Source organism: Pseudomonas sp. NPDC089996 (genome assembly GCF_044748405.1).
GTDB lineage: Bacteria > Pseudomonadota > Gammaproteobacteria > Pseudomonadales > Pseudomonadaceae > Aquipseudomonas.
The window spans coordinates 225,373-453,846 of sequence record NZ_JBIVGA010000002.1 but is presented as its reverse complement, the minus strand read 5'-3'; the positions used below and the strand labels follow the sequence as shown (position 1 = coordinate 453,846).

At 64.0% G+C, this 228,474-nt stretch carries 189 protein-coding genes and 5 pseudogenes (2 of these 194 cut by a window edge); 74 read left to right on the top strand and 120 right to left on the bottom strand.

The window, feature by feature from the left end; translation table 11 throughout:
- Positions 1-619, top strand: partial view of a Na+/H+ antiporter family protein gene (locus ACIPW4_RS04950; RefSeq protein ID WP_400655353.1) — the 3' portion only. 701 nt of this gene lie to the left of the window's left edge; 619 of the gene's 1,320 nt are visible here — the last part of the coding sequence; its start codon lies beyond the left edge, outside the window; it ends in the stop codon at positions 617-619.
- Between the two features lie 4 nt (positions 620-623).
- Here the strand turns inward: ACIPW4_RS04950 and ACIPW4_RS04945 are convergent, their stop codons facing one another.
- Positions 624-1,631 (bottom strand): FecR family protein, encoded by a 1,008-nt coding sequence (locus tag ACIPW4_RS04945; protein ID WP_400655350.1) that lies wholly within the window; start codon positions 1,629-1,631, stop codon positions 624-626.
- A 261-nt stretch (positions 1,632-1,892) separates the two neighbouring features.
- On the opposite strand from ACIPW4_RS04945, the gene ACIPW4_RS04940 reads away from it, so the two are divergent.
- Genes ACIPW4_RS04940 through ACIPW4_RS04930 form a run of 3 tightly spaced genes read left to right on the top strand, consistent with a single transcriptional unit; the run spans position 1,893 to position 5,122 of the window.
- Positions 1,893-2,366: a MarR family winged helix-turn-helix transcriptional regulator gene (locus ACIPW4_RS04940; protein WP_400655347.1), complete on the top strand. Its 474-nt coding sequence runs from the start codon at positions 1,893-1,895 to the stop codon at positions 2,364-2,366.
- Positions 2,367-2,396: 30 nt separating this feature from the next.
- Entirely contained in the window at positions 2,397-3,590 is a 1,194-nt protein-coding gene (locus tag ACIPW4_RS04935; protein WP_400655344.1) for an HlyD family efflux transporter periplasmic adaptor subunit, read from the top strand.
- A complete protein-coding gene (locus ACIPW4_RS04930) occupies positions 3,587-5,122 on the top strand; it encodes a DHA2 family efflux MFS transporter permease subunit (RefSeq protein WP_400655341.1) in 1,536 nt (511 codons plus the stop codon). Before ACIPW4_RS04935 ends, ACIPW4_RS04930 begins: the two co-directional genes overlap by 4 nt.
- Before the next feature lie 280 nt (positions 5,123-5,402).
- Here ACIPW4_RS04930 and ACIPW4_RS04925 read toward each other — a convergent pair whose 3' ends face one another.
- The 3 genes and pseudogenes from ACIPW4_RS04925 to tssI all read right to left on the bottom strand — a co-directional run bounded on the left by ACIPW4_RS04925 (position 5,403) and on the right by tssI (position 10,762).
- Entirely contained in the window at positions 5,403-5,672 is a 270-nt protein-coding gene (locus ACIPW4_RS04925) for a PAAR domain-containing protein (RefSeq protein ID WP_400655338.1), read from the bottom strand.
- A complete protein-coding gene (locus tag ACIPW4_RS04920; RefSeq protein WP_400655335.1) occupies positions 5,669-7,357 on the bottom strand; it encodes a DUF2875 family protein in 1,689 nt (562 codons plus the stop codon). Before ACIPW4_RS04920 ends, ACIPW4_RS04925 begins: the two co-directional genes overlap by 4 nt.
- A pseudogene (tssI, locus tag ACIPW4_RS04915) lies at positions 7,354-10,762 on the bottom strand (type VI secretion system tip protein TssI/VgrG). Before tssI ends, ACIPW4_RS04920 begins: the two are co-directional and overlap by 4 nt.
- Positions 10,763-10,929: 167 nt before the next feature.
- Here tssI and ACIPW4_RS04910 point away from each other — a divergent pair.
- A complete protein-coding gene (locus tag ACIPW4_RS04910) occupies positions 10,930-11,676 on the top strand; it encodes an SDR family oxidoreductase (protein WP_400655333.1) in 747 nt (248 codons plus the stop codon).
- A 10-nt stretch (positions 11,677-11,686) separates the two neighbouring features.
- On the opposite strand, the gene ACIPW4_RS04905 is transcribed toward ACIPW4_RS04910, so the two are convergent.
- From ACIPW4_RS04905 to ACIPW4_RS04885, 5 genes are all read right to left on the bottom strand, one after another.
- Positions 11,687-13,753 carry a PAS domain-containing protein gene (locus ACIPW4_RS04905; protein ID WP_400655332.1) on the bottom strand — a complete coding sequence of 689 codons (2,067 nt, stop codon included), beginning with the start codon at positions 13,751-13,753 and terminating at the stop codon, positions 11,687-11,689.
- A 63-nt stretch (positions 13,754-13,816) separates the two neighbouring features.
- Positions 13,817-15,454 (bottom strand): ATP-binding protein, encoded by a 1,638-nt coding sequence (locus tag ACIPW4_RS04900; protein ID WP_400655330.1) that lies wholly within the window; start codon positions 15,452-15,454, stop codon positions 13,817-13,819.
- A 56-nt stretch (positions 15,455-15,510) separates the two neighbouring features.
- Positions 15,511-16,920 (bottom strand): GntR family transcriptional regulator MpaR, encoded by a 1,410-nt coding sequence (mapR, locus tag ACIPW4_RS04895; protein WP_400655327.1) that lies wholly within the window; start codon positions 16,918-16,920, stop codon positions 15,511-15,513.
- A gap of 39 nt (positions 16,921-16,959) precedes the next feature.
- Entirely contained in the window at positions 16,960-18,330 is a 1,371-nt protein-coding gene (ccoG, locus tag ACIPW4_RS04890) for a cytochrome c oxidase accessory protein CcoG (protein WP_400655325.1), read from the bottom strand.
- Between the two features lie 122 nt (positions 18,331-18,452).
- Positions 18,453-18,692 carry a DUF3203 family protein gene (locus ACIPW4_RS04885; RefSeq protein WP_400655323.1) on the bottom strand — a complete coding sequence of 80 codons (240 nt, stop codon included), beginning with the start codon at positions 18,690-18,692 and terminating at the stop codon, positions 18,453-18,455.
- A gap of 255 nt (positions 18,693-18,947) precedes the next feature.
- Here ACIPW4_RS04885 and ACIPW4_RS04880 point away from each other — a divergent pair, with 255 nt between their 5' ends.
- Positions 18,948-19,466 carry an MgtC/SapB family protein gene (locus tag ACIPW4_RS04880; protein ID WP_400655321.1) on the top strand — a complete coding sequence of 173 codons (519 nt, stop codon included), beginning with the start codon at positions 18,948-18,950 and terminating at the stop codon, positions 19,464-19,466.
- A gap of 532 nt (positions 19,467-19,998) precedes the next feature.
- On the opposite strand, the gene ACIPW4_RS04875 is transcribed toward ACIPW4_RS04880, so the two are convergent.
- The 3 genes from ACIPW4_RS04875 to ACIPW4_RS04865 form a co-directional block, all read right to left on the bottom strand.
- Entirely contained in the window at positions 19,999-20,898 is a 900-nt protein-coding gene (locus ACIPW4_RS04875) for a hydroxymethylglutaryl-CoA lyase (protein ID WP_400655319.1), read from the bottom strand.
- Between the two features lie 14 nt (positions 20,899-20,912).
- Positions 20,913-21,311: a MerR family DNA-binding transcriptional regulator gene (locus tag ACIPW4_RS04870; protein ID WP_400655317.1), complete on the bottom strand. Its 399-nt coding sequence runs from the start codon at positions 21,309-21,311 to the stop codon at positions 20,913-20,915.
- Positions 21,312-21,422: 111 nt separating this feature from the next.
- The gene (locus ACIPW4_RS04865; RefSeq protein WP_400655315.1) at positions 21,423-22,301 is read right to left on the bottom strand and encodes a helix-turn-helix domain-containing protein; all 879 of its coding nucleotides are present in this window, start codon (positions 22,299-22,301) and stop codon (positions 21,423-21,425) included.
- 130 nt (positions 22,302-22,431) lie between these two features.
- Here ACIPW4_RS04865 and pobA point away from each other — a divergent pair, with 130 nt between their 5' ends.
- On the top strand, positions 22,432-23,619 hold the full coding sequence (pobA, locus tag ACIPW4_RS04860; protein WP_400655313.1) for a 4-hydroxybenzoate 3-monooxygenase: 1,188 nt from the start codon (positions 22,432-22,434) through the stop codon (positions 23,617-23,619).
- Positions 23,620-23,747: 128 nt separating this feature from the next.
- Here the strand turns inward: pobA and ACIPW4_RS04855 are convergent, their stop codons facing one another.
- Positions 23,748-24,398, bottom strand: coding sequence for an ankyrin repeat domain-containing protein (locus ACIPW4_RS04855; protein ID WP_400655312.1), 651 nt, complete (start codon positions 24,396-24,398; stop codon positions 23,748-23,750).
- Between the two features lie 117 nt (positions 24,399-24,515).
- Between ACIPW4_RS04855 and ggt the strand changes: the two genes are divergently transcribed.
- Positions 24,516-26,306, top strand: a complete 1,791-nt coding sequence (ggt, locus tag ACIPW4_RS04850) for a gamma-glutamyltransferase (protein WP_400655310.1) — start codon at positions 24,516-24,518, stop codon at positions 26,304-26,306.
- A 65-nt stretch (positions 26,307-26,371) separates the two neighbouring features.
- The gene (locus ACIPW4_RS04845; protein WP_400655308.1) at positions 26,372-27,253 is read left to right on the top strand and encodes a LysR substrate-binding domain-containing protein; all 882 of its coding nucleotides are present in this window, start codon (positions 26,372-26,374) and stop codon (positions 27,251-27,253) included.
- A 149-nt stretch (positions 27,254-27,402) separates the two neighbouring features.
- On the opposite strand, the gene dctM is transcribed toward ACIPW4_RS04845, so the two are convergent.
- The 8 genes from dctM to ACIPW4_RS04805 all read right to left on the bottom strand — a co-directional run bounded on the left by dctM (position 27,403) and on the right by ACIPW4_RS04805 (position 35,984).
- The gene (gene dctM, locus ACIPW4_RS04840; RefSeq protein ID WP_400655306.1) at positions 27,403-28,686 is read right to left on the bottom strand and encodes a C4-dicarboxylate TRAP transporter large permease protein DctM; all 1,284 of its coding nucleotides are present in this window, start codon (positions 28,684-28,686) and stop codon (positions 27,403-27,405) included.
- Positions 28,686-29,318: a TRAP transporter small permease gene (locus tag ACIPW4_RS04835; RefSeq protein WP_400655303.1), complete on the bottom strand. Its 633-nt coding sequence runs from the start codon at positions 29,316-29,318 to the stop codon at positions 28,686-28,688. Before ACIPW4_RS04835 ends, dctM begins: the two co-directional genes overlap by 1 nt.
- A gap of 69 nt (positions 29,319-29,387) precedes the next feature.
- Positions 29,388-30,386, bottom strand: coding sequence for a TRAP transporter substrate-binding protein (locus ACIPW4_RS04830; RefSeq protein ID WP_400655301.1), 999 nt, complete (start codon positions 30,384-30,386; stop codon positions 29,388-29,390).
- Between the two features lie 179 nt (positions 30,387-30,565).
- Positions 30,566-31,384 (bottom strand): HpcH/HpaI aldolase/citrate lyase family protein, encoded by an 819-nt coding sequence (locus ACIPW4_RS04825; protein WP_400655298.1) that lies wholly within the window; start codon positions 31,382-31,384, stop codon positions 30,566-30,568.
- Positions 31,381-32,580, bottom strand: coding sequence for a CaiB/BaiF CoA transferase family protein (locus ACIPW4_RS04820; RefSeq protein WP_400655297.1), 1,200 nt, complete (start codon positions 32,578-32,580; stop codon positions 31,381-31,383). The genes ACIPW4_RS04825 and ACIPW4_RS04820 overlap by 4 nt, the downstream gene beginning before the upstream one ends.
- A 19-nt stretch (positions 32,581-32,599) precedes the next feature.
- Positions 32,600-33,949 carry an MmgE/PrpD family protein gene (locus tag ACIPW4_RS04815; protein WP_400655295.1) on the bottom strand — a complete coding sequence of 450 codons (1,350 nt, stop codon included), beginning with the start codon at positions 33,947-33,949 and terminating at the stop codon, positions 32,600-32,602.
- A gap of 10 nt (positions 33,950-33,959) precedes the next feature.
- Positions 33,960-35,123 carry an acyl-CoA dehydrogenase family protein gene (locus tag ACIPW4_RS04810; protein WP_400655292.1) on the bottom strand — a complete coding sequence of 388 codons (1,164 nt, stop codon included), beginning with the start codon at positions 35,121-35,123 and terminating at the stop codon, positions 33,960-33,962.
- A gap of 21 nt (positions 35,124-35,144) precedes the next feature.
- Positions 35,145-35,984, bottom strand: a complete 840-nt coding sequence (locus ACIPW4_RS04805) for a MaoC family dehydratase N-terminal domain-containing protein (protein WP_400655290.1) — start codon at positions 35,982-35,984, stop codon at positions 35,145-35,147.
- A 238-nt stretch (positions 35,985-36,222) separates the two neighbouring features.
- On the opposite strand from ACIPW4_RS04805, the gene ACIPW4_RS04800 reads away from it, so the two are divergent.
- Entirely contained in the window at positions 36,223-37,110 is an 888-nt protein-coding gene (locus ACIPW4_RS04800; protein ID WP_400655287.1) for a LysR family transcriptional regulator, read from the top strand.
- Between the two features lie 32 nt (positions 37,111-37,142).
- Here the strand turns inward: ACIPW4_RS04800 and ACIPW4_RS04795 are convergent, their stop codons facing one another.
- Positions 37,143-37,784 carry a cupin domain-containing protein gene (locus ACIPW4_RS04795; RefSeq protein ID WP_400655286.1) on the bottom strand — a complete coding sequence of 214 codons (642 nt, stop codon included), beginning with the start codon at positions 37,782-37,784 and terminating at the stop codon, positions 37,143-37,145.
- 224 nt (positions 37,785-38,008) lie between these two features.
- Between ACIPW4_RS04795 and ACIPW4_RS04790 the strand changes: the two genes are divergently transcribed.
- Entirely contained in the window at positions 38,009-38,887 is an 879-nt protein-coding gene (locus ACIPW4_RS04790) for a DMT family transporter (protein WP_400655284.1), read from the top strand.
- Here the strand turns inward: ACIPW4_RS04790 and ACIPW4_RS04785 are convergent.
- From ACIPW4_RS04785 to ACIPW4_RS04765, 5 genes are all read right to left on the bottom strand, one after another.
- Positions 38,884-39,603 (bottom strand): TorF family putative porin, encoded by a 720-nt coding sequence (locus ACIPW4_RS04785; RefSeq protein ID WP_400655282.1) that lies wholly within the window; start codon positions 39,601-39,603, stop codon positions 38,884-38,886. The genes ACIPW4_RS04790 and ACIPW4_RS04785 overlap by 4 nt on opposite strands.
- 77 nt (positions 39,604-39,680) lie before the next feature.
- A complete protein-coding gene (locus ACIPW4_RS04780; protein ID WP_400655280.1) occupies positions 39,681-40,064 on the bottom strand; it encodes a VOC family protein in 384 nt (127 codons plus the stop codon).
- Positions 40,065-40,149: 85 nt separating this feature from the next.
- Positions 40,150-40,401 (bottom strand): hypothetical protein, encoded by a 252-nt coding sequence (locus ACIPW4_RS04775; RefSeq protein ID WP_400655278.1) that lies wholly within the window; start codon positions 40,399-40,401, stop codon positions 40,150-40,152.
- 205 nt (positions 40,402-40,606) lie between these two features.
- The gene (locus ACIPW4_RS04770) at positions 40,607-41,410 is read right to left on the bottom strand and encodes a DUF6708 domain-containing protein (RefSeq protein ID WP_400655276.1); all 804 of its coding nucleotides are present in this window, start codon (positions 41,408-41,410) and stop codon (positions 40,607-40,609) included.
- Positions 41,407-44,607 (bottom strand): T6SS effector BTH_I2691 family protein, encoded by a 3,201-nt coding sequence (locus tag ACIPW4_RS04765; protein WP_400655274.1) that lies wholly within the window; start codon positions 44,605-44,607, stop codon positions 41,407-41,409. Before ACIPW4_RS04765 ends, ACIPW4_RS04770 begins: the two co-directional genes overlap by 4 nt.
- 267 nt (positions 44,608-44,874) lie before the next feature.
- Here ACIPW4_RS04765 and ACIPW4_RS04760 point away from each other — a divergent pair, with 267 nt between their 5' ends.
- From ACIPW4_RS04760 to codA, 5 genes are all read left to right on the top strand, one after another.
- Complete coding sequence (locus ACIPW4_RS04760) at positions 44,875-46,317, top strand: DUF3300 domain-containing protein (protein ID WP_400655272.1); 1,443 nt, start codon at positions 44,875-44,877, stop codon at positions 46,315-46,317.
- On the top strand, positions 46,314-47,207 hold the full coding sequence (locus tag ACIPW4_RS04755; RefSeq protein WP_400655270.1) for a DUF2950 domain-containing protein: 894 nt from the start codon (positions 46,314-46,316) through the stop codon (positions 47,205-47,207). Before ACIPW4_RS04760 ends, ACIPW4_RS04755 begins: the two co-directional genes overlap by 4 nt.
- 245 nt (positions 47,208-47,452) lie before the next feature.
- Positions 47,453-48,718: a cytosine permease gene (gene codB / locus ACIPW4_RS04750; RefSeq protein ID WP_400655269.1), complete on the top strand. Its 1,266-nt coding sequence runs from the start codon at positions 47,453-47,455 to the stop codon at positions 48,716-48,718.
- Positions 48,715-49,932 carry a PucR family transcriptional regulator gene (locus ACIPW4_RS04745; protein WP_400655268.1) on the top strand — a complete coding sequence of 406 codons (1,218 nt, stop codon included), beginning with the start codon at positions 48,715-48,717 and terminating at the stop codon, positions 49,930-49,932. Before codB ends, ACIPW4_RS04745 begins: the two co-directional genes overlap by 4 nt.
- Positions 49,933-49,936: 4 nt before the next feature.
- Positions 49,937-51,178: a cytosine deaminase gene (gene codA, locus ACIPW4_RS04740; protein ID WP_400655266.1), complete on the top strand. Its 1,242-nt coding sequence runs from the start codon at positions 49,937-49,939 to the stop codon at positions 51,176-51,178.
- Here codA and ACIPW4_RS04735 read toward each other — a convergent pair.
- From ACIPW4_RS04735 to ACIPW4_RS04720, 4 genes are all read right to left on the bottom strand, one after another.
- Positions 51,175-52,029, bottom strand: coding sequence for a LysR family transcriptional regulator (locus tag ACIPW4_RS04735; protein ID WP_400655264.1), 855 nt, complete (start codon positions 52,027-52,029; stop codon positions 51,175-51,177). The genes codA and ACIPW4_RS04735 overlap by 4 nt on opposite strands.
- Positions 52,030-52,141: 112 nt before the next feature.
- Positions 52,142-52,783 (bottom strand): 3-oxoacid CoA-transferase subunit B, encoded by a 642-nt coding sequence (locus ACIPW4_RS04730; RefSeq protein WP_060507495.1) that lies wholly within the window; start codon positions 52,781-52,783, stop codon positions 52,142-52,144.
- Between the two features lie 8 nt (positions 52,784-52,791).
- Positions 52,792-53,487 (bottom strand): 3-oxoacid CoA-transferase subunit A, encoded by a 696-nt coding sequence (locus ACIPW4_RS04725; RefSeq protein WP_400655261.1) that lies wholly within the window; start codon positions 53,485-53,487, stop codon positions 52,792-52,794.
- Positions 53,488-53,687: 200 nt separating this feature from the next.
- Positions 53,688-54,602: a LysR family transcriptional regulator gene (locus tag ACIPW4_RS04720; RefSeq protein ID WP_400655259.1), complete on the bottom strand. Its 915-nt coding sequence runs from the start codon at positions 54,600-54,602 to the stop codon at positions 53,688-53,690.
- A gap of 100 nt (positions 54,603-54,702) precedes the next feature.
- On the opposite strand from ACIPW4_RS04720, the gene ACIPW4_RS04715 reads away from it, so the two are divergent.
- From ACIPW4_RS04715 to ACIPW4_RS04695, 5 genes are all read left to right on the top strand, one after another.
- The gene (locus tag ACIPW4_RS04715; RefSeq protein WP_400655256.1) at positions 54,703-55,671 is read left to right on the top strand and encodes an ABC transporter substrate-binding protein; all 969 of its coding nucleotides are present in this window, start codon (positions 54,703-54,705) and stop codon (positions 55,669-55,671) included.
- A gap of 75 nt (positions 55,672-55,746) precedes the next feature.
- Positions 55,747-56,598 carry an ABC transporter permease gene (locus tag ACIPW4_RS04710; protein WP_400655255.1) on the top strand — a complete coding sequence of 284 codons (852 nt, stop codon included), beginning with the start codon at positions 55,747-55,749 and terminating at the stop codon, positions 56,596-56,598.
- On the top strand, positions 56,595-57,428 hold the full coding sequence (locus tag ACIPW4_RS04705) for a glycine betaine/L-proline ABC transporter ATP-binding protein (protein ID WP_400655253.1): 834 nt from the start codon (positions 56,595-56,597) through the stop codon (positions 57,426-57,428). Before ACIPW4_RS04710 ends, ACIPW4_RS04705 begins: the two co-directional genes overlap by 4 nt.
- Before the next feature lie 12 nt (positions 57,429-57,440).
- Positions 57,441-58,964 carry a histidine ammonia-lyase gene (gene hutH, locus ACIPW4_RS04700; RefSeq protein ID WP_400655251.1) on the top strand — a complete coding sequence of 508 codons (1,524 nt, stop codon included), beginning with the start codon at positions 57,441-57,443 and terminating at the stop codon, positions 58,962-58,964.
- 96 nt (positions 58,965-59,060) lie between these two features.
- Positions 59,061-59,492, top strand: a complete 432-nt coding sequence (locus ACIPW4_RS04695) for a multidrug/biocide efflux PACE transporter (protein ID WP_400655249.1) — start codon at positions 59,061-59,063, stop codon at positions 59,490-59,492.
- Positions 59,493-59,498: 6 nt separating this feature from the next.
- Here the strand turns inward: ACIPW4_RS04695 and ACIPW4_RS04690 are convergent, their stop codons facing one another.
- Together ACIPW4_RS04690 and ACIPW4_RS04685 are read right to left on the bottom strand one after the other, a co-directional pair.
- A complete protein-coding gene (locus ACIPW4_RS04690) occupies positions 59,499-60,221 on the bottom strand; it encodes a FadR/GntR family transcriptional regulator (protein ID WP_400655247.1) in 723 nt (240 codons plus the stop codon).
- Between the two features lie 208 nt (positions 60,222-60,429).
- The gene (locus tag ACIPW4_RS04685; protein WP_400655245.1) at positions 60,430-62,163 is read right to left on the bottom strand and encodes an IlvD/Edd family dehydratase; all 1,734 of its coding nucleotides are present in this window, start codon (positions 62,161-62,163) and stop codon (positions 60,430-60,432) included.
- 184 nt (positions 62,164-62,347) lie between these two features.
- Here ACIPW4_RS04685 and ACIPW4_RS04680 point away from each other — a divergent pair, with 184 nt between their 5' ends.
- From ACIPW4_RS04680 to ACIPW4_RS04665, 4 genes are all read left to right on the top strand, one after another.
- On the top strand, positions 62,348-63,670 hold the full coding sequence (locus tag ACIPW4_RS04680; protein ID WP_400655244.1) for an MFS transporter: 1,323 nt from the start codon (positions 62,348-62,350) through the stop codon (positions 63,668-63,670).
- Positions 63,661-64,650, top strand: coding sequence for an AraD1 family protein (araD1, locus tag ACIPW4_RS04675; RefSeq protein ID WP_400655242.1), 990 nt, complete (start codon positions 63,661-63,663; stop codon positions 64,648-64,650). Before ACIPW4_RS04680 ends, araD1 begins: the two co-directional genes overlap by 10 nt.
- A 29-nt stretch (positions 64,651-64,679) precedes the next feature.
- Entirely contained in the window at positions 64,680-66,254 is a 1,575-nt protein-coding gene (locus tag ACIPW4_RS04670) for an aldehyde dehydrogenase (NADP(+)) (protein WP_400655241.1), read from the top strand.
- Positions 66,255-66,375: 121 nt separating this feature from the next.
- Complete coding sequence (locus ACIPW4_RS04665; RefSeq protein ID WP_400655239.1) at positions 66,376-67,269, top strand: PA4780 family RIO1-like protein kinase; 894 nt, start codon at positions 66,376-66,378, stop codon at positions 67,267-67,269.
- Positions 67,270-67,290: 21 nt separating this feature from the next.
- Here ACIPW4_RS04665 and ACIPW4_RS04660 read toward each other — a convergent pair whose 3' ends face one another.
- Positions 67,291-67,932 carry a TetR/AcrR family transcriptional regulator gene (locus tag ACIPW4_RS04660; protein WP_400655237.1) on the bottom strand — a complete coding sequence of 214 codons (642 nt, stop codon included), beginning with the start codon at positions 67,930-67,932 and terminating at the stop codon, positions 67,291-67,293.
- 126 nt (positions 67,933-68,058) lie between these two features.
- Between ACIPW4_RS04660 and ACIPW4_RS04655 the strand changes: the two genes are divergently transcribed.
- The 7 genes from ACIPW4_RS04655 to hemB all read left to right on the top strand — a co-directional run bounded on the left by ACIPW4_RS04655 (position 68,059) and on the right by hemB (position 75,679).
- On the top strand, positions 68,059-70,095 hold the full coding sequence (locus tag ACIPW4_RS04655) for an FAD-dependent oxidoreductase (protein WP_400655236.1): 2,037 nt from the start codon (positions 68,059-68,061) through the stop codon (positions 70,093-70,095).
- A 103-nt stretch (positions 70,096-70,198) separates the two neighbouring features.
- Positions 70,199-71,491 (top strand): M24 family metallopeptidase, encoded by a 1,293-nt coding sequence (locus ACIPW4_RS04650; protein WP_400655235.1) that lies wholly within the window; start codon positions 70,199-70,201, stop codon positions 71,489-71,491.
- A 24-nt stretch (positions 71,492-71,515) separates the two neighbouring features.
- Positions 71,516-72,307, top strand: a complete 792-nt coding sequence (locus ACIPW4_RS04645) for an amino acid ABC transporter ATP-binding protein (protein WP_400655573.1) — start codon at positions 71,516-71,518, stop codon at positions 72,305-72,307.
- Positions 72,307-72,948 carry an amino acid ABC transporter permease gene (locus tag ACIPW4_RS04640; protein ID WP_400655234.1) on the top strand — a complete coding sequence of 214 codons (642 nt, stop codon included), beginning with the start codon at positions 72,307-72,309 and terminating at the stop codon, positions 72,946-72,948. Before ACIPW4_RS04645 ends, ACIPW4_RS04640 begins: the two co-directional genes overlap by 1 nt.
- Positions 72,945-73,613, top strand: a complete 669-nt coding sequence (locus ACIPW4_RS04635; protein WP_400655232.1) for an amino acid ABC transporter permease — start codon at positions 72,945-72,947, stop codon at positions 73,611-73,613. Before ACIPW4_RS04640 ends, ACIPW4_RS04635 begins: the two co-directional genes overlap by 4 nt.
- A 34-nt stretch (positions 73,614-73,647) precedes the next feature.
- Positions 73,648-74,481: a substrate-binding periplasmic protein gene (locus tag ACIPW4_RS04630; RefSeq protein WP_400655230.1), complete on the top strand. Its 834-nt coding sequence runs from the start codon at positions 73,648-73,650 to the stop codon at positions 74,479-74,481.
- A gap of 223 nt (positions 74,482-74,704) precedes the next feature.
- A complete protein-coding gene (hemB, locus tag ACIPW4_RS04625; protein WP_027916845.1) occupies positions 74,705-75,679 on the top strand; it encodes a porphobilinogen synthase in 975 nt (324 codons plus the stop codon).
- Positions 75,680-75,744: 65 nt separating this feature from the next.
- Here the strand turns inward: hemB and leuS are convergent, their stop codons facing one another.
- The 3 genes from leuS to ACIPW4_RS04610 form a co-directional block, all read right to left on the bottom strand.
- A complete protein-coding gene (leuS, locus tag ACIPW4_RS04620) occupies positions 75,745-78,339 on the bottom strand; it encodes a leucine--tRNA ligase (RefSeq protein ID WP_400655228.1) in 2,595 nt (864 codons plus the stop codon).
- Positions 78,340-79,431: 1,092 nt separating this feature from the next.
- The gene (locus ACIPW4_RS04615; protein WP_400655226.1) at positions 79,432-80,766 is read right to left on the bottom strand and encodes an MFS transporter; all 1,335 of its coding nucleotides are present in this window, start codon (positions 80,764-80,766) and stop codon (positions 79,432-79,434) included.
- A 48-nt stretch (positions 80,767-80,814) separates the two neighbouring features.
- On the bottom strand, positions 80,815-82,134 hold the full coding sequence (locus ACIPW4_RS04610; RefSeq protein WP_400655223.1) for an NAD(P)/FAD-dependent oxidoreductase: 1,320 nt from the start codon (positions 82,132-82,134) through the stop codon (positions 80,815-80,817).
- A gap of 354 nt (positions 82,135-82,488) precedes the next feature.
- On the opposite strand from ACIPW4_RS04610, the gene proP reads away from it, so the two are divergent.
- A complete protein-coding gene (gene proP / locus ACIPW4_RS04605; RefSeq protein WP_400655222.1) occupies positions 82,489-83,991 on the top strand; it encodes a glycine betaine/L-proline transporter ProP in 1,503 nt (500 codons plus the stop codon).
- 3 nt (positions 83,992-83,994) lie between these two features.
- On the opposite strand, the gene ACIPW4_RS04600 is transcribed toward proP, so the two are convergent.
- From ACIPW4_RS04600 to ACIPW4_RS04585, 4 genes are all read right to left on the bottom strand, one after another.
- Positions 83,995-84,621 carry a riboflavin synthase subunit alpha gene (locus tag ACIPW4_RS04600; RefSeq protein WP_400655221.1) on the bottom strand — a complete coding sequence of 209 codons (627 nt, stop codon included), beginning with the start codon at positions 84,619-84,621 and terminating at the stop codon, positions 83,995-83,997.
- 232 nt (positions 84,622-84,853) lie between these two features.
- Entirely contained in the window at positions 84,854-87,838 is a 2,985-nt protein-coding gene (locus ACIPW4_RS04595; RefSeq protein ID WP_400655219.1) for an autotransporter domain-containing protein, read from the bottom strand.
- Positions 87,839-88,009: 171 nt separating this feature from the next.
- Positions 88,010-90,076: a maltose alpha-D-glucosyltransferase gene (gene treS / locus ACIPW4_RS04590; RefSeq protein WP_400655217.1), complete on the bottom strand. Its 2,067-nt coding sequence runs from the start codon at positions 90,074-90,076 to the stop codon at positions 88,010-88,012.
- A 182-nt stretch (positions 90,077-90,258) separates the two neighbouring features.
- Positions 90,259-91,185: a LysR substrate-binding domain-containing protein gene (locus ACIPW4_RS04585; protein ID WP_400655216.1), complete on the bottom strand. Its 927-nt coding sequence runs from the start codon at positions 91,183-91,185 to the stop codon at positions 90,259-90,261.
- 140 nt (positions 91,186-91,325) lie between these two features.
- Between ACIPW4_RS04585 and gtdA the strand changes: the two genes are divergently transcribed.
- The 5 genes from gtdA (at position 91,326) to ACIPW4_RS04560 (ending at position 96,417) form a co-directional block, all read left to right on the top strand.
- A complete protein-coding gene (gene gtdA / locus ACIPW4_RS04580; protein ID WP_400655214.1) occupies positions 91,326-92,381 on the top strand; it encodes a gentisate 1,2-dioxygenase in 1,056 nt (351 codons plus the stop codon).
- Between the two features lie 17 nt (positions 92,382-92,398).
- Positions 92,399-93,097, top strand: a complete 699-nt coding sequence (locus tag ACIPW4_RS04575) for a fumarylacetoacetate hydrolase family protein (RefSeq protein ID WP_400655213.1) — start codon at positions 92,399-92,401, stop codon at positions 93,095-93,097.
- 82 nt (positions 93,098-93,179) lie between these two features.
- Entirely contained in the window at positions 93,180-94,526 is a 1,347-nt protein-coding gene (locus ACIPW4_RS04570; protein ID WP_400655210.1) for an MFS transporter, read from the top strand.
- 18 nt (positions 94,527-94,544) lie between these two features.
- The gene (maiA, locus tag ACIPW4_RS04565; RefSeq protein ID WP_400655209.1) at positions 94,545-95,186 is read left to right on the top strand and encodes a maleylacetoacetate isomerase; all 642 of its coding nucleotides are present in this window, start codon (positions 94,545-94,547) and stop codon (positions 95,184-95,186) included.
- A gap of 37 nt (positions 95,187-95,223) precedes the next feature.
- Positions 95,224-96,417, top strand: a complete 1,194-nt coding sequence (locus ACIPW4_RS04560) for a 3-hydroxybenzoate 6-monooxygenase (protein WP_400655207.1) — start codon at positions 95,224-95,226, stop codon at positions 96,415-96,417.
- A 221-nt stretch (positions 96,418-96,638) separates the two neighbouring features.
- On the opposite strand, the gene ACIPW4_RS04555 is transcribed toward ACIPW4_RS04560, so the two are convergent.
- The 16 genes from ACIPW4_RS04555 to ACIPW4_RS04480 all read right to left on the bottom strand — a co-directional run bounded on the left by ACIPW4_RS04555 (position 96,639) and on the right by ACIPW4_RS04480 (position 117,522).
- Entirely contained in the window at positions 96,639-97,421 is a 783-nt protein-coding gene (locus ACIPW4_RS04555; protein WP_400655205.1) for a peptidylprolyl isomerase, read from the bottom strand.
- 12 nt (positions 97,422-97,433) lie between these two features.
- On the bottom strand, positions 97,434-98,117 hold the full coding sequence (narI, locus tag ACIPW4_RS04550) for a respiratory nitrate reductase subunit gamma (protein WP_400655203.1): 684 nt from the start codon (positions 98,115-98,117) through the stop codon (positions 97,434-97,436).
- A 13-nt stretch (positions 98,118-98,130) separates the two neighbouring features.
- Positions 98,131-98,862, bottom strand: coding sequence for a nitrate reductase molybdenum cofactor assembly chaperone (gene narJ / locus ACIPW4_RS04545; protein ID WP_400655202.1), 732 nt, complete (start codon positions 98,860-98,862; stop codon positions 98,131-98,133).
- Positions 98,855-100,411, bottom strand: coding sequence for a nitrate reductase subunit beta (narH, locus tag ACIPW4_RS04540; RefSeq protein WP_400655200.1), 1,557 nt, complete (start codon positions 100,409-100,411; stop codon positions 98,855-98,857). Before narH ends, narJ begins: the two co-directional genes overlap by 8 nt.
- On the bottom strand, positions 100,408-104,172 hold the full coding sequence (locus tag ACIPW4_RS04535; protein ID WP_400655198.1) for a nitrate reductase subunit alpha: 3,765 nt from the start codon (positions 104,170-104,172) through the stop codon (positions 100,408-100,410). The genes narH and ACIPW4_RS04535 overlap by 4 nt, the downstream gene beginning before the upstream one ends.
- A 34-nt stretch (positions 104,173-104,206) precedes the next feature.
- Complete coding sequence (locus ACIPW4_RS04530; RefSeq protein WP_400655196.1) at positions 104,207-106,843, bottom strand: nitrate/nitrite transporter; 2,637 nt, start codon at positions 106,841-106,843, stop codon at positions 104,207-104,209.
- Positions 106,844-107,246: 403 nt separating this feature from the next.
- On the bottom strand, positions 107,247-109,403 hold the full coding sequence (locus tag ACIPW4_RS04525) for a TonB-dependent siderophore receptor (protein ID WP_400655193.1): 2,157 nt from the start codon (positions 109,401-109,403) through the stop codon (positions 107,247-107,249).
- A gap of 122 nt (positions 109,404-109,525) precedes the next feature.
- The gene (locus ACIPW4_RS04520) at positions 109,526-110,365 is read right to left on the bottom strand and encodes a TIGR03915 family putative DNA repair protein (RefSeq protein WP_400655191.1); all 840 of its coding nucleotides are present in this window, start codon (positions 110,363-110,365) and stop codon (positions 109,526-109,528) included.
- Positions 110,356-111,576 (bottom strand): putative DNA modification/repair radical SAM protein, encoded by a 1,221-nt coding sequence (locus tag ACIPW4_RS04515; RefSeq protein WP_400655189.1) that lies wholly within the window; start codon positions 111,574-111,576, stop codon positions 110,356-110,358. The genes ACIPW4_RS04520 and ACIPW4_RS04515 overlap by 10 nt, the downstream gene beginning before the upstream one ends.
- A 79-nt stretch (positions 111,577-111,655) precedes the next feature.
- Entirely contained in the window at positions 111,656-113,203 is a 1,548-nt protein-coding gene (locus tag ACIPW4_RS04510; protein ID WP_400655186.1) for an ArnT family glycosyltransferase, read from the bottom strand.
- A gap of 3 nt (positions 113,204-113,206) precedes the next feature.
- A complete protein-coding gene (locus ACIPW4_RS04505) occupies positions 113,207-113,479 on the bottom strand; it encodes a lipid-A-disaccharide synthase N-terminal domain-containing protein (RefSeq protein WP_400655185.1) in 273 nt (90 codons plus the stop codon).
- Positions 113,476-114,219 carry a glycosyltransferase family 2 protein gene (locus ACIPW4_RS04500; protein WP_400655183.1) on the bottom strand — a complete coding sequence of 248 codons (744 nt, stop codon included), beginning with the start codon at positions 114,217-114,219 and terminating at the stop codon, positions 113,476-113,478. Before ACIPW4_RS04500 ends, ACIPW4_RS04505 begins: the two co-directional genes overlap by 4 nt.
- A 34-nt stretch (positions 114,220-114,253) precedes the next feature.
- Positions 114,254-115,228, bottom strand: a complete 975-nt coding sequence (locus ACIPW4_RS04495) for an NAD-dependent epimerase (protein ID WP_400655180.1) — start codon at positions 115,226-115,228, stop codon at positions 114,254-114,256.
- On the bottom strand, positions 115,216-116,553 hold the full coding sequence (locus tag ACIPW4_RS04490) for a UDP-glucose dehydrogenase family protein (RefSeq protein WP_400655178.1): 1,338 nt from the start codon (positions 116,551-116,553) through the stop codon (positions 115,216-115,218). Before ACIPW4_RS04490 ends, ACIPW4_RS04495 begins: the two co-directional genes overlap by 13 nt.
- Positions 116,554-116,669: 116 nt before the next feature.
- Complete coding sequence (locus tag ACIPW4_RS04485) at positions 116,670-116,861, bottom strand: hypothetical protein (protein WP_400655176.1); 192 nt, start codon at positions 116,859-116,861, stop codon at positions 116,670-116,672.
- Entirely contained in the window at positions 116,851-117,522 is a 672-nt protein-coding gene (locus ACIPW4_RS04480; protein ID WP_400655175.1) for a hypothetical protein, read from the bottom strand. The genes ACIPW4_RS04485 and ACIPW4_RS04480 overlap by 11 nt, the downstream gene beginning before the upstream one ends.
- Before the next feature lie 144 nt (positions 117,523-117,666).
- On the opposite strand from ACIPW4_RS04480, the gene ACIPW4_RS04475 reads away from it, so the two are divergent.
- Positions 117,667-118,713, top strand: a complete 1,047-nt coding sequence (locus ACIPW4_RS04475) for a class I SAM-dependent methyltransferase (RefSeq protein WP_400655172.1) — start codon at positions 117,667-117,669, stop codon at positions 118,711-118,713.
- 80 nt (positions 118,714-118,793) lie between these two features.
- On the opposite strand, the gene ACIPW4_RS04470 is transcribed toward ACIPW4_RS04475, so the two are convergent.
- The 8 genes and pseudogenes from ACIPW4_RS04470 to ACIPW4_RS04435 form a co-directional block, all read right to left on the bottom strand.
- The gene (locus tag ACIPW4_RS04470) at positions 118,794-120,038 is read right to left on the bottom strand and encodes a saccharopine dehydrogenase family protein (protein ID WP_054887353.1); all 1,245 of its coding nucleotides are present in this window, start codon (positions 120,036-120,038) and stop codon (positions 118,794-118,796) included.
- A 33-nt stretch (positions 120,039-120,071) separates the two neighbouring features.
- Positions 120,072-121,169 carry a carboxynorspermidine decarboxylase gene (locus ACIPW4_RS04465; RefSeq protein WP_400655170.1) on the bottom strand — a complete coding sequence of 366 codons (1,098 nt, stop codon included), beginning with the start codon at positions 121,167-121,169 and terminating at the stop codon, positions 120,072-120,074.
- A 189-nt stretch (positions 121,170-121,358) separates the two neighbouring features.
- Positions 121,359-122,276, bottom strand: coding sequence for a pyridoxal-phosphate dependent enzyme (locus ACIPW4_RS04460; protein ID WP_400655169.1), 918 nt, complete (start codon positions 122,274-122,276; stop codon positions 121,359-121,361).
- Between the two features lie 87 nt (positions 122,277-122,363).
- Positions 122,364-124,067, bottom strand: coding sequence for an amidase (locus tag ACIPW4_RS04455; RefSeq protein ID WP_400655167.1), 1,704 nt, complete (start codon positions 124,065-124,067; stop codon positions 122,364-122,366).
- A gap of 136 nt (positions 124,068-124,203) precedes the next feature.
- On the bottom strand, positions 124,204-125,043 hold the full coding sequence (gene yghU / locus ACIPW4_RS04450) for a glutathione-dependent disulfide-bond oxidoreductase (protein WP_400655165.1): 840 nt from the start codon (positions 125,041-125,043) through the stop codon (positions 124,204-124,206).
- A gap of 115 nt (positions 125,044-125,158) precedes the next feature.
- A pseudogene (locus ACIPW4_RS04445) lies at positions 125,159-125,425 on the bottom strand (NAD(P)/FAD-dependent oxidoreductase); the annotation flags it as partial.
- Between the two features lie 82 nt (positions 125,426-125,507).
- Positions 125,508-126,100 (bottom strand): annotated as a pseudogene (locus tag ACIPW4_RS04440) (helix-turn-helix domain-containing protein); the annotation flags it as partial.
- 50 nt (positions 126,101-126,150) lie between these two features.
- Positions 126,151-128,103, bottom strand: coding sequence for an FAD-dependent oxidoreductase (locus tag ACIPW4_RS04435; RefSeq protein ID WP_400655163.1), 1,953 nt, complete (start codon positions 128,101-128,103; stop codon positions 126,151-126,153).
- Between the two features lie 328 nt (positions 128,104-128,431).
- Between ACIPW4_RS04435 and ACIPW4_RS04430 the strand changes: the two genes are divergently transcribed.
- Positions 128,432-129,187, top strand: coding sequence for a class II aldolase/adducin family protein (locus tag ACIPW4_RS04430; protein WP_400655162.1), 756 nt, complete (start codon positions 128,432-128,434; stop codon positions 129,185-129,187).
- Positions 129,188-129,227: 40 nt separating this feature from the next.
- Here ACIPW4_RS04430 and ACIPW4_RS04425 read toward each other — a convergent pair whose 3' ends face one another.
- Complete coding sequence (locus ACIPW4_RS04425) at positions 129,228-130,625, bottom strand: purine-cytosine permease family protein (RefSeq protein WP_400655161.1); 1,398 nt, start codon at positions 130,623-130,625, stop codon at positions 129,228-129,230.
- A gap of 234 nt (positions 130,626-130,859) precedes the next feature.
- On the opposite strand from ACIPW4_RS04425, the gene ACIPW4_RS04420 reads away from it, so the two are divergent.
- From ACIPW4_RS04420 to ACIPW4_RS04405, 4 genes are all read left to right on the top strand, one after another.
- Positions 130,860-131,747, top strand: a complete 888-nt coding sequence (locus ACIPW4_RS04420; RefSeq protein ID WP_400655159.1) for an EamA family transporter — start codon at positions 130,860-130,862, stop codon at positions 131,745-131,747.
- 58 nt (positions 131,748-131,805) lie between these two features.
- The gene (locus tag ACIPW4_RS04415) at positions 131,806-132,126 is read left to right on the top strand and encodes a YbjQ family protein (protein ID WP_400655157.1); all 321 of its coding nucleotides are present in this window, start codon (positions 131,806-131,808) and stop codon (positions 132,124-132,126) included.
- Between the two features lie 135 nt (positions 132,127-132,261).
- Positions 132,262-132,450, top strand: coding sequence for a hypothetical protein (locus tag ACIPW4_RS04410; RefSeq protein WP_400655155.1), 189 nt, complete (start codon positions 132,262-132,264; stop codon positions 132,448-132,450).
- Positions 132,451-132,611: 161 nt separating this feature from the next.
- Positions 132,612-132,908, top strand: a complete 297-nt coding sequence (locus tag ACIPW4_RS04405) for a hypothetical protein (protein ID WP_400655152.1) — start codon at positions 132,612-132,614, stop codon at positions 132,906-132,908.
- A 47-nt stretch (positions 132,909-132,955) separates the two neighbouring features.
- Here ACIPW4_RS04405 and ACIPW4_RS04400 read toward each other — a convergent pair whose 3' ends face one another.
- Both ACIPW4_RS04400 and ampC read right to left on the bottom strand, forming a co-directional pair.
- Positions 132,956-133,288 (bottom strand): hypothetical protein, encoded by a 333-nt coding sequence (locus ACIPW4_RS04400; RefSeq protein WP_400655150.1) that lies wholly within the window; start codon positions 133,286-133,288, stop codon positions 132,956-132,958.
- A 294-nt stretch (positions 133,289-133,582) separates the two neighbouring features.
- The gene (gene ampC, locus ACIPW4_RS04395; RefSeq protein ID WP_400655148.1) at positions 133,583-134,719 is read right to left on the bottom strand and encodes a class C beta-lactamase; all 1,137 of its coding nucleotides are present in this window, start codon (positions 134,717-134,719) and stop codon (positions 133,583-133,585) included.
- Positions 134,720-134,838: 119 nt separating this feature from the next.
- Between ampC and ACIPW4_RS04390 the strand changes: the two genes are divergently transcribed.
- A complete protein-coding gene (locus tag ACIPW4_RS04390) occupies positions 134,839-135,831 on the top strand; it encodes a bile acid:sodium symporter family protein (protein ID WP_400655146.1) in 993 nt (330 codons plus the stop codon).
- Positions 135,832-135,954: 123 nt separating this feature from the next.
- Here ACIPW4_RS04390 and ACIPW4_RS04385 read toward each other — a convergent pair whose 3' ends face one another.
- Both ACIPW4_RS04385 and ACIPW4_RS04380 read right to left on the bottom strand, forming a co-directional pair.
- A complete protein-coding gene (locus ACIPW4_RS04385) occupies positions 135,955-136,548 on the bottom strand; it encodes a DUF4157 domain-containing protein (RefSeq protein ID WP_400655144.1) in 594 nt (197 codons plus the stop codon).
- Positions 136,535-137,098: a TetR/AcrR family transcriptional regulator gene (locus ACIPW4_RS04380; RefSeq protein WP_400655142.1), complete on the bottom strand. Its 564-nt coding sequence runs from the start codon at positions 137,096-137,098 to the stop codon at positions 136,535-136,537. The genes ACIPW4_RS04385 and ACIPW4_RS04380 overlap by 14 nt, the downstream gene beginning before the upstream one ends.
- Positions 137,099-137,186: 88 nt before the next feature.
- Here ACIPW4_RS04380 and ACIPW4_RS04375 point away from each other — a divergent pair, with 88 nt between their 5' ends.
- Positions 137,187-137,918, top strand: a complete 732-nt coding sequence (locus ACIPW4_RS04375; RefSeq protein WP_400655140.1) for an SDR family oxidoreductase — start codon at positions 137,187-137,189, stop codon at positions 137,916-137,918.
- A 26-nt stretch (positions 137,919-137,944) separates the two neighbouring features.
- Complete coding sequence (locus ACIPW4_RS04370; protein ID WP_400655139.1) at positions 137,945-138,538, top strand: 2-hydroxychromene-2-carboxylate isomerase; 594 nt, start codon at positions 137,945-137,947, stop codon at positions 138,536-138,538.
- 38 nt (positions 138,539-138,576) lie between these two features.
- Here ACIPW4_RS04370 and ACIPW4_RS04365 read toward each other — a convergent pair whose 3' ends face one another.
- The 4 genes from ACIPW4_RS04365 to ACIPW4_RS04350 form a co-directional block, all read right to left on the bottom strand.
- Positions 138,577-139,122: a cupin domain-containing protein gene (locus ACIPW4_RS04365; protein WP_400655137.1), complete on the bottom strand. Its 546-nt coding sequence runs from the start codon at positions 139,120-139,122 to the stop codon at positions 138,577-138,579.
- A 79-nt stretch (positions 139,123-139,201) separates the two neighbouring features.
- On the bottom strand, positions 139,202-140,407 hold the full coding sequence (locus tag ACIPW4_RS04360; RefSeq protein ID WP_400655135.1) for an MFS transporter: 1,206 nt from the start codon (positions 140,405-140,407) through the stop codon (positions 139,202-139,204).
- A gap of 86 nt (positions 140,408-140,493) precedes the next feature.
- Positions 140,494-141,027 (bottom strand): cytochrome b, encoded by a 534-nt coding sequence (locus ACIPW4_RS04355; protein WP_400655133.1) that lies wholly within the window; start codon positions 141,025-141,027, stop codon positions 140,494-140,496.
- A complete protein-coding gene (locus ACIPW4_RS04350) occupies positions 141,024-142,070 on the bottom strand; it encodes a catalase family peroxidase (RefSeq protein ID WP_400655131.1) in 1,047 nt (348 codons plus the stop codon). Before ACIPW4_RS04350 ends, ACIPW4_RS04355 begins: the two co-directional genes overlap by 4 nt.
- Positions 142,071-142,200: 130 nt before the next feature.
- On the opposite strand from ACIPW4_RS04350, the gene ACIPW4_RS04345 reads away from it, so the two are divergent.
- Both ACIPW4_RS04345 and ACIPW4_RS04340 read left to right on the top strand, forming a co-directional pair.
- Positions 142,201-142,722: a sigma-70 family RNA polymerase sigma factor gene (locus ACIPW4_RS04345; protein ID WP_400655129.1), complete on the top strand. Its 522-nt coding sequence runs from the start codon at positions 142,201-142,203 to the stop codon at positions 142,720-142,722.
- Positions 142,719-143,471, top strand: a complete 753-nt coding sequence (locus ACIPW4_RS04340; protein ID WP_400655127.1) for an anti-sigma factor family protein — start codon at positions 142,719-142,721, stop codon at positions 143,469-143,471. Before ACIPW4_RS04345 ends, ACIPW4_RS04340 begins: the two co-directional genes overlap by 4 nt.
- An 81-nt stretch (positions 143,472-143,552) precedes the next feature.
- On the opposite strand, the gene xthA is transcribed toward ACIPW4_RS04340, so the two are convergent.
- The gene (gene xthA / locus ACIPW4_RS04335) at positions 143,553-144,365 is read right to left on the bottom strand and encodes an exodeoxyribonuclease III (RefSeq protein WP_400655126.1); all 813 of its coding nucleotides are present in this window, start codon (positions 144,363-144,365) and stop codon (positions 143,553-143,555) included.
- A 163-nt stretch (positions 144,366-144,528) separates the two neighbouring features.
- Here xthA and ACIPW4_RS04330 point away from each other — a divergent pair, with 163 nt between their 5' ends.
- From ACIPW4_RS04330 to ACIPW4_RS04320, 3 genes are read left to right on the top strand one after another with little or no spacing between them, the layout of a single operon-like run.
- Entirely contained in the window at positions 144,529-145,179 is a 651-nt protein-coding gene (locus tag ACIPW4_RS04330) for a GNAT family N-acetyltransferase (RefSeq protein ID WP_400655124.1), read from the top strand.
- Positions 145,180-145,232: 53 nt separating this feature from the next.
- Positions 145,233-146,975 (top strand): autotransporter assembly complex family protein, encoded by a 1,743-nt coding sequence (locus ACIPW4_RS04325; protein WP_400655570.1) that lies wholly within the window; start codon positions 145,233-145,235, stop codon positions 146,973-146,975.
- Positions 146,972-150,646: a translocation/assembly module TamB domain-containing protein gene (locus tag ACIPW4_RS04320; protein WP_400655122.1), complete on the top strand. Its 3,675-nt coding sequence runs from the start codon at positions 146,972-146,974 to the stop codon at positions 150,644-150,646. Before ACIPW4_RS04325 ends, ACIPW4_RS04320 begins: the two co-directional genes overlap by 4 nt.
- Positions 150,647-150,649: 3 nt before the next feature.
- Here ACIPW4_RS04320 and ACIPW4_RS04315 read toward each other — a convergent pair whose 3' ends face one another.
- The 4 genes from ACIPW4_RS04315 to ACIPW4_RS04300 form a co-directional block, all read right to left on the bottom strand.
- The gene (locus tag ACIPW4_RS04315) at positions 150,650-151,186 is read right to left on the bottom strand and encodes a DUF2589 domain-containing protein (protein ID WP_400655121.1); all 537 of its coding nucleotides are present in this window, start codon (positions 151,184-151,186) and stop codon (positions 150,650-150,652) included.
- 86 nt (positions 151,187-151,272) lie between these two features.
- The gene (locus ACIPW4_RS04310) at positions 151,273-151,956 is read right to left on the bottom strand and encodes a DUF2589 domain-containing protein (protein ID WP_400655119.1); all 684 of its coding nucleotides are present in this window, start codon (positions 151,954-151,956) and stop codon (positions 151,273-151,275) included.
- Positions 151,957-152,020: 64 nt separating this feature from the next.
- Entirely contained in the window at positions 152,021-152,401 is a 381-nt protein-coding gene (locus ACIPW4_RS04305; protein WP_400655117.1) for a Mor transcription activator family protein, read from the bottom strand.
- A 233-nt stretch (positions 152,402-152,634) separates the two neighbouring features.
- The gene (locus ACIPW4_RS04300; RefSeq protein ID WP_400655115.1) at positions 152,635-153,093 is read right to left on the bottom strand and encodes a hypothetical protein; all 459 of its coding nucleotides are present in this window, start codon (positions 153,091-153,093) and stop codon (positions 152,635-152,637) included.
- Positions 153,094-153,242: 149 nt separating this feature from the next.
- On the opposite strand from ACIPW4_RS04300, the gene ACIPW4_RS04295 reads away from it, so the two are divergent.
- The gene (locus ACIPW4_RS04295; RefSeq protein WP_003248064.1) at positions 153,243-153,431 is read left to right on the top strand and encodes a hypothetical protein; all 189 of its coding nucleotides are present in this window, start codon (positions 153,243-153,245) and stop codon (positions 153,429-153,431) included.
- Between the two features lie 35 nt (positions 153,432-153,466).
- Here ACIPW4_RS04295 and ACIPW4_RS04290 read toward each other — a convergent pair whose 3' ends face one another.
- On the bottom strand, positions 153,467-153,841 hold the full coding sequence (locus ACIPW4_RS04290; protein WP_400655112.1) for a fe2+ zn2+ uptake regulation protein: 375 nt from the start codon (positions 153,839-153,841) through the stop codon (positions 153,467-153,469).
- A 202-nt stretch (positions 153,842-154,043) separates the two neighbouring features.
- Here ACIPW4_RS04290 and ACIPW4_RS04285 point away from each other — a divergent pair, with 202 nt between their 5' ends.
- Entirely contained in the window at positions 154,044-156,356 is a 2,313-nt protein-coding gene (locus ACIPW4_RS04285; protein ID WP_400655110.1) for an acylase, read from the top strand.
- 120 nt (positions 156,357-156,476) lie between these two features.
- Here ACIPW4_RS04285 and lpxH read toward each other — a convergent pair whose 3' ends face one another.
- Positions 156,477-157,199, bottom strand: coding sequence for a UDP-2,3-diacylglucosamine diphosphatase (gene lpxH / locus ACIPW4_RS04280; RefSeq protein WP_400655107.1), 723 nt, complete (start codon positions 157,197-157,199; stop codon positions 156,477-156,479).
- Positions 157,196-157,699 (bottom strand): peptidylprolyl isomerase, encoded by a 504-nt coding sequence (locus tag ACIPW4_RS04275; RefSeq protein WP_400655106.1) that lies wholly within the window; start codon positions 157,697-157,699, stop codon positions 157,196-157,198. The genes lpxH and ACIPW4_RS04275 overlap by 4 nt, the downstream gene beginning before the upstream one ends.
- Before the next feature lie 249 nt (positions 157,700-157,948).
- Between ACIPW4_RS04275 and ACIPW4_RS04270 the strand changes: the two genes are divergently transcribed.
- From ACIPW4_RS04270 to ACIPW4_RS04245, 6 genes and pseudogenes are all read left to right on the top strand, one after another.
- On the top strand, positions 157,949-159,652 hold the full coding sequence (locus tag ACIPW4_RS04270; protein ID WP_400655104.1) for a glutamine--tRNA ligase/YqeY domain fusion protein: 1,704 nt from the start codon (positions 157,949-157,951) through the stop codon (positions 159,650-159,652).
- Between the two features lie 9 nt (positions 159,653-159,661).
- Positions 159,662-161,044: a cysteine--tRNA ligase gene (gene cysS / locus ACIPW4_RS04265; RefSeq protein ID WP_400655102.1), complete on the top strand. Its 1,383-nt coding sequence runs from the start codon at positions 159,662-159,664 to the stop codon at positions 161,042-161,044.
- A 348-nt stretch (positions 161,045-161,392) separates the two neighbouring features.
- A complete protein-coding gene (locus ACIPW4_RS04260) occupies positions 161,393-162,376 on the top strand; it encodes a DUF1852 domain-containing protein (protein ID WP_400655101.1) in 984 nt (327 codons plus the stop codon).
- A gap of 26 nt (positions 162,377-162,402) precedes the next feature.
- A complete protein-coding gene (locus ACIPW4_RS04255) occupies positions 162,403-163,434 on the top strand; it encodes a methionine synthase (protein WP_400655098.1) in 1,032 nt (343 codons plus the stop codon).
- Positions 163,435-163,457: 23 nt separating this feature from the next.
- Positions 163,458-163,676 (top strand): annotated as a pseudogene (locus tag ACIPW4_RS04250) (flavin reductase family protein); the annotation flags it as partial.
- Positions 163,663-164,013: pseudogene (locus tag ACIPW4_RS04245) on the top strand (LysR substrate-binding domain-containing protein); the annotation flags it as partial. The pseudogenes ACIPW4_RS04250 and ACIPW4_RS04245, both read left to right, overlap by 14 nt.
- A 14-nt stretch (positions 164,014-164,027) precedes the next feature.
- Here ACIPW4_RS04245 and ACIPW4_RS04240 read toward each other — a convergent pair.
- Positions 164,028-165,161 (bottom strand): alanine--glyoxylate aminotransferase family protein, encoded by a 1,134-nt coding sequence (locus ACIPW4_RS04240; protein WP_400655095.1) that lies wholly within the window; start codon positions 165,159-165,161, stop codon positions 164,028-164,030.
- Positions 165,162-165,863: 702 nt separating this feature from the next.
- Here ACIPW4_RS04240 and potE point away from each other — a divergent pair.
- The 3 genes from potE to ACIPW4_RS04225 all read left to right on the top strand — a co-directional run bounded on the left by potE (position 165,864) and on the right by ACIPW4_RS04225 (position 168,533).
- On the top strand, positions 165,864-167,174 hold the full coding sequence (gene potE, locus ACIPW4_RS04235) for a putrescine-ornithine antiporter (protein ID WP_400655567.1): 1,311 nt from the start codon (positions 165,864-165,866) through the stop codon (positions 167,172-167,174).
- Entirely contained in the window at positions 167,171-168,085 is a 915-nt protein-coding gene (locus tag ACIPW4_RS04230; RefSeq protein ID WP_400655093.1) for a transporter substrate-binding domain-containing protein, read from the top strand. The genes potE and ACIPW4_RS04230 overlap by 4 nt, the downstream gene beginning before the upstream one ends.
- Before the next feature lie 115 nt (positions 168,086-168,200).
- On the top strand, positions 168,201-168,533 hold the full coding sequence (locus tag ACIPW4_RS04225) for a hypothetical protein (protein WP_400655091.1): 333 nt from the start codon (positions 168,201-168,203) through the stop codon (positions 168,531-168,533).
- Here the strand turns inward: ACIPW4_RS04225 and ACIPW4_RS04220 are convergent.
- Positions 168,484-169,275 carry a LysR family transcriptional regulator gene (locus ACIPW4_RS04220; protein WP_400655090.1) on the bottom strand — a complete coding sequence of 264 codons (792 nt, stop codon included), beginning with the start codon at positions 169,273-169,275 and terminating at the stop codon, positions 168,484-168,486. The genes ACIPW4_RS04225 and ACIPW4_RS04220 overlap by 50 nt on opposite strands.
- 122 nt (positions 169,276-169,397) lie before the next feature.
- Between ACIPW4_RS04220 and ACIPW4_RS04215 the strand changes: the two genes are divergently transcribed.
- Positions 169,398-170,126 carry an SDR family oxidoreductase gene (locus ACIPW4_RS04215; protein ID WP_400655089.1) on the top strand — a complete coding sequence of 243 codons (729 nt, stop codon included), beginning with the start codon at positions 169,398-169,400 and terminating at the stop codon, positions 170,124-170,126.
- 22 nt (positions 170,127-170,148) lie between these two features.
- Here ACIPW4_RS04215 and ACIPW4_RS04210 read toward each other — a convergent pair whose 3' ends face one another.
- From ACIPW4_RS04210 to ACIPW4_RS04165, 10 genes are all read right to left on the bottom strand, one after another.
- Positions 170,149-170,640, bottom strand: a complete 492-nt coding sequence (locus tag ACIPW4_RS04210; RefSeq protein WP_400655087.1) for a DUF2878 domain-containing protein — start codon at positions 170,638-170,640, stop codon at positions 170,149-170,151.
- A 1-nt stretch (position 170,641) separates the two neighbouring features.
- Positions 170,642-171,901 carry a class I SAM-dependent methyltransferase gene (locus ACIPW4_RS04205; RefSeq protein WP_400655086.1) on the bottom strand — a complete coding sequence of 420 codons (1,260 nt, stop codon included), beginning with the start codon at positions 171,899-171,901 and terminating at the stop codon, positions 170,642-170,644.
- Positions 171,876-172,688: a DUF1365 domain-containing protein gene (locus ACIPW4_RS04200; RefSeq protein WP_400655084.1), complete on the bottom strand. Its 813-nt coding sequence runs from the start codon at positions 172,686-172,688 to the stop codon at positions 171,876-171,878. The genes ACIPW4_RS04205 and ACIPW4_RS04200 overlap by 26 nt, the downstream gene beginning before the upstream one ends.
- Positions 172,685-173,932 carry an NAD(P)/FAD-dependent oxidoreductase gene (locus tag ACIPW4_RS04195; RefSeq protein WP_400655082.1) on the bottom strand — a complete coding sequence of 416 codons (1,248 nt, stop codon included), beginning with the start codon at positions 173,930-173,932 and terminating at the stop codon, positions 172,685-172,687. The genes ACIPW4_RS04200 and ACIPW4_RS04195 overlap by 4 nt, the downstream gene beginning before the upstream one ends.
- A 3-nt stretch (positions 173,933-173,935) precedes the next feature.
- Complete coding sequence (locus tag ACIPW4_RS04190; RefSeq protein ID WP_400655080.1) at positions 173,936-174,688, bottom strand: SDR family NAD(P)-dependent oxidoreductase; 753 nt, start codon at positions 174,686-174,688, stop codon at positions 173,936-173,938.
- Positions 174,685-175,107, bottom strand: a complete 423-nt coding sequence (locus ACIPW4_RS04185) for a nuclear transport factor 2 family protein (protein WP_400655078.1) — start codon at positions 175,105-175,107, stop codon at positions 174,685-174,687. The genes ACIPW4_RS04190 and ACIPW4_RS04185 overlap by 4 nt, the downstream gene beginning before the upstream one ends.
- 74 nt (positions 175,108-175,181) lie before the next feature.
- Positions 175,182-175,928, bottom strand: a complete 747-nt coding sequence (gene tatC / locus ACIPW4_RS04180; RefSeq protein ID WP_400655076.1) for a twin-arginine translocase subunit TatC — start codon at positions 175,926-175,928, stop codon at positions 175,182-175,184.
- Positions 175,925-176,197, bottom strand: coding sequence for a Sec-independent protein translocase protein TatB (gene tatB / locus ACIPW4_RS04175; protein ID WP_400655074.1), 273 nt, complete (start codon positions 176,195-176,197; stop codon positions 175,925-175,927). The genes tatC and tatB overlap by 4 nt, the downstream gene beginning before the upstream one ends.
- A 3-nt stretch (positions 176,198-176,200) precedes the next feature.
- Positions 176,201-176,410, bottom strand: coding sequence for a twin-arginine translocase TatA/TatE family subunit (locus tag ACIPW4_RS04170; protein WP_400655073.1), 210 nt, complete (start codon positions 176,408-176,410; stop codon positions 176,201-176,203).
- Positions 176,411-176,467: 57 nt separating this feature from the next.
- Positions 176,468-177,790 (bottom strand): NAD(P)/FAD-dependent oxidoreductase, encoded by a 1,323-nt coding sequence (locus tag ACIPW4_RS04165; RefSeq protein WP_400655565.1) that lies wholly within the window; start codon positions 177,788-177,790, stop codon positions 176,468-176,470.
- A gap of 289 nt (positions 177,791-178,079) precedes the next feature.
- Here ACIPW4_RS04165 and ACIPW4_RS04160 point away from each other — a divergent pair, with 289 nt between their 5' ends.
- On the top strand, positions 178,080-179,042 hold the full coding sequence (locus tag ACIPW4_RS04160; protein ID WP_400655071.1) for a helix-turn-helix domain-containing protein: 963 nt from the start codon (positions 178,080-178,082) through the stop codon (positions 179,040-179,042).
- On the opposite strand, the gene ACIPW4_RS04155 is transcribed toward ACIPW4_RS04160, so the two are convergent.
- From ACIPW4_RS04155 to ACIPW4_RS04145, 3 genes are read right to left on the bottom strand one after another with little or no spacing between them, the layout of a single operon-like run.
- Positions 179,018-180,313, bottom strand: coding sequence for an NAD(P)/FAD-dependent oxidoreductase (locus tag ACIPW4_RS04155; protein ID WP_400655069.1), 1,296 nt, complete (start codon positions 180,311-180,313; stop codon positions 179,018-179,020). The two genes, ACIPW4_RS04160 and ACIPW4_RS04155, sit on opposite strands and share 25 nt — an antisense overlap.
- Before the next feature lie 22 nt (positions 180,314-180,335).
- On the bottom strand, positions 180,336-180,758 hold the full coding sequence (locus ACIPW4_RS04150) for a Rid family hydrolase (RefSeq protein WP_400655067.1): 423 nt from the start codon (positions 180,756-180,758) through the stop codon (positions 180,336-180,338).
- A 29-nt stretch (positions 180,759-180,787) separates the two neighbouring features.
- Positions 180,788-181,927 (bottom strand): tyramine oxidase subunit B, encoded by a 1,140-nt coding sequence (locus ACIPW4_RS04145; RefSeq protein ID WP_400655065.1) that lies wholly within the window; start codon positions 181,925-181,927, stop codon positions 180,788-180,790.
- Positions 181,928-182,303: 376 nt separating this feature from the next.
- On the opposite strand from ACIPW4_RS04145, the gene ACIPW4_RS04140 reads away from it, so the two are divergent.
- Together ACIPW4_RS04140 and ACIPW4_RS04135 are read left to right on the top strand one after the other, a co-directional pair.
- Positions 182,304-183,515 carry an MFS transporter gene (locus tag ACIPW4_RS04140; RefSeq protein ID WP_400655064.1) on the top strand — a complete coding sequence of 404 codons (1,212 nt, stop codon included), beginning with the start codon at positions 182,304-182,306 and terminating at the stop codon, positions 183,513-183,515.
- Positions 183,516-183,602: 87 nt separating this feature from the next.
- The gene (locus ACIPW4_RS04135) at positions 183,603-184,544 is read left to right on the top strand and encodes a ketopantoate reductase family protein (RefSeq protein ID WP_400655063.1); all 942 of its coding nucleotides are present in this window, start codon (positions 183,603-183,605) and stop codon (positions 184,542-184,544) included.
- Here the strand turns inward: ACIPW4_RS04135 and ACIPW4_RS04130 are convergent.
- The gene (locus ACIPW4_RS04130) at positions 184,530-185,156 is read right to left on the bottom strand and encodes an NIPSNAP family protein (RefSeq protein ID WP_400655061.1); all 627 of its coding nucleotides are present in this window, start codon (positions 185,154-185,156) and stop codon (positions 184,530-184,532) included. The two genes, ACIPW4_RS04135 and ACIPW4_RS04130, sit on opposite strands and share 15 nt — an antisense overlap.
- 244 nt (positions 185,157-185,400) lie before the next feature.
- Between ACIPW4_RS04130 and feaR the strand changes: the two genes are divergently transcribed.
- Positions 185,401-186,306: a transcriptional regulator FeaR gene (gene feaR, locus ACIPW4_RS04125; RefSeq protein WP_400655058.1), complete on the top strand. Its 906-nt coding sequence runs from the start codon at positions 185,401-185,403 to the stop codon at positions 186,304-186,306.
- Positions 186,307-186,320: 14 nt separating this feature from the next.
- Here feaR and ACIPW4_RS04120 read toward each other — a convergent pair whose 3' ends face one another.
- From ACIPW4_RS04120 to ACIPW4_RS04100, 5 genes are all read right to left on the bottom strand, one after another.
- Positions 186,321-187,880 carry a TolC family protein gene (locus ACIPW4_RS04120; RefSeq protein WP_400655056.1) on the bottom strand — a complete coding sequence of 520 codons (1,560 nt, stop codon included), beginning with the start codon at positions 187,878-187,880 and terminating at the stop codon, positions 186,321-186,323.
- A 34-nt stretch (positions 187,881-187,914) separates the two neighbouring features.
- The gene (locus ACIPW4_RS04115; RefSeq protein ID WP_400655054.1) at positions 187,915-198,462 is read right to left on the bottom strand and encodes a VCBS domain-containing protein; all 10,548 of its coding nucleotides are present in this window, start codon (positions 198,460-198,462) and stop codon (positions 187,915-187,917) included.
- Positions 198,463-198,560: 98 nt separating this feature from the next.
- On the bottom strand, positions 198,561-200,651 hold the full coding sequence (locus ACIPW4_RS04110; RefSeq protein WP_400655052.1) for a site-2 protease family protein: 2,091 nt from the start codon (positions 200,649-200,651) through the stop codon (positions 198,561-198,563).
- Positions 200,651-201,997 (bottom strand): efflux RND transporter periplasmic adaptor subunit, encoded by a 1,347-nt coding sequence (locus ACIPW4_RS04105; protein WP_400655049.1) that lies wholly within the window; start codon positions 201,995-201,997, stop codon positions 200,651-200,653. The genes ACIPW4_RS04110 and ACIPW4_RS04105 overlap by 1 nt, the downstream gene beginning before the upstream one ends.
- Positions 201,984-202,745: an efflux RND transporter periplasmic adaptor subunit gene (locus ACIPW4_RS04100; RefSeq protein ID WP_400655047.1), complete on the bottom strand. Its 762-nt coding sequence runs from the start codon at positions 202,743-202,745 to the stop codon at positions 201,984-201,986. The genes ACIPW4_RS04105 and ACIPW4_RS04100 overlap by 14 nt, the downstream gene beginning before the upstream one ends.
- Positions 202,746-202,918: 173 nt before the next feature.
- On the opposite strand from ACIPW4_RS04100, the gene ACIPW4_RS04095 reads away from it, so the two are divergent.
- A complete protein-coding gene (locus tag ACIPW4_RS04095; protein WP_400655045.1) occupies positions 202,919-204,535 on the top strand; it encodes a mechanosensitive ion channel family protein in 1,617 nt (538 codons plus the stop codon).
- 32 nt (positions 204,536-204,567) lie between these two features.
- Here ACIPW4_RS04095 and ACIPW4_RS04090 read toward each other — a convergent pair whose 3' ends face one another.
- The 6 genes from ACIPW4_RS04090 to aspT form a co-directional block, all read right to left on the bottom strand.
- The gene (locus ACIPW4_RS04090; RefSeq protein ID WP_400655043.1) at positions 204,568-205,152 is read right to left on the bottom strand and encodes a hypothetical protein; all 585 of its coding nucleotides are present in this window, start codon (positions 205,150-205,152) and stop codon (positions 204,568-204,570) included.
- On the bottom strand, positions 205,137-206,144 hold the full coding sequence (locus tag ACIPW4_RS04085; protein ID WP_400655041.1) for an AraC family transcriptional regulator ligand-binding domain-containing protein: 1,008 nt from the start codon (positions 206,142-206,144) through the stop codon (positions 205,137-205,139). Before ACIPW4_RS04085 ends, ACIPW4_RS04090 begins: the two co-directional genes overlap by 16 nt.
- 69 nt (positions 206,145-206,213) lie before the next feature.
- Complete coding sequence (locus ACIPW4_RS04080; protein ID WP_400655039.1) at positions 206,214-206,882, bottom strand: DUF3313 domain-containing protein; 669 nt, start codon at positions 206,880-206,882, stop codon at positions 206,214-206,216.
- Between the two features lie 38 nt (positions 206,883-206,920).
- Positions 206,921-208,177 carry an OmpP1/FadL family transporter gene (locus tag ACIPW4_RS04075; RefSeq protein ID WP_400655563.1) on the bottom strand — a complete coding sequence of 419 codons (1,257 nt, stop codon included), beginning with the start codon at positions 208,175-208,177 and terminating at the stop codon, positions 206,921-206,923.
- Between the two features lie 167 nt (positions 208,178-208,344).
- A complete protein-coding gene (locus ACIPW4_RS04070; protein ID WP_400655037.1) occupies positions 208,345-210,369 on the bottom strand; it encodes an alkyl/aryl-sulfatase in 2,025 nt (674 codons plus the stop codon).
- Positions 210,370-210,616: 247 nt separating this feature from the next.
- The gene (gene aspT, locus ACIPW4_RS04065) at positions 210,617-212,299 is read right to left on the bottom strand and encodes an aspartate-alanine antiporter (RefSeq protein WP_400655034.1); all 1,683 of its coding nucleotides are present in this window, start codon (positions 212,297-212,299) and stop codon (positions 210,617-210,619) included.
- A gap of 339 nt (positions 212,300-212,638) precedes the next feature.
- Between aspT and ACIPW4_RS04060 the strand changes: the two genes are divergently transcribed.
- The 3 genes from ACIPW4_RS04060 to ACIPW4_RS04050 are packed head-to-tail and all read left to right on the top strand — an operon-like array spanning position 212,639 to position 216,500.
- Positions 212,639-213,358: a gluconate 2-dehydrogenase subunit 3 family protein gene (locus ACIPW4_RS04060; RefSeq protein ID WP_400655031.1), complete on the top strand. Its 720-nt coding sequence runs from the start codon at positions 212,639-212,641 to the stop codon at positions 213,356-213,358.
- Positions 213,359-213,393: 35 nt separating this feature from the next.
- Positions 213,394-215,163: a GMC family oxidoreductase gene (locus tag ACIPW4_RS04055; protein ID WP_400655029.1), complete on the top strand. Its 1,770-nt coding sequence runs from the start codon at positions 213,394-213,396 to the stop codon at positions 215,161-215,163.
- Positions 215,164-215,174: 11 nt separating this feature from the next.
- A complete protein-coding gene (locus tag ACIPW4_RS04050) occupies positions 215,175-216,500 on the top strand; it encodes a c-type cytochrome (RefSeq protein ID WP_400655027.1) in 1,326 nt (441 codons plus the stop codon).
- A gap of 204 nt (positions 216,501-216,704) precedes the next feature.
- Here ACIPW4_RS04050 and gspD read toward each other — a convergent pair whose 3' ends face one another.
- The 11 genes from gspD to ACIPW4_RS03995 are packed head-to-tail and all read right to left on the bottom strand — an operon-like array spanning position 216,705 to position 226,521.
- A complete protein-coding gene (gene gspD, locus ACIPW4_RS04045) occupies positions 216,705-218,939 on the bottom strand; it encodes a type II secretion system secretin GspD (RefSeq protein ID WP_400655025.1) in 2,235 nt (744 codons plus the stop codon).
- Positions 218,936-219,448 carry a hypothetical protein gene (locus ACIPW4_RS04040; RefSeq protein WP_400655023.1) on the bottom strand — a complete coding sequence of 171 codons (513 nt, stop codon included), beginning with the start codon at positions 219,446-219,448 and terminating at the stop codon, positions 218,936-218,938. Before ACIPW4_RS04040 ends, gspD begins: the two co-directional genes overlap by 4 nt.
- Positions 219,445-220,062, bottom strand: a complete 618-nt coding sequence (gene gspM / locus ACIPW4_RS04035; protein ID WP_400655021.1) for a type II secretion system protein GspM — start codon at positions 220,060-220,062, stop codon at positions 219,445-219,447. The genes ACIPW4_RS04040 and gspM overlap by 4 nt, the downstream gene beginning before the upstream one ends.
- On the bottom strand, positions 220,043-221,086 hold the full coding sequence (locus ACIPW4_RS04030; RefSeq protein WP_400655019.1) for a PilN domain-containing protein: 1,044 nt from the start codon (positions 221,084-221,086) through the stop codon (positions 220,043-220,045). Before ACIPW4_RS04030 ends, gspM begins: the two co-directional genes overlap by 20 nt.
- Positions 221,083-221,796 carry a type II secretion system minor pseudopilin GspK gene (locus ACIPW4_RS04025; protein ID WP_400655018.1) on the bottom strand — a complete coding sequence of 238 codons (714 nt, stop codon included), beginning with the start codon at positions 221,794-221,796 and terminating at the stop codon, positions 221,083-221,085. The genes ACIPW4_RS04030 and ACIPW4_RS04025 overlap by 4 nt, the downstream gene beginning before the upstream one ends.
- Positions 221,793-222,401 (bottom strand): prepilin-type N-terminal cleavage/methylation domain-containing protein, encoded by a 609-nt coding sequence (locus ACIPW4_RS04020; protein WP_400655016.1) that lies wholly within the window; start codon positions 222,399-222,401, stop codon positions 221,793-221,795. Before ACIPW4_RS04020 ends, ACIPW4_RS04025 begins: the two co-directional genes overlap by 4 nt.
- Entirely contained in the window at positions 222,398-222,760 is a 363-nt protein-coding gene (locus ACIPW4_RS04015; RefSeq protein ID WP_400655014.1) for a prepilin-type N-terminal cleavage/methylation domain-containing protein, read from the bottom strand. Before ACIPW4_RS04015 ends, ACIPW4_RS04020 begins: the two co-directional genes overlap by 4 nt.
- Positions 222,757-223,197 carry a Tfp pilus assembly protein FimT/FimU gene (locus ACIPW4_RS04010; protein ID WP_400655012.1) on the bottom strand — a complete coding sequence of 147 codons (441 nt, stop codon included), beginning with the start codon at positions 223,195-223,197 and terminating at the stop codon, positions 222,757-222,759. The genes ACIPW4_RS04015 and ACIPW4_RS04010 overlap by 4 nt, the downstream gene beginning before the upstream one ends.
- Before the next feature lie 2 nt (positions 223,198-223,199).
- On the bottom strand, positions 223,200-223,622 hold the full coding sequence (gspG, locus tag ACIPW4_RS04005; protein WP_400655010.1) for a type II secretion system major pseudopilin GspG: 423 nt from the start codon (positions 223,620-223,622) through the stop codon (positions 223,200-223,202).
- A 9-nt stretch (positions 223,623-223,631) separates the two neighbouring features.
- Positions 223,632-224,831: a type II secretion system F family protein gene (locus tag ACIPW4_RS04000; RefSeq protein ID WP_400655008.1), complete on the bottom strand. Its 1,200-nt coding sequence runs from the start codon at positions 224,829-224,831 to the stop codon at positions 223,632-223,634.
- A 1-nt stretch (position 224,832) separates the two neighbouring features.
- Positions 224,833-226,521, bottom strand: coding sequence for a GspE/PulE family protein (locus ACIPW4_RS03995; RefSeq protein ID WP_400655006.1), 1,689 nt, complete (start codon positions 226,519-226,521; stop codon positions 224,833-224,835).
- A gap of 489 nt (positions 226,522-227,010) precedes the next feature.
- On the opposite strand from ACIPW4_RS03995, the gene ACIPW4_RS03990 reads away from it, so the two are divergent.
- A complete protein-coding gene (locus tag ACIPW4_RS03990) occupies positions 227,011-227,253 on the top strand; it encodes a hypothetical protein (protein WP_400655004.1) in 243 nt (80 codons plus the stop codon).
- A protein-coding gene (locus ACIPW4_RS03985; RefSeq protein ID WP_400655001.1) for a glycoside hydrolase family 3 C-terminal domain-containing protein crosses the window boundary here: on the top strand, positions 227,250-228,474 show its start. It continues 1,490 nt past the right edge of the window; only the first 1,225 of its 2,715 coding nucleotides appear in the window; its start codon is at positions 227,250-227,252; its stop codon lies off the right edge, out of view. The genes ACIPW4_RS03990 and ACIPW4_RS03985 overlap by 4 nt, the downstream gene beginning before the upstream one ends.

Sequence of the window (228,474 nt, the reverse complement as noted above, 5' to 3'; positions counted from 1 at the left end):
CAACCCGCTGACCCTGCTGGTGGCGGGGCTGGCGATCGCTGCGGCGTTCATCGTGCAGTTGTGGCTGGATTCGATGATCATCGGCGCCATGGTCGGTTTCCTGATCTTCTCGCTGTCGGGCATCGTGCGCTGGAAGGACACCGACGACCTGTTCACCGAAGGCATGAAGATGATGGCCATGATCGGCTTCATCATGATTGCCGCCTCGGGCTTTGCCGATGTGCTGAAGGCCACTGGCGAGGTCCAGAGCCTGGTCGAGGCCTCTGCACAATGGATCGACCACAGCAAGGGCGTGGGCGCCTTGCTGATGCTGTTGGTGGGGTTGCTGGTGACCATGGGCATCGGTTCGTCGTTCTCGACGGTGCCGATCCTGGCGGCGATCTTCGTGCCGCTGTGCGTGCAACTGGGCTTCGACCCACTGGCCACCGTGTGCATTGTCGGTACCGCAGGTGCCCTGGGCGATGCCGGCTCGCCGGCTTCGGACTCGACCCTCGGCCCGACCTCGGGGCTGAATGTGGATGGCCAGCACCACCACATCTGGGACACCGTGGTTCCCACCTTCCTCCACTACAACCTGCCGCTGCTGGCGTTCGGCTGGCTGGCGGCGATGACGCTGTAAGGCGTCAGCCCTTGTCGGGTGGCGGGGAGATGCTGTTGAGGACGGTGCTGCCGTCCTTGCTGCGGGTCAGGTAGATCGGCAGCACCTTGGGCAGCTTGTCCACCAGCTGCCCGACCTCGCGGGTGTTGTAGATGCCGCTGATGCGCATGCGCCCGGTGCCGGGGTCTGCCAGCAGCAGCGGGGCGTCGAGGTAGCGGTTGATCACCGGCAGGGCCTGTTCCAGGCTCAGGTTGTCGAGCACCAGCTTGCCGTTGCGCCAGGCCAGGCTGTTGTCGTAGTCGTCGTTTTCGGCCAGTTGCGGCTCGAAGTCGCCGGTGTGGTAGCTGGCCTGCATGCCAGGGCCAAGGCGGTAGCCGCCCGCGTTGCCATCACTGCTGACCAGCACCGAGCCCTGCACCAAGGTGACCTTGACCTGATCCTGGTACTTCCAGACGTTGAACTGGGTACCGGTGACGCGGGTCTGGCCGCGGCCAGCGCGGACGATGAACGGGTGGCTGCTGTCGTGCTGCACCTTGAAGAAGGCTTCACCACGCTTGAGCGTGACCTGACGCTGGTCCTTGTAGTTGAAGTAGGTCAGTTCGGTGTGGAGGTTGAGCTCGACCGTGCTGCCGTCGCTCAACTGCACGGTCTGCATGTCGTTACCGGCTTCGAAATGCTGGTAGTGGTTGGGCAGCCAGCCTTGCTCCCAACCCACCCAGCCGGCCAGCGGCAGGGCCAGCAGGGCCAGTGCCGCTGCCGAGGCCAGAGGCCGCCAGTTACGTGCCCGTGGCGCATGCCGTGCAGGTGGGTTGAAGTCGATGATCGTGGCGGTGCGGGGCAACTGGTCGGCCGTTTGCCAGATTTCCAGCATCGCCTGGTATTCCTCGGCATGACGCGGGTCGGCCGCCAGCCAGCGGGCGAACGCGTCACGTTCGACCAGCGTGCAATCGTCGGCGTGCAGGCGCATGCACCAATGCGCGGCGGCGTCGGTGATGGCATCGTCTGGGCTGGGCGTGAGGCGGTCTTGATTCATCGTGGCTCCGGGTTTTGCGCATTCTACCCCTGCAAAGGGGGTCCCGAGAACCGAGGTAATGGCGAATGACTATCAGTTATGTGGGTTTTTTGTCGCTTTCGCAAGGGAATTTGCGCGTTTGAGAATACCTCGCGGGGCTTTTGGCCATCATGGAGTGCGCACGCCCGCTCAAAGTGAATTTTTACATAGCCCCCTAATCAAAGCTTTGACATTCACTGCCTAGGCAGTAATATTTTTAAACAATTGCCCGAGCAGACCCCGATGTCCCATTTCAACCCGGAAAACTTCCAGACCTGCGCCATCGGCATGCTGCTGGGCCGGGCGGCGATCCTCAAAGACCGCATTCTCGACTGGCACCTCGAATCCGAGGGCGTCACCGCCGCACAGTTCAAGGTGCTGATCATCGTCACCCAGTACCAGGTGGATACCCCGGCCGAACTTTGCCGCTACCTGGGCCTGGACAGCGGTTCGATGACCCGCATGCTCGACCGCCTCGAGCAGAAGGGCCTGCTGCTGCGCAACCGCTGCGCCGATGACCGCCGCCAGGTGCGCCTGGCGCTGAGCGCCGACGGTCAGCGCCTGGCCGACCGCCTGCCAGAAATTGGCGCAGCGGCGATGAACGAACTGGTCGGCGTGTTGCAGCCAGACGAGCTGAAGACCCTCGAAGGCCTGCTGGCCAAGGTGCTTCTTGGCGCCGGCGACCCTCTGACGATCCGCCGCTTCGGCGATCGTTGATCCCTGTTACGCATATTCCAAGGTATTGTCATGGCCACTCCCACAGACACCACAACTCCCTCCACCGACGCGCCGCCGTCGGGCAAGCGCAAGGCCTGGCTGCTCGGCCTGCTGTTGCTGGTGCTGCTCGCCGGCGCTGGCACCTGGGCCTGGTACAGCCTGGTCGGGCGCTGGCACGAAAGCACCGACGACGCCTACGTCAACGGCAACGTGGTTGAGATCACCCCGCTGGTCACTGGCACTGTCACCAGCATCGGCGCCGATGACGGCGACCTGGTGCATGCCGGCCAGGTGCTGTTGCAGTTCGACCCGGCCGACAGCGAGGTTGCCCTGCAGTCGGCCGAAGCCAAGCTGGCGCGTACCGTGCGCCAGGTGCGCGGGCTGTACAGCAACGTCGACTCGCTCAAGGCTCAGCTGCAAACCCGCCAGGCCGAGCTGCAGAAGGCCCAGCAGAACTACAACCGCCGCAAGGTGCTGGCCGACAGCGGGGCGATCGCTGCCGAAGAAATCTCCCACGCCCGCGACGACCTGACCGTCGCCCAGGCCGCAGTCAACGCCGCCCGTCAGCAGCTCAATACCAGCACCGCACTGGTCGACGACACCGTGGTGTCCTCGCACCCAGAGGTCATGGCGGCTGCGGCGGACCTGCGTCAGGCCTACCTCGATCACGCCCGCACCACCCTGGTGGCGCCGGTCACCGGCTATGTGGCCAAACGCACCGTGCAGCTCGGGCAGCGCCTGCAGCCGGGTACCGCGACCATGGCGGTGATCCCGCTGAACGAGGTGTGGATCGATGCCAACTTCAAGGAGACCCAGTTGCGCGACATGCGCATCGGCCAGCCTGTGGAAATCAGCGCCGACCTGTACGGCAGTGAAGTGAAGTACAGCGGCACGGTCGACAGTCTCGGCGCCGGTACCGGCAGCGCCTTCGCCCTGCTGCCGGCGCAGAACGCCACCGGCAACTGGATCAAGATCGTCCAGCGGGTGCCGGTGCGCATTCACCTCAGCGCCGACCAGCTCAAGGACCACCCGCTGCGCATCGGCCTGTCCACCGTGGTCGAAGTCGACCTGCACGACCAGAGCGGCCCGGCCCTGGCCCAGCAGCCACCGCAGCAGGCCAGCTACACCACGCAGGTGTACGACCGCCAGCTGGTCGAAGCGGACGACCTGATCGCCCGGCTGATTCACGACAACAGCGCCAGCGGCAAGACGGCGCAACGATGAGCAACAACGCCCCGGCCCAGTTCACCCCGCCGAGCCTGCTGCTGACCACCATCGGCCTGTCGCTGGCGACGTTCATGCAGGTGCTCGACACCACCATCGCCAACGTGGCGCTGCCGACCATTTCCGGCAACCTGGGGGTGAGCTACGAGCAGGGCACCTGGGTAATCACCTCGTTCGCGGTGAGCAACGCCATCGCCTTGCCGCTGACCGGCTGGCTGAGCCGGCGCTTTGGCGAGGTCAAGCTGTTCATCTGGGCCACGTTGCTGTTCGTGCTGGCGTCGTTCCTCTGTGGCATCGCCCAGTCGATGCCGGAGCTGGTGGGCTTTCGGGTGTTGCAAGGGGTGGTGGCAGGGCCGCTGTACCCGATGACCCAGACCCTGCTGATTGCCGTGTACCCACCGGCCAAACGGGGGATGGCCCTGGCCTTGCTGGCGATGGTCACGGTGGTGGCGCCGATTGCCGGGCCGATATTGGGTGGCTGGATCACCGACAGCTACAGCTGGCCGTGGATCTTCTTCATCAATGTGCCGATCGGCCTGTTCGCCGCTGCCGTGGTGCGCCAGCAGATGCGCACGCGACCGGTGGTCACCAGCCGTCAGCCGATGGACTACATCGGCCTGCTGACGCTGATCGTCGGCGTCGGCGCCTTGCAGGTGGTGCTGGACAAAGGCAATGACCTGGACTGGTTCGAATCGTCGTTCATCATTGTCGGCACGCTGATTTCCGTGGTGTTCCTGGCGATTTTCATCATCTGGGAGCTCACCGACCGCCACCCGGTGGTCAACCTGCGGCTGTTTGCGCACCGTAACTTCCGCATCGGCACCATTGTGCTGGTTGGTGGCTACGCGGGGTTCTTCGGTATCAACCTGATCCTGCCGCAGTGGTTGCAGACGCAGATGGGCTACACCGCTACCTGGGCGGGCCTGGCCGTGGCGCCGATCGGTTTGCTGCCGGTGATCATGTCGCCGTTCGTGGGCAAGTACGCGCACCGCTTCGACCTGAGGGTGCTGGCGGGGCTGGCGTTCCTGGCCATTGGCACCAGCTGTTTCATGCGTGCCGGGTTCACCAGCGAGGTGGACTTCCAGCACATTGCCCTGGTGCAGTTGTTCATGGGGATTGGTGTGGCGCTGTTCTTCATGCCGACCTTGAGCATCCTGCTGTCGGACCTGCCACCGCAGCAGATTGCCGATGGCTCGGGGCTGGCGACCTTCCTGCGTACGTTGGGAGGGAGCTTTGCGGCTTCGTTGACCACGTGGATCTGGATTCGTCGGGCGGACCAGCATCATGCTTACCTGAGTGAGCACATCAGTGAGTTTGACCCCGCGACCCGGCACACGCTGGAGCAGTTGGGCGGTGCGAGTTCGCAGAGTTACGCGCAGCTGGAGCAGATCGTGAATGCGCAGGCGTACATGATGTCGACGGTGGACTACTTCACCTTGATGACCTGGGTGTTTGCCGGGTTGATTCTGTTGGTGTGGTTTGCCAAGCCGCCGTTTACGGCGAAGGCAGGGCCGGCTTCGGCGGGGCATTGAGGGTGATCGCCTTAAGCTTTTCAGCGCCTGTGAAATCGAGCGCCGCCCGCGCGGCGCATCGCGGATCTTGAGCCGTGCAAACCGGGTGACAACCATGGCCTTGCAGGCGTGGCCACGTTGCAACAAATGTAGGAGCGAGCTTGCTCGCGATGCGCCGCGCGGGCGGCGCTCGATCTCGAAGGCGCTGCAAATCTTGTGGTGAACATCTCCTACAGGCGCCGAAAACCCCAAGACGAACATCTCATGCTCCGACCCAATCCTATCGCCTCTCCAGCAGCAACTACACCACGCTCACATTCAGCGCATGGCTGGCCACACCATGACACCCGCATGCCAGCCGATGCCCTTTTAGCACCAAAGGCTTGCCGTTCAGGCGTCGGCTTGGGTGCCCTTCGATAAAGGCGAAAACCCCTTGATGTAGCGGGCAACTGGCCCTGTCACCCAACACCGCTGGCGTTTTACCGTTGACGGTGTGGGTGCCAGCCAGCTGGCATGACAGCACGCTGCCGCCGCTGCTGGTGGGGTCACCCAGGCAGATGGGATGGCTCATGCCTTCGGTCGTCCGATACTTGGGAGGCCATACTTGAAGGGGTCGGCGCCGCGGTTCTGCTGGTTCTTCGTTTTGCGTGCCTCATCCGGCGGGCTGATCATCTGCACGGTAAGGCTGCCGTCGCTGCCGGCATACACCACGGCACTGGCACCACCATCGAGGTAGCTGGCGATGGTGGCCAGGTTGATTTCCACCAGCGCGCTGCTGACGCCGGTATTGCCCAGGCGCCGACCGATGTCATAGCCCTCGCCGACATTGCCCACGTCCAGGCCTTGGCCATCGGTATTGAGGCTGTGCAGGGCGTTGGTCAGGGCGATTTCCGCTTCAGTGTTGTCGGTAGTGTCGTAGAACACGCGCGCCGGTTTTTGCCCTGCAGGTAGGGTATCGAGGGCCTTGAGCCAACCCGCTTGCAAGGCCTTGGCCTGCAACGCGGGTTTGAGGCGCTTGCCGTGTTCGTCCTGCATCGAGACCTTGATCGGCCGGTGCATGTAGCCCAGCACCGGCGCTGCGTCGAACTCCTTCAGTTGGTGTTCGGCCCAACGCACGGGCAGCCAGGGGGACGGTTCGAAGTGGCCTGGGCCGCGGTTATCGATGGTTTTCCACAAGTTAGGTAGTTGCGCTTGCCAGTAGGCGGTGGACATGGTGCCGGGTGGTAATAGCACTTTATTGCCTTTGGCATGCTCGGCGGCTACATACCAATCTCCAAAGGCTTTGCTCCGGTCCCAATAAAACGCCCACAACTTGCCAAAGTCAGTTTTTTTGTCCTGATTGTCCTCGGCGTCACGGGTGACGAAGGGACGAATGTAGCGGTCCACTCGGTCCGAACGTGTGACCAACAGGCCCGTCATGCTTTCGTAGATCGTCGGAACCACGTGGCCATTTTGCAACCCCGGCGTGCCGGGTTTGCGATAGCCGTTTCGCGTCACGTCACCGTCCTCACTTGCGATCAAGGCTTGTGGCACTTTCGGGTTATCGTCAAAAAACGTGAACAGTCGCTCGATCATGCCTTGAGCATGCGTCGTGCTTTCATTGTCTTGCCACAAAAACTGGGTAACGCCCAAGGTCGCGGCGTTACGGCCTGAGTTGATCAGGCCTGCTGCACTGTCGGCGCTGTCGTAGGGGGCGGGCGGTCCCAGCGCAAACACCGGGATTGGCCAATACGCCACTGCCTCACCTGCTGAGTTTTTGAATGCGATACGGACTTTAATGTCTCTGGAGCTTCGCCTTGTGTCTAATGATGGGTCGTAGTCTTTCGCGTCCTGCGAATAAATCGATGCGAAATTGTCGTTCTTTTTTTTGATAAACTGCCAGATTTTGGACTGGCCATCTGTGTAAATTCCAAGTCCGACACCTCGAATTTCTAGGGCGTAGGTGCGCACTTGGGTGGCGTGTATTTCGGCGTTTCTGAGCTCCATCTGGTTGCGATAATTGGCAAACTCTGCCTTCTCACTTGCCAGGGCATTGCCCCACCAATGAATGCCGAAGATCATCAGTAGCGGGCTGACAATAGCGGCAATGCCCCAAGCTAGGACGGGTTTCATGTCCCTAAGTATCATGTTAGTTTCCTGTGCTTTGAGTTGGACAATCCAGATGAAGCTGATCCAGAGCACAAGGAGTACCCCGGCGATCCACAGATAAGGTTTAAGGTTGGGCCGCGTCTGAGGGGAGGGCGGATTGTCCTTCATCGGCCAACTCCTTGTTCGGGTGCTGTGACTACCAGGGACGGTGGCATAAGTGATACCAGACCAGAAGGTGGGAATACGCCTTCTCCATAATACTGAGAACTGGCAGTCACTAATGCTTGTGCCTCCCCACTCAGTCTTGCCCACCCCGGCAATTTAGTGACTTCCATAAATGTCGCTTTATCCAACTTCCAATCCGCAATCGCAACCAACACCTCCCGCATATCCGGGTCATCAAGGCTGTGCGCCTGGCCAATAGCAATGTCCATCGCAGTCACCCAGCGCTGGTTCTCCGGGCTGCGCAAAACCGCCGAGTGGTAACTGTTAGGGTCCCTTTCTTTCGGATCTTCGCGCATCCGGTCCTGGATTTCATTAGGCGTTTCTTCACGGTAAATGGCGTACTCTTTCACCTCCGAGCCTTGATGCACGGCAGCTTGGCTTATGGCTGAAGTTTGATCACCGGGCTCTTTGCCAGCGTTCCACCGGGCCAGTTCTTCATCCGAGTTCACGCGATGACGGCTGGTACGCACCTTGAACCATTTGAAGCGGGCTTTCGGATTGCCCAGTGCGGAGCGGATACTCACATCATCGGGGCTGTCCATGCCTGCCTCTGTGGGTGTGCCTTCCTTTGCCTCGCCGCCAAACAGCTGTGGAGCATAGGGTGGGGTTAAAGGTTCGGCATTGATCAGCACTTCCTCACCTTTTGCTATTGGCGCTTGAGAGGCCACGGCGCCGGGTGACCAGCCGCCAGGGTAGCGGGGTTCTCCCTTCGCACGCAGCATCGTCTGTTGTATGGCGTCGCCGACCAGTACCGGCTTACCGTCGCGATGACGCTTGGTCCACAGGCGCTGGTAAAACCGCACGGACTGCAACGCCGCCATCGCCGGTTTGCCGTCCGGCAAGGCATTGGGTACCCCATACGTACCGATGCCATGAACGTCATCCAGGGCGACTGTGGTGTCGTCCGGGCAGAAGTACAGGTAAACCTTGCCGCGATTATCACGCTCGGGAAAAACGGTGAAGTTACCGACCTTGTCCTTGCGCGAGCCCTGTATGGGTGACCACCTGGGGCCCGTGCGACCGCCGTAGGTCTTGTTGTCCCTAAGTGCGGACAGCGGCGGCTGGGTGTGGGGCGCCTGGGTGACCGCGGTGGCGATGTTGATCCCTTCTACGGTGCTGCCGTCTTCGAGCTTGATCTGGTAGGCGTGATCAACGGCCATCCGCACGCTGTCTTCAGCGTGCCCCGGGTAATGGAAGGCCAAGCGTTGCCCCGCCGGGTCGCGGGTGAATGTCGGCACCTGGGCGCTGTCGGTCTTGGGGCCGACCCAGTCATGCTCGCTGGCATGGACGATCACCTTGCCCTGGCTGCCGATTTCGACACCGCCACCGATCTTGATGTAGCTGCCATCATCGGCCACCAAACGAATGGTGGGGGCGGTGACGACCACTTCGCCTTCGGCGGCCGACAGGTGCAGGTTCTTCTGCGCGTTGGCGGTGATGTCGTCTTCCTGAGCCTGGATCAGCACTTTGCCGCGATTGGCGATGGCACTGAGGCCTTCATCCTGGGCGAAGGCGGTGATGCCCTTGCCGGCCTGCAGGCGCATGGTGGCGCCGCTGGTCAACTGCAGGTGGTCCTGGGCGGTGGTGTCGTGGTTCGCGCCGGCATAGTGGAGTTGCGAGCGCGGTGTGGCACTGGCAATACCTGCCGCAGCCGCGACGGCCATGACGGGTTCGCCAGGGCTGTCGCTGTCGGGTGCTGGCCACTGTTTCAGGGCCTGGCTCAGGGCGTCGATGCCTTCGCTGTCCACCGCAGCCCCGCCGCGAGCGGCGGCCGTTTGCCCGAGGCTTTTGAACAGCTCACCACACTCGGCCAGCAGTTTGAGCAGCTCTTCGCGGTCCAGCTGCGAACCGGTGGCGTCCTGGCGGGCATTGGTAGTCAGTAGCATGCCTTGAGCGGCGCGCAGGGCAATCGCGGCGTCGGTGCGCAATTCGGCACCGTTGCCACGGGCCTTGGCCTGGCCGTCGGTGCGTGGCTCGGTGAGCTTGCCCAGATTGAGCGCCGTGGCGTGGTGGGTGGTAGCGACGCGGGCACGCAAGGCGCCCGGTGTGTCATCGAACAACAGCTCGTTGAACCCCCGGCCCTTGTGCTCCTGGGTCTGGATGCCGGACAGCGCATAGTTGCCTGGCAGGCCTGAGGCTTTGCTGAAACGCGGCGGGGTGTGGTCGGCGTTGTACAGCACCGAGGTGACCACGGGGCGGTCAATATCGCCCGCCAGGAAGGTGACCAGTACCTCCTGGCCGATACGTGGCAAGAACTGGTGACCGAAGCCACTCCCCGCGCTGGGCATCGCCACCCGCACCCAGGTGGTGCCCTGCGGCAGGCTGTCGCCGCGCTGCCAATGGAACCTGACCTGGATGCGTGCCAGCTCGTACCGCGCCCCGTTCATGGTCGAAGTGCTGGGTCAGCTCGAAGCTGTAGCCCGGCCGCATGGCCCGGCAGTTGCTGCTGCCGGTAAAGGTCTTGGCCTTGGCTTCGATGATCTCCAGATGGCGACGGACCAGTGCCTCGCCCTCGTTGTGCAGGCCATGGCTATAGGCACCGAAAAAATCGTAGACCTCGTAGGGTGGGGCGTCACCCTGTTCATTGAGGCTGACCATGCCGATGGATAACGGATTTCTTGGCTGCTTGTAATCGAAAGTCTGGATGGCCATCTTGCCCGGTTGCAAGACCCGGTGGCTGCGCCATTGGGTGATCGAGTCACTGGTCTCGGTGACAAAGGCGCTGTGGTAGCGGATCTGCGGTTGCTCGGGCAGCGCCTCCAGGCCCTGGGAACGATCCGTGATGATCAGGCTGTGCCCGTCCTTGCTGTGATCGAAGTAGAAGAACAGGCCGTCCTGTTCCAGCAAGCGCAACACGAAATTCAGGTCGGTTTCGCGGTACTGGGTGATGTAGCTGTGGGACTTGAGAGGCCCGAGCAGGCGAAACTCGAATTGGCGCAACCCGCCGTAATGCTCGAACACCGTGCGGATGACCGTTTCAATGGTCTGCTCTTGAAAGATCCGCGAATCGACGCGTCGCGACAGCATCCACAGCCAGGGGCTCAAGGTCGCGCTATACCGCGCCAGGCCTCCGTCGCTGCCCAGCAGGTTGAATTGGGTGATGAGACCATGGATATGGCGCACCCCACCGTCAGCCAGTTCGATCTCCAGATGGGCGGGTTGGCCAATCAATGACTTGAGCTCGAGCCTGGCATCCTGGCTGATCAGCGACAGGTCGAAGCTGAACAGCGTGGACAACCCTTCATTGCCGCTGAAGTGCTCCAGCAACAACGCCTGGTCATCCTGGATGGGGGTGGTGAGTTTGATCAGTCGGCGGTTCTGTGGTGCAAAGATGTTCGTCAATTCCATCGACGTTGTATTCCCTGGTAGAACAAGCTGCGCAACGTATCACAGGTTGCGACAGAACCCGACGCACCAGGGGCGGGTAATAGTTTGTCAAGACGTGACGGTCATTCCATTGTCAGGTTTTTTCACCTATTGTCGTGCCTCCGTCCCTGACCGATCCGTCAATCGCCATGCACAAAGTCATCGTCATCACGGGTGCCAGCCGTGGCATCGGTGCCGCCACCGCCTTGCAGGCCGCCCGTGAGGGTTACCGCATCTGCATCAACTACCACGCCGACGACCAGGCCGCCGAAAGTATCCTCGCCCAGGTCCGCGCCCTCGGTGCCGAAGCCATCACCGTGCGTGCCGACGCCAGCGTCGAAGACGAAGTGATCCAGCTGTTCCACCGCGTCGACCAGGAGCTCGGCCCGGTGACCGCGCTGGTCAACAATGCCGGCACCATCGGCCAGCAAAGCCGAGTCGAGGACATGTCCGAGTTCCGCCTGCTCAAGGTCATGAAGACCAACGTCGTCGGCCCCATGCTGTGCGCCAAGCACGCGCTGCTGCGCATGGCCCGTCGCCACGGCGGGCAGGGTGGCGCGATCGTCAATGTGTCCTCGGTCGCCGCACGCCTGGGCTCACCCAACGAGTACGTCGACTACGCCGCCTCCAAAGGCGCACTGGATACCTTCACCATCGGCCTGGCCAAGGAAGTGGCGGGCGAGGGCGTGAGGGTCAACGGTGTGCGGCCGGGTTACATCCACACCGGTTTCCATGCCCTGTCCGGTGACCCCGACCGCGTGAGCAAGCTCGAACCCGGCCTGCCCATGGGCCGCGGAGGGCGTGCCGAGGAAGTGGCCGAGGCGATTCTCTGGCTGCTGTCGGACAAGGCCTCGTATTCCACCGGCAGCTTCATCGAACTGGGCGGCGGGCGCTGAGAGTAGCCGCTCAGGGCAGCTCATCTTCCAGCAGCTGACTCACCTGCTCGGCCAGTGTTTGCAGCTCGAAAGGCTTGGTCAGCACACGGGTACCTTGCAACAGCTGGCCATCACTGAGTGCGGCACTCTCGTCGTAGCCAGTAATGAAGAGCACTTTGAGCTGCGGAAACAGTTGCCGGCAACGTTCCGCCACTTGGCGGCCATTGGGGCCGTCGGGCAGGCCGATATCGCTCAGCAGCAGGTCAGGCTGCTCGCACTGCTGCATGTAGGCCAGTGCGGCCGGGCCATTCTCGAAGGCCTCGACCTGGTAGCCCAGCTCTTCCAGCACTTCGCCGATCACCAGGCGCAGTGCTGCCTGGTCTTCCACCAATACGATGCGTTGTCCGCCCTGGTGGCTGCTTGCCAGACCGTTGTGCGCGGCCGGCCGAACCGGTGCTGCAGGTGGCTCGTGATGGCGTGGCAGGTAGAGTTCGACCCGTGTCCCCTGTCCGGGCGTGGAAAGCAAGCGTAGCTGGCCGCCCGACTGGCGCACGAAACCATAGGTCATCGACAACCCCAGGCCAGTGCCCTGGCCCGTGGGTTTGGTGGAGAAGAACGGGTCGATTGCGCGCGCCGCCACCGAGGCATTCATGCCGCTGCCGGTATCGGCCACGCTGAGCCGCACATAGTCGCCGGCAGCCAGCTCGAGCGGGCGCGCCTGCTCGCTGTCGAGGGTGAGGTTATCGCCCTCGATATCGATCGTGCCGCCGCCTGGCATGGCGTCGCGTGCGTTGATGCACAGGTTGAGCAGGGCGCTTTCCAACTGTGGCGGGTCGATGAAAGTCGGCCACAGCCGTGCGATGAAGCGGCTGCGCAAGGCAATCGACGGGCCAATGGTGCGGCGTGCCAGGTCCTCCATGTCGTTGATCAGCGCCGCGACCTCGGTCGAGCGCGGTTGCAAGGTCTGCTGGCGCGAGAAGGCCAGCAACCGATGCACCAGCGCTGAAGCCCGTTGCGCCGAGTCGTTCGAAATCGTGAGCAAAGGTTCAAGTTCTGCATAGCGCTGTTGGCCCAGGCGCTTTTGCATCAGCTCCTGCGCATTGATGATGCCGCCCAGCAGGTTGTTGAAGTCATGCGCGATACCGCCACTGAGCTGGCCCACGGCTTCCATCTTCTGCGCCTGGCGCAGCGCCTGCTCGGCCTTGGCCAGGCGCTGCTGTTCCTGAACCCGTTCGGTAATTTCATAGGCGAACAGGTAAGCGCCTTGCACGCTGCCGTCATGGTCGCGCAAGGCGTTGAAATGCAGCTCATAGTGGCGGGGGCCGAACGCGCCGATCTCGGTGAACTGTTCACCTGCCAAAGCCCGGTGCCACATGGGCATGATCAGCGTATCGTCAGTCAGCTGGCTTTGGCCCACCACAGCCGGCAGGTATTCACCGACTTCAGGCGTATGGCCGTACAAGGTATGGAAGTCATGCCTGGCCTGGCGGTTGACTGCCAGCCAGCGCAGATTGGTATCGATGACATGCACGTTGACAACGCTATGGTCGACCAGCTCGGCAAACAGTCGGCGCTCGGCCAGCGCCGCACTGACCCGCTGTTCAAGCTCTGCGTTCAGCTGCTGCAAGGCTTGCTCGGCCTTGCGCCGCTGGGTGACGTCCTGGAACAGCACCGCGACCTGGCGGCGCTCTGCCGGCTCGATGCGGAAAGTGGTCACCGACAGCACATGGCCGGTGGCGACCAGTTCCTGTTCGAACTGCAGCGGCTTGCCCGTGCGCAATACCGCACCGTAGCGGGCGACCCAGCCGTCAGCCTCGTCAGGTACCATCTCGCGCAGTTTCTGACCGACCACGTTGGGGATGCCGGCATGCTTGGCGTAGGCGGCGTTGGCCAGTACATGGACATAGTCGCTGAGCGGGCCATGGGGGCCGTCGAAGAACTCGATGATGCAGAAGCCTTCGTCCATGGTGTCGAACAGGAATCGATAGATGTTCTGGTCCTGATCTTCGTGTTGCTGCAGCTGGGTTTGCAGCTGCGCGTTATGCTGGCGCAGGGTTTCGATTTCCTGACGCAGGGCGAGCAGGTCGCGGTGGGGCATGGCGACGTCCGGCAGAGATGAATGGTCGGACTTTACCTGTCCGCAACGCCTGCGCATAGCCGGCTACAGCGGCTTGCGCCGATTTTCCAGTAGCTGTGCGACTTGCTGGTTGAGGGCTGTCAGTTCGAACGGTTTGTACAGGACGGCGCAGTGCCTGCCAGGGCTGACATTGACCCGGTTGCTGGCATAGGCGGTGATGTACAGCACCGCGACGGTACCGGACAGCTTCTGGCAGGCTGCTGCTACCTGATAGCCATCGATGCCGCCCGGCAGGCCGATGTCGGTGATCAGCAGGTCAGGGCGCAAGCCTGTCTGCAGGGCTTGCAGCGCGCTGCGACCATCGCTGAAGGCATGCACAGGGTGCCCTTGGTCCTCGAGCAGCTCGCTGATCAGCAGCCGCAGGGTGTCGTGGTCTTCCACCAGCATGACCACCTGTGGCGTTGAGCGGGGCTGTTTGCCTGGCGTCCGAGGCTGCTCGCAGGCATACCCGGTTGCGTCGCATGAGGCCCGTGGCAAGTAGAGGTGCACGCTGGCTCCTTGCCCCGGTTCGCTGGTGATGCGCAGTTGGCCGCCGGACTGGCGCACGAAGCCATGCACGATCGACAGCCCAAGGCCTGAACCCTGGCCCAGTGGTTTGGTGGTGAAGAAGGGCTCGCATGCCCTTTGCAGCACTTCGGCAGGCATGCCTACGCCGTTGTCGCAGACACTGACCTGCAGGTAGGCGCCGCCAGGCAGGTCCAGTGCACGGGCCTGCAGCCCATCGAGCTGAGTGTTTTCACTGGCGATGCGCAGCGTGCCGCCCAGCGGCATGGCGTCGCGCGCATTGATGCACAGGTTGAGCAGGGCGTTTTCCAGCTGGTTCGGGTCGATCTGCACCAGCCACTGGCCGCTGCGGGTCTGGTCCATGAAGCTGATGCGCGCATCGAGCGAGCTGTCGATCAGCTCGCGCATGCCAGCCACCAGTTGCTGCACGTCCACGGCCTGCGGCACCAGGGTCTGCTGGCGCGAGAAGGCCAGCAGGCGCTGCACCAGCGCGGCGGCACGCTGGGCGTTGTGCCGGGCGATGCCGAGCAGCCGCGTGGTGTCCTGGTAGCGCTGTTCGGCCTGGCGCAGTTCGGCCATCTCCAGGGCACCCAGGATGCCGCCGAGCAGGTTGTTGAAATCGTGGGCGATGCCCCCGGTCAACTGGCCGACTGCTTCCATTTTCTGCGATTGGCGCAGGGCGTCTTCGGTCTTGCGCATGCGCTCCTGCTCGGCGACGCGCTCGCTGATGTCGTAGGCGAACAGGTAGCCGCCCAGGATCTGCTGCTGAGCGTCGCGCAAGGTGTCGTAGCTGATCTCATAGTGACGCTGGGCGTCGGCCGGGCCGAGGGCAATGGTGTCGGTGAACGCCTCGCCGGCCAGCACCCGTGGCCACACCGGTTTCAGCCAATTTGCGATGTCAGGCTGGTTGGCAACAAACTGCGGAATGTAGTCGCCCACCTGCGGCACGAAACCGCGCAGGCGTTTGAAGGTTTCCTGCGCGGTGCGGTTGATCGCCAGCAGCCGGAAGTTGCGATCGGCTGCGAACACGTTGGCCCGGCTGTGGTCGACCAGTTCGCCCAGCAGTTTGCTGTTGGCCTGGGCCTGGTCGATGCGTTGGGCCAGTTCCTGCAGCTGTTGCGGGGAGGGCGTAGGGGAGGGCAGGTCATCAGGCGGCATGGAGCGATCCCGCGAGTAGGTTGCTCAACTATAGCCGTACTTGTTCAGGCCTTCCTTCAGAACGAGCGAATGATGCGCCCGAGGGTTTCCATGGCACGCTCGGCGGCCTCGTTCCACGGTGAGCCGTAGTTCAGGCGAATGCAGTTGCCAAAGCGTCGGGTCGGCGAAAAGATCGGCCCCGGCGCGATGCTGATACCCTGGGCCAGGGCCATGTGGAACAGCTTCAGGGCGTCCATCTGTTCAGGCAGTTCCAGCCACAGGAAATAGCCGCCGGAGGGCTGGCTGACGCGGGTCTGCGCCGGGAAATAGCGGGCGATGGCTGCCAGCATGTTGGCCTGCTGGCCCTCCAGGGCGTAACGCAGCTTGCGCAGGTGGCGGTCGTAGCCGCCATGCTGCAGGTAGTCGGCGATGGCCGCCTGGGCGGGCATCGAGGCGCACAGCGAGGTCATCAGTTTCAGCCGTTCGATCTTCTGCGCGAAGCGCCCGGCGGCCACCCAGCCGATGCGGTAGCCCGGCGCCAGGCTTTTGGCGAACGAGCCGCAGTGCATCACCAGGCCCTCGGTGTCGAAGGCCTTGGCCGGCTTGGGGGCCTGCTGCGCGTAATACAGCTCGGCGTAGACATCGTCCTCGATCAGCGGCACCTGGTGGCGGCGCAGCAACTCGACCAAGGCCTGTTTCCTGGCTTCGGGCATGCTCGCGCCCACCGGGTTCTGGAAGTTGGTCATGCACCACACGGCCTTGACCGGGTGCTTGTCCAGGGTCTGGGCCAGCACGGTCAGGTCCATGCCCTCGCGCGGGTGCACCGGGATCTCTACGGCCTTGAGCTTCAGCCGCTCCAACACCTGCAGGCAGGCATAGAAGGCCGGGGCCTCGATGGCCACCAGGTCGCCGGGCTCGGTGACGGCCTGCAGGCACAGGTTCAAGGCTTCCAGCGCACCATTGGTGATCAGCAGCTCTTCCATCGGCAGCATCAGCCCACCGACCATGTAGCGCAGGGCGATCTGCCGGCGCAGTTGCGGGTTGCCAGGCGACAGGTCGGTGACCACCATGCGCGGGTCCATGGCCCGGCTGGCACTGGCCAGCGAGCGTGACAGGCGCTGCAGCGGGAACAGTTCAGGGCTGGGGAAGGCCGAACCGAACGGCACGGTGCCCGGGTCCTTGATCGAGTCGAGGATGGAGAACACCAGGCCGCTGACGTCCACCTCGGTCGATTCGCTCAGCGGTTCCAGCGCTTGCGGCTCGCTGAACTGGCGCGGGGCGTGGGCATTGACGAAATAGCCCGAGCGCGGCCTTGCGCGGATCAGCCCGCGGCGTTCGAGCAGGTAGTAGGCCTGGAACACCGTGGACGGGCTGACGCCGTGGGTCTGGCTGGCATAGCGCACCGAAGGCACGCGCTGGCCTGGGCCGAGTACCCCGGAGCGGATCAGTTCGGCAATGTCGTCGGCGAAGCGTTCGTAGCGTTTCATGGGGGCTCGGCAGGCAAGGTGAACAATCAGTGTAAGGGATCAGCGGTTCAGGGGTGCCACGAAGCGGCTGCGGGCAACGCTGCGCACGGCGGGCTGGTCGCTGTCGCGGATTTCGAAGGCCAGTTCCTGCGAGCTGCTGGCCGGGCGTTCGGCCAGCAGCGCCACCGACACCGGCAGCTCGCTCATTTCGCCGGCCGGGATGCTGAACGCAGTGCTGCCGTGCAGTTCGAAGCCGTCGGCATCGAGCAGGCGCAAGTGGTAACGCTGGGGCTGCGTGGTCTTGTTGATGACCTTGAGCAGGTAGATGTTCTCGATCTGGCCCAGGGCGTTCTCACGGAACAGGCCACGGTCCTTGATCACGTCCAGCGACACCATCGGGCGCAGCTGCAGAGCCACCACCAGGGCGGCGATCATCAGCACCAGGGCAGCGGCGTAGCCCAGCAGGCGCGGGCGCAGCCAATGGGTGGCGCCGCCTTGCAGGCTGTGCTCGGATTTGTAGCCGATCAGGCCACGGCGGTAGCCCATCGTGTCCATGACGTTGTCACAGGCATCGATACACGCAGCGCAACCGATGCAAGCCATCTGCAGGCCGTCGCGGATATCGATGCCGGTGGGACAGACTTGCACGCACAAGGTGCAGTCGATGCAGTCACCCAGCCCCTGGGCGCGGGCATCACTGCCTTTCTTGCGCGGGCCGCGGGATTCGCCGCGGTGGGGGTCGTAAGCCACGGCCAGGGTGTGCTTGTCGAACATCACGCTCTGAAAGCGCGCATACGGGCACATGTGCAGACACACCGCTTCGCGCAGCAAGCCGGCATTGATGTAGGTGGCGGCGGTGAAGAACAGCACCCAGAACAGTGCCACGCCGCCCAGTTGCAGGGTGAACAGTTCATGGGCCAGTGGGCGGATGGGCGTGAAGTAGCCGACGAAGGTCAGCCCGGTGAGCAGACCGATGGTCAGCCAAAGGCCATGCTTGAGCGCGCGCCGGGCCAGCTTGTTCAGGCTCCAGGGCGCGGCGGCAAGCCTGATGCGCTGGTTGCGCTCGCCTTCGGTGACCTTTTCGCACCACATGAACAACCAGGTCCAGGTGCTTTGCGGGCAGCTGTAGCCGCACCAGACCCGGCCGGCGTAGACGGTGATGGCAAACAGGCCGAAGGCGCAGATGATCAGCAGCGCCGAGAGCAGGATGAAATCCTGCGGCCAGAAGGTCGCGCCGAAGATGTGAAACTTGCTTTCGGCCAAGTCCCACAGCACCGCCTGGCGGCCGTTCCAGTCGAGCCAGGCGGTGCCGAAGAACAGTACGAACAGCGCGCCCGCGAAGGCAATGCGCAGCGAGCGGTACAGGCCGCTGAAGCTGCGGGTGTGGATGCCGTTGGCGGCAATCTGGGTGGCATGGATACGGTCGGTCATGGCGTCGGTGCTCGGCTGGCCTCGATCAGGCACGAGCACTATGGCCCCCGAACTGTTTTCAGCACAGGCTCAGGTCAGACGATAAAAACCGTATCAGATTACCGCCTATGGTGTTTGGAGCCTCAGATCACCGAGCCTGGCGTGCTGGCTTTCAGGTGTCTGCGGCTATCCACCGCACCTGCCACGGTCAGTGCATCGGCTTCGGCTTCGGTGATCGGGAAGCGCTCGCCGGCGAGGATGGCCACGGACATGTGCAGCTGTTCGTCGGTAACGATCTCGATCTCGGGGCCTTTACCCTCGATGCGCAGTTTTTCGCCGATCAGGGTGCAGCGTTGGGTGCTTTCTTCAACTTCGATGGGCATGGTGGCGTCCTCCAGGGGGGCGGTTACAGGTTGTGACAGCGGGCCGTGGAAGGTTGCTGCATCGGGAGGGCGGGTGGGCACTTTGCGGGGTGTGCAATGGTCAACTTTCTTAGGCGCCTGTGCCGGCCTCTTCGCGGGTAAACCCGCTCCCACAGGTGTTGCGCGAGTCTTACGGGCAGTGCAGTACCTGTGGGAGCGGGTTCACCCGCGAAAGGGCCGGCACAGATAACAACCAAGCAGCCCGGTATCTGACCCATGGATTTCATCTGGCAAACCATTCAGGCTGAATTCGCCGACATCACCGATGAGCGCGAGGTCGTACGAATACTCGTGCGCCTGCTGATGGCCGCCGTGCTCGGCGCGGTGCTGGGTTTCGAGCGCGAACACAAGGGCAAGTCCGCCGGGGTGCGCACGCATATGCTGGTATCGCTGGGCGCGGCCCTGTTCGTGCTGGCGCCGAGCATGGCCGGTGCCGATGAGCAGGCCCTGAGCCGGGTAATCCAGGGCATCGTCGCCGGTATCGGTTTTCTCGGCGCGGGCACCATTCTCAAGGGTAACGGCCAGGACACCAGCCACGTCAAAGGCCTGACCACCGCTGCGGGGCTGTGGATGACGGCTGCAATCGGTACCGCTGCGGGCATGGGCCGAGAGGCCACGGCGCTGATCAGCACGGTGCTGGCACTGTTGGTGCTGGGCACGATGCCGCTGCTGGTGGAGAAGGTCGAGGGGCAGGACGAGGACAAGCAGGAAGAGGAGGGGGGCAGGAAGCACTGAGGGGAGCCGTAGCTCCCCTCAAAGGCGTTGTTGCCTGCTCTTTTCTTATTATTGAGACCGGCCTTTTGTTGTTTTTGTAGGCTGGCCTTGATGTCACGAGCGACCCCCATCCGGGGTCAAGGGCAAACGTATTTTTTTGAGCGCTGACCTGCTTTCATCCTGTGGATCCGAGCCTGACTGCCGCTACCTTCAGGTAGTTTTATTGTTCTGTGTCAGTCCGCGGGGCGAACCCCTGAAAAGCCTGTCGACTCCAAAAAAATCTGCTTGCTGCGCCTCTGCCGTGTTGTTCTTGTTATGTCAGAGCCGTTACATGTTGTTTTTATTGGTTGTCGCTTTTTCTTGTTGTTGTACCAAATACATAGCAGGCGCCGTGCCAACTTTTAAAAATCCTTTAAAATCAATGCGTTGACTGGAAATGGCGAAATTGGCCGGCCTGAAAATCTGTCGATTTGTTTCCCTGTTACCCGACTTTTTGCTGGAAACTGTGGGGGAGGTAACACTCACCCACACTCATGTGACACCTGTATGAAACTCATTGTGCACTGCGCGCACGTGCCACTCGCGAACCGTTGGTCCGGCCCAGCACACCGCTGATGCGCTGCCCGGCCGCGATCAGCCGGTCGAGGTCGATACCGGTCTCGATGCCCAGCCCTTGCAGCAGATACAGCACATCTTCTGTCGCAATGTTGCCGGTAGCACCCTTGGCATAGGGGCAGCCGCCCAGGCCGGCCACCGAGCTGTCGAACACGCTGATGCCTTCGAGCAGGCTGGCGTACACATTGGCCAAGGCCTGGCCGTAGGTGTCGTGGAAGTGACCGGCCAGTTGTGCACGTGGCACCACGGCCGACACCACCTCGAACAGCCGGCGGGTGTCGCTCGCCGTGCCGGTGCCGATGGTGTCCCCCAGCGACACTTCGTAGCAGCCCATGTCGTGCAGGGCCTTGGCCACCGGAGCGACCTGCTCGGCGCTGACCTGGCCTTCATAAGGGCAGCCCAGCACACAGGACACGTAACCGCGCACCCGCACACCGTGGCTGCGCGCGGCCTCCATGATGGGCTCGAAACGCTGCAGGCTATCGCTGATCGAGCAGTTGATATTGCGCTGTGAGAAGGACTCGGACGCAGCGGCGAACACCGCCACTTCCTTCACGCCGGCTGCCAGGGCGTCCTCGAAGCCGCGCAGGTTGGGGGCCAGTGCGGCATAGGTAACACCCGCACGTTGCTGGATGCCGGCGAACACGTCGGCGGAGCCTGCCATCTGCGGCACCCACTTGGGCGAGACGAAGCTGCCAACCTCGATATAGCTCAGCCCGGCGTCGGTCAGGTCGTCGACCAGGCGCACCTTGTCGGCGACGCTGATGGGCTGGGCTTCGTTCTGCAGGCCGTCTCGGGGGCCGACTTCGACCAGGCGGACTGTTGCGGGCATGGGCATGGTGGAGGTTCCTGTCAGCGTTTATCGTTGTTGTTCAGGGTGGCAGCCAGGGCCTGTTCACAGCGCTCCTGGGCGGTGTCCAGTTCCAGTTGCATCTGGTGGATGTCGAGCATCTGCTGTTCAAGCTGGGCGCGGCGCTCGGTGATCTTCGCCAGCATGCTGTGGAGCTGCTTGAGGTTGCCGCTGCTGGGGTCGTACAGCTCGATCAGCTCACGGCATTCGGCGAGCGAGAAGCCGATGCGCTTGCCGCGCAGGATGAGTTTCAGGCTGACTTTGTCACGGCCCGAGTAGATGCGCTCCAGGCCGCGCCGCTCGGGGCTCAGCAGGCCCTGCTCCTCGTAGAAGCGGATGGCCCGGGTGGTGATGTCCAGTTCGCGGGAGAGGTCGGAGATGCTGTAGGTCTGGCTGCTCATGCTCGGGCTCGGCGTGGGGTATGCCAGTATCCTGAGGGCAGGTTGACGTTTACGTCAAGCAGCTGTGGCGGTGCCGATGGCCCTTTCGCGGGCAAGCCCGCACGCAGCGGATCAGTCAGGCTGCCCCGAGCGCCGGTAGCCATTGGGCGTCTGCCCGCTCAGGCGCTTGAAGAAGCGGGCGAAGTAGGTCGGGTCGCTGAAGCCCAGGCTGTCGGACAGCTGGCCGATGCTCATGCGCGTATAGATGAGGTTGCGCCGTGCCTCCAGCAGTAGGCGCTGGTGGATCACCTGCAATGCGGTCTGCCCGCTCAGTGCCCGGCACAGCTGGTTGAGCTGCAGGCTGGGGATGTTCAGGCGGGCGGCGAAGTCTTCCACCGACAGGTGCTCGCGGTAGTGTGCCTCGACCAGCCGCAGGTATTGCCCGAGCAACTGCCGGTCACGTTCGTCACGGTTGCGGGGGGCCTGCCCCAGGTGCTGGCGGCGGCTGATCCAGACCATCAGCGCGGTCACCAGCGCTTCGAGCATGGTAGCCCTCGCGGGGGCGTTGCCCTGGTATTCCTGCTGCAGCGTTTCGATCAGGCCGCGCAGCTGCACGCGGTCTTTGCCCAGCGGGTAACACGCCGCTTTTGCCAGCACGCCCAGCGGCGTGCCCAGGCGCTGTTCCAGGTCGGCCACCAGCGCGGTGCCGAAGGTCAGCACATGGCCCTGGATATCGGCACTGAAGCGAAAGCCATGCACAGTCAGGGGCGGTACTACCTGTATGGCCGCCTCGAGAATGCTGTTGCGCACGCCCTCGATTTCCACCTGGGCCTCGCCGCGCTGCACATACAGCAACTGGAACAGCTCGGCGTGCTGGTGCGGCTTGATCTCCCAGTGGTGCAGGCGGCTGCGCGCCGGGATCGACTCGCAATGCAGCAGGTCAGTGCCGGGCCAGTGCTGGTTTTCGCCATACAGCTGGAACAGCGGCACGCCGGGGAGGGTGGATCTCATGTCGTAAGCGCCTGTTCGTTAATCGAACGTTTTTTGTAAAAGTGCATTTTTTGCATCGGATAGCACACTTAATTGGCGGTTATTGCCAGTAAAAATGCAAGGGCAAACCCTCTCGAACGAGATAAAAACAATGAACACTCAGGTTGCAATCATCGGTGCCGGTCCGTCCGGCCTGCTGCTCGGCCAGTTGCTGTACAAGGCCGGCATCGACACTGTCATCCTCGAACGCCAAACCCCTGACTACGTACTCGGCCGCATCCGCGCCGGGGTGCTTGAACAAGGCACCGTCGACCTGCTGCGCGAAGCCGGCGTCGCTGACCGCATGGACCGTGAAGGCCTGGTGCACGAAGGTGTCGAGCTGCTGGTTGCCGGTCGCCGCCAGCGCCTGGACCTGAAGGGCCTTACCGGTGGCAAGACGGTCATGGTCTACGGCCAGACCGAAGTCACCCGTGACCTGATGCAGGCCCGCGAAGCCAGCGGCGCGCCGATCATCTACAGCGCCAGCCATGTGCAGCCGCACGAACTCAAGGGCGGACGGCCTTACGTGACCTTTGAAAAGGATGGCCAGACCCACCGCCTGGACTGTGACTACATCGCCGGTTGCGATGGCTTCCATGGCGTATCCCGCAAGAGCATCCCCGAAGGTGTGCTGAAGGAGTACGAGCGGGTGTACCCGTTCGGCTGGCTGGGCATGCTGTCCGATACCCCGCCGGTGAACCACGAGCTGATCTACGCCCACCACGCGCGTGGCTTCTCGCTGTGCAGCCAGCGCTCGCAGACGCGCAGCCGCTATTACCTGCAGGTGCCGCTGGACGAGCGGGTGGAGGACTGGTCCGACGAGCGCTTCTGGAACGAGCTCAAGGCGCGCCTGCCGGAGGACGTGGCGCAGCAGCTGATCACCGGGCCTGCGCTGGAAAAGAGCATCGCGCCCCTGCGCAGCCTGGTGGTCGAGCCGATGCAGTACGGCAACCTGTTCCTGGTCGGCGATGCCGCGCACATCGTCCCGCCAACCGGCGCCAAGGGCCTGAACCTGGCGGCTTCCGACGTCAATTACCTGTACCGGATCCTGGTCAAGGTGTACCGCGAGGGGCGTATCGATCTGCTCGAGCAGTATTCGCCGCTGGCCCTGCGCCGGGTCTGGAAGGGCGAGCGCTTCAGCTGGTTCATGACGCAGCTGCTGCATGACTTCGGCGAGCACAAGGATGCCTGGGACCAGAAGATGCAGGAGGCCGATCGCGAATACTTCCTGACATCACCGGCGGGGCTGGTGAACATTGCCGAGAACTATGTGGGGTTGCCATACGAAGAGGTTGCTTGACGTCAGCTCTGGAGTTCGACACGAAACCTGTGGGAGCGGGCTGGCCCGCGAACACCGGCGACGCCGGTGCCAGACTCCGCGGTGTCTGTTTCGCGGGCACGCCCGCTCCCACAGGTACTGTGCAGGCCTCAGTGGCTGAGTAGCTGCACCATCTCTTGATACCCGCGCTGGCGCGCATGCTCCAGCGCAGTCACCCCGTCCTTGTCGGCGATCTGCCGATCCGCCCCCGCCGCCAGCAGGCGCCGCACGATCTCAACATGCCGCGGCCCACCATCGCCGAGGATCACCGCTTCGAGCAGTGCAGTCCAGTGCAGGCGGTTCAGGTGGTTCACGTCCACGCCCGCATCGATCAGCATCTGGACGGTCTCCACATGCCCGCGCTCGGCCGCCGGGATCAGCGCGGTGCCGCCATAGCGGTTGGTGCTCTTGAGGTCGGCACCATGGCTCAGTGTCAATTGCAGGATTTCGTTCAAGCCACGCGCACCCGCATACAGGTACGGGCTGTCGTCGATGTTGTCCTTGGCGTTTACGTCGGCACCGGCCTCGATCAGCGCTTTCGCTGCCGCGACCTGGTTGCCATGGGTGGCCACGAGCAGAGCGGTACGCCCTTGGCCATCGCGGCTGTCCAGGCGGGCACCCTGCTTGATCAGGTGTTGGAGGCGGGTGACGTCATTGTGCGCGGCGGCGTTGTTCAACTGCTTGTCCATGGCGGTGGTCTCGGCGTTGGCGGCAAGGCTGGTGCAAAGGGCAAGGGCCAGGGTGGCAAGGGGTAAACGCATGGCGAGGGCTCCCGGATAACGTGCCCGTATCCTAGAAAAATCCACCCGGGGCTTGAAGTTAAGAATGCGCATGACCCACAGTGGCCCGCTTAATAGGTAAAGGCAGGATGCTCGCCGATGAGACTTTCCACTGCGCTGATCACAACGTTGTGCCTGGCCCTGGCCGATGGCGTTGTCTGGGCCGACCAGCCACTGCCCACGCCACCGGAGCTGGAGTCCGGCTACCGTAGCGGCCTGCAGCCGGTGCACGCCAGCCGGCACATGGTGGCGGCGGCCAACCCGCTGGCCAGCGAGGCCGGGCGGGCGATGCTGCGTGCCGGTGGCAGCGCCATCGACGCGGCGATCGCCATGCAGATGGTGCTGACCCTGGTCGAGCCGCAATCCAGCGGCATTGGCGGTGGCGCCTTCATCCTGTACTGGGATGGCCAGCGCGTGCAGGCCTTTGACGGCCGCGAAACCGCACCGGCGGGGGTGACGGAGCAGCTGTTCCTGCAGGCGGATGGTTCGCCGATGCCGTTTCGCGCCGCGCAGATCGGCGGGCGCTCGGTAGGGGTGCCAGGGGTGCTGCGGGCGCTGAAACTGGCCCATGATCAGCACGGCAAGCTGCCGTGGAAGGACCTGTTCGCACCCGCCATTGCCTTGGCGCGCAATGGTTTTGCCGTTTCCGAACGGTTGCACACGCTGGTCGCTGGCGACCCTTTCATTGCCCGCTCGCCGGCCATGGCAAGGTACTTTCTGGATGACCAGGGTGAGCCCCTGGCGGTTGGCACGATCCTGCGTAACCCGGCGCTCGCACAGACCTTCGAACGCATCGCGCAAGACGGCGTTGATGCCTTCTATGGCGGTGAGATTGCCCAGGCCATGGTGGCTGAAGTGCGCCAGCATGCCAACGCCGGGCAACTGTCGCTCGAGGATCTGCGCCGCTATCAGGCCAAGGAACGCGCGCCGGTCTGCGGGCCGTACAAGGCCTGGACCATCTGTGGCATGCCGCCACCATCGTCGGGGGGCGTGACCGTGTTGCAGACCTTGGGCATTCTCGATGCCCTGCAGCGCACCTCGGCGCAGCGCGACCTGGCCAACCTGCCGCCACGCAGGGTGGCTTCCGTAGCGGGGCTGGAACCGGCACCACAGGCCGTGCACCTGATGGCCGAAGCCGAACGCCTGGCCTTCGCCGACCGCGCCCAGTACCTGGCCGACAGCGACTACGTGCCGGTGCCGGTCAAGCCGTTGCTCGACCCGGCCTACCTGGCCGAGCGCGCCAGACGGGTTGGCGAACACAGCATGAAGCACGCCCGCCCGGGCACCCCGCACGGCGCCAACCTGGCCCTGGCGCCAGACCGTTCGCCGCTGCGGATTTCCACCTCGCACCTGTCTGCCGTCGATGATGGCGGCCAGGCCCTGGCGATGACCACGTCAGTGGAGTCTGCATTCGGTTCGCACTTGATGGTCGGCGGTTTTCTGCTGAACAACCACCTGACCGACTTTTCGTTCCTGCCAGCCGAAAACGGCAAACCAGTGGCCAACCGGGTGCAGCCGGGCAAGCGCCCGTTGTCGGCGATGGCGCCGACCCTGGTGTTCTCGCGCGGCTCCGGCGAGCTGGTGGCGAGCCTTGGCTCGCCCGGTGGCTCGCAGATCATCGGCTACGTGAACAAGGCCTTGATCGGCCTGCTGGACTGGCACCTCGATCCGCAGCAGGCGGCCAACTTGCCGAACTATGGCAGCCGCAATGCCGGGACTGAAGTTGAGGCCGGGCTGGTCAGCCCGGCGCTTGTACGGCAACTGAGCGCCTGGGGCCACGAGGTGACACCGATGACCATGACCAGCGGCATGCAGATCATCCAGCGCACGGCCGACGGGTGGGCCGGTGGCGCCGACCCGCGGCGCGAAGGTGTGGCCCTGGGCGACTAGCGCGTTGCCGGGCCTGCAGCGGCGTGGTAGAAATCAGGCTTGTCATTCATAAGTTGAATACCTAGATGTCCATCAGCGTTAAATCGAATAGAGCCCTGTTCGACCTCGACCTGTTGCGCGCCATCGTCGTGGTGGCCGATTGCGGCAGTTTCACCACCGCCGCCGCGCGCCTGCACTCCACCCAGTCGACCATCAGCCAGAAGGTGCGCCGGCTCGAGGACATGGTCGGCCACCGCCTGCTGGTGCGTGGCAACCGCGACGTGCTGCCGACCGACGCCGGGCAGACCCTGCTCGGTTATGCCCGGCACATGCTGGCGCTGAACGACCAGATGCTCGAAGCTCTGGCCGGGGCCATGGTCGGGGTGACCGTGCGCCTTGGCGTGCCCGAGGACTTCGTTGGCGGGCGCACCACCAATGCATTGTCGGCGTTCAGCCGCCTGCACCCGCAGGTCAAGCTGGAAGTCACCAGCGGCCTGTGCCGCGACCTCAGCCAGGCCTACGACAACGGCGAACTCGACCTGGTGCTGCTCAAGCAGCGGCGCAACAGCCGCGAAGGCGTGGCCTGCTGGCCCGAGCGCTTGCAGTGGATCGACAGCGCGCGGTTGCCGGCGTTCGAGCTCGACCCGATCCCGCTGGTGACCTTCCCGCCACGGGGGCTGTACCGCGAGGACATGATCAGCGCCATCGAGGGCATGGGCCGGCGCTGGCGCATCAGCTTCACCAGTTCCAGCCTGAGTGGTATCCAGGCGGCGGTGGCCGATGGCATGGGCATCAGCCTGCTGCCGCCTCGGGCGGCGACCGGCGAGCATCGGGTGCTGGGGGCGGCGCAAGGGTTGCCGGAGGTGGACAGCTACGAGATCGTCATCGTGCACAAGCCGACGGCCGATGTGATGGTCAAGGACCTGGCCGGGGTGATGAGCCAGTTGCTTGCGGCCGGAGGCATATAACGGCTTTTTGTAGGAGCGGCCTTGTGTCGCGAATGGGCCGCAAAGCGGCCCCAGCAATCTGTGCGGTAATACCAAAATCCTGGGGCTGCTGCACAGCCCTTTCGCGACACAAGGCCGCTCCTACACGGGGCAGCATCTCAGGTCGATGGCTATGGCATGCCCAACCACTCCGGCAGCGCCAGCGAGATGAACGGCACGTAGGTCACCAGCACCAGGAACAGCAGCAGGATCGACAGCCATGGCAGCGCCGCGCGGATCGTCTGCCCCAGGGTCAGCCCTGTCACGGCCGAGGTGACGAACAGGTTCAGCCCCACCGGCGGATGCACTAGGCCGATCTCCATGTTCACCACCATCACGATGCCCAGGTGAATCGGGTCGATGCCCAGTTTCATGGCGATCGGGAAGAAGATCGGCGCCAGGATCAGGATGATCGCCGACGGCTCCATGAAGCTGCCGGCCACCAGCAGCACGATGTTGACCATGATCAGGAAGCCGATCGGCGTGAGGCCTTCGGACATCACCCACTGGGTGATCTGCTGGGGGATCTGCTCGGTGGTCAGCACGTGGGCGAAGAGCATGGCGTTGGCGATGATGAACAGCAGCATGATGGTCAGTCGGCCCGACTCCAGCAACACTTTCGGGCAGTCGCGCAGGCGCATGTCCTTGTACACGAACAGCGCGATGAACGCCGAGTACACCGCCGCCACGGCAGCCGCTTCGGTGGGAGTGAACATGCCGCTGTAGATGCCGCCAAGGATGATCACCAGCAACAGCAGGCCCCAGAAAGCGCGGCGGGCCGTGCTCAGCCATTCGGCGAAACTGGCCCGTGGCTGTGCCGGCAGTTTCTTGATGCGGGCAACGATGTAGATCGCCACCATCAGCGCCACACCCAGCAGCAGGCCCGGTACCACTCCGGCCATGAACAGCTTGCCGACCGAAGTTTCGGTGGCCGCCGAGTACACCACCATGACGATCGATGGTGGGATCAGGATGCCCAGGGTGCCGGCGTTGCAGATGATCCCGGCACCGAACTCGCGGGGGTAGCCGGAGCGCACCATGCCGGCCACGGCAATCGAGCCGACGGCGGCCACAGTGGCCGGCGACGAACCCGACAGTGCAGCGAACAGCATGCACGCCAGCACTGCAGCGATAGCCAGGCCACCTCGGATATGCCCGACGCAGGCGTTGGCGAAGTCGATCAGGCGCTGGGCGACGCCACCGGTGGTCATGAATGCGCCCGACAGCAGGAAGAACGGAATGGCCAGGAAGGTGTAGCTGTCGGAGGTCTCGAACAGCTTGATCGCCAGAGAACTGAGCGAGTCCTGGCTGAACATCAGGATCGACAGCGCCCCCGACAGGCCCAGCGAGATGGCGATCGGCACGCCGAGGAACATGAACACGAACAGCAGCAGGAACAGGCAGATGACCGTCATCAGTGGTGCTCCTCACCGGGGTTGGCCAGCTTGCTGGCTTCGGCGGCCTCGTCGGCCAGGCCCAGGCCGTACTGGCGGTGGGTGAACAGGCGGTAGAGGATTTCCAGGTAGCGGAGGATCACCAGGGCGAAACCGAACGGCACGATCAGCGCGATATGGCCGACCTTGATACCGTAGCGGTCGAGGTCTTCGGCACCGATGCCGGCCACCAGCACCGCGCTCACCCATTTGATGCTCGCCACCAGGAACAGCCCGGCGTAGGCCAGGCAGCAGGCGCAGGCGATCATTGCCAGCACCCGTTGCACCGGCCTGGGCGTGCGCCGCACCAGCACATCGACACCAAGGTGGCCGGCGGTGCGCACGCCGTAGGAGATACCGAAGAAGATCAGCCAGCCGAACAGTGCCTTGGTCAGGGCGATGCTCCAGGTCATGTCCTGGGCATAGGCCATCAGGTGGTCGCCGATGCCCAGCAGCAGGTCGCTGGCGAAGGCCCAGTGGTCACTGAGCGTGTAGAACATCGTGTAGAGGTTGTTCAGCGCCACGTAGAGGAAGGTCACCAAGGTCATGGCCGCCAGGAGAAAGGCGATCATGCCTTCCTCGAAGTGCTCCCAGACACGCCTGAGCGATTGCATAGGGGTTCTCCAGACAGAGCGAGGGTGGGCCACCCGCAGAGGGGTGGCCGGGGGCAGGGCGCCGCTGGGTCAGGACGCTTTGTTGGCGTCGCTGGCGGCCTTGATCAGGTCGGCGCCGATCTGGTCGGAGAACTTCTCCCACACCGGGCGCATGGCTTCACGCCATTGCTCGCGTTGCTCGGCGGTCAGTGCGTCGATCTCGCTGGTCTTGGCGTCGATGATCTTCTGCCGCGAGGTCTGGTTGAGGGCTTCGGCCTGCTTGTTCACCTCGACGGTGACCTTGTCCATGATCGTCTGCAGTTCGCCACGTACGTCCTCCGGCAGGCTGTTCCAGAACTTGGCGTTGGTGATCACCATGTAGTCGATCAGGCCGTGATTGGTCTCGGTGAAGAACGGCTGCACTTCGTTGACCTTCTGGCTTTCGTAGTTCGACCAGGTGTTCTCGGTGCCGTTGACGGTGCCGGTCTGCAGGCCCTGGTAAACCTCGGCGAAGCTCATCTTGCGCGGGTTGGCACGGATCGCCTTGAACTGCTCTTCGAGCACACTGGAAGCCTGCACGCGGTACTTCAGGCCACGGGCATCCTTGGGCAGGATCACCTTCTTGTTCGCCGACAGCTGCTTGAGGCCGTTGTGCCAGTAGGCCAGGCCACGGATGCCCTTGTCCTCCATCGAGGTCAGCAGCGCCTTGCCCTGCGGGCCTTGCTGGAAGCGGTCGACGGCAGCCAGGTCGTCGAACAGGAACGGCAGGTCGAAGATCTGCACCTGCTTGTTGTAGTGCTCGAACTTGGCCAGCGACGGCGCCAGCATCTGCACGTCACCGAGCAGCAGCGCTTCCATTTCCTTGCCGTCGCCGAACAGCGAGGAGTTGGGGTAGACCTCGACCTTGACCTTGTCCTTGAGCTGCGGGTCGGCGGCGACCAGCTTCTGGAACATCAGCGCGCCCTGGCCCTTGGGTGTGCTGTCGGCCACCACGTGGGCGAACTTGATGATGATCGGGTCGGCGGCCTGGGCCAGGCCGGCCATGGACACTGCGGCGGCGCAGAACAGCGCCTGGGTCAGTTTCAGCATGGGTGTCACCTCTGATTTATTGTTGTAGGAGGAGTGAGAGTAAAGATGAACCACGGGCATGCGTGTGGAGAATTAGCATTTGTGTAAGCCAGCGTTCGGCATAGATGAACGCCGCCTATACGATCATTGTGGGAGCGGCCTTGCGTCGCGAATGGGCCGCAAGGCCGCTCCCACAAGGTTCAGTCCTTGTTCTGAACCAGTAACCGCTGCGCCCGCAACACCACCGGTGCATCGACCATCCGCCCGTCCAGCTGGAACGCCCCGGCGCCGTTGGCTGCCTCACTCGCCGCCAGCACCCGCCGCGCCCAGGCCAGTTCCTCGGCGCTGGGCGCAAGCGCTGCATGAATCACCGCCACCTGCTGCGGATGTATGCACAACGCACCGCCATACCCCATGTCATAGGCATGCCGCACGGCCCGCTGCAGCCCCTCGGCATCGGCAATCGCCGGGAACACCCCATCCAGCGGCGGCGCCAGATCCGCCCCCCGCGAATGCAGTTGCACTGCCATGCGCGCCTGGTCAAGAAACTGCCGGGCCGCCTCGCTCTCGGTGTTCAACCCCAGGTCCAGCGCCAGGTCGAGGCTACCGAACGACAAGCGCTCGACGCCCTCTGCCGCGGCAATCTGCGCCAGCGCCAACAGGCCCTTGGCACTCTCGATGATCGGCCACACCGGCTTGCCGCCATGCCAGGCCAGCGCGACCTGGGCGGCGGTTTCCACCTTGGGCAGCAGCAAACCGGCGACACCCGGATGCTGGGCGCAGAAGGCCAGGTCGGCGACATGTTCCTGGTGCTGCGGCGCATTCACCCGCACCCACACCGACGCCTGCGGTGTGGCCTGCAGGAAGGCCGCCAGGTTGTCGCGGGCCTGCTGCTTCAACGGCTCCTCGACGGCATCCTCGAAGTCGACGATGACCACATCGGCACCTGCCGCCAAGGCCTTGGCGAAGCGTTCCGGTCGGCTGCCGGGCACGAACAGTGCCGAGCGCACGGGGCTCATACCACGCCTCCCGACACCAGGCCGGCCTGTTGCTCGGCGGTAAAGCCCAGCTCGTCAAGGATGCCCTGGGTGTGTTGGCCCAGCGCCGGCACGGCGTCCATGCGCGGCACGAACGCCGCATTGCGCCCCGGCGGCAGCAGCGCCGGCAGCTTGCCGGCCGGGCTGTCCACTTCGCGCCAGCTGTCGCGGGCCTGCAGCTGCGGATGCTGCCACACCCCGTGCATGTCGTTGACCCGGGCGTTGGCGATCTGGGCGTCTTCCAGGCGCGCTACCACCTCGTCCAGCGACAGGGCGGCAAAGCGCTCGACGATGATCTGGCGCAGCACTTCGCGGTTTTCCGAACGCTTGAAGTTGGCGCTGAAGCGGTCATCGCCGGCCAGCGCCGGGTCGAGCAGCACCTTCTCGCAGAACAGCGACCATTCCCGTTCGTTCTGCAGGCCGAGCATGATCGTGCCGCCACCGCCCGTTGGGAACGGCCCGTAGGGGTAGATGGTCGAGTGCGATGCACCGGCACGCGGCGGTGGCGGTGCGCCGTTGTAGGCGTAGTACATCGGGTAGCCCATCCATTCCACCAGGCTCTCCAGCATCGACACATCGATGCGGCTGCCCAGGCCGGTCTTGTCGCGCAGCAACAGCGCCGACAGCACGCCGGTGTAGGCATACATGCCGGCGGCGATGTCGGCGATCGAGCAACCGGCCTTGGCCATTTCCTCGTCGCCCGGGCCGCCGGTCACCGACAGGAAGCCGCCCTCGCTCTGGATCAGCAGGTCGTAGGCCTTCTTCTTTTCATACGGGCCACCGGCCCCGTAGCCGGAGATGTCGCAGACGATCAAGCGCGGGAAGCGCTGGTGCAGGGTTTCGAACGACAGGCCCATGCGTGCGGCCGCACCGGGTGCGAGGTTTTGCACGAGCACGTCGGCCTTGGCCAGCAGGGCGTCGAGGATACCGTCGGCGGCCTGCTGCTTGAGGTCGAGGGTGAGGCTTTCCTTGGAACGGTTGGTCCACACGAAGTGCGAGGCCAGGCCGTCGACGCGCTGGTCGTAGCCACGGGCGAAGTCGCCGCTGCCGGGTCGTTCGACCTTGATCACGCGGGCGCCCAGGTCGGCCAGCTGGCGGGTGCAGAAGGGCGCGGCGATGGCATGTTCCAGGCTGACGACGGTGATGCCGTCCAGCGGGCGGGGTGCGGTTTGGGTCATGGGGGTCACCTGTTCATCATCAGTGCAAGGCGGCCAGCGAGCGCGCATCGCGCAGCTGCCAGACCTGCTCGATCAGGGCCTGGCCCTGGGCCGGGCTGCGGGCGCCGGAGTAGGCCAGCAGGCGCTGGAACTTGGCCTCCAGCTCCGGGCGCGAGAGGGTGTTGCCAGGGTCGCCTTTGGGTTCGTCGATGGCGGCGTGGAAGCGGCGGCCATCGGTGCAAGTGACGTCGACACGGCCCAGCCAGCGGACCGGGTAGGCGGCGTCGACTTCAGGGTCCAGCTGCATCTCGACCTTGTCGCGAAAGCTGGCGACCCGTGGGTCGGTCAGGGCCAGGTCGCGGAATTCGATGAGCTGCGCACTGCCATGCACGGCGATCAGGCCAAGCACGGTGCCCATGGAAAACTTGGCCTGGTGCACGGTGGCCGGGACGGTCACCCGGCCGAGCACATCGATGGCGCCCTGGTGCACACGGGTGACCACCTTGGCGATCTGCTCATGATTCAGGCCTTCACGCTGCATCAGCTGCAGCAGCGCATCGGCGGCAGGGTGGGTGTGGCGGCACGAGGCATGGAACTTGAACGAGGTTTCCGCCAGCGCCCAGCGTGTGCCCAGGCGGTCGCTCAGGCGCGTCGGGTCGGCATCGCTGGACATGCCGGCGGCCAGGCCCTGGTCACCTTCGAGGATATTGCGCGCGCCGCTCAGGCCATCGGCGGTCAGGTACGCGGCGAGCAGGCCATCGGCAGCGGCCTTGGCGGTGTGCAGCTGCTTGGAGTCGGCCGCGTCGCGCAGGAACTCCCAGAGCCCGGCGGCCTGGGTGCCGGCGCTGCCGAGCAGGTTGATGAACTGCTCCTTGTCGAAGCCCAGCAGCTTGCCCACGCCCACGGCAGCGGCCAGGGTGCCGACGGTGGCGGTGGTGTGGAAGATGCGGTAGTGCGAGCGACCGAGGAATTCACCGATGCGAATGCCCGCTTCGTAGCCGGCGACAGCCGCCAGCAACAGATCCTGACCTGACTTGCCAAGGTCCTGTGCCGCCGCCAACACGGCGGAGAACACCACCGTCGCCGGGTGCAGCACCGAACTGTTGTGCAGGTCGTCCTGTTCGACCAGGTGCGAGGCAGCGCCGTTGACCAGCGCGGCGAAATAAGGCGACGAAGTGCGGCCGGTGGTCAGCACGCGGGCGCTGCCCTGGGCAGGGCCCATGCGCTCGGCATAGCGCTCGAACAACGGGATCGGGTGCGCGCCCTGACTGGCCAGGGCCGAGCCGAGCCAGTCGAGCAACAGGTCTTCGGTGCGGTCCAGCACGGGGGCGGGAATCTGTGCGTAGTTCAGGTCGGCCAGGAAGCCCGCCAGGGCTTGGGTATGCAGCATGCTCAGGCCCTCAGAAGCTGCGCGGCAGTTCGAGCAGGTGCTCGGCCACGTAGGACAGGATCAGGTTGGTGGAGATCGGCGCCACCTGGTACAGGCGGGTTTCGCGGAACTTGCGCTCGACGTCGTATTCGCAGGCAAAGCCGAAGCCGCCGTGGGTCTGCAGGCAGGCGTTGGCCGCCTCCCACGAGGCCTTGGCCGCCAGGTACTTGGCCATGTTGGCACTGGCCCCGGCATTCTGCCCGCTGTCGTACTCGGCACAGGCGCGCCAGCGCATCAGGTCGGCGGCTTCGATCTCGATGTGGGCCTCGGCAATGGGGAACTGCACCCCCTGGTTCTGCCCGATCGGGCGGCCGAACACCATCCGGTCGCGGGCATAGGCACTGGCCTTTTCGACGAACCAGCGGCCATCGCCGATGCACTCGGCGGCGATCAGCGTGCGCTCGGCGTTGAGGCCGTCGAGGATATAGCGAAAGCCCTTGCCTTCCTCGCCGATCAGGCTGCTGGCCGGCAGTTCGAGGTTGTCGAAGAACAGCTCGTTGGTCTCGTGGTTGACCATGTTGGCGATGGGTTGCACGGTCAGGCCGTTGCCGATGGCTGCACGCAGGTCGACCAGGAAGATCGACATGCCCTCGGACTTTTTCTTGACCTCTGGCAAGGGCGTGGTGCGTGCCAGCAGGATCATCAGGTCCGAATGCTGGATGCGCGAGATCCACACCTTCTGGCCATTGATCACGTACTTGTCGCCCTGGCGCACGGCGGTGGTCTTGATTTTGGTGGTGTCCGTGCCGGTGGTGGGTTCGGTGACGCCCATCGACTGCAGGCGCAGTTCACCACTGGCGAGCTTGGGCAGGTAGTGGCGCTTCTGTTCCTCGCTGCCATGGCGTAGCAGGGTGAACATGTTGTACATCTGCCCGTGCACGGTGCCGGAGTTTCCGCCGCAGGCGTTCACCTCCTCAAGGATGACCGAGGCCTCGGCCAGGCCCAGGCCAGAGCCACCGTATTCTTCGGGAATCATCGCCGACAGCCAGCCCGCGTCGGTCATGGCCTTGACGAAGGCCTCCGGAAAGCCCTTTTCTTCATCGATCTTGCGCCAGTAGCTGGCGTCGAACTCGGCGCACAAGGCGCGCACGCCTTCGCGGATGGCATTGAGGTCATCGCTGTCGTACGTATGCATGCGGGTGTTCCCTGTCTGGTATCAGTCGAAAAGCACGTCGGCACTCTGTGCCACACCGGCGGCATTGCCGGCCCACAGCTGGGCCTGGCCGGGTGCGCTGATGCGCCCGGCCACTTCGAACGGGGTGGGCACGGTCAGCGGGCGCACGCCGCGGTAGGCGAAGTGGCGCACGTGCTTGCCAGGGTTGGCGCGGATGAACGCACGCAGGTTCAGGGTGGCGATCATCGGGCCGTGCACCACCAGGCCGGCATAGCCTTCGGTTTCGCTGACGTAGGGGAAGTCGTAGTGGATGCGGTGGCCGTTGAAGGTCACGGCGGAATACCGGAACAGCAGGGTCGGCGTCGGCGTGACTGCCTCGCTCCAGTCGGCCGGCGCATCGGCTGCGGCGCTGTCGAGCTTGGGCGGGTTGGGCTCACGGTAGACGATGTCCTGCTCTTCACGCACGCACAGCTGGCCGTGCTGCGAGTAGTCGTGACGCACGGTGACGAACAGCAGCGCGCCGGTGCGGCCGTGCTTTTCCTCGATGTGCAGTATGGTTGACAGGCGATGGGCTTCGGCGCCGACCTCGAGCGGGGCGATGAACTCGACCCGGCCGCCTGCCCACATGCGGTTGCGGTTGTCGGCCGGGGGCAGGAAGCCACCGCGTGCCGGGTGGCCGTCCGCCCCCAGTTGCGATTCGGCCAGCGGCTCCTGGAAGAAGCACCACATCCACAATGGTGGCAGTGGTTGGCCGACGGCGGGTGCGGATTCACCGAAAGTGGCGGCGATGCGCTTGATCAGGTTGCGGCTGAGCTCATCGACGGCCTCTTCCGTACGGCCGATCCAGGCGCTGTAGTCGATGGGCGGGTGGGAAGCAGTCATAACCGTGGGCCTCTGCATTTGTTGTTATGGGCCGATCATGCGAGGCGCCTGGCATTCTGTGAATTTGCATTTGTATAAGGCAGCGTTCATGTATGCTGAACGCCATGTTTTTGCCTGTGCTGGCCTCTTCGCGGGCAAGCCCGCTCCCACAGAGAGGGTGCAGCCCTCGACTGCGGCGCTGTCTCTGTGGGAGCGGGCTTGCCCGCGAAGAGGCCGGTAGCCATAAGCGGAGCTTCGAATGCATTTTGATCTGGCAGACCTGCGGCTTTTCATCCATATCGGCGAATCACCGAGCCTGACCCAGGGCGCACGCCGGGCATTTCTCTCACCGGCCGCCGCCAGTGCACGGATCAAGGCCCTGGAAGCCCAGCTCGACACGCGCCTGCTGTACCGCGACAGCCGTGGCGTGGAGCTGACCCCGGCCGGGCACAAACTGCTGATGCATGCCCGCCTGATCATGCGTCAGGTCGATTATCTGAAAGCCGAGTTCGCCCAGTTCGGCACCGACTCGGCCGGGCATATCCGCATCTTTGCCAACACCACCGCCGTCACCGAATTCCTGCCCGAAGTGCTGGCCGGCTTCATGGCCAGGCGCCCCGGGGTGACCGTCGACCTGCAGGAGCGCCTGTCGCGGGACATCGTGCGCGGTGTGCTCGATGGCAGCAGCGACATGGGCATCATCGCCGGGCCAGTGGAAGCCAGCGGCTTGCAGGTGATGCACTTCAGCACCGACCGCCTGGTGCTGATCGTGCCGGCGGGCCATGAACTGGCAAAGTGCAAGACGGTGTCGTTGAAGCAGACCCTGGACTTCCAGCATATCGGCCTGCACGACGGCAGCACCTTGCTGAGCTTCCTGCGTGACCATGTCGAGCGCATGGGGCTGAACCTGTCGCTGCGCATCCAGCTGTCGAGCTTCGAGGCGATCTGCCGGCTGGTGGAGGCGGGGGTGGGCATCGGTATCATCCCCGAGTCGGCGGCACTGCGGCACAGCCAGACCATGGAGTTGGTGACCATCAGCCTGGATGAGCCATGGGCGGTGCGCGAACGGAGCATTCTGGTGCGTGAGCTGGAGGCGCTGCCGGGGGCGGTGCGGGCGTTGATTGCGACGTTGATGCCAGAAGCTTGAGGCTGGCTGGGGCGGTGACGCCGAAAGAAATATCAAAGTCCCAAGGTAGGCTCGGCGTCCTTGAACCAGAGGCGTGCGCCTTGGGGCCCTGCGGATGCGTGCAAGGGCGTGCCTGCTGGCAGGCGTATCCAGCTCAGCGGCTGAAGGCTGAACTCGGCGCCGTCCAGGCTGCCTTGCAGGAGCAGGCATTCCAGGCCGCGAGGATTCTCCAGGTGAATAGCGGCGCCGGGTTGCACAGGCTTGAGACACACCTGTTCATGGGCGTTGGAAAACAGTAGTTGGTCGCCCTTGGCCAACAACGTGGCAACCAGCTGCTGGTCATCTTCCGGATGAAACTGCTGCAGGCGGACGAAGATCGTGCAGCCTTCGCTCGACTTCGGCGCGTGGGCGCTGCCTGGCGGGTTGCGTACATAGCTGCCAACCGGATAACGGCCGCGCTCATCCTCGAACACGCCTTCCAGCACCACGAATTCTTCGCCGCCAGGGTGCTGGTGGGCGCTGAAATGACTGCCAGGGGCATAACGCACCAGGCTGGTGGCCCGGGCCTTCTCGCCGCCGATACGAAACAGCGGGCGGCGCTCGACGCCGGGCAACGGGCTGGCCAGCCAGGGCAGGTCGGCACCGTGCATGATGGCGGGCAGGGTCAGGTCGGCGTTCAGGCGGTCCGGGAGCAAGGTAGTATTCCTGGTGGTTGGTTGGTTCCTGTGCCGGCCCTTTCGCGGGTGAACCCGCTCCCACAGGATTGCACAGCGTTAGAATCTTGCAATGTACCTGTAGGAGCGGTTTTACCCGCGAAATGGCTGGCACAGGCATCCGCCCATGATCAGATGTTGTGGGATCTTGATAAAGTCTCCAAAACACCACCAAAACAAGAATCTCCCTCAGAGGTGACAACACCATGAGTGTCCGCACTACAGCCATTGCCGGTCAAGGCAAACAGTTCTGGCTATGGCCAGCCCTGTTCAGCCTGGTGGCCTTCGCCGCCAACTCGATTTTCTGCCGCCTGGCCCTACGAGACGGGGCGATCGATGCCGAGTCGTTCACGGTGGTGCGCCTGGCCAGCGGGGCGGTGTTTCTGCTGCTGCTGATGCGTCTGCGCAAGCCGGGCGTTGCCCTGGGCGGCAGCTGGAAGGGCGGGCTGGCGTTGTACCTCTATGCCTACCTGTTCTCGGTGGCCTACCTGCAACTGGGCGCTGGCGTCGGCGCCCTGGTGCTGTTCGGCGCGGTCCAGATCACCATGTTCGCCTTCGCCTGGTTCAGGGGCGAACGCCTCAGCGCACGCACGTTGCTGGGCATGCTGATCGCGTTTGCCGGCCTGGTCCTGTTGCTGCTGCCCGGTGCCGAAGCGCCGCCGCTGCTCAGCGCCCTGGTGATGGCGACCTCCGGTGTGGCCTGGGGCGCCTATACACTGCTGGGTAAAGGTTCGCCCGATCCGCTGGCCGACACGGCCGGGAACTTCATTCGCAGCCTGCCCATGCTCGTGGTCCTTGGCGTTGTCATGTTGGCGCTGGCGCGGGCGCATGTCAGCCCGGCAGGCTTGCTGTATGCCCTTGCTTCGGGGGTATTGGCTTCGGGGGCGGGCTATGCCGTCTGGTACGCAGTGGTCAAGCAAGTCTCCGCCCAGCAGGCGGCGACGATGCAGCTCAGCGTGCCAGTCATCGCCGCGCTGGGCGGGGTGCTGCTGATTGGCGAGCCGATGTCGCTGCGCCTGCTGCTCGCCTCGTTGGTGGTGCTGGGTGGCGTGGCGCTGGCGCTGCTGCCGGCCAGGGCAGGTTAGAAGAAACTGCGCTGGGCCTTGAGCGTGACCATGCTTTCGCAATAAGTGTTGATGCCGGCATAGGCCTCGCAGCCGCTGCCGCTGAGGTCGGAGTTGCTGTAGATCAGGTTGAGGTCGATACCCAGCCATGGCCGCGACAGCTCCAGCGACCAGTCGGAAAAGCCGTCGATCTGGCTACCGTCGCCGATGGTGAAGGGCGTACCCAGGCGGTGGTGAGCAAGCTTGACGGTCAGGTCGACATCGAACAAGGGCAAATGGCCGAAGTCGGCGAACAGGGTACCGGTGCGGTTGTCCGGGTTATCGCGCCAGGCGCCGCCGAAGCGGCTGCCGAGCACCGAGATGCCGCCGTACAGGGCGTAGCTGTCGGCGCCGGCGATGTTCGGCTGGCTGTAGTGGATCAGCCCCACCTCATAGCCCAGGGTGCTGTCGAAGTGGTGCTTGTAGCCGGTGTAGCTGTCCAGGCGCAGGGTGGAGTCGGGCGTCACGCCCATGCTCGGCGCGTACTGGCCGAGGTACCAGCCGCTGGTGTGGCTGAGGTCGAGGCCACCATGAAAGGCGCCCATCGCGCTCGGCGAAATCAACCCCTGGGCCATGCTGCGCGAGGGTGTGGTGCCGAGCTTGAAGTCGAAATCGCCCAGTTGGCGCTGGATCTGTTGCGCATGCAGTGCCGGGCTCGAGAGGAGGGCCGCAGTCAGCAACAGAAGGGGCCTGGTCATGCTCACCGTCCTGGAAGGCTTGCTGTTGAGCGGGCAAGGATACCCCTGTCAGGTGGGCTTATGCCAGCGCGTGGCGGTCAGGTGGGGAGGGGTTCGGCGATCTCGATCAGGTTCAGGTCCGGATCGCGCACATACACCGAGCGGATCGGGCCGGTGGCGCCGGTTCGTTGTACCGGGCCCTCGATGATTGGCCATTGCGCCTCGTGCAACCGGGCAATCACCGCTTCCAGGGGAATACTGGCGATGAAGCACAGGTCCAGCGCGCCCGGCACGGGCAGGTGAGCCTTGGGTTCGAACTCGTGACCACGCACATGCACGTTGATCTTCTGGTTGCCGAAGCGAAACGCCAGGCGGCCGGCACCGAAGGTTTCCCGTTGCATGCCCAGCACGCGGGTGTAGAAGTCGCAGCAGGCGTCGACGTCGATGGTGGTCAGTACCAAGTGGTCCAGGTGGTCGATCATTGGGCGGCTTCCGTGAGGGGGATCCATCGCCGTGTTCTAGCTCACTCTGTCTGGCCAGTGCAATCCGCCGCTTCGACGTGAGCTATCAACCTTTGATGGCTGGCAGCGCTTCACGGGTCTCGGTGATCACCTGCTGGCTGGCGGAACGTTCGATGACCCGCTTGCGCAGTTCGTATTCATCCAGCGACAGTGCCTGGCGTTGAATGGCCTCGAGTTGCAACTGGCGGGTTTCCTCGGCGGTGTAGGGGCGCAGCTCGGGGTGGCTGGCGCAACCGGTGAGCACGGCGATGGCGGTGGCGGTGAGAGCAGCGAGCAGCAGGCGGGCCGTGGTGTTCATCGGGGGAAGCTCCAGGATTCGGGCGGTGGGAATCGATGGAGCTAGGTTATTGATTGCGGCCGATGGGTAGAAATTGGTGTTGTCGATAGTGACTATCGAGGTTGCTGCGAGGATTGCGCAATCCGCTGTGGTAACTGGCTCGTCGGTGGTGGGCCGCAAAGCGGCCCTCCCATTAGTGCCCAGTGGCCGGCCAATACAACAGTTTTCATGGGTATTCTTCTGGCGCCGGTGCGGTGCGAGACTCGAGGTCCATTTCGGTGGGCCACTGCACTTTGGGTGCGCGTTGCTCGAAAGGATTGGAGTAAATGCCTTCGTTCCAGTCCCAAGGCGGATTGACGAACTCAGGCAGAGCTTCTGCACCTTCTTGCATAAAAACCCTGGCGATGGCCCAGTATTGCTCGCCCTTTTCAATGTCGTCGGTAAAGTAAATTCGGTCGATTACCTCGTCGGTACCGGGTTTACAGACTGAAATCATTATTTTCTCCTTTAGCCCGCCATAGCCCATGGGCGCATATCCCCGGTATGCCTCTGCGGTGAGATCATCCCAATCATAAACGACTGGCTTAATTCCCCAGTTAGCCCGCCCGAATGGACGTAGTAAGTCATGTCTATACTGATAAAAATAGACCTTGCGACGCAATTTGTTGAAGCGGATTGGTTCGTTGCACGGGAGCTCTAGATCCATTCGGATGTAGGGTGGGATAATCAAAAATGCGATTAATAATATAATTATTGAAATACCTGAAATTCTTAAGTCGAACTTTCCGTCCCATGCGATATTTGCATAAGTTAATAATAATGTTCCGATTGTAACTATCAAGAGGGTCAGTGCGCCTAGCGCTGTGAGTATGCCTCTGGTCTCTACCGTGTTTCGAGGGAGTTCTATATGATTGTTATCAATGTGATTGGGTGGCGGGTTCAGGTGTGCAGTGCGCGCTTCCAATTGAGTGGGTGCGTTAGGTGAGGGTAGGTCGTATTTCCAGCCAAAAGCACGGTGCGGTATGTTCATTGGTGTTCATCCTGAACGGCAATTTCAGAATAGGCGGAAAAGATGTTTCGGTCAGGCCAGTACACTATGAATAAAGATGCGGCCAAAATGTTGTGGGGGCCAATTTCTGGTGCTAACTCGATGCTGCCCACAAATGTTTTGTTAGCGCAGATACCATCGCCGTAGGCGGGGGCCTCAGAGTTTTCGTTGATTACTATGCTTTTGGAATTGTAGTCAGGGAACTTTAATGGCTTGTTTGGCTTGAGTGACATGTGATTCGAAGTTCTAGTTGTAATTGTCGGGGCGAAGTGGTTGTCATAAGTAATGACCTCGCCTCCAGTATAGGCTGGAGCGTTACCGTCGCCATGTCGGTGAAATAGAAGAACCCATTGATAGCCAGATGTTTGTTCGTTGAAGCGGGGTAGTGTGATTTTAAATTTAAGCTTTCGGCTGATCTCGATGTTGACGAGTCCTCCGATCTTGGAGGCGCTTTTGGGGTCTCCCGCTGTTGCCTCGAATCTTACGCCGCCATCCAAGCCCAATATGGCTGCATTCAGTTCAGCCAGAGCAATGTCGATATGATCTGATGAATGCCAATGGATTTTGGGTGATTCATTTGCGTTCCCGAAATAACAGCGTCGAGCCCATTGCTCTAATGGGGTGGACTCACTCTGTCCGGCAACTTTGAAGAGTGAATATGTAGCTAAACCCAGTGCGATGGCAATTCCTAGGACTCCCCAGATCGAGGCGCTGAGCACGGCGACTACTGCGGTGGCGGTGCCAAAGGCGCTGACTATTGCGGAAGCTAAATAGTATCTCGCTGCGATTGTATCGCCCGCTCTGTAAGTACGATTTGCCGAAGCCAGGGCTTGCATTGATTCGAATAGTCCTGCTGTCGCGCTGATTATGGCGCCAAATCTGGCGACTGTGCGGCCGACAGAAAACTTGTTGGGAGTACTTGGCTTGTGAGCCATTAAAAGCCCTGTGAGTTCTATTCCGCTGCCTAGCAAGCCCACGGTCGACCCATACAAAGCGATCAAGGCTTCACCCGACTTGGGGCCAATCTCCTCTTGCGCTTTCTTCAGGTTTTTACCAAGGCTGTCGCTCAATAAGTAAAGGCTGCCCAACGAAAGCAGCAGCTCCCAGCCTTTTCCCGCTCCTCGTAGCCCGGTAAAACTGTCCCGCACCAACAGCGAAGCCTGCCCCGCACTGATCTTCATGCCATTCAGTTTCTTTCGTGCATCCAGCTCCAGCGTCCCGGCTGCTACCTTGATTTCTACCAACGCCATCTGCGCCGCATCATTCAGCTGATTGACATTCAGCTTGACCTCCCTGGCCAAGCGCTCATGCAGCTCGTGCGCCGTACCCTCGACCCAGACGCTGACCGGAATCATCTGGTGAGCGATTTTCGGGTCGAGCACCGCCAGGCTCAGCAGCCCGGTCTGGATGATCGGCTTGACCTTGGCCATCGGTTTGAAAATCCCGGCCTTCACCTCTTCGAGGTCCGGCATCATCTCTGCCCGCGCCTTGGCCAGTTTCTCGCTGGCTCGGTTCTGCAGTTCACGCAAGTGCGCACTCTGCAAGGCGTAGTACTCGCCTAGCTTCATCTGCACCTGTAACTCGATCAGGTGCACGCCGTTGTAGACCCGCTGACTGGCACTGTTCAGGTGGCGAACGACGTGCTGGATGCCGGGGTCGAGTTGCGCCTGCAGGCGCTGGCTGGCGGCGTTGACCGACCCCTGCAGTTCGGTGATGGCCTGCTTGAGCGAATCGCGCATCTGCAGGCCGAAGTCTTCACTGCTGATGAACTTGCTCAGGGCCGAGTAGAGTTTTTCGCTGTCATTCCAGTGGGTCGGCTCGGTCGACGAGAAGCTGGGCAGCAGCGCGGCCAGCAGCGCCTGGTCACGCAGCAGTAGGGCGCGGTAGGGTGGGCTGTTCGGGGCCTGCAGCCATCCCAGCCACAGCGCTTCGCTGGTGCCGGGGGCTGGCGGGGACGGCTCCGCACTCGCTCGTACAGCCTCGGTGATCCCGCCTGCCAGGCACGCGGCCATGGTCTTGCTGTAAGCGATGCCTGATTCGCGGTCCCGGCCGTCGTAGTCGTGCCGTTCGATCAGCGCGAAGGCCGCGCTCTCGCAGAGTGTCGCGTAGGTGCCGGCATGCTGATCGATGAAAGCCTGGAAACGGGCCTCCTCTTGTTCATACTCCGCCTGGAACGCCGCACGTCGGGGTTCGTCATAGCGCTCCTCAAGTTTCTTGTCGCTTTCTTGCTGAACCCTCTCGACCATGCGCTGGCGCTCCACCTCGGGAGCGACGAACACCGGTGGCCCGTCGCCGGTCTGTAGCTCGAACGTCGAGGGTACTTTCTGCGCCGCCCATTCGCGCTGGGTAGCGCGGATGATCTGCAGGATTTGCGAGGTTTGCAGCTGGTAGGCACGTAGCGGGTCCTCGCGCCAGGCCTGGCGCTTGACCACCCAGTTCAGGCGCTGGTGGTTGTATTCCTGGATCAGGCCGACCGTGTCGTTGATCACCACCGCGAGCACACCGTTCTCCAGCTTGTGCTGGGCGATGGCGTTGGTCAGGTACCCGCGCAGGGCGGTCTTGCGCAGGAACCGGCTGTGAAAACCATGAGCGCTGTCGAACGGACCGTTAAGCTGCTGGGCATATTCGAATACCTGACGGTCAACCTGAAGATTGTCCGGGGTCATGGCCAGGCCCAGCAGCTCAGGATTGTTGCGCGCCTGGATCAGGTCCAGGCCCTCGAAGCGGTGCGCGGGGCCCCGGCCGCTTTTGTAGGCCTGCAGCACGCTGACCGGCCAGGGATCGCTGGAAAACGCCAGCCAGGCCGAGCCGTAAGTGTCGGTGTCGATGTTGAGGAAGGACGACGGGATGTCATGGTCCTCATGCACGCAGTACTCGGGCAGGGACGGTGGCGGCCCTGGATTAGGTTCGTAGGGATCGAAGCGACGCAGGTGACCTTGAGCAGTGACTTCGTAGGCATGCCAGATGCGCTGGTCGAGCAGCACGTAGAGGTAGCCGCTGCGCAAGGTGCGCAGGCCCATGCGGGTTTGTGTGACGGGGTCGCTGCCGGGTCGGGTATCGGGGACCACGGCGCGTCGCAGGGGGAGGATGGGCAGGCCCTGGCGCTGGCAGGCTTTGCAGGGGCTCATGAGGAAGTCGACTTCGGCGACTGCATTGGCAATGTCTTGAGTGATGCTCATGGCGATTTCAGGCTCTATCAAGGTGAGTCTGAACACTATCGAGGAAGCAATTCTCAGAGGAGTTGAACCCTTCCTAAAACCTCGTAGGAATTTTCGTCATATACCCATCTGCCGATGCCTTGCCGAAGTAACTAAACGTGCGGGCCGCCAAGTAGTTCAAAGCATCAGTGGTCGAAACCCGCACCTTTGCTACCCTTAACCCACGCCGGCAACTGCCTGGCCTGCAACTCATCCATTTCACGCGGTATGACCAGATGGGGAACTGCGATGCGCATGCCCTTGTTGTGCGTCCTGTCAGTGGTGTTGTGCCTTAACGGTGTTGCGAGCCTGGCGTTGGCCGAAGACGTAAAAGCCCCCGACCCGGCGCCTGCCGAAGCCAAACAGGCTGTGTTCAATCAGGAGCAGCTGGACCAGATGCTGGCGCCGGTTGCCTTGTATCCCGACCCGCTGCTGGCACAAGTGCTGATGGCCTCGACCTACCCGGGTGAGGTGACCGAGGCGGTGGCCTGGTCCAAGGCCAACCCGAAGGCCAAGGGCGATGACGCGGTCAAGCAGGTGGCCAACCAGACCTGGGACCCGAGCGTGCAGGCGCTGGTGGCGTTCCCGCAGGTGCTGGTCATGCTCGGTCAGGACCCGGCCTGGGTTCAGCGGCTGGGTGATGCCTTCCTGGCGCAATCCGATGATGTGATGGCCAGCGTTCAGCGCCTGCGCCGTCAGGCACAGGCAGCTGGCAACCTGCAGAGCAACCAGTACCAGAACGTCACGGTGCAGGCCGCGCCGGCAGCGGCGCCCGCCAGTTCGGGCGGGGACCAGGGCGCACCGGCCAGCAGCGCGTCGACCAGCACCATCATCATCCAGCCTGCCGACCCGCAGGTGGTGTACGTGCCCACCTACAACCCGACCACCACCTACGGCACCTGGGCCTATCCTGCCTCGCCGCCGGTGTATTACCCGCCGTCGCCCTTGTACTACGCGGGTTCCGCGCTGATGGCCGGGCTGGCATTCGGCACCGGCGTGGCGATCGTCAACTCGCTGTGGGGCGACTGCGACTGGGGCCGCGGCGATGTCGATATCGACGTCAACCGCTACAACAACATCAACGTCAACAACCGCATCACCAACAACCAGAACAAGTGGCAGCACAACGCCGTGCACCGCGATGGCGTGCCTTACCGTGACAACCGCAGCCGCCAGCAATTCGGCCGCCAGCTCGACGGGGCCAGCCAGCGCGCCGCGTTCCGCGGCGATGATGCCCAGCGTGCCCAGGCCCGTGACCGGGCCCGAGCCTCGATGGACCGTGCAGGTATCGAGCGCCCCGCCACCAGTAACCGCGAGGCCCTCAACAGCGCGCGCCAAGCCCGTGCCGAAGGCGGTGCGAACAATGCGCGCCTTGCCGAGCGCCGCGCGGAACCACGCACTACCCGTGACCACCAGCAAGCGCGCAACCAGCTCAACCAGCTCAACCAGCACCGCCAGGGTGAAGGCCAGGCCCGTCAGGCCTTGCACAACCGCCAAGGGAATAGTGCTGGCAGGGCCCGCAACAACGCCTTCGACGGGGTCCGTTCTCCGTCGCATACCTTGGCGCAGGCCAACCGCGGTCGTACCAGCCAGTCATTCGCCCAGCGGCCCCACACATCGCGTGCAGCAGGGCATCAAATTTCCCGGCCCAGTGCGCCGATGCGTCGCGGTGGTGGAGGTGGCCGTCGATGAACAAGACAACCCTGGCAGCACTGTTGATCAACCTGGGCCTGACCTGGACCCAGCTGGCCGCCGCGCAAGAGGCCTTCCCCACCCCGGAAAAAGCGGTCGAATCGTTCGTCCAGGCACTGGGCGTCGAGCACGCCGACGAAGCGCGCCTGGCTCAACTGCTCGGTGATGACTGGCGCACCTACATCCCCCGTGGAGGCGTGCAGCGCAGTGACGTCGATGCCTTCCTGCAGGCGTATAATGCCGAACACCAGATCGAACAGAAGAGCGCCAGCCAGGCCATTCTGGCCGTGGGCCCGGAGCACTGGACCTTGCCCATCCCGCTGACCAAGGCCAGCAACGGCTGGCGCTTCGACCTCAAGGCCGGCAGCGCCGAAATCCGCGCCCGCCGCATCGGCCGCAACGAGCTCGCCGCCTTGCAGTCGGTGCTCGCCTATCACGACGCGCAGATGGACTACGCCTCGCAGGACCGCAACGGCAACGGCACGCTGGAATATGCCCGGCAGATCTTCAGCACGCCCGGCAAGCACGACGGCTTGTTCTGGGAGGACGAGGAGGGCGGCCAGATCAGCCCGCTGGGGCCGCTGTTCGGCAATGACGTCGTGGGTGACGACTGGTACGGTTACCACTTCCGCATCCTCGATGGCCAGGGCCCGTCCGCGCCGGGCGGCGCCTACAGCTACCTGATCGGCAACCAGATGAGTCGCGGCTTCGCCCTGGTCGCCTGGCCTGCGAAGTACGCCGATACCGGGGTGATGAGCTTCATGATCAGCCATGACGGGCAGGTGTTCGAGAAGGACCTGGGGCCGCAGGGCGACAAGATTGCCAAGGCCATGAAGCGCTTCGACCCGGATGACAGCTGGAAAGAGGCGGACGTCGATGGCAACGAATGATGGCCGGTCAGCGCCATTCGCGGCAGCCTGGGTGAAAACTACCCAGCGCTGTTCCGCTTTGGTGCGGGCTCGCCTCAAAACAGGTCTTTTCGCACAGGTTTGTTCAGGCAAGTCGGCCTGATAGTGTGCAGGTTGAACAGGGATGTTTGTGCCGCTTGCCTGCAAATCTGCCGTTTGCCGCAGTTGGCAAAAGCGGCCCGCATATTGCTCCCTGCTGTCGCAACGACAACCCGGAGCACCGTGCCATGAGCTCACCCACCGAATTCCCGCTTTGCGAAGCCCCACGCTCATCGCGCAAGGGGCTGTTGCCCATCGCCATGGTGCTGTTCAGCTTTACCTTCTTCACCGGCACCATGTTCGCCGGCGGCAAGCTGGGCATGGCCTTCGACTTCGTCGACATGCTGTGGGTCGCTGCCATCGGCAACACGTTGCTGGCGCTGTATGCCGCAGCGCTGGCCTTCATCGCTTCGCGCAGCGGCTTGAACACCGTGCTGATGGGGCGTTTCTGTTTCGGCGAGGCGGGCAGCCGGCTTTCCGACTTCATCCTGGGCTTTGCCGAACTGGGCTGGTATGCCTGGGGCACGGCGACCGTGGCGATCGTGCTGGTCAAGCTGCTGGGCCTGGCCGGCGGCTATACGGTACCGTTGATGGTGCTGTTCGGTCTGGGCTTCAGCATCACCGCAATCATCGGGTTCAAAGGGCTGGACCTGCTGTCGCGGGTGTCGGTGCCGCTGATGTTCGCGCTGCTGCTGGTGTCGATGTACATCGCCACCACCGATGCCGGTGGCTTTGCCGGGCTGGCGGCGGTGGTGCCGCACGAAACCATGACCTTCTCGGCAGCGGTGACCATGGTCTTCGGTACCTTCGCCAGCGGCGCCACCCAGGCCACCAACTGGACCCGGCTGTCGCGCAGCGGGCGAGTCGCGGTGGTGGCCAGCATCGTCGCCTTTCTGCTCGGCAACGGCCTGATGGTGGTGGCCGGGGCCTGGTGCGCGATGGTCTACCAGCAGGCCGACATCGTCGAAGTGATGATGCTGCAAGGCCTGTCGTTCGCGGCGGTGGTGATGCTCTGCCTGAACCTCTGGACCATCCAGGGGCCGACCATCTACAACGTATCGGCAGCTGCCTGCCACCTGCTGCGCAGCGAGCGTCGGCGCACCGCCACGCTGGTCGCGGCGGCGGTGGGCATCGTGCTGGCGATCGGTGGCATGTATGAAATGCTGATTCCGTTCCTGGTGCTGCTGGGTTCGATCATTCCGCCTGTGGGCGGGGTGATCATGGCCGACTTCTGGTACAGCCACCGTGGCAAGTACCCGGCCCTGGCCACGGTGAAACTGCCGCGCTACAACCTCATGGGGCTGGGTGCCTATGCGCTGGGTGCGGTGCTGGCCTATGCCTCGCCCTGGGTCGCGCCGCTGGTGGGCATTGGCGCTTCGGCCCTGTGCTACATCGTCATGCTGGAACTCAGCGGCCGACGCCGGGCCCTGGGCCAGGCGGGCATCGAACCGTGAGCCTGGCGCTGGACGAAATCCTCCACCTGCCGGGTCTGCAGCAGATGAGCGTACGTGCGGGGGGGCGCAACCTGCAGCGGCGGGTGCGCTGGCCCTACGTGGCGGAAAACGAAGGCATTGCCGAGTGGGTAATGGGGGGAGAGCTGGTGTTCGTCACCGGCATCAACCACCCGCGTGGCGAGGCCAACCTGCTGAGCCTGGTCGAAGACGGGGAGGCCGTGGGCATTGCCGGGATGGTGATCCTCACCGGCGGCGCTTTCATCCAGGTGATCCCGCCAGCAGTGATCGCCCATGCCGAGCAACTGGGTCTGCCGTTGATCGAGCAGCCTTACGCCCTGAAGATGGTGGTGGTTACCCACCTGATCGGCACTGCCCTGGTGCAGATGAACCAGGTGCGCCGATCGCGCAACGACATCCTTGCCCAGTTGCTCAGTGGCGACTATCCAAGCCTGGCCATCGCCCGCCAGCGTGCTGCGCACCTTGAGCTGGCACTGGATGAGCCGCGCCGGGTGGTGGCGCTGCGCCTGCTGCACGTCCAGCAGCTGTTCGAGCGCCACGGCCTGGCCCAGGGTGAGCGCCTCTGGCAAGCTACCCGGCAGGCACTGGAAGACCAGCTCGAAGCCTGGTGTCGCGAGCGGCCGGGGACGGTGACGGCGCAGTTGCCGGGCGACTTGCAGGTAGTGCTGCTGGCCGATGCCGCCGGCCTGCCGGCAACCCTGGCGGCGCTGCATCGGCAATTGAGCGTGGCAGCAGGGGAGCTGACACTGTACATGGGCCTGTCCAGCCTGGCCGGTGATTGTGCGCACTACCGTCAAGCACTCAGCGAGGCGCGCCAGGCCCTGCAAGTGGCGCAGCACCTGCACCCGGCAAATGGCTTCTGCGATTTCAGCGAGCTCGGTGTGTTGCGCCTGCTGCAAGGCATTGTCGACCGCTCGCTGATCGACGATTTCGTCGCCCAGACCCTCGGCTCGCTGGTCACTCCCGGGCGCAAGCAGCCGCATGTGCTGGTGCACACCCTCGACGCCCTGCTCAAGGAAAACGGCAACGGACTCAAGGCAGCCCAACGCCTGGGCCTGCACCGCAACACCGTCAACCAACGCATGCAACGTATCGAACAACTGAGTGGGCAATCCCTCGACGACCCGCTGTTTCGCATGAACGCGTCCGTCGCCATGCTGGTATGGCGCATGAACGAAGACCAAGCCAAGGAGTAACGTCATGAACATCATCAATGCCCGCCTGCGTGGCAAGTCCGGCCTGTTCCGCATCGAGCTGAACGGCGAGCGCATTGCCGCCATCGCGCCACAGGCCGACGTGGCCGCCCTGTCCAGCGCGGATGACCTGGATGCCCGGCAGAACCTGGTGGTGGCGCCTTTCGTCGAGCCGCACATCCACCTCGATGCCACCCTCACGGCCGGTGAGCCGAAGTGGAACATGAGCGGCACCTTGTTCGAAGGCATCGAGCGCTGGGCCGAGCGCAAGGCAATCACCACCCATGACGACATCAAGACCCGCGCCAAGAAGACCATCGGCATGCTGGTGGACCATGGCATCCAGCACGTGCGCACCCACGTCGACGTCACCGACCCCAAGCTCACCGCGCTCAAGGCCATGGTCGAGGTGCGCGAGGAGGTGCGCCATCTGGTCGACTTGCAGATCGTCGCCTTCCCCCAGGAGGGCATCGAATCGTACGCCAATGGCCGCGCCCTGATGACCGAAGCGGTGGCCATGGGCGCCGACGTGGTCGGCGGCATTCCGCATTTCGAGAACACCCGTGACCAAGGCGTGTCGTCGATCAAGTTCCTCATGGACCTGGCCGAACGTACCGGCTGCCTGGTGGACGTGCATTGCGATGAAACCGACGACCCACAGTCGCGCTTCCTCGAAGTGTTGGCCGAAGAGGCGCGGGTGCGCGGCATGGGGGCGCGGGTGACCGCAAGCCATACCACGGCCATGGGCTCCTACGACAATGCCTACTGCTCCAAGTTGTTCCGGCTGCTGAAGATGTCGGGTATCAACTTCGTCTCGTGCCCCACCGAAAGCATCCATCTGCAAGGGCGCTTCGACACCTACCCCAAGCGCAGGGGGCTGACCCGCGTGGCCGAGATCGACCGTGCCGGGATGAACGTGTGCTTCGGCCAGGACTCCATCGTCGACCCGTGGTACCCGCTGGGCAACGGCAACATCCTGCGCATACTCGAAGCCGGGCTGCACATCTGCCACATGCTCGGCTACGAAGACCTGCAGCGCAGCCTGGACCTGATTACCGACAACAGCGCCCGCACCCTCAACCTTGGCGAGCGCTACGGCATCGAGGTCGGCCGGCCGGCCAACCTGCTGCTGCTGTCGGCGCCGGATGACTACGAGATGGTCCGCAGCCAGGGCCATGCGCTGGTGTCGGTGCGCAACGGCAAGGTGCTGATGCGGCGCACGCCGGCGCAGGTCGAGCGCTTTGCCTAGCGCCCGAGCAATTGCCCCACCAGCCATTGCCCGGCGGGCCCCAGTGCCTGCTGGCGCGACCACGCCACATCCATGGCCACCCGCCGCGGGTAACCGGCCATGGGCAACTCCACCAGGCCACTGCCGAAGCGCGCCACCAGCGCCTTGGGCAGTTCGGCCCAGCCAAAGCCGCGCACGGCGAACTCCAGCAAGGTCAGGTAGTCCGGTGCCGACCAGGCTTGGCCGTGACCATGGGGCAGGCTCGGGGCGTAGGTCTTGATGTACAGCTGGCGTTCGTTTTCCAGGTGCTGCGGTTGCAACGCCGTCAGCTTCGCCAGCGGGTGTTCGCTGCTGACATAGAGGCAGAACTCCGCCTGCTCGGGCAGGCGTGCCACGCTGACATCGGCCGGGTACCGGTCCTGGGCGGCAAGGATGCCGATATGCGCCAGGCCTTGCTGCACCAGGTCGATCACGTCGGCGTCCTCGGAGGGGCCGCAGCGCAGTTCGGTGTGCGGGTAGTGCTCGGCAAAGCGGCCCATCGCCGCACTCTGGAAGGTCACGCTGTAGCTGTCGGACATCACCACCGACACCAGCGGTTCGACCTGGTCAGCCAGGCGCACGGCCAAGGCATCCAGTTTGGCGCTGGCATCAAGGACCGCCTCGACCTGTTTCAGCACCTGATGGCCGGCGGCATTGAGCGTCGGGTGGCGGCCGGTGCGGTCGAACAGCGGGCAGCCGATGTCCGCCTCGAAGTTGGCGATGGCGATGCTGATGGTCGACTGGCTCTTGCGCAGCTTGCGCGCGGCCGCAGAGAACGAGCCGAGGGCGGCGGCTTCGACGAAGGCGACGAGGGCTTCGGGGGAGTAGCGCATGGGTATCGATATAAGCCATGGACGGAATGCCACGAGTATCGATGCCAACAAAGTGGGAGGCAAGCGTGGACCGAATGCGGCCTTGCGGCCGCATTCGGTCAGGTGTCGCGGATCACTTGATCAGCGGCACACCACTGAGCTTCTGCAACTCATCGAAGTCGATGTCAGCGCAGATCTCCACCACTTTCAGGCCATCGGCAGTCACTTCCAGCACGGCCAGGTCGGTGTAGATGCGGCTGACGCAACCGATGCCGGTCAGCGGGTAGGTGCACTCCGGCACCAGCTTGCTTTCGCCGGACTTGGTCAGGTGGTCCATCATCACGAACACCTGGCGCGCGCCCGTGGCCAGGTCCATCGCACCGCCCACGGCAGGGATCGAACCTTCGGCGCCGGTGTGCCAGTTGGCCAGGTCGCCCTTGACCGACACCTGGAAGGCGCCCAGTACGGCGATGTCCAGGTGGCCGCCACGCATCATCGAGAACGAGTCGGCGTGGTGGAAGAAGGCGCCGCCGGTGAGCAGGGTCACGTGCTGCTTGCCGGCGTTGATCAGGTCATCGTCTTCCTCGCCCGGTGCTGGGCTTGGGCCCATGCCCAGCAGGCCGTTCTCGCTGTGCAGGAACACTTCCTTGTCGCCCAGGTAGTTGGCCACCAGGGTCGGGGCGCCGATGCCCAGGTTGACGTAGGCGCCTTCCTGGATGTCTGCGGCCACGCGTTGGGCCATCTCGGTGCGGGAGAGCTTTTTGGTGATGGTCATGGCAGGCCTCAGACAGCGTTGGCGATCGAAGAAGCGCCAGCGCCGGAAACGGCAACCACGCGCTGGACGAAAATACCCGGGGTGATGATGTGCTCCGGGTCCAGTTCACCGAGCTCGACGATCTGGTCGACCTGGGCGATGGCGGTCTTGGCGGCCATGGCCATGATCGGGCCAAAGTTGCGCGCAGCCTTGCGGTACACCAGGTTGCCCCAACGGTCACCCTTGTGCGCCTTGATCAGCGCGAAATCGGCATGCAGCGGCATTTCCAGCACGTACTGGCGGCCGTCGATCTCACGGGTTTCCTTGCCTTCGGCCAGCAGGGTGCCATAACCGGTCGGCGAGAAGAATGCACCGATGCCTGAGCCTGCTGCGCGAATACGTTCGGCCAGGTTGCCTTGCGGTACCACTTCCAGCTCGATCTTGCCGGCGCGGTACAGTTCGTCGAAGACGTAGGAGTCGGATTGGCGCGGGAACGAGCAGACGACCTTGCGCACGCTACCCGCCATCAGCAGGGCAGCCAGGCCGATCTCACCGTTGCCGGCGTTGTTGCTGATGATGGTCAGGTCGCGGGCGCCGGTGGCGATCAGCGCATCAATGAGCTCGGACGGCATCCCGGCAGTGCCGAAACCGCCGACCATGATGGTCGAACCGTCGGTGATCCCTTCCACCGCGCTGGCGATGGACTCGTACGTTTTATTGATCAAAGCGTGCTCCTGGTTCTTCCTGGAGTATGGATTTTCGACCTGGCCGCGTGCTGACGCGGTGGGGCCATTCAGCGCTTGGCGTTGTGTGCTGACTTGGCTATAGCGTGCCGCAATACCGTGCAACAGTAGAGGGGGCGGAGAGGAATTTGTGCGATTACCGAACTATTGTGCGATTTCTGAGCGGTTCGGATGGCGTGCGATCAATCGGATGCAAACGAGGGGCGTTCCGCGAACCAGGCCACCGCCAGCGCCTTGAACGCTTCCGCCGAAGGCGTCAGCGGATAGCGCTGATCGTGCGCCAGGACGATGCTGTGGGTTGGCAATTTCTCCTCGGTCGGCCGGCACACCAGCGCTTGGCCATCGTAACTACGGTCACCAAATGGCCGGGTATAGATCAGCGCGACGCCAAAGCCATTGGCGACGAGGCTACGCTGCAGCTCGAAGGTGCGCACACGGTGCACAACGGCGGGTGAAAGGTCGTAAAAGCTGAACAAGTCCAGCACGTGCTGCCAACTCTGGGCTTGATCGGTGACAACCAGCGTGTATTCGGCGAGCGCCTTGAGGCTGACACGCGGCTCCTTGGCCAACGGGTGATCGGCCGCCAGCAGTACCTGAGCAGTCAGCTGGCACAGCTCGGTGGTCTGCGTGTTCGGTGGCAATCCCAGGTCGTAGGTGATTGCCAGCTCGATCGCCCCCTCACTGAGCCGCTTGCCCACATAGTCGAAGCTGCCATCGCGCATGTCGACCGTGACCCTCGGGCAGGACTCCTGCATGCGCCGCACGATTTGCGGCAGGCAATAGGGCGCCAGGTCTTCAAAGCAGCCGACGACCAATTCGCCGACACACTCGCCGGCATTGGCATTGATCTCGGCAAAGGTCTGAGCCTCTGCCAGCACACGGCGTGCCTGGACCATGACAGTACGGCCGAATGGGGTCAGCGATATGCCGAGGCCCCGCTGGCGTATGAAGATGGCTTGACCCAGCACTTCCTCCAGCTCGGTGATGGCCGCCGAGATGGAGGGTTGCGAAACATGAAGCTCCATGGCGGCCGTCGTCAGGTTTCCGTGCTTGGCCGCTGCGAGTGCATAGCGCAATTGCCGCAGTGTGAACTTCATAGGTTTTTCCGTTGTGATGCATCAGGACTTATTATTTCTTCCTTTTTTGAGGTTGTGAAATATTTCTCCCGTGCACATGTTCTTGTTCGGGAGCGTCACAATGACAATTACAAAAGCTCTGCTTGCCACAACACTTTCTTTCGGGATGCTGGCGTCCGCGGGCGCCAGCCAGGCGGCCGGTTGGTGCGAGTCTGGCAAGCCGGTGAAATTCGCCGGTTTGAACTGGGAAAGCGGCATGCTGCTCACTGACGTGATGCAGTTCGTGCTGAAAAACGGTTATGGCTGCGAGACCGACAGCCTGCCGGGCAACTCCATCTCCATGGAAAACGCCCTGAGCAGCAACGATATCCAGGTGTTTGCCGAAGAGTGGGTAGGGCGCAGCGAGGTCTGGAACAAGGCAGCGGCCGCCGGCAAGGTGGTTGGCATTGGGGCGCCGGTCAATGGCGCAGTCGAAGGCTGGTATGTGCCGCGCTATGTGATTGAAGGCGATGCCAAGCGCAAACTCGAAGCCAAGGCACCGAACCTCAAGAGCATCGCTGACCTTGGGCAATACGCCGAGGTCTTCAAGGACCCGGAAGAGCCGGACAAGGGGCGCTTCTACAACTGCCCGGCCGGCTGGACCTGCGAGCTGGACAACAGCGAAATGCTCAAGCGTTACGGCCTGGAAAACACCTACACCAACTTCCGCCCGGGCACCGGCCCGGCACTGGATGCCGCCGTGCTGTCGAGCTACAAGCGTGGCGAGCCGATCCTCTTCTATTACTGGTCGCCAACCCCGCTGATGGGCCAGGCCGACCTGGTCAAGCTGGACGAGAAGCCCGGCGTGGATAAATCCGTGACCATCAAGGTCGGCGTGTCGAAGGCCTTCCACGAGCAGGCGCCTGAACTGGTGGCGGTGCTGGAAAAGGTCAATCTGCCGATCGATCTGCTGAACCAGAACCTGGCGCGCATGAGCAAAGAGCGTATCGAGTCGCCGGAGCTGGCCAAGTTGTTCCTCAAGGAGCACCCCGAAGTCTGGCACAGCTGGGTCAGTGAAGACGCAGCCAAAAAGGTCGACGCGGCACTCTGAGGGTGTGGGCGGGCCCGGCGCCTGCCGGGCCTGCCCCACAGCAGTCCGCTTCACGCACTTGCTCGAGAGAATTCCATGTTTCCCAAAAACTTCACGTTCTCCATTGCCGACTGGGTCAATGGCTGGGTCGATGCGCTGGTTATCAACTATGGTGACGTGTTCCGGCACATCTCCGACACCCTGTTGTGGGCCATCGTCAACCTCGAAGGCCTGCTGCGCGCAACACCTTGGTGGCTGATGCTGGCCGTCGTCGCCGGTATTGCCTGGCACGCCACCCGTAAAATCGTACCCACTGCGGTGATCGTCGGCTTGCTCTTCCTGGTCGGTGCGGTAGGCCTGTGGGACAAGCTGATGCAGACCCTCGCGCTGATGCTGGTGGCCACGCTGATATCGGTGCTGGTCGGCATTCCGCTGGGCATCCTGTCGGCGCGCAACGATCGCCTGCGGGCAGTGTTGATGCCGCTGCTCGACATCATGCAGACCATGCCCAGCTTCGTGTACCTGATTCCGGTCCTGATGCTGTTCGGCCTGGGCAAGGTGCCGGCGATCTTCGCCACCGTCATCTATGCCGCACCGCCGCTGATTCGCCTGACCGACCTGGGCATTCGCCAGGTCGATGGCGAGGTCATGGAGGCGATCAATGCCTTTGGTGCCAACCGCATGCAGCAACTGTTCGGCGTGCAGCTGCCACTGGCGTTGCCGAGCATCATGGCCGGTATCAACCAGACCACCATGATGGCCCTGTCGATGGTGGTCATCGCGTCGATGATCGGTGCCCGTGGCTTGGGTGAGGACGTGCTGGTCGGCATCCAGACCCTGAACGTGGGCCGCGGCCTCGAAGCGGGCCTGGCCATTGTGATTCTGGCGGTCGTGATCGACCGCATTACCCAGGCCTATGGCCGGCCACGGCATGGGGTGGGCAAATGAGCACCAAGCAGATGATGAACAAGATCGAAGTCAAGAATGTCTTCAAGATTTTCGGTGCTCGCGCTGAAGATGCCCTGAAACTGATCCGGCAGCAGAAAGCCAAGGATCAGGTACTGGCCGAAACCGGCTGCGTGGTTGGGGTCAACGACCTTTCGTTGTCCATCGGCAGCGGTGAGATCTTCGTGATCATGGGGCTGTCGGGCTCGGGAAAATCGACCCTGGTGCGCCACTTCAACCGCCTGATCGACCCCACCAGCGGCGAGATCCTGGTCGATGGCGAGGACATCCTGCAATACGACATGCACGCCCTGCGCGAATTCCGCCGGCGCAAGATCAGCATGGTGTTCCAGAGCTTCGGCCTGTTGCCGCACCGCACCGTGCTGGACAACGTCGCCTATGGCCTCAAGGTCCGTGGCGAGAGCAAGGCCATGTGCGTCGAGCGTGCCTTGCACTGGATCAGCACCGTGGGCCTCAAGGGTTACGAAAAGTCGTACCCGCACCAGCTGTCGGGCGGCATGCGTCAGCGTGTCGGCCTGGCCCGTGCGCTGGCTGCCGACACCGACATCATCCTGATGGACGAAGCCTTCAGTGCGCTCGACCCGCTGATTCGCGCCGAGATGCAGGACCAGTTGCTGGAACTGCAAAAGACCCTGCACAAGACCATCGTGTTCATCACCCACGACCTCGATGAAGCGGTGCGTATCGGCAACCGGATTGCCATTCTCAAGGACGGGCGCCTGATCCAGGTCGGCACACCGAAAGAAATCCTCTACCAGCCTGCGGACGACTACGTCGATCGTTTCGTGCAGCGCCGCGTAGCTTCGCTTTAAGGAACCGCGTGTATGTCGTTTGCCGAAAGAATCATCATCGCCGATGCGCCCGTTCGCTGGCAGGACGTGGTGGCCGTGGCACGGCATGGGGCGAAGCTTGAGCTTGCCCCATCGGCCTGGGCGCGGATCGAGAATGCCCAGGCGATTGTCCAGCGCATCGTTGCCAGCGGTGAACGCGCTTATGGCGTCAATACCGGGCTTGGCGCCTTGTGCAACGTTTCGCTGCAGGACGAACAACTCAGCCAGCTGTCGCGCAATACCCTGCTCAGCCATGCCTGTGGCGTGGGTGCCGCACTGTCGGACGAACAGACCCGGGCGATCATCTGCGCAGCGGTCATCAATTTCAGCCAGGGCCGCTCAGGCCTTCAGCGCAAGGTGGTCGAGGCGCTGCTGACCCTGCTCAACCAGCACATCACCCCGCAGGTGCCGAGACAGGGGTCGGTGGGGTACCTGACCCACATGGCCCACATCAGCATCAGCCTGCTGGGCGTCGGCCAGGTCAGCTATCGGGGCCAGGTCGTGCCGGCGCAGCAAGCCTTGGCCGAGGTCGGCCTGGCACCGGTCAAACTGGGTGCCAAGGACGGCCTGTGCCTGGTCAACGGTACCCCGTGCATGACCGGCCTGAGCTGCCTGTCGCTGGACGACGCCACGCGCTTGAGCCAATGGGCGGACGTTATCGGGGCCATGAGCTTCGAAGCCCTGCGCGGCCAACTCGATGCCTTCGACCCTGAAATCATCGCGATGAAACCGCACCCCGGCATGCAGCGTGTGGGCAGAAACTTGCGCCGCCTGCTCGATGGCAGCGAAGTCATTGCCAGCAGCCATGGCATTCGCACCCAGGACGCCTTGAGCATTCGCTCGATCCCGCAGGTTCATGGTGCTGCGCGCGATCAGCTGGAGCACGCAGCACGCCAGATCGAAACCGAACTCAACTCCACAACCGACAACCCGATGTTGCTGGGTACGCCCGAGTCGTATCGGGTGGTTTCCCAGGCGAATCCACACGGCCAGTCGGTGGCCATGGCCGCCGATTTGCTGGCCATCGCGGTGGCCGAGATCGGGGCGATTGCCGAGCGTCGTCTCGATCGCCTGATCAACCCGCTGGTCAGCGGCTTGCCGGCCTTCCTGGTCAGTCACCCGGGGGTCAATTCGGGGATGATGATCGTCCAGTACGTGGCCGCTTCACTGTGCGCAGAAAACCGCCAGCTGGCACAACCGGCGGTGATCGACAACTACGTCACCTCCGGGCTGCAGGAGGATCACTTGAGCATGGGCACCAATGCCGGGTTGAAGCTGCACCGCGCCCTGGAGAACTGCACGCAGATCCTCGCTATCGAATACCTGTTGGCGGGTCAGGCATTCGAGTTCCTCAAGGCGCAGCGCTTTGGAGCAGGTACCGACGTCGCCTGGCGGTTGCTGCGCGAACGGGTGCCAGCGTATGCGCAGGACCGTTGGCTGGCGCCGGATATTGTCAGCAGTGCAGCGATCTTGAAGGATGCCGGCTTGCTGGCCGCTGCATTCCCAGACTTGCAGTAACGAATGTATTGATAAAATCGATAGCTGCCATGTCGCGAGTATCAGTTCCATCAACGAAAATGTGAGCCACGACGTAATCACATGATGGAAACTGTTATGAAAAAGGTCTCTTTCACCGAGCGCATGGTCCATGCCGTGGGCTATGAAATCTTCGCCGTGCTGCTGTGCGCGCCCTTGCTCTCGTGGATCATGGGCAAGTCGCTGGCCACGGCCGGGACCCTGGCGGTCACCTTGTCGGTGATCGCGATGATCTGGAACATGCTCTACAACGCGCTGGTCGACCGCTGCGTGGCTACGCCGCGTATCCAGTGGACAGCACTGGCGCGTTTCGTCCATGGCCTGGGCTTCGAGGCGGGGCTGGTGGTCTGGTGCCTGCCGGTGGCGGCCTGGATGCTGGAGATTTCGCTGCTGCAGGCGTTCATGGTCGAGCTGGGCTTCTTCGTGATCATCCTGCCCTACACCGTGCTGTACAACTGGGCGTTCGACCGGGCCCGGCACGCCATCGCACAACATCGCCTGGCGGTCTGAGCCGGCTCAGCCGATCGGGTCCTGGCCGAGCACCTTGCTCAACGCGACCCGGGCATCCTCCAGCTGCACCAGCGAAGCATGCCGGGCGCCGAGGGCGTCGCCGTTCTGGATGGCGGTGAGGATCGCCTTGTGCCGCGGCAGGGCCAGCTCATCGAAGTTGGGGCGCTGGTTGGAGTAGCGCACCGACTCGCGCAACGCCAGCGAAAGCATGTTGCACAGGTAGGCGAGCAGGTCGTTGTGGGTGGCGTCGGCGATGCGCGCGTGGAAGTCCAGGTCCGGTTGCAAGCGCTCTTCGTGGGTGCGTGCGGCTTCCATGCGCTGGTAGGCCTCGCCGATCGATGCGACATCGTCCGGGCTGGCATTGGTCGCGGCCAGTGCGGCGGCGGCGGGCTCGATGACCCAGCGCACGCTGGACAGGGTGTGGAAGAATTCCTGCTGCGGCGTGGCCTGCATCAGCCAGTGCAGCACGTCGGGGTCGAGCATGTGCCAGTCGTGACGCGGGCGCACCAAGGTGCCGACGCGTGGGCGGGCTTCGATCAGGCCCTTGGCGGTAAGGGCGCGCATCGCTTCACGGAACACCGGCCGGCTGATCGCGTAGGCCTCGCACAGGCTGGCTTCGGCGGGCAGTTTCTGCCCAGGTTGCAGCTGGCCAGATACGATCTGCAGGCCGAGGTCCTGGACCAGGGTGGCGTGCATGCTCTTGCGCGTGGTGGGCTGACGGTAGTTCATGTGCGGTGCTGGCGGTCCATCGGAGCGGGGGGGGCATCATAGCATCACTGGTCGAGCAGGGGCTCTGCCCTGTGGGAGCGGCCTTGTGTCGCGATAGGGCTGGGCAGCAGCCCCCGGCAATCTGTGCATGTGTACTGAAAACCTGGGGCTGCTGCGCAGCCCTATCGCGACACAAGGCCGCTCCCACAAGAGCAGGGCCAGTGCAGGTTCAATGGGAATGCTTGGGCACCGCAGAACCCCGGCAACCAACCAGGAAGTCGAAGTCGCAGCCTTCATCGGCCTGCATCACATGGTCCAGGTACAGCTTCGCATAGCCCCCGCTGATCAACTGCTGCGGCGCTTGCAGGTCCGCCAGCCGGCCGGCCAGTTCTTCATCGCAAATGTCCAGGTGCAGGCGGCCTTCGTGGCAATCCAGTTCGATCCAGTCGCCCTCGCGCACCGCCGCCAGCGGGCCACCTGCTGCCGCTTCCGGTGCCACATGCAGGACCACGGTGCCATAGGCCGTGCCGCTCATGCGGGCGTCGGAGATGCGCACCATGTCGGTCACGCCCTGGGCCAGCAGCTTGGCCGGGAGGCCCATGTTGCCGACTTCGGCCATGCCCGGGTAACCCTTCGGTCCGCAGTGCTTCATCACCAGCACGGAGCTTGCGTCCACGTCCAGTTCCGGGTCGTTGATGCGGGCCTTGTAGTCCTCGAAGTTCTCGAACACCACGGCGCGGCCACGGTGGCGCATCAGTTCGGGGGTTGCCGCAGAGGGTTTGAGCACCGCGCCCTTGGGCGCCAGGTTGCCGCGCAGAATGCAGATGCCGCCATCGGCCACCAGCGGCTTGTCGATCGGGCGGATGACTTCTTCGTCATACAGCGGTGCGCTCTGGCAGTTGTCCCACAGGCTCTTGCCGTTGGCGGTCAGGGCCGTGGGGTTGGGCAGCAGGTTGTGCTCGCCGAGGCGGCGGATCACCGCCGGCAGGCCGCCGGCATAGTAGAATTCCTCCATCAGGAAACGCCCGGACGGCTGCAGGTCGACCAGGGTCGGCGTACCGCGGCCGACACGGGTCCAGTCTTCCAGCTGCAGGTCGACGCCGATGCGCCCGGCAATGGCCTTGAGGTGGATCACGGCGTTGGTCGAGCCACCGATGGCGGCGTTGACGCGGATGGCATTTTCGAAGGCTTCACGGGTGAGGATCTTCGACAGGCGCAGGTCTTCATTGACCATCTCGACGATGCGCATGCCTGACAGGTGAGCCAGCACATAACGCCGCGAATCCACCGCCGGGATCGCCGCATTGTGCGGCAGCGAGGTGCCCAGGGCTTCGGCCATGCAGGCCATGGTCGAGGCGGTGCCCATGGTGTTGCAGGTACCCGCCGAGCGCGACATGCCGGCTTCGGCAGAGAGGAACTCGTTGAGGTCGATCTGGCCGGCTTTGTAGGCCTCATGCATCTGCCAGACGATGGTGCCGGCGCCGATGTCGCGGCCCTTGTGCTTGCCATTGAGCATCGGCCCGCCGGTGACCACGATCGCCGGCACATCGCAGCTGGCCGCGCCCATCAGCAGGGCGGGTGTGGTCTTGTCGCAACCGGTGAGCAGCACCACGGCGTCCACCGGGTTGCCGCGGATGGCTTCTTCCACGTCCATGCTCGCCAGGTTGCGGGTGAGCATGGCAGTAGGGCGCAGGTTCGACTCGCCACTGGAGAACACCGGGAATTCCACCGGGAAGCCGCCAGCCTCCAGCACGCCTTTCTTCACGTGCTCGGCGATCTTGCGAAAGTGCGCGTTGCACGGGGTCAGCTCGGACCAGGTGTTGCAGATACCGATGATCGGCTTGCCCTGGAACTCGTGGTCAGGGATGCCCTGGTTCTTCATCCAGCTGCGGTACATGAAGCCGTTCTTGTCGGCGGTGCCGAACCATTGGGCGGAGCGCAGGGGGCGTTTGCTATCAGACATGACGGGCACCTTATTGGTATTACTATTTGTCGTTGTGAAGCGACTGTATCGCCAAAAATGCACCTTGTGAAGGGTTGTTGTTTTAAATAGTAATACTATATGATCGATTCACCGCGCCGGAGGTCTGCCCACAAAACCCCGGCCATGTGCTGTCCCCATTACAAAAACAATCGGAGACCTCGCCATGAATCAGGAGCAGCGGCTCGTCCGCCTGATCACGCTGAAACTCATCCCCTTTCTGGTCCTGCTTTACCTCGTGGCCTACGTCGATCGCTCGGCAGTGGGCTTTGCCAAGCTGCACATGGGGGCCGACATCGGCCTCGGTGATGCGGCCTACGGCCTCGGTGCCGGTCTGTTCTTCATCGGTTACTTCCTCTGCGAAGTTCCCAGCAACCTGCTGCTCGACCGCTTCGGCGCCCGGCGCTGGTTCGCCCGCATCCTGCTGACCTGGGGCGCGATCACCATCGGCATGGCATTCGTCACCGGGCCCAATGGCTTCTATGTGATGCGCTTTCTGCTGGGGGCGGCGGAGGCGGGGTTCTTCCCCGGCGTGCTGTACTACATCACCCAGTGGTACCCGGTACGCCATCGCGGCAAGATCCTCGGCTTCTTCATTCTGTCGCAACCGCTGGCGATGCTGGTCACAGGGCCGCTGTCGGGCGCCTTGCTGGGGCTGGATGGCAACCTCGGCCTGCATGGCTGGCAGTGGCTGTTCATCTGCATCGGCACCCCGGCGGTGCTGCTGGCCTGGCCGACCCTGCGCCTGCTGCCGGACGGCCCGGACAAGGTGCGCTGGCTGGATGATGCGCAGCGCAGCTGGCTCAAGGCGCAGCTGGCCGAAGACCAGCGCGAGTTCGGCCAGACCCGCCACGGCAATCCGCTGCACGCCCTGAAGGATGGCCGGGTGCTGCTGCTGGCGCTGTTCTACCTGCCGGTAACCTTGAGCATCTATGGCCTGGGCCTGTGGCTGCCGACGCTGATTCACCAGTTTGGTGGCAGCGACCTGATGACCGGTTTCGTCTCGGCGGTACCGTACCTGTTCGGCATCATCGGCTTGCTGATCATCCCGCGCAGTTCCGACCGCCTCAACGACCGCTACGGCCACTTGGGCGTGCTGTATGCCTTGGGCGCCTTGGGTCTGTTCTTCAGTGCCTGGCTGACGGTGCCAGCGATGCAGTTGGCCGCATTGTGTCTGGTGGCCTTCGCGCTGTTCTCCTGCACCGCCATCTTCTGGACCTTGCCCGGGCGCTTCTTCTCAGGCGCCAGCGCGGCGGCCGGCATCGCCCTGATCAACTCGATCGGCAACCTCGGCGGCTATCTGGGCCCGTTCGGCATCGGCGCGCTCAAGGAACACACCGGCCAGTTGTCTTCGGGCCTGTACTTCCTGGCCGTGGTCATGCTGTTCGGGCTGGTACTGACCGGCGTCGTCTATAACCGCCTGGAGCGCCGCCAGCGCCAGGCATCCGTGAACATTGCAACCGACAAGCGAGCACAAGCATGCGACTGATCCAATTCGAAACCGCCGTCGGCCAGCGCCGGGTTGGCGTGGTGGAGGGCGAGCGTGCCCTGGAAATCTGCGGTGTCAGCAGCACCCGTGAACTGGCCCTGCAGGCGATTGCCGCAGGGCTCGACCTGGTCAGCCAGGTGCAGGCCGCAGGCCTGGGCGAGGGCCATGACTACCTGGCACTCCTGGCTGAAGGCCGGGTGCTGCCGCCGCTGGACCATGAAGACCCGGCGCATTGCCTGGTCACCGGCACCGGCCTGACACACCTGGGCAGCGCCGCCACCCGCGACAAGATGCACCAGCAGCAGGCCGAAGGTGCGGTCACCGACAGCATGCGCATGTTCCAGTGGGGCCTTGAAGGCGGGCGCCCGCCGGCAGGCGAGGAGGGCGCGCAGCCGGAGTGGTTCTACAAGGGCGATGGCGCCATCGTCGTGCGCCCCGGGGCCGACCTGCCGCTGCCGGCCTTTGCCGAAGATGCCGGCGAGGAGCCGGAGCTGGTCGGGCTGTACGTGATCGGCGACTGCGGTACGCCGTTCCGCCTGGGTTATGCCCTGGGCAACGAGTTTTCCGACCATGTGATGGAGCGTCGCAACTACCTGTACCTGGCGCATTCCAAGCTGCGTGCCTGCAGCTTTGGCCCCGAGCTGCGCCTGGGCGCATTGCCCACGCACCTGGAAGGCCGCAGCCGCATCCTGCGCGATGGCCAGGAGCTGTGGAGCAAGCCGTTCCTGTCCGGTGAGCAGAACATGTGCCACAGCTTCGAGAACCTCGAGTTCCACCACTTCAAGTACGCCCAGTTCCTGCGCCCGGGCGATGTTCACGTGCATTATTTCGGCACGGCCACGCTGTCGTTCGCCGACGGCATCCAGGCCCGCTCCGGCGACACCTTCGAGGTCAGCCTCGACGCCTTCGGCCAGCCGCTGCGCAATGGCATTGCCGCTGCCGAACAGGCGCAGCGCCCAGGTTTGGTGAAAAGCCTCTGAGCCTTCAATCGTTGTCACAGGAGTCAATCATGTCGGGAAGCAACTTCATCGGCGGCGCCCGCAGCGCCGCTGGCAGCGTGCGCCTTCAGAGTATCGATGCGCGCAGCGGCGAAGCCCTGCCGGTGCTCTTCACCCAGGCCACGCCTGACGAGGTGGATGCCGCCGCCCGCGCCGCCGAGCAGGCCTTTGCCGGGTACAACGCCCTGGCGCCGGAGCGCCGGGCGCAGTTCCTGGATGCCATTGCCGGCCAGTTGGATGCGCTGGGCGAGGCGTTCATCGACACGGTCTGCCGCGAAACCGCCTTGCCGGCCGCGCGCATCCAGGGCGAACGCAGCCGTACCAGCAACCAGTTGCGCCTGTTCGCTCAGGTGCTGCGCCGCGGTGACTACCTGGGGGTGCGCATCGACCGTGCGCAGCCGCAGCGCCAGCCACTGCCGCGCCCGGACCTGCGCCAGTACCGCACCGGCGTCGGCCCGGTGGCGGTGTTCGGCGCCAGCAACTTCCCGCTGGCCTTCTCCACGGCAGGTGGCGACACCGCCGCCGCGCTGGCCGCCGGTTGTCCGGTGGTGGTCAAGGCGCATAGTGGCCACATGGCCACTGCCGAGTACGTTGGCGAGGCGATCCAGCGCGCCGCCGAGGCCACCGGCATGCCGGCCGGGGTTTTCAACATGATCTACGGCGCGGGGGTGGGGGAGGCGCTGGTACGCCACCCGGCCATCCAGGCGGTCGGCTTCACCGGCTCGCTCAAAGGTGGCCGCGCCCTGTGCGACCTGGCAGCGGCGCGCCCGCAGCCGATCCCGGTGTTCGCCGAGATGAGCAGCATCAACCCGGTACTGGTGCTGCCGGCGGCGTTGCAGGTCAGGGGCGAGCAGGTGGCCAGTGAACTGGCGGCTTCGGTGGTGCTGGGGTGCGGGCAGTTCTGCACCAACCCGGGGCTGGTCATTGGCATGGCCGGCCCGGCGTTCTCGGCATTCGTTGCCGCACTGGCTGCACGCATGGCAGACCAGCCGGGACAGACCATGCTCAATGCTGGCACTTTGCGCAGCTATTCAAGCGGCGTGGCGCGCCTGCACCAGCACCCGGGCGTACGCCACCTGGCTGGGGCCGAGCAGCGTGGGGACCAGGCCCATGCACAGCTGTTCCAGGCCGATGTGAGCTTGCTGCTGGACGGCGATGAGTTGCTGCAGGAAGAGGTCTTCGGCCCGACCACGGTGGTGGTTGAAGTGGCCGACGAAACCGAGCTGCGCCGGGCGCTGGAAGCGCTGCATGGTCAGCTGACGGCGACGCTGATCGCCGAGCCTGCCGATCTGGAGCGCTTTGCCGCGCTGGTGCCGCTGCTCGAACGCAAGGCGGGTCGGTTGTTGGTCAATGGCTATCCGACCGGGGTCGAGGTGAGTGATGCGATGGTGCACGGCGGGCCGTATCCGGCCACGTCCGATGCGCGCGGAACTTCGGTGGGGACGTTGGCCATTGATCGCTTCTTGCGGCCGGTGTGTTATCAGAACTATCCCGATGCGTTGCTGCCGGATGCATTGATGAATGCCAATCCGCTGGGGCTGATGCGCTTGGTCGATGGTGAGCACAGCCGCAAAGCCTTGATTTGAGGCTGCTGGCCTCTTCGCGGCGGTTCGCCGCCCCGAAAGCGCCCGTGCAGACAAACGAGCAAGTCGTCCCAGCCTATGAGAGGATGTCCACCACCCCAGCCAGGACCCCGAACGCAGCCTGATGAAGACACCAAAACGAATCGAACCACTGATCGAAGACGGCCTGGTCGACGAAGTACTGCGGCCATTGATGAGCGGCAAGGAAGCGGCTGTCTACGTGGTGCGCTGCGGTAGCCAGGTGCGCTGCGCCAAGGTCTACAAAGAGGCCAACAAACGCAGCTTCCGCCAGGCCGCCGAGTACCAGGAGGGCCGCAAGGTCCGCAACAGCCGCCAGGCCCGGGCCATGGCCAAGGGCAGCAAGTATGGCCGCAAAGAGGCCGAAGACGCCTGGCAGAACGCCGAAGTGGCAGCGCTGTTCCGCCTGGCCGGTGCCGGCGTGCGGGTGCCCAAGCCCTACGACTTCCAGGACGGCGTGTTGCTGATGGAGCTGGTCACCGATGCCGACGGCGATGCCGCCCCGCGCTTGAACGACGTGCACCTCGAAGCCGAAGAAGCACGCGAATACCACGCCTTCGTCATCCGTCAGATCGTGCTGATGCTCTGCGCCGGCCTGGTGCATGGCGACCTTTCCGAATTCAATGTGCTGCTCGGCCCCGACGGCCCGGTGATCATCGACCTGCCCCAGGCGGTGGATGCCGCAGGCAACAACCATGCCTTCAGCATGCTGCAGCGCGACGTGGCAAACATGGCGCATTACTTCGGGCGCTTTGCCCCGGAGCTCAAGGCCACCCGCTATGCCGACGAGATGTGGGCGTTGTACGAGGCCGGGGAACTGCGCACGGACAGCCCGCTGAGCGGGGAGTTCGAGGAGGATGACCACGCTGCCGACGTGAGTGGGGTGATGCGCGAGATCGATGCCACCCTGCGCGATGAAGCTCGCCGCCGGGCGGCGCGGGAAGAGGCCGAGCATGGGCCGACCAAGGCAGAGGAGCCTACCCCGCCCTGGTTGCAGTGATGCATCGCCGGTAAGGGCTGATCAGCCTGAGGGCGGCACAAAGCCGTTGCGCTGGTAGAAGCGCTCCAGCTCCTGTGCCGCCGGCTGCTCGCCGGTAAAGATGCGCAGGTACTCGGGTATGAAGCGCATGCGGTATTCCAGCGGCTCGACGGTCTTCATGCTGATGTAGCCGATCTGCGCCAGGTAGATCGAGCGTGCACGGGTGGCGGCCGCGTCCTCGCTGAAGCCGAAACGGTCGAACATCGCCTTCAGCGCCGCCATGCGCACACTGTCGGCCTGCTTGATTTCCTCGGCCACCTGTTCCGATTGCAGCGCCCAGCTGCGCATGGCGAATTCGCATTGCGAGTCGAACAGTTCGCTGTTCAGCCAGCAGTCGAACACGTTGAGGATCGCCTCGGTGATCGACCCTGCATAGGCCTCGGTCTGGCTCACCAGGTTGCGGGTGTTCTTGTTCTTCCACTGCTCGACCAGCGCCGCGAGCAAGGCTTCGCGGTCTTCGAAGTACCAGTAGAAACTGGTGCGGGCGAGCTTGAGCTTCTTGGCCAGCGGCAGCACACGCACGGCATCCACCCCCGACTCCTTGAGGGTTTCGAAGGCCGCGTTGAGCCAGCTCTCGATCGAGCCGCGGGTGGTGATTTCCGGGTGGTTCGAGGTCATGTTCATAGGCGCATTGTTCCGTATCCATGGGGGCCTGACAAGCTCAATGTACACCACTGTCTAATTTATTGACACTGGTGTACATGGGGTCTAATGTCGATTTAGCCTGATGCCCTGAACGCGAGAACAATCATGTCAAATGACCCGTTGCTTCAGCCGTACCAACTCAAGCACCTCACCCTGCGCAATCGCATCATCACCACCTCCCACGAGCCCGCTTACCCCGAAGACGGCATGCCCAAGCAGCTCTACCGTGCCTACCACGTCGAGCGCGCCAAGGCTGGCGTGGCCATGACCATGACCGCCGGCTCCGCTGCCATCTCCCGCGACAGCCCGCCGGTGTTCAACAACGTGCTGGCCTACAAGGACGAGGTGGTCGGCTGGATGAAGGACCTCACCGACGAGTGCCATGAGCACGGCGCGGCGGTGATGATCCAGCTCACCCACCTGGGCCGTCGCACCCGCTGGGACAAGGGCGATTGGCTGCCGGTGGTGTCGCCGTCGCACAACCAGGAGCCGGCGCACCGCGCTTTCCCCAAGCGCCTGGAGATCTGGGACATCGAACGCATCGTCAAGGACTACGCCGATGCCGCCGAACGCATGCAGGCCGCCGGGCTCGATGGCATCGAACTGCAGGCTTATGGCCACTTGATGGACCAGTTCTGGTCGCCACTGACCAACGAGCTGCAGAACGTCTACGGCGGCCCGCTGGAAAACCGCCTGCGCTTCACCTTCGAAGTACTCACGGCCATTCGCCAGCGGGTCGGCAGCGAATTCATCGTCGGCATCCGCTACACAGGGGATGAAGTGCTGGCAGGCGGCCTGACCAAGGACGAAGGCCTGCACATTTCCCAGCTGCTGAAGAACAGCGGCATGGTCGATTTCCTCAACGTGATCCGCGGCAACATCGCCACCGACGCCGGGCTGACCGACATCATCCCGATCCAGGGCATGCGCAACGCGCCGCACCTGGACTTCGCCGGGGAGATCCGCTCGCTGACCGGCTTCCCGACCTTCCATGCGGCGAAGATCCCGGACGTGGCCACCGCCCGCCACGCCATTGCCAGCGGCAAGGTCGACATGGTCGGCATGACCCGCGCGCACATGACCGACCCGCACATCGTGCGCAAGATCATCGAAGGCCGCGAAGACGACATCCGCCCCTGCGTCGGTGCCAACTATTGCCTCGACCGCATCTACCACGGCGGCGCTGCCTACTGCATCCACAACGCGGCCACCGGCCGCGAAACGACCATGCCGCACCAGATTCCCAAGGCAGCGCAACCGCGCAAGGTCGTTATCGTCGGCGCCGGGCCTGCGGGCCTGGAAGCGGCGCGGGTAGCGGGGGAGCGCGGCCATGAGGTGGTGGTGTACGAGGTGGCCGACAAGGCCGGCGGGCAGATCCGCCTGACCGCGCAGTCGGAGCGGCGCAAGGAGATGATCAGCATCATCGACTGGCGCCTGGCCCAGTGCGAACGCCTGGGCGTGACCTTCCACTACAACGTCTGGGCCGACAGCCAGATCATCCTCGACGAAGCCCCCGACGTGGTCATCGTCGCCACCGGCGGCCTGCCGCACACCGAGGTGCTGGAACAAGGCAATGACCTGGTGGTGTCGAGCTGGGACATCATTTCAGGCGACGTCAAACCCGGGCGCAATGTGCTGGTGTACGACGATGCCGGCGACCACGCCGCGTTGCAGGCCGCCGAGTTCATCGCCCAGAGCGGTGCGCGCACCGAGATCATGACCCCCGACCGTACCTTCTCGCCCGAAGTCATGGGCATGAACCTGGTGCCCTACATGCGCGCCCTGCAGCAGCTGGACACCACTTTCACCGTGACCTGGCGCCTGAAGGCGGTGACTAGAACCACTGATGGCCTGCTGGCAACCATCGGCACCGACTACAGCGAGTTGCGCCAGACCCGGCTGCTCGACCAGGTGGTTGTCAACCACGGCACCCGGCCGCTGGACGATCTGTATTTCCAACTGTGCCCGTTGTCGAGCAACGAAGGCGCGGTGGAGTACATGGACCTGATCGCCGGCCGCCCGCAAGCCGTGGCCCGCCGCGACGATGGGCGCTTCCAGCTGTTCCGCATCGGCGATGCGGTGGCCTCGCGCAATACCCATGCCGCCATCTATGACGCCCTGCGCCTGGTCAAAGACCTCTGAACCACGCGCCATAAAACCATAAGAACAGCAGCATCCGTTTCGCGCTTCCTTGTTACTGCCCTGGCTCCAACAACGACAACGATATCCAGTGGAGAGTGTAACCATGCACATCGGTACCCGACCGAGCCCCGCGCCATCCCTGCAGTTTCGTGACGACTTCAGCGTAACCGGCCACGCCCTGGCCCCGGTGGACAGCGAACTGCTCGCCGCCCAGGCCGCCATCGACCGCAAGGCCCTGCGCCGCTACCGCCTGGCGCGCATCCGCCAGCAACTGCGTGCCCATGACTACGGCGGCATCCTGCTCGCCGACCCGATCAACATCCGCTATGCCACCGACACCAACAACCTCGGCCTGTGGGTCATGCATTCGCCCAGCCGCTATGTGTTCGTGCCCACCGAAGGCCCGGTGGTGCTGTTCGAGTTCACCAGCAGCCGGCACAACAGCGAGCACGTCGAGACCATCGACGAAATCCGCCCGGCGTTGCCGTGGCTGTATTTCCTGGCCGGCCCGCGGGTCGATGAGAAGGCCGCCCTGTGGGCCGCCGAAGTGGCGGAGCTGATGGTCCGCCACAGCGGCGGCAACCGGCGCCTCGCGGTGGACCGCTGTGACCCGTGGGGGGCCGAGAAACTCAAGGCCAGGGGCATCGAGCTGTTCGATGCGCAGCCCTTGATGGAGCAGGCACGGCTGATCAAGTCGGCAGAGGAAATCGCCAGCCACCGGGTATCGATGGCAGTGTGCGACCTGGCCATCGCCCGCATGCGTGCCAGCCTGCAGCCGGGCATCACCGAGAACCAGCTGTGGAGCATCCTCCATGGCACCAACGTCGCCCAGGGCGGCGAGTGGGCCGAAAGCCGCCTGCTCAGCTCCGGTCCGCGCACCAATCCCTGGTTCCAGGACGCCACCGACAAGGTCATCGAAGCGGGCGAGATGGTCTGCTTCGACACCGACATGGTCGGCCCCGGCGGCTACCTGTCGGACATCTCGCGCAGTTTCGTCTGCCCCGGCAAACCGGTGACGGCGGCCCAGCGTGAACTGCTCGACATCGCCAGCCAGCAGATCAGCCATAACGTCGAACTGCTGCGCCCGGGCCTGTCGTTCCGCGAATTCGCCGAGCGCTGCTGGCCGGTGCCGGGCAAGTTCGAGCACAACCGCTACATGATGATGCTGCACGGTGTCGGCCTGGTCGACGAGTACCCCAGCGTGGCCTATGCCGTGGACTTTGCCGAATGGGGCTACGACGGCCTGTTCCAGGAGAACATGGTGGTCTCGGTGGAGAGCTACATCGGCGAACGCGGCGGGCGTGAAGGCGTGAAGCTGGAAGAACAGGTGCTGATCACCGCCCAGGGCGCGGTCAAGCTGTCGAGCACGCCGCTGGTCGATGACCAGCGCGCCTGAGAGGAGGGCCTGCCCATGAACCCGATGAGCGCTCCGCTGCGCCAGGTGCCACCCCTGACTGCTGCCAGGCCCGCGTTCCTGCGCCTGGAGTCGATCCACAAGCAGTTCGGCCCCTACGAAGTGCTGCACGACATCAATTTCGACATGCGCAAGGGCGAGGTGGTGGCCATCATCGGCCCCAGCGGCTCGGGCAAGAGCACCTTGCTGCGCTGCATCAACCAGCTGGAGCCGCCGACCCGCGGGCGCATCCGGCTCGACGAACTGGACATCGACGCGGCCACGCCGCTGGCGCGCGCCGACCTGCTGAAGCTGCGCCGACGCATCGGCATGGTGTTCCAGTCGTTCAACCTGTTCCCGCACATGACCGTGCTGCGCAACGTCAGCCTGGCGCAGGTGCGCACCCTTGGCCGCAGCCAGCGCGAGGCCGATGCGCGCTCGTTGCAGTTGCTGGAGCGGGTGGGCCTGGCCGACAAAGCCGGGCACTACCCGGCGCGCTGTTCAGGTGGCCAGCAGCAACGCATCGCCATCGCCCGGGCACTGGCGCTGGAGCCCGAACTGATGCTGTTCGACGAGCCGACCTCGGCGCTGGACCCGGAGCTTGGCCTGGAAGTGCTGGCGGTGATGAAGGAACTGGCCGCAGAAGGGATGTCGATGATCGTCGTCACCCACGAGATGCACTTTGCCGAGACGGTGTCCGACCGGGTGGTGGTAATGGCCGACGGGCGCATCCTCGAACAGGGCCCCAGTGCCCGGGTGATGCGCCAGCCACAGCATGAGCGGGTGGTAAAGTTTCTCCAGGCCGTGAGGGACCGCTGATGAACGACATTCTCGCGATGTTGCTCACGGGCGTGCCGTGGACGCTGGGGGTGACCCTGTGTGCGTTCGCCACCGGCGTGGTGCTGGGCTTCCCGTTGTGCGCGCTGCGCATGGCCCGCTCACGCGGATTGGCAGCGCTGGGGGCGGCCATCGTGCTGACCTTGCGCTCGATCCCGCCGATCGTCTGGCTGTTCTTCATCTTCTTCGGCATTGGCGGTGGCTATGTCAGCTTGTCGCCGTTCGCGGCGGCGGTGCTCGGGCTGGGCCTGATCACCGCCGCGCAGATGGCCGAGGTGTACCGCGGTGCCTTTGCGGCGATCCCCGATGGCCAGTACGAAGCGGCCCATGTGCTCAACCTGTCGCCACCGCAGCGCTTCTTCGATGTGGTGTTGCCACAACTGACGCGCATTTCCATTCCTACGGCGGCCACTTATGCCATCGGCCTGCTCAAGGACTCGGCGGTGGCGTCGACGCTGGGCGTGGCGGACATCAGCTTCCAGGCCTACCAGGTGTCGCAGCAGACCTTCCAGGGGCTGGGCGTGTACAGCGCCGCCGCGCTGGTGTACCTGGTGCTCAGCGTGCCGGTGGCGCTGGCCTCGCGCTGGGTGTCGGCCAGCTTGCAACGGAGGATCAGCCAATGAACGAGATGTTGGCCCAATGGGCCGAATGGTTCCCGGAGTTGTGGAAGGGCTTTGTGCTGTCGTTGCAGGTGACCGCCATCAGCCTGGTGCTCGGCGTGTTCCTCGGCCTGCTGCTGGCCTTGGGGGTCAGCGCAAAGGGCAGGGCGGTGCGCTACCCGGCGCTGCTGATCGTGGAGCTGGGGCGCGGTGCGCCAGCCTTGATCTTGTTGCAGTACTTCTACTTCGGCCTGCCGTCGGTGAACCTCACCCTCAGCTCGTTCTGGGCAGCCGTGCTGGCACTGGCCTACTGCACCGCGGCCTACACCAGCGAGATCATCCGCGGTGGCCTGGAGGCGGTCGCCCGCGGTCAGCATGAAGCGGCCGAGGTGATCGGCCTGGACCGGGTCGATGCGCTGCGCTACGTGATCCTGCCCCAGGCCCTGCGGGTGGCGCTGCCGTCGTTGCTGGGCTTCTCGATCATGATGTTCCAGGCCTCGTCGCTGTGTTTCACCATCGCCTTGCCGGAAATCGTCAGCCGCGCCTCGGCCATCGGCTCCTCGACCTTCCATTACATGCCGGTACTGGTGCTGGCCGGGCTGATGTACGCGGCCGTCTGCGCTCCGGCAAGCCTGGGCGTCGCCGCCCTGGAAAGAAGACTGGCGCCCGGCCAGCACGCAACGCCCTGATCCCTGTCTGCCCCCTTACATTGAAGAGGTATCCGTGATGAAACCATTCAAGTGTATTACCCGCTGCCTGGCCCTCTGTGTCGCCGTAGCCGGCAGTGCCCAGGCCCTGGCCGAGTGCAAGCCGGGCCACCGTTTCGAAACCTTGACCCCCGGCGTGCTGACGGTGGCGGCCTGGGTGTTCCCGCCGTACTCGATCCCTGGGCCGAATCAGCAGCTGGGCGGTGTGGACGGCGAGATCATCCGGCAGATCGCCGCGCGCGAATGCCTGACCATCAAGGCCAGCGTGCTTGACCCGGCGGCGGCGATCCAGTCGGTGGTCACCCGCCGCGCCGACGTGGTGATCGGCGACTGGTACCGCACCGTCGAACGCGGCAAGGTGCTAGGCCTATCGGCGCCGCTGTACCTGGATGTGATGGGCATCATCTCCAAGCCAGGCTATGCCACGGTGGGTGAGCTGGAAGGCAAGCGGGTCGGCACCGTGCAGGGCTACCTGTGGGTCAATGACCTGAAGCAGGTGCTGGGCGACAACCTGGTGCTGTACCCCAACCCGGTGGCCATGGCCCAGGACCTGGCGTCCGGACGCATCGAGGCCGGCATCGACAGCCACGCGGTGGCGGTGGCCTCGCAGCAGAAGGGGGCCTATCAAGGCGCGAGCATCAAGGTGTCGGCGCCCGACCCACGGGTGAAGGCCACCGAACAGCCGGGGCAGACGGCGATTCCGTACATGCTGAGCAATGCCGAACTGGGCAAGGCGCTGGATGCCAACATCCAGGCATTGCATGGCAGCGGCGAGATTGCGCGGATTCTCGAGGCCCATGGACTGGACCGACAGGCGGCTGAGGTGGGGGCGCCGCGGTTGGTGGATTGAGTTTCTCCCGTACCGGCCTCTTCGCGGGCTCGCCCGCTCCCACAGGTACGGCGCCAGCCTGAGGACCTGTGCAATCCCTGTGGGAGCGGGCAAGCCCGCGAAGAGGCCAGCACAGGAAAGAGCTTAATACTTTCGATGCAAGACATTATCTCGTCATCTGGCCTTTTCACTGGCGCGCGACAGGCATAAGGTATACGCCGTTAAAAAATGCCCTGGAGCTGTCATGTCCAACCGTTTCCCTTCCGTTCGTCCCCGCCGCCTGCGCCAGAACGAATCCCTGCGCACGATCTTCCAGGAAACCGAATTCCGCCTGGAAGACCTGATCCTGCCGATCTTCGTCGAGGAAGGCATCGATGACTTCGTGCCGATCACCAGCATGCCGGGTGTCAACCGCATTCCGGAAAAACTGCTGGCCCAGGAAATCGAGCGCTATGCCCGTGCCGGCATCAAGTCGGTGATGACCTTCGGCGTGTCGCACAACCTGGACGCCACCGGCAGCGACACCTGGAACGAGAACGGCCTGGTCGCGCGCATGTCGCGCATCTGCAAGGACACCGTGCCGGAAATGGTCGTGATGTCCGACACCTGCTTCTGCGAATACACCAGCCACGGCCACTGCGGCGTGCTGCACGACCACGGCGTGGACAACGACGCCACCTTGGCCAACCTGGGCAAGCAGGCGGTCATCGCCGCCGCTGCCGGTGCCGACTTCATCGCCCCGTCGGCAGCGATGGACGGCCAGGTGCAGGCCATCCGCAGCGCGCTGGATGGTGCCGGCTTCCACGACACGGCGATCATGGCCTATTCCACCAAGTTCGCCTCGTCGCTGTATGGCCCGTTCCGTGAAGCCGGCGGTACCGCGCTCAAGGGTGACCGCAAGAGCTACCAGATGAACCCGATGAACCGCCGCGAAGCGGTGCGTGAGTCGCTGCTCGACGAGCAGGAAGGGGCCGATGTGCTGATGGTCAAGCCGGCCGGTGCCTACCTCGACGTGATCGCCGACATCCGCGCCGCCTCGCGCCTGCCGCTGGCGGCGTACCAGGTGAGTGGCGAGTACGCGATGATCAAGTTCGGCGGCCTGGCCGGTGCCATCGACGAAGGCCGGGTGGTGCGTGAAAGCATCGGCGCGATCAAGCGTGCCGGTGCGGATTTGATCCTGACCTACTTCGCCATGGACCTGGCCCGCGAAGGGATTTGACCCAACGAAAAAGCCGGCATTTTCAAAGAATGCCGGCTTTATGGTTTTAAGTGGGCGGCCCAAGGTCAGACGATGAAGTTCACCAGTCGGTTAGGCACCACGATCATTCTTACCGCGCCTTGCAGATACTTGCTCAATACCGCGTCGCAGAGCGCTTGACCTCGGATCGTGTCATGGTCGGCGTCGGCTTGGACGAGAATCTTCCCGCGCAGCTTGCCGTTGACCTGCACCATCATCTTCACTTCATCTTGTTTCAGGGCTTCGCTGTCCGGGGTCGGCCAGGCACTGTCATGGATCGCGCCAGGGAATGCCAGCGTTTCCCAGAGTAGTTGAGTGATATGTGGCGTCACCGGGTGCAGTACCTGCAGGAGAATAGACAGGGTTTCCCGGCAGGCTTGGCGGCCAGCGTCGCGGGCGCCTTCGAGCACCTTGAGCATCTTCATTGCGCCCGAGACGACGGTGTTGTACTGCAGCCGCTCGTAATCGTTATTGATCTGCTGCAGCAAGCCATGGGTCTCGAAACGCACGCGGCTGGCTTGCGTGGCATCCGTCGCGACGTCGCCACCTTCATCCCAGCGAGTTCTCTCGTCAACGGCAACGTTCCAGAGACGGCGCAGGAAGCGATAAGCTCCTTCGACTCCGCTGTCGCTCCAGATCGTGCTCTGGTCGGGAGGCCCTGCGAAGATGGTGAACAGGCGGGCAGTGTCCGCGCCGAACCGGTTGATAATGTCCTTGGGCTCGACCACGTTGTTTTTCGACTTGGACATCTTCTCCACCCCGCCAAGGCTAACGGGCAAACCATCCTCGATCGCCGTGGCGCTGACCGGGCGGCCCTTCTTATCGTAGTTAACCGATACTTCGGAGGGGTAGAACCAACGGCGGCTGCCATCTTCGGCCTTCCGAAAGTAACTCTCCCGCAGCAACATGCCTTGGGTGAACAGGTTCTTGAACGGCTCATTGAAATCCACCAATCCTTCGTCGCGCATTGCCTTGGTCCAGAACCTGGCATAGAGCAGGTGCAGCACCGCATGTTCGATACCGCCGATGTATTGGTCGATGGGCATCCAGTAGCGATTGCCAGGCCCGACCATCGAGGTGTGGCAGTCCGGGTCGCAGTAGCGCATGAAATACCAGCTTGAGTCGACGAAGGTATCCATGGTGTCCGTTTCCCGAAGCGCGGGGGCGGCACATCGCGGACATGTGACGTGGCGGAACGCATCATGCTGCTGCAACGGATTGCCACTGCCGTCGGGAATGCAGTCTGTCGGCAATACTACCGGCAGGTCCGCATAAGGCACCGGTACATCGCCACAGTGTTCGCAATGGATGATTGGAATCGGTGTTCCCCAGTAGCGCTGCCGGGAGATGCCCCAGTCTCGCAAGCGCCAGGTGGTGGCTTGCTCGCCGCATTGGCGCTCGGCCAGAGCATCGAAGATCGCTACCGACGCCTGTTCCACCGTGAGGCCATCGTATTCGCCAGAGTTGATCAGGCGGCCTTCCCGGCTGGCGTAAAGATCCGACCAGGCGGCAGGGTCGTGGGACGCCCCTTCGAATGCGATGACTGTGCGCACGGGCAAGCCGTACTGGCGGGCAAAGTCGAAATCACGTTCATCGTGGGCCGGTACCCCCATCAAGGCGCCTTCGCCATACTCACCGAGTACATAATTGGTGATCCAGACGGCGACCGGTTCCCCGGTCAATGGATGCTCGACATGCAAGCCGCTCGGAATGCCAACTTTCGGCTGTGCGCCGGCAGCAGGGCTGGGATGTGCCGACTGCCGGCACACCTGCACCTGTGATTCAAGACCGGCTTCGAGCTCGATTGCTCGCTTTGCCAGGGGATGATCAGGGGACACAGCGCAAAACGTCACACCCATCAGCGTATCGACGCGCGTGGTGAACACCCACAGCTTGCCCGCGTCGATCAACTGCCCGCTGGCATCTTCTATCGTGTGGAGGAAGGCCAGGCGCACGCCACTGGCCTTGCCAATCCAGTTGCGCTGCATGCTGCGAACCATATCCGGCCAGCCGTCCAGGGTATCGATGGCCGACAGCAGCTCTTCGCCATACTGCGTGATACGCAGGTAGTAGCCGGGAATCTCGCGTTTTTCCACCAGCGCCCCGGATCGCCAACCCCGCCCATCCACCACTTGCTCATTGGCCAGCACGGTCTGGTCGACAGGGTCCCAGTTGACGACCTGGGTTTTCTTGTAGGCCACGCCCTTTTCCAGCAGTTTCAGGAAGAACCACTGGTTCCACTTGTAATATTGCGGATCGCAGGTGGCGATTTCCCTTGACCAGTCGAACGCCAGGCCGAGCGGTTGCATCTGCGATTTCATGTCGGCGATGTTCATCCGTGTCCATTCGGCTGGAGGCACGCCCGACTGCATGGCGGCATTTTCTGCTGGCAGGCCGAATGCGTCCCACCCCATCGGCATCAGGACGTTGTAGCCCTTCATCCTTAAGTGGCGGGCCAGCATGTCATTGATCGTGTAGTTGCGCACATGGCCCATGTGCAATTTCCCGGACGGGTAGGGCAGCATTGAGCAGGCATAGAATTTCGGCCGACTTACGTCTTCGACAGCCTTGAATACATCATCGCGAAGCCATTTGGCTTGAACCGTGCTCTCAACCCAGGCTGGATCATACTGCTGTCGCATAGACGCTCCTCTCAAGTCAGACATAAGCCTTCCATTTGCTTGGGTTAAGCATTGATAAAAGTTGTCTTTGCATGTGCGCTGACGGTTGCAACTCATCTATATGGACTCGTCGCGGAGATCACTGACCTGTTTTTTCAAGTGTTGGTCACTGTCAAGAGAGATGATTGCTCGGTTGGCCAGTGAGACCAAATATGGCCAAGACCTAACTTTCATGTCAAGCGTTTCTTTCAGAAGGGAACGATGAGCTTTCCATAGTAATGCCCGGGGTGATTATTGATCGAATATCTAATCCTGGCCGCTTGAGTGACGGTCTTGAAGCTTTGGTGTGTCTCATTTTAGCGCGGTGAGAGCCAATATTTTTGCTTCGTAAAGAGAGGTCGTCGGTGTGTATTTAATGATGTCTGATTAAATTGTAGGAAAAGTCGCTAAAGCGTGTAGGAGTAAATATCAGTCTAATTAGTTGTTGCGGCTCCGGATATCGTCATGGTGTCAAAAATAGAGGCCAGTTAGTTTGTGCAACCATATAGGTGTATGTTGATTTATTGGCATGCATTGCGAGGGGTGCTGTCGGTAATGGATGATCGCCTGGCGCTTTCCGTCGATAACGTGGACGACATCCGGTAGAAAATCTATAAGCTTGGACCATTCTTATTGTGTGAGCTCTACCCTTCTTGCTGATGCATGGGGACGCTGGACAAGGGTGCGTAGGCGAGGGTCGACACATCCGGCAAAGGACGCCAGATCTGAATGGATAGCCGCTCGGGATGTCTAGGGCCGCAGCAAGCCGTTAGCAGGGCATGCTTCACTCACTCCTGCATCCGAGATGCGAATGAACGTCAAGCCTTCAAATTGGTAGTATTGGCGGGCCTGGGCACTGTGAGGCTGCCAGCTCCTTTGCTGCATAGGAGTCCACGCCGACGCCGTCGGCAATACTAGCGCTGCGCTGATGCGGCCGGCCATGACATCTGACTATATCGCGGCTAATCATCTGGCTCGGCGGAGGCCTTGATTGATGCTGGCTTGCATTGATGCATGTGGCACAAAAAGGCCGCTGCGAATGCAGCGGCTTTTTCATGCGCGAAAGGCCGCGCTTTAGAGCGCTGCCGCTTCCTGCAGGCTCATCGACCTGGTCTCCGGTGCCAGCACCAGCGAGACCGCAAGGCCGAGCATGGTGATCGCCGTGGCCGCGAACATCGTGTTGGCGATGCCGAGCTGCTCCAGCGAGATCGGTACCAGCCAGGTGCCGATGGCCGAGCTGAAGGCCGCCAGCGAAGCGCCCATGCCGACCGCGAAGGCGCGGATCTCGGTGGGGAAGAGCTCGTTCGGATAGACGAATTCCAGCACCTGGGCGCCACCGATGAACAGCGCATAGGCGCCGAACAGCGACAGCACCACCCAGCCCTGGGCATTCGGGAACAGCCCCAGGCCCAGCAGGGCCAGGCCCGACCACAGGAAGCTGTGGATGATGATGGTACGCCGTCCCAGGTAATTGATCAGCCAGGTGGCCACGCAGCAGCCGATCACCAGGATCAGGGTGATGCCCATCGAACCGTAGGCGGCCAGGTTGCCGGTCAGCTTCAGTGCCTGGAACAGTTTGGGCACGAAGGCATAAACGGCGAACAGCGGGATCACCGCGCAGGCCCAAAACATCACCACGAAAAAGATGCGCTTGCCGTAGCCGGCGCGCAGCGCGTCGACGAACGACATCGCCTTGCCCGTGGCGGCGTCATCGCTGATGTTGCGCAGCGAAAAATCCGCGCCATAGACCTGGCGAATCACCTGTTCGGCCTCCTTGCGGCGGCCTTTGCTCAGCAGCCAGCGCGGCGACTCCGGAGTGCCCAGGCGGGCCAGCAACAACAGGCCGGCGATAACCGCCGGGCTGGCCATGACCACGCGCCATTGCTCGGGGCCGGCGTCGGCCAGCATGAAGTTGCCGGCGATGTAGGCCAGGGCGGCGCCGACGAACCACAGCACGGTCAGCAGCGACAGCCGCGAACCACGGGATTTCTGCGGGATGAACTCGGTCAGCAGCGAGCCGGCCGCCGTATATTCGATACCAACGGCCAGGCCGCAGCACAGGCGCAGCAGCGACAGGGTCAGCGGGTCCTGGACGACGAGCATGGCGAGGGACGACAGCATGACGATCGCCGGGGCGACGAAGAACAGCTTCTGCCGGCCCATGCGGTCGGTCAGCCAGCCACCGAAGAAGCCGCCAGCGAATACGCCGAGCAAGGCCATGGCGGCGATCATGCCCTGCCAGAAACCGCCGAGTTGCAGCGCGGTGGACATGGGCAGGGTGGCCACGCCGATGATGCTGAGGATGTAACCGACCATCACCCAGCCCAACCCGGTACGCAGGGTGAGCAGTTGATGAAAGCTGTTGATGTCGACGTCGTCGATCATGACGGGTGGGGCAGTGGAACGCATGACTCTCTCTTGATTCGTGGGTATGTGAGGTACTGGTGGCGCGCTGGGTCAGACTTCCAGGCCGGCGCGGAACTGGCCCCACTTGAGCACCGAGTTCACGCCAATCGACAGGAAGGGTTGCGGTGGGGTCTTGTTCGGGCCGGGCGAGGCCAGCAGGAAGTCGATGTGTTCGTTACGCTCGCCCACCAACCAGTCGGCCAACAGCTTGCCCGTGGCGGTGCCCCGGGTGATGCCCAGGCCGTTGCAGCACAGGGCGCCGTACACGTTCGGGGCCAGCTGGCCGAAGAAGCCTTCGTGGTTTTCCGACAGGCAGATGGCGCCGCTCCAGGAGTATTCGAACTCGACGTTGCCGAGCATCGGGAAGCGCCGCTCGAACGACTTGCGGTGGGCCGGCAGGTGGCGCTGCAGCGCATTGGCGCGCGGGCGGCCGTCCGGGTAGAAGTTGAAGCTGTTGCGGATCAGGATGCGGTTGTCGGCGGTGCGCCGCACTGTGCTGCCGAACGGGTGCGCGGGGATCACCCCCCACACCGGCTGGCCACCCAGGCGGGCCTGTTCTTCATCGCTCAGCTGGCGGCTGAGGCTGGCGTAGAGGAAGGTCGGCAGCAGGCGCCCCTTGAGGAAGCCGAAGGCCGAGGCGAAGCCGTTGTTGGCCAGGATCAGCTTGTCGGTGACGATGCTGCCGCGCGCATGCACCAGGGTGATGCGTTCGCCCTGGTCGATCGAGGTGATCGGGGTATTTTCGTACAGGGTGACGTTGGCCGGCAGGTGGTCGGCCAGGCCCTTGACCAGTGCCGATGGCTGCAGCAGCAAGGTGCCAGGGATATGCAGGGCTTTCTTGTAGTACGAAGTGCCTATGTGCGCGGGCAGGTCGTGCTCGTCGATCAGGGTGGCGCTGCAGCCGATCTTCTCCAGGCCGCTGCGGTAGGCCTCGAGAATGGCGATGCCTTTGGCGCCGACGGCTGCCTGGTACTTGCCGGAGTCGGACATCTGGCAGTCGATGCCGTTGCGCTCGACGATCTCGCGCAGGTAGTCCTGGCCGAGGGTGTTCAGGCGCAGGACCTTGGTCGCGGTGGTGACATCGCCGATGTAGTCCTTGGCGCCGATGTCGTGGGGCACATCAATGGCGAACCCGGCGTTGCGGCCTGCGGAGCCGAAGCCGACTTCCTGGGCCTCGACCAGCACGATCTCTTCGTTGGGGAAGTTCAACGCCATCTGGCGCGCCGCTGCCAGACCGGTCAGGCCGGCGCCGACGATGGTCCAGCGCGCTTCCTTGCGACCCGAATGGCCCGGACGAGGTTGACGCTTGGGGCTGGTGTGGTACCAGCCCGGACGGGCGTCATCACCAGGCAGCGAAGTGACTTTATGCATTTTTATACTCCGGTTAACGATCAGGCTCGCATGCATGCCGCGGTGACATATCGGTCCGCGAGTGCGACATTTTGTCATTGTCTATTTGTATTATACAAATTGTCTACTATTTATCGTCTGCAACAAAACCCTGTGGGAGCGGCCTTGTGTCGCGAAAGGGGCGCAAAGCGCCCCCAGTATTTTTGCCTCATCATCGCTATGGCCGGGGCCGCTTTGCGGCCCTTTCGCGACACAAGGCCGCTCCTACAGGGGACTGCTGTGCATTGCCTGGACAGAAAAAATCTGTAAGCGCTGAATTATTTAGTGTCCTGTTGTATCTGATGCCATAGAGCCTTCAGCGACAGGGAAACAGGCATGAAATCGCGCAAGAAAAGCGTCCAGCCAATTGGCCTCAAGGACATCACCATCGTCGACGATGCCAAGATGCGTAAGGCGATCACCGCCGCCGCACTGGGTAACGCCATGGAATGGTTCGACTTCGGTGTGTATGGCTTCGTCGCCTTCGCCTTAGGCAAGGTGTTCTTCCCCAATGCCGACCCCAGCGTGCAGATGATCGCGGCACTGGCCACCTTCTCGGTGCCATTCCTGATACGCCCGCTGGGCGGCCTGTTCTTTGGCGCCCTGGGCGACCGCTTCGGGCGGCAGAAGATCCTGGCGATCACCATCATCATCATGTCGCTGAGCACCTTTGCCATCGGCCTCATCCCGTCCTATGCCAGCATCGGCATCTGGGCGCCGATCCTGTTGTTGCTGGCCAAGATGGCCCAGGGCTTCTCGGTGGGCGGGGAGTACACCGGCGCCTCGATCTTCGTCGCCGAGTACGCACCAGACCGCAAACGCGGCTTTCTCGGCAGCTGGCTGGACTTCGGTTCGATCGCCGGCTTCGTGCTCGGCGCCGGCGTGGTGGTGCTGATCTCCACCTTCCTTGGCGAAGAGCAATTCCTCGAATGGGGCTGGCGCCTGCCGTTCTTCCTGGCCTTGCCGCTGGGCATCATCGGCCTTTATCTGCGCCACGCGCTGGAGGAAACCCCGGCGTTCCAGCAGCACGTCGAAAAGCTCGAACAGGGCGACCGCGAGGGCCTGGCCTCGGGGCCGAAGGTGTCGTTCAAGGAGGTCGCGACCCAGCACTGGCGCAGCCTGGTGACCTGCATCGGCGTGGTGATCGCCACCAACGTCACCTACTACATGCTGCTCACCTACATGCCCAGCTACCTGTCACACAACCTGCACTACAGCGAAGACCACGGCGTGCTGATCATCATCGCGATCATGGTCGGCATGCTGTTCGTGCAGCCGATCATCGGCCTGATGAGCGACAAGTACGGCCGCCGCCCGTTCATCATGGTCGGCAGCGTCGGGCTGTTCGCCCTGGCCATCCCGGCCTTCATGCTGATCAATAGCGGCGCGCTCGGGCTGATCTTTGCCGGCCTGCTGATCATCGCCGTGCTGCTGAACTTCTTCATCGGCGTGATGGCTTCGACCCTGCCGGCGATGTTCCCCACGCACATCCGCTACAGCGCATTGGCCAGCGCCTTCAACATTTCGGTGCTGATCGCCGGCCTGACCCCGACCCTCGCCGCCTGGCTGGTGGAAAGCAGCGGCAACCTGTACATGCCGGCGTATTACCTGATGGTGATTGCCGTGGTTGGCCTGGTCACCGGCCTGACCATGAAGGAAACCGCCAACCAGCCGCTGCGTGGCGCAGCACCTGCAGCGTCGGACATCGAAGAAGCGCGCGAACTGCTGCAGGAGCACCACGACAACATCGAGCAGAAGATCGAGGACATCGACGCGCAGATTGCCGAGCTGGAAGCCAAGCGCCAGTTGCTGGCGCAGCAGCACCCGCGCATCGATTGAGGCTCAGCGGGGCATTTCGCGGGCGAGGGTGCTTTTGATCGTGCGCTCCACCACGTCCACCAGCACCATGGTCTGGTGGTCGACCTCGATGTTCAGCCGCGCGCCCGCCGTATAGTGGGCGAAGGTGGTCTGGCGCAGGGTTTCCGGAATCAGGTTGATGGTCACCACGTTGTCCTCGACATCGGCGACGGTCAGGCTGCAGCCGTTGACCCCGAGGAAGCCGCGCGGGAATACGTACTTGCCCCATTCGGGCGGCATGCGGAACTTGATGAAGGCGCCGGTTTCCTGGATCGACAGCTCGACCACTTCGGCCGTGCAGGCGATGTGGCCAGCCATGAGGTGACCGCCGACTTCGGCGTTCATTTTCGCCGAACGCTCGATGTTCACGCCCTGGCCGGCCTTGAACAAGCCCAGGTTGGTGCGTTCGAGGGTGGCGGTCATGGCGTCGAACTTCACTTGGCTGCCATGGATTTCGGTGACCGACAGGCAAGTGCCCTCGACACTGACACTGGCGCCGATCTTCAGTTCGTCGAGCAGTTCGGGGGTGAGGTCGATGGTGAACTGGTTGTGGCCCGGGTAGGTGGTCACATCAAGCAGAGGGCGGACGGCCTGGACGATGCCGGTGTACATGAAGTTGCTCCTGGGCACAGATAGGGAAAACATCAGGAAGCTATGCCCGTAGCGCTACAAATGCAAGACCGGCCTGTGATGAAGCCGCGCGGGCTCTTGTAGGAGCGGCCTTGTGTCGCGAAAGGGCCGCAAAGCGGCCCCAGCACTTCATGGTGCGAAGCTGAAATCCCGGGGGCGCTTCGCACCCCGTTCGCGACACAAGGCCGCTCCTACAAATATCGCGTGGAGCCCATCAAAACTTCAATTGCCACTGCCCGACAATCGCATGGTTGCGGCTGTTGCTCCCCAACTCCCCGCTATAACCCAGACCAACCGTCTGCCGCGCGCTCAACCCCAGGTCCAGCCCGGCCTCGACCAGCAGACTGTCACGATCGATCGCACTGCCCTCGACACTGAATGCATCGCCACCGGCGATGAATGCCTGGCGCGTGCGGGTATCGATGCTGCCATAGGTGTGGCGCCAGCCCAGGGTCGCCCGTGGTGTCAGGCTCATGCCGTTGTCCAGCTGCCCCAGGTGTGCCAGGCGCACGCCAAAGGTGCTGCTGAAGTTGTCTTGGGTATCGGCATCCACCGCCAGCGCGGCGTCACCGCCTTTTTCGCGGTAGCTGTCGCGGTGGTAACGCTGGTAACCGAGGTTGGCGAAAGGCTCGGTGCTCAGGCGGCCGCTGCCCATGGCATAACCCAACTCGACGAAGGCCTGCTGGCTGTCGGCATCGTAGTCGCCCTTGAGGCGCTCGTTGAAACCGCTGAAGGCCACGTCGCGCTTGCTGTCGCCGTCATGGCTGCTGTACGCCGCACCCAGGCGCACGGCCAGCGGGCCGCTCTGGTGCTGGGCATACACGCCGGCGTGCCAGCTGCGCACGGCACCGTCCAGGCCGGTGCTGTCCAGGCGGGTGCGCGAATAGCCACCGAGCACGCCAAGGCGCCAGTCGCCGCCGAGCGCCCAGTCCACCCCCAGCACGCCACCGCCGGTACGCTGCTCCAGCGCGCTGGCGCCGTGGCTGCCATCGACCTTGCCGTAGCTGCCCAGCGCCTGCGCCCAGACGCGCCCCTGGGCGTTCGGGTCGTTCAGGTTGCGCGCCTCGCGGGGCACGCCAGTGGCGGCAAGGGCAGGGCCGTCCGCGTCGTTCATGCCGACCAGCAGGCCGCTGCTGCTGCCCATCGCCTGCATGGCACCGAGCATGGTGCTGCCGACTTGACTGGTACCGGCCATAGTGGCGGCCGACAGGTTGGCGGTGTTGCTGGCGGACAGTTGCTCGATGGCGCTGCCGGCACCTGCCGTGGTGGTGCCGAGCACGGCGTTGTACAGGTTGCTGTCCTGCCCCAGGCTGGCCAGGCTGCGTGCGGCACCGGCGCCATTGGCGGACTGCGCGTAGTGCTCGAAGGCCACGTCGTTGCGGGTGTAGTCCAGGCCTACCGAGGTGCTGCTATAGCTCAAGGTCGGGGTGAGGAAGGCATAGTCGCTGGTGACCTGACCGAAGCGGCCAGTCACCGTGCCAGCCGTCAGCACGGTGTAATGGCTGTGCCAAGGGTACTCGCCAGCGCTCGGCTGCACGCGCAGGGTGGCGCCGTCGAGGCTGGCCGTACCGCTGACGCTGAGCGGGGCGCTGCTGCCATCGGCATTGACGCCATAGACCAGGGTCGAGTCCCGGCCGAAGCTCAGGTCACCCGCGACCGTGGCCACACCCAGGCCGGTATGGGTCAGCAGCGTGCCATTCACTTGCAAGCCACCAACCGAGCCGCCACCGGCATAGGTCGCGCCCTGGTCGATGAGCATTTCACCGAGGATGCTGCCCTGGTTGATCAAGGTGGCGCCGGAGGTGACCACGCCGCCCTGGCTGAAGTCGTCGATGCTGCTCAGGGTCCAGCTGCCACCGCTGACCTTGAGCGTTTCGAAATTGGCGCTGTTGCCGAAGCTGCCGGTGCCATCGAGGGTCACGCTGTCGACCCCGTCGCCGCCATCGACCAGGCCGTTGAACACGCCGCCGGTCTGCACCACCAGGCTGTCGTTGCCCGCGCCCATGCTCAGCGCCAGGCCATTGCCGCCGCTGATGGTACCGCTGTTGATCACGCTGTCGGCAAAGTCGCCGATCAGCTTGATGCCGAAACCGTTTTCGCCTTCGATCCTGCCAGCGTTGGTAATGCGCGTTGCCGCGACACCGGCGCCTTCGGCGCCGTCATCCACCAGGATGCCGTTGTCGACACTGCGGATCACGCCTGTGGCGGTGTTGATGACGGTGCCGCCACCCATAGCGATGCCTTCGCTGCCGTTGGGCCGGCCACCGCTGTCCACGCCCTTGGCGCCCAATCCCTGGATGGTGCCCGCGTTGTACACGTGGCCGATGTTGTCGATGTCGACCCCGTCATCATCGCCGTTGATCTTGCCCTCGGCGATGGCGCCGGTGATGGTGCCCCAGTTGTACACCGTGCCGCTGCCGTCGGAACCGAAGCCCGAGCCGTTGCGCCCGGTCACGCTGGCGCCAGCGTAGTTGTACAGGGTGGCATCGCTCTTCAGGTCGATGCCATGGCGGTCGGCGCTGATGGTGCCGTGGTTGTACACGGTGACGCCGGTTGAGGTGCCGATCCTGATGCCGTCCCATTTCTGGTCGAGGCCATCTTCGTCCTGCGGCGCGGTGTCGGTGTAGATCAGCCCGTAGTTGGTGAGGGTGGCATTGGAACCGGTCTTGATCGCGTCGTTGCCGACCGCGTGGATCACGCCCGTGGCCTGGTTCACCAGGGTGGTGCTGAAGGCCGGGTTGTTCAGGGTTTCCAGGTCGATGGCCTGGCCCTCGACGGTGGACTCGATGGTGCCGGCGTTGACGATGCTCAGGCTGCCCCCGGCGGTGGGGTTGGTCTGAAAGCGCAGGCCATCGTTGCTGCCCTGGATCAGCGCGCCGGCCTGGTTGCTGATCACATAGTGGCTGAGGTCTTCGCCTTCGTCCTTGGTGTCGATGCCGCGGCCATCGGTGGAGCGGATGATGCCGGCATTGTCGACTGTGAGGGTGGCGCCGCTGGTGTGCTTGGGCAGGATCACGCCGTCGTCGTCGCTGGCCACGATGCTGCCATGGGTGGTTACCGTGAGGGTGTCGGCCTTCTTCAGCTCCAGAGTCTCGCTGCTGGCGCTGTCGATCAGGTAGTCCTTGGCAAAGGCGGCGGGGGCGAAAGCGGCACAGGCCAGTGCGATGCACAGGGCCAGGCGGTTGGGCGTGAAATGCATTGGGCGACCATGGGTTAGTGTTCAGGGCCGCCCAATATGGCCATTCGATATTACGGTTTTATTGAAAGTTTCGCTGTGTCTGTACCGGCCTCTTCGCGGGCACGCCCGCTCCCACAGGTATGGCGCAGTACCTGTGGGAGCGGGCGTGCCCGCGAAGAGGCCGGTACAGGCTCAGACATGCCCACTGCTGTTGACAATGCGCAGGCACAGCGCCTCGAAGGGGTCGAGGTTGACGGTCAGCCGGCCATCTTCGGTCAGGTCGCCTTCGACCGTCTCGTTGATCATGTCCACCACCGGCCCCGGGGTGAAGCCGGTCAACTGCAGTTCCTCGGCAATCATCTCCTGGCCAAAGTTCAAGGCACTGATCTGGATGCCTCGCCCGGCCGGCAGCTCGTGCACCATCACCAGCAAGCCCGGGCTGCTGACCTCGGGCACCAGCACCTGGCGGCTGGTGGCGATGCCATAGGCCTGACGCACGGCCAGTAGCTTCTTCACCTGGCTGGCGAACGAGTCAGGGTTATCCAGTTGGCTATCGAGGCTGCCGTACAACGCGCGCGCACGCGGCATGCCACGCACCGATGCCTCGGCCTGTGGGTCGAGCCCGGCGAGGTCATAGCCGCCGCGGTGGATCCAGCGTGTATCGCCGTCGACCATGCGTTCGGCCACTGCCTCGGCGGGCAGCGGCAGGGCGCCGACCAGGTCCCAGCCGGACAGCGCGACCACGCCCGGTTGCATGGCGTTGTACATCACCAGCAGCAGGTGCACCTTCTGCACCAGGGCGATGTCTGCCGGGCTGAGCTGCTCGATGTCACGCAGGCCCAGCGCCGCGGTGATCAGGCTGGCGGTGGTGCAGGCGATGCCGTTGGTGACGAAGCGCAGGTTGTAGGGCGCGTGCTCACCCGACAGCCGCTCGTAGATTTCCTCGCGGATGTGCTCACGGAGGATGCCGCCGGGCAGGGTCTGGCCCTTGTACAGGTACATGTCGTGGGCGTGCAGGGTCCAGAAGTGCACCAGTTCGACGGTCAGTTCGTCGTGGTTCTGCAGGGCGTGGATCAACGACGCCGGGTCGATGCCGAAGGCGTGCATCTCCTTGAGCATCAGGCGCAGGAATTCGGTGTCGCCGGTCAGCAGTGCATGCTGGTAGGCGGGGCGGGTGATGAAGTCGTAGGACAGGTCGGCACCGCCCTTGGACATCTGGGCGATGTCGTCGAGGGTCAGGTTCAGCTCCTGGAAGCTGAAACCGCCGGCCTTGCGGATCATGCCGCCGATCAGCTGGTTGCCGACGATCGACAGCGGGTGGCTTTCGGACCAGGCGCTGCCACTGGCGCGGGTTTCCACGCCGAGAAAACCGTTGGCGTCCAGGCGCAGGCCGCGGGCACCCAGGCAGTCCAGCGCATGCAGGGCATCGCCGATGATCATCTGCTGGGCGGCGAAGCTGGGGTCGAGCCAGTTCAGTGACGGCTGGCCTTCCTTGAAGTAGTGCAGGTAAACCCAGCGCCGGGTCTTGCCATCGGCGCCAGTGATCGGCGCGGTGGCGCTCCAGTCGGTTTCCTTGACCCCGGGCTCGAAGAAGATCACCCGCTGCAGCTGGCCGACGATGTAATGGCGCAGTTTCAGCTCATCGCACAGCGCTGGCGCCAGGTTGACCGCATCGCGGCCGTCGGGCACTTCAGGCAGCAGTGGCCAGTCCTCCTCGCGGATCTCGACCATATGAAAGAGCCCAGGGTAGGCGCCGTGGGCCAGCTCGGCCAGGCGGAAGTCGGCGCCCTTGCCGGTGTGCGAGGGGATCAGGTCGTCGATGGTCACGGCATTGTGCGCGGCCGCCATGCGGCTCATCTGCACCAGCTCCTGCTCATTGCCGTAGAGCGGGTCGATGTCGAAGCTGATGCGGTCGAAGTTGCCGTCGATGCTTGGGGTGAACTCCCGCCCGCGCACACCGCCAGCCTGTTTGATGGGGCCGGTGTGGATGCCCTGCACGCCGATCTCCGACAGGCGCTTCCACAACGCTTCGTGACCGAGGGCAGACAACACCGAGCAGCCTTCAGGGGCAATGATCGCGTCGGGGTAGACGGTCAGCCATACCGAGGCGATTTCGGTGGCGCGGCGGGGCTGGGCTTCGGCGTAAGGGTTCTGCCACAGGCGGGACTGGCCGGAGTACAGCCTGGCGCGCTCCTGCGAAGCCTTGAGCATCGAGCGGTCTTCGAGCCATTTCAGGTATGACGGGTCGGGCTGGGTCATTTCGCGTCCTCTTTGCGTGGCGGCACCGGCCCAAGTTATGACGGCATTGCGGGCGGATCGTTCGGCTTGAGCATAGCGCTGGCTTCTTCGCGGGCTTGCCCGCTCCCACAAGTCCCCAACAAGGTTTGAGGGCTGCGCGGTACCTGTGGGAGCGGGCGAGCCCGCGAAGGGGCCAACACCGATCAAGGCTTGCGAATGGGCGAGCGGGCCGCCTCGCGCAAGCTTTCCAGCAAATCCAGCACCGCCCCCTCGATATGCGGCTCATCGCGCCAGCACATGCCGATCGAGCCTTCCGCCTCCAGCTCGAAATCCAGCCGGCGCAGCAAGCCGCGCCCATGAAAATGCTCGGCCACCCGCCCGGAAGCCACCGACAACATGTCGCTGTTCTGCATCAACCACAGGTTGGCCATCAACGAAGACGATTCGATCCGGCAGGGCAGCGGCTTGCGCCCGGCATTGCTCAGGGCGGTGTCGAGGCGGTTGCGGATGGGCGTGGCCGGCGGCCACAGCAGCCAGTCGTACTGGTACAGGTCATCCCAGCCCAGGCCTTTGCGTTCGGCCAGCGGGTGGTCGGGGCGGGCGACCACCTGCATTGGCTCGCGGAACAGCATTTCGCTGTGCAGGGCCTGGCTTGGCTGGTAGTTGTCGACACGCCCGACCACCACGTCCAACTGGCCGAGCTGCAGGCGTTCGAGCAACACGTTCATGGTGTTTTCCTGCAGGGATACCTGCGCTTTCGGGTGTTTTTCCAAGAAGTACAGGATGGCATCGGGCACCAGGCTCGGCGCCGAGGCCGGTGACGTACCGATGGCGACGTTCGGTGTGTTGCCTTCACGCAGGGCATCCAGGTTGCTCTGTGCCCGCTCCATCTCGCTGAGGATGCGCCGCGCGTGGTTGACCAGCAGGGTGCCTTCGGCAGTCGGCCGCAAGCCGCGGGCGTGACGCTCGAACAGCAGGGCACCGGCGTCTTCTTCGAGCTCCTTGAGGAACTTCGACAGCCCTGGCTGGGTGGTGTAGGCCTGCCGTGCGGTGTCGCTGAGGTTGCCGGTTTCGGCCAGCGTCACCAGCAGTTGCAGGTGGCGCGGGCGCAGGCGGCGGGTCCAGTGCATGGCGATCTCCCATCATCTTTATCGTATGGCTGCATACGAAAATATCATTTTTTTTGTATGTCAGGCGGGCGTTTAATCGACGCCACACGGGGGCGCTGCCACTGCCATCAGCCCCTTCACAGCCCACCACAGGTGAAGCGATGAATAACAACGACAACATCGGCACGGCCCGCGCCGAGTTCTATCAACGCATCGACACCCAGGCACTGTTCCCGCTGTGGGAGCAGTTGCACAACCTGGTGCCGACCCAGCCCACCACGCCATGCGTGCCCGCGCTGTGGCGCTTCAGCGAAGTGCGCCCGTATCTGATGGAGGCCGGCCAGCTGATCAGCGCCGAAGAGGCCGTGCGCCGAGTGCTGGTGCTGGAAAACCCCGGCATACGGGGGCAGGCTTCGATCACCCCCAGCCTGTACGCCGGCCTGCAGCTGATCCTGCCGGGCGAGATCGCCCCCAGCCACCGCCACAGCCAGTCGGCGCTGCGCTTCGTGGTCGAAGGCAAAGGCGCCTATACCGCCGTGGACGGCGAGCGCACCACCATGCACCCGGGCGACTTCATCATCACCCCGTCCTGGACCTGGCACGACCACGGCAACCCCAGTGCCGAGCAAGGCGGTGAGCCGGTGATCTGGCTCGATGGCCTGGACATCCCCACTGTGCGCTTCTACGGCGCCGGTTTCGCCGAGAACTACCCCGAAGCCGTGCAGCCGGTCAGCCGCCCGGAGGGCAACAGCCTGGCCCGCTATGGCGCCAACATGCTGCCCGTGCGCCACGAAGTGCACGACGGGACGTCGCCGATCTTCAGCTACCCCTACGCCCGCACTCGCGAGGCGCTGGCCACCCTCGAACGCCAGGGCGAGGTGGATGCCTGGGACGGCGTCAAGCTGCGCTACGTCAACCCGGCCACCGGTGGCTGGGCCATGCCGACCATCGGCACCTGCATGCAACTGCTGCCACGGGGCTTCGTCGGCAAGACCGCACGCTGCACCGACGCCACCGTGTACTCGGTGGTCGAGGGGCGTGGCCGCGCCATCATCGGCGGGCAGACCTTCCATTTCGAGCCCAAGGACACCTTCGTGGTGCCGAGCTGGGCGCCGCTGAGCCTGCAGGCCGACGACGAGTGCGTGCTGTTCAGCTATTCCGACCGGCCCGTGCAGGAGGCCCTCGGGCTGCTGCGCGAAGCCCGCGAACACCATTGATCCAAGGACCCTCTGCCATGACTTACCTGTTCGAACCAGCCGCCACCACCAGCCTGCCGATTGCCGGCAGCGACCAGCGCTTCCCGGTACGCCGCGTGTACTGCGTGGGCCGCAACTACGCCGCGCATGCCCGCGAAATGGGCTTCGACCCGGACCGCGAGCCGCCGTTCTTCTTCTGCAAGCCGGCCGATGCCGTGGTCCCGGTGGCCGACGGCCAGACCCTGGAATTGCCGTACCCGGCCGAAACCCGCAACTACCACTACGAGATCGAACTGGTCGCCGCCATCGGCAAAGGCGGGCGCAACATCCCGCTGGAGCAGGCCAACGAGCACGTGTTCGGCTATGCCGTGGGCCTGGACATGACCCGTCGCGACCTGCAGATGAAGATGCGCGAAATGGGCCGCCCGTGGGAAATCGGCAAGGCATTCGACGCCTCCGCACCAATCGCCCCGCTGCACCCGGCCAGCCAGGTCGGCCATCCGGCCCAGGCGACCATCTGGCTGCAGGTCGATGGCCAGGACCGCCAGCGCAGCGACATCGACAAGCTGATCTGGTCGGTGCCGGAAACCATCGCCTACCTGTCGCGCTTCTTCGAGCTGCAGCCCGGTGACCTGATCATGACCGGCACCCCCGAAGGTGTCGGCCCGGTCGTGGCCGGGGAGCTGATGGTCGGTGGCGTCGATGGCCTGGGCGAGCTGCAGGTGCGCGTCATCTGATTGCCCTGGGCCGGCGTGGCCGGCCCTTCCTCCCGGTTTTACACGTGGCCCGCGCCTGTGCGCCGGCCCGGAGGTTTCGCTCATGTCTTCCACCGACAAAAACAACACTGTGGATGTACAAGCCTTCATCGACAGCCAGCCGGTTGCCCGCTTCCAGTGGCGCATCCTGTTGCTGTGTTTCCTGGTCACGGCGATCGATGGCCTGGACACGGCCGCCATCGGTTTCATTGCCCCGGCGCTGCGCGAGCATTGGCAGATCGGTGCCGCCGAACTCGGCCCGGTGCTCGGTGCCGCGCTGATCGGCCTGATGCTGGGCGCGTTCATGGCCGGGCCCTTGGCCGACCGCTTCGGCCGCAAGCGTGTGCTGCTGTGGTCGGTGGCCTGCTTCGGTCTCTTCAGCCTGGCCGCCGCGTTCGCCCAGGACCTGCACAGCCTGGCCCTGCTGCGCCTGCTTACCGGCCTGGGGCTGGGCGGGGCGATGCCCAATGCCATCACCCTGACGTCGGAATACTGCCCGCAACGGCGCCGCTCCCTGATGGTCACCGGCATGTTCTGCGGCTTCACCCTCGGTTCGGCCCTGGGCGGGGTGGTTGCTGCACAGCTGTTGCCGTTGTTCGGCTGGCGCAGCGTGCTGGCCCTGGGCGGCGTGCTGCCGCTGGCTCTGCTGCCGGTGCTGCTGCTGGCGCTGCCTGAATCGGTGCGCTTCCTGGCGCGACGCAAGCCCGATAAGGCGTTGGCCATTCTGCGGCGCATCGGTGCATTGCCGGCAAGTTGCCGGGGGCTGCGCATCGATGAGGTGGCCGAGGGGCATTCGCCGGTGCGGCAGATTCTCGCAGCGCCCCTGCGCCGCGGCACCCTGGCGCTGTGGCTGGCCTTCTTCATGAGCCTGCTGATCATCTACGGCATGACCAACTGGCTGCCGCTGCTGGTCAAGGACACCGGGCTGAGCCTGAGCCAGGCGGCGCTGATCAGCGCGCTGTTCCAGATCGGCGGCACCCTCGGCGCGCTGTGCCTGGGCGCAGCCATGGACCGCTTCGATCCGCACCATGTGCTGGTGCTGGCCTTGCTCGGCGGCGCCGGCTGCCTGTTCGCCATCGGCCAGTGTCATGGCAACTATGCGCTGTTGGGCCTGAGCGTGGCCGGCATGGGCTTCTGCATCAGCGGCTCGCAGGTCGGTGCCAACGCCCTGGCCGCCGCTTTCTACCCCACCAGCAGCCGCGCCACGGGCGTCAGCTGGGCCCACGGAGTGGGGCGCATCGGCTCGGTATGCGGCACTTTCGGCGGTGCCTTGCTGATGGATGCCGGGCTGTCGTTCGAGGCGCTGTTCGGTGTGCTGATGCTGCCTGCCGTGCTGGCTGCGGCGGCGATTTTCTTCAAAGGCGTGCGGCCGGCTGCCGCGCTGCCCGCCAACACCCACATCACGCTCTGATCGAGCAGGACTACTGCCATGCAGCTCTACAGCTTCTTCAACAGCTCCACCTCGTACCGGGTGCGCATCGCCCTGGCGCTCAAGGGCCTGGAGGTGAACTACCGCGGTGTCAACCTGCGCACCGGCGAACAGCGCCAGGCGCAGCACCGCGAACTCAGCCCGATCGGCGGTGTGCCGGTGCTGGTCGGCGACGATGGCGTCAGCCTGACCCAGTCGCTGGCGATCATCGACTACCTCGACGCGCGCTACCCGCAGGCGCCGCTGCTGCCCAGCGAACCACTGTTGCGGGCTCGGGTGCTGGAGGTCGCGCAACTGATCGCCTGTGACATCCACCCGCTGAACAACGTGCGCGTGCTGGGCTACCTGCAGCGTGAGCTCGAAGTCAGCGCCGAAGCCAAGGCCCGCTGGTACGCGCACTGGGTGGCCGAAGGCCTGGCCGCGCTCGAAGCCTTGCTGCAACGCTACGGCGCTGGCCCGTACTGCTTCGGTGCGCAGGCGACCCTGGCCGATTGCTGCCTGGTACCGCAGGTGGCCAATGCCGAGCGCATGGGCTGCGATCTGCAGGCCTACCCACGGGTCATGGCGGTGTACGAGCACTGCCAGGCCCAGCCGGCCTTCCAGCGTGCCGCCCCCGGCCGCCAACCCGATTTCATTCAATAAGAAACGCAGGCCCCGCACCTGCACGGAGAACCGAACCATGACTGCCAGACAACAAAAAATCATCATCGTCGGTGGTGGCATCGGCGGCCTTGCCGCTGCCCAGGCCTTGACCGCTCAGGGCATCCAGGTACTGCTGCTGGAGCAGGCCGACCACATCGGCGAGATCGGCGCCGGCATCCAGCTCGGCCCCAACGCCTACGCGGCGCTGGATGCCCTGGGCGTTGGCAACGCCGCGCGCAACCGTTCGGTGTTCACCGACCATCTGATCATGATGGACGCCATCGATGCTCACGAAGTCGGGCGTATCGAAGTGGGCGAGGGTTTCCGCCAGCGCTTCGGCAACCCCTATGGCGTGATTCACCGCGCCGACATCCACCTGTCGATTCTCGAAGCGGTGCGCGAGAACCCGCTGATCCGCTTCCAGACCTCCACGCACATTGCCGGCATGGAGATGGACGACCACGGCGTGACCCTGACCGACAGCAAGGGCAACCGCTACCAGGCCGATGCCGTGATCGGCTGCGACGGGGTCAAGTCGGTAATCCGCGAGCGCATGGTCGGCGACCCGGCACGGGTGACCGGGCATGTGGTGTACCGTGCTGTGGTGGATGTCGCGAACATGCCCGAAGACCTGCGCGTCAACGCCCCGATGCTGTGGGCCGGCCCGCGTTGTCACCTGGTGCATTACCCGCTGCGCGGCGGCCAGCAGTACAACCTGGTGGTGACCTTCCATAGCCGCAACGAGGAGCAGTGGGGCGTTACCGATGGCAGCAAGGACGAAGTGCTGTCGTACTTCGAGGGCATCCATGAGCGCCCACGGCAGATGCTCGACCGGCCAACCTCGTGGCGCCGCTGGGCCACCGCCGACCGCGACCCGGTGGAGCAGTGGGGCGAGGGCCGGGCGACGCTGCTCGGCGACGCTGCCCACCCGATGACCCAGTACCTGGCCCAGGGCGCCTGCATGGCGCTGGAGGATGCCGTGGTTCTGGGGCAGGCGGTGAAGGCTTGCGAGCATGACCTGCAGGCGGCGTTCCGCCTGTACGAGTCGGTTCGCATTCCGCGCACGGCGCGGGTGTTGTGGTCGGCGCGGGAGATGGGCCGGCTGTACCACGCCAAGGGTGTCGAGCGGCTGGTGCGTAATCAGCTGTGGGCAGGGCGCTCACAGGCGCAGTTCCAGGATGCGGTGCAGTGGTTGTATGGCTGGAATGTCGATACCTGCCTGAAGCACTGATACCAGGCCGGGCCCGCAAAAGCATTTTGTGCGAGCGGCCTGTGGCAGCGGCCTGCGGGAGCGGCCTTGCGTCGCGAAAGGGGTGCGAAGCGCCCCCAGTTCTTCAGCTTCGCCGCATGAATTGCCGGGGCCGCGCTGCGGCCCTTTCGCGACGCAAGGCCGCTCCTACAGATACCGCGCAAGTCTTCAAAGTGGCGCGCCCGCGAAAGGGCCGGTACAGGTTACGACGAAGCTGGATCCTCAAGGCTGAACCCCTCGACCCCGAACTCCGCCTCCAGCGCCAGCAGGTACTCGCGCAATGCCCTGCGCGTTGCCTCTTCACGCAAACACTGCGCCACTCGCTCGGCAACCTGCCCATAAGGCAACTGCCTGCGCTCGATCCGTTCATCGACGCACAGCACATGCCACCCATAGCGCGATGCCAGCGGCCGGTCATGCAGCCCAACCGGCAACCGCTGCATCACCTGGTCCAGCTCGGCCACGGTCTGCCCCGAACTCAGCCAGCCCAGCTCGCCACCCTGGTCCTTCGAGGGGCAGGCCGAATGACGCTGGGCCAGCTCGGTGAAGCGCTCCGGGTGTTCGCCCAGCTCTGCCAGCAGCTGCTCGCCCAGGCGATAGTGGGCATCCCGAGCGCGGGCATCCTCCGGGGCCGCAGGCAGCAGGATATGCCGCACCCTCATCCGCGCTGGCTGGCAGAAGCGCTCGTGGTGGCTGTCGAAATAGCGCAGGCAGTCAGCGGCGTTCGCCTCCGGTACGTTCAGCTCGCTTTCCAGCAGTCGGGCCGTTCCTTCATCCCCGGTTTGCAGCCCCAGCATCGCCGCACGCTGGTCCAGCAGTTCGCGTATCACCAGCGCCCGGGCGGCGCTGCGCTGGGCTTCGAGCAAAGAGGCAGAGGGGTGAAACGGGGTTTCCTTGGCGATATCCGCCTCGCTGAGCAACGTATCGCCCACGCGGATCACCACCGCCGGGCCTTCGGGCAGGTTCTCGACTGCGATTCTTTCCATGCTCGCTACTCCTCAGCTACGCCGCCGGACGATCTGGTAATTGCGCCCGAGGTACCCCAGGGGAATGCTCCACACGTGCACCAGCCGGGTGAAGGGAAACAGCAGGATGATGGTCAGGCCCAGGAAGATGTGCAGCTTGAAGATGATCGGCGCATCGTTGAGGTAGGTGGCTGCGTCACCGCTGAACAGCACAATGGCCTGTGCCCAGTTGGCCAGGGTCAGCATCATGGTGCCGTCCAGGTGGCCGTAGGAGAAGAAGATGGTCACCAGCCCCAGACAGGCCTGCAACAGCAGCAGGATCAGGATCGCGTTGTCCATGAAGCTCGACGACGCCTGCACCCGTGGGTTGAACAGCCGGCGCCAGAGCAGCATGGCGCCGCCGATCACGCACAGCACACCGGCGAAACCGCCGATGACGATGGCCAGCAGTTGCTTGTGGCCGGCCGAGAGGAACGGCCCGTACACCCAGTGCGGGGTCAGCAGGCCGAACAGGTGGCCGAAGAAGATGATCAGGATGCCGATGTGGAACAGGTTGCTGGCCAGGCGCATGTGCTTGCTCGACAGCATCTGGCTGGAGCCGGTCTTCCAGGTGTACTGCCCGTGGTCAAAGCGGAACAGGCTGCCGAGCAGGAATACGGTGCCGGCCAGGTAGGGGTAGTAGCCGTAGATCAGGTGAAGCAGATATTCCTCGAACATGATGCACCTCCGTTCATTGGCCGCTGGGCGGCATGACCTGGATGACCTGGGGGATGGCCTCGTACTTGCGCTCGGCCAGGCGCCGGCCTTCGGCCGACTGCAGGCTGCAGTCCTGGGCGGACTTCGCCTCGAAGCGCACGGCTTCTTCTTCCCACACCGCATCCAGCGCCTGGGGCGTGTTGTCGGCCGGCTCGACGCTCGCGGCTGCGCGCTGTTCAACGATGCTGTCAGCGGCGCCGATCAGTGAGAGCAGGGCACGAGGCACCAGGGCATAGCGGCTGTCGCGCTCCTCGAGACGGGCGCCGAGCAGAGCCAGGATCGGCTGAATTTCGCCCAGCCACTGGCCAATGTCGCCTTCCTCACGGGTGGACAGATACTCGAGGAACAGCGGCAGATGGTCCGGCAGTTCGCGGGCATCGAGCTGGAAGCCGGCCGCTGCATACTCCGCCAGCAGGTTGACCATCGCCTGGCCACGGTCGCGGGACTCACCGTGCACGTGCTCGAACAACAGCAGCGAGACGGCGCGGCCACGGTCGAACATCTCGACGTAGGCCTCCTCGAGGTCGAGCAGCTCGCTGCCGGCCAGTTCGCGACACCACTGCGCAAGCTGGTGACGCAAGGGAGGGGGCCAACGTGTTTCGCTGTCGATGATCGCGATCAGCTCGGGGCTTGCGGCCAGCAGCTCGGCGCTCGGGTAATCGAGCAGGCGCGCCAGCACCCGCAGGCTCAGCAGGCCTTCACTCATGGCGGCTGTCCTCGAGCGGGTCGAAGGTCTGCACCGGCTTGACCAGGGTGGTGGTCTGCTTGCGCCCACCGAACAGGCTGAGTTCGTTGCGCCCGCCATTGCAGCCGTCGCCGAAGGTGAAACCGCAGCCGCTGCGCTCTGCATACACATCCGGCACGTGTTCGCGGTGGCCGGTGGGGATGACGAAGCGGTCTTCGTAGTTGGCGATGGCCAGGTAGCGATACATGTCCTCGACCTGGCGCTGGCTCACGCCGACCTGGTCCAGCACGGCAGTGTTCAAGGTGCCGTCGACATGCTTGGCGCGCATGTACACGCGCATGGCCATCAGCCGCTTGAGTGCCAGCACCACCGGCGCTTCTTCGCCAGCGGTGAGCATGTTGGCCAGGTAGCGCACCGGAATGCGCAGCGACTCGATCTTCGGCAGCACGCCGTCGAACTCGACATGGCCGGCCTCGGCGGCGGACTGGATCGGCGACAGTGGGGGCACGTACCACACCATCGGCAGCGTGCGGTATTCCGGGTGCAGCGGCAGTGCCAGTTGCCAGTCGATGGCCAGCTTGTACACCGGCGAGGCCTGGGCGGCGCTGATGATGCTGTCGTCGATGCCATCCTTGCGCGCCTGGGCGATCACTGCCGGGTCGTGCGGGTCGAGGAAGATGTCGCACTGGCGATGATAGAGGTCACGGTCATCGGCCGAGGCGGCGACTTCTTCGATGCGATCAGCGTAGTAGAGCAGCACACCCAGATAGCGGATGCGCCCCACGCAGGTCTCGGAACACACCGTCGGCTGGCCGGTCTCGATACGCGGGTAGCAGAAGATGCACTTCTCGGATTTACCGCTCTTCCAGTTGTAGTAGATCTTCTTGTACGGGCAGCCACTGACGCACATGCGCCAGCCGCGGCACTTGTCCTGGTCGATCAGCACGATGCCGTCTTCCTCGCGCTTGTAGATCGCACCGCTGGGGCACGAGGCGACGCAGGCCGGGTTCAGGCAGTGTTCGCACAGGCGCGGCAGGTACATCATGAAGGTGTTTTCGAACTGGCCATAGATATCGGCCTGGACCTGGTCGAAGTTCACGTCGCGGCGCCGTTTGGCGAATTCAGTGCCCAGCAGTTCCTCCCAGTTGGGGCCCCATTCGATCTTCTTCATGCGCTGGCCGGAGATCAGCGAACGTGGCCGTGCCACGGGCTGGTGGTCACCGCTCTTGGCCGTGTGCAGGTGTTCGTAGTCGAAGGTGAACGGCTCGTAATAGTCGTCGATCTCTGGCAGGTCGGGGTTGGCGAAGATATTTGCCAGCACCCGCCACTTGCCGCCGATGCCGGGGTTGATCGAACCGTCGGCGTTTCGTACCCAGCCGCCGCGCCACTTCTTCTGGTTTTCCCACTCTTTGGGGTAGCCGATGCCGGGCTTGGTCTCGACGTTGTTGAACCAGGCGTATTCGACGCCCTCGCGGCTGGTCCAGACGTTCTTGCAGGTGACCGAACAGGTGTGGCAGCCGATGCACTTGTCGAGGTTGAGCACCATGCCGACCTGGGAACGGATCTTCATTTCACGGTCTCCTGCTTGTAGTCGTTGCCTTCACCGTCGAGCCAGTCGACCCGGTGCATCTTGCGCACGATGACGAATTCGTCGCGGTTCGAGCCCACCGTTCCGTAGTAGTTGAAGCCATAGGAAAGCTGCGCGTAGCCACCGATCATGTGGGTCGGCTTGGGGCACACGCGGGTCACCGAGTTGTGAATGCCGCCGCGGGTGCCAGTGACCTCGGAGCCGGGGATATTCACGATGCGTTCCTGGGCGTGGTACATCATCGCCATGCCCGGACGCACGCGCTGGCTGACCACCGCGCGGGCGGCGATGGCGCCGTTGGCGTTGTACAGCTCGATCCAGTCGTTGTCGGCCACGCCGATGCGCTGGGCATCGTCCTCGCTGATCCACACGATCGGCCCGCCACGCGACAGGGTCTGCATCAGCAGGTTGTCGCTGTAGGTGGAGTGGATGCCCCACTTCTGGTGCGGGGTCAGCCAGTTCAGGGCGATTTCCGGGTTGCCGTTGGGTTTGGGCGCGGCGACGCTGGCGGCGGCCTTGGTGTCGATGGGCGGGCGGTACACCATCAGGCTCTCGCCGAAGGCACGCATCCACGGGTGGTCCTGGTAGAACTGCTGGCGCCCGGTGAGCGTGCGCCAGGGGATCAGTTCGTGAACGTTGGTGTAGCAGGCGTTGTAGCTGACGTGCTCGTCCTCCAGGCCCGACCAGGTGGGGCTGGAGATGATCTTGCGCGGTTGTGCGACCAGGTCGCGGAAGCGGATCTTTTCTTCCTCCTTGCGCCGGGCCAGGTGGCTGTGGTCGCGGCCGGTGACCTTGGACAGCGCCTCCCAGGCCTTGACCGCCACATGGCCGTTGGTTTCGGGGGCCAGGGTGAGGATCATTTCGGCGGCGTCCAGGGCAGAGGCGAGCTTCGGCCGCCCGGCAGCGGACCCTTCGTGCTTGTGGTAGTTGAGCTGGCCGAGCAGGTCGACCTCTTCCTCGGTCTTCCAGGCGATGCCCTTGCCGCCATTACCGAGGGTGTCGAGCAACGGGCCGACCGAGCTGAAGCGCTCATAGGTCTCGGGGTAGTTGCGCTTGACCTCGATGAGCGAGGGCATGGTCTGGCCGGGGATGGCCTCGCATTCGCCCTTTTTCCAGTCGCGTACCTCGGGCTGGGCCAGCTCGCCGGGGCTGTCGTGCTGCAGGGGCAGGGTGACCAGGTCGGTCTCTTCACCCAGGTGGCCGACGCACACGCGGGCAAAGGCCTGGGCGATGCCGTCGTAGATCTGCCAGTCGCTGCGCGCTTCCCAGGCCTGGTCGGTGGCGGCAGTGAGCGGGTGGATGAACGGGTGCATGTCGGAGGTGTTGAGGTCGTCCTTCTCGTACCAGGTAGCAGTGGGCAGTACCACGTCGGAGTACAGGCAGGTGGTGGACATGCGAAAGTCCAGCGTCACCACCAGGTCGAGCTTGCCTTCGATGGCATCGTCCTTCCACACCACCTCTTCGGGTTTGTGCCCGCCAACCTCGCCAAGGTTTTTGCCGAGCACGCCGTTACGCGTACCGAGCAGGTACTTGAGCATGTATTCGTGGCCCTTGCCGGAGGACCCGAGCAGGTTCGAGCGCCAGACGAACAGGTTGCGCGGGTGGTTCTGCGGGTTGTCCGGGTCTTCGCTGGCAAACCGCAGGTTGCCGTTCTTGAGCTGGCTGACGGTGTAATCGGCGGTGCTCTGCCCGGCGGCTTGCGCGGCGGCCGCCAGGCGCAGCGGGTTGATGCCCAGCTGCGGCGCCGAAGGCAGCCAACCCATGCGCTCGGCGCGCACGTTGTAGTCCACCAGGCTGCCGCTGAAGTCCTCGCTGCGCGCCAGGGGTGACAGCAGCTCCCTGACCTCGAGCTTCTCGTAGCGCCACTGGCTGGAATGGTTGTAGAAGAACGAGGTGCTGTTCATGTGCCGTGGCGGGCGATGCCAGTCGAGGGCGAAGGCCAGGGGCGTCCAGCCGGTTTGCGGGCGGAGTTTTTCCTGGCCGACATAGTGCGACCAGCCGCCCCCGCTTTTGCCCACGCAACCGCAGAGGATCAGCATGTTGATCAGCCCGCGGTAGTTCATGTCCATGTGGTACCAGTGGTTCATCCCGGCACCGACGATGATCATGGAGCGGCCGTGGGTCTTGTCGGCGTTGCTGGCGAACTCGCGGGCGATGCGGATCATCTGCTCGGCCTTGACCCCGGTGATCGCCTGCTGCCAGGCGGGGGTGTAGGGCTTGAGCTGGTCGTAGGCGCTGGCGCCGTCGTCCGCGCCGCTGCCGCCCACCGTGGCGGTCAGGCCGCGGTCGATGCCGTAGTTGCCGGCGGTGAGATCGAACACGGTGACTGCCAGCACTTCACGGCCATCGGCCAGGCGCAGGCGCTTGGCCGGGATGTGGTGGTAGAGCACGTCGCGCACCGGCACATGGGCGAAGTGCTCGCGCTCGATACCGCCGAAGTAGGGGAAGGCCACCCGCGCCACTTCATCGTGGCGCCCCAGCAGCGACAGGCACAGCTGTACCTCGCCGCCTGCGGCATCGACCGGCTCCAGGTTCCAGTGGCCGCTCTCGCCCCAGCGAAAGCCGATCGAGCCACGCGGCACCACCAGGCGCTCGCCTTGCTCGTCCCAGGCGATGGTCTTCCACTCGGGGTTGTTGGCTTGCTCCAGGGCGCCAGCAAAATCGCTGGCACGCAGTTGCTTGCCCGGTACCAGCGTGCCGTCGTCGCGTTGCTCCAGCTCCACCAGCATCGGCATGTCGCTGTAGCGGCGGATGTAGTCGGTGAAGTAGGCGCTGGGGTTATCAAGGTGGAATTCCTTGAAGATCACGTGGCCCATGGCGATGGCCAGGGCGGCGTCGGTGCCTTGCTTGGCACTCATCCATTCATCACAGAGCTTGGCGATTTCGGCGTAGTCGGGGGTGATGGCAATGGTCTTGGTGCCCTTGTAGCGCACCTCGGTGAAGAAGTGCGCGTCGGGGGTGCGGGTCTGCGGCACGTTCGAGCCCCAGGCGATGATGTAGCCGGAGTTGTACCAGTCGGCCGACTCGGGCACGTCGGTCTGCTCGCCCCACACCTGCGGTGAGGCCGGCGGCAAGTCGCAGTACCAGTCGTAGAACGACAGGCACACCCCGCCGATCAGCGACAGGTAGCGGGTGCCGGCCGCGTAGCTGACCATCGACATGGCCGGGATCGGCGAGAAGCCGGCGACGCGATCGGGGCCGTACTGCTTGACGGTGTACACGTTGGCGGCGGCGACCAGCGTCTGCAGCTCGTCCCAGTCGCTGCGCACGAAGCCGCCACGGCCGCGGATCGATTTGTAGTGGCGGGCCTTGGCCGGGTCTTCGACGATGCTGGCCCAGGCCAGCACCGGGTCGGGTTGCTCGGCCAGCGCCGCACGCCACAGCTGGATCAGGGCCTTGCGTACCAGCGGGTACTTGAGGCGGTTGGCACTGTACAGGTACCAGGAGTAACTGGCCCCGCGCGGGCAGCCGCGCGGCTCGTGGTTGGGCAGGTCGGGGCGGGTGCGCGGGTAATCGGTCTGCTGGGTTTCCCAGGTCACCAGGCCGTTCTTCACATAGACCTTCCAGCTGCAGGAACCGGTGCAGTTAACCCCGTGGGTGGAGCGGGCGATCTTGTCGTACTGCCAGCGCTGGCGGTAGCCGTCTTCCCAGGCGCGGCTTTCGTCACGGGTTTCGCCATGGCCGTCGGCGAACTCGGGCGGGCGTTTGACCAGGTAGCGCAAGCGGTCGATGAAGAAACTCATGGCTTTGCTCCGTGAAGGTTAGCAGCGGTGACAGTTAGCAGCGGACTTCAGCGTTGCTTCGGGTGTAGTAGAACCAGGTCAGCGCGATGCACAGCAGGTAGAACACGATGAACCCGTACAGCGCCCATTGCGGGCCGCCGGTGAGGTCGAACGAACTGCCGAACGATTTCGGTATGAAGAACCCGCCATAGGCGGCCACTGCCGAAATGAAGCCCACGGCGGCGGCAGATTCCTTCTCGCTCATCAGCGCCTGCTCGTCGGCGGGCAGGTGGGGGAACAGCCGAGGTGTCTGCATGCGGAAGATCGCCGGGATCATCTGCGTGGTGCTGGCGTTGCCCACGCCGGAGAAGAAGAACAGCAGCAGGAACATCGCCAGGAAGCCCCAGAAACTGCCGGCGGCGATGAAGAACAGCACCCCGGCCACGCAGGCTGCCATCGCCACATAGACCCACAGGCTGATACGTCCACCGCCGAAGCGGTCGGCCAGGCCGCCGGAAAAGGCGCGGGAGAGGGCGCCGATCAGTGGGCCGAGGAAGGCGAACTTGAGGATGTCGACGTCCGGGAACAAGTGCCCGGCCAGCAGCGGGAAGCCTGCCGAAAAGCCGATGAAGCTGCCGAAGGTGCCGGTATAGAGCACGCTCATCAGCCAGGTGTGCTTGCGTTTGAAGATCGCCAGCTGGTCGCTGAACGACGATTTGGCACTGGCGATGTCGTTCATGCCGAACCAGGCCGCTGCAGCGGCGGCGATGATGAACGGCGCCCAGATGAAACCGGCGTTCTGCAGCCACAATGGTGTGCCTTGCGTGGTGGCCTGCGGCTGGCCGCCGAGGCTGCCGAATACGCCGGCAGTGATCACCAGCGGCACCAGGAACTGCATCACGCTGACGCCCAGGTTACCCAACCCGGCATTCAGCCCCATGGCGCCGCCTTTGGCCTGTTTGGGGAAGAAGAACGAGATGTTGGCCATGCTCGACGAGAAGTTGCCGCCGCCCAGGCCGCACAGCAGCGCCAGGATCAGCATCACCAGGTAAGGTGTTTGCGGGTTCTGTACGGCAAAGCCGATCCACAGCGCCGGCAGCAGCAGCGAGGCAGTGGACAGCGCGGTCCAGCGCCGGCCACCGAAGATCGGCACCATGAAGCTGTAGAAAATCCTCAGCGTGGCGCCTGACAGGCCGGGCAGGGCGGCCAGCCAGAACAGCTGGTTGGCGCTGTAGTCGAACCCGGCCAGCGGCAGCTTGGCTACCACCACCGACCAGACCATCCAGATGGCGAAGCCCAGCAGCAGGTTGGGGATCGAGATCCACAGGTTACGGGTGGCGATGCGCTTGCCGGTGGCCTCCCAGAACGCCGGGTCCTCCGGGTGCCACTCGCGCAGCACGAAGCTGCTGGGGGTGGACAGCTCCGGAAGGTCGCGGCTCTCGCTGCTCTGCGCCCACTCCACGCGTTCGGCCATGCGGATCGCGTAGTGCATCCAGGCCAGTGCACCTGCTGCGATCAGGAACAACAGCATGAAGCAGCTTTGCCAGATACCGATCACGTCGTTGAGCATGCCGAAGGTCAGTGGCAGCAGGAAGCCGCCCAGCCCGCCCATCATCCCCACCAGGCCGCCAACCACGCCGACATGCTGTGGGTAGTAGGTGGGGATGTGCTTGAACACCGCCGCTTTACCCAGGGACATGAAGAACCCCAGCACGATGATGATCGCGGTGAAGCCGACCAGGCCCAGACTCATTGCGAAGTCTATCTCGCCACGCACGCCGGTGATGCTGTAACGGGTGGGCGGGTAGCTGAGCAGGAAGGTGCACAGAACAGAGACTGCGAGGGTCCAGTACATTACCTTGCGTGCGCCATGGCGGTCCGACAGCCAGCCGCCGAGGATGCGGAACAACGAGGCCGGCACGGTGTAAAGCGCGGCGACTACGCCAGCGGCCGCCAGGCCCAGGCCGTACACCTGCATCAGGTAGTGCGGCAGCCACAGCGCCAGGGCGACGAAGCCGCCAAAGACGAAGAAGTAGTACAGCGAGAAGCGCCACACCCTCAGTTCGGCCAACGGGGCCAGCTGTTCGCGCAGTGGCACCGGGTGCGCCTGGCGCGTTTGGCTCTGTGGGTCATTCTTGGCCAGCAGGATGAACAGCACGCCCATGATCGCCAGCACGCTGGCGTACACCAGCGCCGCACCGCGCCAGCCCAGGGCCAGCAACAGCAAGGGCGCAGCCAGGTTGGTCACCCCGGCACCGACGTTGCCTGCACCGAAGATGCCCAGTGCGGTGCCTTGCCGACCCGGTTCGAACCAGGTGGCGGTGTAGGCAGTGCCGACGATGAAGCCGCCACCGGCAAGGCCCACGCCGAGCGCGGCGACCAGAAGTAGCGCAAAGCTGTTGGCGAAAGTCAGGAGGTAGACGCACAGTGCCGACACCAGCATCAACAGGCCGAAGACCCAACGTCCGCCGTAGCGGTCGGTCCACACACCGAGGAAGATGCGCGAAATGGACCCGGTGAGTACCGGTGTGGCCATCAGCAGGCCGAGCTGGGTATCGGAGAGGGCGAACTCGTCCTTGATCTGCAGGCCCAGGATGGAGAACAGCGTCCACACGGCGAAGCACAAGGTGAAGGCCAGGGTGCAGAGGCCTAAGGCGCGGTACTGGTCCGGGGCTGAAACATTCGTGGCCATGCAAGCACTTCCCTGTGGGGTGCCAGAGCGACGGATGTGCAACAGCCGAGAGCGTACCGGGGCCTGGGCGTGGCTACGCCCAGGAGGGTGCTTGGTAAACGCCACTCGCCAGCTGAATCACGGTTGTTACTGCACTTTCTCGTTATGTAGGTACGGCTAGCTGCTGGTACAGGCTAGGTGGCGATTGCAGGAAGCGCCAATTTCCTGATAGCCGACAGGTTGTCGTGGGAGGATTCTGGTGGATCGGGGGTGGGCGGGAAACTGGCAATTTTGCCAGGCGCGGGGCTGGGGGAGGGTGTCTGGGCCGCAAGGGGCCTGCCACAAAATTTTCGGTGCCTGTGAGATCGAGCGCCGCCCGCGCGGCGCTCGATCTCACAGGCGCTGAAGACCTCAAGGCGAACAATTAGAAGCTGTACTTGGCCGTCAGCATCATGTTCCTCGGCGCCCCCCAGGTATCGCCCGCATAGTCCACCGAACTGGCCACAGCCGAGTAGAACTTGCGGTCAAACACATTGTTTGCATTGAGCTGCAGGTCCAGATTCTGATTGACCTTGTAACCCGCCATCAGGTCGGTAACCGCATACGACCCTTGAACCAACCGGTACTCGCTGCCATCAGCCACGGTGAAATCGTTGTAGATACGGCTCTGCCACGAAATGTTGCCCCCCACCCGCAGCTTCTCCAGCGGCCCCTGGAAGTGGTACACGGTGTTCAGCTTGAACATGTGCTCCGGGGTATCGGTGTCGAAACGCTGGTTGACCTTGCCAGGGTTGGCGTCGTCCTTGATGGTGTGCGCGCGGGCGTAGGTGTAGCCAGCGCCGACCTGCCAATTCGGTGTCAGTGCACCTTGCAGTTCCATATCGATGCCCTGGCTGCGCACCTCGCCCGAAGCCTCGTAGCACGAGGTTTGCGGGCAGTTCGCAACGAACACCTGGGTGGCGCGGTTTTCCTGGTCGACGCGGAACAGCGCGATGCTGGCATTGAGCGCACCGCCGAAGTATTCGCCCTTGATGCCGACTTCGTAGTTCTTGCCTACGATCGGTTTCACCGGCGTGCCGGAAACGTCCTTGGAGCTTTGCGGCGTGAAGATGTCGCTGTAGCTCACATACACCGAGTGATGATCGTCCAGGTCATAGATCAGGCCTGCATACTTGGTGACGTTGCGGGTGACCTTGTAGTCGCCGTCGCCATCGCGGTTGTCGTAGTCGTACCAGTCCAGGCGCCCACCGAGAATCAGTTTGAGCGGGTCGGCCAGGTTCAGCCGGGTGGTCATGTACACGCCATCCTGGGTGGTGACTTCACGCTGGTTGCCGGTGTGCACGAAGTCCGGCTTGCCACCATTGAGCGGGTAGTCGGTGTCGTACGGGCTGTAGTTGCGCGAGTCCATGTCGTAGATGCGCTTGCTGGCGCCGACTACCAATTCGTGGCTGCGCCCGAACAGTTCGAACGGGCCGCTGACGAAACCGTCGAGGCCGGCCTGGTTTTCCTGGTGCTTGGACTGGTAGACCGTGCGCGACAACGGCGCCTGCAACCCGGCCCAGCGCGACTGGTAGGAGCCGGTGAAGGTCGCTTGCTGCTGCGCGTAGTTGGCGTTGAGCTGGAGCTTCCAGTCATTGGCCAGGCGATGGCGCAGTTCGGCGAACACGGTGTCGATTTCCTGATCCTTGTTCTCCCAGTCGGTGCCAGGGTTGTAGGAGCGCGAGAAGCCCATGTGATGGCCGTCGAGGGCGGTCGGCATGGCGCCCCAGAAGTAGTTGGTCTTGTCCTTCTGGTGCGAGAACCCGAGCATCAGGCTGGTGTCTTCGGACAGGTCCGCCTCGGTCACCGCATAGAACAGGCCATGGTCTTCCTCGACGTCATCGATGAAGCTGTTGGCATCGCGATAGGACGCCACCACACGCCCGCGCAGGGTGCCGCTGTCGTTGAGCGGGCTGGAGGCGTCGATTTCGCCACGGTAGTCGTCCCAGCTGCCGGCAGCGCCGGTCAGGGTAACCTTCTGCTCGGCCAGCGGGCGCTTGCGCACCAGGTTGATGGCCGCCGACGGGTTGCCGGCACCGGTGACCAGCCCGGTGGCGCCGCGCACCACCTCGACCCGGTCGAACATCGCCAGGTTCGGCTGGGCGCCAACCACCCAGCCGGTGTAGCCGCTGGGGATGCCGTCGTACATCAGGTTGTCGATGTCGAAACCGCGCGCGGAGTAGCTCTGCCGACCCGGGCCGTTGGAGTAGTCGAGGAACAGGCCAGGGGTGGCCTTGACCACGTCGTTGATGCTGGTCATGGCCTGGTCGTCCATGCGCTGGCGGGTGATCACGGTTACTGCCTGGGGCGTCTCACGCATGCTCAGCGGCAGCTTGGTGGCGGTGGACATGGAGCCGGTGGTGTAGGAGCCCGAGCCCTCGGTGGTGCTGCCCAGTGCCTGCGAGCTGATTTCGGTGGCGCCCAGTTCCAGCGTGGTGGGTGTGTCTTCGGCCAGGGCTGGGGTGGCGATAGCCATGTACACGGCCATGGCAAGCAGATTGCGGGCGGCGAGAGGGCGCGTGTGCGCGAGCGGCGACAGCATGACGGACGAGCTCCTGATAACTGCTAATGCAAGTGTTTATGAGAATGATTGGCAGATAGTCTGTCAGGATGTGTCGCACCTTGGGAAGATGCCGGGTTCAATCCATTACAAAATTTTCACAATTACCCGGAGCGGGTGATCTTCTTGCCGCGCTGGCTAGCTACTTCCAGTGCCTGGCCATCACGTTGCTTGCCTTGGCGCGCCAGGCCCTCGAGTTGCGGAATCAGCATGCCTTCTGGCAAGTGACGCCAGAACCGTCCCGGCATGTGCAGGCGCAGGGCGTCGGGGTTGAGCCGGGCCGGGTTGAAGGTGTGACGGTAATAGGTACACCACAGTTCGGCACCGGGGTCGTCGGCATTCTGAGACCATTTTCGCCAATCTTCTGGGCATTTGCGCCGATAATCAAAGGCTTTGCCGTCGTATCGAATACCGTCCTGCGGCGTTGCGATCAGCCAGCGCTGGCGGCCCAGGCGGTCAGCGAAATGCGCGCTGGCACTTTCGAGAATGTCATGTGCAGGCTCGTGATAAGCCACCAGATCAAGTTGCAAATGCTCGGCCAGCGTGACAGGCAGCGGCACGAAGCGTACGAACGCGTGCAGATGGTGCGCCTCGCGGCTGACCTGCTTGATACGCCGTTGCAGTTCACTGCCCAGGCGGTCACCCGCCAGCATGGCTGTGCGGTCGCCATGGGCCACGCGCCAGAGCACTTCGTACAGCAGGTTCCAGCGTTGCTCGCCGCGGTAGCGCGCCGCTTGCTCCAGTTGCGTCAGCAGTGCGGCGGGTACCTTGGCGCGAAACGGGCCGGGGCCTTCGGGCAGCGGGGAAGGGATGGCCAGGAGGTCCGGAATCGGTCCCTGCGCCCACGTCACGTCTGCAGGGTCGATACCGTGCCCGAGCAGGGCCCGGGCCTGGTTGCGCCATGTACCGAACTGGTCATCGCAATCGAGGGCAATCACCCCCACAACCCCATCTGCTGCGGCGCCTGTGGTTCGCGCAGGCGCGCCCGCAGCAAACCACTGCGCAGCTCGCCATCCGCGGGGCGGTAGTCACTGGTGACAATGAACGGCCGCGCCTTGTCCAGCACGCAGCGCAGCTGGATCAGGTCGTCATAGCGCACGCGCCGCTCGCGGCGCAGGGCCACCAGCCGTTGCACGCTGCGCAGGCCGATGCCGGGAATGCGCGCCAGCAGTGCCGGTTCGGCGCGGTTCACATCCAGCGGGAACACCTCGCGGTTGGCCAGTGCCCAGGCAAGCTTGGGGTCGATGTCCAGTGCCAGGTTGCCGGCCTGGCCGAGCAGCTCGCCGGCCTTGTAGCCGTAGCCGCGCAGCAGGAAGTCGGCCTGGTACAGGCGGTGTTCGCGCAGCAGTGGCGGCGCGGCCAGGGGCACGCTGCCAGGGCTGTCGGGGATCGGGCTGAAGGCCGAATAGTACACACGCTTGAGCCCGTAGCCCTGATACAGCGACTCGGCGTTGCGCAGCAGGGTGCTGTCATCGGTGGCGTCGGCGCCTACGATCACCTGGGTGCTTTGCCCGGCCGGGGCGAAGCGCGGTGCTTTTGGCTCGCCGGCCACGGCCTGCTGGCCCTGATGGATCACGCCCATGGCCTGGCGGATGGTATGTGCGTGCTTTTCCGGGGCCAGGCGCTTGAGGCTGGCATCGGTGGGCAACTCGATGTTGACGCTGAGGCGGTCGGCCAGGCGCCCGGCTTCTTCGATCAGCAGCGGGTCGGCGTCGGGGATGGTCTTGAGGTGAATGTAGCCCCGGAAGTTGTGTTCCTCACGCAGCAGGCGCGCCACGCGGATCAACTGCTCCATGGTGTAGTCGGCCGAGCGGATGATGCCGGAGCTCAGGAACAGGCCGCTGATGCAGTTGCGCCGGTAGAAGTCCAGGGTCAGGCGCACCACTTCCTCGGGGCTGAAGCGGGCCCGCGGCACATTGCTGGAACGGCGGTTGACGCAGTACTGGCAGTCGTACAGGCAGAAGTTGGTCAGCAGTACCTTGAGCAGCGACACGCAGCGGCCATCGGGGGTGTAGCTGTGGCAGATGCCCATGCCATCGGTCGCCCCCAGGCTATCGCTGCCGCGCGAGCTGCGTTTGGGGGCGCCGCTGCTGGCGCACGAAGCGTCGTACTTGGCGGCATCGGCGAGGATGCCGAGTTTGGCAATGAGCTGCATGGGGATGTCTCGAAATACTGAATATTCATACAGTATTTCGAGATTTCAGCATTTGCAAGGCCTCATCGGTTCATGCCAGTCAGTTGGCGACAAGGGGCTGCAGATCTCCGGGCGTATTGGCCCAGGCAAAGTGGTAGACCTGCGCAGGAGCCACTGCCTGGCACTGGCCGTTATCGGCATCGGCGCCGACCACGTACCACTCGGCACGCGAGGTCTCGCCCAGCCTGTGCGCCTTGTCGGCACTGAAGCAGTGGCCCAGTTCTCTGGCTGGGATCAGGGCGAAGGCCGTGGGGTTATGGCGCAGCCAGAATACCGCCTTGTCAGGCCTGGACTGGTTGGCGAAGCCAAAGTGGACGATCGGCTGGCGGGCGAACAGCCAGTGCCCCTCACGCCAGTTGACCAGCACCAGTTCGGCGCCACCGGTGGCGCGTGCGGCGTCGGCCATCAAGGTTTCGTGAGGGTTGCGACCTTCCTTCACAGGCTCGACGAAACCACGCGCGAACCACAGGCAGAACCACGCCAGCGCAATGGCGGTGAACGCCTTGCGCCAGCCGGGCCGGCGTTGCAGCCAGCGCTTGAGCAACCATGGCAGCAGCGGGGCGATGGCCAGTACCAGGCCGGGCAGGGCCGGGAAGATGTACAGCTTGCGCTTGCCGCTGCTGAGGCTGAAGAACAACAGCACCAGGGCGACCCAGCCGAGCAGCAGCAGGAAGCGCCCATCGCGTTTCTGCAACTGCCTGCGCCAGGCCGGGACCAGCCACGGCAGGGCCAGGATCAATGGCAGCCAGTATTGCGGGATCACCTTGACGAAGAAGTACCAGAAGGGCTCGCGATGGTCCCAGGCATTGGCATAACGGCTGGCGGTCTGGCGCAGCAGAATCTCTTTCAGGTAGGCCAGTTCCGCCGCGCCGCCGCCATGGGCAATGGAGACCAGCAGCGGCAGCAGCCACACCGCGCAACCGGCCAACAGCCAGGCCAGCCCCAGGCTCCAGCGCCAGCCCTGGCCCGAGTAGGCCACCACGCCGCGCCAGCGCTTGCGCACGGCCCAGGCATAGGGCAGCAGCATCAGTGCCGGAACAAACCCCACGCCCTTGCTGATGATGCCCAGGCCCATGGCTACGCAGGCCAGGTAGAACCAGCCCCAGGCCGGCCCCAGCAGCAGGTGGCGGACCATGCCGTACAGGCCCAGCGCCACCCACAGGCACAGGAAACTGTCGATTTGCCCGGTCCGCAGGATGCTGTAGCTCTGGTACGTCGCCAGGAACAGCAGCGCGGCAATCACGCCGATGCGCCGGGTCCACAGCCGTCGTCCCAGGTCATGCAGCACCAGGGCGATGGTCGCCGCCGACAGCAGCCCTGGCAGATACAGGGCGACCTTGGGCAAACCGGTCAGGTAGCTGAACAGGGCCACGGTCCACATGAACAGCGGTGGTTTGTCGCCGTAGATCTCCGCAGCACGGTGGGGGATGAACCAGTTGCCGCTTTGGAGCATTTCCAGGGCAACGCCGAGGAAGCGTTCCTCATCGACGTTCATTGGCTGGCGCCAGCCAATACCGGCACCTACCAGCAGCACGGCGAGTACCGCCAGGGCCAGGCGTTCGGCGCCGAGTGTCTTGAACCTTGGCAAGGGCTATTCCTTCTGCGCTGGGTGGCGGGCGATCAGTTGCAGATTGCGCAGGTAGACCACCAGGCCGAACGACTGGCCGATGATGAACACCGGGTCTTCGCGGTAGATGGCGTAGATCAGCAACAGGGCGCTGCCGAGCATGCTCAGGTACCAGAAGCCCACCGGGATAACGCTGCGCCGCTTGAATTCGCTGTACAGCCACTGCAGCACGAAGCGGCCGGTGAACACGGCCTGGCCGGCGAAGCCGACGATCAGCCAGAGGGTTTCGCGGGTCATCCCTCAAGCTCCTGCGCACGGGTGTCCAGACGGGTGCGGCGGATCAGCCACCAGACCCCGACCAGGTCGAGGATGCCGACCAGGGCGCGGTCCAGGTTGCCGTACTTGGACACCCCGGCGTGGCGTGAGCGGTGGTTCACCGGGTGTACCAGCATGCGGCCGTTGTGGCGCAGGATCAGCGCCGGGATGAAGCGGTGCATGTGGTCGAAACAGGGCAGGCGCAGGAAGGCGTCGCGCTCGATCAGCTTCAGGCCGCAACCGGTGTCCGGGGTAGCGTCCTTGAGCAGGCGGCTGCGCAGGCCGTTGGCAAAGCGCGAGGCCCAGCGCTTGCTGGCAGTATCGCGGCGGTTGACGCGGTGCCCGGCCACCAGCTTGATGCCGCCGCCGGGGGCATCGCTGCCTCGGACCAGGGCGAGCATGCCGGGGATGTCGGCCGGGTCGTTCTGCCCGTCGCCGTCGAGGGTCGCCAGCCAGCGGCCACGGGCGGCCTGGGCGGCGTGCCAGATCGAGGTGCTCTGGCCCAGCGAGCGATCGTGGCGCAGGATGCGCAATTGCGTAAAGCCTTGCTGTTTGAGTTGCTGCAGCACCTTGAGGGTCTGGTCGCTGCTGCCATCGTCGACCACCAGCACTTCGTAATGTTCGTTGGCCAGCGCCGCGCGGATTTCCGCCAGCAATGCCGGTAGGTTGTCGACCTCATTCTTGGCGGGGATCAGTACCGAGAGGTCAAATGGGTCAGTCATCGAGGGTACCTGTGTTCTTGTAATGAGGGCGTGGTCAAACCCGGTAGAAGTCCCGGTACCAGGCAACGAAAGCGGCGACGCCGTGCTCCAGCGAGGTGCTCGGCGAAAAATCGATCCAGCGCCTGAGTGAGTCCACATCCGCCCAGGTTTCCAGCACATCCCCCGCCTGCAAGGGCAGGAACTCGCGCCGGGCCTTGATGCCCGTGGTGTTTTCCAGGCACTCGACGAAATCCATCAGCCGCACGGGTTGGCCGCAGCCGATGTTGAACAGCTGGCAGGGTGGTAGCCCGGCACCAGGCTGCGGGGGCTTCAGGCGCAGGCGCAAAACGCTCTCGACGATGTCATCGATGTAGGTGAAATCGCGGGCCATCTGGCCATGGTTGTAGATCTCGATCGGCTGGCCTGCGAGCATTGCCCGGGTGAACTTGAACAGCGCCATGTCGGGGCGGCCCCACGGGCCATAGACGGTGAAAAAGCGCAGGCCGGTGACCGGCATCTGGTAAAGGTGCGCGTAGCTGTGCGCCATCAGCTCGTTGGCGCGCTTGCTCGCGGCATACAGCGAAATCGGCTGCTCGACCGGGTCATCGATGCTGAACGGCTGTTTGGTATTGGCGCCGTACACCGAACTGCTGGAGGCATAGATCAGGTGGCGCGGTGGTTGCTGACGGCAAGCTTCGAGGAGGTTGAGAAAACCGCTCAGGTTGGAGTGCCCATAGGCGGCGGGGTTGTCCAGCGAATAGCGCACACCCGCCTGCGCCGCCAGGTGGATCACTTCGCTGAAGCGTTGCCCGACGAACAGCTGCTGCAAGTGGGCTGCGTTGGCGATGTCGAGGGTCTGAAAGCGGAAGTTGGGGTAGGCGAGCAACTGCTGCAGGCGTGCCAGTTTGAGCTCGACACTGTAGTAGGCATTGAGGTTGTCGATGCCCACGACCTCGATGCCTGCTTCGCACAAGCGGCGTGCCAGGTGAAAGCCGATGAACCCGGCCGCGCCAGTGATCAGTACGGGCATGGCGGCTGCACCTGGCCACGGCCAATGCCGTAATACGTGAGACCGGCGGCGGCCATGTGGTCGGGCTCGAACAGGTTGCGGCCGTCGAAGACCACGCGGTCCGCCAGCAGCTGCGGGACCTTGTCCAGGTTCAGCACCCGGTAGTCCTGCCATTCGGTGACGATCACCAGGGCATCGGCGCCTTCCAGGGCATCGTCCTTGCAGGGCACCAGCAGCAGGTCGGCACGTGCGCCGTAATGCCGCTGGATCTCCGCCATCGCCTGCGGGTCATGGGCCTGTACCCGCGCACCAGCGGCCCACAGGGCCTCGAGCAGCACGCGGCTGGAAGCTTCGCGAATGTCATTGGTATTGGGCTTGAACGACAGCCCCCAGAGGGCGAAGACCTTGCCGCGCACGCCGTGCGGGTAGTGCCGCTGGATCTTGCCGAACAAGCGGCTCTTCTGCCGCTCGTTGACGGACTCCACCGCCTCCAGCAGCTGCGAGTCGAAGCCTTCGGCCTCGGCACTCTTGCGCAGCGCCTGCAGGTCCTTGGGGAAGCATGAGCCACCAAAGCCGCAACCGGCATAGATGAAGTCGTAACCGATGCGCGGGTCCGAGCCGATGCCGCGGCGGACCATTTCGATGTCGGCACCCAGGTGCTCGGCCAGGTTGGCGATTTCGTTGATGAAGGAGATCTTGGTGGCCAGCATGCAGTTGGCGGCGTATTTGGTCAGTTCGGCGCTGCGGGCGTCCATGACCATGAGCTTTTCGCGGTTGCGGCTGAACGGCAGGTACAGTTCGCGCAGCAACTCGACCTCGGCCGGCGCGGCACCGCCGATGATGATGCGGTCCGGGCGCATGCAGTCATCCACCGCCGAACCTTCCTTGAGGAACTCCGGGTTGCTGATGACCTGGAAGCGTTCAACGTCGGCCACCGCCAGGGCGATGCGTGCCTTGATGCGGTCTACCGTGCCGACTGGCGAGGTGGACTTGTTGACGATGACCTTGGGGCCATCAGCGTGTTCGAGGATGCTGTCGACCACGGCGAACACATGGCGCAGGTCGGCGCTGCCGTCGGCTTGGGGCGGTGTACCGACGGCAATGAACTGCAACCTGGCGTATTGCGCCGCGTCAGCGGCGTCGGTGGTGAAGCGCAGCCGGCCGCAGGCCAGGCTGTTCTCCAGCAGCGGCGCAAGGCCGGGCTCGAAGATCGGGCAATGCCCCTCGCTCAAGGCCGCGACCCGGTCGGTATTGATGTCCATGCACAACACCGAGTGCCCTACCTGGGCCAGGCACACTGCCTGGGTAAGGCCGACATAGCCGGTACCGAAAACCGTGACATTCATCTGGCAGCTCCATGGCGAGAAAGCTGAAAGAAAATGTCACATCGGTGTTTAGGAATTGTTACCTGGGTTGGCTATCACTACCTTCAGGCTGCAGCACATCTACAGGGACAGTGCCTTCAACCAGCCTTGCGATGCTTTATCGAGCGCCCTGCGTAAGCGGACTGTTCGATTCTGGCGAACGCCTCGAGTGTTTCTTCGCTGATAAAACCGTGGAACTGAGCACACTTGCGCAAGCGTGCGAGTTTTTCCTCGGCCGTTGCCTTGAAATGCGCTGCGCTCGCGCTGAATGCATCGGTTTCATTCGCCATCAGAAATCTCCTCGTGGTCCAAGGCAGCATGGAAGGGGGACAGGTCATAGGCAAGACCCAAACCTTTCACGTGTCGGAAACCATCCAGTTGATAGGCAACCCGCGCTTGCTGAAGGGGGGCTTTCACCACGACCCATCTCAGGCCGAGCAGCAATGCATAGCGTACTCCACTCATGCACAATGGCGCGATGTATCCCTTTGTCGCCAAATTGTCATCCGGACTGCGTTGCAGGTACAAGACCATGATCTTTTCCTTGCTGCCTTGAGGTGCGGCCCAGCAAAGACCAGCGAGTTGTTCGTGGTGCCAGATGGCGATGTCCAGTGCATCGACGTGGGCGTGTCGTCGCTTCCAATGGATTACCCGATGCCAGCCAAAATCATGTGGGGCAGGATGCCAGTGCTCATGAGCCTCGATGGCTCGGGCATCTATCTCGTCGACCTTGAGGGCGTTGCCGAACCGGTCGCCCCAGCGTCGGATGTCCTGGATAACGAGCCCCCGAGCGGCTTGCTTGAAACCGATGAGCTCTGCCCGTTTTTGATCGTCCATGTTGGGGTAAGCCGCTGCTTGTTCGATTGGCAGTTGATGGTATTGCCAAAGGGCTTCGGAATGGGCTGAGACGCTGTAATGACTTTCTGCGATCTCTTGTAGGGGAGTTCGCATGGCGTCCAATCAGGGCCATCTAAACTTACAAATGGCCCGCTACCGGGTTCAATATCGCGAGCAGATCGCACTCAATCGACCACCGCCTCCCTGGAGCGGATGCCCCTCGCTGGCGATGGCCTTCTTTGCAGAGGAGGGCAGGTCATGGATGAGGCAAGGCTTCACGAGTTCATGGGCAAGCTGGTAGGTGACATGGGCGCTGCGGCCACCTTGGCCAATGTGATTCTCGGCGACGAACTCGGGCTCTACCGGGCCATGGCCGACAGCCAGCCGACCAGCGCCGAATCGCTGGCGGCGAAAACAGGTTGCCACCCGCGGCTGGTGCGTGAGTGGCTCAATGCCCAGGCGGCTGCGGGTTACGTGGTGCATGAAAAGGGTACGTTCGTCCTGCCAGAAGCGCAGGCCATGACCCTGGCACTGGAAGATTCTCCGGCCTATATGGCCGGCGGCGCAGCAGTCATCGCAGCCCTGTTCCACGACAAGGACAAGCTGGTGGCGGCCATGCGCGGCGACGGCGGGCTGGCCTGGGGGGATCACCATCCGTGCATGTTCAGCGGCACCGAGCGCTTCTTCCGGCCTGGTTACCGCACCTTTCTGGTTGCGGACTGGCTGCCTGCGCTCGAAGGGGTGGTGGCCAAGTTGCAGGCCGGGGCCAAGGTGGCGGATGTCGGGTGTGGCCATGGCGCCTCGACTCTGGTCCTGGCCGAGGCATTTGCGGCTTCCACGTTCACCGGTTACGACTACCACGCGCCGTCCATTGCCACGGCCCGTGACCGTGCGCACGAGGCCGGGCTGGAAGGGCGGGTAAGCTTCCAGCAGGCATCGGCCAAGGACTACCCGGGGCATGACCACGACCTGGTGTGCTTCTTCGATTGCCTGCATGACATGGGCGACCCCGTGGGCGCCGCGAAGCATGCCTACCGGGCGTTGAAGGCTGACGGCACGGTGATGCTGGTGGAACCCTATGCCGAGGATTCGCTGGAGGGCAACCTGACCCCGGTCGGGCGGTTGTTCTATGCGGCGTCGACGTTCATCTGCACGCCCAATTCGTTGTCGCAGGAAGTGGGGCTGGGGTTGGGCGCGCAGGCGGGTGAGGCGCGGTTGCGGGCGGTGTTCGAGGAGGCGGGGTTCACGCGGTTCAGGCGGGCGACGCAGACGCCGTTCAACCTGATTCTGGAGGCCAGGAAATAGGGTGTTTTTCTATGCTGGCCTCTTCGCGGGCCTGCAAATGCAGAAGGGGCGCCATGTTGGCGCCCCTTCTGTTTTACGGCTTAGGCTTCAGCGTCCCACGGACGGTCGCCATTTTCGTCTTTCACGCGGGTCGGCAGGCCCATCACGTCCAGCGCCTTGAGGAACGGCTCGGCTGGCAGCTCCTCGACGTTGACCATGCGCTTGGCATCCCACTCGCCACGGGCGACCAGCAGGGCCGCAGCCACTGGTGGTACACCTGCGGTGTAGGAAATGCCCTGGCTGTCGGTCTCGGCGTAGGCTTCTTCGTGGTCGGCCACGTTGTAGATGAACACTTCACGCGGCTTGCCGTCCTTGGTGCCCTTGACCAGGTCACCGATGCAGGTCTTGCCGGTGTAGCCCGGGGCCAGCGAGGCCGGGTCAGGCAGTACGGCCTTGACCACTTTCAGCGGCACCACTTCCAGGCCTTCGGCTGTCTTTACCGGTTGCTCGGAGAGCAGGCCGAGGTTCTTCAGCACGGTGAACACGTTGATGTAGTGCTCGCCGAAGCTCATCCAGAAGCGCACGTTCGGCACATTGAGGTTCTTCGAGATCGAATGAACTTCGTCGTGGCCGGTCAGGTACAGGTTCTGCGAACCCACCACCGGCAGGTCGTCGGTACGCTTGACTTCGAACATGGTGTTGCTGGTCCACTGGCTGTTCTGCCAGCTCCACACTTGCCCGGTGAACTCGCGGAAGTTGATTTCCGGGTCGAAGTTGGTGGCAAAGTACTTGCCGTGCGAACCGGCATTGACGTCAAGAATGTCGATCGAATCAATGCTGTCGAAGTATTGCTGCTGCGCAAGTTTTGCGTAGCTGTTCACCACACCCGGGTCGAAACCGACGCCGAGAATGGCGGTAATGTTCTTTTGTTGGCACTCTTCGAGGTGTTTCCACTCGTAGTTGCCGTACCACGGCGGGGTCTCGCAGATCTTGCCCGGCTCTTCGTGGATGGCGGTATCCAGGTAGGCGACACCGGTATCGATGCAGGCACGCAGCACCGACATGTTGAGGAAGGCGGAACCGACGTTGATCACGATCTGCGATTCGGTCTCGCGGATCAGTGCCTTGGTCGCCTCGACATCGAGGGCGTTGAGCGAGAAGGCCTGGATGTCGGCGGGTACCTTGAGGCTACCCTTGGCCTTGACGCTGTCGATGATGGCCTGGCATTTGGAGATGTTCCGTGACGCGATAGCGATACGACCCAGTTCGTCGTTGTGCTGCGCGCACTTGTGGGCCACCACCTTGGCGACACCTCCTGCACCAATGATAAGAACGTTCTTCTTCAATTTACCTGTTGCTCCTTACTTGGAAAGCCGGTCTTACGACAGGCTGGAAACATAGTCTTCGAAGCCGAAATCGCGGACCACCTCGACGCTGCCGTCGAGTTGCTTGACCACGATGGAAGGCATCTTCAGACCGTTGAACCAGTTTTTCTTGACCATGGTGTAACCGGCCGTGTCGATGAACGACAGGCGGTCGCCGATGGTCAGCGGGCGATCGAATTGGTACTCGCCGAAGATGTCACCCGCCAGGCACGACTTGCCGCAGACCATGTAGGTGTGCTCGCCTTCGTTAGGGGCCATCTTGGCGTTGAGGCGGTAGATCAGCAGGTCGAGCAGGTGCGCTTCGATCGAGCTGTCGACCACGGCCAGGTGCTTGCCGTTGTACAAGGTGTCGAGCACGGTCACTTCCAGCGAAGCGCTATTGGTGATGGCGGCTTCGCCCGGCTCCAGGTAGACCTGAACGCCATATTGTTCGGAGAAGGCCTTCAGGCGCGCGCAGAAGGCGTCCAGCGCATAGCCTTCGCCGGTGAAGTGGATACCGCCACCGAGGCTGACCCACTCGACCTTGTGCAGCAGGTGGCCGAAGCGCTCTTCGATGTGCGTCAGCATCTTGTCGAACAGGCCGAAGTCACCGTTCTCGCAGTTGTTGTGGAACATGAAGCCGGAGATCTGTTCGATCACCTGCTCGATCTTTTCCGGGTCCCATTCGCCGAGGCGGCTGAACGGGCGGGCCGGGTCGGCCAGCAGGTAGTCGGAGCTGCTCACCTGCGGGTTGACGCGCAGGCCACGGACCTTGCCTTCGGACTGTTCGGCGAAGCGCTGCAGCTGGCCGATCGAGTTGAAGATGATCTTGTCGCAGTTCTCGAGCATTTCCTCGATCTCGTCATCGGCCCAGGCCACGCTGTAGGCGTGGGTTTCGCCCGCGAATTTCTGGCGGCCGAGCTTGAGCTCGAACAGCGAGGACGACGTGGTGCCGTCCATGTACTGCTGCATCAGGTCGAACACCGACCAGGTGGCGAAGCACTTGAGCGCGAGCAGCGCCTTGGCACCGGAGTTTTCGCGCACGTAGGCGATCTTCTCCATGTTGCTCAGCAGTTTGGTTTTGTCGATGAGGTAGTACGGCGTCTTGATCATTTAAAGGCCCCCGGCCAGGCCGGCCAAAAAAAAGACCCGCATTGTGCCTTCACTTGCCGCAGATCGAAAGGGTGGAGGGTGTATTTCGTCTGCGTGGGTGCAGTAATACAGGGGGAAATGAACATCCTGATGACAGCCGGACCAATGGCGCGCTTTCCTGTGCCCGCGAAGAGGCCGCAACAGGTGACATCAATCGACCTGCTTCAACCATTCCTGAATCTGTTCCAGCGTGGCAGTAGCGCCACCACACACCACCACCAGCACATTTTTGTAGCCAGCCAGCGCATCCGCCTCATAAGCCAGCGCCAACGCCGCCCCACACGCCGGCTCCACCAGCACCCGATGATCCAGCAGGAACCGTTCGCAAGCTTCCAGCGCTGCCCGGTCACTGACCAGGTGGCTGTGCACCGGCTGCTGTCGGCTGCAGGCCAGTGCCTGCTCGGCCACCCGCTTGGCGCCCAGCGAGCTGGCCACCGAAGCGATACGTCCGAGTTCCACGGTATGCCCGGCTTTCATGGCTGCATGCAGCGATGCGGCGCCTGTGGTCTCCACGGCCAGCACCGGCACATCGCCCCAGCCATTGCGCTGCAGCCCTTCGACAACGCCGCTGAGCAAGCCACCACCGCCCACCGACAACACGACTGCATCCGGCTTGATGCCGGCGGCCGCGATTTCGTCGATCAGGCTGGCATGCCCGGCCCACAGCAGCGGGTCGTCGAATGGGTGGATGAAAGCATCACCGGCACCGACCAGGGTCAATGCCAGTTCATTGGCCTCTTGCCAAGAGCTGCCATGCACCACCACGTTGGCGTCTTCCAGGCGCAGCAGTTCCTTGGCCCGTTCGGTAGTGGTTTCGGGCACCACCACGGTCACCGGCACCCCGAGTTTGCGCCCGGCATAGGCCACAGCCAGCCCGGCATTGCCGCCCGAGGATGAGACGAAATGGCGCGCGCCACGGGCGTGGTGCACCTCGCAGGCATGGCCAACCCCGCGCAGCTTGAACGAGCCGCAGGGCTGCACGGCTTCAAGCTTGAGCCATACCGGGCGACCAGCAGCCAGCGAAAGGGGGCGGGATTCGATGAGGGGGGTCTGGATATGCAGGGTCATGACAGCCTTCTGAATGCGCAAAACAAAAAGAGGGATGTCATACCAGTTGCCCCCAACGCCGGCAAGTCGGCGTTGGGGGCGGTGGGGTCAGCCCAGGGCTGGCGTGCGCGGCGGAACCATCCGGCGCGAACCGGTGGCCTCGAAGGCCGCACCGAAGCTCAGCAGCGCATTGTCGCTGTACGCTTTGCCGGCAAAGGTCAGCCCCACCGGCATGCCGATATCGGCCATCACACCCATCGGCACGGTCACTGTCGGCACGCCCAGATGACGGATGGCCAGGTTGCCGTTGGCCACCCAGATGCCGTTGCTCCAGGCGATGTTCGCCGAAGCCTCGTTGACGTCGGCATCGGCCGGGCCCACGTCGGCCACCGTCGGGAACAGCACGGCGTCCAGGCCCTGCGCGTCCATCCAGTCTTCGAGGTCCATCTTGCGGGTCTTTTCCAGCCCACGCAGGCCGTCGGGCAGGGTTTCGATCTGGTCCCAGGTCTTCAGGCCGCGTTTGGCCATGTTGACGTATTCGTCCATGCCGGCGGCCAGGTCGTCCTCGCGGTTGGGCAGGGTGCCCGGGTCGTGCGGGAAGATCAGCGGGCCGTCGACATCGGCCAGGCGGTTGAGCTTCGGGTCACCGTTGGCACGCAGGAAGTCGTCGAAGCCCCAGCCCGACAGCTCCCACAGTTCGTCATGGAGGAATTCCTTGCTGACGATGCCGCGGTTGTACACGGTCGGAGCGCCCGGGCGGTCGCCTTCGCAGTTGGACACCAGCGGGAAGTCGACTTCCAGCACTTCGGCGCCGGCCGCTTCCAGGGCCTGGCGTGCCTGTTGCCACAAGGCGATGACGCTGTCGCGGGTGTTGATGCGCTGGCCGGTCGGGCCACCAATGCCCGGCTTCTCGGCGGTGCCGGCTTCGGCGTCGGCATTGATGTACATGCGCGGTACGCCAAACCGCTTGCCCTTGAGTGCACTGGCGTCGACGGCCAGGTCCAGGTAGGAAGCCGGGCGCACCGAGGAGGCGGCCGGGATCGCTACCCAGGGTTGCAGGCGCCACAGGTCGCCGCGCTTGTCGGCATCGTCGGCGACCACCACGTCGAGGATTTCCAGCAGGTCGGCCATGGTCCGGGCGTAAGGCACCACCACGTCCATGGTCGGGGTCAGCGGCCAGTTGCCACGTACCGAGATCACACCGCGCGATGGGGTGTAGGCGCACAGGCCATTGTTCGAGGCAGGGCCACGGCCGCTCGACCAGGTTTCTTCGGCCAGGCCGAAGGCACTGAAACTGGCGGCGGTGGCGGTACCGGCACCGTTCGACGAGCCAGAGGCGAACGGGGCGGTCAGGTAGCTGGCGTTGTACGGGCTTTCGGCGCGGCCGTAGACACCACGCTGCATGCCGCCATTGGCCATCGGCGGCATGTTGGTCTTGCCCAGGCACACGGCACCGGCAGCACGCAGGCGCTCGACCGTGAAGGCGTCGCGTTGGGCGACCAGGTCCTTGAACGCCGGGCTGCCGGAAGCGGCAGTCAGGCCCTTGACCAGGTAGCTGTCCTTGGCGGTGTAGGGGATGCCGTCCAGCGGGCTAAGGGTCTGGCCCTTGGCGCGGCGGGCGTCGGAAGCCTCGGCTTCCATGAGCGCGTCAGGGTTGCGCACCACCACGGCGTTCAGCGCGGTGGCGGTGTCGGCGCCATCGTAGGCATCGATGCGCGCCAGGTAGGCCTTGACCAGCTCGACCGCCGTCGTGCGGCCCGTTTCGAGCGCATCGCGCAGCTCGGCAATGGAAACCTCGGTTACCTCGATCATGCTTTCACCAGAATTTGTGCGGGTTGGGGCTAGTGCGAGGAGTGTACAAGAAGGGATCAGGGGTGGGAGGTTTGCGCAGGAGAAATGGTTTTTTGCAACGGAGCATTGTCGGGGCCGCGGGGCGGCCCCGCTGCACTCAGTCCAGGTCCGCCGCCGAATGCCGCTCGGGCACCTGGCTGGCTTCATCACCCCAGGTACGGTTGACCCGGGTGCCGCGCTGCACGGCCGGGCGTTGGGCGATCGCCTCGGCCCAGCGTTGCACGTGCGGGTATTCGTCCACTGCGAGAAACTCGGCCGCGTCATACAGCTTGCCGCGCACCAATTGGCCGTACCATGGCCACACGGCGATATCGGCGATGCTGTATTCCTCGCCACCGAGGTAGCGGCTGACCGCCAGTCGGCGCTCCAGCACGTCGAGCTGGCGCTTGGCTTCCATGGTGAAGCGGTTGATGGCGTACTCGAATTTCTCCGGCGCATACACATAGAAGTGGCCGAAGCCACCGCCCAGGTAAGGCGCGGCGCCCATCTGCCAGAACAGCCAGTTCAGGCTTTCGGTGCGTGCGGCCGGGGCCTTGGGCAGGAAGGCACCGAACTTTTCAGCCAGGTGCAACAGGATCGAACCGGATTCGAACACCCGCACCGGTGGCTCGACGCTGCGGTCGAGCAGGGCGGGGATTTTCGAGTTGGGATTGACCTCGACGAAGCCGCTGGAGAACTGGTCGCCGTCGCCAATGCGGATCAGCCAGGCGTCGTACTCGGCGCCACGGTGGCCCAGGGCGAGCAATTCTTCGAGCAGGATGGTGACCTTGACGCCGTTGGGGGTGGCCAGGGAATACAGTTGCAGCGGGTGCTCGCCCACCGGCAGGTCCTTGTCATGGGTCGGCCCGGCGATCGGCCGGTTGATGCTGGCGAACTGTCCACCGGACGCGGCATCGTTGCGCCATACCTTGGGCGGAACGTAAGGGGGCTTGCTCATGCGGGGGTTCTCCTTGAAAAGCGCGAAAGCGACCACGTAAGGGCATGGACCTGCATCTATGCCACGGGTTCGGAGAATAGCGCAAATGCCGCGCGGCTCAGCGGGGCCACAGCTGCGCCGCGATCAGCCGGTCATAGGGCAGGCTGCAGCGGGTGCCGGTCGGGGTGCGGTAGTGGACGCGCCGGTCGGCGGTGTCGACGTGCGAGGTGGTGCCTCGTACCAGGCACAGGTTGCCGTGAGCGAACGGCTGTTGCAGTTCGGTCTGGGGGGCCAGCAGCGTTACCTGAGCATCCCGCTGGGCCTGCAGGTTCAGTTGGCGGATTGCGCTGAGGGCGCTCCATGCCCCGGCAATGCCGGTGCCAATGATCAGGATATTGTTCATCGTTGCGGTCCTGTGAAGTGCGAGAGACACAGTAGACCGTAATTGCAGTCAACGATGTTACGGGGCCAGCTGGCAGATCTTTTCAAAATGTTGGCGGAGTGATGACCCAGATCACCACGGCGTCCATTTCGCCGGGGTTGCCGTAGCGGTGCGGCTCCTGGCTGGAGAAACTGAAGCTGTCGCCTTCGCCGAGCAGGAAGTGGCGCTCGCCCACCCACACCTCGAAACTGCCCGAGAGCACGTAACCGGCTTCGTCGCCTTCATGGCTGTAGCTCTGCTGGCTGTAGGTGCCTGGCGGAAAGCGCGAGTGCAGCATCTCCAGTTGGCGGTTGGGTTGCGGGGTGAGCAGCTGGTCGACGATGCCGTCCTCGTAATGCACGCTCAGCCGGCTGTTGCGCCGTACCACGTAACCTTGGTCCTCGGGGGCAGTGGTGGCTTCACTGGCGAAGAACCACTGGATTGTCACGCCGAGGCTGCGGGCGATATTGAACAGCGCCGGGATCGACGGGTACGACAGGTTGCGCTCCAGCTGGCTGATGTAGCCGGCGGTGAGCTCGCTGCTTGTCGCCAGTTCTGCCAGGGTCATGCCGCGGCGCTTGCGCAGGCCGCGGATGCGGCCGCCGAGAAACTGCGGCGCGGCGCCGCCGTCTTCGGCGGCGGGCGGGGTCTGGGGCTGCTGGTTCATGCGCTTGGGTCCATCGGGAAAGCCAGCAGTATGGCCAGGCTCAGAGCGCCCAGGCAACTGTCAGGCCGTCATGGATGGCCTCCTCGACAGTGCGCGGGGCCAGGCAGTCACCGATGCGCCGAACCTCCACCAGGTCGGCCAGTTCCGCCGCCAGGGTATCCAGGGGTTGATGGCCGAGGCACAGCACCAGGCTGTCGATGCCTTCGAAGATCATCGGCTCGCCGCTGGCAGTGTGTTGCAAGTACACGGTGTTGTCGTCGCTGCCGTACAGGCGGGCATAGGGTGTGATCGGGATACCCAGGCGGTGCAGTTCGCCGGCCAGCTGATCGCGCACGTACAGCGGCAGGCTCTCGCCGCAGTGGGTGCCATTGACCGCCAGTTGCACCTGATGGCCATCGCGGACCAGGCGCTCGGCAATACCGGGGCCGATCCAGTCACTGCGCCAGTCGATCACCAGTACCGACCGGCCGAGGGTAACCTCGTTGCGTAGCACCTGCCAGGCATCCACCACCTGCAGTTCGCCGCTGCGCTCGAACGCGGGCCAGTAGGGCGTTGCGCCGGTAGCGGCAATTACCAGGTCGGGGCGCTCACGCTCGACCAGGGTGCGATCTACGCATGTATTACGTACTACGCGTACACCTGCCAGTTCCATTTCCCGCTGCAGGTTGGTACTGGCACCACCGAATTCGCTGCGCCGCGGCAGCAGCTGGGCAAGCTGGATCTGGCCGCCCAATTGCGTACTGGCTTCGTACAGCGTGACCTCATGGCCACGGGCAGCGGCAATGGCTGCGGCCTTCATGCCGGCCGGGCCGCCACCCGCCACCAGGATGCGCTTGCGTGCGGTAGCTGGCGCAGGTTTTTCGTATTGCAGTTCGCGGCCGGTTTCCGGGTGCTGGATGCAAGAAATTGGCAAGCCTTTATGGAAATGCCCGATGCAGGCCTGGTTGCAGGCAATGCAGGCCCGCACGTCCTCGACCTTGCCGCGCTCGGTCTTGTTGGGCATCTGCGGGTCGCAGATCAGAGCGCGGGTCATGCCACACACGTCGGCTTGGCCACGGGCCAGGATCAGTTCGGCTTCCTGCGGTTGGTTGATGCGCCCTGTGACGAACAGCGGGATGTCAAGGTGCTGCTTGAAGGTGCCGGCCTCGCGCGCCAGATAAGCCGGGGCGATGGCCATAGGCGGCACGATATGCACGGCGCCACCCAGCGACGCCGAGGTGCCAGCGACGATGTGCAGGTAGTCGGCCTGATCCTGCAAGGCTTGGGCGGCGGCAAGCGATTCTTCTTCGCTCAAGCCTTCACTGTCGCGTTCGTCGGCGCTGATGCGCAGGCCGACGATGAACTGCTCGTCGGTAGCCGCCCTGACCGCTGCCAGGACTTCGCGCAGAAAGCGCAGGCGCTGTTCCAGCCTACCGTTGTAGCCGTCGGTGCGCAGGTTGACCCGCGGATTGAGAAACTGCGCCGGCAGGTAGCCATGGCTGGCCACCACTTCCACACCGTCGAGGCCAGCCTGGTGCAGGCGCCGGGCGGCGCTGGCATAACCCTGGACGATTTCGTCGATCATCGCCTGGTCCAGCGCCCGCGGCATCACCCGGAAGCGCTCGTTGGGCACCGACGAAGCCGAGTAGGCCACCGCCAGCAGGCCGTCTGCCGACTCCATGATCTCCCGCCCCGGGTGAAACAGCTGCGACAGCACCACTGTGCCATGGGCATGGCAGGCCTCGGCCAGGCGCCGGTAGCCATCGATGCAGGCATCGTCGGTGGCCATCAGCACGTGCGAGGTGTAGCGGGCGCTGTCGTGCACCCCGGCCACCTGCAGCACGATCAGGCCGACGCCGCCAGCGGCGCGGGCGCGCTGGTAGGCGATGAGCTTGTCGTTGACCAGGTTGTCGGTGGGCAGGCAGGTGTCGTGGCCGGTCGACATGATGCGGTTCTTCAGGCGTTTGCCGCGAATCTGCAGGGGTTCGAACAGGTGGGCGAAGGCGGTCGTCATGCGGGCGGCTCCGGTGCAATGTCGTTCTTGTTTTTCTCATGAAAGTGTAGCGGCAGTAAAAAATCAACTTGGTTTTTTACTTGGGCGCGTCTAGCTTTTTCTCAGCCACGGCAGTGGCGCGTGACCTCAGCACGACAGGAAAGGGGCCTTTGCCTTGATGCCGGTCATTTGAGAGAGTTGGGGCTGACAGGTGCTCGCCGTCGCCTCTTCAGCGCCTGTGAGATCGAGCGCTGAAAGGGAAAAGGCGGGCACTTGTAAGCCCCTCCTCGCCTGACTGATATTTACCGGGGCCGCATAGCGGCCCCAAATGCCAACAGGAATAACAACAATGACCGCCACGGAACAAACCCTGCGCCAGCAATTGGCCGCCTGCTACCGCCTGATTGCCCACTTCCGCATGTCGGACCTGATCTTCACCCACATCTCGCTGCGCCTGCCGGGCCCCGAGCACCATTTCCTGATCAACCCTTACGGCCTGCTGTTCGAAGAAATCACCGCCTCGAGCCTGGTCAAGATCGACCTGCAGGGCCGCCCGGTGGAGCCTACCGAGTACACGGTCAACCCGGCCGGCTTCGTCATCCACAGTGCCATCCATGCCGCCCGCGAGGATGCCCAGTGCGTGCTGCACACCCACACCCGCGCCGGTTGCGCAGTGGCGGCGCTGGAGTGCGGGTTGTTGCCGGTCAACCAGATGTCGATGGAGTTCCACGGCAAGGTCGCTTACCACACCTATGAAGGCATCGCCCTGGACCTCGACGAGCAGCAGCGGTTGGTGGCGGACCTGGGCGATCATCCGGTGATGATCCTGCGCAACCATGGCCTGCTGACCACCGGGCGCTCGGTGGCCGAGGCGTTTCTGCGCATGTATTACCTGGAGAAGGCTTGCGACATCCAGCTGGCGGCGATGAGCGCCGGGCAGCTGGTGCTGCCGGCTGAAGCGGTGTGCGCGTATACCGAGCGGCAGTTCAACGAACCGATGCGGGGGTTGAAGCAGGGGGAGCTGAATGACCCGGATGCGCTGCAGCTGGCCTGGGGGGCCCTGTTGCGGATGCTGGAGCGCATTGCCCCGGGCTATCGTGACTGACTTGCTGGCCTCTTCGCGGGTGAACCCGCTCCCACAGTGATCAGCGCGCCTCGGGCACGATCATGCTGGCCGGTGCCTCGGCGGCACGCCGGCGCGCCACGCAGTAATACAGCACGCTCGGCACCACCAGCCCGATCAGCCACGACACATCCACACCTCCCAGGTGCGCGACCATGGGGCCGGTGTACAGCTTGGTGTCGATGAACGGCATCTGCACCAGCACGCCGAGGGTATAGACGATGATGCCAGGCCAGTTCCAGCGGCCATAGCGGCCTTCCGGGTCAGCCAGGGCCGGGATGTCGTAGCGCTCTTTGGTGATGAAGTAGTAATCCACCAGGTTGACCGCGCTCCAGGGCACGAAGAAGGTCAGCAGGAACAGGATGAACGACTTGAATGCACTGAGGAACGAGTGCTGGCCGAGCAGGGCCACCAGGGTGGCGGCGCCGACGATGGCCAGCACGAACACCAGGCGTTGCAGGCGGCTGATCGCCAGGTGGCCACGGAAGCCGCTGATGATGGTGGCGATGCACATGAAGCTGCCATAGGAGTTCAGCGTCGAGATGGTGACCTTGCCGAACGCAATGCTGAAATACAGCAAGGCAGCGGTGGTACCGGCCCCGCCGAGGCCGACGATGTAGGCCACTTCGCGCCCGGAGAACTGCCCGCCGGCGATTGCCGCGGCGAATACGCCAAGGATCATCGACGCTTGTGCGCCGATTACCGAACCCAGGCCAGCGGCGAGGAAGGTTTTCACCGGCGAGGTGCTGCTCGGCAGGTAGCGCGAGTAATCCGCCACGTAGGGGCCGAAGGCGATCTGCCAGGAGGCGGCCAGCGACACGGCGAGCAGGAAGGTAGCCCAGCTGAAGTGGCGGTTTTCCAGCAATTGGCCAATGTCGGCGAGCATCAGGATGCGGCTGAACAGGTAGACGAACGCGATGATACCCAGCACGCTCGCGACCCGGCCGATCCAGTGGATCACCCGGTAGCCGGCGAGGGTGGCGAGCACGATCACCGAAGCGAAGATCAGGATGCCGGTGCTGTCGCTGACGCTCAGCAACTGGCCGATGGCCTGGCCGGACAACACCGTGCCGGTGGCAGTGAAGCCCAGGTACATCAGGCACACCAGCACCATCGGGATGGCTGCGCCATACACGCCGAACTGCACACGGCTGGAGATCATCTGCGGCAGGCCCAGGCGTGGGCCCTGGGCCGCATGCAGGGCCATGACCGCGCCGCCGATCAGCTGGCCCAGCAGCAGGCCGATCAGCGACCAGAACACGTCACCACCGAGCACTACGGCCAGGGCGCCAGTGACGATCGCGGTAATCTGCAGGTTGGCACCGAGCCAGAGGGTGAACTGGCTGTACAGCTTGCCATGGCGTTCGGCTTCGGGGATGTAGTCGATAGAGCGCCGTTCGAGCACGGAATTGCGGGACATTGTGGGCTCCACTTCATTGTTTTTGTGTCAGGGAGAGGGCCATCGGCAGCATGTTGCGCGGGTGGCGTCTGCCTGATATGAGCATGTCTATACAAGTAAGGTCAAGTGAAGTCTGCTGGGCATAACAGCCGATCTGTTGCGCAAGGGTTGGCCATAACTGTGCTGGTCCCTGCCTGGAAAATGGCCTTATGCTGTTACCAAATATGTCTAGAACGCCTGAAGAAGGAAGCCGCAATGCCGCTCAAGGACCTGCTGATTGCCCTGGTCGTGATTATCGCCTGGGGGATCAATTTCGTGGTCATCAAAGTCGGCCTCGATGGCTTGCCGCCGATGCTGCTGGGTGCGTTGCGCTTTTTGCTGGTGGCGTTCCCGGCGGTGTTAATGGTCAAGCGGCCGAAGCTGCCGTGGCGCTGGCTGATTGCCTACGGTGCGACCATTTCCCTGGGCCAGTTCGCCTTTCTCTTCCAGGCCATGTACAGCGGCATGCCACCGGGCCTGGCGTCACTGGTGCTGCAATCGCAGGCGTTCTTCACCCTGGGCTTTGCCGCGCTGTTCCTAGGTGAGCGGTTGCGCATGGCCAGCGTGCTCGGCCTGCTGGTGGCGGCCAGCGGCCTGGCGCTGATCGGCAGTGAAGACAGCGGCCATGTGCCGCTGGTGGCGCTGCTGCTGACCTTGTGTGGCGGTGCCATGTGGGGCATGGGCAACATCATTACCCGCCGCTTTGGCTCGGTGGACCTCGTGGCGCTGGTGATCTGGGGCGGGTTGATTCCGCCGCTGCCGTTCCTGGCCTTGTCGTGGTGGCTTGAGGGGCCGGAGCGGATCGGCCATGCGCTGGTCAATATCAGCTGGAGTTCGGTGCTGGCGCTGGCGTACCTGGCATTCGTCGCCACCATGATCGGTTATAGCCTGTGGAGCAAGCTGCTGTCGCGCCACCCGGCGGGCAAAGTGGCGCCGTTTTCGCTGCTGGTGCCGGTGATCGGCCTCAGCTCGTCGGCATGGTTGCTCGGGGAGCGATTGACGGCGGTACAAGGCTGGGGCGCGCTGCTGGTAATGCTTGGCCTGCTGGTCAACGTGTTCGGGCCCAGGCTTGGGCAGCGTCTGCGGGCAGCCAGCGCGCACTAGCGGAAGGGGGCGGCGCATTTGTTAGACTTGGCCTTTTTGCAAGGCCAAGGGGCTCTACATGATCATCTCCACTACCAGCCAGCTCGAAGGCCGCCCGATCGCCGAGTACCTTGGCGTGGTCAGCTCCGAATCGGTGCAGGGCATCAACTTCGTGCGCGATTTTTTCACCCGCTTTCGCGACTTCTTTGGTGGCCGTTCGCAAACCCTGGAAAGCGCCCTTCGCGAGGCCCGCGAGCAGGCCACCGAGGAACTCATCGCGCGGGCACGGCAGTTGCAGGCAGACGCAGTGGTAGGCGTGGACTTCGAAATCAGCATGCCGTCGGTGCAAGGCGGCATGGTCGTGGTGTTCGCTACCGGTACCGCCGTGCGGCTGAAGTAGCCAAATGCCACTGGTCGGGTCTGCAGGTTTTGTCCGGGCAGTCCGCTTGTGACCGGCTAGTCTCACAGGCACAGGTCGCGTTTTTCAGGTCAGCCCGTTGCTGGCCGACGCGGACGCCACGGAATGGAGACAGGCATGAGCGACACTTTTTTCGAAGACATGAACGATGCATTCCCGATCAACAACCAGGTGCGTTGCGGCCAGGCGGCGTTTAACCTGGGCTTCGCCCACATGACCCTGGACGACTCGGAAAACCTCAAGCCTGCCCATCTGCAACGCAGCAAGAAGGGCCGCTTCACGCCACGAGTGCCGGCCAGGAAGTAAGCGTGCGAAAAAGTGAACCCGCTCACACAACCCCGCCCAACGGCGGGGTTTTTTGTGGGTGTTGGTTGATCCTGCTCATGGTAATCGCGGGTTGCCCTCGCGGCGGCTGCGCAGGTGTGGTCTTCTGGCGTGGCATCCAGGAATGAGAGGATTGATTTTCCATGCGAGTCAGGGACGAGACCTATTGGCAGTGGGCCGATGCACAGTTGCATTGCCGCTGCCACGACGAGGCGCTGAGCGACGGCACCACTCTCGACGTACAGGTGCGCCTGTCGCGCGTCGGTACGACCCAGCTGTTTCTCGGGGTGTATGGGCAGGACGGGCGGGCATTGCTTGAGGAATACCACGCGTCGATGCCCGGCGAGACCATGACCCGTGCACTGGTGTGGGGTGTCGATCGGGCCCGGGCGATTGCCACTGGCGCATTGCCGATGCCGCGGCAGCGACGGCGGGCATGAAAAAGCCCGGCCTATGTGGGCCGGGCTTCGGAAGTGGTGACGAACCCTCAGTTCAGCGGTTCGATCACCTTGACTGCCTGCCGCTCACGGGCGGCGGGCCATTCTTGTTGCAGGGTCGACAGGACGCGGCCGACAAACTCGGTATCGGCGGCGGCCTTCTTGCCGACGTAGCCCTGGCCACGGCGGTAGACCTTGAAGCGTGCGCGCATGCTGGGCAGGTGCGCTTCGAATTCATCTTCGACCGTGTTCGGCGGCAGGCGGTCGATGCGTACCTCGCCGGTCTGGCTGACCCACAGCAGGTGGTCGTCGAGGCTGTCCTTGCGCACTGCGAACAGCTGGGCCAATTGGTCGATTGTCGGATTGTTGTTCAAGTTCATCATAAAGCCCCCATTACCTATTTGTTGTTGATTGTCACAGTTGGCGCCACAGGTTGTAGCGCACTACCAAGGCTGCTACAGCAGCATCGCAACAGGGGCTTTCTCACGCTGCCTTTTGGACAGATTCCCTCTCCACGGACGGCCTGCGTTACCGCGCAAACCGTCTGGAACACCCTTGCCACCGCTCCCGATCAGGGAGACGGCTTCATCATGCACAAGGCTGATGAGGGGCGTCAATGGGTTTGTAGTGAATATTTTTGTTCACTACATATTGTCTGACAATCCATTGGCAGTGACTCATCGGTCAAGGCTGGAGAGGATCTGGAACGCTGCGCGCACACGCGCTTCGTTGGGGTAATTGCGGTTGGCGAGCAGAACGATGGCCTTGCCTTCGGAGGGGATGAAGGCAGCATAGACGCCGAACCCGTTGGTGGAGCCGGTCTTGTTGTACCAGGCCGCGGGCAGGGCAGGCAGAGGCGGGCTCAGGCGCTGGGTGGCCTGGGGCTCGCGGATCAGGCGCGGGCTGTTGCCATCGACCAGGGTGTCCAGGCTGACCGGGTAGGGATAGCGCTCCCAGCCCAGGCCCTGGGTCATGCTGCCGACGCTGAAGTAGCCGGCCTGGGTGATGGCGGTGGCTTTGCGCAGTGGCGCTGCGAGTTCGGCCGGCTGCATGTGCAGGCGCACGTAGCGCAGCAGGTCGCTGGCGCTGGTCTTGATGCCATAGGCCTGGTCTGCGTACGGGCCGGGGTTGACGTGCACGGGGCGGTTCTGAGCGTCATAGCCTTGGGCGTACAAGCCCTGCGCGCCCTGCGGTACTTGCAGGTACGTGTGTCGCAAGCCCATTTGCGGCAGCAGGTGCTGGGTCATGATGTCGGCGAATGGGCGGTGCTGCGCACGTGCCGCGAGGTCGCCGAACAGGCCCAGGCTCGGGTTGGAATAGCAGCGCTGTGTGCCGTGCTCGGTACGCGGCTGCCAGTTGCGGAAGAACGCCAGCGTCTGCTCCGGGGTCTGTACTTCATCGGGAAACTGCAGCGGCAAGCAGTCGGCGCTGTAGGCGCCAAATTCCAGCACGCTGAGATCGCCCAAGGGGGCACCGGCAAGCGGGGGCTGGTAGCGCCTGGCCGGGGCCTGGAGGTCGAGCTTGCCTTCGGCGCTGGCCAGGGCGGCGAGGGTGGCGGTGTAGGTCTTGCTCAGCGAACCGATTTCGAACAGCGTGTCGGCGGTCACCGGCTTGCCCTCGGCTTTGCTGGCCACGCCATAGCTGAAGTAGTGACCCTGGCCGTTCGCGTAGACGGCCACGGCCATGCCGGCGATGTCCTGCGCTTTCATCAGCGGGCGGATGACCTCGTCCACCTGGGCTTGCAACGGCTCGGTAGCGTGCGCCGGGGCAAGGCCAAACAACATGAGCAGAGGAGCAAGACGAACGCGTGGCATGCAATTATCCTTTTCGAGGGTGTGTCCGTTGAGCGACATCGATGGGGGTTCCGGCGTTAGCAGGAAAAAACCCCAGACCTTATCGTCTGCCCTTGCACAACGACAAGATGGAAACTGTTATGAAGTATTTGCGCATGTTGTTCGACAACTTCACCCTGTGCCTGCTCGGGGTGGTGCTGATCGCCACCGTGCTGCCATGCTCGGGCGACGGCGCGGTGTATTTCGGCTGGCTGACCAACCTGGCGATCGGTCTGCTGTTCTTCCTGCACGGTGCCAAGCTGTCGCGTGAGGCGATCATCGCCGGCGCGGGCCACTGGCGTCTGCACTTGCTGGTGTTCTCCTGCACGTTTGTGATGTTCCCGTTGCTGGGCCTGGCGTTCAAGCCACTGTTCGTACCGCTGGTGGGCAACGAACTGTATCTCGGCGTGCTGTACCTGTGTGCACTGCCCGCCACCGTGCAGTCGGCCATCGCCTTCACTTCGCTGGCCCGCGGCAACGTGCCGGCGGCCATCTGCAGCGCCGCTGCCTCGAGCCTGATCGGTATTTTCCTCACCCCGTTGCTGGTGATGATGCTGCTGGGCGCCGATGGCGATACCGGCTCGGGGCTGGATGCCGTGTTGAAGATCACCCTGCAGTTGCTGGTGCCGTTCGTGGCCGGGCAGGTCGCGCGGCGCTGGATCGGCGCCTGGGTCAAGAAGAATGCCCGCTGGCTCAAGATCGTGGACCAGGGTTCGATTCTGCTGGTGGTCTACACAGCGTTCAGCGAAGCAGTGGTCACCGGCCTCTGGCACACGGTGTCGCCACAGCACCTGGCCGGGCTGTTCGCTGTCTGTGGCATCCTGTTGGCAGTGGTGCTGTTCGGTACGCGCATGCTGGGCAAGGTACTGGGCTTCAGCCTGGAAGACCGCATCACCATCCTGTTTGCCGGTTCCAAGAAGAGCCTGGCGACCGGGGTGCCGATGGCGCAGGTGCTGTTCGTGGGCAGTGGCATTGGCGCGATGATTCTGCCGCTGATGCTGTTCCACCAGATCCAGCTGATGGTGTGTGCGGTGCTGGCACAGCGCTATGCCAGCCGCGAGCAGGAGGGTGAGGGGGCTGCTACCGCTTCCTGAGCCTGTGATGTTGGCTGTACCGGCCTCTTCGCGGGTAAACCCGCTCCCACAGGTTCTGCACCGCTCTCAAGGCAGGTGCACATCCTGTGGGAGCGGATTTGCCCGCGAAGAGGCCGATTCAGGTTAACGAGCCTGTCCAGAACTGCGCTCACGCAAGGCCGTGCGCACCTCGGCCTCGATCTTGTAGGCCGGCCCCTCCAGCTCGTCGTAGTTGCGCGTATAGCGCCGGGCAAATTCACTTACCCCCAGTTCCTGATACTGCTGCACATGCTTGAGCTCATGCGCCCACAGCGTCACGTTGTCCTCGGCATCGCTGGCGTGGCGGAAGATGATGGTGTCGATCAGCGTCACCGCGTTCACATCCGGGTTCTGCAGCATGGCGTTGGCCGCCGTGACTTGCTGCTCGTCACCGACCCGGTAACGTGCTGCATCGAGCACGGCAAAGTCGTACCAGGGTTCCAGTTGCGCGCGGATGTGCAGAGGAATCGGTTGACTGCCGCTGGCGGTGGCCTCGTCGCGAGCCTGTTGCAAGGCGAACGCCAGGCTGCTGGACGCCACCGTCTCGACATCCTTTAGCACCTGACCGGCCTGGCCGGGGTCAATCGGCGCGCAGAAGCAGCCCATCAGGCAAACCTGATACTGCCCGGGCGGGCAGGCCTGTTCGGCCAGCGCGGGCGCTGCCAGCAGCAACACCGACAGCAGGTTAATCCGCTTCATTCAATGCCCTGTCGACAAAGCCTTTGCTGGCATCGAGCAACTGCTGTTGCACCGCCTCGCTGGCCAGCATGCGCCCGACCACCAGCGCACCGACGCACTGGCTGATCAGCACCCAGGCCAGCGCCGGGTCCTGCAGTGTTTCGCTCCACGCGGCATGCAGGTTCACCAGCCAGTGTTCGGCCTGTTCGCGCACCGGCTGCTCGGCGCGGGCGATTTCCACGCCCAGCGGCGGCAGCGGGCAGCCACCTTCGGCATTGTGCAGGTGCGCCAGGCTCAAATACTGCTGCAGGCATCGGGCCAGGCGCTCGCGACTGGCGCCGTGGCTGGCCAGGCGGGCAAGCGGACTGTTGCACAGTTCCTGGCGGACCACTTCGGTGAACAGGTCGTCCTTGGACGGGAAATGGTTGTAGAAGGCACCGCCGGTCAGGCCGATGGCTTTCATCAACCCAGCCACGCCGGTACTGGAGAAGCCGCCGCGCTTGGCCAGCGCGCCGCTGCTGGCCAGCAGCCTGTCGCGGGTCTGCTGCTTGTGTTCGGTGGAGTAGCGCATGCACGACCTCTTCGCGCTGGCTTGACGATAGGGGTGATCATAACATAGCGTCTGTTTACTAAACGATCATTCACCAATGGGGGCAGGCATGACAGAACAACAAAAAGTGGTGCTGGTGATCGGCGCCGGGGACGCCACGGGCGGCGCGATTGCCAAGCGTTTTGCCCGCGAGGGCTACGTCGCCTGTGTCACCCGCCGCCAGGCCGAAAAGCTGCAGCCGCTGATCGACGAGATCCGCGCCGAAGGGGGCCAGGCCCATGGCTTCGGTTCGGATGCGCGCAAGGAAGAGGAGGTTGCCGAGTTGATCGAGACCATCGAGCGTGATATTGGCCAGATCGAAGCTTTTGTGTTCAATATCGGCGCCAATGTGCCGTGCAGCATCCTTGAGGAGACCCCGCGCAAATACTTCAAGATCTGGGAAATGGCCTGCTTTGCCGGCTTTCTTACGGCCCAGGCCGTAGCCCGGCGCATGGTCACCCGTGAGCGCGGCACAATCCTCTTCACCGGCGCCACCGCAGGCACCCGCGGCGCTGCCGGTTTCGCCGCCTTCGCCGGGGCCAAGCATGGCCTGCGCGCACTGGCTCAGAGCATGGCGCGGGAGCTCGGACCGCGGAACATCCACGTCGCCCACGTGGTGGTCGACGGCGCCATCGATACCGCGTTCATCCGCGACACCTTCCCCGAGCGCTACGCGCTCAAGGACCAGGACGGCATTCTCGACCCGGTGCACATCGCCGACAGCTATTGGTTCCTGCATGCCCAGCCACGCGATGCCTGGACCTTCGAACTCGACCTGCGCCCGTGGATGGAGCGCTGGTAAGCCTGACCGATCAAGGAGTGTGACGTATGAGCAAGACCGTGGAGTTCTACTTCGATTTGGGCAGCCCCGCCAGTTACCTGGCCTGGACCCAGCTGCCCGCCCTCTGTGCCCGGCATGGCGCGGCCCTGGTGTATCGGCCGATGCTGCTGGGCGGGGTGTTCCAGGCCACTGGCAACGCCTCGCCAGCGATGGTCCCCGCCAAGGGCCGCTACATGTTCACCGACCTCGGGCGCTATGCCCGCCGTTATGGCGTGCCGTTCGGGCTGCCGCCGGGGTTCCCGGTGAACACGCTTGCACTGATGCGCGGCGTGATCGGCATGCAGCTTCGTTCACCCGCGCATTTCGACGCCTTGGTGGCGGTGCTGTTCAAGGGGCTTTGGGAACAACGGCGCAACCTGAGCGATGCCGCAACGCTGGATGAAACCCTCCGCCAGGCGGGGATCGAGCCTGCGGCGTTTCAAGCCCTGGTGGCGGATGGCGAGGTCAAGGCTGAGCTCAAGCGCGTGACGGAAGAGGCCGTGGCGCGGGGTGTGTTCGGCGCGCCGACCCTGTTCGTCGAGGGTGAGATGTACTTCGGCCAGGATCGCCTGGATTTCGTCGAAGAGGCGCTGAGCCGTTGAGGCGGGACGGCCTCGCTATCGGCGAGGCCAGACCTGGCTCAGAAATTTGCCGGGGTGTTGGCGCTGATGATCTCTGCCTCGTCCTGGCCGATGTTCTTGAAGCTGTGCGGCAGGGTCGTGGGGATGTAGTAGCCATCGCCCGAATTGAGGATGCTCACCTGCCCATCGACCCACAGTTCCACCGTACCGCGGGTGACCAGGCCACATTCTTCGCCTTCGGCATGCACGATCGGCTCGCCGGAATCGGCACCCGGCGCGTAAAGCTCCCGCAGCAAGCGCATCTGCCTCGCTTCGACGCTGGCGCCGACCAGCAGCATGCGCAGGCCGTTGCGGCCAAGGTCCGGTTGCTCGCTGGCGCGGAACACGAAGCGCTCTTCGCGCACGGGCTCGTCGAAGCTGAAGAACTCGGCCAGGGTCATGGGGATCCCTTCGAGGAGCTTTTTCAGGGAGCTGACCGATGGGCTGACACGGTTCTGTTCGATCTGCGAGATCGTCGAATTGGTCAACCCGCTGCGGCGGGCCAGTTCCCGTTGGGAAAGGTTGTTGCGTTCACGCACCAGTTTGAGTCGCGTCCCCGTGTCCATAGCCGCCTTGTAATCAGAGGTGTTTAAAATAATTAGCGACGCATTAAAACACACTCTGCACGCTTGCGCGCTGTGCTTGTCAGGCGCGCTGTTCGCGCGGCAGCGGCCATAGCCCGACCAGTAGCAACAATAGCGCTACTGCCAGAAATGGCAGGCGCGGATCCACGGCATAGACCAGCGTCCCGGCCAGCGGGCCGATCACCGCGCCCATGCCTTGGGCGGCGCCAATGGAGCCTGCGGTGGCGCCTTGTTCCGAGGCCTGCATGGCATTGGCCGCCAGCGCGGAAAACGCCGGGAACACGAAGCCCATGCCGGCGGCGGCGACAAAGTAGCAGCTCCACAGCCACGGCGCGCTTGTGGCCAGTGCGCCAGAGGCGAAGCCCAGTGCCGACACGCTGGCGCCGACTCGGATCATCCGCAAGGGTGGCCACTCCAGCTGGCGCAACAACACCTGCGACAGTATCAGCGCTACCCCGACGGTGGTCAGGGCGATGCCGGCCGCCTGGGCGGCATCGGTCGGTGCCAGCTGCAGGCGGTCAAGGGCGAAGAAACCGACCACGATCTGCGACACCGTGACGCTGAGCATGGCGCTGAACGCCACCAGCAGCGGCCGGCGCAGGCGCGGGTCGCTGAGCCGTACGGGGCTGGGTGCGTGGCTTTGTGCAAGGGGCTGTGGTTTGAGCTTGAACAGCAGCACCAGGAAGGCGCTGGCCGGCAGCAGTGACATGATATGGAACGGCAGGCTCAGGCTGTGCTGCGCCAGCACGGCCGCCAGCGCCGGCCCCACCACCAGGCCGACGGCATTCGCCGCGCCCAGCGAAGCCATGGCCCGCGCTCGGCGCTGTGGCTCGACATGGTCGGCGATCAGCGCATTGCAACCCACCGGAATGGCAGCATAGAAGGCGCCGATGCAACCGCGTGCCAGCATCAGGCCGACGAACGCCAGGCCTGCTCCCGGCAACCAATGCAGCGCCCCTTCGACGAACAGGCATAGTAGCCAGTAGGCCAGGGTGAAGCCGGCACTGCCCAGCAGCAGGATACGGCGACGCCCCAGGCGATCAGACAACCGCCCCCACGGTCGTGCCAGCAGCACCCAGACCACGCCGGCCACGGTCACTGCCGCGCCGGCTTGCCAGGTGGCCATGCCGAGCAGACGCGAGATCGGCCCGATCAGTGCGACGAAGGCCATCATCGACATGGTGCAGGCCATGTTGGCCAGCAGCAGCGGGCGCATGTCCAGGGTATTTGCAGCGTTCAGCAGGGCAGGATCCTTTGCGGCATTCATCGGGCAGTCCAGGGCAGGTCGACAAGAAGGTTGTCGAGCTTAATGAGAATTATTGCTGTTTGTCGAGGCCGCCCGGGGTGAGACTGTCATTCGCTGCGCCGCACGGGGCCTGGCCACATGCTACGCAACACGCCGTCCCGGCGCACCAAGGCATGCATCAACGCTGCCCCCAGGTGCACCAGCACGGTGGCGAACAACAGGTAGCCGGCCCAGCCATGGGCCTGGCGCAGCACGGCATATACCTGCAGGTCGTGGGGCGCGATGGCCGGCAGTTGCAGGGGGCGTGGGTAGCCACCAGCCGACAGCATCGCCCAGCCCAGCAGCGGCATGGCCAGCATCAGGCCGTACAGCAACAGGTGCGAGGCGCCGGCGGCAAAGCGCTGCAACGCTGGCAGGTCGGCGGGCAACGGCGGGTGTGGCAAGGTCAGGCGCAGGCCAATGCGCACGATCACCAGCACCAGTAATGCCAGGCCGGTGGCCTTGTGCAGTTCGACCAGCAGCGGGTGGCGCTGTGACAGGTCGCCGACCATGCTTACACCGATGAACAGCATGCTGATGATCAGCATCGCCATCAGCCAGTGAACCAGGCGTGCCAAGGGGTGGAAGACTTCGGGTTTCATCGCTGTGCTCCTGCGCCGAGGGTTTCGCGGCTGCGGCGGTTGAAGGATTCCGAGTAAGCGGCCGAACGGGCGGCGAGGATCGGGTCGGCGGAGGGCTTGATGCCGCTGGGCAGGATCAACGGGTCGAAGTTCAGGTCACGGCAGGCGCCTTGCTCGGGAGCGTCCACCTGCTCGACCACCAGGGTGCCGGCATCGACGCTGCGCCGTTCGGCGGGCCATGGCCGGGCCGGGTCATCCACGGCGTCACCCTGGTCGGCCAGGACCAGGCGCAGGGTCCAGCGCAGCGGGCCCTGCGCCAGACGCTGTTGCAGGTCGTGCTGCAGGAATTGCTTGTCGTCGACCTGGCCGGGCAGTGCGTTGAAGGGCGTTTGCGGTTCAAGCTGCCAGCGTACCGGGTGCGCCGCGCCGCTGGCATCGATCAGGCGAAAGGCGTTGATGCTGTGGTACTGGGTGCTGGCGAAGCTGTCGCTGGGTTTGTAGCTGGCCGCCCACTGGCGAAATGCCGCGCTTTCCGGGTGGGCGGCGAAGAAAGCCTGCATCCTGGCCGGGTCTGGCTTGCCGGTGGCCGGAACGGGTGTGCCCGCCAGCACCTGGTCGTAGAAGCCTTGCGGGGTGCTCACCGCCAGCACCGGCGGGTTGTTCATGCCGGTACGCCAGACCTGGCCGTCATCGGTGCTCAGCTGGAGCGCCAGGCTGCGCACCGGTACCCCGGTATCTGGGGCGAACGGGTTGGCACCACCGATGGCGAAGCGGCCGATCACCGGCACCCGCGCCTGGCTGAAGGCGCGCGCAGTCGACAAGGACGCGGCCTGGCCGCTGGGTTGGAAGTAGCCGCTGATGCACAGGCCTTTGGCGTGGTTCTTGCGGTAGCCTGGATGGTGCCCGGCCTGGGCCTCGAAGGTGTCGATGATGCGTTGCGGGGTCAGCTGCGGCCCGCCGATCCAACCGGCCGCGTAGGCGAAGCCGGCGCCCAGCGCCAGCATCACGGCGCCTATGCCGGCCAGGCGCAGCGCCTTGGCCGGGCCTTGCAAGGGTGAGTTCATGGTCGTCATCCGGTTCAGTGAAGGTGCCGGTACGACGGCGCAGGGAAAAACTTATTCCATCGGCGGGAATAGATTTTCTTGCCAGGCGTCTGCCCCATACACTGACAACCCCAGCGCCCGGTACCTGACCATGCACGATCTGGACGAACAGCAGTGGCGTGAGCTGTTGCAGCGCCTGCGCCGCTTTGCCTTGTGGCTGACCCGCGACCCCGGCAGTGCCGATGACCTGGTGCAGGCCACGGTCGAGCGCGCTTTGAGCCGCCGTGCTCAGCAACGCGAAGCCGAGGCCCTGCGCGCCTGGCTGTTCACCATTCTGTACCGGCTGTTTCTCGACGGTAAGCGCCGCGAACGCTTGCACGCTCGCTGGCTGTCGTGGTTCGGCCGCGGAGCAGTGGAGCACGAAACAGTGGGCGACAATACCGAGGACATCGTCCTGGCCCAGGCCGACTTGCAGGCGTTCGCTCACCTGTCGACCGAGCAACGGGCCCTCCTGTTGCTGGTGAGCATCGAAGGGCTGAGCTACAAGGAAGCGGCTGCGGCCCTGGACATTCCAATTGGCACGGTGATGTCGCGCCTTTCGCGCGCGCGCGCCGCCTTGCGTGCACTGACCGAAGGCAACCCCCAGCCGCCGGCCTTGCGGAGACTCAAATGACACGCCTCATTCCTGGTGAAGACGAACTTCACGCCTATATCGACGACCGCCTGGAGCCAGTGCGACGGGCCGAGGTGCAGGCCTGGCTGGCGGCCAACCCGCAGGAAGCTGCGCGGGTCGAAGCCTGGCGCAATGACGCCAGGCGCCTGCGCGCGGCACTGGCTGGCTTTGGTGAGCAAGCGGGTTTGCCAACGCTCGACCTGCGCCAGGTGCAACAGCGGGTGCGCCAGCGCCGGCAGCGGCGCCTGGCTTCGGCGGCGGTGCTGCTGCTGGCGTTGGGTATTGGCGGGCTTGGGGGGTGGCAGGCACGGCAAGTGACCTTGGCCGGCAATGCGCTGCCGATGGCCGATGCGGTGCAGGCCCATCGGTTGTTCGCCAGCAGTGAGGCGCTGGATATCCAGGCCAGTGACCCGGTGCAGCTGCGCGATTGGCTGGGCCGGCATTTCAGCCGCGTGGGGCAGTTGCCGGATCTGGCGGGGTATGGTTTTCAGCCGGTCGGGGCGCGGTTGCTCAGCAACGAGCAGGGGCCGGCGGCGCTGCTGGTATTCCAGGATCGCAACGGCCAGCGCATCAGTTTGTTCCTGCGTTCGCCGGGTGATCGCTATGAGCGTATGCCGCAGGGGCAACGGGTCGATGGGCAGCTCGAAGCACGGTATTGGTCGCATGGGGCGTACAACTTTGCCCTGGTCAGTGCGGCGGATGATGGGCGTGGGGCAGGGGTGGGGGAGGCGTTGCGGTTGGGGCTCTAACGGGTATCGCGTGTGCCTCTTCGCGGGCATGCCCGCTCCCACCTGTGGGAGCGGGCAAGCCCGCGAAAGCGTCGGAACAGGTCAGCTCAATTCGAGCCAGATCGGCGCATGGTCCGAAGGCTTTTCCATCCCGCGCAGTTCATAGTCCACACCGGCCGCCTTGATCCGCGGCACCAGGGTCTGTGAAGCCATGATCAGGTCGATGCGCAGCCCCCGCTTGGGTTCGTCCTCGAAGCCGCGGCTGCGGTAGTCGAACCAGCTGAAGCGGTCAGCCACTTCCGGGTAGAGGTGGCGGAAACTGTCCACCAGGCCCCAGCCCTTGAGGCGTTCCATCCACTCGCGTTCCTCCGGCAGGAAGCTGCACTTGCCGGTCTTCAGCCAGCGCTTGGCGTTGTCCGGGCCGATGCCGATGTCGCAGTCCTGGGGCGAGATGTTCATGTCGCCCATCACCAGCACCGGCTGATCGTTCTTGAACTGCCCTTCGAGCAGCGCCTGCAGGTCGCTGTAGAAACGCTGCTTGGCCGGGAACTTGGTAGGGTGGTCGCGGCTTTCGCCTTGCGGGAAGTAGCCGTTCATGACGGTGATCGGGTTGCCGTCGGCGTCGGCGAAGGTGCCCCAGATGAAGCGGCGCTGAGCATCCTCTTCATCCGTGGCAAAACCTTTGTACAGGCTCAGTGGCGCCTGGCGCGAAAGCAGTGCAACACCGTAATGGCCCTTCTGCCCGTGGTAATGCACGTGGTAGCCCAGGGCCTGAACGTCGGCCAGGGGGAACTGATCGTCGCTGACCTTGGTTTCCTGCAGGCCGATCACGTCCGGCTGGTGCTTTTCGATCAGCGCCGCCAGCTGGTGCGGGCGGGCTCGCAGGCCGTTGATGTTGAAACAGACGATCTTCATGGAAAGACGATCCTGGTAAAAGGCCGGATGCTAGCCGACATCGGCGTTGATCACCAGCATGGCAGCCTGGTTCAGGCACTGCTAACGTGCTGGTGGAGGTGAACGATGCGCAGTGCAACACCTCCAAGGCATTGACATGCCCTTTCCAGGAGGACTGCCCGCCATGCCCGAAGCCACTGTCGCCCAAGCCCGTGTCTGCATGCTCGATGACGGCTACAGCCGTGAGGTGCGCTCGCTGCTGTACAACGCCTACCGGCACGAACCGACCTTCGCCTATATCTTCGAGGGCCAGCGCCCAGGCTACGAGCGCCGGCTGCGGGTGATGGTGCGCGAATGGGTACGCCAGCACTTCTACCTGCAGCTGCCGGCCATTGGCCTGCTGCTGGAAGACCGCCTGATTGCCCTGGCCCTCATCGTGCCGCCACAACGTCGCTTGGGTGTGGCTGACAGTTGGGCCTGGCGCTTGCGCATGCTGCTGGGCACCGGCCAGCGCTGCACCCGGCGCTACATGGATTACCAGGCGGCACTGGCCAGCTGCCTGCCGACCGGGCAGGTACACATGCTGCCGCTGCTGGGCGTGCATCCGCAGTTTCGTGGCTGTCACTACGGCGAACAATTGTTACAAGCTGTTCATGACTGGTGCGCGGAAGACCCCAATACCCAGGGCGTGGTGCTGGACTCTGGCAACGAGCATTACCTGGCTTTTTACGCGCGCCAGGGCTATGAGGAAATTGGTGAAGTGGCGGTGGGGCCAGTCCGGGAACGGGTGTTCTTTCATCCCAACCCTGTTTCATCCCTGTCATCAATTGCCTGAAATGGGCCGCAAGGCGCCTCACTTGAGCGCCTGGCTCTGGTAGCATGCGCCGCATGACGTATTCAGGAAGACTAACCTGGGGCCTGGTTTTCTGGGTCGCCAGTTTCGCAGCATGGGGCCAGAGCGAGTTGCTGGTGAAGGTAAAACCAGCCAACAAGGCGCTCAAGGCCAATGTCGAAGGCTATATCGGTAACCTTGGAGACCGCGATGAAGAAGCGCTGCTGCGTTTCAGTCGCGGGGCCCAGGAGCAGGCGCGCAAGGCCGCGCAGGCACTTGGCTATTATCAGGCGCAGATCGACACCGAGGTCAAACCACCTGCCAAGGCCGATCAATCCCCCCAACTGATCATCAAGATCGACCCCGGTGAGCCAGTGCGCCTGCGCAATGTGACCGTGCGCATAGAAGGGCCGGCCAGTGAGATGAAGGCCTTTCGCGTGCCTGACAGCAGGGCTTTGCGCCCGGGCGAACAGCTCAATCATGGCCTGTATGAGGACGCCAAGCGGCTGATCCAGAACCAGGCTTCGCGTTACGGCTTCTTCAGTGGCCACTTTACTCGCCAGCGCTTGGCCGTCGACCCTCAGGCCGGCGTGGCCGACATCGAACTGGTTTACCAGAGCGGTCCGCGTTATCGCCTCGGGGCGGTGACGTTCAGTGGCGACACGCCGCTGGATGAAGACCTGCTGCAACGCATGGTTTCGTTCAAGCCTGGCACGCCTTACGACTCCGAACTGATCGCCGAGCTCAACAACGACCTGCAATCGAGCGGCTATTTCGAAGGTGTGCGGGTCGATGCCGCGCCCACGGCTGCGGTGGGTGAGGACATCCCGGTGGATGTCCGCCTGGAGACCCGCAAACCACGCACCATGGGCCTTGGCCTGGGCTTCTCGACCGACGTCGGCCCGCGCGGCAAGGCCAACTGGACGCGGCACTGGGTCAACCCGCAAGGTCACAGTTACGGCTGGGAAACGGAACTGTCGGCGCCGCGGCAAAACGTCGGCTTGTGGTACGACGTGCCACTCGATCCGCCCTTGACCGACAAGCTGCGCTTCGCTGGCGGCTACCAGAACGAGGAAATCGCCGGCACCGACACCCTCAGCAAGCTGCTCACCGTCGGCCCGGAATGGCACAGCAAACTGCCCAGCGGCTGGCAGCGGGTGATCTCGCTCAAGTACCAGCGCGAAGAATATCGCCTGGGCGATGACTCGGGGCTGAGCACCCTGTTGATGCCGGGTGTGAGTTTTTCCTACCTGCGCAGTGACAATCGCATCGACCCGCACAACGGCTACCGTTTGCAGTTCGATACCCAGGTGGCCAAGGAAGGGCTGGTGTCCGACACCAACCTGTTGCATGGCAATGTGCTGCTCAAGGGCCTGACCACCCTTGGCCACAACCACCGCTTCCTCGGCCGGGTGCAGTTCGGTGGCAGTGCCACCAACGGCTACAAGAACAACATTCCACCGTCGCTGCGCTTCTTCGCCGGTGGCGACCAGAGCGTGCGCGGCTACGACTACCAGACCCTGTCGCCGAAGAACAGCGATGGCGACCGCATCGGCGGCCGCTACCTGGTAGCGGGCAGTGTCGAGTACCAATATTCGCTGACCGAAAAATGGCGCGTGGCAACCTTCATCGACCAAGGCAACGCGTTCAACACCCTGGAGCTGCCCAGCCTCAAGACCGGGGTCGGTTTCGGTGTGCGCTGGGTGTCGCCGGTAGGTCCGCTGCGCCTGGACCTGGCCAAGGCGCTCGATGACGATGGCGGTATTCGCCTGCACTTCTCCATGGGGCCCGAGCTGTGATGCGTGTGTTGAAATTCATTCTGCTGGGTGTGCTCGCCAGTGTGCTGCTGGTGGCTTTGGCCCTGGGCCTGCTGTTGGGGACCGAAGGCGGCAGCCGCTGGGCACTCGGTCGGGTGCCCGGGCTGACCGTCGACGATTTCCAGGGCCGCCTGGCGGGCACCTGGCAGGCCAGCCGATTGAGCTGGGTCGACGGTGGCAACCGCGTACAGGTCGAAGCACCGCTGCTGGCATGGTCGCCGGCCTGCCTGTTGCGCGCCACGCTGTGCATCGAGCAGTTGCATGCCCGTCAGGTCGACATGGCCTTCGCGCCCAGCGAGCAGCCCGCCGAGAGCGGCCCGCTGCAACTGCCGGCACTGCGTTTGCCAGTGGCGATCGAGGTCGGCGAGGTGAAAGTGGGGCAACTGCGCCTGGATGGCAGCGATCTGCTTGGCGACCTGCACCTGGCCGCGCACTGGGCGGCGAACGGTCTGCGCATCGACAGCCTGCAACTGCAACGTGACGATTTGCGCGTGGAGGTAAAGGGCGACCTGCAGCCGGAGGGTGACTGGCCGCTGCAGTTGCAAGGGCAGGTGCAGCTGCCTGCCGTGGAAGGCAAGGCCTGGCAGCTGGCGCTCGACATCAAGGGCGAGCTGCAGAAAACGCTCACCCTTGCGGGCATCAGCACCGGCTATCTCGATGCCCGCCTGAACGGTGAGGTTCAGGCCTTGGCCGAGCACTTGCCCGCCAGGCTGCAGATCCAGGCCGACGCTTTCAAGCCCACGGCCTCGTTGCCCGATACCTTGCAGCTCGACCAATTAAGGCTGGATGCCCGGGGCGACCTGCTCAAGGGCTATCTGTTGTCTGGCAGCGCCAGCCTGCCAGCCGAGCAGGCCCCAATCGCCCTGGCCCTCACCGGCAAGGTCGACGCCAACGGTGCCAGGCTGGATGCGCTCGACCTGACGGCCAGCGATACCCAGCGCGTCAAGCTGCAGGCGAGTGCCGACTGGCAACAGGCGCTGAAGGCTGATGCACAGCTCGATTGGCAGGATTTTCCCTGGTTGCGCCTGTATCCGCTGGAAACACCGCCGCAGGTCACCCTCAAGCGTTTCAATGCCCAGGTTCATTACCAGGATGGCAATTACCAAGGTACCTTCGATGGCGACCTCGACGGCCCGGCCGGGGCGTTCACGCTGGCTAGCCCGTTCGAAGGTGATCTGGGCCAGGTGCGCTTGCCGCAGCTGGCACTCACCGCCGGGCAGGGCAAGGCGGCAGGCAGTGTCGCACTGCGCTTCGCCGATACCTTGGCCTGGGACGTCGACCTGCAGTTATCGGCCCTGGATCCGGCGTACTGGCTGGCCGAACTGCCCGGTACCCTGGCCGGGCCGCTGCGCAGCAAGGGTGAAATGAAGAACGAGCAGCTCAACCTGGATGCCCAGCTCGACCTCAAGGGGCGACTGCGCGGACAGCCGGCGCTGCTCAAGGTCGAGGCACAAGGGGCGGGGCAGACCTGGACGCTCGGCGCCCTGGCCGTGCAACTGGGGGATAACCGTATCAATGGCAGCGGCAGCCTGCAGCAGCGCCTGGCCGGGCGTGTCGACCTCGACCTGCCGCGGCTGGGGCAGCTGTGGCCGAGGTTGCAAGGGCAGGTCAAGGGGCGCCTGGACGTCAGCGGCACGCTGAACGCGCCGCAGGGCAACCTGACCCTGCAGGGCCTGCAACTGGCGCAGGAAGAAAACCGCATCCAGCGGCTCGACCTGGACGCGCGCTTGGACAGCGCCCAGCGTGGGCTGCTCGACCTCAAGGCCAGCGGCATCCGCCTGGGCGACACGGTGCTGGGTAACCTGCAGGCCAATGGCAAGGGTGACATCCGCCAGCAGGCGCTGACGCTGGCGCTGGACGGTCCGCAGCTGAAGCTCGACCTGGGGCTGGATGGTCAGCTGAACAAGGGTGACTGGCGTGGCCGCCTGGCCAGTGGCAGGATCCAGACCGGGGGCCAGGACTGGCAGCTGCAGGCCCCGGCCCGCCTGCAGCGGCTGGCCAGTGGCCAAGTGGATTTCGGTGCCCACTGCTGGCGCTCCGGGCAAGCCAGCCTGTGCGGTGAAGACCAGCGCCTGGCGCCCGAGCCGCGCCTGCGCTACCACCTCAAGCAGTTCCCGCTGGACAGCCTGGCCCAATGGCTGCCAAAGGACTTCGCCTGGCAGGGCATGCTCAATGCCGACGTGAATCTGGATATCCCGGCCAGCGGCCCGAAAGGCAGCATTCGTGTCGATGCCAGTGGTGGCACGTGGCGCGTTCGAGACAAAGGCCGCTGGATCGACTTCCCTTACCAGGCCTTGCGCCTGGACAGCACCCTGGCCCCGCGCCGAATCGATACACGGCTGGACTTTCGTGGTGAGCGCCTGGGGGCGTTGAGCCTGAACACGCGCCTCGACCCGCTGGGCAAGGACAAACCCCTGTCGGGCGATTTCCGCCTGACCGGGCTGGACCTGTCGATTGCCCGTCCGTTCGTGCCCATGGTCGAGCGCCTGGCAGGGCAGTTGAACGGTAGCGGGCGCTTGACCGGTAGCTTGCTCGCGCCACAGGTCAACGGCAACCTGATGCTCAGCGGCGGCGAGGTCAGTGGTGCCGAGCTGCCGCTCAGCCTGCAGGACCTTTCGCTGCAGGCCCTGATCGCCGGCGAGCAGGTTCAGCTCAACGGCGGCTGGCGCAGCGGCGATGCCGGGCGCGGCCAGCTCAACGGCCACCTGACCTGGGGCCAGGCCCTGGGCATGGATCTGCGGCTGCAAGGCCAGCAACTGCCGGTTACCGTCGAGCCTTACGCCACACTTGAGGTCGCCCCGGACCTGAGCCTGCGCCTGATCGACGACAAGCTGGCGGTGACCGGCAAAGTGTTGGTACCCAAGGGCAAGATAGTTGTGCGGGAGCTGCCGCCTTCGACCGTCAAGGTGTCTGACGACACGGTGATCGTCGGCCACCAGACCGAAGAGGGTAAACCGCCCATGGCGATGGCCATGGACATCGATGTGGTCGTGGGGCAGGACAAACTGTCGTTCAGCGGCTTTGGCCTGACCGCCAACCTGCTGGGCCAGGTGCACATCGGCGACAACATGGATACCCGCGGTGAGTTGAGCCTGGCCGATGGTCGCTACCGTGCCTACGGCCAGCGCCTGACCATTCGCCGCGCACGGCTGTTGTTCGCCGGGCCGATCGATCAGCCTTATCTGGATATCGACGCCATCCGCAAGGTCGACGATGTGATTGCCGGTATCCGCTTGAGCGGCAGCGCCGAGCAGCCAACCACCACGGTGTTCTCGGAGCCTGCCATGAGCCAGGAACAGGCACTGTCCTATCTGGTGCTAGGCCGCCCACTGGGCACCTCCGGGGAGGACAACAACATGCTTGCCGAAGCGGCATTGGGCCTGGGCCTGGCGGGCAGCGCCGGGATCACCGGCAGCCTGGCGTCGGGCCTGGGCATCGACGACTTCCAGCTGGACACCGAAGGCTCCGGTAACACCACCAGCGTGGTGGCCAGTGGCAACCTGACCGAAAAGCTAAGCCTGCGTTACGGGGTCGGGGTGTTCGAGCCGGCCAACACCATTGCGCTGCGATACAAATTGAGCAAGAAGGTTTACCTCGAAGCCGCCAGCGGGTTGGCCAGCTCACTGGACATTTTCTACAAACGAGACTTCTGAGGGTCAACGCACGGTAGCAGCTTCGACAAACTCGTTGGTATCCGAGGGTGGGGGAGTGACGGGCAGGCGTACGGGGACGATCAGCTTGGTGTACTCCTCGATCAGGCGGTTGAGCGCCTCGGGTGGTTCGCTGGCATGAAACTGCATGCGGATCTGTACTTCGTCAGGGTCCCGGGCTTCGCCCTGGCGGCCCTGCGCGCCGATGGTCACCTTGAAACGTGCGGCACTGGCGCTTTCGCTTTCCTCCTGCAGGGCGCGCAGGTCCTCGGCAGCGTTGACCCGTACCGACAGGTCCACCTGCATGCGTTCGAGGGTCAGGCCCTTGGGCGCCACCAGGGCGAACAGTGGCACGCGGATCACATGGCTGTCGTCGATGGCAACTTCGACCATCTTGGCTTTCATCGGGCTGCCCAGAGCCTGGGTGTCGCAGTCGAAGAACTGGTCGAACAGGTTGATGTATTGCTGGGCGATCAGGCTGTTGGTGGCAGCAGCAGCCTCTTGCAATCCGCGTGTGATATCGCGCAGATCAATGGCAGTCATTGGGGAAGGTGGTGAGTCCAACAGATTGCCTCCTCAGTCAGGAAGATGCCCCACCGATGCGGATGGGGCAAGTGGCTAACACCTGATCAGTTATCGTTGCCGTCATTGACGTTGTTGTTGTTGGCGGCTGGCGTTTTACTATTAGTGTCTTCAGGCGTTTTGAGCGTGTCTTTTTGCGAAATCGAATCCTTGCTCTGCATCTCCGCGTCTTTCACGACGGTCGGCTTGGTAGCGGCATCGGTGAGGAAATCGATCACCCGCATCATGGCCTCGGGCGGGTCCTGGCGACGCAGCGAGGTATTGAACGCATAGCGCGCCCGGGTATCGGTCTTTCGGGTTTGCGTGGACTTGTTGCTGATGCTGCCTTTAATGCTCAGCTTGAAGGGCCCCCAGCCCAGCGAACCGGCCATTTCGCCACTTTTGCTGGACTCGCTGAAGTCCTCGGCCATCTGACTGATGGTCATTTCGAACTCGACGTTACCTTCTTCGATGGCGATGTTCGGGTGGGTGATGGCTGCCAGCAGTGGCACCTTCATCGACTTGCTGACGACGCCTTTGTACTCGCCTTGTTCGTCAACGATTGTTTCGTCGTAGTCGAACTGGATGGCAACCGCTTTGCCGTCCTGTACGCAGACCTGCATGAGGAAGTCCGCGTAGGATTTGCTGGCAGTGACCTGCGCCTGGACCATGGCTTGCAGCGGTGCTGCGATCATGCGGTCCATGGGCAGGGCGTTGACGACCGAACCGATGAGGCTGTTGTCGATGGACATGGTGATTATCTCATTTTGCAGGGCTTGGGAAGCGGCCACTCGGAGAGGCCGCGAGTGAGTGCCTTCAGCGAGCGCAATGCTCCTGACGGCGGATATTGCCGATCTGGCGCAGGCTCAGACCGTACTTGTCGGCCAGCAGGCTGCGTGACAGGCCGTTGGCACTTTCTTTCTGGATCTGCAGGTTGCGCAGCTGGCGCATGAAGTGGTCTGCCTTGGGAATCTCCAGCGCCACGCCGGCAAAGCGTTTGATCAAGGCGTCGAGCGCATCGGCCGGCAGCACGTCGACGAGCTTGGTGCGTTCGCGATGTTTGGGGATGTACTTGGGCCTGCCGCCGTAAGCGCAGGTCAGTTGGTAGGCGTTTTCAAGGCCGATGCATTCGATCAGGGCCTGCAACGAATGCGGTAACTGGCTGATGTCGATGGCTGTGAGATCTGGCAGTTCCATATGAGACTTCCTCGCGGTTGATGGGGCGCGATGCCTGTCGTTGGCATGGGGGAATTCTCGGTGAGTGGCGAATGCTGTCGCTAGGCGCCAAGTGGGCTGGCAGTTGTAGTTTCGATGAGCAGAGCTTGCAGGCAACGATGTCGCATGGCGTAGGACGATGCTTCACAACTGCCGTGCAGGCCCTGATTTCACGATGGGTTGCTTTTCCATCCTGCCGATAGGTGCCAGTACCCTCATTTGCAGGGATAACTGTTATACAGACCTGTGCTCTTGAGGTAGGCATGCGGCTTGTTTGCCTGCTTTTGAGGCAAGGTGCGCCAGTCGATGATCAGGCAAAGGCTGTGTAAGGGCTGATCATCGAACATGCCGATGACCTTGTCGGGAAAGTTGCGTCGATAACGAGCCTGGGTACCGTTCAGTGTCTCGACCTGATCGGCTCGCGCGAGCGTCTGACGGGCCAGTTCCGGCAACTGAGGGTGGGGGACGGTGAAGTAGGCATGGCCGGGCGTGGCCTGCAGGTGCCCTGCAGCGCGGGTCCGTTGCCACAGTTGCTGCCATTGGCTGCTGCCTGCATTGGCAGCCAGCAGGCTACCTAGATCGAGCAATTGTTCCGGCGTTGCCTGGCGGGTATCCAGGGCATGCGTGGCAAGTGAGGGGGTGAGCAGCATGATGAGCAGCGCGAAAGTGCGCATGGTGCCTCCAGCATGGTTTGGGGAAACCCAATGCTTTCAGGCTGGGCTCGCCATGCTAAGCAGGAAATACAGCGCCGCAAGCCATGGCCGTTGTATCATTGCGATCGCTCATTGCGAGCCAAATGCCCCCGATGTTGAAGGAATTTTCGATGACACACGTGCAGCGCCTCAAATACTCGCTTCTGATCATCCTGGTGGTGCTGGGCCTTATGCTGGGCCTGTCGCATTTGCAGAAACAAGGCACGATCAGTGAACAGACCTTCCAGATGCTGGCCATTGCCATTGCCGTGGTCGTGGTCGTGATCAACGGGATTCTGCGACGCAAGGTCAAGCCCTGATGCCTGCCGGCCGGCCATCCCAGGCCGGCCTTCGGTCAGCGTGGCAAAGGCTGTTCGAGCACGGCGCGCGCTTCTGGCTTGAGGCTATAGCACTTGTCGCTGCCAAGGCTGATCACGCCTTCCGCACACAGCCGCTTGAGCACCTCACGCACGCTCAGAAACGACAGCGGTATGTCCAGTTGTTCCAGTTGCGCATGCACGCCGCGCACGCCAATGCTGCGCCCGGTGCGATCGGCGCTGTACAGCGCATCGATCACCTTCAGGCGAATGAGGCTGGTACGCAGGCCGTAGTTGCGCAGCAGTTCACGAATCTGCTCGTTGCCGGTGCGCTCGTCCACGCAGGCGGCCGCTCCGTTGGCCGCCTTGCCCGCTGCGGGGCCGGTGTGCAATGAGGGTTGCGGGTTGTACATGAGAATGCTCCTTTTCGTGGACTGTCCCGAAATATGGGTGCCTCACTGATTAGGACGAATGAGAACGGCAAATCTGCAGCGTCGGTTGAAAAAAGATTTCTGCCGGTTTTTCTTAAAGACGGTTCGCGTCATCAGTACGCGTAAAATTTTCATCCTGCCATTCGTCTGATCGGGAATGATCCCCTGAATCCGAGGAGTGCCCGTGTTGCCAATTTCGCGTCCCTTGACCTGTGCCAGCCTGGCGGCTGCCCTGGTCGCCTCCAGCGTAGCCGTGCAGGCGCGGGAAACCGGCACTGATGCCAGTGCACAGATCCGCCGTACCAGTTTTGGCGTGCCGCATATCGTCGCCAAGGACGAGCGCGGCCTTGGCTATGGCATCGGATATGCCTACGCCCAGGACAACCTGTGCCTGCTGGCCAATGAAGTGCTCACCGTCAATGGTGAGCGCTCGCGCTATTTTGGCGCCAAAGGCGTGACCATCGAGCAACGTGGCAACCTGGCCAGCGATCTGTTTTTCACCTGGCTCAACACGCCAGCAGCAGTCAGTGGCTTCATGCAGGCCCAGCCAGCGCAGGTGCGTGAACTGCTGGAGGGTTATGCCAGCGGTTTCAACCGAGCCCTGGCCGAGCGGCGCAGCCAAGGCCTGCCAGCGGAATGTGGCGATGGTCAGTGGGTACGCGCGATCACCAGCCAGGACCTGGTCAAACTGACCCGTCGCCTGTTGGCCGAAGGCGGTGTAGGCCAATTCGCTGAAGCGCTGGCGGGGGCCCAGCCGCCCAAGCTGGCAGCTCAGCAAGCCAGCCCTGCCTTTGACGTGGCACTGGCCCGGCAGCAGCGCTTTGCCTCCGAGCGCGGTAGCAACGCCGTGGCCGTGGGGGCGCAGCGCTCGGCCAATGGCCGTGGCCTGCTGCTGGCCAACCCGCACTTCCCGTGGGTGGGTGGGATGCGTTTCTACCAGATGCAGCTGACCATCCCTGGCAAGCTGGATGTGATGGGGGCCGCCTTGCCTGGCCTGCCTGTGGTGAACATCGGCTTCAACCGCCATCTGGCCTGGACCCACACCGTCGATACTTCCAAGCACTTCACCCTGTACCGCCTGCAACTGGACCCCAAGAACCCGACCCACTACCTGCTGGACGGCAAGTCCGTACCCATGACACAGCAGACCGTGAGCGTCACGGTCAAGGCTGAGGATGGCACGCTCAGCCAGGTCGAACGCCAGGTCTACAGCTCCAGCTACGGGCCAGTGGTGCAGTGGCCGGGGCGGCTGGACTGGGATACCCAGGCAGCCTACAGCCTGCGCGATGCCAACCTGGACAACGCGCGGGTACTGCAGCAGTGGTACCGCATAAACCGCGCCGACAGCCTGGATGCCCTGAAGGGATCGGTCGAGCAACTGCAAGGCATCCCTTGGGTCAACACCCTGGCAGTGGATGCCCAGGGCAAGGCGCTGTACCTGAACCAGTCGGTGGTGCCTTACGTCGATCAGCAGTTGCTCAGCGAATGCAGCAACCCCGCGGCGCAAGGCCCGCTGGTGGTGCTGGACGGCTCGCGCAGCGCCTGTCAGTGGAAGGTCGATGCCCAGGCCGCGCAGCCTGGTATCTTCCCTGCACGTATGCTGCCGAGCCTGGAGCGCAACGACTTTGTGCAAAATTCCAACGATCCGGCCTGGATGGCCAACCCGGCCCAGCCGTTGACCGGCTTCTCGCCGTTGATCAGCCGCAATGACCAGCCGCTGGGCATGCGTGGGCGCTTTGCCCTGGAGCGCCTGCAAGGCAACGCCAAGCTGGGCGTCGATGACCTGCAGCGCTTGGTGCTGGATGACGACGTGTACCTGGCCAACCTGGTGCTGCCCGACCTGCTGCAATGGTGCAAAAGCGCCGAAGCGGACCTGCAGGCCGTGTGCTCGAGCCTCGCGGCCTGGAACGGCAAGGCCGATCTGAACAGTGGTATTGGGCTGGTGCATTTCCAGAACATGGTCGAGGCCATAGCCAAATACCCGCAAAGCTGGCGCGTTGCCTTCGACCCGGCAGACCCGCAGCACACCCCGCGTGGCTTGGCGGTGGAGCAGGCAGCCGTGCGCAAGCTGTTGCGCGACGCGGCATTGGCCTCGTTGCAGCAGGTAGCCGAAGCGGGTGTGGAGGCGGGCAGCCGCTGGGGGCAAATCCAGCAGGCCGCCGATGGTACCCCGGTGGCGGGTGGGCCACAGCAGCTGGGCGTCTACAACGCGATGTTCAGCGTGCCGCACGGGCCGGGCAAGCGCCTGGTGGTCAGCGGTACCAGCTATCTGCAGTTGGTGAGCTTTACCGAGGACGGGCCACAGGCGCGCGGTTTGCTGGCGTTTTCGCAGTCAAGTGAAGCCGGTTCGGCGCATTTCAGTGACCAGACCAAGGCGTTTGCGGCCAAGCAACTGGCGCCGATGCCGTTCACCGAAGCTCAGATCAAGGCGGACCCTGCGTATCGGCAGTATGTGATCAGCGAGCGGGACAAGGGGGCTGTGGTCAGCCGACCTTGAGGGGTTAGCCTGCAATGGCCTCTTCGCGGGCTAGCCCGCTCCCACAGGATCGCGCCGCCTGCAGCCTTGGTGCGGTATCTGTGGGAGCGGGCTAGCCCGCGAAAGGGTCGACCTGATCTGTCAGGAAAATTCGAACGGTTCCAGGGCAAAGCCTTGGGCATCGACCTGCAAGGTCCAGCCCCGCCGGTCCCAATCCCCCAGCACGATACGCCGTGCCGGTTCGCCATCCACCATCAGCTTGTGAATCGCCGGCCGGTGGGTATGGCCATGCACCAGTGTGCGCACGCCGTGCGCCGCCATCACCTTTGGCACTTCCTCGGGCGTCACGTCGACGATCTCGGTGGCCTTCATGCGCGTCTGCGCACGGCTTTCGCTGCGCAGCTTGCGCGCCAGCTTGTGCCGGGTGGCCAGCGGCAGGTGCCGCAAGACCCACAGCGTCAGCGGGTTGCGCAGGTACTTGCGCATCTTCATATAGCCGACATCGCGGGTGCACAGGGTGTCGCCATGCATCAGCAAGACCTGTTCACCGCCCAGCGCGATGACGCTTGGGTCGGCCAACAGCGTGCAGCCAGCGGCCTTGCAGAAGTCCTGGCCAATCAGAAAGTCGCGGTTGCCGTGCATCAGGTAGACCGCCGTACCGCTGTCGCTCAACTGGCGCAAGGCCTGACAGATCGATTGCTGGAACGGCGTCATGGCATCGTCGCCGATCCACGCTTCGAAGAAGTCACCGAGGATGTACAACGCCTTGGCGTGGCGGGCGCGGCCGTCGAGCAGATCAAGAAACGCCCGGGTGATGTCCGGGCGTTCTTCTTGCAGGTGCAGATCGGAGATCAGCAGTATCACTCAATGATCTCGGCTTTCTCGATGATCACGTCGTCCTTCGGCACGTCCTGGTGGCCCGCGTTGGAACCGGTGGAAACGCCCTTGATGGCGTCGACCACTTCACGACCTTCGATCACTTCGCCGAATACTGCGTAGCCCCAACCTTGCACGTTCTTGCCGCTGTGGTTGAGGAAGTCGTTATCGGCGACGTTGATGAAGAATTGTGCTGAAGCGGAGTGCGGGTCCATGGTGCGGGCCATGGCGATGGTGTACTTGTTGTTCTTCAGGCCGTTGTCGGCTTCGTTCTGGATGCTGGCACGCTTGTCGCGCTTTTCGTTCATGCCTGGCTCGAAGCCGCCGCCCTGGATCATGAAGTTGTTGATCACGCGGTGGAAGACGGTGTTGCTGTAGTGGCCGGCGTTTACGTATTCGATGAAGTTGGCCACGGTGATCGGGGCTTTTTCAGCGTTCAGTTCAATGACGATGTCGCCGTGGTTGGTGCTCAGTTTGACTTTGGACATGCTGAAATTCGCTCTTTCAGGGCATTTGGGAATTAGGGTGCTCAGTGCGCCGGTAGTTCACCTGACGCAGGATCGGGCGATCACGACACATGGAGCGCACGGGCCATTTTGCCAGTTCGCGACAAAAAGCTGCGATAAATCACGGCAGTTTGTCAGGGTGCGGCTGTCAGCAGCTTGACTGCTTCGGCTATGATAGGCCCTTTGATTCAATCGGCCTACCCAGGCCGGACACGTGCATTCAAGGATCCTATGAGCAAGCCCACTGCCGACAACGCGCCCAACGCCGCTGCCAAAGGCGCCCCCGCTGTCCCTGCGAACTTCCTGCGGCCGATCATCCAGGCCGACCTGGACTCGGGCAAGCACAGCAGCATCGTCACCCGTTTCCCGCCGGAGCCCAACGGTTACCTGCACATCGGCCACGCCAAGTCGATCTGTGTCAACTTCGGCCTGGCCAAGGAATTCGGCGGCGTCTGCCACCTGCGCTTCGACGACACCAACCCGGCCAAGGAAGACCAGGAGTACATCGACGCCATCCAGAGCGACGTCAAGTGGCTGGGCTTCGACTGGGCTGGCGAGGTTCGCTATGCCTCCAACTATTTCGACCAGCTGCACGACTGGGCCGTTGAACTGATCAAGCGTGGCAAGGCCTATGTCTGCGACCTGACCCCTGATCAGGCCAAGGAATATCGCGGCAGCCTGACCGAGCCAGGCAAGAACAGCCCGTTCCGCGAGCGAAGCGTCGAGGAGAACCTCGACCTGTTCGCCCGTATGAAGGCTGGCGAGTTCAAGGACGGCGAGCGCGTGCTGCGCGCCAAGATCGACATGGCCTCGCCGAACATGAACCTGCGCGACCCGATCCTGTACCGCATTCGCCATGCCCACCACCACCAGACCGGTGACACGTGGTGCATCTACCCGAACTACGACTTCACCCACGGGCAGTCGGACGCCATCGAAGGCATCACCCACTCGATCTGCACCCTCGAGTTCGAAGGCCACCGCCCGCTGTACGACTGGTTCCTCGACAACCTGCCGGTACCGGCGCACCCGCGCCAGTACGAGTTCAGCCGCCTGAACCTGAACTACACCATCACCTCCAAGCGCAAGCTCAAGCAGCTGGTCGACGAAAAACACGTCAGCGCCTGGGACGACCCTCGCATGTCGACGCTGTCGGGCTTCCGCCGCCGCGGCTACACCCCGGCGTCGATCCGCAACTTCTGCGAAATGATCGGCACCAACCGTTCCGACGGCGTGGTCGACATGTCGATGCTCGAGTTCAGCATCCGTGACGACCTCGACCGCACCGCGCCACGCGCCATGTGCGTGCTGCGCCCGTTGAAAGTGGTCATCACCAATTACCCGGAAGGCCAGGTCGAGCAGCTCGAACTGCCGCGCCACCCGAAGGAAGACATGGGCGTGCGCGTGCTGCCGTTCGCCCGTGAGCTGTACATCGACCGCGACGACTTCATGGAAGAACCGCCGAAGGGCTACAAGCGCCTGGAGCCTGCCGGTGAAGTGCGCCTGCGCGGCAGCTACGTGATCCGCGCCGACGAGGCGATCAAGGATGCCGATGGCAACATCGTCGAGCTGCGCTGCTCGTACGACCCGGACACCCTGGGCAAGAACCCGGAAGGCCGCAAGGTCAAAGGTGTGATTCACTGGGTGCCAGCCGAAGGCAGCGTCGAGTGCGAAGTGCGTCTGTACGACCGCCTGTTCCGCTCCGCCAACCCGGAGAAGACCGAAGACGGCGGCAGCTTCCTCGACAACATCAACCCGGAGTCGCTGCAGGTGCTGAGCGGTTGCCGCGCCGAGCCGTCGCTGGGCCAGGCACAGCCCGAGGACCGCTTCCAGTTCGAGCGCGAAGGCTACTTCTGCGCCGACCTCAAGGACAGCCAGCCGGGTCGCCCGGTGTTCAACCGCACCGTCACCCTGCGTGACTCCTGGGGCAGCTAAGGAATCGCCGTGCTTACCATCTACAACACGCTGAGCAAGACCAAGGAAGCCTTCAAGCCGCTCGACGGCAACAAGGTGCGTATGTACGTGTGCGGCATGACCGTGTACGACTACTGCCACCTTGGCCACGGCCGCAGCATGGTGGCGTTCGACCTGGTGACCCGCTGGCTGCGTAAAAGCGGCTACGACCTGACCTACGTGCGCAACATCACCGACATCGACGACAAGATCATCAACCGCGCCAACGAAAACGGCGAGGCGTTCGACGCCCTGACCGCGCGCATGATCGACGCGATGCACGAGGACGAGCGCCGCCTGAACATCCTCAAGCCGGACCAGGAACCGCGTGCCACCGACCATATCGCCGGCATGCATGCGATGATCCAGACACTGATCGACAAGGGCTACGCCTACGCGCCGGGCAACGGCGACGTGTACTACCGTGTCGGCAAGTTCGTCGGCTACGGCAAGCTGTCGCGCAAGAAGATCGAAGACCTGCGCATCGGTGCCCGCATCGAGGTCGACGAGGCCAAGCAGGACCCTCTCGACTTCGTCCTGTGGAAAGGCGTCAAGCCGGGCGAGCCGTACTGGGATTCGCCGTGGGGGCCGGGGCGTCCGGGGTGGCATATCGAATGCTCGGTGATGTCCACCTGCTGCCTGGGCGACAGCTTCGACATCCACGGGGGCGGCAGCGACCTCGAGTTCCCGCATCACGAGAACGAGATCGCGCAGAGCGAGGCGGCCACCGGCAAGCCTTATGCCAATGCCTGGATGCATTGCGGCATGATTCGCATCAATGGCGAGAAGATGTCCAAGTCGTTGAACAACTTCTTCACCATCCGCGACGTGCTCGACAAGTACCACCCGGAGGTAGTGCGCTACCTGCTGGTGGCCAGCCACTACCGCAGCGCCATCAACTATTCCGAAGACAGCCTGCGCGATGCCAAGGGCGCCCTGGAGCGCTTCTACCACGCCCTGCGTGGTTTGCCGCGGGTAGCTGCCAAGGGGGGTGAAGCGTTCGTCGAGCGTTTCAGCGTGGCGATGAACGACGACTTCGGTACCCCGGAAGCCTGCGCCGTGCTGTTCGACCTGGTGCGCGAGATCAACCGCCTGCGTGACAGCGATGTCGATGCAGCGGCTGGCCTTGCCGGTCGCCTGCGTGAGCTGGGTGACGTGCTGGGCGTGCTGCAGCTGGAGGCCGACGATTTCCTGCGCGCTGGGGCCGAAGGCAAGGTCGATGCGGCTGAAGTCGAAGCACTGATCCAGGCGCGCCTGCAGGCGCGTGCGGACAAGAACTGGGCGGAATCCGACCGCGTCCGTGACCAGCTCACCGCCATGGGCGTGGTGCTGGAGGACGGCAAGGGCGGGACGACCTGGCGACTGGCCGACTGATCGATGCAAACCGGGGCCGCTATGCGGCCCCTTTTTTTGGCGGTGCTGAACAGGTGCTTCGGCTGGGTCACTGCCACCGCCACGTGCTCCAGCAGCAGCGCTTCGGGCAGGATCGAGTCGGCTAACAGCTGCTGGCGCATCATGCTGCGCATTTCCTCACGGCCGACCGGGCCGGCATTGAACAACCTGCTGTTTGTCTGGAGCGGGCTGGCATGGGTCGCGCTCGTTGCGTCATGAGGATGACTAAAGGTTCTGTGAAATCAATTCAGTTCAACCGATCAGACCCTCAACCTAGAATACGTCCCAATTAAAGGCTATTTAAGTATTCGAGTGAGACGGTCGATCATGATGAACACAGCGTTCGAGTTTTCCATCAAGCGCATCCGTTTTGACGAAAACTATCATCCTGCTGAAACAACGCGGATCACTACCAACTTTGCCAACCTGGCCAGAGGCGCGAGCCGTCAGGAAAACCTGCGCAATACATTGAAGATGATCGATAACCGTTTCAATGCCTTGGCCCACTGGGACAACCCTGAGGGGGATCGCTACAGTGTCGAGCTTGAAATTGTTTCCGTGGAAATGAGCCTGGGTGCTGAAAACCGTAATCATGCACTGCCGTTGATTGAAATATTGAAGACGAACATCGTCGACCGCGTCACAGGCGAACGCATTGCAGGGATGGTCGGAAACAACTTCTCTTCTTACCTGCGCGATTACGATTTCAGCGTAGTGCTGCTGGGGCACAACAAGAACCAGGCAGCCTTCAGCACCCCTGAGCATTTTGGTGAACTGCATGGCAAGTTGTTCAAGTGCTTTGTCAACTCGGCGGCGTATAAAGCGCATTTTGCAAAGCCACCGGTTATCTGCCTGAGCGTATCGAGCAGCAAGACCTATCACCGTACCGAGAATCAGCACCCTGTACTGGGCTTTGAATACCAGCAGGATGAGTATTCGCTGACCGATGAGTACTTCGAGAAAATGGGCCTGAAGGTGCGTTACTTCATGCCGCCGAACAGTGTTGCGCCGTTGGCTTTCTATTTCGCCGGTGACCTGCTGGGTGACTACAGCAACCTTGAGTTGATCAGCACCATCAGCACCATGGATACCTTCCAGAAGATTTATCGGCCGGAGATCTACAACGCGAATTCTGCGGCAGGCAAATGCTACCAGCCCAACTTGCAGCACCAGGATTACTCATTGACTCGCATTGTCTATGACCGCGAGGAACGTGGCCGGCTGGCAATCGAACAGGGGCGGTTTGTCGAGGAACACTTCATCAAGCCGTACCACGCGGTACTCGAGCAGTGGTCCGCCAACTACGCCTGTTGAATCACCAGGAATACGAGGTCATCCTCATGAAAAAGCTGTTACCTACTTCAACTGCCGGCAGTTTGCCCAAACCGGCCTGGCTCGCGCAGCCGGAAACACTCTGGTCACCCTGGAAGTTGCAAGATGAAGCCTTGATCGAAGGCAAGCAGGATGCGCTGCGCCTGGCGCTGCAAGAGCAGCAGCACGCCGGTATCGACATCGTCAGCGATGGCGAGCAAACCCGTCAGCATTTCGTCACGACCTTTATCGAACATCTCGATGGCGTGGATTTTGAAAAGCGTGAAACCGTCAGGATTCGCGATCGCTATGATGCCAGCGTACCAACGGTGGTGGGCGCCGTTGCTCGTCGCAAGCCCGTCTTCGTCGAAGACGCCAAGTTCCTGCGTCAGCAAACCTCGCAACCGATCAAATGGGCGCTGCCAGGCCCCATGACCATGATCGACACGCTGTACGACGCGCATTACAAGAGCCGCGAAAAGCTGGCTTGGGAGTTTGCCAAGATACTCAACCAGGAAGCGCGCGAACTCGAAGCGGCCGGTGTCGACATCATCCAGTTCGACGAACCCGCCTTCAACGTCTTCTTTGACGAGGTGAATGAGTGGGGAGTGTCCACCCTGGAGAGGGCGGTCGAAGGCCTGAAATGCGAAACGGCCGTGCATATCTGCTATGGCTATGGCATCAAAGCCAACACCAACTGGAAGAAGACCCTGGGTTCGCAATGGCGGCAATACGAAGAAGCCTTCCCCAAGCTGCAGAAATCCAGCATCGATATCATCTCGCTGGAGTGCCACAACTCCCACGTCCCCATGGACTTGATCGAACTCATCCGTGGCAAGAAGGTGATGGTCGGTGCCATTGACGTGGCGAACCACACAATCGAGACCCCCGAGGAAGTCGCCAATACCCTGCGCAAGGCGCTGCAGTTCGTGGATGCAGACAAGCTCTACCCCTGCACCAACTGCGGCATGGCGCCGTTGCCGCGTCGGGTAGCCAGCGGCAAGCTGCGCGCCTTGAGTGCGGGGGCAGAGATCGTCCGCCGCGAACTCGCGCGCCAATGAGCCCCCGACCGTCAGGATTTGACATGTCACTTCTCAGTACGGCCATCGAGCCCGTGAGCTTTCGCCAGGCGCTGGGGCACTACGCCTCCGGCATCACGGTGATCACCTCATCGATCGAGGGCCAGCCGATCGGCTTCACCTGCCAGTCGTTCTACAGCGTATCGGTGAACCCACCGCTGGTTTCCTTCAGCGTGATGGCCGGTTCGGCCAGTTATCCCGGTATGCGCCAGGCGGGTCGGTTTGACCTACCCGATCGAGCGCAACCGCCTGGACACCTTCACCGGCTTCCTTGATCCTGCCGGCATCGAACCGGCCCATGTCCGCACTGCAGAGATGACCGTGATGATGATGCAGCTGGTGGCCAGCGGCCGTGGCGTGTGCTGCCTGCCCAACTGGGCGGTGCACGAGTACACCTCGCGTGGCTATGTGATCGCCAGCCGCCTGGGCGAACATGGCCTGCAGGCGACACTGTTCGCGGCGGTGCGCAGCGACATGCTCGAAGTGCCTTACATGAGCGATTTCCTGCTCACGGCAAAAGACATTTCCTTTGCGACGCTGGAGGGTGTGAACGCGGTCTGAACCCGAGTGAGGGCTCAGTTCACCATCACGTTGTCCAAGGCCTGCTCAAGGGTACTGACGGTGCGCTCGATATTGCGCAGTTTTTCGAGCCCGAACAGGCCGATACGGAATGTCTGGAAGTCGGCGGGCTCGTCACACTGCAACGGCACGCCGGCGGCTATCTGCAGGCCGTGCTCGGCAAATTTCCGGCCGCTCTTGATGTCGGCATCGTCGGTGTAACTCACCACCACGCCCGGGGCCTGGAAACCGGCCGCGGCCACGCTCCTGATGCCTTTGCCGGCCAGCATGGCGCGTACCCGATCGCCCAGCGTCTGTTGTTCGCCGCGCAGCTTGTCGAAGCCATAGGCTTGCATCTCGTTCATCACGTCGTTGAATCGCGCCAGTGAATCGCTGGGCATGGTCGCATGGTAGGCATGCCCGCCCTGCTCGTAGGCCTGCATGATCTGCAGCCACTTTTTCAGGTCACAGGCAAAGCTGCTGCTCTGCGTCTGCCCGATGCGCTCCAGGGCCAACGCACTGAACATCACCAGGGCGCAGCAAGGCGAGGCGCTCCAGCCTTTCTGTGGCGCGCTGATCAGCAGGTCGACTGCGCACTGGTGCATATCGACCCAAAGCGTGCCGGAGGCGATGCAGTCCAGCACGAACAAGCCCCCCACTGCATGCACGGCATCGCCGACGGCCCGCAGATAATCGTCGGGCAGGATCATTCCGGATGAGGTTTCAACATGAGGGGCGAAGACAACCTGCGGCTTGTGCGCCGCAATGGCCGCCAGCACTTCGTCCAGAGGGGGAGGGGTGTAGGCCGCCTGGCGACCGTTTTCGACCGGTCGGGCTTTCAGCACCTTGGTGTCCGCCGGGATGTTGCCCATCTCGAGGATCTGGCTCCAGCGATAACTGAACCAGCCGTTACGTATCACCAGGCATTGCTGGCCGTTGGCAAATTGCCGCGCTACCGCCTCCATGCCGAAGGTGCCGCTGCCCGGGACTACCGCAACGGCCTGGGCGTTGTAGACCTGTTTCAGGGTGCTGGAAATGTTCTTCATTACCCCTTGAAAGGCCTGCGACATGTGATTGAGCGAGCGGTCGGTATAGACCACCGAGTACTCGACCAGCCCCTGGGGATCGATGGCGGGATAGATCTTTGACATGGGGTGACTCCTTTGGCAGAGAGGTTTCGGCACAGATGTCAGTGGTATCGACCTTGGCTCAAGCATTGGCAAATGACAAGGTTGAGCGGAGCTGATCTGAGCTCTCGCTGAGCCTCGACACTTTGTCCAGCGTGGAGCGAGTAACGGCGTTTGTTGTTTTCAAAATTCCATGGGATGTTTGCAATCGCGATCAATTCTTATCTGCATTAGTGGTTGCGAGGTGTCAAGGATGTCGAACGGGCCGCAACCGCTTGCCTCGACTGGCGACGACATGCACAGCCTTTACCGTGATCACAGTCAGTGGCTGATGGGATGGATACGCAGGCGCCTGGGTGACAAGCGTGACCGCCACCTTGCGTTGGGAGTACTGACAGGCGAAAGGAAAGCCCGCCCGAGCAGGGCCATGAACACCAGCAGCATCGACACGATAGGCCAGACGACCAGCAGCCCGTGAAGTCATGCCGCAACTGTTTCATGGCTCGCATGGGGCTCTCCTTGAAAGCATCAGACGACGGATTTTGTTCACCGTCACACCTGGCTGCACTGCCGATCACCAGCCATCATCATGTAGCAGAATCTGGCTGTACTGGCCGCGTTGCGGGTGTGTTGCACCTGGCTGGCCGTCACTTGTGTAGTGCAATCGCCCCATTGGCATCGACGCTTGGCACGGAGGTCATCATCGTGCGTGATCCTGCAAAAAAAATGAGCCTGGTCGGGCTCACCACGTTGGTCATGGTGAACATGATGGGCTCCGGCATCATCATGTTGCCGGCAAGCATGGCGCAGATCGGCGCCGTTTCGCTGTTGTCCTGGGTGATCACCGCGGTGGGGTCGATGGCCATCGCCTATTGCTTTGCCCAGTGCGGCATCTACTGCACGCGTTCAGGCGGCATGTCGGCCTACAGTGAAGAGGCCCACGGCAAATCTGCGTTTTTCCTCTGTTCGTACCTCTATTTTCTGTCGCTGATGATCGGCAATGTGGCCATCGGCATTTCTGCCGTGGGCTATCTCACGCCCTTCTTCCCCTGGCTTGGCAGCGGCGCGGTGCCGCTGCTGGTCGGGGCGGTGGCGCTGATCTGGTTGACGACCCTGGCCAATCTGGGGGGCGCCGATATCACCGGGCGCCTGGGGGCGATCAGTGTCTGGGGCGTGATCGTGCCGGTGGCTGGCCTGAGCCTGATCGGCTGGTTCTGGTTCAACCCTGCAACCTTCCAAGAGGCCTGGAACCCCGGGCAAGTACCGGTCGGCCAGGCGATCACCAACAGCATTCCGCTGACATTGTGGGCGTTCCTGGGCATGGAGTCGGCCGCGCAGAACTCCGACGCGGTGGAGAACCCCAAACGCAATGTGCCGCTGGCCTGCCTGTTCGGCACGCTGGGTGCGGCGGTGGTGTACGTCCTTTCGACCAGCGTCATCCAGGGCATCGTGCCCAACCCGGACCTGGCCAACGCCAGCGCACCGTTCGCCCTGGCTTATGCGCGGATGTTCGATGACACCGTTGGTAACGTGATCATGGGCCTGGCGGTGATTGCCTGCGTCGGCTCGCTGCTCGGCTGGCAGTTCACCCTGGCGCAGACCGCCAAGGTCACGGCCGGGCAGGGGCTGTTCCCGAAACTGTTCACCCGCACCACGGCCCGGGGCGTTCCCCTGGCCGGGATGCTGACGTGTGCATTGATGCAGAGCCTGATCGCCTTGTCGACCTTGTCACCCAACGCCAGCGCTCAGTTCGGCAGGCTGGTCAACCTGGCGGCAGTCACCAACATCATTCCCTACATCACCTCGCTGACCGGTTTGCTGGTGATCATGTACAAGGCCCAGGTGGACATCGCCATTTTCCGCCGCAACAGCGCAATCATGCTGGTCGCCGTGTGCTATTGCTTCTACGCGCTTTACGCCTCGGGCCTGGAGGCCGTGTTCGGTGCGGCACTGATCATGGCGTTGGGGTACCTGTTGTTCGGCTTCATTGCCAAGCGCTTCATCAAGACGCTGGACATGATCGGAGGCGCGCCATGAGCAGCAGAGTGAAGCTGGCCTGTGTGTGCCTTGCCAGCCTGATCGGCTGGGCGACACCTTATGCCACGGTTGCCGCAGCGGATGTCATGGATCGGATACGTGACAGCCAGGTGCTGACGTTGGGGTACATGGACGGCTTTGCGCCGTTTTCCTCGGGCAATGAACAGGCCCCGCAAGGGTACGCGGTCGAATTGTGCCGGGCAGTCGCCGAACGGCTGCGCCAGGCGCCCGGTTTTGCCGGGCTGCAGGTGCGCTGGCGGGCGCTGCCGGAGCAGGCGGTTGCGCGCACGCTGAGCGAGGGGCAGGTGGACTTGTTCTGCACGCCTGCGGTGGAAACCCTTGCCAGGCGAAAAACCCTGGACTTCTCCATCCCGGTGTTCACCTCCGGGCTGGCCGCCATGGTCAGACGCGATGCGCCCACGACCTTGCTCGGCCCGCTCAACGGCCGGGCCGGTGATAATGGCCCACGCTGGCGCGCAACGATCAACGCGGGCTTGAGCAAGCACAGCTTTGCCGTGCTGGAGGGCACGGTGAGCAGCGACTGGGCCCGCCAACGGATACGCCAGCTTGGCTTGCAATCCACCCTGCAGGAGGTGCCCACGTATCAGGAAGGGGTGCGCCGGGTGGCGGCGCGCGAGGTCGATGCGTTCCTCGGCGATCGGATGGTCTTGCTGGCCTACCAGGCCGGGCAGGCCGAACGTGATCAGCTGTGGGTGCCGGACCGCCTGTTCGAGATGAACCAGGTGGCACTGGCGATGGCCCGTGGCGATGAGGATTTTCGGTTGCTGGTGGACAGCGCCCTGAGCCAGGCGCTTGCCGGGCAGCGGGGCGAGGAACTGTTCAAGCGCTACCTGGGGCCGCAGTCGGCACAGGACCGCTTGCTGCAAGGTCTCTACCCGCTGCCCGACTAAACGGGCCGATAGTCGGAACCCGTTGGCATTCTGCGTCGGTCGCGTTGCGCTATCCGCCTTCTCCGCTATGGTGTGGTGAGCCATACACATAAGACTAAAGTCGTAGGAGGGCGGCATGCGGATTCGCGGGGATGTGTTCTGGAACTGGGCTGATCCGATACTTCATCATCGGGCTCATGGTGAAACACTGGACGATGGCACGACCATCGATGTCCAGGTACGACTGTCGCGAACAGGCAACACGCAAATGTTCATTGGCGTGTACGCAGGCTGCGGCATGGCGTTGTATGAAGAGGCCTTCGATTCGAGGCCTGGGGAGTCGATGACGCGCGCGCTGGCCTGGGGCGTGGGGCGTGCAAGGGGTGTTGTAGTCGATGGCCCGGTTCGAACCAGGCAGGCTAGGCCGGCTGGTCAGGTGAATGTTGCAATGCATCGCGCAGCTGAATGACCCCTTCGAGTGCCAATGCCTGGGCCGAATAGCACAGGCCGATGCGTCGGCGCATATCCAGTTGTGGCATCGGTTCGGTGCGCACACCACGGTGCTCGGCGGCCAGCGATTGCGGCACGATCGCTGAGCCCAGCCCGGCGGCTACCATTTCCAGGGCCAGTGCAAAGGTTTCGGCTTCGGCTACCGGGGCGCTGTCGTAGAAGGGCTGGAGCCGCTGATGGCTTGGCTGCGCAGGGCAGATGACCCAGCGATCACGCCCGTCGCTGAACAAGGGCAGGGCCCGCACAAATGGGTCACTGTGCAAAGGTAGGAACAGTTCATCCTCGCACCGCAGCTCTTCGCTGGCCAGCCGCGCAGCGCCCATGCAGCCGCTCACCAGCTGCAGGCGCACGGCAGGTGTGATTGCCGCCGCAGCGAGTACAAGCTTCTTCACCGCTGCCGAGCTGACATCGTGCTCCACGCCGATCTGCAACGCTGTACAGATGCGGTCGCTGCGAAAACGGGTCAGCAGCCTGCTCGCGTCGGCGACCATGCGCTGGGCTTCGGGGTAGAGCGCACGCGCATCGTCGGTCACCTCCACACCCCTGGGGCGACGCACGAAAAGCGTAGTGCCTAGCGCATCCTCCAGTGCCTTGATGCTGCCAGACAGCGCCGGCTGGCTGAGGTGTATGGCGCGCGCGGCGGCGGTGATATTGCGTTCCTCGAACACGGCGATGAACGCTCGAAGCTGTCGATAATCCACGGGTTACCCATAAGTTTTGCCGATGGCAGCCACAAGAATATCCCATTTTTCGCGATTCCAACGTCTATCTATACTTGCCCTGCGTTTTATCCATAGGCACTTTGAATATCAGGAGTCTTGCCATGACTACCCATAAACCCCTGGTCGTGATCACCGGTGCCAGCTCTGGCATCGGCCTGGCTACCGCCAGATCACTGTCCCGCCGTGGCCATGCGTTGCTGCTGCTGGCGCGCCGCCTGGAGCCAATGCAGCAACTGCAACTGCCGAACACGTTGGCACTGTCGGTCGATGTGACCGACCGAGCGGCCATGCTGGCGGCGGTGGCCCAGGCCGAACAGCGCTTCGGTCCGGTGGATGCGATCATCAACAACGCCGGCGTAATGCTGCTGGGCAGCGTCACCACCCAGGACCCTGGCGAATGGGACCGCATGCTCGACATCAATGTGCGCGGGCTGCTAAACGGCATCCACGCCGTGGCAGCCGGCATGGTCGAGCGCAAGCAAGGCACGATCATCAACGTCAGCTCCGTCGCCGGGCGCAAGGCGTTCCCCAACCATGTCGCCTACGTCGGCACCAAATTCGCCGTCAGCGGCTTGTCCGAGAACCTGCGCGAAGAACTGTCGCCGAGCAATGTGCGGGTGATCACCGTCGAGCCGGGCGCCGTGGACACCGAACTGCTCAGCCACACCAGCGATGAGGGCATCAAGGCGGGCTACGACGAGTGGAAGAGAGACATGGGCGGCGTGCTGACCCCCGAGAATATCGCCGATGCGATCGAGTTCGCCTACGGCCAACCGCAATCGGTATGCGTTCGGGAGATCGTGGTTTGCGCTACGCGGCAGCAGCAATAGCGGCCATCAGGTGTTCGCCGCCTCATTGATCAGCCCTTGCCGCGAACCTCAAGGCCAATGGCAGCGCCACAGCCCAGACCAGCGCCAGGATCAGTGCGGTATTCAAGTGCCCCCACGGCAGGCCGACATCGGCGAGCCTGGCGCCAGCCAGGTAGGCCAGCGGCCCACCGAACAAGCCCAGCAGCACCGCGCGCCACATCGGCTTGCCAAGCCCTGCCAGGCTGTGGCGCATGCCACTGGCCAATACCAGCCACAGCAGTGCCAGCCAGGGCGGCAGCGGCCACTGCGCGAAGCTGAAGACACCAAGCATGCCCAGGGCGCTGTCCAGCACCCAGCCCGCCGCCGCTACCCCCAGCAGCACGCGCAGCTCACCCCCGGGGCTCAGGCACAGGTGCAGCAGCAGGCCGCCTACCGCGATCGGCAACAGCCGGGGCCGCTGCGCCCCCAGTACGCAAAGCCACCAGCCAGCCTGCAGCCACAGCGCATTGCCTAGCAGCCAGGCACGGCGGCCCATGTCAGGCGCCCGGTAGAGGCGCACGGCGCGCCTTGGGCCCGGCCCACAGCATCTGGGCCACGCCGATGGTCCGTTCCTCGAAGCCGCCCTGGCAATAGCACAGGTAGAACTCCCACAGGCGCTGGAAGGTGTCGTCGTAACCGAGCCGGGTCAGCTCCGGGCGCGAATGGTGCAGGTTGTCGCGCCAGTGGCGCAGGGTGCGCGCATAGTCCTGGCCGAAGTCTTCCAGGTGCACCAGGTTCAGCGCCGTCTGGCGGCTGGCGGTGTCGAGCAGCACGCTCAGCGAGGGCAGGGCGCCGCCGGGGAAGATGTAGCGCTGGATGAAATCCACCGAACGCCGGGCCTGGGCGTAGCGCTGGTCGCGGATGGTGATGGCCTGCAGCAGCATCAGGCCATCGTCCTTGAGCAGCGCGGCGCACTGACGGAAGTAGGTGGGCAGGTAGCGATGGCCGACGGCCTCGATCATCTCGATGGACACCAGCTTGTCGAAGCGCCCGCGCAGGTCGCGGTAGTCTTCGTTGAGCACGGTGACGTGCCGTTCCAGGCCCAGCGCCTGGACCCGCTGCAAGGTGTGGGCGTGCTGCGCGGCGGAGAGGGTGGTGGTGGTGACCCGACAGCCATGGTGCACGGCCGCGTGAATGGCCAGGCTGCCCCAGCCGCTGCCGATTTCCAGCAAGTGATCGTGGGGCTTGAGCTCGAGCTTCTGGCAGATGTCCCGCAGCTTGCTCACCTGGGCCTGCTCCAGGTTTTGTTCGGCACCTTCGAAGCGGGCGGCGGAATACATCATGGTCGGATCGAGCAGCCGCTCGAACAGGGCATTGCCCAGGTCGTAATGGGCCAGGATGTTGCGCCGTGCGCCGCGCCGGCTGTTGCGGTTGAAGCGGTGCAGCAGCCGCAGGGCCGGGCGTGCCAGGCGGGCCAGGCCGCTCTCCATGGCGTCCAGCACATCGAGGTTGGCGACGAACAGCCGGGTCACCGCGGCCAGGTCCGGGCTGCGCCAGTAGCCATGGATGTAGCCTTCACCGGCGCCGATCGAGCCGTTGCCGGCCACCAGGCCCCAGGCTGCGTCGTCGACAATCTCCACTTCTGCGTACAGCGGGCTGGCGACGTCGCCGAAGGTCCATTGCCGGTCCTGGCTGATCAGGCGCAGGTGGCCGTGGCTCAGCTGGCGCAGCTGGGTCAGCACCGCACGCCGGGCCAGGCCGCCTAGCAGCGGCGCAAAGTTGGCCGATTTGCTAACGCTCAAGGTCGGTTCGGGCATGGTCGGGTTCCTCGCGGAGGGTTTGGCCAAGCGCCAGGTCGTGCGGGCTGGCGATGTGGTCGTGCACGGGGGTGCGTTTGAGCAGCAGGCGCAGGGCTTGCCAGTAGATGCCGGTCACGGTGCGCAGGCTCATCCAGGGAAAGGCCAGGAGGTGACGATGCAGGTTGGCGCGTTCCAGGGGCTGGCGCTGCAGGGCGAGATCGGCTGTGAACACCTTGTACCCGGCGCGCCAGTTTTCCATGTGCACGCGCACGTGGTGCGCATCGACGGCGAAGCGCAGCCGGTAGTCCATGTCCATCGGCATGAACGGCGAGACGTGGAAGGCCTTGGCCACGGCAAATGGCCGGGCGAGGTCGCCTTGCACCGGCAACACGTAGTGGAAGCGTTCGCGCCAGGGGGTGTTGCGCACCTCCAGCAGCACGGCCGCGACTTGCCCTTGGCGGTCGTGGCAGAAGTACACGCTCACCGGGTTGAACGACAGCCCCCAGCAGCGTGGTTGCGTCAGCAGGTGCACGGCGCCTTCCGGTACCTGCCCGGTCGCCTGGCCGACCAGCAGGCGCACGGCCTCGACCAGGGGCATGCCTTGGCGAGTCAACGCCGGTAAGTAGTCGGTTTCGCGCCAGCACAAGGGCGCCAGGCGCGAGCGCCCGAGCCAGCGAGACAGGCTCACCAGACGCGGCAGCTCGTCCAGGTCCAGGTAGAACATGCCGATGCGGTAGCGGAACGCGTGGCGCCCCGGCGTCAGGCGCTGGTGGCCGAGCCAGCCGTGGCACAGGCTGCTGTTCACAGCTGCTCTCCAAAATGCCTGGCGACGTTCAGCGCGCTGAGCACGCCGTCTTCGTGAAAGCCGTTGGCCCAGTAGGCACCACAGTAGTAACTGTGCAACGGGCCCTGCAGTTCGCCCTGGCGGGCCTGGGCGGCCACGGCGGCAAGGCTGTACTGCGGATGCGCGTACTCGAAGCGGGCGAGTATCTGCGCGGGGTCCACCCGCGCGGTCTGATTGAGGCTGACGCAGAACGTCACCGATGCCTCGATGCCCTGCAGGATGTTCATGTCGTAGGTCAGTGCAGCGGGGGCCTGTTCGCTGCCACCCAGGCGATAGTTCCAGCTGGCCCAGGCCCTGCGACGGCGCGGCAGCAGTCGGGTGTCGGTATGCAGCACCACGTCGTTGCTGGCATAGCGAATGGCGCCGAGGATCGCCTGTTCCTGCTCGCTGGGGCTGTGCAGCAGCGCCAGGGCCTGGTCGCTGTGGCAGGCGAATACCACCTTGTCGAAGCGCTCGCTGCCCCCCGGCCAGGTCACGGTCACGCCTTGATCGTCGCGGCGTACCCGTTGCACAGGGCAGTTCAGGCGAATGTGTTCGGCAAAGGGCCGGCACAGCGGCGCCAGGTAGCTGCGTGAGCCGCCCTCGATCACTCGCCATTGTGGGCGCTGGCTGACCGACAGCAGGCCGTGGTTGCGGCAGAAACGCACGAAGAACTGCAGCGGAAAATGCAGCATGTCGGCCCGCGACATCGACCAGATGGCCGAGCCCATGGGCACGATGTAGTGGTCGATGAAGCGTTGACCGTAGCGGTTGTCGCGCAAGTAGTCGCCCAGGGTTGTCGCGCCATCGATGCGCTGCTGGTCCAGGTCGGCCAGCGCCTGGCGGTTGAACCGCAGCACATCGCGCAGCATGCCCCAGAAGCCTGGCGACAAAAGGTTGCGCCGTTGGGCAAACAGGCTGCGCAAGTCGTGCCCGTTGTATTCGAAGCCGGTACGCGGGTCGTGCACGGAAAAGCTCATCTCGGTCGCTCGCGAGGCAACGCCCAGCTGCTCCAGCAGGCGGATGAAGTGCGGGTAGGTCCAGTCGTTGAAGACAATGAAGCCGGTGTCCACTGCATGGTGCTGGCCACGCCAGTGCACATCGACGGTGTGGGTGTGCCCGCCCACCCGGTCCGCCGCTTCGAACACCGTTACGGCATGCCGGCGTGACAGCAGGTGGGCGCAGGTGAGGCCGGCGATGCCGCTGCCGATGATGGCGATGCGCATGATTCAACCCTGGGGCTGGCGTGCCAGGCGCTGGCCCAGCTTCAGGCGCCAGCGGGCCGGCAGTGCGCCAAGCAGGCGCAGCAGCAGGGTGAAGGTGGCGGGGAAAGTGATCTCCAGTGGGCGACGGGGCAGGCGCGCGACAATGTACCCGGCAGCGCGCTCGGCGCTCCACAGTTGCGGCATGGGGAAGTCGTTGCGGCGGGTCAGCGGGGTATCGACGAAGCCGGGGCTGACCAGGGTGACAGCGATGCCCTCGCTGGCCAGGTCCAGGCGCAGTGACTCGACCAGGTAGCGCAGCGCCGCCTTGGATGCGCCATACGCTCCGGCCCGTGGCAGCGCCAGCCAGCTGACCGAACTGCCCATCACCACCAGGTGCGGCTGCTGGCTGCGGCGCAGCAAGGGCAGGGCAGCGGCCAGGCAATGACTGGTACCAATCACGTTGGTGCGGATCACGCGCTCGACCAGGGCCGGGTCGAACTGCCCGGGCTCCAGGTACTCACAGGTGCCGGCATTCAGAATCACCAGGTCCAGCGAACCCCAGGCCTGTTCGATCTGCGCGGCGATGCGTGCCACCTGCTCAGGCTGGTCGACATCGCCGACGGCCAGCAGGACCTGGCCTGCAAAGCGCGCGGCCAGGTCACCCAGGCTCTGGGCGTGGCGGGCCCCCAGCGCGACCTGGTGGCCTTGCTCCAGCAAGCGCAGCGCCACTGCGGCGCCGATGCCGCTGCTGGCACCGGTCAGCCAGCAACGGCTCATGCCAGCCTGCCCTTGAGCCAGCGCACCGCGCCGCCCATGACCGGAACATGTTCGTAGAGCAAGGCGCCGGCGTCGAAGTAGTCCTGATGAAAGTGAACCCGACCGCGCCAGCGCAGATGGCTGCAGCCTTGCAGGCTGATCGGCTGGCCGCCGGCCAGGCGTGGGTGGCGATAGTGCAAAGTCCAGCGGATGTAGCCCAGGCCTGGCTGTGGCTCATCAAGGCCCTCGAAGCTGTAGCGGACCTCGTCAACGTTGGCGTACAGCTGTGCGAAATAGCTGCGCAAGGCCGTGAGCCCACTGATGTGATGCAATGGGTCGCGAAAGGTGACGTCCTCGCTGTACAAGTCGGCCAGCAGGTCGAGATTGTGCGTACCCAGCGTGGCAAAGCGTTCGGTGAAATGCTGCAGGTAGGTGGACATGCACAATACCTGTACAAAATTGATTTACTGTACAAGGTATAGTGCAGGTCTCTGCAGAAAGCTATACAGCAAAATTATTTTGTACAATTCCCATCGGATCGAATCAGCCCGCCACACAACACACCTATCTCGAACAGCAGCCACATCGGCACGGCAAGCAGGGTCTGCGAGAAGATGTCCGGCGGGGTGAGGACCATGCCGACCACGAAGCAGCCGATGACCACGTACGGGCGCACCTTCTTCAGGTACTGCACGTCGACCACGCCGATCCACACCAGCAGCACCACGGCCACCGGGATCTCGAAGGCGACGCCGAAGGCGAAGAACAGCGTCATGACGAAGTCGAGGTAGTTGGCGATGTCGGTCATCATCGCCACGCCTGCCGGGGTGGCGGCGGCGAAGAACGTGAACATCAGCGGGAACACCAGGAAATAGGCGAAAGCCATGCCGGCGTAGAACAGCAGGATGCTCGACACCAGCAACGGCAGGGCGATGTGCTTTTCATGGCGGTGCAGGCCTGGCGCGATGAAGCTCCAGATCTGCTGGAGGATGAATGGGATCGCCAGGAACAGCGAGACGATCATGGTCAGCTTGAACGGCGTCAGGAACGGTGAAGCCACATCGGTGGCGATCATCGTCGCATTGGCCGGCATGTGGCCACGCAGCGGCGCCGACACCAGGGTGTAGATCTGCTGGGCAAAAGAGAACAGCCCGGCAAAGATCAGGAAGATGACCGCCACGCAGCGCAGCAGGCGGTTGCGCAGTTCGGTCAGGTGCGAGACCAGCGGCATTGGCGGGTCGGGGTGCAGGTTTTCGCTCATGGGGCTCGCGGCGGTTGTGGCTGTTCGGGCGGGATGGCGGTTGTTGGCGTGGCGGGTGGCTGCAGGAAGCGCTCGCCGTGCAGCTGGCCGCGGATGTCGTCGGCACCGATCTCGCGCTCGATCTCGGCCCTGATCGCGTTGAAGCTGCGTTTCAGCCGGCCGATCCACAACCCTGCGGTACGCGCGGCACCGGGCAGGCGCTCGGGGCCGAGCACCAGCAAGGCAACCAGGCCGACGAGCAGCAGCTCGCTGAAGCTGATACCGAACATGCTTCAGACGTTCTGCTGCGGCTGCGCACTGCTTTGTTGCTGCGGCGCTGCCACCGGGGCGGCCGGTTTGTGTTCTTCATCGTTCATGGCTTTGCGAAAGCCCTTGATCGATTCGCCCAGGTCGCCGCCGAGATTCTTCAGCTTCTTGGTGCCGAAGACCAGGACCACGACGGCCAGCAGGACGATCCAGTGTTTCCAGTCAAAAATGCCCATGATGCTCTCTGTTGTCAGGGGGAAGGGGCTGGCGCGTTGGGGCGCCAGCCCGCCGGGTCAGGCTTCGAGGCCGGCTTTGGCCTGGCCGGTGCGCAGGGTGAAGTTCACCCCCATCGACAGCACGGGCTGTGGCGGATTCCAGTTCGGCTTCGGTGCCGAGAGCAGGAACTCGGTCAGCGGCTCCATCTTGCCCGCCAGCATGTTGGCCAGCAGGGTGCCGGTGGCGGTGCCGCGCACGGTGCCCAGGCCGTTGCAGGCCAGTGCGCCATACACATTCTCACGCAGCTCGCCGAAGAAACCGGCGCCGTTGCGGGTCATGCCCAGGCCGCCGCCCCAGGTGTGCTCGAACGGCACTTCGGTGAGGGTCGGGAAGCGGCGTTCAAATGACAGGCGGTGGGACGCACGGACCTTGTCGGTGTAGCCGTCCTTGGAACGACCGTCAGGGTTGAAGCTGAAGCTGTTGCGCACCAGGATGCGGTTGTCGTGGGTGCGGCGCAGGGTCGAGCCGAACGGGTCGGCAGGGATCACGCCCCAGAATTCCTGGCCACCGATGCTGGCCTGTTCGGCCGGAGTCAGCGGACGGGTCAGGCTGCCGTAGGTGAAGATCGGCAGCATGCGGTTCTGCAGGAAGCCGAAATGCTGGCCGAAGTGGTTGTTGCCGAGGATCAGCTTGTCCGCAGTGATGCGCCCGGTCGGGTGATGCAGCACGATCTTCTGGCCATAGTCGACCGCAGTGATCACCGTGTCTTCATACAGCGCGACGTTTTCCGGCAGGCTGTCGGCCAGGCCTTTGACCAGTGCCGAAGGCTGAACCAGCATAGTGCCTGGGGTGTACAGCGCCTTGCGGTAGAACGAGGTGCCGATGTGGTCTTTCAGCTCGTTGCCTTCGATCAGCTCCACTTTCTCGCCCAGTGCTTCCAGGCCGCCACGGTAGGCATTGAGCACGGCAATGCCCTTGTCCTCGATGGCGGCCTGGTATTTGCCGGAGTGACGCAGGTGGGCGTCGACGATGTTGTGCTGCTCCACCAGGTCGCGAAGGATGCCCTGGCCGCGTTGGTTCAGGTGCAGGATGTTCTTGGCATTGGCCTTGTCACCGATGTAGTCCGGCGCGCCGATGTCGTGGGGCACGTCGATCAGGAAGCCGGCGTTACGGCCCGAGGTGCCGAAGCCGACCTGCTGTGCTTCAACCAGGATGACCTTGTCCTGAGGGAAGTTCAGGGCCAGCTGGCGTGCGGCGGCAAGGCCGGTGAAGCCGCCACCGATCACCACCCATGGCGCCTTGTCGTCACCGATCAGCGGCGCTTTGGGCTGGCGCACGCGACTGGTGTGGAACCAGCCTGGGGACGAATCGTCACGGGGCAACGCGTCGACGCGCACCAGCGAGGCCGGGTCGGCCGGGATTCCGTCATTGAGCAGTGCAGTGGCTCCGCCTGCTGCGACAACACCGGCACCGACGCCAGCGCCAATTAGTACTTTCCTGCGTGTAACTGCCATTTGCATCCATCTCAATCAAAGGTGTCTGGTAATGCGCATTGATTCTCAATTGGAGAATACAATGTGTATACAGATTGTATGGCTGCGTCCGGGGGTGCGTCAATCTGCCTCTGCAGGCAGGGTGGCCCACTCTTTGCTTCCCTTCGCCGGATGCTATCGAGGTAACAGAAACGCCATGCACGCCCAACGCCATCGCTTCAATGACGTCAACACCCATGCCAGCGCGATCCTGGGCTGGCAGCAGACCTACGACCAGATCAGCGCCGGCAGTGCACACACCGAACTTACGCATCTCACCGCAGCGCGCTTCCAGATTTTTCGTGAATACCTGGACAAGCGCGTGGTCCAGCACGGGGCGGCGCCGGCGCGGCGCTTTTGCCTGGCGCTACCCGCTGGCAGCGCGGGTGCCGGCGTGTTTCAGGGCAGCAGCGTGGGTAGCGCGGATGTCACCCTTCTTCACAGTGGCCAGGAGTTTTTCGTCCATGCGCCCGAGGGCATGGACCTGCTGGCGGTCAGTGTCGATGCCGATCGTCTGGAACAACTGGCCGAGCGTGAGTTCAGCGCCCAGGAATTGCGTGCGTTGAACCGGACCACCCGGTTGAATGTCAGCCCGGCTTTTCTGAGTGCGATACGCCTGCAACTGCAGGGGCTGATCGATGCGGCGCTGCAGGGTGAAGCATTGGTGGAAGCGCAGCTTGAAGATTTGCTGCTGGAATGCATGCTGGTGCTGCTGGACCAGGTCAGCCAAAGCGGCGCAGGGCGAGGAGGGAATATTGCGGTGAGTGCCTACCTGGTCCGGCAGGCGCACCAAATGGCCCTGGATTGCCTGGACGAGCCGTTATCGGTGCTGCAGGTCTGCGAGCGGCTGGATGTCAGCCGCAGCACCCTGCAGCGCAGTTTCCTCGGTGTCACCGGGCTGAGCCCGGTCGAGTACCTGCGTACGGTGCGCCTGAATGCCGTGCGGCAACGGCTGCAGTGCACCGCAGCCGAGCAGTTCACCGTTGCCCGGGTGGCCAGCGATCTGGGCTTCACCCACCTCGGGCATTTCTCCGGCGCCTACCGCGCGCTGTTCGGTGAACTGCCTTCACACACCGCTCGCCAGGGCAGCGGCGTTCAGGCAAAGCGTTCCAGGCGGTAAGGCGAAGGGTCGACCAGCGGGGTACTGCCATCGACCAGGTCCGCCGCCAGTTGCCCGGCTGCGGGCGAGGTACCGAAGCCGTGCCCGGAGAAGCCGGTCGCCAGCACCATCCCCGGTAGTTGCTGAACGGGCCCGATCACCGGCAGTGAGTCGGGTGTCACGTCGATGGTGCCGGCCCACGCCTGTTCGATTCGCGCCTCCTTGAACACCGGCCAGGCGGCCCTGAGGTTGTTCAGCGCCTCCTGGTTCAACGCCGGGTTGGCGGCAGGGTCCTGGGTGCGGATGCGCTCGAACGGGGAAACCGAGGTGGGCGACCAGCGCCGTGCCAGCGCCAGGTCCTTGAAAAACGGCTTACCGAACGACACGCGCAGCAAGCCCCGCTGAGCACGGAACTGCGGCAGGTAGCGTCGCCCGAGCAAGGCATGGTCGAGGGTCAGGTGCGCATCGAGCGCGCCGCGCTGGGTAATGATGAAGCCACCGTCGATATGCTTGCGGAACGAGAAGTCCGGGCCACCTACGGCGATGTCGGTCGGGCCTTCCATGGCCGCCGTGCGCAGCACCGAGCAGTTCAGCGGCAAGGTCGGCAAGGCGACCCCGTGGTTGCCCAGCAGGCGCCGCGACCACAAGCCGCCGGCCAGCAGCACCTGCTCGCAGCGGATCTCGCCGTGTTCGGTGACCACGCCGTCGATGCGCCCGGCGGCGGTGGTCACGCTGCGCACGGCGCAATTCTCGACAATCACCGCGCCACGGGCCATGGCGGCCCTGGCGATGGCACTGCTGGCCAGGGTCGGTTCGGCGCGGCCGTCGCTTTCGGTGAAGATGCCGCCGGCCCAGTTCCCTTGCCCGCCTGGCACGCGACGGGCGATTTCGGCATTGCTCAACAGCCGTGATCCAACCGGTAGGCCTTGCACCGACGCCAGCCAGGCTTCGTGCATGGTCATTTGCGCAGGCTCGCGGGCGGCGAACAGGATGCCCGCCTGCCGGTAGCCGACCTCTTGCCCGACCCGTGCGGGCATTTGCGCCCACAGCCGGTCCGCCGCCAGGGCCAGGGGCAGGTCCTCGCGGTGGCGGCTGGTCTTGCGCACCCAGCCCAGATTGCGCGATGACTGCTCGCCGGCGATGCGGCCCTTCTCCAGCACCACCACCGGGATGTTGCGCTCGGCGAGGGTCAGGGCAGCGGTCAGGCCGACGATGCCGCCGCCGATGATGACCACCGTGGTGGCACTGGGCGGTGTGTTTGCGCAGTGCACCGGCGCGATGACAGGGGACATGGACGGTTCTCCTCGAGGCGGGCTAGCGCTGCAGGTCGATCAGCTGGGTGGTGGCGCGGGAGGCACCGCGGTAGGCGGTCACCTCCAGCTCCACCCGGTAGACGGTCGAGCCCAAGGGCGGGCAGGTGACCGTGCTGGCCGGGTCGACGCCGCGAAACACTTCGCCGACGATGGTCATTACGCTGGCGACATCCTCGGGGTTCTGGATGAACACCCGCGAGCAGACCACGTCGGCCAGGGTCGCATCCACGGCGTGCAGCGCCGTTTCGATGTTGGCGAACACCTGGCGGGTCTGGGCCTCGAGGTCTTCGGGGATTTCGCCCGTCGCCGGGTTACGTCCGGCAGTGTTGGAAACGAAGATCCAGTTGTCCACGGCCACCAGGCGCGAGTAGCTGCCCAGGGTCTCGTATTTCGAGCCGGTCTTGAGTTTGGTGATTTGCAGCATGGTATCGACCTCAGGTTTGGATAGTTGGATCAGCTCAGCGCCGGGCTTTCCCACAGGTTCAGGCGCACGCCGACGCCGCGCTCCAGTGCCTGGCGGTAGACCACCGTGCCCCAGGCCACGTCCTCGACCGGCATGCCGCCCACCGACATGATGATGATCTCGTCGTCATTGCAGCGGCCGGGGGCGACGCCTGCGACGATCTTGCCGATGTCCTCCAGCTGGTCGGCCGGCAGGGTGCCTTCGGCGATCATGTCCATGAAGCGCACGCCCACCAGCGGCACATGGTTGTGTGCGGGCTTGGGCAGTTCCTCGAACCAGGCTTCGTACAGGCCGGTGTTGTCGACCACCTTGCGCACGTCGGCCTGCTCCATGCCGGCGTCGATGCTGCAGCCGGCCGGCATGGCCAGAAACGCGCCGGGCTTGACCCACTCGCGCTTGACCAACGGGTAGCTGGACGGGTCACCGGTTTCGCCGGAGGTGCAGTAGGTCACCAGGTCCGAACCGCGTACCACCTCCTCGATGCTGTCCACCACTTCGATGGTGGTGATCTGCGGGTAGGTGTCGCCTACCCAGCTGATGAAGTCGTCCAGGCTCTTCTGGCCGCGGCCCTTGAGCTTGAGCGTGTCGACCTGCGGGCACACGGCCATGAACGCGGCCACGGTGGTCTTGCCCATCACGCCCGGGCCCAGCAGGCCGATTACCCGCGAGTCGCGGCGGGCCAGGTGGCGCGCTCCGACACCGGGGATGGCACCGGTGCGGTAGGCCGACAGCAGGTTGGCCGACATGTGCGCCAACGGGGCGCCGGTGTCGGGGTCATTGAGGGTGAACATCAGGATCGAACGCGGCAGGCCCTTTTCGCGGTTGGCGATGTTGGAGCCGTACCACTTGACCCCGGCCGTGCAGAAGTCGCCGCCCAGGTAGGCGGGCATCGCCATCATGCGGCGGTCGGCCGTGGGTTTGGGCATGTTGGGGAACGGCGAGTCCTTGGGGAAGGTGATCATCGCGCCGTGGGAATCGCTGTTCGGGCCGGCCATGCGGTAGTCGCCATGGTGGAGCAGGGCGAACATCTGCTCCATGGTGTTCACGCAGGCCAGCATGTCGGTGACGCCGGCGCGGATCATGTCCTGCTCGGACAGGTAGAGAAAGTCGATTTTTGTAGTTGTAGTCATGGCTCATCTCGGGGCGGAGGAAGAGGGCCGGTAGCGGAGGCTGCTGCCGACAGCGCCGATGGTAGGAATCTGTCAGGGCGCACGGCTATCCCGAATTGGTCAGGAATGACGAGGCCTTTACGGCCATGGCTGTCCGTGCTGTCTAGCACGCGGTTTTGCGCGATTTCCGCAGGCCTCTGGCCGTCTCCAGGCTGGCAGCCATGACCAAAAGCCCGGCAATGCGATACATGCCGCCCGTCTTGCAGCGTTGCAAACTGTGGCGGTCTTGAGGTACCTAGCCAGCCCTCGGGGAGGACGTCGACGAAGCAAGTCACTGGCGACACGGATGGTCGCGCCACACCGCTGTTACCCAGCACATACCATTCAGGATCAATCCATGAAAACAACAACATCCAATCCGATTGACAGAACCTCCGTGTACATCTGCGCCGGCCTGGTTTCCGCTGGCGGGGCGCTGCTGCTCAATGTGTTGCCGGTGCTGTTCGGCGCCCTGGCCGAACAGTTCGGTTATGGCGAACAGCAATTGGGCAGCCTGGCGATGGCCATGAACCTGGGTTTCGGGGTGCTCGGCCTGGCCTCGCTGCTGTGGATCCAGCGCCTGAGCTGGCGGGTGATTTCCACCCTGTCTTCGCTGCTGGTGGCGGTTGCGCTGGCCGGCATGCTGGGCAGCCCCACGTACGAGACGCTGATGTTGCTGATGGCCCTGGCAGGGGCCGGCACCGGTGCGTTGTATGCCCTGGCGATGACCATTTTCGGCGACAGCGCGCAACCTGAGCGGGCCTTCGGATTCAAGCTGGGCATGGAGACCGTGCCCGGCGCCTTGCTGCTGATCGTGCTGCCGGTGGCGGTGATGCCGCAGTGGGGCTTCCAGGGCATGCTGGTGACGCTGGTCATCAGCCTGTTGCTGATGGGCGTGGCTCCCTTGCCGTGGGTGCCGAGCCGCAGCGCGCGGCAGCTGGAGGCTGCTGCTGGCGGGGCGCCGGTGGTGTGCCGCGAGAGCCGTACCATTGCCTGGCTGAGCCTGCTCGCCAGCCTGGTGTTCCTCACCGGCATCATGTCGGTATGGGCGTTCCTCGAGCTGATGGGCAAGAAGAGCGGCCTGTCATCGGACACCATCGGCACCGTGCTGGCGGTCGGTTTCATCATCAACGCCGGCGGCGGCTTCATCGCCTCGTCGGTCGGCCTCAAGGCCGGGCGTTTTCTGCCGGTGGCGGTGATCATCGCGGCCGAGGTGGCGGGCCTGGTGCTGTTGGCACAGTTCGACTCGCTGACCACCTACGTGGCCGGGGTGATGTGCTTCCTGTTCTCGATCAGTTTCGTGCTGGCCTACACCTTCGGCGTAATGGCCGAGTTCGATCTGTCGGGCCGGTTGGTAGCCCTGGGTGCACTGTGCCTGTCGGTCGGCGCTGCAGTGGGGCCGGCAGTCGGTGGCCTGCTGATCGAAACCTATGGCTACACGGCGGTGCTGCTGTTCTCCGGTGCCTGCTCGATCAGCGTGCTGGCGATCTACGGTGCTGCCGTGCTGCGTTCGCAGCAGGCCGGCAGACGCGAGCCGGTTGGCGAAGCGGTCACCTTGCCGAAGCTGTGATGAACGCAGCCTCGCCATGAAAAAACTCGCCGGGGATGACCCGGCGAGTTTTTTCATGGCTGTCAATCAACGAGGACGGAACCAAGCATGAAGATTGCAGTGATCGGGGCAGGGGCAATGGGCGGTCTGTTTGCCGCCAGGTTGATCGACGCGGGTGCCGAAGTGACCCTGGTGGATGTCGATGAGCGGCTGCTCGACACCCTGCGGACCCAGGGCCTGCGCCTGCAGGACGAACAGGGAACGCGCGTCTACTGGCCTCGGGCGGCACGCGCCGAGCAGTTGCAGGGCGAAGTCGATGCCTTGTTGATGTTGACCAAGAGTCATCACACCCGTCAGGCCATCGAGGCGTGCCGCCATCTGCTTGGCCAGCAGACCCTGGTGCTGACGCTGCAGAACGGCCTGGACAGCGTGCCGGTGCTGCGCGAGTACGTGACTGACCATTGCCTGGCGATCGGCATGACCCTCTACCCGGCCGATGTGCTGGCACCCGGTAGCGTAAGCAGCTGCGGTGAAGGCGAGGTGCGGTTGCGCGGGTTGATGCCTGGGCCGGGGCAAGCCGGCCCCTTGCAGGCACTGATCGAATGCTTGCGGCGCGGCGGCATGCACTGCATCGAGGACCCGGATATCGAAGTGAGCATCTGGGAAAAGGTCGCCTTCAACACGGCCCTGAACTCGCTGTGCGCGCTGACGGGGGAGAACGTCGGCGAGCTTGGCCGCTGCTCGCGTGGCCGTGAAGTGGCCCTGGTGCTGGTCGCCGAGGCTGCCGCCATTGCCGCGTCGGTGGGCGTGGCGCTGGACCCGCAGCGGGTCACGCAGGCGGTGGAGCTGGCGTTTGTCGTGCACGCCGGGCACAAGCCCTCCATGCTCCAGGACCTCGAGCATGGCCGGCGCATGGAGATCGATGCGCTGTCCGGCGCGTTGCTTGTCCACGCCCGGCGCCACGGCGTGCGAGCACCGGCCATGGCTGCCATCGACAGGTTGTTGCGCAGGGCCCAGCGGCGCCGTGCGCTGGCATCAATTCAGCGGTGAGAAGGCCGCTGGCAGATAGACCACCGAGTTCATCTTCTGCAATTGCGGGGCAGAATTTTCCGGCGGCCATACCCCGTCGCCGACGGCGCGGGTGCGCACATCCAGGCGCTGCTCCAGGCTGGCGTAGGGCCAGATGTGCAGGTAGCGCGGCACTCGGCCATTGGTGGCGTAGAACGCCGCATACACCGGCGAATATCCCTCACCGGTGCGCGGCCCGACTGCCTTTTGCCAGCCGGCCAGGGTTGGTGCCAGCCCGGAGCTGACCAGGTCATATTCGCGCAGCTCGTAGAACGGCCCGTGCCTGCCGGGGGCCAGCGGTTCGAGGAAAGGGAACAGGCGATAATCGTCCATGTGCTGTTCGAGCACGAATTCGCCAATGCCGAAGGCGTCGCTGGCCAGCAGCACACGCTCGCGTTCGGCCGCCTGCACCTCGATGCTTGCGAAGCGGCGCAGTACGGCAATGGTGTTCTGCGGCCCGATCTCGGAAACCCAGCAGCCGATCAGTTCGACACCCTCCATGGCAGCCTGCAAGGCCTCCTGAAGTCGCGGCAGGGCCTGGCCTGGCGTGCGCACGCGCAAGGTAAAACGCAACAGTTCGTAGTGATTGGACATCAAGCATGGCTCCTGGATGAAAGGCCCGGGCAAAGCGGCAGGGAACGCTAAAGGGCATCCGGCTGGGCGATCAATGACAGGGGGCATCAATGTTGTTGCGCTGCGTGCAACGACGGCTGCGCCGCAGGCTGCAGAAGGCAATGTGGCGCGGTATGTGCTTGCGCTTCGTGCAGCAGTCTTTTTGTTACCCAAAATCACGTGAATATTGCACTAATATGGCGCGTGCTCTCGATAGAGGTGGTTCATGAACGGTCAAGCGATGTCTGTCTGGAACGAGCGTGTCCACGCGGTATGCGGGCGCTTCGAAACCCGCTATGACCACTGCCAGAGCCTGTTTATCGGCGATCTGCGTCCGTCGCTTTTGGGCACCACGCAGGTCGCCCATATCCGCAGCAATGCCCATGCGATCGCTCGATCGGGGCGCGAGGCGGGGCGTGACGGCGACTCACATTGTTTCCTTGTGTTACAACAGCACGGGGAAATGACCCTCGAACTGGGCGACCGGGTGATCGACCTGCGCGAAGGTGACATGGCACTGCTGGATTCGGCGCAGGCAATGAAGATGATCCCCCGTGGGCTGTTCTCCCACGTGTCCATCCACCTGCCCCGTGAGCGCTTGCAGAACCTCGATGCCAGCCGTTTCGGCAAGCTCTCCACTGCCGGCGCGTGCGGGCAGTTGCTGGCCACGCTGGTGCGTCAGGTTGCCGAAGGTGAACTCGAACAGTGGGCCTGCGCGGAAGACGGAGACGGCTTGCAGGCTGCGCTGGTGGGGCTGCTTGGCTCGGTGCTGGAATACCGGGCGCGTGACAGTTCACCCGGCCTGCACCTGCACGAAGTGCAGTCGCTGATCCAGCAGCGCCTGGACTCGCCGCGTCTGACGCCTGTCGCCCTGGCCGACGAGCTGGGCATTTCCAGCCGCCAGCTGTATCGCCTGTTCGAAGCCAGTGGCGACAGCGTCTGCCGTTACATCCTGCGCGAGCGGCTGCTCAAGGCCGCCCTGGATCTGCGCAACCCTGCCTATGGGCATCGCTCGATCACCGATATCGGCACCCGCTGGGGCTTTGCCGATTCCGCGCATTTTTCCAAGACCTTCAAGAAGCAACTGGGCATGACGCCGCGCAGCTATCGCAGCCAAGGGCAGCCGGCTTGAAAGGTACCCGAGCGTCACTCTTGCCCTGTGGTTCTGGCCACGGCGGGCGTCAGGTTTTTGCCAGCGTTCGCATCCGCTGACAACAGGTTATCCCGGGTTTGCTGCTCCACCGTCGTCTGGATTTCCCGTGCCAGGGTTTTCACATCGTGGTGCGCGATTTCCTTGGGCATGACCTCGAAGCCGACAGAGTTGTACAGCCGTCCCCAGGCGGCCTGGGCGTCGGAGTAGGCGGCTTCGCGCTGGTAGCGGGACAGCAGCAGACGCCCTTCGGCGCGGATCAGCTCCAGTTCGCTACCCAGCGCCGCACTGCGCGAAGACTGCGCGTAGTTGAGCAGGCTCTGGTCGACGCGCAGGCTTTCGTCGGCAAACTCCACTTCCTGGCGCGCCAGCTGGTAGCGCAGCAGGCCGACGCGCACTTGGGTGAGGATCGCCATGGACAGCGCGGTGCGGCGCATGTCGTCGGTCTTTGCCTGGCTTTCTTCTGCCGCCGTGATGTCCGGGTACTGCAACAGGCGCAGCAGGTTCATCGAGACGTTGATGCCGGTCTGGTTCCAGTCGCTGTTGTACAGGTACTTGTTGGAGTCGTACTCGTAGCCGTAATTGAAACTCACGTTGGGCCACAGCTGGGCTTTGGCGATCTTCAGGTCGTTCATGCTGACGCGTTTGCGGTACCACTCTTCCATGATCTCCGGGCGCCGTTCCAGTGACAGGCGCTCCAGTTGCTCGACGTTGCTGTTCAACAGCGGCAACGGTTGTTCATGGGTGTCGGCCAGCACCATGCGGGTGTTGGGCGGCAGCGACATCAGTGCGGCCAGCTCGGCGCGGGCGAACTCCAGGTCCTGGCGGCGCACGGTGAGCATGTACACCGAATCGAGCAGGGCGCGCTGGTAGGCGAGGATATCCTGGCGCGGCAGCAGGCCTTTGCCCTCGGCTTCGCGGGCTGCCGTCAGCGCACGGTGGGTGCGCATCAACAGGCCATCCACTTCGGGCAGCAGGCGCTGTGCGCCCAGGGCACGCCAGTAGGCATTGCGCACGTCCTGCAGCACGTTCTGCGCGACCTTCTCGCGGCGCTCCTCGGCCATCAGCATCTGGTCGTTCTTCTGCTGGGTGCGGAAGTAGGCGACGCCGAAGTCCAGCAGGCTCCACGACAGGCCGAGGCTGTACAGGGTGCGGTAGCGTTCTTCCGAGGTGGATGGGCGCAAGCTCACCTGGCGGTCTTCGATACCGATCGAAGTGCCGCCGGAATCGTTGTTGCGCCCGGCATAACCGGCCGAGGCCACCAGCCGCGGCAGCATCTCGTGGCTGGAAACGTCGCGCAGGTCCGATGCCAGGGCGCTTTCCAGCAGTTTCAGGCGGTAGTCGAGGTTGTATTTCAGCGCCCGCGCCGAGGCTTCATAGAACGTGATCGGCCCGTTCACCGGCTCCTGCTCCTTGTACATGCGCGCCTGGTCCTCGATCACCCGCTGACGCATCTCGTCTTCGGTGTAAGGCTTGGGCTCGAAGGCCGAGCAGGCGCTGAGCAGCACACTGACGGCAGTGAGGGTACTCAGGCTTTTCAATGTCGAAACTGGCATAGGCAGTCCTTGTTCAATCCGTGAATGCATCGGCTCATGGGGCGCTGCTGCCGCGGCGCTGGGCGGCTTCACGCAGTTGCGCACGGAAGCCGCGCGCGGGCTGTGGCGGTGTCTCTGGTTGCGCCACCATCTCGGTGTGCGAAGAGGCCCACAGCGAAGGGTCGGGCAACAGGCCATCAGCGGTCAGGCTGATGACCCCGTGGCGGCCGTCGACCCAGTTCTGGTCCTCGGCGCTGGCGCGGCGGCTTTGCTCCACTGCGCCCGCCACGTACTGCCCATTGACCTGGCCAAGCTGGCTGCCCAGCGACTGGCTTTCGATTTCCGGGGTGGCGAACAGGCGCACATTACTGCCGTCGGCGTCCCAGGCCGACAGCGTCAGGGTCTGGTTGATCCGCTCGACTACCGGTGCGACGAAAATCGCCGGGTTGACGTTGGGCAGCGGCAGGCTGGCCAGACCGTCGCGGCCATCGCGCTCGAAGTACGGCCCCGGGGGAATGTACGGGCTAGAGATATCCAGGGTGATGACCAGCTGCGCCTGGTCGGTGGCGCCGGCCAGGTCGCTGATGGTGTAGGTGAAGTAGTCCTTGAGCACCTGGCCAAGCCCCGCCGCAGCCAGCACGTCGGGGTTGCTCAGGTCGATGGTGTAGGTGTAGCTGCCGTCGGCGTTGAGCACCAGGGTGCCGTACTGGCCGGCGATGGGCTGGCCGATTACGCCGGTGGTGCCGGAGCCGGCTTCCTGGCCGCTGCGGATGGCCGTGACGGTGAGCCCGTCGCCGGCGTCGACATCACTGTCGTTGGGCAGCACGTTACCGCTGGTCTGCGGCGCCGGGACCTGATCGCTGGCCGAGTTGCTGTCGTCGCGGGCCACCGGGTTGTCGTTGGCGCCCTGCACGGTGACGGTGAGGCGGGCGTCGGCCGTGATGCCGTCGGTATCGCGCATGCGGTAGGTGAACACCTCCTTGAGCGATTCACCGGCCGTGCGCATGGCCTGCACGGTCGGGTTGCTGTTGTCGACGATGTACTGATAACTGCCGTCGGCCGTGATCAGCAGCGTACCGTACAGGCCCTGAAGGACCTGGCCGGCCGTGGCGGTCTGGCCATTCTCGGCGGTGTATTGCAGGACCGTTTTGCTTTCGCCGTACTGCACGCCGTCGACATCGGTGTCGTTGTCCAGCACGTTGCCGCGCGGGTCGACGCCGGCAGTGCCATTGTTCACGCCGCCAGCTTCCACCGCTGTGGCGGTGTCGTCATTGGCCACGGGGTAGTCGTTGCGGCCATCGATGGTGATGGTCAGCAGGCCGTTGGCGGTGCCGCCCCAGAAGTCGGCCAGCAGGTAGGTGAAGTTGTCGACCAGGGTCTGGCCGCTGGTGCGCAGCTGCTGCACGGCCTGCAGGCTGTTGTCCAGCACGTAGCTCCAGGTACCGTCGCCATTGAGGGTGAGGTCGCCGTACTGGCCACGCAGGGTCTGCCCGACCAGGCTGGCGTTGTTCGGCAGCGGACCGTCACCGTTCCAGAACGCCAGCACCTCGAGGGTTTCCGGGAACAGGATGTTGATGGTGTCGGGGTCGCTGTCGTTGTCCATCACATTGCCGCCCGGGTTGCTGCCCGGAATATTGTTGTCCACGCCGCCGGCTTCGATGGCCAGGCCTTGGTCGGGCCCAGCAACCGGCGGCTGGTTTTCGCCGCGAATGAAGACGGTCAGGGTGGCGGTGTCGCTCAGCCCGCCGCCGTCGGTGACCTGGTAGGTGTAGCGCTGGATGACGAAGCCCAGCGGGCCCAGGGCGATGATGGTGGGGTCGTTGGAATTGACCACGAACTGATAGCTGCCATCGGCGTTGAGCGTCAGGGTGCCGAAGTTGGTGGTCACGGTAGCGCTGCCGGTGAGCGGGTCGAGGGCAGGGTTGCTACTTTCGGCGCCCACGCCCACGGCGGTCACCACCTTGGTGTCGTTGGCATCGACGTCGGTGTCGTTGTTCAGCACATTGCCCGTTGGGTTGCGCCCACCTGTGCCATCATCGTCCACTGCTACCGCGTAGGCGAAATCGTCCTGGGCTACCGGGGTGTCGTAACGGCCTTCGATGGTGATGTTGATCTGTGCCTCGGAGCTGGCACCCTCGGTGTCGTGCATGCGGTAGCTGAAGGTTTCGCGCAGTTGCTCACCGGCCTTGAGCGCCTGCACGGCGGCCAGGCTGTCGTTGACGGTATAGACATAGTTGCCGTTGGCATCGATGCTCAGGGTGCCGTACGCACCTGCCACCACGGTGGCACCGGCATTGACCTGGATGAACGTGCCACCGGCGGCGAGGGTGCCCAGGTAGATGCCATCGACGGTCTTGCTGTCGCCAGCATCCACGTCGCTGTCGTTGGCCAGCACGTTGCCGCTGCCCGGCTGGCCGGGCGTGCCGTTGTTGACCCCGCCGGCCTCGATGGCGATGGTGCTGTCATCAACCGCGATGGGGGTATCGTTGCGGCCATGGATGGTCACGGTGAAGCTGGCGGTGACCACCTTGCCGTTGCCATCGCTGACACTGTACTGGAACACCTCGGTCAGGCGGTCGGCATCGGTGCGCAGGGCCTGCACAGCGCTGTTGCCGTTGTCCACCACATAGCTGAAGTTGCCCTGGGCATCGAGCACCAGGCTGCCGTAGTTGCCGGCCAGGGCCTGGCCTGGCGCGCCGTTGACGCCGTTGGGGCTGGCCACGCCGATGATGGTCAGGGTATCGCCATCCGGGTCGCTGTAGGCCGCACGGATGCTGCCGGCAGGGTCCAGGCCTGGCTGGGCGTTGTTCAGCCCACCGGCCTCTACGGCAACGGTGTTCACCGGGTTGACCACAGGCGGGTCATTGACCCCGGTTACCGTGATCACCAGCTGCGCCTGGTCGGTGAGGCCGCCGCTGTCGTGGATCTGGTAGGTGAAGATCACGGCCAGGCTCTGCCCGGCTGTCAGCGCCCGGATCGCCGGGTCGGCACTGTTGACCGCGAAGGTGTAGCTGCCGTCTTCGTTGAGGGTCAGCTGGCCGAAGTTGCCGCTGATCAGGCTGCCGTCGCCCAGCTGCGCGACGCTGCCGGTGATGGCGGCGGGTGCGCCGTTGGCCACAGGGCTCAGTGTACCGCCGGCGCTTTCCAGGCCGCTGCGCACGCCGTCGACCTTGAGCTGGGTGGCGGTAGGCTGGTCGAGGTTGTCGACGTCGGTGTCGGCGCCCACGCCCGCAGTGCCGGTGATCACGTTGCCGCTGGCATCGACCGGCGCCGGGCTGCCATCGCTGGCCCCGGCACTGGCGCTGCCTGCGTCGTCCACGGCCACCGGTGCATCATTGGCGCCTTGCACGGTGATGATGAGGACGTTGACCGAACTCAGGCCACCGGTGTCGGCCATCTGGTAGGTGAATGCTTCAGTCAGTGTCTGGCCGGGGGAGAGCGCCTGCACGGCGGCATTGCTGTTGTCGATGACGTAGCTGTAGCTGCCGTCGGCGTTGATGGTCAGGGTCCCGAAATTCACCTGCACACTGGTCGCCTGGCCACTGGTGACGGGAATGATCCGGCCGCCACCGGGGCCGTCATAGCGTACCGCCGTGACCTGTTTGGTTTCGCCCAGGGCCACCGAATCGACGTCGGTATCATTGGTCAGCACGTTGCCGGTGGCATCCTGGCCGGGTGTGCTGTTGTTGGTGCCGCCGGCCTCGATGGCAGTGGCCGTGTCAATGATGGCCACGGGGGTATCGTTGGCACCGTGGATATTCACCTGCAGCACTGCGCTGCTGGTCAGGCCACCGCTGTCGACGATGTCGTAGCCGAAGAAGTCGCTGATGAAGTCGCCGGCCGTGCGCAGCGCCTGCACTTCGGCGTTGTCGTTGTCGACGGTGTACTGGAAACCGCCCCCTGCGGTGATCACCAGGGTGCCGTAGCGCCCCTGCAGGGTGGTGACGCCGGCAGGCGCCACTGCCACACCGCCGGGCACGATGTTGCTGGCGATGCGGGTGACGGTAAGCACGTCGTCGTTGGTCTGGATGTCGACATCGGTGTCGTTGGCCAACACGTTGCCGGTCGGGTTGACGCCGGGGTCACCGTTGTTGAAGCCACCGGCTTCCACGGCTATGGCGATGTCGTCGTGGGCGATCGGGGCATCGTTGACCGGGTCGATGACGATGTTCATCACGTCGGTGTCAGTCAGCGCGTCGGCCGGGTTCTGCCCGGGGATGCCGTCGCCATTGAGCGGGGCGTCGCCGAAGTTGCCCTGGTCATTGGTGACCATGGTCAGGGTTTCGGCGTCGCGGAAGGTGTTGAAGTCCTGGTCGCCTTTGTAATACAGCTGGCCCAGCAGCGCGTTCAATTCGTTCAGGGTGCCGGTCAGCACCAGGCTGCGGCCGGCCCCGGCGGGCGGCGTTGCGTTGGCGGCAGGTGGCGTTGCGGTCTGCCAGATGACGCCGTGCACCACGGTCAGGGTGATGGTCATGACGCCATCGGCGTTGCCGGCGTTGACGTCCACATCGCTGGTGGCCAGGCCGACGATGTGCAGCACGGTGTCTTCCGCGCCTTGCTGGTCGGCGACGGTGTTGATCGGCGCTTCGTTGATGTGCACATAGCCGGCGTCGGCGGTGCCGGTGCTGCCTTCGCCCAGGCTCAGGTTGATGCTGCCCAGGCCCGCGACGGCAGCGCCGCTGTCGGTATCGATACGCACATGGAAATTGTTGTTGGCGCTGACCTGGTGATCCTGCGCCACGGCGATCAGGTAGCTGCCGGAGGGCAGCAGGGCGAACTGATAGAGGCCACCGTTGGCGGTCACGGTGCTGAAGGTGCGGTCGTCGCCGTTGCCGAAAATGCCATCGTCACCGGCCCAGGTGAGGGTCACGGCGATGCCGTCCAGGCCCGGGCCGTCGGGGGTGACGCTATCGTTGGCGGACCGGGTGTCGTCCCACAGCGTGCCCTGGATCACGCCCAGGCCGGCGCCGTCGCTGAGGATGTAGTTGTTCAGGCCGCTGGCGCCGTCCTGGCCGGTGCGCTCACCGTCGCTGCTGCCACCGGCATCGGGCAGCGAGCCACCCCAGCCATTGGTTTCGAAATCGGTGGGCAGGCTGGTCCAGGTCAGCACGGCGGCGCTGGCGGCGTTGTCGGCGATGGTCTGGTTGGGCACGGTGACGGTGTAGATCACCTGGACCGTGTCGTTGGGCGCAAGCCGGCCGAAGTCCACGGCGATGGCCGCACCGTCGGTGAAGGTCACGCCAGCGGGCAGGTTCGCAAGGTTCAGCGCCTGGCCATTGAGCAGGATGCTCTGCACCTGGTAGTTGCTGCCATTGGGGAACTGGTCGGCCAGGTGGGTGTTGTAGGCGGGTACGCCGCCGTTCTGCGTGAAGCTGACCGACACGGTGGCGTCGGTGGTGCCGGCGACGGTACCTGGCGCCACGTCGATGACCGACTTGTCCATGTTGGTGAAGTTCGGCTCGACCACGCGTTCGAAAAGCGTATCGCTCTTGCCGCGGTCGACGCCGCCATTGATGCCGACATGCTCGAACACGGTCATGCCCAGCTGGCTGTCGGCCTGGTTGGCGGCGACGTTGCTGACCCGTACGTTGAATTCGAGGATCACACCTTCGATGTCCGTGTCCGCTGCTTCGTTGTTGGTCACGTTGCCGAGGTTGAAGGTGATGGTCTGGCTACCGTCCGGATTGGTGGTGATCACCAAACGGCCGTTATTGATATCGAACACGCCGCTAGGCACATCCCCGCCCAGGTTGGGCTGGATAGGCAACGCCACTGGGCTGTCCTGGTTACCGGTCATGTACAGCGAAGTGTTGCTGGTCACCAGGTTGGTGGCGTCGGTGGTCAGCCCCCCCAGCTGGCTCGATACCATCGCAATCAGGATGTTGTTGAGGTCGGCGGGGATGAATTCCAGGCCTGCGGCCAGTTCGATGCGTATCTGGTAATCGGGGTTGTCGCCCGTGGGCACCAGCACGGCGACCCGGTAACGGACGATTTCGCCGACCACCACGGTTTCGACGAGGCCACTGGTGTCGGTAGCGCCGCTGGTGTTGGTGGCCGGTGGGGTGTCGGTCACACCGCCGACACGCGATACCTGAATGCCGTTGGTGACCGGGATCAGCAACGCGCTCAACACCCGGTAATCGTTCAGCACGCCGGTGTTGAGCAGCCCGTCGTCGCCGCTGCGTTCGCCATTGACAGTGTCGGTGGCGCTGCTGGTGCCGTCCAGGCTGCTCCACTGCACCTGCACGTTGTTGGCGATGGCCGCCTCGCCTGCTGCAGTGGCATTGACCACGCCGCTCAGGGTGATGACGATGCTGCCGCCGTTGGCGATGTCGATGTTGGCGCCATCGGCCGTTACCAACTGGCCATTGATGATGACGAAATCGACGCCAACGTTGTTGTTGGTGGCGCCGCCGTTGTACTGGATGGTGCCGCTGATCACCAGGTTGTCGATCTCGGTGGGCAGCACGTCGAGCAGGCTGATGTCGAAGGCGTTGGTGCCCGAGTTGTTGGCCACGGTGATGGTGAAGGTGACGGTGTCGCCTTCGTCGAAGCCGCCAAACGTTGGGGTCGAGGTTACCTGCTGGGTGACCGTGAGGGTCGGCTCGACGATGGTCACACCGGGCTGCTGGGCGCTGTTGAGGCTGCGGTCGACCGCGGTAGCACCGTTGGGGGTATCGCCATCGGGGTCGCTGTAGACCAGTTGGGCACCATTGTTGAGTGTGGTGCCTTGCTGGTTGCCGGTGACGTTGCTGGCCACCAGCACCAGGCGAATGACGAAACTGTTGTTGCCGACGATGTTGTCGGCATTGGCCCCGGCGCTGCCGAATACCAGCAGCAGGTCGGCGCCGTCGCTGCCGTCCAGGGTCACCGGGTTGACGTTGAGCACGCCGTTGAAGTCGGCCGACAAGGCGCCGCTGCCCGCTGTGGTGGTGATGATCTGATAGCCCAGGTTGCCATTGAACCGTGGGTCCAGGCGCAGGCCCGGGGGGATCAGGTCGTTGATGCGCAGGCTGCCCGTGGCGCCTTCGGGCAGGCTGACGACGATGTCGTAGGTGATGCTTTCGCCAATCACCAGGTTGCTGCCCGTGGTGTGGGTGGCACTGGAGTCGTCCTCGCTGAGGCTGCCGTCCTTGTAGGTCTTGCTGATGGTCGGGGCGGCGACCTGCTGGTTGGCGACCTCGGTGAGGTCGGTCGGGGTGAAGTCCTGGCCGCCGTCGACGCTGGCGTAGTAGGTCAGTGCCGCGGTGCTCTGCAGGGTGCTGGAGGCAAGAATCGCATTGTTCACCGTGACGTCGTAGGTGATCACCACCACGTTGGCCCCGGACAGGTCACTGGCGGTGCCAGCGCGGCCGGCCAGCAAGGTAGCCTGGCCGTTGGCGTCGAGGAAGGTGATGGCGTTGCCGCTGACGCTGTAGTCGGTGCCCTGCACCAGCAGGGTGCCGTCGCCGCGGTAGATCTGCAGGTTGGCCGTGCCCAGGCTGCCGCCGACGAACGCCAGGCCGGCGGGCAGGGTGATGTTGGTGCTGACATCGTAGGCACCGCCACCGCCGCTGTTCTTCAGGGCAGTGGCCAGGCGCAGGGTGTCGGCACCGTCGATGCCGCTGACATTGCCGTCCACTGCCGCCAGGCTGGTGACGCTGCCGCTGAACGGGACGCCGCCGGTGCCCGGCGCGGACCAGCTGCCGGTGGTGCCGGTGACCGTGCCGTTGGTGCTGGAAACCACGCCGTGCTTGATGTCCAGCACCGGCTCGGCGACCGATTCGATCACCGCCACATCCGACGAGGTGAGCACGGTCTTGTCGACCGTGGTGGTCTGGCTCGATTGCGCCAGCACATCGAGTTCACGCTGGTCGGCAAAGGGCTGGTCGCCCACCACCATGGTGAACCTGACCTGCACGGTGGCGCCGTTGATCCCGCCGGATACATAGTCGCCGAAGTCGAAGATGATCGAGTTGCCGGGGCCCGTGGTCACGCTGTCGGGGACGTCCAGCGTGGTATTACCCAGGGCAAACGCCCATTGCCCGACCCCGGTACCGAAACTCCAGGCGATGCCCGTGGCGTCGAGCAGGGGCAACGGGAGATAGGCGATGAGCTTGAAGTTCTCATAATCGGCCACCAGCAGGTCATAGCTGATGGTGAACGTCACCACGTCGCCGGGGCGCAGCTCGCCGTTGGCGGGAGGGTTGCCGCCATTGACCTGGGTGAGTTCGATGTCGACCGTTGAAGTGTCGATGGTGCTGGTGGTACTGGAACCGTCACTCTGGATGCCGCCCAGGTTGACCGCGTCGCGCAGTACGGTGGCATCTACCGTGGCGTTGTTGCCAACGCTGTCACCTTCGTTGAGCTGGTCGTGAGGGGGGTGGTCGCTGGTATAGGTGGCATCGATCGTGGCGTCGTAGACGATGCTCAGGCGGGTGGCGCCGTCCTGCACGGTGTTGTCGTACAGGTCACCGAACAATGCCGCGAGCCCGGGGCCGGCGATTGCCTGGCGGATGGACTCGGCAATGTCGAAGACCAGCGTGGTGCTGCCGTCGGCATTGACCGTCTGGGTGTAGACCAGCGCGATACTAAGCGCTTCGCCATTCTGCTGGATCAGCAGGGTGGGCGGGTTACTGGGGTCGAAGGTCTGGCCATCGCTGAGCAGGTCGGTCAGGGTGAACTGGCCTTGCCCGAGGATGTTCTCGCCAAAGGCGAAAAAGTCGGAAATGGCCACGTCCATGGTGTAGCGCAGGGTATCGCCTGGGGTAAGGCCCGCAGTGCCGACATCATTCTGCAAATCGACCTGTTTGAGCAGGGTGATCGACTTGGCGACGAAGGTCACGCCCTGGCCGTCGCCGGTTTCACTGAACGGGTAGCCGTTCGGGTCGGCAGGGCGATCGCGTGGGTCCAGGGGGTTCCAGGCGCCGGTGACGGTGGCGGTACCGAACTCGATCTGCACCGGGTTGCCGGTGGCGGGGTCGATCACCGGCCGGCCATTGGCGTCGATCTGCGGCACATAGAAGCTGACCTGAGTGGTGCTGGCGGCGCTGAGCGTATCGTAATGGATGTCATAACTGGCGACGAAGGCATTGGGATTGGCCAGTGCCGCGGCGATCAACGCCGGGTTGGTGAGCACGGTACCGTCGTGCAGGGTCACCGATGTCAGGGTGCCGCCCGGCCCAGGGGTGATGGCGCTGACGTGGACCTGGTCAGGCACGGTCTGAGTGACCGTGACATTGCTCAGGGTCTGGCCCGGGGCCGGGGTGACGGTGACGGTCTGGGTGCGGGTGTAGTTCGGCCCGGTGACGGTTTCGCCTTCCGGCATGTCGACCGTCTGCGTGACCTTGAGCAGGGTCGGGGTGACGACGAAACTGTGCAGCGCGCTTTCCACCAGGCTCGGGTCCTGGGTCGGGTTGTTCAGCGAGTCGTTGCCGTACTCGAAGCCTGCGCGGGTATTGATGGTGAGGTTTGGCGCACCGTCGGAATAGGTGGTATCGGCCAGGTTGCTCAGCTGCGCGGTGATCTGCACGTCGATGCTCGGCTGGCCATTGGTGACGCTGGCGTAGGGCAACTGCAGCACCACCATCTGGTCGCCAGGTTTCATGCCGACGCTGGCGGCGTTGATCACCAGGGCATTGCCGCTGGCGTCCTTGGCCAGAGGGTGGGTGGCGTTGCCATTGGCATCGAAGGTAATGACGAAGCTGTTCACCGCCTGGCCCAGGTAGGTGGCGGAGACGAACGTGGCCCCGTCATCACCGTCGCGTCCGGTTGCCGGCATGAACAGGTCGATGAATGGGGCATAGCCTTCTTGCGTCGAAGGGTTGCTGAAGCTCACGGTAAAGTTGAACTGTTCACCCAGTTGCACTTCGGCTCCGGCGCTGCCGAGGCTGGTGGTGGGGCTGGCATCGGCCAGCAGGCCCTGGAAACTGTCCAGGGTGGTGGCTGCCAGCGCGATGGCCTTGTCGACATCGCCGCTGTTGACCTCAAGGCGCCAGTCCCCGCCTGCCAGCGCACTGCCGGTGGCATTGCTGGAGGCGCCGACGTCGGCGCCGGTCCAGCGGGCCAGCTCGTTGACCAATGCCTGGCCGGCGCTGCCGGCACCCACGTCGCAACCATACAGCTGGATATCCGCGCCGCTGTTCAGCTCGCCGCGCCAGGCACTCAGGCGATCGCCCAGCTGTTCGACCGTCTGGCCGGTAAAGACCTGGTTGCCCAGAGTGAACTGGCCCGAGGCGCCGTGGGAGAACACCTGGATGGAGTCGACCTTGCCCAGTTGTGCCAAGGCGTTGCTGATGGCGGCAATGGCATCCTGGCCGGGGTCGACCACCAGCGCGGTGGTGCCGGCCGGCAGGTTGGCGGCCAGTTGCTCGCGGTTTTCAACCCGCGCGTCGATGACCACCAGGTTGCGTGCGGCTGGCGCCGGGGCCGCAGTCTGCGCCTCGCTGGCGGTGGGGGCGGGGTGGCTGCTGTCCTTGCCCTCGGCAGGGTTGGCATCGCCGTGGTGCTGCTGATCGACAGCGGCTGCGGCAGCGCCGTCGAACAGGATGCGCTGTTCAAGGGCCACCGTCTGCGACCGAGGGCGTGAAACAGTGGCGAATCCGGCTCTGCTCTTGAGGTCCATGTCCATACCCTGCTCAGAAATTCGACGCCTTATTCCAGGCTTATCCAATCGTAGCCGGGTTTTATCGCGCCGGCAGAGCAGGCGCCGAAAGGCGCGGTTCAGAACCCGCTTTCGCGCAAACCGACCCCCAGCAGCCATTTGCCCAGTTCGCCCAGTACGCTGCGTTTTTCCCCTTCGATCTGCAGCTTGCCGCGGGTTTCGCGCACCGTGGCCAGCGGTTCGTCCAGCGCCACCAGCACCTGGAACAGCGCATTGCTGGGCACCAGGGGTTCATTGGTGACCGGCACCGGGCCGCCGAAATGCGCGGAGAGCATGCGGTGGGCCAGCTGCCCGGCGCGGGTGCTGCCGATCGCCAGCACCTTGCCGTGCAGCGCGATGGCCTGGCCGTCGGGGTAGAACCTGACGGCATCGCCCACGGCCAGCAGATGGACCCGGTCCTGGGCGACGTAGGCATCGATCTGCCAGTGCCGGGGGTCGATCAGGATGCCCAGCGCCTGCTGGCCGTTGAGCCACTGGCCGGGCTGCACGTCGCGGTCCAGGTCGAGCCAGCTGCCGGCGAATGGCGCCTGCAGGTTGAGCCGGGCAATCTCGATACGTGCGGCGCGGGCTTCTTCGGTCTGCACATTCAGGCGCTGCTGGGTGGCGGCATCCTCGGCCAGCCCGCCGGGGTCGGCCAGCAACCCCGAGAGGCGCGCCTCATAGCTGCGGGCACTGGCTTCGCTGCTGCGCATGCGCGAGTCCAGGTCCGGTTCGTCGAGCACGGCCAGCACCTCGCCGGCCTTGACCTGGCCCGCCGGGTGCAGGCTTTGCAGCCGTGCCGGGTAGGGCGTGTAGACGCGCAGCTGGTGTTCGGCACGGGCCACGCCCACGGCATCGACCTGGCTGCGCCAGGGCAGTGCCAGGCCCAGCACGGCCAGCCCCAGGCAGGCATAGAACAGCTGTTTGCGCCGCCCCGGAATGCGTGCCCGCTGTTGCCACCAGTGGCTCAGCTCACGCTTGACCGGCAGTGCGATGAACCACGCCAGTTCGACCATGAACAGTACGATCCCCAGCAGCTTGAAGAAGAACAGGTACACCGCCACGGCGATGCCGAGAAACAGCACCAGGCGGTACAGCCAGGTGGCGAAGGCGAAGGCGATCAGCAGGCGCCGCTGCCCCGTCGCGAACGGCTCCGGCCACGGGTCGTTCAGCCCCAGCAGGTTGCGCCGCAGGGCCGTGCGGGCCAGCGCCGAGGCGCGTTCGTGCAGGTTGGGGAAGTCGAGCAGGTCGCTGAGGATGAAGTAGCCGTCGAAGCGCATGAACGGGCTGGCATTCAGGGCCAACGACAACACCCAGCTGGTGGTCGCCAGGTACAGCAAGGCGTTGCGCAGGGCGCCGTCGTCGCACAGGGCCCAGCCCAGCGTGGCCAGGCCCGCCAGGGACAGCTCGGTGATGATCCCCGCGGAGGCGATCGCCAGGCGTTGGCGCGCGCGCTTGAGCTTCCAGCTTTCGCCGGTGTCGGTGTACAGCATCGGCCACATCACCAGAAACGCTATGCCCATGTGCCCGACCCGCAGGCCCAGGCGCGTGGCGACCAGTGCGTGGCCGAGTTCATGCAGGGTTTTGGCCACCACCAGCGCTAGGGCGAAGCTGAGCAGGCCCTCGGTGGAGAACGACTCCACCACGGCGTGGGTGAAGGCATCCCACTGCTGCATCACCAGGAAGACCCCCAGCAGCGTCAGGCCCAGCACCAGCATTCCGGTCAGCGGGTGGAACAGCCAGCCGAGCGCGGCGGCCAGGCGTTGCAGCGCGGCTTGCGGGCGCAGCAACGGGATGCGAAAGAACAGGTAATGGTGCAGCCACCAGCGCCAGCTCGACCAGGTGCGCGCCTCGCTGGCGCCTTGCAACCTGGCCAGTTGCTCGGGGCCCGGGCGCAGCAGGTGGTGTTGCTCGAGAAACGCCCGCAACGCCAGCACCTGCTCGACATCCGGCTTTAGCGCACTGTCGCGTGCCACCTGCTCGCTGACCTGGCGTGGTGTCTGGCCCCAGCGCAGCAGGCATTCGAACTCCAGCCAGCCGATGCGGTAGAAACGGTTGACCACCGTGTCGTGGATCATCCAGGCCGGCTCCCCCTCACGGCTGTCGGCGGCCTCGCACAAACGCAGGTCCTCGCGCAGCGGAGGCAGTGGCAACTCGGACAGGTCAAGCATCACCAGCCACTCCAGGCGCGCAGCGTGGCCAGCGGCCGGCGCAGCAGGTAATAGCCGAGCATCACCCGGTCGCCGTACAGCTTGGCAGTGCCGTGCAGGCCCAGGCGGGCATGCTCGGAGCGTTCGTCGATGCTGGCCAGCAGACGGTAGGCGACTACGCCATCATCGCTGGGCTTGGCCTGGTAGCTGGTTTCGAGGATTTTCCCCTTGAGCGGGCTGAGCGGGTAGGCGGTGAGGAACAGGGTCACTTCGGCGCCGGGCTCCAGGGCAATGGCATCGGCCACGGCCAGCTGAATCTGCATGGCCGGTTGCGCAGGGTCGGCCACGTGCATGATGCGCTCGCCAGTCGACACCGGCTTGCCCAGCCAGTCGTTGGGGTCGCTGAACACGGCCACCCCGGCGCGCGGCGCCAGCACCTGGGTGCGCCGCAATTGCGCCTGCACGGCGGCAAGCTCGGCGCGGCGCTGCTGGACGCGGCCCTGCAGCAAGGTCAGTTCGCTCTTGCTTTGTGGGTTGTCGAAGGCGCGCTGGCTGGCCGCCTGCAATTCGGCATCGGCCACGGCCACTTCCTTGCCCAGCACTTCGGCACGGCTGCGCAGGGTGGTTTCGTCGAGGGTGAACAGCGGTGTGCCGGCTTGCACAGGCTGGTTGGGGCGCACCAGCACTTGGGCGATCACGCCGTCGATCGGCGAGCTGACGATCTGCGCCTGGCGCGACACGATCTGCGCCGGCGCCAGTGCCGTTTGCCGCACTGGCACCAGCAACAGCCCGGCGGCCACCAGCATGCAGATCAGCACCTGGCGGCGGCTGGGGCGCCAGCGGCTGATCCGGCGGCGCCGGGTCAGCGCATGCCAACAGTAGGCCCAGGTGCGGGTCAGGCCATCCAGTTGCTGGTGCAGTACCGCAGGCGGCGCTTCTTCCAGCAGCAGCACCAGCAGCCCGAGGCGTTGGCCGGCAGGGCCATGCAAGGGTAGGCACCACAGGCCCGCAGGCCACCACTCGCCCCAGCCTTCAGCAATGTCATCGGGTGGTGCACAGCCAGCCTGTGTCAGCCAGGCCGGCTGTGCGTCGGTCAGGCGCTCGTTCAGCCAGCGGCTGGCTCGGCGCAGCCACACCAGGTAGGGCGAATCCTCGCTGGGCCGCGCCAACCCCGACACGCACAGCAGCTCAAGGCCGCTGTTGCCTTGCTCGAATACCAATGCCTGGTGAAAGGGCAGCAGCGGGTAGAGGTCGTTGGCCATGCTGAACGCCAAGGCGTTCAGGGTCTCGGCGGCCATAGCCTTGTCGCGCAATGCATCCAGCTGCAGCAGCAGCTGCGGATGCGGAAGCGGCCTATTCACGGTCATGGTCGAACCGCGCTGTGCCGCTCATGCCGGCGATCAGTTCGGGATAGCGCTGATCGAAGCGCGCTTCCAGTTCCACCGTCTGTGCCACGGCATCGACCCTTGAGTTGATCACGCTGACCTTGGCCGGGTAGGTCTTGCCGGTTTCGTGCACCGTCACCTGCAAAGGTTGGCCCGGGCTCAGGCTCTTCAACTGGCTGGACGGCACATTCAGGCGCACTTTCAACGCCCCGTCGCTGACCAGGTCGAACAGCGGGGTACCGGCGCTGACGGTCTGGTAAGGCTTGACGTAGACCTTGGCCACATGGCCGGAAAACGGCGCCAGCACCTGGCAATAGCTGATCTGTGCCTCACCCATGGCGCGGGCGCCAGCGGCTTTCTGCACCTCGGTATTGGCCGCGGCCACTTCGATGTCGCCGACTGCGTCAAGCTTGCGCAGCTGTTGCTTGGCCTGCAGGTTCTGCCGGGCCATGGCCAGTTCGGCCACCGCAACCTTGCCGCGGGCCTGGGCCTCATTGCAGTTGAAACGGGCCAGCGTGGCGCCCTTGGCCACCTGCTCGCCGAAGCGGGCCTTGAGTTCGCCCAGGGTGCCGCTCATCTGGCTGGACAAGGTGGTTTCCAGCTCAGCCGCCAGCAACACGCGGATCAGCTGCGGGTCTTCGCCAGCGGGCAGTTGTTCGGCCTGTGCGTTAACGCAGGCCAACGTCAGCAGCAGCGGTACGAGAGGGTGTGCAACGATGGAAAAAGGCATGCCTGGCTCCCTGCAATACAACACCGTGAAGCGCAACGTGAACGGGTCAGCGTTCTTCATACTAGGAAGGAATGTTCGCTTTGCCCATGTTTTTTAACGCGTGCTCCGGGCGATCGCGCCTGTGCTATCACTATCAGGCATGCTGTTGATCCCCAACGGGCAGGGAGTGTCGAATGGACCGTCTTTTCCGCGTGCTGCTTGTGCTGGTCACGCTACTACCACTGCTTGGGCACGCTGACGAAGGCACAGGGAGCGCCACCGATGGCATACCGGGTGAGCCGGCAGAACTGCGCATTGCCAACCGAAGCATCTTCACCTTCCATGCCACCTTGCTGGGTGAGACGCCTGTTGCCCGGGCGCATCGGGCGGAGGCGGTGATCGATGAAGCATTACGCAGCACGGATGAGCTTCCGGTAACGGTCGATTCGATCATCTCCAGCCACCTCGTTCTGCTCGGTGGGCGGCGGGCGTTCATCGTTGCCCCTCAGGACCTGGGAACCACCGGGGGCGACACCCGGGCAGCCGCCGAACAGGCCGCCGATGTGCTTCGCCAGGTGGTGGAAGAAACGGGCGAGGCGCGCAGCGTGCGCTTCTTGCTCAAGGCGCTGGGCTTTTCGGCCGTGGCCACTCTGCTGTTCGTGGCGTTGATCAAAGGCGCCAACCTTGCACGGCGCAAGCTCAGGGGCCGTTTGCCGATACTCATGCGCCAGCGCGCCGACCAGATCCGGGTCGGCCAGATGCCGCTGTTCGACATGCAGAACGTCTACTACCTGATAGATCGCATGCTGCTACTGCTGTATTGGTGTTTTGTACTGCTGCTGAGCTACCAGTGGCTGAGCTTTGTGCTTTCCCAGTTTCCCTATACCCGGCCGTGGGGCGAGAGCCTCAACATCCATCTGCTCGACCTCCTGCGCTACGTGCTCGACGGTGTCCTGCACGCGATCCCCGGGATCGCCGTGGCCGTCATGATTTTCTTCATTGCCCGTGGCATCAGCGCATTCAGCAAGCGCGTGCTGGAACGCATGGCGCGCCCAGGGACGTTGAAATGGCTGACCCAGGAGACCTTGCAGCCAACGATGCGCCTGACCTCGCTGGCGATCTGGCTGTTTGCAGTGGTCATGGCGTACCCCTATCTGCCGGGCTCGGGTACCGATGCGTTCAAAGGCTTGTCAGTGCTGCTGGGGCTGATGATCTCGCTGGGCGCCTCCAGTGTCGTCGGCCAGGCGGCAGCGGGCTTGATCCTGACGTACTCGCGTACCTTGAAGACCGGCGAGTACGTGCGGGTCGGCGACAATGAAGGCACGGTCACTGAAGTCGGTATGTTCAATACCACTATCCGTACCGGCCTGGGCGAGGTGCTGACGCTGCCCAATTCGATGATCACCGGGTCGGTGACGCGCAACTATTCCCGGGCCGTGCAGGGCCAGGGCTACATCGTCGATACCGTCGTCACCATCGGCTATGACACGCCCTGGCGCCAGGTCGAGGCGATGCTGGTGACGGCCGCCCAGCGTACGGATGGCATTCTGGAGAAGCCCCGCCCGCAGGTCTTCCAGACCGGGCTATCGGATTTCTACCCGGAATATCGCCTGGTCGCGCAGGCGGTGCCCAGTGAGCCTCGGCCGCGCGCAGAGTTGTTGAGCCTGCTGCATGCCAATATCCAGGATGTGTTCAATGAGCATGGGGTGCAGATCATGTCTCCCCATTACCTGGGCGACCCTGCGCAGGAAAAGTGGGTGCCGCGCGAAAGCTGGTACAAGGCGCCGGCGCAGAAGCCCGACGGCCAGTGATTTGCACGCTACGGATTGTCGATGCCGTCATTTCACAGATACTGCTTCATCAGCTCCAAGGTCCCGCGGCCGCCTCGCCGCAGGCAGGCAACCACGGATAGCCAGGGTATGTCTGTGAGTGTCACCTGATCGTGTGGGACCGCTCGCACTTCGCCGGCAGTGGCGCCGGCGGGGCCGCCATCGGGCAGGTAAATCAGCAGCCACTGTTCCTGAGTTTCCAGTACGAGCCCGAATCTGAAACCTTCACCCTCGGCGATCATGCCCACTCTTGCGCCTTCCATGTTTTCCAGGCCGGCAAAACGGGATGTCGCATCCTTGATCAGTTGATAGCCGGGAAGATTGCCCAGGATTCTGTCTTCCAGCGCGCCGAGGGTCCGTGCCGCTATTGCTGTTCTGGCCAGTAAACCGGCCAAAAAGCATATGAATGCCAATGCCAGCAGCGCGAGCACTGTCAAAGAGGTGCCGCCCACAAGTGTATAGCCCGAAAACAACGGCATCACTTTTTGCAGGGGAGGCGTGAGAATATGGATCGCCTTTTCAATCAGAATCACCACCACCAGGAGCGGCAAGATAAACAGCACGCCGCCGGCGATGGTCGTTTTTATGAATTTATACATGTGCCGTTCCTCCCACCAAATTGTCGTCGATGCTCCAGCGGTGTCATGTCGAACCAGCGCTGATGGGCTCGACAGAACGAAGTGGTGCGTCGGTAACCCAGTTCGGAAGAGATCTGACCCACGGTCAGCGCTGTTTTGCGCAGCATCCGTTCGGCCTGGCTACGGCGGATGTTATCCAGGCATTCTTCAAAGTCGATGGCCTCATGGCTGAGGCGGCGCTGCAAGGTCCGAGGGTTCAGCTCCAGGGCCAGGGCGACCTGCTCGAGGGTGCAACGGTGGGAGGGCAGCAGGATCTTGATCAGTGCCTCCACTTCGCCTTTCAATCCATCGGCGGGTTGAGCGCGGACTTCCAGGAAGTAACGCACCATCTCGTGCAGTTGTGCGTCCTGTTTGACAATCGTCTCTTCCAGCACGTTCGAGGCCATGATGAGGCAGGTGCTGCTCTGGTTGAAGGCGATGGCGCATTCAAAAAAATTGACGTATTTCGCTTCATCCACCAGCGGCGGATGTTTGAAGCTCAGCGCGGTGAGTTTCAGTTGCGTGCCGCGCAATTCGCCAATCAGCCACCAGGCGGCCACCACCCAGTTCTCCACCGTATGGGGCGTCAGCGACTGGGCGGGCGCCGAGGGTTCGAAATGCAGAACCGCCTGGCCTGCCCGATGCTCAAGTCGAAAGTGGATCAGAGGGCTGTATTGGCCCATGTATCTGACGAGCGCCACCAGGGCGTGCCCGACGGTGGGTGCCGTAGTCGCCAGAAAACGTAAAGGGCCTGCCAGTGGCGCCCCATCCACCATCGCTGTGCCCCAGCAGGGCATTGCCAGTGTTTGCAAGCCGCTGTTGGATAGCGCGGGGAACTTGAGTTTTGCAAAGCCCTCGGTGTAATCGGGTGCAGGAGTTTGCGCAGTTGGAATTGAAGGTGAAAGAGGGGGGGGAGCGGAGGGCGGCGTCTTTGAATCCTGCAGTTGTTCATGTCGATCGCGAATGCTGTCCATGGTTTCGCGCCTATGAGCGTGTGGCGTGTGACAAAAGCCCCGCCTGAGTTCCAGGCGGGGCTTTTGCGGTTATTTTTTCAGCGCCTGGAATGAACCCACCATGTCCTTGGCCCACCCATCAAGCACGGCCTTGGCATCCTTTGCCTGCATGACTTGAGAGGAGTTGTCCAACTCGGTGCCCGCCCCCTTGCGCACCACTTCAGCGACGACCTGGTTGCTATCGCCGTCAATGAAGGCTGCCTCGGTGGCAATGCTCGTATCCTGATCACGAATGCCAGTGGCCGTGCTGATGCCGGCGGCGATCAAGGCAATCGGGATGACTTCATAGGGGCGCAGGCTCTTGGTCTTGGCACTCACGGCGGTGATTGCAGGGCGCACGACCAACACCCCAGGACCCGGGCTGGTTGCCAATGGCAGTACCTGGGAGAAGTGATTCTTCAGCGTCTGATCGTAATACGTGGTGATGCCTTGCAGCGTCGACTGCGGGATCTTTTCAGTGGGCTGAGGTTTCGGATAGAGCTGGCTGGGTTCCAGGTACACGCTCGTGTAGCGTTTGACATCGACCCCGGGTTTGATCCAGCGCATCACCGCCGCCCCGGAGGGTGACTTGTCCTCTTTCAGAACGCTGTAGTCCTTGAGGAAGCCGGAGTATTGATCGGATTCCACGTATTTGCTGGCGCAGCCATGCAGCATGAGCGTGGTGAGACAGAGAGTTGCGGCCAATACCTTGGTTTTCATGAGGATCTCCTTCCTTACGTTAGCGTGATGTGCGTCACTCAGAAGCGCCAGGTGGCGCCGCCGCCGATAATGTGCAATGCGCTGTTGTCATAGCTGCCCGAAAGCGTGGTGCCGGAGCGGCTCTTGGTCTGGTCCACATCCATGTCGCCCAGCCATACCAAGGTGTAGGCCAGGTGCAGGTCGAGTCCTTCATCGACTGCATAGTTGACCCCAGCGGCCAACCGCCATGCCTCACCCATCGGGTTGTCGACCGTACGGTCTTTGTCATCCACGGCCGAACTGTCGTACCCGAGGCCAACGCTCCAGCGCCATTGCGGCGTCGCTTGATACAGCGCCCCAACCGAGGCGTGCCAGGTGTCTTTGTATTTGCGGTCAACGGTGCGGCTGGTGCCCCCGCCATTGGCGTCGACATCCACGCCAACATCGCCGAAATCACTCCAGTCCTGCCAGCCGAGGCTGCCCAGCAGGGTCCATTGCTCATTCATTTCGTGGGCAATGCTGGCGGTGACGGTCTGCGGTACGTTCAGGTCAAGCTCCAGCGAGTCGACATCCAGGCGGCGCAAAGCCGCATTCAGCAGTGGGTTGCTGATGTCTTTCACATGCGGTTTGTCCTCGAACTCCAGTTTGACCTTGCTGGTGTAGGCCAGGCCGAGCCGGGTGCTGGGGTCCAGCTGATAAAGCACACCCAGGTTCACGCCGACGCCGACGTCGGTATCCTTGTATTCCAGCTGACCATCCGGGCGGTCCGCGAGCCCCAGCAGGTTGTTGTTGATGGCCATCTCGGTGCGGTAATAGCCGACCATGATGCGGGGGCCGATGCCGATCGACAGATCGTCCGTGAACTTGTAGGCCCATGTCGGCTGGAAAGAAACGCCAATGACCGCCGCTTCCTGGGTGAAGTAACGGCCTGCCCAGTCATCGTCATAATCCAGTGCGAGGCCAAAATTACCGTACATGCCGAAACCGATGGCAGAGCGCTCGTCGATCTGATGGCTGACGAACAGGCTGGCGCCAGGCAGGTACTCCAGGGAGTTGCCGCCCTCGTTGCCATCGAACTGGTTGTTGCTGTCGCGAGAAAAGCGCAGGTCACCCAGAATGACCTGGGCATTGGCACTGATCTGCGTGCCCTTGAGTTGCGTGATGCCCGCAGGGTTGCTCATGAGCACGCTGGGGTCGTTGGCCAGCGCGGCGGAGCCTGCGTTTGCCAATCCATTGCCTTCCTGGCCGGCCTCGTAGATGAGGATCCCGCCTGCCCAACTGGTATTGGCTTGCATGGCCGTGGCCAAGGCCAGCATTGGCAAGCTCACTGCACGTGTGCGCGCAGAAAACGCATGGCCGGGTCGATCGGATTTCATCGTTGGTCACTCCGAGTGCTGAGGGCTGTGAGGCCTACCCGTGTCTTCACCCATGGGCGGGCAAGGTCTGCAGCGCCTTGCCCGCGCCCGCTGGCGCCAGTGCGCCGTCAAGGGGTGACGATCGGGAACCAGAAGTCGAAGTTATCCATGTAGCTCATGAGCTCCTCGAGCTTGCCTTCTGCCCCATCCACCTTGATCTGCCCTGAAGAGACAGCATCCTTGAGGGTGGTTTCCTTGAGCATCAGCTTGTTCAACGTGTCGCGGGTCAGCGTCAACTTGGCGTCGGCGTCCTTTGCCTGCATACCTTCGGTATGGTTGAGCACGCCGTTGACCATCTCCACCGCGTACTGTTGTTTCAGGTCAGTGAAGTCGAAGTTGAGGGTAATGTGCTTGCCCTCGACTTCCGGGCCCTTCAAACGCATGGCCAGGTAGTCGAAGAACAGGTCCAGGTCCATGGCCCTGACAGTGTCCGGGCTGGCGGTATCCGGCGTTGGCAACTGTTTGACACCATCACGCAGTTCCTTGGCGCCGGTCAGGTAGAAGTTACGCCATGGGCCGCTCTCGGCCTGATAGCCCAACTGCTCAAGTGCGTCGGCCTGCATGTTTTTGGCTGCCTGATTGCTCGGATCTGCAAAGACGACTTTGTTGACCACCTCGGCTACCCAGCGGTAGTCACCCTTGTCGTAGTATTCCTTGGCTTTTTTGAGCACCGCGTCCGCGCCGCCCATCATGTCGACGTAGCGCTTGGATTGTTCTTCAGGCGGCAACTCCCACAGTGTGGCCGGGTTGCCGATGAACCAACCCATGTACAGCACATAGGTGGCTTTAACGTTGTGGTTGAGCGAGCCATAGTAACCGCGGTTGGAGAAGCGGTTGGCAATCGACTTGGGCAGTTTCACCTGCTCGGCGATCTCGGTCATGGTGTACCCCTTGTTGGCCAGACGCAGGGTTTCATCGTTGATGTAGCGGTACATGTCACGCTGGGAAGACAGCTGGTCGCGGACTTCCTTGTTGCCCCAGACCGGCCAGTGGTGCATGGCGTACATGACTTGCACGTCGTCACCCCACATCTTCAGCGCCTGGTTCAAGTATTTGGACCAAGGCAGCGGTTCGCGGATCTTCGCGCCGCGTAGCGAATAGGTGTTATGCAGGGTATGGGTCGAGTCTTCGGCCGTATTGAGCGCTTTCTTCTCGTGGATGTAATAGAGCATCTCGGCAGGCGCCTCACTGCCTGGTGCATAGAGGAACTCGTAGGTGAGGCCATCGATTACGTGCTTCTCGCCAGTCTTCTCGATGATATCGGTCGGCGGGATCAGGGTCACGGTACCCGCAGAGGTGGTGGTGCCCAAGCCTGCACCCAACTGGCCGGTTTCATTCGGCGGCAGCAGGTTGCCATACATGTAACTGGCTCGGCGGCTCATCGCGGTACCGGCCATGACGTTTTCGGACACGGCGTGTTCCAGGAAGCCTTTAGGTGCGTAGATCTTGACCTTGCCGGACTTCACATCTTTTTCGTCGACCACGCCACGCACGCCACCGTAGTGGTCGATGTGGCTGTGGGTGTAGATCACTGCCACGACGGGCTTTTTCGGCCGGTGCTTGAAGTACAGATCCAGTGCTGCCTTGGCCGTTTCGCTGGAAATCAACGGGTCGAAGATGGTGATACCCTCTTTACCCTCGACAATGGTCATGTTGGACAGGTCGTAGTTGCGCACCTGGTAGATGCCGTCGGTGACCTCGAACAGACCGGAAATATTGATCAGTTGCGACTGACGCCACAGGCTGGGGTTGGTCGTCGCGGGGGCGGTCTGCCCTTCCTTGATGAACCCATATTTGCTCGGGTCCCAGATCATGTTGCCACTGGCGCCCTTGATCGGCTCGGAAGGCAGCGGCGCGATGAACCCCTTGTGCGCCAGCTCGAACGAAGTCTTGTCGTTGAAGGGGAGTTCTTTGAGCAGTGCGTCGTTGGCCGCCTTGGTGGCATCGCTTGCAGGTTTCGGCGCTTCCTGTGCCCAGGCTTGAGTGGTGAGCGCAATCGCACTCGCCAGCAGGAATGACGAACCCAGTTTCCATAACTTGGCCGGCGTTTCTGAAGCGCTGGTAGACCGGCTCGGTTTCGCAATCAATCTCATGACAAGCTCCCTTTGTATTGAAGCGCTGTACCTTGAGGTAACTGCCAGCGATGTGTAGTGCAGAAAACAGGGTGAGTTCAACGTTTGAACGCTCATTGGCTGCTGCCTTCTGACGACTGTTTGAAGGCCTGAATGAGACGCGAAGCCACCTGACTGACTTAGACATTAGGCGACATCGAGGGCCTTTCCAGGAAAACGTTGAAAATTATTGAACTCTATCCACCTACGTAATAGTGGCCTTTTGATCTCAGGCAAGCGCAATGATGATCGGGCCACACACCGCCAGCAGTACATTGGAAACCGCATAACAGACGGTGAAACCCACCACCGGCGTATTGCTGCCGGACTGTTCGATGATCTTGTTCATCGAAGCGGCTTCGGTCTGCGCGCCCGCCAATGCGCCGAACAGGATCATCGGATGCAGCCTGAGCACGTAGCGCCCTACGTAAAGTGTCACCAGAGGTGGAATGAGGGTGACCAGGGCGCCTGCGATGAACAGCGAGAGGCCCTGATCCAGAATGGCGGTGAGCGCCGCCGGCCCTGCCAGCAGGCCGACTACAGCACCAAACGCCGTCAGGCCGAATTCGGAGAATGCCCACTGCGCAGCGGGGGGAAGCGCGCCAAGCTCGGGGTGTCGCGAGTTGTACCAGCCGATCACCAGCCCCGTCAGCAAGATGCCGCCACCAATCCCCAATTCGACGGGGATCATGCCGATATGCGTCGAGAGCAAGCCCAGCAGCGAACCAATGACCATGCCGAAGGCGTGCAGGGCAATGTCCGTGCGGTGGCTCGGTTTACGTTCGCGCCCCAGTTGCGCCGCCAGGCCATCTACGCTGGCCGCGCGTCCCGTCAGGCTGATCACGTCGCCTCGACGCAATATGGTGTCAGGGAGCAGCGGCAGCGGTAGCCCCTGGCGCGTGATGCCGGTCAGGAAGCACCCCATGCGTTCGGCACCGGTGATGGCCAGCTTGATGTCATGGATAGTGCGGCCGGCCAGGCGAGGTTTCGTCAGCACCACATCCGCACTGCGTGTGGGGAATGAGAGGCTCGCAGCGTCGTCCACCTCGGGCCCGATCCAGGTATCGAGTTGACTTACCGAATCGCGCAAGGCGTAGATGCCTAGTACATCGCCTGGCAGTAGCACCAGTGTCGGGTCCCGCTCGATTATCGCGTTGGCGCGGATCACCCGTTCGATGCTCAGTGACGGGTAGCGCGCCTCGACATCCGCGATGGTGTGGCCTGGTACCTGGGCCTCGAGCAGGCGGTGAGCCCGGACGACGATGCGCGTGTAGGGGATGCTGATCGCTTCCTCCTGACGCTCTATTCCCAACTCGCGCTCCAGCTCCTGGGCGCTGGTTTTCAAATCGACGCCCAGCAGCCTGGGCGCAATGCTGCCGACAAACACGATCAACCCTACGGTGCCGAAAACATAGGTAATCGCATAGGCGACCGCCATGTGGCTGTTGAGCTGCGCCTTGGCGGCCGCATCCAGTGGCAGTTGGGCAATGGCACTGCTGGCTGTGCCCATGATAGCCGTGTCGGTCAGTGCGCCAGCCCCAAGCCCTGCGGTGAAGCCGGCGTCAAAGCCATAGAGCGCGTTCATGGCGAGGATCACCCCGAGCGCCGTCGCGCAGAGGATCACCGACAGCAAGACCAGCTTCAACGTGCCGCGGTTGAGGCTGCCGAAAAACTCGGGGCCGCTCTTGAAGCCGACCGCGTAGATGAACAAGGCGAAGAAAACGGCTTTGAGTTCATGGGGCACCTGCACCCCGATCTGCCCGATCAGCAGGCCCATCAGCAAAGCTCCGGCAACCGAGCCAAGGTGAAAGTTGCCAACCTGCAGGCGCCCCACGATCACGCCAGATGCGATCGCCAGAAACACTGCAATCTCAGGGTTGGCACGCAAGGCACCCAGCGCCAGCTCGATCATCGCCTTCACCTCATCCCTTCATGAGTGATTTCCACGCTGTTGAGTATGAGGATAATCCTGGCGGGGCAGGGCGGTGTCGTGAAATGGACATCTGGAAGGGCACAGACTCCGCCACGTGCGACAATCGTTCCGTTGACAATCATCTAGGAAACAAATTGTTACCACATAGGTAGCCTGCTATCATTTGCCTTCCGTGAGATACGATGTCTGTCATGTGTATGACTGGTTGAGTTCGCTGCCTCTGGCGCGGCGCACTCGCGATTGTCCACAAGAGCAGTGCCTGAGCCTGCCGAAAAGCACGTATCACGGGTCTGAGTGATTAGTCATAGGTAGACCTGCATGTTGTTAGCCAAACAAACCTCGCGAAGGAAGTTCCTGCTTTCGTCGCTGATCGCCTTGCCCGCGATGGGCATCACCGTCAACGGCCTGAGTGCCGCGATGGCGGCGGAGATGGCGGCGCCGAGCCTCGACAGCTACACCCCGTGCTTCTTCACCCCGGCCGAATGGACCTTCATCCTCGCCGCCTGCGATCGCCTGATCCCCGCCGACGGCCGTGGCCCCGGTGCCCTGGAAACCAACGTGCCGATCTTCATCGACCAGCAACTGGCCGGTGACCTGGGCAGCGAGATCTACCTGGAAGGCCCGTTCGACCTGAATGCCCCGGCCACCCTCGGCTACCAACTGCCGTATACCCCTCAGCAGATCTACCGCAAAGGCATCGCCGCGCTGGAAAGCTGGTGCCAGGCCACCCACGGCCAGCACTTCGCCCTGCTTGACCTGGGCAAGCGCGATGACGTGCTGAAGAAGCTACAAGGCGGCCAGGTCGACTTCGCGGCCCACGGCGAAAGCGTGCTCAAGGCCAAGCTGTTCTTCGGCGAGCTGCTCAACCACAGCCGCCAGGGCTGGCTGGCCGACCCGATCTACGGCGGCAACAAGGGCATGAAGGCGTGGATCGCCATCGGCTTCCCCGGTGCCCGGGCCAGCTACCTGGAATGGGTTGCCCAGCACAACGTCCCGTATCCCCTCGGCCCGGTCAGCCTGACCGGCCAACGCGGTTGATCCCTTCGCTTCGAGTTACAGCATTCAAGGTTTTTATGCCACACATTACCAATGACGAAGTCGACGTCGCCGTCGTCGGCCTGGGCTGGGCTGGCTCGCTGATGAGCATCGAGCTTGCCCAGGCAGGCTTGAAAGTGCGCGCCTTCGAGCGCGGTGAAGACCGCACCAACGCCGATTTCGCCTACCCGAAACCGGCAGACCAGTACGCCTACGGCGTGCGCAACAAGATCATGGTCACGCCCAAGGACGGCGCGCTCACCGTTCGCCACAACCTCAACGGCACCGCCTTGCCCACCCGCCAGTGGGACGCCTTCGTGCCTGGCACCGGCGTCGGGGGTTCGGGCCTGCACTGGACCGGCGTGCTGATCCGCCCTACGCCGACCGACATCAAGCTCAAGACCTACGCCGACCAGGCCTATGCCCCGGGCATCCTGCAGAGCGACATGACTATCGGCGACTTTCCGTTCACCTGGGACGAGATCGAGCCGTACCTCGACAAGTTCGACAAGATCTGCGGCCTGTCGGGCAACACCGGCAATCTCAATGGCCAGATCCTGGTGGGTGGCGACCCGTTCGAAGGGCCGCGCTCCAACCCGTATCCGCTGCCAGCGCTGGAAGATACGCTGAACAACAAGCTGTTCGCCGACGCCGCCCGCAAGCTGGGTTACCACCCGTTCCCCAACCCGTCGGCCAACGTGTCGCGGGCCTGGAAGAACCCCTACGGCAACCAGATCGCGCCGTGCAACTACTGCGGCTATTGCAGCAAGTACCCGTGCCTGAACTACTCCAAGGCCTCGCCGCAAACCGCGGTGATGGACGCGCTCAAGCGCATGGACAACTTCGATTACCGGGTCAACGCCAACGTGCTGCGCGTGGAGCTGCACCCGGACGGCAAGACCGCCAAGGGCATCACCTACGTCGACGCCCAGGGCAATGAAGTGTTCCAGCCGGCCAAGATCGTCGTGCTGGCGGCGTTCCAGTTCGTCAACGTGCGCCTGATGCTGCTCTCAGGCATCGGCAAACCGTACAACCCGATTACCCGCGAGGGCACCGTCGGCCGCAACTACGCGTTCCTCAGCAACGGCGGCGCCACGCTGTTCTTCAAGGACAAGCACTTCAACCCGTTCGCCACCGCTGGCGCCACCGGGCAGATGTTCAACGACGTTTCTCCGGGCAACTACGATGGCCCGTCGCTGGGCTTCATCGGCGGCGCCAAGATCCACAGCTCGCAAGCCACCGGTACGCCGATCGGCACTGCGCTGCCGTCCGGCACGCCAGAATGGGGCCAGGGCTGGAAGGAGGGCATGCAGGACTGGTACGGCCACTCGATGAAGATCAGCATCTCCACCGGTTGCATGTCGTACCGCGACCACTATGTCGACCTCGACCCGACCTACAAGGACCCGTGGGGCCAGCCGCTGCTGCGCATCACCTTCGACTGGAAGGAGAACGAGCTCAAGCTGCAGCAGCACCTGCGCAAGATCGTGCTGGACATCACCCAGGAGCTGAACCCGGACAGCTACAGCGAAAGCTTCCTGGGCATGGATTCGCACTGGGACATCACCAAGTACGTGTCCACCCACAACGTCGGTGGCGCGATCATGGGTGACTCGCCGCACACCAGCGCGCTCAACCGTTACCTGCAGAGCTGGGACGTGCACAACGTGTTCGTGCCGGGCGGCAACGCCTTCCCGCAGAACTTCCAGGCCAACCCGACTTCGATGATCGGCGCACTGACCCTGTTCGCGGCCCAGGCCATCAAGGACCTGTACGTGAAAAATCCAGGCCCGCTGGTGCAGGCGTGAGGAGCGAGAACATGAAAACCCAATCCCGTTCCATCCTGTCGGTACTGCTGGGTGTCGCCGTGTTGGCCGCCGTGCTGGCGTGGATCGTCGCCGGCCTGCTCAACCGTTCGGGTGACGCCGCTGCCGAACTGACCCAGGCCGTGACCCCGGCGCTGATCGAGAAGGGCGCCTATCTGGCCCGCGCGGGTGACTGCGTGGCCTGCCACACCAGCCACGACGGCGGCAAGCCGTTCGCGGGCGGGCTGGGCATCGCCTCGCCGATCGGTACGATCTACTCGACCAACATCACACCGGACAAGCAGACCGGTATCGGCAACTGGACCTACGGCGAGTTCGAACGCGCTGTGCGCAGGGGCATTGGCCATGATGGCAGTGCGCTGTACCCGGCGATGCCGTTCCCGTCCTATGCCAAGGTCAGCGATGAAGACACCCGGGCGTTGTATGCCTACTTCATGCAGGGCGTAGCTGCGGTGGAGCAGCCGAACAAGGCCAACGACATTCCGTGGCCGCTGTCGATCCGCATGCCGCTGGCCTACTGGCGTGCACTGTTCTCGCCGGCGCCTGAGGCACGTGCGGCGCAGGTTGGCGGTGATGCGCAGATCACCCAGGGTGCCTACCTTGTGCAAGGCTTGGGGCACTGTGGCTCGTGCCACACCCCGCGTGCACTGACGTTGCAGGAGAAAGGCCTGGACGAATCCGCCAGCGGCTACCTCACCGGTACCGAGCTGAACGGCTGGAACGTCCCGGCCCTGCGCGGCATGCCGCACTGGAGCCAGGAAGAGCTGGTCGAGTACCTGGGCAGCGGCCGCAACGCCAAGGCCTCGGTCGCTGGCGAGATGACCGACGTGATCGCCAACAGCACCTCGCACATGAGCGATGCCGACCTGCAGGCCATGGCCGCGTACCTGAAGTCGCTGCCACCGGCCAAAGGCCCGGCGTACCAGCAGCAGGCCGAGCGCAGCGAGGTGACCACGGCCAGGTTGACGGCGGCCAAGGACCTGACCCTGGGTGAGCGGCTGTACATCGACAACTGCGGTGCCTGCCACTTCGTTTCAGGCAAGGGTGCAGAGCGTGTATTCCCGCGCCTGGACGGGGCCACGGTGGTCAACGCGGCCAATGCCGATGCATTGCTGCACGTGATCCTCGCAGGGGCGGCGACGCCTTCGACCGAGCGTGCGCCTTCGGTGCTGCCGATGCCTGGCTTTGCCGAACGCATGGACGATGCCGAGGTGGCCGAGTTGGTAACGTTCCTGCGCCAGGGCTGGTCGAACCAGGCCCCGGCGGTGACGGCGGAGCAAGTGCGCACTGTGCGTGCCGAGCTGCACGCTCACCCATGATGTTCGCTTTCACAGGCGTTCCGGTGGCTGCGCGCAAGGCGGTACGCGAACGCGCACTACACCAGACCGCTGCGCTTCTAGCCGATGCGCTCAAGGGAGCCGGATAGCCGGCCCTGCGACGGGGGTGCGCTGAAACTGAACTGAAAAGCCGGCATTCTCAAAAATGCCGGCTTTCGGGTTTTTTCAGGGGCAGGATAAAGGCCGTCAGCTTCCCTTGACTTCCCGCTTCAGCAACTGCATTTGCTGACGATAGTCCGCAGTGACTTGCCGTGCCTGTTCCGGGTTGTTCACCACCTTGGGCGTGATCAATACGATCAGTTCGGTCCGGTCGCGGCTCTTGGCGCTGCTGCCAAACAGCCAGCCCAGGCCGGGAATGCGCGACAACCCCGGCACGCGGGTGTCCGCCTGGCTGTTGTCCTGCTTGATCAGGCCACCCAGCAGCACCGTCTGGCCACTTTGCACCGCCACCTGTGTCGACACCGCGCGGCTGGAGATGCGCGGGTTGGGCTGGGTGGTGGTCACGACACTGTCATCGGCGTCGCTGACTTGCTGCTGGATGTCCATGTACACCAGGCCGCCGGGGTTGATGCGCGGCACCACGTCGAGGATGACTCCGGTCTGCACGTATTCGACACTGCTCAGGGTGGTGTCGGAGTTGCTGGTGTTGACCGTGGTCTGGCTGATCGGGATGTTGTCGCCGACCTGGATCTGCGCCTGCTGGTTGTTCAGCACCACCAGCGATGGCGCCGACAGCACCTGGGTCAGGCCACGGGTCTCCAGGGCGCGCAGGGCGACTTGCAGGTTGCTGCTGACGAACGAGTAGAACATCGAGCTGCTGCCCAGCGCCACGCCGCCGGCACCCAGCGCGCCCTGGCTGCCGCTTTCGTTGGCCACGGTGGTGCTGGACGAATTGCCTGCCAGGCGGCCCAGGTACCACTGCACGCCCAGGTCAAGGTCACCCGTGAGCTTGACCTCGAGAATGCGGGTTTCGATCTGCACCTGGAGCGGCGGGCTGTCCAGACGTTTGATGGCGGCTTCGATCTCTTTCCACTGCGCCGGCCGGGTGCGCACCAGCAGCTGGTTGCTGCTTTTCTGGGCGGTGATGCGCACGGATTGCTCCAGGCTCTTGGCATTGCCATCGCCCGCTTCGGCGGATGCGCTGCCCAATTCGGTCTCGCCGCCTGGCTCCGAAGGCTCGTCGTACGCTTCGCTCTGCTCGTCATCGGCCTGGTTCGCCTGGGCGGTCATGCCGCTGCCATTGAGGCCCTGGCTGTCGGTGCCGTTCAGCGAAGTCAGGCTGGTGGTCTTCAGGCCCGGTGCAACCTTGGCCGGGGTGTCGTCGCTGACTTTGCCCGAGCCGTAGATCTGGCGAAGGTAGCGCGCCAGGTCGGCGGCTTTCATATTGCGCACGTCGTAGACGAACAGCTGCGGCTCGTTGCCTCCGCCCTCGTCGATGGTGCGTATCCAGTCGCCGACCTCCTGCAGGTATTCAGGCTGCGACGAGATGGCGACGATCGAGTTGGTGCGTTCGTTGGGCATGAACTTGACCATGTCGGACAACGGCATGCCGCTGTCCGGGCCGAACAGCTTCTGCAGCTGTGGCATCAGCTCGGCCACCGAGGCGCGTTGCAGGCCGTACACGCCAATCGACATGCCCTTGAGCCAGTCGACATCGAAGGTGTCGATGGTGTCCTGGTAGTTGGCCAGCTCCTCCGGGGTGCCGGCCAGGCTGATGACGTTGCGCGCCGGGTCAACCAGCAGGAAGGCATTGTCACGCACGAACGGCTGCAGCAGCTTCTGCATCTCGCTGGCGCCGATGTAGCGCAAGGTGAACAGGCGCGCAGCGAGGCCGACGGGGGGCTGTGCCACGGCAACTTCCGGAACCAGCTTGCCGGCAACGGCCTTGTCGGCGGGCAGGATCACGTAGCGATCGCCCTGGCGGATCATGGCGTTGTCGGTCCAGGACAACAGGGTTTCCAGAATGGACAGCGCCTGCTGCTTGTTCACCGGTTTCGAGGTGGAGAAGCTTACGCTGCCTTTCACGCCCTGGCTGATGCTGTAGTTCTCGTGCAGCAGGTCGCCCATGACGCTGTTGATCACCGCCTCGATCGGCTGGTCGGTGAAGTTGAAGACGATATCACCCTGGTCGCTGGCGGCACGGGTTGCAGGCCGGCTGGCAGGGCGGGTGAAGCGCTGGTTGCCTTGAATGATCTGCCGGGTCGGCGCGGCGCTCGCCGCGGGCGCGAGCGGCGTGTCGTCGGGTAGTGCGGCTGGCGCTGGCGCACCGGCACCGTCGAGGGCCTCCTGCATCAGCGCCGGGTCATGCTGCAGGTCTTGCCGGGGCAGGGCACAGCCGGCGAGGGTGACGGCGACACTCAGGCCCAGCAAGGGCGCCCGCAGTGCAAGGAAGGGAAGTCGAGGGGAAAGCGGCATGGTCATGGGGTCGTCGTAAGCGGAAGAGTGATGGCGGGCGCGGTGGAGGGCGGTGGCAGGCGCAGCATCGGCATGCTGAGCGTGTGGCTTTGCCCGGCGCGAGTGAAAGTGGCGCTGGTGGCGCTGAGCTGGCTCAAGGTCCAGCCGCTGGCGAGGGTGCCGCCCAACGCAATCTTGCTGGCCGGTTTGCGACCTTCGCGCAGGTAGGCGAAGCGCCTTTCTCCGTCCAGCAGCACGCCGCTCAAGGTCATTCCGGACAGCGCCGGCGCCTGCCCCTGGGGGCCATGGGCGTCCGGCTGACGGCCCGGGCTGAATAGCGGATGCTGCCACACGGCCGCCAGCTGCCCCTTGGCGGGCTTGACCGGGCGCACGGGCGGCTGGCTGGGTGCGGCGTTGGTGCGGGCATGGGCTTCGAGCCAATGCGGCTGGGCCGGTGTCGCGAACACCCACGCCGCGCTGGCCAGCAACATCACGTTGGCGGTCAGCAGGGTCAGGCGGGAGGTCTTTGCCTTCATGGCTGGCCCCCTTGGTTATTGGCTTGCAGGTAGCCGCGAATCAGCAGATGCACTTCCAGGCGCCCGGCCGGGCCTTGGGCGGCGGCGGTGTTGCGGCGGATGCTCAACTGGTCGATGAACAGGCTGGGTTGGCCGTATTCCAAGGCCTGTAGTATTGCAGCCAGCGGTTCGATGGCGCAGGCCAGGGTCAGACTGACTTTAACCGGTCGATACGGCTCGGGCCTGGCGCCGTCGCTGTCACTGTCGGCAGGGGCGATAGGCATGCGCTGAGTCACCTCGCAGCCCGCGCCGGTCGAGGCCTGGCGACGTACCTGCTCGACGGCGTATTGCATGAGGTCGGCGGCCACGGCGTTGGGGTCGTCGCCGGGCAGCAGGCTGTCGCGCTGCGCCGGGTCGTTACGGGCCTGGCGCAGGCGCGCTTCCAGATGCGGCTGCTGAAGCATCAGGCTGGCGTAGCGGCGTTGCTGTTCACGCAAGGTCTGCGCCTGCTCATCGAGATCACGCAGCGGCGCCAGCAACAGGCTGTCGACGAACAGGTACCAGCCGGCCCAGAGCAGCAGGCCGAGCACGCCTAGCGCGACGATCTTGCGTTCCCTAGGGTTGAGCGGGCGCATGGGGCACCTCCCGCTTGAGCTGGGCGCTGATCGAAAAGCGCTCCTGGCCGGTGGCCTTGTCTGGCTGGATCATCCCTTGGAACTGGGCATGCTCCAGGGTGTTGCAGGCCTTGAGCTGGGCGATCATGGCGCTGCTGCGCGTGCTCTGGCCGGAGAATGTCACCTCGCCGGCGTCGTGGATTTCCAGTTGCTCGAGCCAGGTCTGATCGCCCAGGCAAGCGGTGAGGTCCGCCAGCAGCGCACTGACGGTAGGCTGGCTGGCCTTGCGGCTGGCCAGGTAGGAAGCGGCACCGACGCTGCTGTCGAGGGCCTGGCGCAGTTGTTCGATGTGCTGCACGGCCTGACGTTGGCTGGCGACTTGCTGCTGCATGACTGTCACCAGGCCCTGGCGCTGGTCGATGAACACGGCAATCAGCAGCAGGCAGCAGGCCGCCAGGCCCAGCCACAAGCTTTGGTCGAGGCGGGACGGGCGGGCCAGGCCGGTATCGCACCCGGCTGGCAACAGGTCCAGCCCCAGGCGCTGGCCGTCGTTGCCCAGCGCGTCGATGGCCAGCAGCGGCAGGCTGCGCTCACGGCAAACCACGAGCAAGGCGTCGAGGCGCTGGCGGGCGATGGCCACCAGCTCGACCTCGGCGTTCGGTGGCTGCTGGCGCACCACCCGGGCGACGAAGTGCACCTGTTCGGCGGTATAGGGGGTGTATTTGTCGATTTCGTAAGTGAGCACTTCGCGGAGGTTGCGCGTGGCGGCCAGCGGCAGGCTGATGCGCTGCACCAACACCTGCCGGGCATCGAGCACGAGCACGGCGGGGTAGTTGGCCTGAAGTTCGGCAGGCAAGGGCCAGCCCAGTACCTGCGGCGCCGTGCGCTGTCCGAGGCGTTCGGCCAGGGCGGTTGGCAACAGCTCGGTCAGTTCCGTGCGCCAAGCCAGCAACCAGCGCCTGGCCAAGCTCTGTTGCCACCTTGCAGCGCAGAAACGCAGGTTGCCGGCAAGCGACGCCAGGTAACGGCTCGCCAGAGAGGTCATTCCTGCCACCGCAACACGCGATAGGGTTTGCCGCCAGCGTGGGCCGGCAGCAGCACCAGGGTGACCTGCACCTGCGCGGCAAAGCCACCCTCCAGGGTCGCCTCGCTGTAGACGCTGAGGATCTGCCCAGCGTCGGCGACCTGGCCGTTGCCCCGGCGCAGACCGAGCGCGCGGGCCAATTGCGGCTCGACCAGGTTCGGGTCCGGTTCGGCGGTGCCGGACCACACGGTTATCGACGGCAGTACGCGCTCATACAGCGCATAGCTCATGCCGGGCAGTTGGCGAAATTCTTCGAGCATTCGCAGAGGTACCTTGTTGCGCCTCGTCCTTAAAGCGTGGGTGATGGTTTTGGCCCGCTCGCTGCCGGCGCCACAGGCGCGCAATAGCCGTTCGAGCGGTGCGACCGGGGTCGCGTTGAGGTCGAGCTTGCCGCGCTCGCTGGTCACCCTGATGCGCAGGGTGCTGCCGGCGAAGTGCTCGACATGCAACTGGCCGTCGGGCTGCCAGCGCTGCGCGTCGCGGCTCAGCAGGTTGGCTATGGCCAGCTCAAGGCCGGCCTGTGCGGCCAGCGCGGCCTGCGCCTGGCGGCTTTGCCAGAGGGCCTGGCGCTGCTGCAATTGCACAGAGACGGCGAGGCCACCGAGCAATACGCTCAGCAGCCCGATCACCCACAACGCCAGCAGCAGTGCGGCACCGCGTTGGCGCTTCACGGCCGACCCCCGTCGCCGGACAGGTCCAGCAGCAGGTTCACCTGCAGCGTTGGCCAGGCCTGCTGGCTGCCGTTCAGGCGCAGGTCGACCCGCACCGCTTGCGGCACCCGCTCTGGCCAGGGCCATTGCGCCAGCCAGCCGGTCGCCTTGCCCAGCGGGGTGTAACCGCGGTACTGCAGGTGCAGCGCTTCGACGCCATTGAGCAGGCGCTGTGGCTCGCCCCAGGCCTGCAACCGACGGCCATCGAGCCTGGCCAGCTGCACTTCGAGGCGATGGCCGCGCACCTGCAGGCGCTGGCGGTAAAGCCCGCCGCCCACCGAACTTGGCAGTGGCGCATAGAACATCACGCTGTCGGCAGCGCCTTCGAAGGTGCTGGTGTGGCGGCCATCGGCCGTGCGCCCGGTCAGCGGTAGCACCTGGCTCAGGGACTGGCGCAAAAAGCGCTGTGTGGCGCGGCGTTCATCCAGGTTGTCGCTGTAGCGCTGGGCCTTGGCCACGGCACGGGTCGAGGCCACCAGGGCGCTGCCGACCAGCCCCAGCAGCAGGCCCAGCAAGCTGATCACCACCAGCACTTCCAGCAGTGTGAAACCGCCCTGGCGTTTCATGGCGCGGCCCCTGTAGTGCGGGCGCGCAAGGTGCTGTAGCGCGAAGCGTGGCGGCCTTCACCCAGCGTCAGGTCGAGCCGGAACAGGGTGACGCGCCCTGGCGCAACTGCGGCCGGGCTCACATCCAGTGTCCACGCCAGCCCCTGCCAGCGGCCGCGCTGCCGGCCGGGTTCGAGCGTGCCGAGGTCGACGTCATCGATCAGCGAGCGTACGACACTGTTGTGCCGATCGGCACGCGCCACCTGTTGCAGCGAGCGGCCACTCTGGGCAAAGGCGCCGAGCAGGATCGACGCGGCGATCACCAGCAGGGCGATGGCGGCGAGCATTTCCAGTAAGGTGAAGCCGCACTGCCGGTTCATTGCAGGGCCTTCAGCGTCACGCGGCCGGTCAGCCAGCCGACATCAATGCGCCAGTGCCGCTCGCCGCGGGTAATCTGGATATTGCCGCCACTGGCAGCGCCATCGGGGTAGAACTCGAACGCGGCGCCCAGGCCGTCTGCGGTGTGCAGGCGCACGCTGAAATCTTCAGGCCAGCTGGCGGGTGCATGCCCGGCGGTCTGTACCTTGCGCTGCTGCAGGTCGAAGCCGGCACGCACCGGCTGGCCGCTGCCGATGGCCTGCATGCGCGCACTGCGCAGCGCACTGACCATGTGGGCCAGGGCCGTGCGTTCCTGCGCGCTGTGCAGGCCGCGGCCGACGCCGACCGCCAATATTGACGTGGCCACGCCCACCAGCACGATCACCAGCAACAGTTCGAACAGCGTGAAACCACGCTGGTGGTGCAGCGGTGCGGCCATGCTTACTGCCAGTTGCCCAGGTCGGCCTTGTAGCCTTCGCCACCGGGGGCACCGTCCTGGCCGAGGAAGACCAGATCGAAGCTGCCGTGCTTGCCCGGGTAGCGGTAGGCGAAGGCATGCCCGAACGGGTCGAGCAGGTCGGACGGCTTGGCGTAGGGGCCGGCCCATTGGCTGGCGTTGGCCGGTTTGTGCAGCAGCTGGTCGAGGTTGGCCGGTGGGGCGCCGACGTCGAGTGCGTAGCTGTCGACCTTCATGCTCAGGCTGGCCAGCTGGGCCTTGCCGGCACCGTACTTGCCCTTGTCGACGTTGCCGCCGACCTGGCGCACGACAATGGTCGCGACGATGCCCAGCAGCACGATGACCGCGAGCATTTCGAGCAGGGTAAAGCCCGCCTGGCGGGCGGAAGGACGGGAGTGGGAGCGCATGGCGGTTTCCTAGATTGTGCTGGTGAGGCTCATGAGCGGCAGCATGATGGCGAGCATGATCGCTGCCACCAGTACCGCCATGACGATGGTCAGTGTCGGCACCAGGGCCGCCAGCAGGCGGTCGATGGTGCGTTTGCTTTCGGTGTCGTACACATCCGCCACCTTGAGCAACATGGCGCCGAGGCTGGCCGACTGTTCGCCGACCTCGATCATCTGCAGGGCCAGGTCTGGCAATAGCGGGTCGGTGGACAGTGCGTGGGGCAGGCTGCAGCCTTGACGGACTGCCTCGCCGACCTGCCCGACGTGCTCGCGCAGCGCATGATTGGTACTGACGTCACGGCCAATCGACAATGCTGCGAGCAGGGTGACGCTGTTGCTCAGCAAGGTGCCGAGGGTGCGTGCCAGGCGCGCAGTTTCGAGCTTTTGCAGCAGCGCCCCCAGCAGGTGGCTGCGCCATAGCCGGCGGTCCTGGGCGATGCGCCGTTGCGGGTTACGGCGCATTACCAGCAGTGCCCAACACAGGGCGGCCAGGGCGCCGAGGCTGATCAGCCCCCAGGCATTGACGAAGTCGCCCAACGCCAGGATGGCCCGGGTCACCCAGGGAATCGGCACGCCGAGGTCCTGGAAGATGGGCACGAACTGCGGCACCACGTAGGCCAGCAGCAACCCCAGCGAACCGATCACGCCGATCACCAGGAACGCGGGGTAGATCAGGGCATTGAGCACTTCGGCGCGCAATGTCTGGCTGCGCTCCAGGTAACTGGCCAGCTGCGCCAGGGTGACGTCCAGTACACCGCCCGCTTCGCCGGCACGCACCAGGCTGGTGTAGAAGGGTGTGAAGATGGCCGGGTGTTCTTCCAGCGCCAGGGACAGTGGCTGGCCTGCCTTGACCTGGTCACGCACGCGCTCGAACAGGGCCTTTGCTGCCGGCTTGCGCTGGTTCTTCAGCAAAGTGGCCAAGGCCTTGTCCAGTGGCTGGCCGGCACTGATCAGGGTGGTGAGCTGCTGAGTGAAACTGATCAACTCGGCAGGCTTCAGTACGCTGCGCCGGGTGCCGGAACGCAGCAGGCAGCTGCCCGGCTTGAGGCTGAGCACGAGCAGGCCGCGCTGGTGCAACTGGCGCGCGGCCAGGGCCTGGTCGGCGGCCTGCACTTCACCCCGCTGCTTGCGGCCTTCGCTGTCCAGAGCGCTGTAGGCATAGACCGGCATGTCAGTCGCCACCCGTCACGCGCAACACTTCTTCCAGCGAGGTAACACCCAGCAGGGCCTGGCGCAGCCCTTCTTCGTAAAGCGTGACCAGGCCTTTTTGCCGCGCCGCAGCCTCCAGGCTGGCGGCATCGCTCTGGCGCATCAGCAGGCCGCGCAGGTCGTCGTCCATCACCAGCAGTTCGGTGATTGCGCTGCGGCCATGGTAGCCGCCACCCGGGCTTTGCTCGTCGGGGCGGTACAGCAGGATCGGCCGCTGCTCGGTGTAGCGCTGCAACTGATGGCGCTCGACGAGTTCCGGCGGGGCTTCGAAGGCGATGCGGGTAAGCGGGTCGAGGCGTCGCACAAGGCGCTGGGCGAGGATGCCTTGCAGGGTCGAGGCCAGCAGGTAGCCTTCGACGCCCATGTCGAGCAGGCGGGTGATACTGGCCGCTGCGCTGTTGGTGTGCAGCGACGACAACACCAGGTGGCCGGTCAGCGACGACTGGATGGCGATGCTGCAGGTTTCCAGGTCGCGCATCTCACCGATCATGATCACATCCGGGTCCTGGCGCACGATGGAGCGCAGGGCGGTGGCGAAGCCCAGGCCGATGGAGGGTTTGACCTGGATCTGGTTGATCCCGGTGAGCTGGTACTCGACCGGGTCTTCGACGGTGATGATCTTGCGTTCGGCGCTGTTCAGGCCGGACAGTGCGGTATACAGCGTGGTGGTCTTGCCCGAACCGGTCGGGCCAGTGACCAGGAAGATCCCGTGCGGGCGCGCCAGCAGCTGTTCGACGCTGCGCAAGGTCGGGCCGCTGATGCCGAGGCGGGCGAAGTCGAAGCTGACGGTTTGCCGGTCGAGCAGGCGCATCACCACCGACTCGCCGAAGCTGGTGGGCACGGTAGACACCCGCAGGTCCAGCTCTCTGCCCTGCATGCGCAGCATGATCCGGCCATCCTGGGGCAGGCGGCGCTCGGCGATGTCCAGGCGGGCCATGATCTTCAGGCGCGAGATGATCGCCGCCGCGTAGCCATTGGGCGGCGCTTCGCCCTCCAGCAGCATGCCATCGACCCGGTAGCGCACCTTCAGCTGGCTTTCGAAGGGTTCGACGTGTATGTCCGAGGCGCGCTGGTCGACGGCATGCTGCAGCATCAGGTTGACCATGCGCACCACCGGCGCTTCGGACGCCATGTCCTTGAGGTGTTCGATGTCGCCTTCGCTGACGCTGTCGTCGTCCAGCGTCTCGACCAGTGCGCCCATGGCCGAACGGCCGGCACCATAGGCCTGCTCGATCAACCCGGCCACCTGTTCGGCAGTGGCGATGACCGGCTCGACGGCCTTGTCGGCGTGATACGCCAGCGCCGACAAGGCATAGGCAGAAACCGGAACGGCTGCCGCCACGCGCAGGTGGCTGGCGGTCTCGCTCAGGGTGACGACGCCATGGTGGCGGGCGAACCGTTCGGTGGCGCCTGGCGTACCTTCCACGGCCTCGTCAGCCAGGCGTGCGGCGCCCAGCAAGTGGGCATAGGCGGCAGCCATCTGCCCGTCCTTGACGGCGCCGAGACGCAGCAGCGTGTGCAGTTTTTCATCCTCGGAAATGCCCTGAGCAATGCCCAGCCGAATCGCGCGCTGTATATCAGCCGGTTGCAGTGCGCCTGCACTTAGCAGCCACTCACATATAGAGTCGGCGGTAGGGAGTTCCAAGTTCATAGTGATGGCTTTATGCAATATGCTGGCTATATAGCGGCATTTTATTTGTTGCTGATTTAAAGGTGGCCGGAGAATACGTCGTTGTCTTTCATGGCGCAATAGAGTGCGTATCGCGATAAAGTTCCGATATTAAGCGAAGACTTTTCTAGTGGCGACGGAAGCTTACCAGATCATTAAACCTAGCTGCAACTAGGTTTAGTGAGTTATGTTTTATTGCCCTAAATGTCTTAAAAAAGACGATAACTGCCGATTCATGATCGTTCCTGGCAATCAATGATAAGTAAAGTAGTTGAGTTGTTGGATTGGTGTTTGCTGCGAGCTGTTATTTTTGCTGATTTAACCCTCTTTTTCATGGCCATTCGGCATGCCGTGGTGCTGACGCTCTGCCGTGACTTGAACTTTTTCTCGCAATCTCCAGACTTAGGCCGGCTGCATGCCTGGGCCCGGGCCATGTCATTCAATTCAAACCTTTCACTCGAGAACTATTCGATGAATAGACTATTGCTGTCGCTCGCCTGTTCGGCGCTGCTGGCCCCGCCGGTCATTGCCTTTGCCGATACGATGACTGCCAATCAACAGGCGACTCCCCAGAGCGCCCGCGAACACCTCGATGCCCAGCGCGAACGCATCACCGGTGTCGACCAGGTCAGCCAGGCGGGCACTGCTCCGGATGCCATGCTCGACGCCCCCGTCGATACCCGCGATACCCCGACACAGGTCAGCCAGCCATGAGCCGTACCAGCAACCGCAGCGTCAACGCGCTGAAACATACTCTCGGCTTGAGCCTGTTGGCGCTGGGCGTGGTCCAGGCATCGAGCGCCCTGGCCGTGGCACCGGCCACCGGCAATGAGGTCGAGGCGCGGGTCAGCTCGATCCTCGACAACATGAGCACCGCCGAGAAGATCAACTTCACCCGGGTCAATGACGGCCACATGATCCCGCCGCTGCTGAAGTGGGGCATCCAGGGCACCGTTGCCTACGACTCGTCGATGGGCGTGCACGTCAACAACGCCACCTTCGGCGCCCAGTACCCGTCGCAGTCGGCACTGGCGGCGAGCTGGAGCATCAACCGGGCCAAGGAGTTCGGCCTGGCCATTGCCTACGAAACGCGTATATCCGGCGGCCAGCAGATGCTCTCGCCAGGGGTCAACCTGTACCGCACGCCCTACAACGGCCGCTCCGCCGAATACCTCAGCGGTGAAGACCCGTTCCTTGGCGCCGTGCTGGCACCGGCCGTGGTCAACGGCATCCAGGCCCAAGGCATCCAGGCCAGCGGCAAGCACTACGTGGCCAACGAGCAGGAGGCCAACCGCCAGGCGGTCAATGTCGTGGCCGACGAGCGCACGCTGCGCGAACTGTATCTGCCGGGCTTCGAGTCGATGGTGAAGAACGCCAACGTCGCCTCGATCATGTGCGGCTTCAACAAGGTCAATGGCGACTACGCCTGTGAAAACCACCACCTGATCACCGAGGTGCTCAAGGGGGAGTGGGGTTACCAGGGCATGGTGATCAGCGACTTCAACGCCATTCACGACCCGTTCAAAGGGGCCTGGGCCGGCACCGACATCGATATGCCGTCGGGCCTGCAGTTCACCGAAGCCAACCTGCTGCCTTACCTGTGGAGCGGCCAGCTGACCCAGAACGTGATCGACGACAAGGTCAAGCGCAACTTGCGGGGCATCGTCAGCTACGACCTGCAGGAGCACATGAACAGCGCGCAGGCGCTTGAACATACCGAGTACGGGCAGCGCGCCGCGCTGAACCTGGCGCGCGAGTCCATCGTGCTGCTGCGCAACGCCGACACCGCCGCCGGCAAGCCTCTGCTGCCCTTGGCGCGAACAGCCAAGGTAGCGGTCATCGGTGACTGGGCGGCCCAGGCACCGGCTTCACCGTTCGGCACGGCCAACTCGCCACCCAACAGCTACGTGACCGAACTCAGCGGCCTGCAGCAGC

What these genes read in the sequence shown, in the direction of transcription:
- ACIPW4_RS04945 (WP_400655350.1), bottom strand. Translation starts at nt 1,631, where the DNA reads ATGAATCAAGACCGCCTCACGCCCAGCCCAGACGATGCCATCACCGAC.
- ACIPW4_RS04940 (WP_400655347.1), top strand. Translation starts at nt 1,893, where the DNA reads ATGTCCCATTTCAACCCGGAAAACTTCCAGACCTGCGCCATCGGCATG.
- ACIPW4_RS04935 (WP_400655344.1), top strand. Translation starts at nt 2,397, where the DNA reads ATGGCCACTCCCACAGACACCACAACTCCCTCCACCGACGCGCCGCCG.
- ACIPW4_RS04930 (WP_400655341.1), top strand. Translation starts at nt 3,587, where the DNA reads ATGAGCAACAACGCCCCGGCCCAGTTCACCCCGCCGAGCCTGCTGCTG.
- ACIPW4_RS04925 (WP_400655338.1), bottom strand. Translation starts at nt 5,672, where the DNA reads ATGAGCCATCCCATCTGCCTGGGTGACCCCACCAGCAGCGGCGGCAGC.
- ACIPW4_RS04920 (WP_400655335.1), bottom strand. Translation starts at nt 7,357, where the DNA reads ATGAAGGACAATCCGCCCTCCCCTCAGACGCGGCCCAACCTTAAACCT.
- ACIPW4_RS04910 (WP_400655333.1), top strand. Translation starts at nt 10,930, where the DNA reads ATGCACAAAGTCATCGTCATCACGGGTGCCAGCCGTGGCATCGGTGCC.
- ACIPW4_RS04905 (WP_400655332.1), bottom strand. Translation starts at nt 13,753, where the DNA reads ATGCCCCACCGCGACCTGCTCGCCCTGCGTCAGGAAATCGAAACCCTG.
- ACIPW4_RS04900 (WP_400655330.1), bottom strand. Translation starts at nt 15,454, where the DNA reads ATGCCGCCTGATGACCTGCCCTCCCCTACGCCCTCCCCGCAACAGCTG.
- mapR (WP_400655327.1), bottom strand. Translation starts at nt 16,920, where the DNA reads ATGAAACGCTACGAACGCTTCGCCGACGACATTGCCGAACTGATCCGC.
- ccoG (WP_400655325.1), bottom strand. Translation starts at nt 18,330, where the DNA reads ATGACCGACCGTATCCATGCCACCCAGATTGCCGCCAACGGCATCCAC.
- ACIPW4_RS04885 (WP_400655323.1), bottom strand. Translation starts at nt 18,692, where the DNA reads ATGCCCATCGAAGTTGAAGAAAGCACCCAACGCTGCACCCTGATCGGC.
- ACIPW4_RS04880 (WP_400655321.1), top strand. Translation starts at nt 18,948, where the DNA reads ATGGATTTCATCTGGCAAACCATTCAGGCTGAATTCGCCGACATCACC.
- ACIPW4_RS04875 (WP_400655319.1), bottom strand. Translation starts at nt 20,898, where the DNA reads ATGCCCATGCCCGCAACAGTCCGCCTGGTCGAAGTCGGCCCCCGAGAC.
- ACIPW4_RS04870 (WP_400655317.1), bottom strand. Translation starts at nt 21,311, where the DNA reads ATGAGCAGCCAGACCTACAGCATCTCCGACCTCTCCCGCGAACTGGAC.
- ACIPW4_RS04865 (WP_400655315.1), bottom strand. Translation starts at nt 22,301, where the DNA reads ATGAGATCCACCCTCCCCGGCGTGCCGCTGTTCCAGCTGTATGGCGAA.
- pobA (WP_400655313.1), top strand. Translation starts at nt 22,432, where the DNA reads ATGAACACTCAGGTTGCAATCATCGGTGCCGGTCCGTCCGGCCTGCTG.
- ACIPW4_RS04855 (WP_400655312.1), bottom strand. Translation starts at nt 24,398, where the DNA reads ATGCGTTTACCCCTTGCCACCCTGGCCCTTGCCCTTTGCACCAGCCTT.
- ggt (WP_400655310.1), top strand. Translation starts at nt 24,516, where the DNA reads ATGAGACTTTCCACTGCGCTGATCACAACGTTGTGCCTGGCCCTGGCC.
- ACIPW4_RS04845 (WP_400655308.1), top strand. Translation starts at nt 26,372, where the DNA reads ATGTCCATCAGCGTTAAATCGAATAGAGCCCTGTTCGACCTCGACCTG.
- dctM (WP_400655306.1), bottom strand. Translation starts at nt 28,686, where the DNA reads ATGACGGTCATCTGCCTGTTCCTGCTGCTGTTCGTGTTCATGTTCCTC.
- ACIPW4_RS04835 (WP_400655303.1), bottom strand. Translation starts at nt 29,318, where the DNA reads ATGCAATCGCTCAGGCGTGTCTGGGAGCACTTCGAGGAAGGCATGATC.
- ACIPW4_RS04830 (WP_400655301.1), bottom strand. Translation starts at nt 30,386, where the DNA reads ATGCTGAAACTGACCCAGGCGCTGTTCTGCGCCGCCGCAGTGTCCATG.
- ACIPW4_RS04825 (WP_400655298.1), bottom strand. Translation starts at nt 31,384, where the DNA reads ATGAGCCCCGTGCGCTCGGCACTGTTCGTGCCCGGCAGCCGACCGGAA.
- ACIPW4_RS04820 (WP_400655297.1), bottom strand. Translation starts at nt 32,580, where the DNA reads ATGACCCAAACCGCACCCCGCCCGCTGGACGGCATCACCGTCGTCAGC.
- ACIPW4_RS04815 (WP_400655295.1), bottom strand. Translation starts at nt 33,949, where the DNA reads ATGCTGCATACCCAAGCCCTGGCGGGCTTCCTGGCCGACCTGAACTAC.
- ACIPW4_RS04810 (WP_400655292.1), bottom strand. Translation starts at nt 35,123, where the DNA reads ATGCATACGTACGACAGCGATGACCTCAATGCCATCCGCGAAGGCGTG.
- ACIPW4_RS04805 (WP_400655290.1), bottom strand. Translation starts at nt 35,984, where the DNA reads ATGACTGCTTCCCACCCGCCCATCGACTACAGCGCCTGGATCGGCCGT.
- ACIPW4_RS04800 (WP_400655287.1), top strand. Translation starts at nt 36,223, where the DNA reads ATGCATTTTGATCTGGCAGACCTGCGGCTTTTCATCCATATCGGCGAA.
- ACIPW4_RS04790 (WP_400655284.1), top strand. Translation starts at nt 38,009, where the DNA reads ATGAGTGTCCGCACTACAGCCATTGCCGGTCAAGGCAAACAGTTCTGG.
- ACIPW4_RS04785 (WP_400655282.1), bottom strand. Translation starts at nt 39,603, where the DNA reads ATGACCAGGCCCCTTCTGTTGCTGACTGCGGCCCTCCTCTCGAGCCCG.
- ACIPW4_RS04780 (WP_400655280.1), bottom strand. Translation starts at nt 40,064, where the DNA reads ATGATCGACCACCTGGACCACTTGGTACTGACCACCATCGACGTCGAC.
- ACIPW4_RS04775 (WP_400655278.1), bottom strand. Translation starts at nt 40,401, where the DNA reads ATGAACACCACGGCCCGCCTGCTGCTCGCTGCTCTCACCGCCACCGCC.
- ACIPW4_RS04770 (WP_400655276.1), bottom strand. Translation starts at nt 41,410, where the DNA reads ATGAACATACCGCACCGTGCTTTTGGCTGGAAATACGACCTACCCTCA.
- ACIPW4_RS04765 (WP_400655274.1), bottom strand. Translation starts at nt 44,607, where the DNA reads ATGAGCATCACTCAAGACATTGCCAATGCAGTCGCCGAAGTCGACTTC.
- ACIPW4_RS04760 (WP_400655272.1), top strand. Translation starts at nt 44,875, where the DNA reads ATGCGCATGCCCTTGTTGTGCGTCCTGTCAGTGGTGTTGTGCCTTAAC.
- ACIPW4_RS04755 (WP_400655270.1), top strand. Translation starts at nt 46,314, where the DNA reads ATGAACAAGACAACCCTGGCAGCACTGTTGATCAACCTGGGCCTGACC.
- codB (WP_400655269.1), top strand. Translation starts at nt 47,453, where the DNA reads ATGAGCTCACCCACCGAATTCCCGCTTTGCGAAGCCCCACGCTCATCG.
- codA (WP_400655266.1), top strand. Translation starts at nt 49,937, where the DNA reads ATGAACATCATCAATGCCCGCCTGCGTGGCAAGTCCGGCCTGTTCCGC.
- ACIPW4_RS04735 (WP_400655264.1), bottom strand. Translation starts at nt 52,029, where the DNA reads ATGCGCTACTCCCCCGAAGCCCTCGTCGCCTTCGTCGAAGCCGCCGCC.
- ACIPW4_RS04730 (WP_060507495.1), bottom strand. Translation starts at nt 52,783, where the DNA reads ATGACCATCACCAAAAAGCTCTCCCGCACCGAGATGGCCCAACGCGTG.
- ACIPW4_RS04720 (WP_400655259.1), bottom strand. Translation starts at nt 54,602, where the DNA reads ATGAAGTTCACACTGCGGCAATTGCGCTATGCACTCGCAGCGGCCAAG.
- ACIPW4_RS04715 (WP_400655256.1), top strand. Translation starts at nt 54,703, where the DNA reads ATGACAATTACAAAAGCTCTGCTTGCCACAACACTTTCTTTCGGGATG.
- ACIPW4_RS04710 (WP_400655255.1), top strand. Translation starts at nt 55,747, where the DNA reads ATGTTTCCCAAAAACTTCACGTTCTCCATTGCCGACTGGGTCAATGGC.
- ACIPW4_RS04705 (WP_400655253.1), top strand. Translation starts at nt 56,595, where the DNA reads ATGAGCACCAAGCAGATGATGAACAAGATCGAAGTCAAGAATGTCTTC.
- hutH (WP_400655251.1), top strand. Translation starts at nt 57,441, where the DNA reads ATGTCGTTTGCCGAAAGAATCATCATCGCCGATGCGCCCGTTCGCTGG.
- ACIPW4_RS04695 (WP_400655249.1), top strand. Translation starts at nt 59,061, where the DNA reads ATGAAAAAGGTCTCTTTCACCGAGCGCATGGTCCATGCCGTGGGCTAT.
- ACIPW4_RS04690 (WP_400655247.1), bottom strand. Translation starts at nt 60,221, where the DNA reads ATGAACTACCGTCAGCCCACCACGCGCAAGAGCATGCACGCCACCCTG.
- ACIPW4_RS04685 (WP_400655245.1), bottom strand. Translation starts at nt 62,163, where the DNA reads ATGTCTGATAGCAAACGCCCCCTGCGCTCCGCCCAATGGTTCGGCACC.
- ACIPW4_RS04680 (WP_400655244.1), top strand. Translation starts at nt 62,348, where the DNA reads ATGAATCAGGAGCAGCGGCTCGTCCGCCTGATCACGCTGAAACTCATC.
- araD1 (WP_400655242.1), top strand. Translation starts at nt 63,661, where the DNA reads ATGCGACTGATCCAATTCGAAACCGCCGTCGGCCAGCGCCGGGTTGGC.
- ACIPW4_RS04670 (WP_400655241.1), top strand. Translation starts at nt 64,680, where the DNA reads ATGTCGGGAAGCAACTTCATCGGCGGCGCCCGCAGCGCCGCTGGCAGC.
- ACIPW4_RS04665 (WP_400655239.1), top strand. Translation starts at nt 66,376, where the DNA reads ATGAAGACACCAAAACGAATCGAACCACTGATCGAAGACGGCCTGGTC.
- ACIPW4_RS04660 (WP_400655237.1), bottom strand. Translation starts at nt 67,932, where the DNA reads ATGAACATGACCTCGAACCACCCGGAAATCACCACCCGCGGCTCGATC.
- ACIPW4_RS04655 (WP_400655236.1), top strand. Translation starts at nt 68,059, where the DNA reads ATGTCAAATGACCCGTTGCTTCAGCCGTACCAACTCAAGCACCTCACC.
- ACIPW4_RS04650 (WP_400655235.1), top strand. Translation starts at nt 70,199, where the DNA reads ATGCACATCGGTACCCGACCGAGCCCCGCGCCATCCCTGCAGTTTCGT.
- ACIPW4_RS04645 (WP_400655573.1), top strand. Translation starts at nt 71,516, where the DNA reads ATGAGCGCTCCGCTGCGCCAGGTGCCACCCCTGACTGCTGCCAGGCCC.
- ACIPW4_RS04640 (WP_400655234.1), top strand. Translation starts at nt 72,307, where the DNA reads ATGAACGACATTCTCGCGATGTTGCTCACGGGCGTGCCGTGGACGCTG.
- ACIPW4_RS04635 (WP_400655232.1), top strand. Translation starts at nt 72,945, where the DNA reads ATGAACGAGATGTTGGCCCAATGGGCCGAATGGTTCCCGGAGTTGTGG.
- hemB (WP_027916845.1), top strand. Translation starts at nt 74,705, where the DNA reads ATGTCCAACCGTTTCCCTTCCGTTCGTCCCCGCCGCCTGCGCCAGAAC.
- leuS (WP_400655228.1), bottom strand. Translation starts at nt 78,339, where the DNA reads ATGCGACAGCAGTATGATCCAGCCTGGGTTGAGAGCACGGTTCAAGCC.
- ACIPW4_RS04615 (WP_400655226.1), bottom strand. Translation starts at nt 80,766, where the DNA reads ATGCGTTCCACTGCCCCACCCGTCATGATCGACGACGTCGACATCAAC.
- ACIPW4_RS04610 (WP_400655223.1), bottom strand. Translation starts at nt 82,134, where the DNA reads ATGCATAAAGTCACTTCGCTGCCTGGTGATGACGCCCGTCCGGGCTGG.
- proP (WP_400655222.1), top strand. Translation starts at nt 82,489, where the DNA reads ATGAAATCGCGCAAGAAAAGCGTCCAGCCAATTGGCCTCAAGGACATC.
- ACIPW4_RS04600 (WP_400655221.1), bottom strand. Translation starts at nt 84,621, where the DNA reads ATGTACACCGGCATCGTCCAGGCCGTCCGCCCTCTGCTTGATGTGACC.
- ACIPW4_RS04595 (WP_400655219.1), bottom strand. Translation starts at nt 87,838, where the DNA reads ATGCATTTCACGCCCAACCGCCTGGCCCTGTGCATCGCACTGGCCTGT.
- treS (WP_400655217.1), bottom strand. Translation starts at nt 90,076, where the DNA reads ATGACCCAGCCCGACCCGTCATACCTGAAATGGCTCGAAGACCGCTCG.
- ACIPW4_RS04585 (WP_400655216.1), bottom strand. Translation starts at nt 91,185, where the DNA reads ATGCACTGGACCCGCCGCCTGCGCCCGCGCCACCTGCAACTGCTGGTG.
- gtdA (WP_400655214.1), top strand. Translation starts at nt 91,326, where the DNA reads ATGAATAACAACGACAACATCGGCACGGCCCGCGCCGAGTTCTATCAA.
- ACIPW4_RS04575 (WP_400655213.1), top strand. Translation starts at nt 92,399, where the DNA reads ATGACTTACCTGTTCGAACCAGCCGCCACCACCAGCCTGCCGATTGCC.
- ACIPW4_RS04570 (WP_400655210.1), top strand. Translation starts at nt 93,180, where the DNA reads ATGTCTTCCACCGACAAAAACAACACTGTGGATGTACAAGCCTTCATC.
- maiA (WP_400655209.1), top strand. Translation starts at nt 94,545, where the DNA reads ATGCAGCTCTACAGCTTCTTCAACAGCTCCACCTCGTACCGGGTGCGC.
- ACIPW4_RS04560 (WP_400655207.1), top strand. Translation starts at nt 95,224, where the DNA reads ATGACTGCCAGACAACAAAAAATCATCATCGTCGGTGGTGGCATCGGC.
- ACIPW4_RS04555 (WP_400655205.1), bottom strand. Translation starts at nt 97,421, where the DNA reads ATGGAAAGAATCGCAGTCGAGAACCTGCCCGAAGGCCCGGCGGTGGTG.
- narI (WP_400655203.1), bottom strand. Translation starts at nt 98,117, where the DNA reads ATGTTCGAGGAATATCTGCTTCACCTGATCTACGGCTACTACCCCTAC.
- narJ (WP_400655202.1), bottom strand. Translation starts at nt 98,862, where the DNA reads ATGAGTGAAGGCCTGCTGAGCCTGCGGGTGCTGGCGCGCCTGCTCGAT.
- narH (WP_400655200.1), bottom strand. Translation starts at nt 100,411, where the DNA reads ATGAAGATCCGTTCCCAGGTCGGCATGGTGCTCAACCTCGACAAGTGC.
- ACIPW4_RS04535 (WP_400655198.1), bottom strand. Translation starts at nt 104,172, where the DNA reads ATGAGTTTCTTCATCGACCGCTTGCGCTACCTGGTCAAACGCCCGCCC.
- ACIPW4_RS04530 (WP_400655196.1), bottom strand. Translation starts at nt 106,843, where the DNA reads ATGGCCACGAATGTTTCAGCCCCGGACCAGTACCGCGCCTTAGGCCTC.
- ACIPW4_RS04525 (WP_400655193.1), bottom strand. Translation starts at nt 109,403, where the DNA reads ATGCTGTCGCCGCTCGCGCACACGCGCCCTCTCGCCGCCCGCAATCTG.
- ACIPW4_RS04515 (WP_400655189.1), bottom strand. Translation starts at nt 111,576, where the DNA reads ATGCAGCTCATTGCCAAACTCGGCATCCTCGCCGATGCCGCCAAGTAC.
- ACIPW4_RS04505 (WP_400655185.1), bottom strand. Translation starts at nt 113,479, where the DNA reads ATGACCCGCGAAACCCTCTGGCTGATCGTCGGCTTCGCCGGCCAGGCC.
- ACIPW4_RS04500 (WP_400655183.1), bottom strand. Translation starts at nt 114,219, where the DNA reads ATGACTGACCCATTTGACCTCTCGGTACTGATCCCCGCCAAGAATGAG.
- ACIPW4_RS04495 (WP_400655180.1), bottom strand. Translation starts at nt 115,228, where the DNA reads ATGCCCGTACTGATCACTGGCGCGGCCGGGTTCATCGGCTTTCACCTG.
- ACIPW4_RS04490 (WP_400655178.1), bottom strand. Translation starts at nt 116,553, where the DNA reads ATGAATGTCACGGTTTTCGGTACCGGCTATGTCGGCCTTACCCAGGCA.
- ACIPW4_RS04485 (WP_400655176.1), bottom strand. Translation starts at nt 116,861, where the DNA reads ATGGCGAATGAAACCGATGCATTCAGCGCGAGCGCAGCGCATTTCAAG.
- ACIPW4_RS04480 (WP_400655175.1), bottom strand. Translation starts at nt 117,522, where the DNA reads ATGCGAACTCCCCTACAAGAGATCGCAGAAAGTCATTACAGCGTCTCA.
- ACIPW4_RS04475 (WP_400655172.1), top strand. Translation starts at nt 117,667, where the DNA reads ATGGATGAGGCAAGGCTTCACGAGTTCATGGGCAAGCTGGTAGGTGAC.
- ACIPW4_RS04465 (WP_400655170.1), bottom strand. Translation starts at nt 121,169, where the DNA reads ATGATCAAGACGCCGTACTACCTCATCGACAAAACCAAACTGCTGAGC.
- ACIPW4_RS04460 (WP_400655169.1), bottom strand. Translation starts at nt 122,276, where the DNA reads ATGACCCTGCATATCCAGACCCCCCTCATCGAATCCCGCCCCCTTTCG.
- ACIPW4_RS04455 (WP_400655167.1), bottom strand. Translation starts at nt 124,067, where the DNA reads ATGATCGAGGTAACCGAGGTTTCCATTGCCGAGCTGCGCGATGCGCTC.
- yghU (WP_400655165.1), bottom strand. Translation starts at nt 125,043, where the DNA reads ATGAGCAAGCCCCCTTACGTTCCGCCCAAGGTATGGCGCAACGATGCC.
- ACIPW4_RS04435 (WP_400655163.1), bottom strand. Translation starts at nt 128,103, where the DNA reads ATGACGACCGCCTTCGCCCACCTGTTCGAACCCCTGCAGATTCGCGGC.
- ACIPW4_RS04430 (WP_400655162.1), top strand. Translation starts at nt 128,432, where the DNA reads ATGACCGCCACGGAACAAACCCTGCGCCAGCAATTGGCCGCCTGCTAC.
- ACIPW4_RS04425 (WP_400655161.1), bottom strand. Translation starts at nt 130,625, where the DNA reads ATGTCCCGCAATTCCGTGCTCGAACGGCGCTCTATCGACTACATCCCC.
- ACIPW4_RS04420 (WP_400655159.1), top strand. Translation starts at nt 130,860, where the DNA reads ATGCCGCTCAAGGACCTGCTGATTGCCCTGGTCGTGATTATCGCCTGG.
- ACIPW4_RS04415 (WP_400655157.1), top strand. Translation starts at nt 131,806, where the DNA reads ATGATCATCTCCACTACCAGCCAGCTCGAAGGCCGCCCGATCGCCGAG.
- ACIPW4_RS04410 (WP_400655155.1), top strand. Translation starts at nt 132,262, where the DNA reads ATGAGCGACACTTTTTTCGAAGACATGAACGATGCATTCCCGATCAAC.
- ACIPW4_RS04405 (WP_400655152.1), top strand. Translation starts at nt 132,612, where the DNA reads ATGCGAGTCAGGGACGAGACCTATTGGCAGTGGGCCGATGCACAGTTG.
- ACIPW4_RS04400 (WP_400655150.1), bottom strand. Translation starts at nt 133,288, where the DNA reads ATGATGAACTTGAACAACAATCCGACAATCGACCAATTGGCCCAGCTG.
- ampC (WP_400655148.1), bottom strand. Translation starts at nt 134,719, where the DNA reads ATGCCACGCGTTCGTCTTGCTCCTCTGCTCATGTTGTTTGGCCTTGCC.
- ACIPW4_RS04390 (WP_400655146.1), top strand. Translation starts at nt 134,839, where the DNA reads ATGAAGTATTTGCGCATGTTGTTCGACAACTTCACCCTGTGCCTGCTC.
- ACIPW4_RS04385 (WP_400655144.1), bottom strand. Translation starts at nt 136,548, where the DNA reads ATGAAGCGGATTAACCTGCTGTCGGTGTTGCTGCTGGCAGCGCCCGCG.
- ACIPW4_RS04380 (WP_400655142.1), bottom strand. Translation starts at nt 137,098, where the DNA reads ATGCGCTACTCCACCGAACACAAGCAGCAGACCCGCGACAGGCTGCTG.
- ACIPW4_RS04375 (WP_400655140.1), top strand. Translation starts at nt 137,187, where the DNA reads ATGACAGAACAACAAAAAGTGGTGCTGGTGATCGGCGCCGGGGACGCC.
- ACIPW4_RS04370 (WP_400655139.1), top strand. Translation starts at nt 137,945, where the DNA reads ATGAGCAAGACCGTGGAGTTCTACTTCGATTTGGGCAGCCCCGCCAGT.
- ACIPW4_RS04365 (WP_400655137.1), bottom strand. Translation starts at nt 139,122, where the DNA reads ATGGACACGGGGACGCGACTCAAACTGGTGCGTGAACGCAACAACCTT.
- ACIPW4_RS04360 (WP_400655135.1), bottom strand. Translation starts at nt 140,407, where the DNA reads ATGAATGCCGCAAAGGATCCTGCCCTGCTGAACGCTGCAAATACCCTG.
- ACIPW4_RS04355 (WP_400655133.1), bottom strand. Translation starts at nt 141,027, where the DNA reads ATGAAACCCGAAGTCTTCCACCCCTTGGCACGCCTGGTTCACTGGCTG.
- ACIPW4_RS04350 (WP_400655131.1), bottom strand. Translation starts at nt 142,070, where the DNA reads ATGAACTCACCCTTGCAAGGCCCGGCCAAGGCGCTGCGCCTGGCCGGC.
- ACIPW4_RS04345 (WP_400655129.1), top strand. Translation starts at nt 142,201, where the DNA reads ATGCACGATCTGGACGAACAGCAGTGGCGTGAGCTGTTGCAGCGCCTG.
- ACIPW4_RS04340 (WP_400655127.1), top strand. Translation starts at nt 142,719, where the DNA reads ATGACACGCCTCATTCCTGGTGAAGACGAACTTCACGCCTATATCGAC.
- xthA (WP_400655126.1), bottom strand. Translation starts at nt 144,365, where the DNA reads ATGAAGATCGTCTGTTTCAACATCAACGGCCTGCGAGCCCGCCCGCAC.
- ACIPW4_RS04330 (WP_400655124.1), top strand. Translation starts at nt 144,529, where the DNA reads ATGCCCGAAGCCACTGTCGCCCAAGCCCGTGTCTGCATGCTCGATGAC.
- ACIPW4_RS04325 (WP_400655570.1), top strand. Translation starts at nt 145,233, where the DNA reads ATGACGTATTCAGGAAGACTAACCTGGGGCCTGGTTTTCTGGGTCGCC.
- ACIPW4_RS04315 (WP_400655121.1), bottom strand. Translation starts at nt 151,186, where the DNA reads ATGACTGCCATTGATCTGCGCGATATCACACGCGGATTGCAAGAGGCT.
- ACIPW4_RS04310 (WP_400655119.1), bottom strand. Translation starts at nt 151,956, where the DNA reads ATGTCCATCGACAACAGCCTCATCGGTTCGGTCGTCAACGCCCTGCCC.
- ACIPW4_RS04305 (WP_400655117.1), bottom strand. Translation starts at nt 152,401, where the DNA reads ATGGAACTGCCAGATCTCACAGCCATCGACATCAGCCAGTTACCGCAT.
- ACIPW4_RS04300 (WP_400655115.1), bottom strand. Translation starts at nt 153,093, where the DNA reads ATGCGCACTTTCGCGCTGCTCATCATGCTGCTCACCCCCTCACTTGCC.
- ACIPW4_RS04295 (WP_003248064.1), top strand. Translation starts at nt 153,243, where the DNA reads ATGACACACGTGCAGCGCCTCAAATACTCGCTTCTGATCATCCTGGTG.
- ACIPW4_RS04290 (WP_400655112.1), bottom strand. Translation starts at nt 153,841, where the DNA reads ATGTACAACCCGCAACCCTCATTGCACACCGGCCCCGCAGCGGGCAAG.
- ACIPW4_RS04275 (WP_400655106.1), bottom strand. Translation starts at nt 157,699, where the DNA reads ATGTCCAAAGTCAAACTGAGCACCAACCACGGCGACATCGTCATTGAA.
- ACIPW4_RS04270 (WP_400655104.1), top strand. Translation starts at nt 157,949, where the DNA reads ATGAGCAAGCCCACTGCCGACAACGCGCCCAACGCCGCTGCCAAAGGC.
- ACIPW4_RS04260 (WP_400655101.1), top strand. Translation starts at nt 161,393, where the DNA reads ATGAACACAGCGTTCGAGTTTTCCATCAAGCGCATCCGTTTTGACGAA.
- ACIPW4_RS04255 (WP_400655098.1), top strand. Translation starts at nt 162,403, where the DNA reads ATGAAAAAGCTGTTACCTACTTCAACTGCCGGCAGTTTGCCCAAACCG.
- ACIPW4_RS04240 (WP_400655095.1), bottom strand. Translation starts at nt 165,161, where the DNA reads ATGTCAAAGATCTATCCCGCCATCGATCCCCAGGGGCTGGTCGAGTAC.
- potE (WP_400655567.1), top strand. Translation starts at nt 165,864, where the DNA reads ATGAGCCTGGTCGGGCTCACCACGTTGGTCATGGTGAACATGATGGGC.
- ACIPW4_RS04230 (WP_400655093.1), top strand. Translation starts at nt 167,171, where the DNA reads ATGAGCAGCAGAGTGAAGCTGGCCTGTGTGTGCCTTGCCAGCCTGATC.
- ACIPW4_RS04225 (WP_400655091.1), top strand. Translation starts at nt 168,201, where the DNA reads ATGCGGATTCGCGGGGATGTGTTCTGGAACTGGGCTGATCCGATACTT.
- ACIPW4_RS04215 (WP_400655089.1), top strand. Translation starts at nt 169,398, where the DNA reads ATGACTACCCATAAACCCCTGGTCGTGATCACCGGTGCCAGCTCTGGC.
- ACIPW4_RS04210 (WP_400655087.1), bottom strand. Translation starts at nt 170,640, where the DNA reads ATGGGCCGCCGTGCCTGGCTGCTAGGCAATGCGCTGTGGCTGCAGGCT.
- ACIPW4_RS04205 (WP_400655086.1), bottom strand. Translation starts at nt 171,901, where the DNA reads ATGCCCGAACCGACCTTGAGCGTTAGCAAATCGGCCAACTTTGCGCCG.
- ACIPW4_RS04195 (WP_400655082.1), bottom strand. Translation starts at nt 173,932, where the DNA reads ATGCGCATCGCCATCATCGGCAGCGGCATCGCCGGCCTCACCTGCGCC.
- ACIPW4_RS04190 (WP_400655080.1), bottom strand. Translation starts at nt 174,688, where the DNA reads ATGAGCCGTTGCTGGCTGACCGGTGCCAGCAGCGGCATCGGCGCCGCA.
- ACIPW4_RS04185 (WP_400655078.1), bottom strand. Translation starts at nt 175,107, where the DNA reads ATGTCCACCTACCTGCAGCATTTCACCGAACGCTTTGCCACGCTGGGT.
- tatC (WP_400655076.1), bottom strand. Translation starts at nt 175,928, where the DNA reads ATGAGCGAAAACCTGCACCCCGACCCGCCAATGCCGCTGGTCTCGCAC.
- tatB (WP_400655074.1), bottom strand. Translation starts at nt 176,197, where the DNA reads ATGTTCGGTATCAGCTTCAGCGAGCTGCTGCTCGTCGGCCTGGTTGCC.
- ACIPW4_RS04170 (WP_400655073.1), bottom strand. Translation starts at nt 176,410, where the DNA reads ATGGGCATTTTTGACTGGAAACACTGGATCGTCCTGCTGGCCGTCGTG.
- ACIPW4_RS04160 (WP_400655071.1), top strand. Translation starts at nt 178,080, where the DNA reads ATGCACGCCCAACGCCATCGCTTCAATGACGTCAACACCCATGCCAGC.
- ACIPW4_RS04155 (WP_400655069.1), bottom strand. Translation starts at nt 180,313, where the DNA reads ATGTCCCCTGTCATCGCGCCGGTGCACTGCGCAAACACACCGCCCAGT.
- ACIPW4_RS04150 (WP_400655067.1), bottom strand. Translation starts at nt 180,758, where the DNA reads ATGCTGCAAATCACCAAACTCAAGACCGGCTCGAAATACGAGACCCTG.
- ACIPW4_RS04145 (WP_400655065.1), bottom strand. Translation starts at nt 181,927, where the DNA reads ATGACTACAACTACAAAAATCGACTTTCTCTACCTGTCCGAGCAGGAC.
- ACIPW4_RS04140 (WP_400655064.1), top strand. Translation starts at nt 182,304, where the DNA reads ATGAAAACAACAACATCCAATCCGATTGACAGAACCTCCGTGTACATC.
- ACIPW4_RS04135 (WP_400655063.1), top strand. Translation starts at nt 183,603, where the DNA reads ATGAAGATTGCAGTGATCGGGGCAGGGGCAATGGGCGGTCTGTTTGCC.
- ACIPW4_RS04130 (WP_400655061.1), bottom strand. Translation starts at nt 185,156, where the DNA reads ATGTCCAATCACTACGAACTGTTGCGTTTTACCTTGCGCGTGCGCACG.
- feaR (WP_400655058.1), top strand. Translation starts at nt 185,401, where the DNA reads ATGAACGGTCAAGCGATGTCTGTCTGGAACGAGCGTGTCCACGCGGTA.
- ACIPW4_RS04120 (WP_400655056.1), bottom strand. Translation starts at nt 187,880, where the DNA reads ATGCCAGTTTCGACATTGAAAAGCCTGAGTACCCTCACTGCCGTCAGT.
- ACIPW4_RS04115 (WP_400655054.1), bottom strand. Translation starts at nt 198,462, where the DNA reads ATGGACCTCAAGAGCAGAGCCGGATTCGCCACTGTTTCACGCCCTCGG.
- ACIPW4_RS04110 (WP_400655052.1), bottom strand. Translation starts at nt 200,651, where the DNA reads ATGCTTGACCTGTCCGAGTTGCCACTGCCTCCGCTGCGCGAGGACCTG.
- ACIPW4_RS04105 (WP_400655049.1), bottom strand. Translation starts at nt 201,997, where the DNA reads ATGACCGTGAATAGGCCGCTTCCGCATCCGCAGCTGCTGCTGCAGCTG.
- ACIPW4_RS04100 (WP_400655047.1), bottom strand. Translation starts at nt 202,745, where the DNA reads ATGCCTTTTTCCATCGTTGCACACCCTCTCGTACCGCTGCTGCTGACG.
- ACIPW4_RS04095 (WP_400655045.1), top strand. Translation starts at nt 202,919, where the DNA reads ATGGACCGTCTTTTCCGCGTGCTGCTTGTGCTGGTCACGCTACTACCA.
- ACIPW4_RS04090 (WP_400655043.1), bottom strand. Translation starts at nt 205,152, where the DNA reads ATGTATAAATTCATAAAAACGACCATCGCCGGCGGCGTGCTGTTTATC.
- ACIPW4_RS04085 (WP_400655041.1), bottom strand. Translation starts at nt 206,144, where the DNA reads ATGGACAGCATTCGCGATCGACATGAACAACTGCAGGATTCAAAGACG.
- ACIPW4_RS04080 (WP_400655039.1), bottom strand. Translation starts at nt 206,882, where the DNA reads ATGAAAACCAAGGTATTGGCCGCAACTCTCTGTCTCACCACGCTCATG.
- ACIPW4_RS04075 (WP_400655563.1), bottom strand. Translation starts at nt 208,177, where the DNA reads ATGCTGGCCTTGGCCACGGCCATGCAAGCCAATACCAGTTGGGCAGGC.
- ACIPW4_RS04070 (WP_400655037.1), bottom strand. Translation starts at nt 210,369, where the DNA reads ATGAGATTGATTGCGAAACCGAGCCGGTCTACCAGCGCTTCAGAAACG.
- aspT (WP_400655034.1), bottom strand. Translation starts at nt 212,299, where the DNA reads ATGATCGAGCTGGCGCTGGGTGCCTTGCGTGCCAACCCTGAGATTGCA.
- ACIPW4_RS04060 (WP_400655031.1), top strand. Translation starts at nt 212,639, where the DNA reads ATGTTGTTAGCCAAACAAACCTCGCGAAGGAAGTTCCTGCTTTCGTCG.
- ACIPW4_RS04055 (WP_400655029.1), top strand. Translation starts at nt 213,394, where the DNA reads ATGCCACACATTACCAATGACGAAGTCGACGTCGCCGTCGTCGGCCTG.
- ACIPW4_RS04050 (WP_400655027.1), top strand. Translation starts at nt 215,175, where the DNA reads ATGAAAACCCAATCCCGTTCCATCCTGTCGGTACTGCTGGGTGTCGCC.
- gspD (WP_400655025.1), bottom strand. Translation starts at nt 218,939, where the DNA reads ATGACCATGCCGCTTTCCCCTCGACTTCCCTTCCTTGCACTGCGGGCG.
- ACIPW4_RS04040 (WP_400655023.1), bottom strand. Translation starts at nt 219,448, where the DNA reads ATGAAGGCAAAGACCTCCCGCCTGACCCTGCTGACCGCCAACGTGATG.
- gspM (WP_400655021.1), bottom strand. Translation starts at nt 220,062, where the DNA reads ATGCGCCCGCTCAACCCTAGGGAACGCAAGATCGTCGCGCTAGGCGTG.
- ACIPW4_RS04030 (WP_400655019.1), bottom strand. Translation starts at nt 221,086, where the DNA reads ATGACCTCTCTGGCGAGCCGTTACCTGGCGTCGCTTGCCGGCAACCTG.
- ACIPW4_RS04020 (WP_400655016.1), bottom strand. Translation starts at nt 222,401, where the DNA reads ATGAAACGCCAGGGCGGTTTCACACTGCTGGAAGTGCTGGTGGTGATC.
- ACIPW4_RS04015 (WP_400655014.1), bottom strand. Translation starts at nt 222,760, where the DNA reads ATGAACCGGCAGTGCGGCTTCACCTTACTGGAAATGCTCGCCGCCATC.
- ACIPW4_RS04010 (WP_400655012.1), bottom strand. Translation starts at nt 223,197, where the DNA reads ATGGCCGCACCGCTGCACCACCAGCGTGGTTTCACGCTGTTCGAACTG.
- gspG (WP_400655010.1), bottom strand. Translation starts at nt 223,622, where the DNA reads ATGCGCTCCCACTCCCGTCCTTCCGCCCGCCAGGCGGGCTTTACCCTG.
- ACIPW4_RS04000 (WP_400655008.1), bottom strand. Translation starts at nt 224,831, where the DNA reads ATGCCGGTCTATGCCTACAGCGCTCTGGACAGCGAAGGCCGCAAGCAG.
- ACIPW4_RS03995 (WP_400655006.1), bottom strand. Translation starts at nt 226,521, where the DNA reads ATGAACTTGGAACTCCCTACCGCCGACTCTATATGTGAGTGGCTGCTA.
- ACIPW4_RS03990 (WP_400655004.1), top strand. Translation starts at nt 227,011, where the DNA reads ATGAATAGACTATTGCTGTCGCTCGCCTGTTCGGCGCTGCTGGCCCCG.